At 59.0% G+C, this 230686-nt stretch carries 207 protein-coding genes, 3 tRNA genes, 4 pseudogenes and 2 CRISPR repeat arrays (1 of these 216 cut by a window edge); of the genes and pseudogenes, 104 read left to right on the top strand and 110 right to left on the bottom strand.

From position 1 onward, the window contains the following. A protein-coding gene (locus CGLUCO_RS01045) for a purple acid phosphatase family protein (protein WP_232621910.1) crosses the window boundary here: on the bottom strand, nucleotides 1-539 show its beginning. The gene continues 1030 nt to the left of window position 1, outside the view; 539 of the gene's 1569 nt are visible here — the first part of the coding sequence; the start codon lies at nucleotides 537-539; its stop codon lies off the left edge, out of view. A gap of 220 nt (nucleotides 540-759) precedes the next feature. Here CGLUCO_RS01045 and CGLUCO_RS01040 point away from each other — a divergent pair, with 220 nt between their 5' ends. Beyond that, a complete protein-coding gene (locus CGLUCO_RS01040; RefSeq protein ID WP_414437184.1) occupies nucleotides 760-2454 on the top strand; it encodes an alkaline phosphatase D family protein in 1695 nt (564 codons plus the stop codon). Here the strand turns inward: CGLUCO_RS01040 and CGLUCO_RS01035 are convergent. From CGLUCO_RS01035 to CGLUCO_RS01005, 7 genes are read right to left on the bottom strand one after another with little or no spacing between them, the layout of a single operon-like run. Then, nucleotides 2451-3179, bottom strand: coding sequence for a VOC family protein (locus CGLUCO_RS01035; RefSeq protein WP_084035993.1), 729 nt, complete (start codon nucleotides 3177-3179; stop codon nucleotides 2451-2453). The two genes, CGLUCO_RS01040 and CGLUCO_RS01035, sit on opposite strands and share 4 nt — an antisense overlap. Then, the gene (locus CGLUCO_RS01030) at nucleotides 3179-3445 is read right to left on the bottom strand and encodes an RNA-binding S4 domain-containing protein (protein WP_084035992.1); all 267 of its coding nucleotides are present in this window, start codon (nucleotides 3443-3445) and stop codon (nucleotides 3179-3181) included. The genes CGLUCO_RS01035 and CGLUCO_RS01030 overlap by 1 nt, the downstream gene beginning before the upstream one ends. Nucleotides 3446-3502: 57 nt before the next feature. Beyond that, nucleotides 3503-3640 (bottom strand): beta-class phenol-soluble modulin, encoded by a 138-nt coding sequence (locus CGLUCO_RS01025; RefSeq protein ID WP_005392796.1) that lies wholly within the window; start codon nucleotides 3638-3640, stop codon nucleotides 3503-3505. Nucleotides 3641-3695: 55 nt separating this feature from the next. Beyond that, nucleotides 3696-4328, bottom strand: coding sequence for a LysE family translocator (locus CGLUCO_RS01020; RefSeq protein ID WP_084035991.1), 633 nt, complete (start codon nucleotides 4326-4328; stop codon nucleotides 3696-3698). Nucleotides 4329-4331: 3 nt separating this feature from the next. Further along, on the bottom strand, nucleotides 4332-5027 hold the full coding sequence (locus tag CGLUCO_RS01015; RefSeq protein WP_005392798.1) for an SDR family NAD(P)-dependent oxidoreductase: 696 nt from the start codon (nucleotides 5025-5027) through the stop codon (nucleotides 4332-4334). A 4-nt stretch (nucleotides 5028-5031) separates the two neighbouring features. Further along, nucleotides 5032-5724, bottom strand: a complete 693-nt coding sequence (locus CGLUCO_RS01010; protein WP_084035990.1) for an alpha/beta hydrolase family protein — start codon at nucleotides 5722-5724, stop codon at nucleotides 5032-5034. Continuing rightward, nucleotides 5717-6217, bottom strand: coding sequence for a DNA-3-methyladenine glycosylase I (locus tag CGLUCO_RS01005; RefSeq protein WP_084035989.1), 501 nt, complete (start codon nucleotides 6215-6217; stop codon nucleotides 5717-5719). Before CGLUCO_RS01005 ends, CGLUCO_RS01010 begins: the two co-directional genes overlap by 8 nt. A gap of 87 nt (nucleotides 6218-6304) precedes the next feature. Here CGLUCO_RS01005 and CGLUCO_RS01000 point away from each other — a divergent pair, with 87 nt between their 5' ends. The 4 genes from CGLUCO_RS01000 to CGLUCO_RS00985 are packed head-to-tail and all read left to right on the top strand — an operon-like array spanning nucleotide 6305 to nucleotide 11706. Continuing rightward, nucleotides 6305-6802 carry a PadR family transcriptional regulator gene (locus CGLUCO_RS01000; protein WP_084035988.1) on the top strand — a complete coding sequence of 166 codons (498 nt, stop codon included), beginning with the start codon at nucleotides 6305-6307 and terminating at the stop codon, nucleotides 6800-6802. Further along, nucleotides 6795-7454 carry an ABC transporter ATP-binding protein gene (locus CGLUCO_RS00995; RefSeq protein WP_005392804.1) on the top strand — a complete coding sequence of 220 codons (660 nt, stop codon included), beginning with the start codon at nucleotides 6795-6797 and terminating at the stop codon, nucleotides 7452-7454. Before CGLUCO_RS01000 ends, CGLUCO_RS00995 begins: the two co-directional genes overlap by 8 nt. Next, nucleotides 7447-9606 carry an FtsX-like permease family protein gene (locus CGLUCO_RS00990; RefSeq protein WP_084035987.1) on the top strand — a complete coding sequence of 720 codons (2160 nt, stop codon included), beginning with the start codon at nucleotides 7447-7449 and terminating at the stop codon, nucleotides 9604-9606. The genes CGLUCO_RS00995 and CGLUCO_RS00990 overlap by 8 nt, the downstream gene beginning before the upstream one ends. Nucleotides 9607-9612: 6 nt before the next feature. Beyond that, nucleotides 9613-11706, top strand: a complete 2094-nt coding sequence (locus tag CGLUCO_RS00985; protein ID WP_084035986.1) for an ATP-dependent helicase C-terminal domain-containing protein — start codon at nucleotides 9613-9615, stop codon at nucleotides 11704-11706. Here CGLUCO_RS00985 and CGLUCO_RS00980 read toward each other — a convergent pair. The 5 genes from CGLUCO_RS00980 to CGLUCO_RS00960 form a co-directional block, all read right to left on the bottom strand. Continuing rightward, entirely contained in the window at nucleotides 11703-12041 is a 339-nt protein-coding gene (locus CGLUCO_RS00980) for a hypothetical protein (RefSeq protein ID WP_005392816.1), read from the bottom strand. The two genes, CGLUCO_RS00985 and CGLUCO_RS00980, sit on opposite strands and share 4 nt — an antisense overlap. Before the next feature lie 169 nt (nucleotides 12042-12210). Next, on the bottom strand, nucleotides 12211-13341 hold the full coding sequence (locus CGLUCO_RS00975) for an HNH endonuclease signature motif containing protein (protein WP_084035985.1): 1131 nt from the start codon (nucleotides 13339-13341) through the stop codon (nucleotides 12211-12213). An 81-nt stretch (nucleotides 13342-13422) separates the two neighbouring features. Beyond that, entirely contained in the window at nucleotides 13423-14169 is a 747-nt protein-coding gene (locus CGLUCO_RS00970; RefSeq protein ID WP_084035984.1) for an SDR family NAD(P)-dependent oxidoreductase, read from the bottom strand. Then, nucleotides 14169-15803, bottom strand: coding sequence for a DUF885 domain-containing protein (locus CGLUCO_RS00965; protein WP_084035983.1), 1635 nt, complete (start codon nucleotides 15801-15803; stop codon nucleotides 14169-14171). The genes CGLUCO_RS00970 and CGLUCO_RS00965 overlap by 1 nt, the downstream gene beginning before the upstream one ends. A 15-nt stretch (nucleotides 15804-15818) precedes the next feature. After that, nucleotides 15819-16808: a TIGR00730 family Rossman fold protein gene (locus CGLUCO_RS00960; protein WP_005392826.1), complete on the bottom strand. Its 990-nt coding sequence runs from the start codon at nucleotides 16806-16808 to the stop codon at nucleotides 15819-15821. Between CGLUCO_RS00960 and CGLUCO_RS00955 the strand changes: the two genes are divergently transcribed. Then, on the top strand, nucleotides 16807-17499 hold the full coding sequence (locus tag CGLUCO_RS00955; RefSeq protein WP_084035982.1) for an NAD-dependent deacylase: 693 nt from the start codon (nucleotides 16807-16809) through the stop codon (nucleotides 17497-17499). The two genes, CGLUCO_RS00960 and CGLUCO_RS00955, sit on opposite strands and share 2 nt — an antisense overlap. Nucleotide 17500: 1 nt before the next feature. Here the strand turns inward: CGLUCO_RS00955 and CGLUCO_RS00950 are convergent, their stop codons facing one another. Next, complete coding sequence (locus CGLUCO_RS00950) at nucleotides 17501-18001, bottom strand: gamma carbonic anhydrase family protein (protein ID WP_070742112.1); 501 nt, start codon at nucleotides 17999-18001, stop codon at nucleotides 17501-17503. Next, nucleotides 17998-19308 carry an AMP nucleosidase gene (gene amn, locus CGLUCO_RS00945; RefSeq protein WP_040429047.1) on the bottom strand — a complete coding sequence of 437 codons (1311 nt, stop codon included), beginning with the start codon at nucleotides 19306-19308 and terminating at the stop codon, nucleotides 17998-18000. The genes CGLUCO_RS00950 and amn overlap by 4 nt, the downstream gene beginning before the upstream one ends. A gap of 287 nt (nucleotides 19309-19595) precedes the next feature. Between amn and CGLUCO_RS00940 the strand changes: the two genes are divergently transcribed. From CGLUCO_RS00940 to CGLUCO_RS00890, 11 genes are all read left to right on the top strand, one after another. Beyond that, on the top strand, nucleotides 19596-20024 hold the full coding sequence (locus CGLUCO_RS00940; RefSeq protein ID WP_070742108.1) for a hypothetical protein: 429 nt from the start codon (nucleotides 19596-19598) through the stop codon (nucleotides 20022-20024). Between the two features lie 42 nt (nucleotides 20025-20066). After that, nucleotides 20067-20480 (top strand): hypothetical protein, encoded by a 414-nt coding sequence (locus CGLUCO_RS00935; RefSeq protein ID WP_070742106.1) that lies wholly within the window; start codon nucleotides 20067-20069, stop codon nucleotides 20478-20480. A gap of 133 nt (nucleotides 20481-20613) precedes the next feature. Continuing rightward, nucleotides 20614-21810: a glycosyltransferase family 4 protein gene (locus CGLUCO_RS00930; protein ID WP_070742104.1), complete on the top strand. Its 1197-nt coding sequence runs from the start codon at nucleotides 20614-20616 to the stop codon at nucleotides 21808-21810. A gap of 59 nt (nucleotides 21811-21869) precedes the next feature. Further along, nucleotides 21870-23015 (top strand): non-hydrolyzing UDP-N-acetylglucosamine 2-epimerase, encoded by a 1146-nt coding sequence (wecB, locus tag CGLUCO_RS00925; protein WP_070742102.1) that lies wholly within the window; start codon nucleotides 21870-21872, stop codon nucleotides 23013-23015. A 136-nt stretch (nucleotides 23016-23151) separates the two neighbouring features. Beyond that, a CRISPR array of direct repeats spans nucleotides 23152-27766; the repeat unit is 28 nt; unit sequence ATCTGCCCCGCACCTGCGGGGATGAGCC. A gap of 217 nt (nucleotides 27767-27983) precedes the next feature. Beyond that, on the top strand, nucleotides 27984-30809 hold the full coding sequence (cas3, locus tag CGLUCO_RS00920) for a CRISPR-associated helicase Cas3' (RefSeq protein WP_159447572.1): 2826 nt from the start codon (nucleotides 27984-27986) through the stop codon (nucleotides 30807-30809). 173 nt (nucleotides 30810-30982) lie between these two features. Continuing rightward, entirely contained in the window at nucleotides 30983-31300 is a 318-nt protein-coding gene (locus tag CGLUCO_RS00915) for a type I-E CRISPR-associated protein Cas7/Cse4/CasC (RefSeq protein WP_234985022.1), read from the top strand. Nucleotide 31301: 1 nt separating this feature from the next. Beyond that, complete coding sequence (cas5e, locus tag CGLUCO_RS00910; RefSeq protein WP_005391142.1) at nucleotides 31302-32009, top strand: type I-E CRISPR-associated protein Cas5/CasD; 708 nt, start codon at nucleotides 31302-31304, stop codon at nucleotides 32007-32009. Then, nucleotides 32006-32668: a type I-E CRISPR-associated protein Cas6/Cse3/CasE gene (gene cas6e / locus CGLUCO_RS00905; RefSeq protein ID WP_070742094.1), complete on the top strand. Its 663-nt coding sequence runs from the start codon at nucleotides 32006-32008 to the stop codon at nucleotides 32666-32668. The genes cas5e and cas6e overlap by 4 nt, the downstream gene beginning before the upstream one ends. A gap of 2 nt (nucleotides 32669-32670) precedes the next feature. Further along, nucleotides 32671-33603 (top strand): type I-E CRISPR-associated endonuclease Cas1e, encoded by a 933-nt coding sequence (cas1e, locus tag CGLUCO_RS00900; RefSeq protein WP_084035980.1) that lies wholly within the window; start codon nucleotides 32671-32673, stop codon nucleotides 33601-33603. Then, on the top strand, nucleotides 33600-33941 hold the full coding sequence (gene cas2e, locus CGLUCO_RS00895; RefSeq protein ID WP_040428981.1) for a type I-E CRISPR-associated endoribonuclease Cas2e: 342 nt from the start codon (nucleotides 33600-33602) through the stop codon (nucleotides 33939-33941). The genes cas1e and cas2e overlap by 4 nt, the downstream gene beginning before the upstream one ends. A gap of 69 nt (nucleotides 33942-34010) precedes the next feature. Further along, nucleotides 34011-35440: a CRISPR direct-repeat array (repeat unit 28 nt; unit sequence ATCTGCCCCGCACCTGCGGGGATGAGCC). 96 nt (nucleotides 35441-35536) lie between these two features. Beyond that, nucleotides 35537-36283: an aldose epimerase family protein gene (locus tag CGLUCO_RS00890; RefSeq protein WP_141759700.1), complete on the top strand. Its 747-nt coding sequence runs from the start codon at nucleotides 35537-35539 to the stop codon at nucleotides 36281-36283. Here CGLUCO_RS00890 and CGLUCO_RS00885 read toward each other — a convergent pair. Then, nucleotides 36280-36771 (bottom strand): hypothetical protein, encoded by a 492-nt coding sequence (locus tag CGLUCO_RS00885; protein ID WP_232622015.1) that lies wholly within the window; start codon nucleotides 36769-36771, stop codon nucleotides 36280-36282. The two genes, CGLUCO_RS00890 and CGLUCO_RS00885, sit on opposite strands and share 4 nt — an antisense overlap. A gap of 151 nt (nucleotides 36772-36922) precedes the next feature. Here CGLUCO_RS00885 and CGLUCO_RS00880 point away from each other — a divergent pair, with 151 nt between their 5' ends. The 4 genes from CGLUCO_RS00880 (at nucleotide 36923) to efeB (ending at nucleotide 41523) form a co-directional block, all read left to right on the top strand. Further along, nucleotides 36923-38167, top strand: coding sequence for a threonine/serine exporter family protein (locus CGLUCO_RS00880; RefSeq protein ID WP_198481505.1), 1245 nt, complete (start codon nucleotides 36923-36925; stop codon nucleotides 38165-38167). Nucleotides 38168-38294: 127 nt separating this feature from the next. Continuing rightward, on the top strand, nucleotides 38295-39137 hold the full coding sequence (gene efeU, locus CGLUCO_RS00875; RefSeq protein ID WP_005391174.1) for an iron uptake transporter permease EfeU: 843 nt from the start codon (nucleotides 38295-38297) through the stop codon (nucleotides 39135-39137). Further along, nucleotides 39134-40303 carry an iron uptake system protein EfeO gene (gene efeO / locus CGLUCO_RS00870; protein WP_005391176.1) on the top strand — a complete coding sequence of 390 codons (1170 nt, stop codon included), beginning with the start codon at nucleotides 39134-39136 and terminating at the stop codon, nucleotides 40301-40303. The genes efeU and efeO overlap by 4 nt, the downstream gene beginning before the upstream one ends. After that, nucleotides 40300-41523: an iron uptake transporter deferrochelatase/peroxidase subunit gene (gene efeB / locus CGLUCO_RS00865; RefSeq protein ID WP_005391178.1), complete on the top strand. Its 1224-nt coding sequence runs from the start codon at nucleotides 40300-40302 to the stop codon at nucleotides 41521-41523. Before efeO ends, efeB begins: the two co-directional genes overlap by 4 nt. A gap of 62 nt (nucleotides 41524-41585) precedes the next feature. Here efeB and CGLUCO_RS00860 read toward each other — a convergent pair whose 3' ends face one another. Together CGLUCO_RS00860 and CGLUCO_RS00855 are read right to left on the bottom strand one after the other, a co-directional pair. Continuing rightward, the gene (locus CGLUCO_RS00860; protein WP_084035977.1) at nucleotides 41586-43628 is read right to left on the bottom strand and encodes an ABC transporter permease; all 2043 of its coding nucleotides are present in this window, start codon (nucleotides 43626-43628) and stop codon (nucleotides 41586-41588) included. Continuing rightward, entirely contained in the window at nucleotides 43625-44323 is a 699-nt protein-coding gene (locus CGLUCO_RS00855; protein ID WP_005392889.1) for an ABC transporter ATP-binding protein, read from the bottom strand. The genes CGLUCO_RS00860 and CGLUCO_RS00855 overlap by 4 nt, the downstream gene beginning before the upstream one ends. Between CGLUCO_RS00855 and CGLUCO_RS00850 the strand changes: the two genes are divergently transcribed. Together CGLUCO_RS00850 and CGLUCO_RS00845 are read left to right on the top strand one after the other, a co-directional pair. Continuing rightward, nucleotides 44322-44885, top strand: coding sequence for a hypothetical protein (locus CGLUCO_RS00850; RefSeq protein WP_005392890.1), 564 nt, complete (start codon nucleotides 44322-44324; stop codon nucleotides 44883-44885). The two genes, CGLUCO_RS00855 and CGLUCO_RS00850, sit on opposite strands and share 2 nt — an antisense overlap. A 75-nt stretch (nucleotides 44886-44960) precedes the next feature. After that, a complete protein-coding gene (locus tag CGLUCO_RS00845; protein ID WP_084035976.1) occupies nucleotides 44961-45455 on the top strand; it encodes a hypothetical protein in 495 nt (164 codons plus the stop codon). 348 nt (nucleotides 45456-45803) lie between these two features. Here the strand turns inward: CGLUCO_RS00845 and CGLUCO_RS00840 are convergent, their stop codons facing one another. From CGLUCO_RS00840 to CGLUCO_RS00810, 8 genes and pseudogenes are all read right to left on the bottom strand, one after another. Further along, entirely contained in the window at nucleotides 45804-46277 is a 474-nt protein-coding gene (locus CGLUCO_RS00840; RefSeq protein ID WP_143336832.1) for a hypothetical protein, read from the bottom strand. Between the two features lie 605 nt (nucleotides 46278-46882). Continuing rightward, complete coding sequence (locus tag CGLUCO_RS13100) at nucleotides 46883-47002, bottom strand: KUP/HAK/KT family potassium transporter (RefSeq protein ID WP_005391197.1); 120 nt, start codon at nucleotides 47000-47002, stop codon at nucleotides 46883-46885. Nucleotides 47003-47006: 4 nt separating this feature from the next. Continuing rightward, nucleotides 47007-47738: a Na+/H+ antiporter NhaA gene (locus tag CGLUCO_RS00835; RefSeq protein ID WP_331252792.1), complete on the bottom strand. Its 732-nt coding sequence runs from the start codon at nucleotides 47736-47738 to the stop codon at nucleotides 47007-47009. 42 nt (nucleotides 47739-47780) lie between these two features. Then, nucleotides 47781-48011, bottom strand: a pseudogene (locus CGLUCO_RS00830) (DUF305 domain-containing protein); the annotation flags it as partial. 27 nt (nucleotides 48012-48038) lie between these two features. Then, nucleotides 48039-50273, bottom strand: a complete 2235-nt coding sequence (locus tag CGLUCO_RS00825; RefSeq protein ID WP_084035974.1) for a copper-translocating P-type ATPase — start codon at nucleotides 50271-50273, stop codon at nucleotides 48039-48041. Between the two features lie 52 nt (nucleotides 50274-50325). Then, complete coding sequence (locus CGLUCO_RS00820; protein ID WP_005392903.1) at nucleotides 50326-50652, bottom strand: heavy-metal-associated domain-containing protein; 327 nt, start codon at nucleotides 50650-50652, stop codon at nucleotides 50326-50328. Nucleotides 50653-50795: 143 nt separating this feature from the next. After that, nucleotides 50796-51923, bottom strand: coding sequence for a sensor histidine kinase (locus CGLUCO_RS00815; protein ID WP_084035973.1), 1128 nt, complete (start codon nucleotides 51921-51923; stop codon nucleotides 50796-50798). Beyond that, entirely contained in the window at nucleotides 51920-52642 is a 723-nt protein-coding gene (locus tag CGLUCO_RS00810) for a response regulator transcription factor (RefSeq protein WP_005391208.1), read from the bottom strand. Before CGLUCO_RS00810 ends, CGLUCO_RS00815 begins: the two co-directional genes overlap by 4 nt. 403 nt (nucleotides 52643-53045) lie before the next feature. Between CGLUCO_RS00810 and CGLUCO_RS00805 the strand changes: the two genes are divergently transcribed. Both CGLUCO_RS00805 and CGLUCO_RS00800 read left to right on the top strand, forming a co-directional pair. Further along, nucleotides 53046-53621, top strand: coding sequence for a CueP family metal-binding protein (locus tag CGLUCO_RS00805; protein ID WP_084035972.1), 576 nt, complete (start codon nucleotides 53046-53048; stop codon nucleotides 53619-53621). Between the two features lie 70 nt (nucleotides 53622-53691). Then, nucleotides 53692-55173, top strand: coding sequence for a multicopper oxidase family protein (locus CGLUCO_RS00800; protein ID WP_084035971.1), 1482 nt, complete (start codon nucleotides 53692-53694; stop codon nucleotides 55171-55173). A gap of 436 nt (nucleotides 55174-55609) precedes the next feature. On the opposite strand, the gene CGLUCO_RS00795 is transcribed toward CGLUCO_RS00800, so the two are convergent. Next, nucleotides 55610-55837 carry a hypothetical protein gene (locus tag CGLUCO_RS00795; RefSeq protein WP_232621913.1) on the bottom strand — a complete coding sequence of 76 codons (228 nt, stop codon included), beginning with the start codon at nucleotides 55835-55837 and terminating at the stop codon, nucleotides 55610-55612. 762 nt (nucleotides 55838-56599) lie between these two features. Here CGLUCO_RS00795 and CGLUCO_RS00790 point away from each other — a divergent pair. Next, nucleotides 56600-57217: a recombinase family protein gene (locus tag CGLUCO_RS00790; protein WP_084035970.1), complete on the top strand. Its 618-nt coding sequence runs from the start codon at nucleotides 56600-56602 to the stop codon at nucleotides 57215-57217. A 476-nt stretch (nucleotides 57218-57693) separates the two neighbouring features. Further along, on the top strand, nucleotides 57694-58224 hold the full coding sequence (locus CGLUCO_RS00785; RefSeq protein ID WP_084035969.1) for a DinB family protein: 531 nt from the start codon (nucleotides 57694-57696) through the stop codon (nucleotides 58222-58224). Nucleotides 58225-58290: 66 nt separating this feature from the next. Here CGLUCO_RS00785 and merA read toward each other — a convergent pair whose 3' ends face one another. Continuing rightward, the gene (gene merA / locus CGLUCO_RS00780; RefSeq protein ID WP_084035968.1) at nucleotides 58291-59673 is read right to left on the bottom strand and encodes a mercury(II) reductase; all 1383 of its coding nucleotides are present in this window, start codon (nucleotides 59671-59673) and stop codon (nucleotides 58291-58293) included. Nucleotides 59674-59781: 108 nt separating this feature from the next. On the opposite strand from merA, the gene CGLUCO_RS00775 reads away from it, so the two are divergent. The 4 genes from CGLUCO_RS00775 (at nucleotide 59782) to CGLUCO_RS00760 (ending at nucleotide 61966) form a co-directional block, all read left to right on the top strand. After that, a complete protein-coding gene (locus CGLUCO_RS00775; protein ID WP_005391249.1) occupies nucleotides 59782-60177 on the top strand; it encodes a heavy metal-responsive transcriptional regulator in 396 nt (131 codons plus the stop codon). A gap of 126 nt (nucleotides 60178-60303) precedes the next feature. After that, nucleotides 60304-60627 (top strand): hypothetical protein, encoded by a 324-nt coding sequence (locus CGLUCO_RS00770; RefSeq protein WP_168167258.1) that lies wholly within the window; start codon nucleotides 60304-60306, stop codon nucleotides 60625-60627. Then, nucleotides 60593-60937, top strand: coding sequence for an ArsR/SmtB family transcription factor (locus CGLUCO_RS00765; RefSeq protein WP_232621914.1), 345 nt, complete (start codon nucleotides 60593-60595; stop codon nucleotides 60935-60937). Before CGLUCO_RS00770 ends, CGLUCO_RS00765 begins: the two co-directional genes overlap by 35 nt. A 33-nt stretch (nucleotides 60938-60970) precedes the next feature. Beyond that, the gene (locus CGLUCO_RS00760; protein WP_070742058.1) at nucleotides 60971-61966 is read left to right on the top strand and encodes an ArsO family NAD(P)H-dependent flavin-containing monooxygenase; all 996 of its coding nucleotides are present in this window, start codon (nucleotides 60971-60973) and stop codon (nucleotides 61964-61966) included. A 583-nt stretch (nucleotides 61967-62549) separates the two neighbouring features. Here CGLUCO_RS00760 and CGLUCO_RS00755 read toward each other — a convergent pair. After that, nucleotides 62550-62634 (bottom strand) — tRNA-Leu (locus tag CGLUCO_RS00755). Nucleotides 62635-62796: 162 nt separating this feature from the next. On the opposite strand from CGLUCO_RS00755, the gene CGLUCO_RS00750 reads away from it, so the two are divergent. From CGLUCO_RS00750 to crgA, 8 genes are read left to right on the top strand one after another with little or no spacing between them, the layout of a single operon-like run. Then, nucleotides 62797-63498, top strand: a complete 702-nt coding sequence (locus tag CGLUCO_RS00750) for an FHA domain-containing protein (RefSeq protein ID WP_005391259.1) — start codon at nucleotides 62797-62799, stop codon at nucleotides 63496-63498. 2 nt (nucleotides 63499-63500) lie between these two features. After that, nucleotides 63501-63926 carry an FHA domain-containing protein FhaB/FipA gene (locus tag CGLUCO_RS00745; RefSeq protein ID WP_084035967.1) on the top strand — a complete coding sequence of 142 codons (426 nt, stop codon included), beginning with the start codon at nucleotides 63501-63503 and terminating at the stop codon, nucleotides 63924-63926. Beyond that, nucleotides 63927-65219 carry a PP2C family protein-serine/threonine phosphatase gene (locus CGLUCO_RS00740; RefSeq protein WP_084035966.1) on the top strand — a complete coding sequence of 431 codons (1293 nt, stop codon included), beginning with the start codon at nucleotides 63927-63929 and terminating at the stop codon, nucleotides 65217-65219. Between the two features lie 3 nt (nucleotides 65220-65222). After that, entirely contained in the window at nucleotides 65223-66497 is a 1275-nt protein-coding gene (locus CGLUCO_RS00735; RefSeq protein WP_005391264.1) for an FtsW/RodA/SpoVE family cell cycle protein, read from the top strand. Further along, nucleotides 66494-67846 (top strand): penicillin-binding transpeptidase domain-containing protein, encoded by a 1353-nt coding sequence (locus tag CGLUCO_RS00730; protein ID WP_084035965.1) that lies wholly within the window; start codon nucleotides 66494-66496, stop codon nucleotides 67844-67846. Before CGLUCO_RS00735 ends, CGLUCO_RS00730 begins: the two co-directional genes overlap by 4 nt. Further along, nucleotides 67839-69110 carry a serine/threonine-protein kinase gene (locus tag CGLUCO_RS00725; protein ID WP_084035964.1) on the top strand — a complete coding sequence of 424 codons (1272 nt, stop codon included), beginning with the start codon at nucleotides 67839-67841 and terminating at the stop codon, nucleotides 69108-69110. The genes CGLUCO_RS00730 and CGLUCO_RS00725 overlap by 8 nt, the downstream gene beginning before the upstream one ends. After that, nucleotides 69107-71011: a Stk1 family PASTA domain-containing Ser/Thr kinase gene (gene pknB / locus CGLUCO_RS00720; protein WP_005391271.1), complete on the top strand. Its 1905-nt coding sequence runs from the start codon at nucleotides 69107-69109 to the stop codon at nucleotides 71009-71011. Before CGLUCO_RS00725 ends, pknB begins: the two co-directional genes overlap by 4 nt. 5 nt (nucleotides 71012-71016) lie before the next feature. Further along, on the top strand, nucleotides 71017-71280 hold the full coding sequence (gene crgA, locus CGLUCO_RS00715; protein WP_005391272.1) for a cell division protein CrgA: 264 nt from the start codon (nucleotides 71017-71019) through the stop codon (nucleotides 71278-71280). 128 nt (nucleotides 71281-71408) lie between these two features. Here crgA and CGLUCO_RS00710 read toward each other — a convergent pair whose 3' ends face one another. The 3 genes from CGLUCO_RS00710 to CGLUCO_RS00700 are packed head-to-tail and all read right to left on the bottom strand — an operon-like array spanning nucleotide 71409 to nucleotide 73707. Further along, a complete protein-coding gene (locus tag CGLUCO_RS00710) occupies nucleotides 71409-72527 on the bottom strand; it encodes an HNH endonuclease signature motif containing protein (RefSeq protein ID WP_084035963.1) in 1119 nt (372 codons plus the stop codon). 45 nt (nucleotides 72528-72572) lie between these two features. Next, nucleotides 72573-73232 (bottom strand): rhomboid family intramembrane serine protease, encoded by a 660-nt coding sequence (locus CGLUCO_RS00705; RefSeq protein ID WP_159447571.1) that lies wholly within the window; start codon nucleotides 73230-73232, stop codon nucleotides 72573-72575. Next, nucleotides 73216-73707 (bottom strand): peptidylprolyl isomerase, encoded by a 492-nt coding sequence (locus CGLUCO_RS00700; protein WP_084036064.1) that lies wholly within the window; start codon nucleotides 73705-73707, stop codon nucleotides 73216-73218. Before CGLUCO_RS00700 ends, CGLUCO_RS00705 begins: the two co-directional genes overlap by 17 nt. Nucleotides 73708-73760: 53 nt before the next feature. Here CGLUCO_RS00700 and CGLUCO_RS00695 point away from each other — a divergent pair, with 53 nt between their 5' ends. After that, nucleotides 73761-73958: a hypothetical protein gene (locus CGLUCO_RS00695; protein ID WP_005391277.1), complete on the top strand. Its 198-nt coding sequence runs from the start codon at nucleotides 73761-73763 to the stop codon at nucleotides 73956-73958. Here CGLUCO_RS00695 and bsaP read toward each other — a convergent pair. Continuing rightward, entirely contained in the window at nucleotides 73955-74170 is a 216-nt protein-coding gene (bsaP, locus tag CGLUCO_RS00690) for a biotin synthase auxiliary protein BsaP (protein ID WP_005391279.1), read from the bottom strand. The two genes, CGLUCO_RS00695 and bsaP, sit on opposite strands and share 4 nt — an antisense overlap. Then, nucleotides 74157-75152, bottom strand: coding sequence for a biotin synthase BioB (gene bioB, locus CGLUCO_RS00685; protein ID WP_198481447.1), 996 nt, complete (start codon nucleotides 75150-75152; stop codon nucleotides 74157-74159). Before bioB ends, bsaP begins: the two co-directional genes overlap by 14 nt. A gap of 247 nt (nucleotides 75153-75399) precedes the next feature. On the opposite strand from bioB, the gene deoC (CGLUCO_RS00680) reads away from it, so the two are divergent. From deoC (CGLUCO_RS00680) to CGLUCO_RS00665, 4 genes are read left to right on the top strand one after another with little or no spacing between them, the layout of a single operon-like run. Continuing rightward, on the top strand, nucleotides 75400-76047 hold the full coding sequence (gene deoC / locus CGLUCO_RS00680; RefSeq protein WP_005391282.1) for a deoxyribose-phosphate aldolase: 648 nt from the start codon (nucleotides 75400-75402) through the stop codon (nucleotides 76045-76047). Next, the gene (locus CGLUCO_RS00675; protein ID WP_084035960.1) at nucleotides 76034-77470 is read left to right on the top strand and encodes a phospho-sugar mutase; all 1437 of its coding nucleotides are present in this window, start codon (nucleotides 76034-76036) and stop codon (nucleotides 77468-77470) included. The genes deoC (CGLUCO_RS00680) and CGLUCO_RS00675 overlap by 14 nt, the downstream gene beginning before the upstream one ends. After that, nucleotides 77470-78183: a purine-nucleoside phosphorylase gene (gene deoD / locus CGLUCO_RS00670; RefSeq protein WP_084035959.1), complete on the top strand. Its 714-nt coding sequence runs from the start codon at nucleotides 77470-77472 to the stop codon at nucleotides 78181-78183. The genes CGLUCO_RS00675 and deoD overlap by 1 nt, the downstream gene beginning before the upstream one ends. A gap of 1 nt (nucleotide 78184) precedes the next feature. Further along, nucleotides 78185-79531: an MFS transporter gene (locus CGLUCO_RS00665; RefSeq protein WP_084035958.1), complete on the top strand. Its 1347-nt coding sequence runs from the start codon at nucleotides 78185-78187 to the stop codon at nucleotides 79529-79531. A gap of 123 nt (nucleotides 79532-79654) precedes the next feature. On the opposite strand, the gene CGLUCO_RS00660 is transcribed toward CGLUCO_RS00665, so the two are convergent. After that, nucleotides 79655-80584, bottom strand: coding sequence for a hypothetical protein (locus tag CGLUCO_RS00660; RefSeq protein ID WP_084035957.1), 930 nt, complete (start codon nucleotides 80582-80584; stop codon nucleotides 79655-79657). A 43-nt stretch (nucleotides 80585-80627) separates the two neighbouring features. After that, complete coding sequence (locus CGLUCO_RS00655; RefSeq protein WP_084035956.1) at nucleotides 80628-81428, bottom strand: hydroxymethylpyrimidine/phosphomethylpyrimidine kinase; 801 nt, start codon at nucleotides 81426-81428, stop codon at nucleotides 80628-80630. Between the two features lie 18 nt (nucleotides 81429-81446). On the opposite strand from CGLUCO_RS00655, the gene pth reads away from it, so the two are divergent. The 10 genes from pth to CGLUCO_RS00610 all read left to right on the top strand — a co-directional run bounded on the left by pth (nucleotide 81447) and on the right by CGLUCO_RS00610 (nucleotide 90121). Beyond that, nucleotides 81447-81953, top strand: coding sequence for an aminoacyl-tRNA hydrolase (pth, locus tag CGLUCO_RS00650; protein WP_005391289.1), 507 nt, complete (start codon nucleotides 81447-81449; stop codon nucleotides 81951-81953). Nucleotides 81954-81967: 14 nt separating this feature from the next. Further along, entirely contained in the window at nucleotides 81968-82405 is a 438-nt protein-coding gene (locus CGLUCO_RS00645) for a hypothetical protein (protein ID WP_005391290.1), read from the top strand. A 2-nt stretch (nucleotides 82406-82407) separates the two neighbouring features. Next, on the top strand, nucleotides 82408-82638 hold the full coding sequence (locus CGLUCO_RS00640) for a hypothetical protein (RefSeq protein WP_005391291.1): 231 nt from the start codon (nucleotides 82408-82410) through the stop codon (nucleotides 82636-82638). Nucleotides 82639-83160: 522 nt separating this feature from the next. Next, nucleotides 83161-83448, top strand: a complete 288-nt coding sequence (locus CGLUCO_RS00635; RefSeq protein ID WP_232621916.1) for an ImmA/IrrE family metallo-endopeptidase — start codon at nucleotides 83161-83163, stop codon at nucleotides 83446-83448. 306 nt (nucleotides 83449-83754) lie between these two features. Beyond that, nucleotides 83755-83991, top strand: coding sequence for a DUF4411 family protein (locus CGLUCO_RS13030; protein WP_363325317.1), 237 nt, complete (start codon nucleotides 83755-83757; stop codon nucleotides 83989-83991). A gap of 101 nt (nucleotides 83992-84092) precedes the next feature. After that, nucleotides 84093-84809 carry a FadR/GntR family transcriptional regulator gene (locus CGLUCO_RS00630; RefSeq protein WP_005392959.1) on the top strand — a complete coding sequence of 239 codons (717 nt, stop codon included), beginning with the start codon at nucleotides 84093-84095 and terminating at the stop codon, nucleotides 84807-84809. Between the two features lie 139 nt (nucleotides 84810-84948). Further along, nucleotides 84949-86340: a four-carbon acid sugar kinase family protein gene (locus CGLUCO_RS00625; protein ID WP_084035955.1), complete on the top strand. Its 1392-nt coding sequence runs from the start codon at nucleotides 84949-84951 to the stop codon at nucleotides 86338-86340. A gap of 17 nt (nucleotides 86341-86357) precedes the next feature. Further along, a complete protein-coding gene (locus CGLUCO_RS00620) occupies nucleotides 86358-87254 on the top strand; it encodes an NAD(P)-dependent oxidoreductase (protein ID WP_070741985.1) in 897 nt (298 codons plus the stop codon). Nucleotides 87255-87257: 3 nt separating this feature from the next. Continuing rightward, nucleotides 87258-88595 carry a GntP family transporter gene (locus CGLUCO_RS00615; RefSeq protein WP_084035954.1) on the top strand — a complete coding sequence of 446 codons (1338 nt, stop codon included), beginning with the start codon at nucleotides 87258-87260 and terminating at the stop codon, nucleotides 88593-88595. Nucleotides 88596-88768: 173 nt separating this feature from the next. Then, a complete protein-coding gene (locus CGLUCO_RS00610) occupies nucleotides 88769-90121 on the top strand; it encodes an AAA family ATPase (RefSeq protein ID WP_084035953.1) in 1353 nt (450 codons plus the stop codon). A gap of 617 nt (nucleotides 90122-90738) precedes the next feature. Here CGLUCO_RS00610 and CGLUCO_RS00605 read toward each other — a convergent pair. Continuing rightward, nucleotides 90739-91173, bottom strand: coding sequence for a cytidine/deoxycytidylate deaminase family protein (locus CGLUCO_RS00605; RefSeq protein ID WP_231286119.1), 435 nt, complete (start codon nucleotides 91171-91173; stop codon nucleotides 90739-90741). A 205-nt stretch (nucleotides 91174-91378) separates the two neighbouring features. Here CGLUCO_RS00605 and betT point away from each other — a divergent pair, with 205 nt between their 5' ends. Then, nucleotides 91379-93532 (top strand): choline BCCT transporter BetT, encoded by a 2154-nt coding sequence (gene betT, locus CGLUCO_RS00600; protein WP_084035952.1) that lies wholly within the window; start codon nucleotides 91379-91381, stop codon nucleotides 93530-93532. Nucleotides 93533-93535: 3 nt separating this feature from the next. Here the strand turns inward: betT and CGLUCO_RS00595 are convergent, their stop codons facing one another. Together CGLUCO_RS00595 and CGLUCO_RS00590 are read right to left on the bottom strand one after the other, a co-directional pair. Then, nucleotides 93536-94549: a Dyp-type peroxidase gene (locus CGLUCO_RS00595; protein WP_084035951.1), complete on the bottom strand. Its 1014-nt coding sequence runs from the start codon at nucleotides 94547-94549 to the stop codon at nucleotides 93536-93538. Next, nucleotides 94549-96489 (bottom strand): sucrose-specific PTS transporter subunit IIBC, encoded by a 1941-nt coding sequence (locus CGLUCO_RS00590; protein ID WP_084035950.1) that lies wholly within the window; start codon nucleotides 96487-96489, stop codon nucleotides 94549-94551. The genes CGLUCO_RS00595 and CGLUCO_RS00590 overlap by 1 nt, the downstream gene beginning before the upstream one ends. A gap of 237 nt (nucleotides 96490-96726) precedes the next feature. On the opposite strand from CGLUCO_RS00590, the gene CGLUCO_RS00585 reads away from it, so the two are divergent. After that, a complete protein-coding gene (locus CGLUCO_RS00585) occupies nucleotides 96727-96960 on the top strand; it encodes a hypothetical protein (protein ID WP_034988533.1) in 234 nt (77 codons plus the stop codon). Nucleotides 96961-97085: 125 nt separating this feature from the next. On the opposite strand, the gene CGLUCO_RS00580 is transcribed toward CGLUCO_RS00585, so the two are convergent. Then, nucleotides 97086-98216 carry an HNH endonuclease signature motif containing protein gene (locus CGLUCO_RS00580; protein ID WP_198481448.1) on the bottom strand — a complete coding sequence of 377 codons (1131 nt, stop codon included), beginning with the start codon at nucleotides 98214-98216 and terminating at the stop codon, nucleotides 97086-97088. A 104-nt stretch (nucleotides 98217-98320) separates the two neighbouring features. Then, nucleotides 98321-99454, bottom strand: a complete 1134-nt coding sequence (locus CGLUCO_RS00575) for a glycoside hydrolase family 32 protein (RefSeq protein WP_084036373.1) — start codon at nucleotides 99452-99454, stop codon at nucleotides 98321-98323. A gap of 98 nt (nucleotides 99455-99552) precedes the next feature. Here CGLUCO_RS00575 and CGLUCO_RS00570 point away from each other — a divergent pair, with 98 nt between their 5' ends. Both CGLUCO_RS00570 and CGLUCO_RS00565 read left to right on the top strand, forming a co-directional pair. Next, nucleotides 99553-100278 carry a PfkB family carbohydrate kinase gene (locus CGLUCO_RS00570; RefSeq protein ID WP_414437185.1) on the top strand — a complete coding sequence of 242 codons (726 nt, stop codon included), beginning with the start codon at nucleotides 99553-99555 and terminating at the stop codon, nucleotides 100276-100278. A 617-nt stretch (nucleotides 100279-100895) separates the two neighbouring features. Further along, nucleotides 100896-101354, top strand: a complete 459-nt coding sequence (locus tag CGLUCO_RS00565; RefSeq protein ID WP_084036374.1) for a Panacea domain-containing protein — start codon at nucleotides 100896-100898, stop codon at nucleotides 101352-101354. A gap of 1182 nt (nucleotides 101355-102536) precedes the next feature. Here the strand turns inward: CGLUCO_RS00565 and CGLUCO_RS00560 are convergent. Both CGLUCO_RS00560 and CGLUCO_RS00555 read right to left on the bottom strand, forming a co-directional pair. Next, on the bottom strand, nucleotides 102537-102689 hold the full coding sequence (locus CGLUCO_RS00560; protein ID WP_159447583.1) for a hypothetical protein: 153 nt from the start codon (nucleotides 102687-102689) through the stop codon (nucleotides 102537-102539). A gap of 433 nt (nucleotides 102690-103122) precedes the next feature. Next, nucleotides 103123-103881, bottom strand: a complete 759-nt coding sequence (locus CGLUCO_RS00555) for a hypothetical protein (protein WP_084036377.1) — start codon at nucleotides 103879-103881, stop codon at nucleotides 103123-103125. Between the two features lie 555 nt (nucleotides 103882-104436). Here CGLUCO_RS00555 and CGLUCO_RS00550 point away from each other — a divergent pair. After that, nucleotides 104437-105003 (top strand): hypothetical protein, encoded by a 567-nt coding sequence (locus CGLUCO_RS00550; protein WP_084036378.1) that lies wholly within the window; start codon nucleotides 104437-104439, stop codon nucleotides 105001-105003. A gap of 560 nt (nucleotides 105004-105563) precedes the next feature. Continuing rightward, complete coding sequence (locus tag CGLUCO_RS00545) at nucleotides 105564-105902, top strand: hypothetical protein (protein ID WP_084036379.1); 339 nt, start codon at nucleotides 105564-105566, stop codon at nucleotides 105900-105902. 142 nt (nucleotides 105903-106044) lie between these two features. Here CGLUCO_RS00545 and CGLUCO_RS00540 read toward each other — a convergent pair whose 3' ends face one another. From CGLUCO_RS00540 to CGLUCO_RS00525, 4 genes are all read right to left on the bottom strand, one after another. Then, nucleotides 106045-107517: a hypothetical protein gene (locus CGLUCO_RS00540; RefSeq protein WP_084036380.1), complete on the bottom strand. Its 1473-nt coding sequence runs from the start codon at nucleotides 107515-107517 to the stop codon at nucleotides 106045-106047. 417 nt (nucleotides 107518-107934) lie between these two features. Then, nucleotides 107935-109443 carry an L-arabinose isomerase gene (gene araA / locus CGLUCO_RS00535; protein ID WP_084036381.1) on the bottom strand — a complete coding sequence of 503 codons (1509 nt, stop codon included), beginning with the start codon at nucleotides 109441-109443 and terminating at the stop codon, nucleotides 107935-107937. A gap of 19 nt (nucleotides 109444-109462) precedes the next feature. Next, nucleotides 109463-110176, bottom strand: a complete 714-nt coding sequence (locus CGLUCO_RS00530) for an L-ribulose-5-phosphate 4-epimerase (RefSeq protein ID WP_084036382.1) — start codon at nucleotides 110174-110176, stop codon at nucleotides 109463-109465. 3 nt (nucleotides 110177-110179) lie between these two features. Next, the gene (locus tag CGLUCO_RS00525; protein ID WP_084036383.1) at nucleotides 110180-111838 is read right to left on the bottom strand and encodes a xylulokinase; all 1659 of its coding nucleotides are present in this window, start codon (nucleotides 111836-111838) and stop codon (nucleotides 110180-110182) included. Between the two features lie 244 nt (nucleotides 111839-112082). On the opposite strand from CGLUCO_RS00525, the gene CGLUCO_RS00520 reads away from it, so the two are divergent. The 3 genes from CGLUCO_RS00520 (at nucleotide 112083) to CGLUCO_RS00510 (ending at nucleotide 115753) form a co-directional block, all read left to right on the top strand. Next, entirely contained in the window at nucleotides 112083-113123 is a 1041-nt protein-coding gene (locus tag CGLUCO_RS00520) for a LacI family DNA-binding transcriptional regulator (RefSeq protein WP_084036384.1), read from the top strand. A gap of 247 nt (nucleotides 113124-113370) precedes the next feature. Further along, nucleotides 113371-114759: a sugar porter family MFS transporter gene (locus CGLUCO_RS00515; RefSeq protein WP_084036385.1), complete on the top strand. Its 1389-nt coding sequence runs from the start codon at nucleotides 113371-113373 to the stop codon at nucleotides 114757-114759. A gap of 634 nt (nucleotides 114760-115393) precedes the next feature. Then, nucleotides 115394-115753 carry a hypothetical protein gene (locus CGLUCO_RS00510; RefSeq protein WP_084036386.1) on the top strand — a complete coding sequence of 120 codons (360 nt, stop codon included), beginning with the start codon at nucleotides 115394-115396 and terminating at the stop codon, nucleotides 115751-115753. A 294-nt stretch (nucleotides 115754-116047) separates the two neighbouring features. On the opposite strand, the gene CGLUCO_RS00505 is transcribed toward CGLUCO_RS00510, so the two are convergent. The 3 genes from CGLUCO_RS00505 to CGLUCO_RS13025 are packed head-to-tail and all read right to left on the bottom strand — an operon-like array spanning nucleotide 116048 to nucleotide 117392. After that, on the bottom strand, nucleotides 116048-116428 hold the full coding sequence (locus tag CGLUCO_RS00505; RefSeq protein ID WP_084036387.1) for a hypothetical protein: 381 nt from the start codon (nucleotides 116426-116428) through the stop codon (nucleotides 116048-116050). Between the two features lie 9 nt (nucleotides 116429-116437). Next, entirely contained in the window at nucleotides 116438-117232 is a 795-nt protein-coding gene (locus CGLUCO_RS00500) for a hypothetical protein (protein ID WP_232621917.1), read from the bottom strand. Nucleotides 117233-117269: 37 nt separating this feature from the next. Then, the gene (locus tag CGLUCO_RS13025; protein ID WP_143336882.1) at nucleotides 117270-117392 is read right to left on the bottom strand and encodes an excalibur calcium-binding domain-containing protein; all 123 of its coding nucleotides are present in this window, start codon (nucleotides 117390-117392) and stop codon (nucleotides 117270-117272) included. Between the two features lie 23 nt (nucleotides 117393-117415). Here CGLUCO_RS13025 and CGLUCO_RS00495 point away from each other — a divergent pair, with 23 nt between their 5' ends. From CGLUCO_RS00495 to CGLUCO_RS00485, 3 genes are all read left to right on the top strand, one after another. Next, nucleotides 117416-118042, top strand: a complete 627-nt coding sequence (locus CGLUCO_RS00495; protein WP_232621918.1) for an FGGY-family carbohydrate kinase — start codon at nucleotides 117416-117418, stop codon at nucleotides 118040-118042. Between the two features lie 288 nt (nucleotides 118043-118330). After that, on the top strand, nucleotides 118331-120109 hold the full coding sequence (locus tag CGLUCO_RS00490; protein WP_084036389.1) for an ATP-dependent nuclease: 1779 nt from the start codon (nucleotides 118331-118333) through the stop codon (nucleotides 120107-120109). A gap of 4 nt (nucleotides 120110-120113) precedes the next feature. Then, complete coding sequence (locus CGLUCO_RS00485) at nucleotides 120114-121016, top strand: DNA adenine methylase (RefSeq protein WP_084036390.1); 903 nt, start codon at nucleotides 120114-120116, stop codon at nucleotides 121014-121016. Between the two features lie 232 nt (nucleotides 121017-121248). On the opposite strand, the pseudogene CGLUCO_RS00480 reads toward CGLUCO_RS00485, so the two are convergent. Then, nucleotides 121249-121569, bottom strand: a pseudogene (locus CGLUCO_RS00480) (ATP-binding protein); the annotation flags it as partial. A gap of 443 nt (nucleotides 121570-122012) precedes the next feature. On the opposite strand from CGLUCO_RS00480, the gene CGLUCO_RS00475 reads away from it, so the two are divergent. The 5 genes from CGLUCO_RS00475 (at nucleotide 122013) to CGLUCO_RS00455 (ending at nucleotide 125866) form a co-directional block, all read left to right on the top strand. Continuing rightward, the gene (locus CGLUCO_RS00475; RefSeq protein ID WP_232621919.1) at nucleotides 122013-122363 is read left to right on the top strand and encodes a hypothetical protein; all 351 of its coding nucleotides are present in this window, start codon (nucleotides 122013-122015) and stop codon (nucleotides 122361-122363) included. A gap of 96 nt (nucleotides 122364-122459) precedes the next feature. Further along, entirely contained in the window at nucleotides 122460-123284 is an 825-nt protein-coding gene (locus tag CGLUCO_RS00470) for a DDE-type integrase/transposase/recombinase (RefSeq protein WP_232621920.1), read from the top strand. After that, the gene (locus tag CGLUCO_RS00465; protein WP_232621921.1) at nucleotides 123281-124141 is read left to right on the top strand and encodes a Mu transposase domain-containing protein; all 861 of its coding nucleotides are present in this window, start codon (nucleotides 123281-123283) and stop codon (nucleotides 124139-124141) included. The genes CGLUCO_RS00470 and CGLUCO_RS00465 overlap by 4 nt, the downstream gene beginning before the upstream one ends. Continuing rightward, nucleotides 124138-124899, top strand: a complete 762-nt coding sequence (locus CGLUCO_RS00460) for an ATP-binding protein (RefSeq protein ID WP_198481449.1) — start codon at nucleotides 124138-124140, stop codon at nucleotides 124897-124899. The genes CGLUCO_RS00465 and CGLUCO_RS00460 overlap by 4 nt, the downstream gene beginning before the upstream one ends. Nucleotides 124900-124999: 100 nt before the next feature. Continuing rightward, nucleotides 125000-125866 (top strand): integrase core domain-containing protein, encoded by an 867-nt coding sequence (locus tag CGLUCO_RS00455; protein WP_221389526.1) that lies wholly within the window; start codon nucleotides 125000-125002, stop codon nucleotides 125864-125866. A gap of 166 nt (nucleotides 125867-126032) precedes the next feature. Here the strand turns inward: CGLUCO_RS00455 and CGLUCO_RS00450 are convergent, their stop codons facing one another. The 8 genes from CGLUCO_RS00450 to CGLUCO_RS00415 form a co-directional block, all read right to left on the bottom strand. After that, nucleotides 126033-126401: a helix-turn-helix domain-containing protein gene (locus CGLUCO_RS00450; protein WP_143336913.1), complete on the bottom strand. Its 369-nt coding sequence runs from the start codon at nucleotides 126399-126401 to the stop codon at nucleotides 126033-126035. Between the two features lie 201 nt (nucleotides 126402-126602). Further along, nucleotides 126603-127778: a GIY-YIG nuclease family protein gene (locus CGLUCO_RS00445; protein ID WP_084036573.1), complete on the bottom strand. Its 1176-nt coding sequence runs from the start codon at nucleotides 127776-127778 to the stop codon at nucleotides 126603-126605. Beyond that, the gene (locus CGLUCO_RS00440; RefSeq protein WP_084036574.1) at nucleotides 127768-129741 is read right to left on the bottom strand and encodes a DEAD/DEAH box helicase; all 1974 of its coding nucleotides are present in this window, start codon (nucleotides 129739-129741) and stop codon (nucleotides 127768-127770) included. Before CGLUCO_RS00440 ends, CGLUCO_RS00445 begins: the two co-directional genes overlap by 11 nt. Before the next feature lie 11 nt (nucleotides 129742-129752). Then, a complete protein-coding gene (locus tag CGLUCO_RS00435) occupies nucleotides 129753-132470 on the bottom strand; it encodes a DNA methyltransferase (protein WP_084036575.1) in 2718 nt (905 codons plus the stop codon). Nucleotides 132471-132682: 212 nt separating this feature from the next. Next, nucleotides 132683-133444: an ATP-binding protein gene (locus CGLUCO_RS00430; protein ID WP_198481449.1), complete on the bottom strand. Its 762-nt coding sequence runs from the start codon at nucleotides 133442-133444 to the stop codon at nucleotides 132683-132685. Then, nucleotides 133441-134301, bottom strand: a complete 861-nt coding sequence (locus tag CGLUCO_RS00425) for a Mu transposase domain-containing protein (protein WP_232621921.1) — start codon at nucleotides 134299-134301, stop codon at nucleotides 133441-133443. The genes CGLUCO_RS00430 and CGLUCO_RS00425 overlap by 4 nt, the downstream gene beginning before the upstream one ends. Then, nucleotides 134298-135122 carry a DDE-type integrase/transposase/recombinase gene (locus CGLUCO_RS00420; protein WP_232621920.1) on the bottom strand — a complete coding sequence of 275 codons (825 nt, stop codon included), beginning with the start codon at nucleotides 135120-135122 and terminating at the stop codon, nucleotides 134298-134300. Before CGLUCO_RS00420 ends, CGLUCO_RS00425 begins: the two co-directional genes overlap by 4 nt. Before the next feature lie 373 nt (nucleotides 135123-135495). Continuing rightward, on the bottom strand, nucleotides 135496-139227 hold the full coding sequence (locus CGLUCO_RS00415) for a YobI family P-loop NTPase (RefSeq protein ID WP_084036440.1): 3732 nt from the start codon (nucleotides 139225-139227) through the stop codon (nucleotides 135496-135498). 510 nt (nucleotides 139228-139737) lie between these two features. Here CGLUCO_RS00415 and CGLUCO_RS00410 point away from each other — a divergent pair. Continuing rightward, nucleotides 139738-140478, top strand: coding sequence for a hypothetical protein (locus CGLUCO_RS00410; protein WP_084036439.1), 741 nt, complete (start codon nucleotides 139738-139740; stop codon nucleotides 140476-140478). Nucleotides 140479-140758: 280 nt separating this feature from the next. On the opposite strand, the gene uriH is transcribed toward CGLUCO_RS00410, so the two are convergent. The 6 genes from uriH to CGLUCO_RS00380 form a co-directional block, all read right to left on the bottom strand. After that, a complete protein-coding gene (gene uriH, locus CGLUCO_RS00405) occupies nucleotides 140759-141688 on the bottom strand; it encodes a uridine-preferring nucleoside hydrolase UriH (protein WP_084036438.1) in 930 nt (309 codons plus the stop codon). 128 nt (nucleotides 141689-141816) lie between these two features. Continuing rightward, on the bottom strand, nucleotides 141817-142716 hold the full coding sequence (gene rbsK, locus CGLUCO_RS00400) for a ribokinase (RefSeq protein ID WP_084036437.1): 900 nt from the start codon (nucleotides 142714-142716) through the stop codon (nucleotides 141817-141819). 1 nt (nucleotide 142717) lies between these two features. Continuing rightward, entirely contained in the window at nucleotides 142718-143719 is a 1002-nt protein-coding gene (locus CGLUCO_RS00395; RefSeq protein ID WP_084036436.1) for an aldose epimerase family protein, read from the bottom strand. A gap of 13 nt (nucleotides 143720-143732) precedes the next feature. After that, nucleotides 143733-145073: an L-fucose:H+ symporter permease gene (gene fucP, locus CGLUCO_RS00390; protein ID WP_084036435.1), complete on the bottom strand. Its 1341-nt coding sequence runs from the start codon at nucleotides 145071-145073 to the stop codon at nucleotides 143733-143735. Further along, nucleotides 145070-145708 carry a deoxyribose-phosphate aldolase gene (gene deoC, locus CGLUCO_RS00385; protein ID WP_084036434.1) on the bottom strand — a complete coding sequence of 213 codons (639 nt, stop codon included), beginning with the start codon at nucleotides 145706-145708 and terminating at the stop codon, nucleotides 145070-145072. The genes fucP and deoC (CGLUCO_RS00385) overlap by 4 nt, the downstream gene beginning before the upstream one ends. Before the next feature lie 83 nt (nucleotides 145709-145791). Beyond that, entirely contained in the window at nucleotides 145792-146703 is a 912-nt protein-coding gene (locus tag CGLUCO_RS00380; protein ID WP_234985033.1) for a sugar-binding transcriptional regulator, read from the bottom strand. 477 nt (nucleotides 146704-147180) lie between these two features. Between CGLUCO_RS00380 and CGLUCO_RS00375 the strand changes: the two genes are divergently transcribed. Both CGLUCO_RS00375 and CGLUCO_RS00370 read left to right on the top strand, forming a co-directional pair. Further along, on the top strand, nucleotides 147181-147582 hold the full coding sequence (locus tag CGLUCO_RS00375; RefSeq protein WP_232621923.1) for a hypothetical protein: 402 nt from the start codon (nucleotides 147181-147183) through the stop codon (nucleotides 147580-147582). A 42-nt stretch (nucleotides 147583-147624) separates the two neighbouring features. Beyond that, complete coding sequence (locus tag CGLUCO_RS00370; RefSeq protein WP_232621924.1) at nucleotides 147625-147771, top strand: hypothetical protein; 147 nt, start codon at nucleotides 147625-147627, stop codon at nucleotides 147769-147771. A 295-nt stretch (nucleotides 147772-148066) separates the two neighbouring features. Here CGLUCO_RS00370 and CGLUCO_RS00365 read toward each other — a convergent pair whose 3' ends face one another. Together CGLUCO_RS00365 and CGLUCO_RS00360 are read right to left on the bottom strand one after the other, a co-directional pair. Then, the gene (locus CGLUCO_RS00365) at nucleotides 148067-149323 is read right to left on the bottom strand and encodes an ATP-binding protein (protein WP_084036432.1); all 1257 of its coding nucleotides are present in this window, start codon (nucleotides 149321-149323) and stop codon (nucleotides 148067-148069) included. A gap of 167 nt (nucleotides 149324-149490) precedes the next feature. After that, on the bottom strand, nucleotides 149491-150348 hold the full coding sequence (locus CGLUCO_RS00360; RefSeq protein ID WP_232621925.1) for a hypothetical protein: 858 nt from the start codon (nucleotides 150346-150348) through the stop codon (nucleotides 149491-149493). Nucleotides 150349-150502: 154 nt separating this feature from the next. Between CGLUCO_RS00360 and CGLUCO_RS00355 the strand changes: the two genes are divergently transcribed. After that, nucleotides 150503-150655 (top strand): hypothetical protein, encoded by a 153-nt coding sequence (locus CGLUCO_RS00355; protein ID WP_159447584.1) that lies wholly within the window; start codon nucleotides 150503-150505, stop codon nucleotides 150653-150655. Between the two features lie 249 nt (nucleotides 150656-150904). Here the strand turns inward: CGLUCO_RS00355 and CGLUCO_RS00350 are convergent, their stop codons facing one another. From CGLUCO_RS00350 to CGLUCO_RS00340, 3 genes are all read right to left on the bottom strand, one after another. Then, complete coding sequence (locus tag CGLUCO_RS00350) at nucleotides 150905-151753, bottom strand: hypothetical protein (protein WP_084036430.1); 849 nt, start codon at nucleotides 151751-151753, stop codon at nucleotides 150905-150907. Between the two features lie 6 nt (nucleotides 151754-151759). Then, a complete protein-coding gene (locus tag CGLUCO_RS00345) occupies nucleotides 151760-152572 on the bottom strand; it encodes a hypothetical protein (RefSeq protein WP_084036429.1) in 813 nt (270 codons plus the stop codon). A gap of 75 nt (nucleotides 152573-152647) precedes the next feature. Continuing rightward, complete coding sequence (locus CGLUCO_RS00340) at nucleotides 152648-153580, bottom strand: exonuclease domain-containing protein (RefSeq protein ID WP_084036428.1); 933 nt, start codon at nucleotides 153578-153580, stop codon at nucleotides 152648-152650. 129 nt (nucleotides 153581-153709) lie between these two features. Between CGLUCO_RS00340 and CGLUCO_RS00335 the strand changes: the two genes are divergently transcribed. Next, nucleotides 153710-154144, top strand: a complete 435-nt coding sequence (locus CGLUCO_RS00335; RefSeq protein ID WP_084036427.1) for an FGGY-family carbohydrate kinase — start codon at nucleotides 153710-153712, stop codon at nucleotides 154142-154144. Between the two features lie 111 nt (nucleotides 154145-154255). Continuing rightward, nucleotides 154256-155542, top strand: a complete 1287-nt coding sequence (locus CGLUCO_RS00330; protein ID WP_198481450.1) for a hypothetical protein — start codon at nucleotides 154256-154258, stop codon at nucleotides 155540-155542. On the opposite strand, the gene CGLUCO_RS00325 is transcribed toward CGLUCO_RS00330, so the two are convergent. Beyond that, nucleotides 155532-155933, bottom strand: coding sequence for a type II toxin-antitoxin system PemK/MazF family toxin (locus CGLUCO_RS00325; protein WP_159447612.1), 402 nt, complete (start codon nucleotides 155931-155933; stop codon nucleotides 155532-155534). The genes CGLUCO_RS00330 and CGLUCO_RS00325 overlap by 11 nt on opposite strands. 41 nt (nucleotides 155934-155974) lie before the next feature. Next, on the bottom strand, nucleotides 155975-156565 hold the full coding sequence (locus CGLUCO_RS00320) for a Panacea domain-containing protein (RefSeq protein WP_084037191.1): 591 nt from the start codon (nucleotides 156563-156565) through the stop codon (nucleotides 155975-155977). Nucleotides 156566-157607: 1042 nt separating this feature from the next. On the opposite strand from CGLUCO_RS00320, the gene CGLUCO_RS00315 reads away from it, so the two are divergent. The 5 genes from CGLUCO_RS00315 to CGLUCO_RS00295 all read left to right on the top strand — a co-directional run bounded on the left by CGLUCO_RS00315 (nucleotide 157608) and on the right by CGLUCO_RS00295 (nucleotide 167713). Continuing rightward, nucleotides 157608-160787 carry an AAA domain-containing protein gene (locus tag CGLUCO_RS00315; RefSeq protein ID WP_084037193.1) on the top strand — a complete coding sequence of 1060 codons (3180 nt, stop codon included), beginning with the start codon at nucleotides 157608-157610 and terminating at the stop codon, nucleotides 160785-160787. A 75-nt stretch (nucleotides 160788-160862) separates the two neighbouring features. Then, nucleotides 160863-162464 (top strand): type I restriction-modification system subunit M, encoded by a 1602-nt coding sequence (locus CGLUCO_RS00310; RefSeq protein ID WP_084037195.1) that lies wholly within the window; start codon nucleotides 160863-160865, stop codon nucleotides 162462-162464. Further along, entirely contained in the window at nucleotides 162461-163600 is a 1140-nt protein-coding gene (locus tag CGLUCO_RS00305; RefSeq protein ID WP_084037197.1) for a restriction endonuclease subunit S, read from the top strand. Before CGLUCO_RS00310 ends, CGLUCO_RS00305 begins: the two co-directional genes overlap by 4 nt. Nucleotides 163601-163807: 207 nt before the next feature. After that, complete coding sequence (locus tag CGLUCO_RS00300; protein ID WP_232621926.1) at nucleotides 163808-167383, top strand: DEAD/DEAH box helicase family protein; 3576 nt, start codon at nucleotides 163808-163810, stop codon at nucleotides 167381-167383. A 141-nt stretch (nucleotides 167384-167524) separates the two neighbouring features. Continuing rightward, complete coding sequence (locus tag CGLUCO_RS00295; protein ID WP_143336984.1) at nucleotides 167525-167713, top strand: hypothetical protein; 189 nt, start codon at nucleotides 167525-167527, stop codon at nucleotides 167711-167713. On the opposite strand, the gene CGLUCO_RS00290 is transcribed toward CGLUCO_RS00295, so the two are convergent. Next, on the bottom strand, nucleotides 167710-168273 hold the full coding sequence (locus CGLUCO_RS00290) for a TetR/AcrR family transcriptional regulator (RefSeq protein WP_005391438.1): 564 nt from the start codon (nucleotides 168271-168273) through the stop codon (nucleotides 167710-167712). The two genes, CGLUCO_RS00295 and CGLUCO_RS00290, sit on opposite strands and share 4 nt — an antisense overlap. Nucleotides 168274-168365: 92 nt before the next feature. On the opposite strand from CGLUCO_RS00290, the gene CGLUCO_RS00285 reads away from it, so the two are divergent. Together CGLUCO_RS00285 and CGLUCO_RS00280 are read left to right on the top strand one after the other, a co-directional pair. Continuing rightward, nucleotides 168366-169007 (top strand): hypothetical protein, encoded by a 642-nt coding sequence (locus CGLUCO_RS00285; protein WP_005391439.1) that lies wholly within the window; start codon nucleotides 168366-168368, stop codon nucleotides 169005-169007. A gap of 3 nt (nucleotides 169008-169010) precedes the next feature. Next, on the top strand, nucleotides 169011-171062 hold the full coding sequence (locus CGLUCO_RS00280; protein WP_084037201.1) for a YhgE/Pip family protein: 2052 nt from the start codon (nucleotides 169011-169013) through the stop codon (nucleotides 171060-171062). A gap of 549 nt (nucleotides 171063-171611) precedes the next feature. Here CGLUCO_RS00280 and CGLUCO_RS00275 read toward each other — a convergent pair. Next, nucleotides 171612-177734 carry a YPDG domain-containing protein gene (locus tag CGLUCO_RS00275; protein WP_232621927.1) on the bottom strand — a complete coding sequence of 2041 codons (6123 nt, stop codon included), beginning with the start codon at nucleotides 177732-177734 and terminating at the stop codon, nucleotides 171612-171614. Nucleotides 177735-178148: 414 nt separating this feature from the next. On the opposite strand from CGLUCO_RS00275, the pseudogene CGLUCO_RS13095 reads away from it, so the two are divergent. Continuing rightward, nucleotides 178149-178284, top strand: a pseudogene (locus CGLUCO_RS13095) (IS1/IS1595 family N-terminal zinc-binding domain-containing protein); the annotation flags it as partial. 181 nt (nucleotides 178285-178465) lie between these two features. Further along, a complete protein-coding gene (locus CGLUCO_RS00270; protein WP_084037203.1) occupies nucleotides 178466-178855 on the top strand; it encodes an ASCH domain-containing protein in 390 nt (129 codons plus the stop codon). A 127-nt stretch (nucleotides 178856-178982) separates the two neighbouring features. On the opposite strand, the gene CGLUCO_RS00265 is transcribed toward CGLUCO_RS00270, so the two are convergent. Beyond that, entirely contained in the window at nucleotides 178983-180278 is a 1296-nt protein-coding gene (locus CGLUCO_RS00265; RefSeq protein WP_232621928.1) for an amidohydrolase, read from the bottom strand. 183 nt (nucleotides 180279-180461) lie between these two features. Between CGLUCO_RS00265 and CGLUCO_RS00260 the strand changes: the two genes are divergently transcribed. Then, on the top strand, nucleotides 180462-181382 hold the full coding sequence (locus CGLUCO_RS00260) for a substrate-binding domain-containing protein (RefSeq protein WP_084037207.1): 921 nt from the start codon (nucleotides 180462-180464) through the stop codon (nucleotides 181380-181382). An 8-nt stretch (nucleotides 181383-181390) separates the two neighbouring features. Here CGLUCO_RS00260 and CGLUCO_RS13020 read toward each other — a convergent pair whose 3' ends face one another. Then, nucleotides 181391-181690, bottom strand: a complete 300-nt coding sequence (locus CGLUCO_RS13020) for an ImmA/IrrE family metallo-endopeptidase (protein ID WP_363325320.1) — start codon at nucleotides 181688-181690, stop codon at nucleotides 181391-181393. Nucleotides 181691-182651: 961 nt separating this feature from the next. On the opposite strand from CGLUCO_RS13020, the gene CGLUCO_RS00255 reads away from it, so the two are divergent. From CGLUCO_RS00255 to CGLUCO_RS00240, 4 genes are all read left to right on the top strand, one after another. Continuing rightward, nucleotides 182652-184265 (top strand): inorganic phosphate transporter, encoded by a 1614-nt coding sequence (locus CGLUCO_RS00255; protein ID WP_084037211.1) that lies wholly within the window; start codon nucleotides 182652-182654, stop codon nucleotides 184263-184265. 152 nt (nucleotides 184266-184417) lie between these two features. After that, nucleotides 184418-185299: an RNase H family protein gene (locus CGLUCO_RS00250; protein WP_084037213.1), complete on the top strand. Its 882-nt coding sequence runs from the start codon at nucleotides 184418-184420 to the stop codon at nucleotides 185297-185299. 86 nt (nucleotides 185300-185385) lie between these two features. Next, a complete protein-coding gene (locus CGLUCO_RS00245) occupies nucleotides 185386-186162 on the top strand; it encodes a hypothetical protein (protein WP_232621929.1) in 777 nt (258 codons plus the stop codon). 104 nt (nucleotides 186163-186266) lie between these two features. Continuing rightward, nucleotides 186267-187085, top strand: coding sequence for a ribonuclease HI (locus CGLUCO_RS00240; RefSeq protein ID WP_084037217.1), 819 nt, complete (start codon nucleotides 186267-186269; stop codon nucleotides 187083-187085). Here the strand turns inward: CGLUCO_RS00240 and phoA are convergent, their stop codons facing one another. The 8 genes from phoA to CGLUCO_RS00200 form a co-directional block, all read right to left on the bottom strand. Beyond that, nucleotides 187086-188633, bottom strand: a complete 1548-nt coding sequence (phoA, locus tag CGLUCO_RS00235; protein ID WP_084037219.1) for an alkaline phosphatase — start codon at nucleotides 188631-188633, stop codon at nucleotides 187086-187088. A 505-nt stretch (nucleotides 188634-189138) separates the two neighbouring features. Then, nucleotides 189139-189264, bottom strand: coding sequence for a hypothetical protein (locus CGLUCO_RS00230; protein ID WP_260322669.1), 126 nt, complete (start codon nucleotides 189262-189264; stop codon nucleotides 189139-189141). A 330-nt stretch (nucleotides 189265-189594) separates the two neighbouring features. Continuing rightward, on the bottom strand, nucleotides 189595-190206 hold the full coding sequence (locus tag CGLUCO_RS00225) for a hypothetical protein (protein ID WP_232621930.1): 612 nt from the start codon (nucleotides 190204-190206) through the stop codon (nucleotides 189595-189597). Between the two features lie 147 nt (nucleotides 190207-190353). After that, nucleotides 190354-193248, bottom strand: coding sequence for an FAD-binding and (Fe-S)-binding domain-containing protein (locus tag CGLUCO_RS00220; protein ID WP_084037221.1), 2895 nt, complete (start codon nucleotides 193246-193248; stop codon nucleotides 190354-190356). A gap of 347 nt (nucleotides 193249-193595) precedes the next feature. Further along, nucleotides 193596-193865 (bottom strand): hypothetical protein, encoded by a 270-nt coding sequence (locus CGLUCO_RS00215; RefSeq protein ID WP_005391479.1) that lies wholly within the window; start codon nucleotides 193863-193865, stop codon nucleotides 193596-193598. Nucleotides 193866-193901: 36 nt separating this feature from the next. Beyond that, entirely contained in the window at nucleotides 193902-194606 is a 705-nt protein-coding gene (locus tag CGLUCO_RS00210; RefSeq protein WP_084037223.1) for a hypothetical protein, read from the bottom strand. Between the two features lie 34 nt (nucleotides 194607-194640). Beyond that, nucleotides 194641-194829, bottom strand: coding sequence for a twin-arginine translocation signal domain-containing protein (locus CGLUCO_RS00205; protein WP_005391482.1), 189 nt, complete (start codon nucleotides 194827-194829; stop codon nucleotides 194641-194643). Nucleotides 194830-195084: 255 nt separating this feature from the next. Next, nucleotides 195085-195993 (bottom strand): S1 family peptidase, encoded by a 909-nt coding sequence (locus CGLUCO_RS00200; protein WP_070740804.1) that lies wholly within the window; start codon nucleotides 195991-195993, stop codon nucleotides 195085-195087. 664 nt (nucleotides 195994-196657) lie between these two features. Here CGLUCO_RS00200 and CGLUCO_RS00195 point away from each other — a divergent pair. Together CGLUCO_RS00195 and CGLUCO_RS00190 are read left to right on the top strand one after the other, a co-directional pair. After that, entirely contained in the window at nucleotides 196658-197455 is a 798-nt protein-coding gene (locus tag CGLUCO_RS00195) for a phytoene/squalene synthase family protein (RefSeq protein ID WP_084037225.1), read from the top strand. A gap of 1 nt (nucleotide 197456) precedes the next feature. Further along, entirely contained in the window at nucleotides 197457-197654 is a 198-nt protein-coding gene (locus CGLUCO_RS00190; RefSeq protein ID WP_143336986.1) for a hypothetical protein, read from the top strand. Between the two features lie 42 nt (nucleotides 197655-197696). Here the strand turns inward: CGLUCO_RS00190 and CGLUCO_RS00185 are convergent, their stop codons facing one another. Next, nucleotides 197697-198260, bottom strand: a complete 564-nt coding sequence (locus tag CGLUCO_RS00185; RefSeq protein ID WP_084037227.1) for a TetR/AcrR family transcriptional regulator — start codon at nucleotides 198258-198260, stop codon at nucleotides 197697-197699. 56 nt (nucleotides 198261-198316) lie between these two features. On the opposite strand from CGLUCO_RS00185, the gene CGLUCO_RS00180 reads away from it, so the two are divergent. The 4 genes from CGLUCO_RS00180 to CGLUCO_RS00165 all read left to right on the top strand — a co-directional run bounded on the left by CGLUCO_RS00180 (nucleotide 198317) and on the right by CGLUCO_RS00165 (nucleotide 199622). Next, nucleotides 198317-198562 (top strand): YhgE/Pip domain-containing protein, encoded by a 246-nt coding sequence (locus tag CGLUCO_RS00180; RefSeq protein ID WP_084037229.1) that lies wholly within the window; start codon nucleotides 198317-198319, stop codon nucleotides 198560-198562. Then, the gene (locus CGLUCO_RS00175; protein ID WP_143336988.1) at nucleotides 198520-199050 is read left to right on the top strand and encodes a hypothetical protein; all 531 of its coding nucleotides are present in this window, start codon (nucleotides 198520-198522) and stop codon (nucleotides 199048-199050) included. Before CGLUCO_RS00180 ends, CGLUCO_RS00175 begins: the two co-directional genes overlap by 43 nt. Nucleotides 199051-199150: 100 nt before the next feature. Further along, the gene (locus CGLUCO_RS00170) at nucleotides 199151-199486 is read left to right on the top strand and encodes an ABC-2 transporter permease (RefSeq protein WP_070740816.1); all 336 of its coding nucleotides are present in this window, start codon (nucleotides 199151-199153) and stop codon (nucleotides 199484-199486) included. Then, nucleotides 199473-199622 carry a hypothetical protein gene (locus CGLUCO_RS00165; RefSeq protein ID WP_168167245.1) on the top strand — a complete coding sequence of 50 codons (150 nt, stop codon included), beginning with the start codon at nucleotides 199473-199475 and terminating at the stop codon, nucleotides 199620-199622. Before CGLUCO_RS00170 ends, CGLUCO_RS00165 begins: the two co-directional genes overlap by 14 nt. Before the next feature lie 323 nt (nucleotides 199623-199945). Here the strand turns inward: CGLUCO_RS00165 and CGLUCO_RS00160 are convergent, their stop codons facing one another. Further along, nucleotides 199946-200227 (bottom strand): hypothetical protein, encoded by a 282-nt coding sequence (locus tag CGLUCO_RS00160; RefSeq protein ID WP_084037233.1) that lies wholly within the window; start codon nucleotides 200225-200227, stop codon nucleotides 199946-199948. Between the two features lie 97 nt (nucleotides 200228-200324). On the opposite strand from CGLUCO_RS00160, the gene CGLUCO_RS00155 reads away from it, so the two are divergent. Continuing rightward, nucleotides 200325-200978: an HNH endonuclease family protein gene (locus CGLUCO_RS00155; protein ID WP_234985043.1), complete on the top strand. Its 654-nt coding sequence runs from the start codon at nucleotides 200325-200327 to the stop codon at nucleotides 200976-200978. Between the two features lie 850 nt (nucleotides 200979-201828). Here the strand turns inward: CGLUCO_RS00155 and CGLUCO_RS00150 are convergent. From CGLUCO_RS00150 to CGLUCO_RS00140, 3 genes and pseudogenes are all read right to left on the bottom strand, one after another. Then, nucleotides 201829-203043, bottom strand: a pseudogene (locus CGLUCO_RS00150) (IS1249 family transposase). 231 nt (nucleotides 203044-203274) lie between these two features. Further along, a complete protein-coding gene (locus tag CGLUCO_RS00145) occupies nucleotides 203275-203664 on the bottom strand; it encodes a hypothetical protein (protein ID WP_034988568.1) in 390 nt (129 codons plus the stop codon). Between the two features lie 67 nt (nucleotides 203665-203731). Then, a complete protein-coding gene (locus tag CGLUCO_RS00140) occupies nucleotides 203732-204871 on the bottom strand; it encodes an HNH endonuclease signature motif containing protein (protein WP_084037235.1) in 1140 nt (379 codons plus the stop codon). Nucleotides 204872-204979: 108 nt separating this feature from the next. Here CGLUCO_RS00140 and CGLUCO_RS00135 point away from each other — a divergent pair, with 108 nt between their 5' ends. Beyond that, entirely contained in the window at nucleotides 204980-205141 is a 162-nt protein-coding gene (locus CGLUCO_RS00135) for a hypothetical protein (RefSeq protein ID WP_005391501.1), read from the top strand. Here CGLUCO_RS00135 and CGLUCO_RS00130 read toward each other — a convergent pair. The 6 genes from CGLUCO_RS00130 to gyrA all read right to left on the bottom strand — a co-directional run bounded on the left by CGLUCO_RS00130 (nucleotide 205129) and on the right by gyrA (nucleotide 208913). After that, entirely contained in the window at nucleotides 205129-205368 is a 240-nt protein-coding gene (locus tag CGLUCO_RS00130; protein ID WP_084037237.1) for a type II toxin-antitoxin system Phd/YefM family antitoxin, read from the bottom strand. The two genes, CGLUCO_RS00135 and CGLUCO_RS00130, sit on opposite strands and share 13 nt — an antisense overlap. 4 nt (nucleotides 205369-205372) lie before the next feature. Then, nucleotides 205373-205645, bottom strand: a complete 273-nt coding sequence (locus tag CGLUCO_RS00125; protein ID WP_084037239.1) for a hypothetical protein — start codon at nucleotides 205643-205645, stop codon at nucleotides 205373-205375. Nucleotides 205646-205770: 125 nt separating this feature from the next. Further along, nucleotides 205771-205843, bottom strand: a tRNA-Ala gene (locus tag CGLUCO_RS00120). Between the two features lie 8 nt (nucleotides 205844-205851). Further along, nucleotides 205852-205928 (bottom strand) — tRNA-Ile (locus tag CGLUCO_RS00115). A gap of 56 nt (nucleotides 205929-205984) precedes the next feature. Continuing rightward, entirely contained in the window at nucleotides 205985-206326 is a 342-nt protein-coding gene (locus CGLUCO_RS00110; protein ID WP_005391507.1) for a DUF3566 domain-containing protein, read from the bottom strand. Nucleotide 206327: 1 nt separating this feature from the next. After that, the gene (gene gyrA / locus CGLUCO_RS00105; RefSeq protein WP_084037241.1) at nucleotides 206328-208913 is read right to left on the bottom strand and encodes a DNA gyrase subunit A; all 2586 of its coding nucleotides are present in this window, start codon (nucleotides 208911-208913) and stop codon (nucleotides 206328-206330) included. A 102-nt stretch (nucleotides 208914-209015) separates the two neighbouring features. On the opposite strand from gyrA, the gene CGLUCO_RS00100 reads away from it, so the two are divergent. From CGLUCO_RS00100 to CGLUCO_RS00090, 3 genes are read left to right on the top strand one after another with little or no spacing between them, the layout of a single operon-like run. After that, on the top strand, nucleotides 209016-209447 hold the full coding sequence (locus CGLUCO_RS00100; protein WP_084037317.1) for a DUF6918 family protein: 432 nt from the start codon (nucleotides 209016-209018) through the stop codon (nucleotides 209445-209447). Nucleotides 209448-209449: 2 nt separating this feature from the next. Beyond that, on the top strand, nucleotides 209450-209632 hold the full coding sequence (locus tag CGLUCO_RS00095) for a hypothetical protein (protein ID WP_005391510.1): 183 nt from the start codon (nucleotides 209450-209452) through the stop codon (nucleotides 209630-209632). Then, complete coding sequence (locus CGLUCO_RS00090; RefSeq protein ID WP_005391512.1) at nucleotides 209629-209865, top strand: hypothetical protein; 237 nt, start codon at nucleotides 209629-209631, stop codon at nucleotides 209863-209865. The genes CGLUCO_RS00095 and CGLUCO_RS00090 overlap by 4 nt, the downstream gene beginning before the upstream one ends. 145 nt (nucleotides 209866-210010) lie before the next feature. Here the strand turns inward: CGLUCO_RS00090 and CGLUCO_RS00085 are convergent, their stop codons facing one another. From CGLUCO_RS00085 to CGLUCO_RS00075, 3 genes are read right to left on the bottom strand one after another with little or no spacing between them, the layout of a single operon-like run. Further along, a complete protein-coding gene (locus tag CGLUCO_RS00085) occupies nucleotides 210011-210952 on the bottom strand; it encodes a hypothetical protein (RefSeq protein WP_084037243.1) in 942 nt (313 codons plus the stop codon). Nucleotides 210953-211000: 48 nt separating this feature from the next. Beyond that, on the bottom strand, nucleotides 211001-213091 hold the full coding sequence (nagE, locus tag CGLUCO_RS00080; protein WP_084037245.1) for an N-acetylglucosamine-specific PTS transporter subunit IIBC: 2091 nt from the start codon (nucleotides 213089-213091) through the stop codon (nucleotides 211001-211003). A gap of 27 nt (nucleotides 213092-213118) precedes the next feature. Beyond that, nucleotides 213119-214054 (bottom strand): CAT RNA binding domain-containing protein, encoded by a 936-nt coding sequence (locus CGLUCO_RS00075; protein WP_232621932.1) that lies wholly within the window; start codon nucleotides 214052-214054, stop codon nucleotides 213119-213121. A gap of 1431 nt (nucleotides 214055-215485) precedes the next feature. Between CGLUCO_RS00075 and CGLUCO_RS00070 the strand changes: the two genes are divergently transcribed. Further along, a complete protein-coding gene (locus CGLUCO_RS00070) occupies nucleotides 215486-216301 on the top strand; it encodes a siderophore-interacting protein (RefSeq protein WP_084037249.1) in 816 nt (271 codons plus the stop codon). 153 nt (nucleotides 216302-216454) lie between these two features. On the opposite strand, the gene CGLUCO_RS00065 is transcribed toward CGLUCO_RS00070, so the two are convergent. The 6 genes from CGLUCO_RS00065 to CGLUCO_RS00040 form a co-directional block, all read right to left on the bottom strand. After that, nucleotides 216455-217249, bottom strand: coding sequence for an ABC transporter ATP-binding protein (locus tag CGLUCO_RS00065; RefSeq protein ID WP_005391533.1), 795 nt, complete (start codon nucleotides 217247-217249; stop codon nucleotides 216455-216457). Continuing rightward, complete coding sequence (locus CGLUCO_RS00060) at nucleotides 217242-218327, bottom strand: FecCD family ABC transporter permease (RefSeq protein ID WP_084037251.1); 1086 nt, start codon at nucleotides 218325-218327, stop codon at nucleotides 217242-217244. The genes CGLUCO_RS00065 and CGLUCO_RS00060 overlap by 8 nt, the downstream gene beginning before the upstream one ends. After that, entirely contained in the window at nucleotides 218324-219451 is a 1128-nt protein-coding gene (locus CGLUCO_RS00055) for a FecCD family ABC transporter permease (RefSeq protein WP_084037253.1), read from the bottom strand. The genes CGLUCO_RS00060 and CGLUCO_RS00055 overlap by 4 nt, the downstream gene beginning before the upstream one ends. 68 nt (nucleotides 219452-219519) lie before the next feature. Further along, on the bottom strand, nucleotides 219520-220464 hold the full coding sequence (locus CGLUCO_RS00050) for an ABC transporter substrate-binding protein (protein WP_084037255.1): 945 nt from the start codon (nucleotides 220462-220464) through the stop codon (nucleotides 219520-219522). Nucleotides 220465-220903: 439 nt separating this feature from the next. After that, complete coding sequence (locus CGLUCO_RS00045; protein ID WP_084037257.1) at nucleotides 220904-221500, bottom strand: amidohydrolase family protein; 597 nt, start codon at nucleotides 221498-221500, stop codon at nucleotides 220904-220906. A gap of 45 nt (nucleotides 221501-221545) precedes the next feature. Further along, on the bottom strand, nucleotides 221546-221674 hold the full coding sequence (locus CGLUCO_RS00040) for a restriction endonuclease (RefSeq protein ID WP_159447614.1): 129 nt from the start codon (nucleotides 221672-221674) through the stop codon (nucleotides 221546-221548). 230 nt (nucleotides 221675-221904) lie between these two features. Between CGLUCO_RS00040 and CGLUCO_RS00035 the strand changes: the two genes are divergently transcribed. Then, the gene (locus CGLUCO_RS00035) at nucleotides 221905-222369 is read left to right on the top strand and encodes a hypothetical protein (protein WP_084037259.1); all 465 of its coding nucleotides are present in this window, start codon (nucleotides 221905-221907) and stop codon (nucleotides 222367-222369) included. Nucleotides 222370-222383: 14 nt separating this feature from the next. Here CGLUCO_RS00035 and CGLUCO_RS00030 read toward each other — a convergent pair whose 3' ends face one another. From CGLUCO_RS00030 to dnaA, 6 genes are all read right to left on the bottom strand, one after another. Further along, nucleotides 222384-223307: a hypothetical protein gene (locus CGLUCO_RS00030; protein WP_084037261.1), complete on the bottom strand. Its 924-nt coding sequence runs from the start codon at nucleotides 223305-223307 to the stop codon at nucleotides 222384-222386. Between the two features lie 190 nt (nucleotides 223308-223497). Next, nucleotides 223498-225552, bottom strand: a complete 2055-nt coding sequence (gyrB, locus tag CGLUCO_RS00025) for a DNA topoisomerase (ATP-hydrolyzing) subunit B (protein WP_034988654.1) — start codon at nucleotides 225550-225552, stop codon at nucleotides 223498-223500. Nucleotides 225553-225689: 137 nt separating this feature from the next. Continuing rightward, on the bottom strand, nucleotides 225690-226139 hold the full coding sequence (locus tag CGLUCO_RS00020) for a DciA family protein (protein WP_371326121.1): 450 nt from the start codon (nucleotides 226137-226139) through the stop codon (nucleotides 225690-225692). A gap of 49 nt (nucleotides 226140-226188) precedes the next feature. Further along, entirely contained in the window at nucleotides 226189-227313 is a 1125-nt protein-coding gene (gene recF, locus CGLUCO_RS00015) for a DNA replication/repair protein RecF (RefSeq protein ID WP_084037263.1), read from the bottom strand. A gap of 3 nt (nucleotides 227314-227316) precedes the next feature. Then, nucleotides 227317-228492, bottom strand: coding sequence for a DNA polymerase III subunit beta (gene dnaN, locus CGLUCO_RS00010; RefSeq protein ID WP_084037265.1), 1176 nt, complete (start codon nucleotides 228490-228492; stop codon nucleotides 227317-227319). A gap of 610 nt (nucleotides 228493-229102) precedes the next feature. Then, on the bottom strand, nucleotides 229103-230614 hold the full coding sequence (gene dnaA, locus CGLUCO_RS00005) for a chromosomal replication initiator protein DnaA (RefSeq protein WP_198481453.1): 1512 nt from the start codon (nucleotides 230612-230614) through the stop codon (nucleotides 229103-229105). Between the last annotated feature and the right edge of the window lie 72 nt (nucleotides 230615-230686).

The following is a 230686-nucleotide window of genomic DNA, read 5'->3' as shown; positions in this document are numbered from 1 at the left end:
TCGCCGACGGAAACAAGAAGGGAAGCATCGGGCACATCGGCGGTCGCGGAATCGACGGTGGCCAGCCAGTTTTTCTGCGTCCTCTCCAGCTCCAGGTTGGTGCCGATCTGCGGGTCACCGAAGACGAGGAAGTTCCAGTTCCCATCGCCGTCGTCGGTGGTGAACGAGTACTCGTCGCTCCAGCCCGTCTCGTCGGATCCGACCTGGTACGTGTACTGCGTGCCGGGCTCCAGCCCGGTCACCGTGGCGGTGCGGGGCTGGGTGAGGATCTGCGCATTGGCCGGGATGGAAGCGTCGACAAGCATGGTGGTGGGGCCAGTGACCTTGACCTTTTCGGGGGCCGACCCCACAGTCTGCCAGTTGATGATCACCTCGGAGCCGTTCGCGCCCGGCTGGAGAACCACCGAGGTCTGCGGGCCGGTGCCGACGTGGGTGGCAGGCGTGGGCTCGGAACCCTCCGGCTGCGCGAGGACATACGTGCCGGTCAACGCCAAAGAGACGGCGGCGACCGATGCAGAAACCAGACGAAAAATAGACACAGCACACCTTTTTTAATACGTTTCACAGTTCGCATACAGCCTAGGAACAGTACATGGCCAGACCATGACCCCCGTGTGACCAGCCAGTGAACTTTACGTTCCACTACCCCCGTTAAACGCCGTATAAAACACCAGGCGCTCCCCCCGCTACATGAAACCCAGGTGAATTTTTGGCCAACGAGCGGGGAGACGCGCGCGGGAGGTCCTAGGGTCAAAAAATATGTCGAGCGAAAATACTCTGTCGCGCCGCCGCTTCATGGCGTACTCCGCGCTTATCACCGCAGGCACCGCCGTTGCCTCCACCGCCGTCGCACAACACGGCCCCTCCGAACAGTCCATCGCCCCGCTAGACCTCTACAACCAAGCCTCGCGCGCCGGACTGCCCTTCCTCCACTCCGTCGCCAGCGGCGACCCGCTGCCCGACTCCATCATCCTGTGGACCCGCGTCACCCCCGACCGCGACAGCCTCCCCGGCTCCGGCCTCGGCCCCGACGTGACCGTACGCTGGGACATCGCCACGGACACCGCCTTCACCGACATCATCGGCACCGGCACCGCCATCGCCACCGCCGAGCACGACCACACCGTCCACATCGACGTGAAGGGGCTGCGCCCCGAGACGATTTACTACTACCGCTTCATCGTCCTCGACGGCGACCACCGCGGGGCAACGTCCCCGATTGGCCGCACCAAAACCGCCCCCGCCTACGACTCCTCCCCCGAGGAGATCACCTTCGCCACCGCCTCCTGCGCGAACTGGGAATGCGGCTACTTCTCCGCCTACCGCGACATGGCGCAACGCGGCTACAACGGGGAGCTCGACCTCGTCGTCTTCCTCGGCGACTACATCTACGAATACGCCACCGGCGAATACGCCGGCAAGTCCGGGATCAGCCGCGTCCACCACCCGCAATGGGAAATCACCACGCTCGAGGACTACCGCATCCGCTACGGCACCTACCGCACCGACCCCTTCCTGCAGGCCGCCCACGCCTCCACACCGTGGGTTGTGACCTGGGACGACCACGAGACAGCCAACAACTCGTGGAGCGCCGGCGCGGAAAACCACACCGACGACCCTGCTGAAGGCAAGTGGACCACCCGGCGCGACAACGCACAACAGGCCTACTTCGAATGGCTGCCCGTCCGCGTCACCATGGACAGCCCCGAACGGCACATCTACCGCAGCTTCCAATACGGCGACCTCATGGAACTGACCATGATGGACCTGCGCAGCTACCGCGACGCCGAGACCGACGCTGCCAACTTCGCCAACCCCGAGCGCACGATGCTCGGCAGCGAACAGTTCAACTGGCTCAAGAACGTGCTGGAGACCTCCACCGCCGCGTGGAACGTGCTCGGCAACTCCGTCATGCTCAGCCCCATGAAGATCCTCACCGTCGAAGGCGACCCCGCCGCCAACGCCGCGCTGAACTTCGTCGACCAGCGCACCACCGGCATGGCCGTCAACTCCGATCAGTGGGACGGCTACGCCGCCGACCGCGACCGGCTGCTCGAACTCCTCTCCCACACGTCCGCCAACACCTTCGTCGTCACCGGCGACATCCACTCCGAGTGGGCAAACTCCGTCATCTGGAACGACAAGGAGATCGGCGCCGAGATGGTGTGCACCTCCATCTCCGCACCGAACGTCGACGAGATCCTCACCAGCTACCTCGGCAGCTACCACCCTGAGAACAACTCCACGAGTCTCCTCGTCGAAGACGTGCTCACCGGCGCGAACCCGTGGGTCAAGCACCTCGACTTCGACGCCCACGGCTACTGCATTGCGCACCTGAGCCGCGAGCAGGTCGTCATGGACTATGTCCGCGTCGCCGACGTGGAGACCAACAACGCCGCCACGAACATTGCAGTGACGAAGACGTGGCGGCCGGGAGAGGGGTTCGTCGACTAGCTTTCGTCGCCGCCGAACACGTCGTCGGACTCGCGGATATTCTCCTCCTCGATATCCGCGTAGGGAACCTGCGCGAGGCAGACGGTCAGGCCTGCAGGGGTGCGCACGACCGCCGTGGGGCCGAGGAAGGATTCCTGCGGCTCCTGGAGGACGAGGTCCGCGTCGACCTTGGCAAGCGTATCCTGCAGGTTCTCCACACCGAAGTAGACGACCCAGTTGTTCGCCGGCTCCGAGGGGATCTCCCAGAACCAGCCGATGGCGCCGCCTTCTTTGTAGGCGACGCGGATGGCCTCATTCGGACCGTCGATGACCCAGCCGAAAAGCGCGGCAAAGAAGTCAATCTCCGGGGTGGGGCCGGCGTATTCGAACCAGACCGGGGTGCCCGGCTCGCCGACAGCGAAAAAGTGCTCGCCCGTGACCACGGAAAACGGCACGCCCGCCGGGTCCAGGCACTGCGAATCGGAAAGCACCGTGCCGCCCTCGCGCTCGATCTGCTCGTGGGCGTCCTGTGCGTTGTCCACGGTGAAGCCCACAGACCACACGTCGAAATCGGCGGGAACGAGGGTGGCGATCGGGATGGACTCGAGGGTGAGGAAGGTGCCCTCCTCCCGCTCGTCGAGGCCGTATCCCATGACCTGGGAGAAGAAAGCTGCGGTTGCGTCCTTGTCGGTGGTGTAGAGGGTCAGGCCGCTGGGGACGCCCTCCGGCATAGTCAGTACGGGCATTAGAGGTTCTCCCACTTCGAAGGGTCAAAATCGACATCGTCGTCGTCTGCGACGTTGGTGACGAGCACGGCCTCACCGGCCGGGGCGGTTACGACGTCGCCCTCGCGCAGGACTTTCCCCCGGCGCGTGTCTACCTCGCCGTTGACGCGGATCTGCCCCTCAGCAATGAGGTTTTTCGCCTCGCCACCGGTTTCGGCAAGGTTCGCCAGCTTCAGGAACTGGCCGAGTTTGATGGAGTCGTCTCTGATTTCCACTTCAAAGGTCATGCCCCCATCATGCCAACAATGTGGCACGAAGGGGGCATGAGGGCACCTATTCAGAGCTCAAAAGGAACTCAGGGCACCATCGTCCTTGCTGATAAGGCCCAGCGCCTTGAGAATTGTCCCCAGAATGCCATCCGTCACCTGGCCCCAGTCCTCATTCACTGCGCCTTCAACAATATCTGTAATCGCGCCGCCCATAGACACTCAACTCCTTTCGTAGGTAAAAATAACTCTAACCTAGGAGTTGTACCCCTCAAGCAGTTGACAGAAGTTGCCACAGACCCACTACATTGCCAATCATTCCGATTGCAACAAGGGAGAAGATGACGGCGGCGAGGACATCGATCACCAACATGTAGCGGGCAATCCTCTCCCCCGCCACGCCGGCAAGATACCCCAGACCACAGTAGAAGATGAGGCCGAAGCCGAGCATGAAGGCGGGCATGAAGATGGCGAAGCCGAGGCTCATGTCCGGGGTGATGAACTGGCTGAACAGCGCGCCGTAGAAGATGAGGGCCTTTGGGTTGGAGAGGTTGGTGAAAAGACCTGCGCGCAGGGCCGTCGAGGGTGAATCGAGGCCGCGTGTTGCCGGCGTTGTGTGGTTGATGCCGCACTGGGCGACCAATCCCCGGACGAGGGTGAACACCATGTACAGGAGGTAGGCGGAGCCGGCAAGCGCCAGCACGTCCATGACCACGGGATAGGTTTTCACCAGGGCGGACAGCCCCAGCAGGCTGGCGACGCCCCAGATGAGGTTGCCGATGGTCGTGCCGAGCCCGCACACCGCGCCGAGCTTTCTCGACGCGGAGCCGATGCGGATGATCTGCATCGTGTCCGGCCCGGGGAGCATGATCGCCGAGGCGGTGATGAGGATAAAAGCCTCCACCGGCTAGCCCTGGTCAGCGGGCTTGATCACCAGCCGGTCGATGTTGACGTGGGCAGGCAGGGAGGCGACCCAGCGGATAGCCTCGGCGATGTCTTCGGCGACGAGGTTCTGGTGGCCGGCGTAGACGGCGTCGGCACGCTCCTTGTCGCCCTTGAAACGGATGAGAGAGAAGTCCGTCTTCACGCGACCGGGGTTGATCTCACAGACGCGCAGCGGGCGGTCGAGCGTCTCCAAGCGGAGGACACGGGTCAGCGCGGCAACGCCGAACTTGGCGGCGTTGTAGCCCGCGCCACCCACGTAGGGGGTGATGCCGGCGATGGAGCCGACATTGACGATCTGGGCACCGTCGACAAGCTTAGGGAGCAGAGCCTTGGTGACCCGAACCGTACCGAGGACGTTAGTCTCGTACATCCATTTCCAGTCATCAATGTTGGCCTCCTCAACCGAGTCGAGGCCCTTGGCGCCGCCGGCGTTGTTGACCAGCAGGTCAAGACTGTCGATCTGTTCAACGAGGCGGGCAACCGAATCCTCATCCGTCACATCGAGGGCGATCGCCTCCCCACCGATCTCCTCGGCCACCGCCTGCAGCTTATCCTTCCGACGCGCCGCGACGATGACGTGCCAGCCGTCCTTGGCCAGCGCGCGTGCCGTGGCCGCGCCGATTCCTGATGATCCACCTGTTACGAGAGCTGTTTTCATAGATCTAGCCTAACCACGTGGTTATCGTTTGCGCGAGGGTTTTCGGCAGATTTCTGTCCGTGATCATGTGATCCACCCCGTGCAGGTCGACGGGAGTGGCGTGGGCGAGACGTGAACGCAGCGCGCGCGCCTCGGAGAAGGCGACGACCTCGTCGGTATCGGAGTGGATGGATAGGACAGGTACGCCAGGATCGGCAATCTCGCGCTGCAGGGAGGCGATCATGGCCGGGCCCACGTGTAGCTCTTTTCCGCCAATGACCTGGTGACCGGCGGCGACAAGGCCGAGGACGTGCGCGGGCTGGGAGGGGGTGCCGATGGTGACGACGGGGACGCCGGCACCGGCAAGGACGGCGAGGCCGCCGAGGGAATGGCCGATGCGGGCGGTTTCCGGCAGGCCGAGGCTGCGGAGGTACGAGCTGGCCGCAACGACGTTTGCCACGTCGAGGTCGAAGGTGTTGTCGGCGAAGTCGCCACGGGTATCGCCGAGGCCATAGAAGTCGAAGCGCAGCACCCCGTAGCCCAGCCGCACAAGCTCTTTGGCCAGGCGGTGGAGGTGGGGCGCGTTTTTCGTGCAGCCGAAGCAGTGCGCCATGAGGATCATCCCGCGCCGGTTGGCGGGAACATCGAGGATGCCGGCGATCGTGGCGGTGGAATTGGTGGGGCCTACTCCGTCGAAGGTAACCAGCTTCTTAGTCATGAATCCGATTATCCACCAATCCGCACGCCTCCATGAGCGCGAAGCATGTGGTGGGGCCGACGAAGGTGAAGCCGTGCTTCTTCAGCGCCTGGGCAAGTTCTGCCGCCTCCGGTGCAGATTCGCAGGGGGAATGAGGCGGCTGGTAGCTCCAGATGAGGTCCGGCAAGCCCTCGCCCTCCCGGAGATCGATGGTCGCCCGGGCGTTGGTGATGCACGCGCGGATCTTCTGCTTGTTCTTGATCACGCCGGGCGCGGCGAGGATGCGCTCGACATCGGCATTAGTGTAGCGGGCGACCACGTCCGGGTCGAAGCCGTCGAAGGCGTCTTGTAGGGCGGAGCGGCGGGCGAGGATGAGCGCCCAGCTCAGCCCCACCTGGAAGGCCTCGAGGCAGATGCGCTCATAAAGGCCCTGCTCGGTGCGGACGGGTCTGCCCCATTCGTTGTCGTAGTAGTCGCGCAGTTGGTCGGTGTTAGCCCACGAAGGATATGCCATACACATACTTGTACAGCAGGGGTGACACGCGGGGGTTGCGCGCTCTTTGGTTACCCGGTAAGTTACTCAGTAATCAAGGAGGAAGTTATGTCTATCCCGAACGCGCTGCTGAGTCTCCTCACGGAAGAACCACGGGCAGCGTCCCAGGTACAAAGCACGTTTCAGACGCGCACGGACAACGCGTGGCCGCTCAACATCGGGCAGGTCACGCAAACGCTCGGGCGCCTGGAGCGCGACGGGCTCATCGAATCTGCCGGCAAACAACGCCTGGAATCCGGGCGCCTCAGCATCACCTACGAGGCGACCGCAACGGGGAAGGAAGCCGCAACAACGTGGATGGAATCCCCCGTCGACAAGCCAAAAACGGAACGAGATGAGCTCACCATCAAGATTGCGCTGGCGGACCCGAACGAGATAGACACCATCATTTTTACACAGCGAGCATACGTAATGGAGGAATTACGGGCGCTGACCAGGGGACTTACTGGCGCAACGCCCGTGGAGAAATTGGTGGCCAAACGGAGAATATTCGAGTGCGAGGCGGAGCTTCGCTTCCTGGACTATGTGGAGGAAACCCATGCTTAAGCTCACAAATGTTAATAAGACGCACGAGACTGGGGCGCGGGCGGTGGTCGCGCTGCGCGACGTGTCACTGAGCGTCTCGCCGGGCGAATTCGTGGCGATTATGGGGCCTTCAGGGTCCGGGAAATCGACATTGCTGAACCTTGCGGGACTGCTCGATCGGCCGACGTCAGGGGAGGTTTTTATTGACGGGCGGGAAACCTCGCGTTTGAGTGAGACGGAGCGGGCGGCGATTCGGCGACGGGATGTGGGGTTCGTCTTCCAGAGTTACAACCTGATTCCCAGCCTGACGGTGCTCGAAAACGTGGCGCTGCCTTTGTCTTTCGACGGGAACAAGTCTGCGCGGGAGCTTGCCTCGCAGGCGCTTGTGGACGTGGGGATTGACAACCTCGCCGACACCTACCCGGGGCTTATTTCCGGTGGTGAGGCCCAGCGCGTAGCCATTGCGCGGGCGCTTGCGGGGCCACGACGGCTGCTGCTTGCCGACGAACCGACCGGCGCGCTCGACACCGCCACCGGCGACCAGGTGATGGAGCTCCTGCGGTCGCGAATTACCGGCGACGTGGCGGGGCTCCTCATCACCCACGAACCGCGGTTCGCAGCCTGGGCCGACCGAACCATCTACCTGCGCGATGGGATGATCCACGATGTCTAAACTCACGTTTACGCTGGCCTGGCGCGACCTGCGGGCGCACCCCGGGAGGTTCGTTTTAGCGTTATTCATGTTCGCCCTGCCACTGTTCATCATCATGGGCGGCGCGACGATGGCGACCAACTCCAACAGCGACTACTTCGACGTTTTCGGAATCTCTGAACCGGACAAAGACACGGTCGTCGCGCTGCAGACCGCGGATATGATCGCAAGCGGGCCGTCCGGCTTGGTCGCAACCAGACTGAACAGCATGGACCCGACGGACGAACACCCGCTGGAGCCGTTCACATCGCAGGAGGTTGCGCCGGCGCTAGTGGAAGGCTCCGCCGAACTCACGCCTGGCGGCATCCTCGTCAACAAGAACTTCGCTCGTGCTGCTGGTGTGGGCGTGGGCGATACCTTGCACGTCACCGCCCTCGACCGGGATGCGGTGGACCTGACGCTTACGGTCACCGGAATTGTCAAAGGCGCGGGTGCCGCGGTGCTGAAAGGCAGCGTGCCACCACTCACAGGCGACCAGGTGTGGTGGGAAACCCCCATTCCAGCGCAGCGCTTTCTGGTGATGGACGGCAGCACGTCCACGGACATGTTCCCGTGGATCATGCTCATGCTTGTCCTGGCTGTCGCGCTTACCGCACCTGTGTTCTGCATCGGCGTGGAACAGCTGCGACATGCCCTGGCTACCGCTGCCATTAACGGCGCATACCCCAGGCAGCTGCGAAGCATCGCTATCTGGCAGGGTCTTATCTGCTCCGCCCTTGGATGCCTCATTGGCTCCGTGTTAGCTATCGCCGTTGTCGCAATCTGGCTTTACGCTGAAGAAGGCCACGGGCTGTACGGATTCCCGCTCGACGTGATGGTTGTGTTCTCGCTTCTCGTCATCGCCTCCGGGGTGTGCTCAGCCTGGCTACAATCGCTTCGATTCGATTCCACGGAAAAGCTGCTTCACCCACAAGCGCACGACTCCCATGTGAAAATGCGCTGGTGGTGGTTTGTCGGCCCAGTGCTGTGTGTCATTGGCGCTATCGCGGGCATCTTTTACTTTTTCTCCATTGTGATCGGAGTGATCCTCAGCGGCCCACTCATGCTGTACGTGCTCACCCGTCTCCCGCTGCCATTCATCGCGCGTCTTTCTACTGCCATCACCCCGCGTTCAGGTCTTGCCGCAGGTGGAGTCGCCGGACTGATCCTGCTCAGTATCTTTGGCAATTCCATGGAGCATAACGTGGACAATATGACTTTTGAGCTGGGCGCTCCATCGGAGATCGTCCGGGTTTATCCCGACATCACGACGACGAATGACCAGTCCCTAGCTGTAGGTGCACACGAACTCATCAGCCGTGCCAATCCGGAAAAGGTCGCGGACCTCTATTCGGTGTTCTCAGCGCCCATCGACGGAGAAAACACCTGGTTCTTCTACAGGGTGGGCTCGCACTACCTTGTCGCTTCCCCAGAAGCAACAAGCATTCTCCAGTTCTCGGAGGAAGCTCAAGAGGCCATATCGTCAGGCATGGCCGTGCAATTCGGCAGCGGCACAGGTGAAACCACCCTCCACGTCCCTACACCAACGGGACCTTCGGTGGAGCTACCAGCCGTCATCCTTGAGGACAGACGATTCTTTGGAACGGTCGTCATCCCGCTAGACACCGCCCGCGAGGCGGGACTGCCCCTCGCCTACGAGGGAACCGTCGGCAGCAAGCAGGGGAATCTCACACCCAAGGAATACCGCCACTTCGTGATCAACAACTCATCGGATGATGGCCTAACGACGGAAACGATTACCGAAAGTGGATTCCCCTTCCCCCTCCTCGTGCCATTCTTGGGCTTCGCCCTCATATCCACAGTATTCATGGTGGTCCTGCTCGTTGCCCTATCGGCATCGCACACGCTCCGGGACCGCAAACTACTTGTCTCGCTTGGTGCACCGCCGCGGCTTGTCCGCCGGTTCGGCGCCTTCCAGGGTCTCATGGTTTCCACCGCAGGCGCACTGCTCGCCGCCATCGGCGGAACCGTCCTGGAGTGGAAGATGCTGGCATGGGGACATTCATGGCTCGTGGTTGTCGCCGTACCGATCATCGGCGCGGCCACCGGCTGGCTGGTGAGCAGACCTGTTAATCCAGCACTTTCGCGAAGGACGGAGGAGGTCGTACACTAGTCCATCGTGTTCAACCTCCAAGAAATCGCCGTAGGTCTCCCCATTGACCCAGCGGCGATTTCTTCTGCGTTGGAGGACAACCGTCTCCTCGTGGTGGAGGCGCCACCCGGCACGGGTAAGACGACGCTCGTCCCGCCGGCCTTGGCTAATATCCTGGCCGGAAAGGTCATCGTCACCAGCCCGCGCCGCGTCACGGCACGGGCTGCCGCCCGGCGGTTGCGGCACCTGTCGGGGGATCCGCACGCCGTCGGTCACCGCGTGAAAGGCGATTCGCAGGCCGGCCGCGACGTGGAGTTCGTCACGCCGCGCGTGCTCATCAACGCGCTGCTGCGCGACCCGGAGCTGCCCGGCATCGGTGGGGTCATCATCGATGAGGTACACGAACGGCACGTGGACACCGATGTGTTGCTGGGCATGCTGATTGAGCTCAGCCAGTTGCGCGAGGACCTGCACGTGGTGGCGATGAGTGCGACGGCGGACGCGCAGCGCTTCGCGGAACTCATGGGCGCGGGTGTGGCGAGCTACGAGGCGCCGATGTTCCCGCTGACCACGGTGTACAAGCCGCACCCGGATCGGATCCAGCTCACCGATGATTATCTGCGCCATGTGGCGAGCTTCGCCGAAGGACGGGCACTGATTTTCGTGCCGCGGATTCGGGACGTGGAGCGCCTCACAAATATGATTCCTGGGGCGCTGCCGCTGCACGGCGGGCTCAGCGCGAAGGAGCAGGATCGGGCGCTGACCCGCAGCGATGCGATTGTGGTGGCAACATCCATCGCCGAGTCGTCGTTGACGGTGCCGGGGGTGTCGCTCGTCATCGACACGGGGCTGGAAAGGCAACCCAAGCGGGATGCATTGCGCGGAGTGACGGGACTAGTCACACAAACGATCTCCCAATCGTCGGCAAGCCAAAGGGCGGGACGAGCGGTGCGTGAGGCGCCGGGGACGGTGATTCGGTGCTATCGGGAGGCGGATCTGACGCGGCCGTACCCCACGCCGGAGATTGCGTCGGCGGACCTCACCGAGGCCGTTTTGACCGCGCTGGCCTGGGGTTCCACGGATTTGCCCATGCTCGATCCGTTCCCCGAGAAGGCGTACGCGGATGCCCTAGCCACCCTCCGCTCTTTGGGGCTTGTCGACGGTTCCATCACCGAGCTGGGCCGGAAAGCTGCCACCGTTCCGACGGATCCGCGGGCCGCCGCTACCTTGCTGAAGTTGGGGTCCGGTGCCGCGAAGACGTTGGCCAAGCTTACCGACGACGACCCGCGACGCCTCGCCCGCCTCACCCACCGCTCGCAACCGGTCGACCCGGGAACTGTAGCCGCGACGATGCGGCCCGAGTGGATTGCGCGGCGGCAGGGCGACACGTACCTGACGGCGGCGGGGTTCCGGGCGCAACTGAAAGACGTGCCACTCCGTAGCACGTGGATTGTGGCGACGGATGTGACGCGGTCGCCGCGGGGGTATGTCATCCACCACGCGGAGGTGCTCGGGGATACTCCCGAGACAGAAGTCACGAGGAAGACGCAGGTTGTCGAGGGAAAGTTGCAGGCGCGCTTGGTGGAGCACGTCGGCGCGATCGTCGTCAAGGAAACGCCCGTGCAGCCGACGGCGGAGGAATTGCACCGATTTGAGGCATCGAAGCCGAAGCACATGAGCGCCCGGGCGCGCAATTTGTACGAGCGGCTGGTATTTGCGCATGAATTTGCGGACTGGCCGGAGCCTGTGCCTGGCGATTATAAAGCTTTGATGGGGCAGGTTCCGTGGGACAAGTTCGATTCCATCCCACCGGAGACATGGACGTCCCCCGCCGACAACAACCATCGGATCGACTACACCGAACACGGGCCGGAAGTCGCCTGCAAACTGCAGGAATGCTTCGGACTGACGGAAACACCGACGATCCTCGGCGTACCGATCATTTTTGAACTCCTCTCCCCCGCCGGCCGGTCGCTTGCGCGCACGGGGGACCTCGCGAGCTTCTGGGCGGGACCGTACGCCGGCGTCCGCGCCGACATGCGCGGACGTTACCCCAAGCACCCCTGGCCTGAGGATCCGCTGACCGCGACGCCGACGGCGCGGACGAAGAAGCGGCGCTAGGCGCGAACGTTCCGCCTGCGCTTGGCATCCGAGTACATCGCCACGAGGCCGATGAGAACCATGAGGATCCACGCCCACATGTCTGCGGTCAGCCCAAGGCCGACCATGCAGGCGAGGAAGATGAGCTTGGAAATGAATACCGCTCGCGAGTCATTTTGAAGATAAAGCATCCAAACAACAACGGCAAGCAGGACCGCCCACTCGACTGCGACGGAAGTGCCTCCCTCGTCGAGGAAGCCCTGGTTCTGCTCGACAAGGATGGCGATGGGGAAGCCGGCGGCCAGGATGACGGGGATGGTGGTTTTTTCACACATCTTGCGGAAGCTATCCAACATAGGGAACCTTTCGATTTTCGGGAAGATACGGTCATAGGTTACCCATTAATGGGCTGTCATACCGGTCGCCCTCCCTCTGGGGGCATTCCCCATGAGGCACGGAGGGCCTCGCGCTTTTATTTTGGGTACGCCAAATGGGGCCCGAAGGCCCTATTTGAGCTGCGGTTTCTTACCCCGGTGGGCTGGGGTCGATGGGCATGCCGAGTTGCATCCGGGCAAGCCGGACGGCACCACCCTGGGCGCACGGGTTCATGTTCAACTTCAGCGGCCCACCGAACGCAGGCTTCCAATACTCCAACCCGTTGATTCTCACCATGTGACCATGCTTCGGTTTATCCAGGTCATCATCGTTAATGCCGTTGTGGTAGTCACACAACACCATCAAGTTCTCTGATACGGTTTTCCCACCATGCTTCACCGGTTTAATGTGATGAATCTGGGATTTGGTGGCCGGTTTACTACAGCCTGGCCAGGCGCACACCGGGTTACGGGTTGATTGAATAAACCGCTCCAACGGGTCCGCATACCGAGACTCCGGCGTCATCTCAATCCGGTAGATCCCGAAGTCTCGTGGGCCGAGGGGGCTAACAAGGGCAACGAGGCGTTCCTCGGCAAGTTTCGCCCGCACGATCTCTTCACCGGAGATGGTGGCACCGTTGGTCATGGAGAAAACAAACTTCCCCCGCTCCACCTCCGTAACGTGAACATACGGCATCGTAAACGGAATCACCATCAACGGGATAGCAACAGGGGGAAGCTCCCCATCATTAGCCGCAAGCGCAAGCTTGATCAAACCATCGGCAGGACACTTCGTGTCCGTTGCTTGTGCCCGGTCAAAAATCTGCTTCACACGGGAGGACTCTGCCGTCAAGGTGAGTGTTGCGAACGTGGAATTCGGGATCGCCCGGTAGGTGAGTCTCTTTTCCGGGTTCTCCGCCCGGGTGTACTCCTGCAGGAGACGCGCACCCTCCGCGTTAATCGCGGTGATGTCCCGACCATAGGGAACAAGAGCCTCACGGATCGTCCACGCATGCTTCTTCGGAAGTTTCGCCACAAACCGTTCAATAGCCTGCAACGAGGCGAAGGAGCAGCCAGCGGTGGTGGCTTTCTCACGGGAGCGTTCCTGTTTGCGTGGTGCGCCACAGCGGCCGTAGTAGATGCCCGCAAGTTTGTGGATGGTGTGGGCGGTGGTCTTGTCGTAGCCTGCCCGGACGAGTGCTTTTTTGGACATGCCGAACGCCTCCCCGGCGATCACCATCGCCTGCGAGAGGAACACAGCACAATCCGTTAAAGCGGTCATGCCACACACAATAAAGCGCGGAAGGGCGGTTGCAAACGCAATGACCCAAACCTGTGGATAACTCAGGCCGGGCCAGAAAAGTTATCCACAGAACTCCAGGCTCTGCTCGTAGATGGTGCGGGCGATGTTGGTGTCGCGGGCGTGGCCGCGGACGAAGTGGCCGCGGACGCGGGTGACGTAGAAGGAACCGTCGAGGGTGACCTCGCCGGAAAGGAGTTCGGCAAGTCGGGAGCCACCGAGGTCGGGAGTGGCCAGGACCTTCTTGGCAAGCGGGAGGGCGTAGAGGTCCCTCACCTGGTTGTCGGTGGCGAGGCCGAAGTTGGAGCTGATCACGCCGGGGTGGAAGCTGGCGGCACGCAAGCCCCGGCGGGCGGATTCGCGGGCGATGAGGGCGCAGCCACGCTTGCACTGGGCGTAGACGTCAAAGTCTTTGGTGCCGGTGCGGTCGCCGTGGACCTCTTCGGGGACGATGGCGGGGCCGCCGTACTGGGCGATGGAGCTCGTCCAGATGACGGGGCCTTGGGGTGCGAGGGCTTCCTGCAGGAGGAGGTTGGCAAGCACGTTGGTCTGCCAGGCGGGGTCGAAGCCGTCGTCGGTAAGGCCGCCGGCGGGGAGGATGCCGCCGGCGTTGCAGGCCATGGCGTCGATGCCGGAAAGCTCAGAAGCCAACGAGCGGACGGCACCAAGATCGGTGAAATCGCAGCTGTAGTAGTTCGGGTCGTCGATCTCCCTGCGGCCGATGCCTATGATCTCGTGGCCTTGCGCGCGCAGCTTTTCTGCGGCGGACTTTCCAATTCCTGAGCTTGCTCCGGTGATGAGGATACGCATTAGTTGTTCTCGATCATTTCTTCGCGAAGGATGTTCATCGGGATGGAGCCGAAAGCGAGCGCGCGGGAGTGGAACTCCTTGGGACTCATGCCGTCGGCGGTGATGTCGTGGCGCAGTTCCCGCCAGGCGCGCTGCCCGAGGGCGTAGGAGGGGGCCTGGCCGGGCCAGCCGAGGTAGCGGTTCAGCTCAAAGCGGACATTGGCATCGGCCATGGCCGTGTTGTCCTGCAGGAAGGAGCGGGCGTAGGAGGCATCCCACGTGTTGCCTTCGGGGGTCTTGAAGCCGAGGTGGACGCCGATGTCGAGGACGACGCGGGCGGCGCGGAGGCGCTGGGAGTCGAGGTAGCCCATGACGTAGCCCGGGTCGTCGAGGTAGCCGAGCTCTTCCATGAGGGATTCGCCGTAGAGGGCCCAGCCTTCGCCGTGGCCGGAGTTCCAGCAGGCGAGGCGTCGCCACGCGTTGAGGTTTTCGTTGGCGATCTGGGTGCCGAGCTGCATGTGGTGGCCGGGAACGCCCTCGTGGAAGACGGTCGTCTTCTCCTGCCACGTGTGGAACGTCTCCTGCCCCTCTGGCACCGCCCACCACATGCGTCCCGGCCGGGAGAAGTCGTCGGTGGGTGCGGTGTAGTAGATGCCGCCGGTGCCCGACGGGTCGATGAGGCACTGGATCCTCGCCATTTCCTCGGGGATGTCGAACTCGACATCCCTGAGCTGGGCGATGGCCTGGTTCGCCGTCTTCTGCATCCACTTTTTCAGCTCGCCGGTGCCGTGCAGCTGGTAGCGCGGGTCTTCCTCGAGGTTCTCTAGCGCCCTTTCGACGCTCGTCCCCTCACCGTAGAGCTCTTCGGCCACCTTCTTTTGCTTTTCGACGATCTCCTGCAGCGCGTCGATTCCCCAGTTGTAGGCTTCCTCGAAGTCGATGTCGAAGCCGACGAAGAGCTTAGAGAAGCGTTCGTAGCGCTCCAGCCCGCAGGCATCCTCCTGTGGCGCGTGCGGGGCGAGGGTGTCCGTCAGCCACTCGCGCATGGAGCCGAATGCGGCCTTGGCGGCCTCGATTTCGGCTTCGGGGGCAAGGCAGGTTTCCAAGAGCGAGCCGGGCTCGGCAAGCTCGTCGCACTGCTTTTTCACTTCCTCGATCTGGCGGATCGGGGCGACACGCCCCTGGACCGCGGCCTCGGACAGGGAACGCTGGTAGCCCTGGAGGGCGGCCGGCACCTTGGACAGGCGGGAGCGCATGGCATCCTCGTCGGCAGGCATGTTCTGGAAGGACATGCGGATTTCCTGCACCGGGGAGTCGATGTTGTTCAGGTTGCCGAGGTCCTCGTACTCGTGGTGCAGGTCCAGTTCCAGGCGCAGCCGGTCGCGGAGGACGGCGGCGGTGACGCGGTCGACATCGTCGAAAACGTCGGCATCGTCCTCGGTGTCCGTCTCATCCTCGAAGGCGTCGACATCGGCGAGCAGCTCGCGGGCGCGATCGGCAACGGCGGAGTAGTACTCGGGGCTGAAATCCTGTAGGTCGCCCTCCATGCCGGGAATACCCCAGTCGGTGGCAGCCGTAGGCATGAGCTCCGCCAGACTATAGATATAGTCGTCGCAGCTGCTATCTAGAAGTGACTGTTCACGAGACTCGGTCATAAAAGCTAAGTGTACCTATCGCCATTTCTCCCCGGGTGCGCGCCACGACTCCAGCTTCTCCACCAGCTCGGCGACGGTTTCCACGACGATGAGCGCGTCGACGTATTTCTTCTGGGTAAAGCCCTCCGAGATCGTGTTCTCCAGCAGGGTGACCAGCGGGTTCCAATACCCTTCGACGTTAAAGAGGATGACGGGTTTTTGATGGGAGCCAATTTGTTGGTTCGTCAAAGCGTCGAAAAGCTCAGAAAGCGTACCGACACCGCCCGGCAGTGCCAAAAAGCCGTCGGCAAGCTCCTCCATCCGAGCAATGCGCTCGGGGATCGAATCGACGATGTCCAGCTGCGGGAGCCCCTCGTACGCCTGCTCGCGATCGGCGAGGTCACGGGCCATGACCCCGTGGACGTCCCCACCGTGGGCGAGCGCACCCGAAGCCATCTCCCCCATCAGCCCTGCCGAACCGCCGCCGTAGACCACCTTGATCCCCCGATCTGCGAGCTGTTCGCCCAGCTCACGGGCGACATCCTGGTAGAAGGTGCGGGAGCCCGGCGCCGACCCACAATAAACCGCAAGACTGCGCAACGGCGGGCGCAGATGCAGCATCATCGCATCGCCCGCGACGGACTCGAAACCCTGCCGCGCGAACGAGCGGCGCGCCGGATTATCCTCATCCATCTCCAGCATCAGCCCTGGCCAGCCGACCTTCTTGCCGTACTCCGTGAGGTGCTCCAGAATGGCCAGACCAATGCCGTGGCCGCGGAACTCCGGCAGCACCGCGTGGCGAAGAACCGGGGTGGAACCGCGAGTAAAGGACGCCCACGCAGCCGCCGCGACCTTCTCGCCCACCTTCGCCACCACACCGTGATCACCACGAGCGGGAATAAAACTGACAAAATCGCTGGCGATAACCTTGTCCTCGTCCAGCTCAGCAACCTTCTCACGCAGCGCCGTATCCGCCGCGGTCATCTCGCAGAAATCGATATGCATAGCTACTAGAGTAGTGGTCATGGGCAACATTGTGTTCTTTACCGGCGCCGGAATGAGCGCCGACTCGGGGCTCACCACCTACCGCGACAAGGAAACAGGCCTGTGGGAAAACGTCGACCCGACCGCGCTCGCCTCCATCGACGCGTGGGCGAAGGACCCGGAACCCATGTTCGCCTGGTACACGTGGCGGTCGCTGGTATCTAATTCTGTGGAGCCGAACGCCGGGCACGTTTCCATCGGCGAAGCCGGGTACCCCGTCATCACGCAAAACATTGATAACCTGCACGAACGTGGCAGCTCGGCGGAGGTTGTGCACCTGCACGGCTCGCTGTTCAAGTGGAAGTGCACGATTTGTGGAAGGCCTTATTCTTATACGCTGCCGGAGTGGTCGGAGCCTGTTGAGCGGCTGACGCCGCCGACGTGCCCCTTGTGCGGGAACTTTATCCGGCCGGAGGTCACGTGGTTCGGGGAGGCGCTGCCGGAAAAGGCCTGGAACCGGGCGGTTGAGCTGTTGCAGGCGTGCGACACTCTCGTCATTGTGGGCACCTCCGGCACCGTGCAGCCCGCCGCGAGCCTCCCGCTCGTCGCGCTGGAAAACGGCGCGCGGCTGTACGAGATCTCGCCGCAGACGACGTCTTTGACTCCGCTCGTGCACGAGTTCATCGAGGACACGGCGGCGTCCGGCGTGCCGGAGTTACTGGAGAGGCTGTAGGTTACTCCGTCGCCTTCTTGTGCTCAGCGGCGACGCGGGCGTAGCGCTCGGCGTGCTCGATGAAGGACCGGTCGATGGTTTTCTTCACCTTGCCGGGAACACCCGCGACGAGGGAATGCTCGGGGACTTCGGCGCCTTCCAGCACCACAGCACCGGCGGCGATGAGTGTGCCGGTGCCCACGTGGGAGCGGGACAGGACGGCCGACTGCATGCCGATGAGACAATTATCTTCGATCGTCGTGCCGTGGACGAGCGCCTGGTGGCCGACGGTGACGTGGTGGCCGAGGGTGCACGGGGCATCGGCGTCGACGTGGAGGACGGCGTTGTCCTGGATGTTGGTGTAATCGCCGACGGTGATGGTGTTGATGTCGCCACGGAGCACCGCGCCGTAGAACACGGAGGCGTGGGCGCCGATGGTGACATCGCCGATAATCGTCGCGTTGGGGGCGATGAAGGCGGTCTCGTGAATGGTTGGGGTCTTCCCGTTGAAGGGGATAATCATCTAAACGGCACCTCTCCTATAGTCTTGCGGAGTTTTCTGGTTCTTAGCTTTTCGACGTTCGCAGCCAGGGCTTCCATCGCCCTCACCGCGCACATCACGTGGGCTTCCTTAGAGGAAGAGTAAAAGGCCTGGGCGCCCGCGGGCAGCTTGGGCACAGCGTGCAGCGGCAGATCGGACACGGACAGCAGCGTGCCGTAGGGGACGCGGTAGCGGTAGCCGTTGGCGGCCAGCGCGCAGGATTCCATGTCCACAGCGACGGCGGTGGAGCCACGCAGCGTCTCCCACATCGTGTGCGGGGTGTGCCACTCCCAGTTGCGGTCACCGGTAGAAAGCACCGTGCCCGTGCGCATGAGCTGAGATTTTTCCTCGCCGTAGACATCGCCGACGGCCTTTTCCAGGGCGCGCTGCACCTCGGGGACGGCGGGGATGGGGATGTCGGAGGAGATGCGGTCGTCGAGAATGAAATCGCGACGCTGGTAGGCGTTGCCGAGGATGAGGTCGCCGATGCGCATGCGGCCATCAAGACCTGCACAGTGGCCGATCATGACCCACACCTCGGGGCGCAGGACGGCGAGGCTGTCCGTGATGGTCTTGGCGTTGGACGGCCCCACACCGATGTTGATCATCGTGATGCCGTCGCCGGCCTCGGTAACGAGATCATAGCGCGGGAACTGGTGCGTACCCGTCGGCGTATTCAGCCCGGTGTAACGCGTCCCTGGGCGGGTCAGTTCCTCGCGGGCCCAGCGCTCGAACTCCTTGGTGTGCATGGCGTAGTTGGTGAACAGGATGAACTTCTGCACTCCTTCGCAGCCGATGCCGGTGTAGTGCTCTATCCGCTTACAGGCGATGTCGAAACGCTGGGGCGTGAAGTGGAAGAGAGGCTTGACCTCTCCGTGGAACGCGTCCCACCGGCCGTCGATAATGCCATCATCAACATCATCCAAAGTCGGGGTCGGAAATCCCGTCAGCTCGGCCCCCTCGAGACCGTCGATATAAGCCGGCGGAATGACGATATCCGAGTAGTCGGCGCGCACGTCACAAGAATAATTTTTTGTGAGTCTGGCCAACATCTCGCGGAGATAGCCCGCAATCAGGCCCGGACGGGAAAATACGGAGGAATAAACCCCGGCCTCCTCCACGTAACCAAACGGCTCCGTCCGATCAATCGGCTGCCACGTATCGACGGTCACCGTCAAACGCGGGTAGCGAACGCCACTATACGCGGAGCGATCACCAGCCTTAACGGCAGCATGCGCACGGTCAACGGACTCCTCGTACATCTTGATGAGCTGATCAACCACATCCATACGAGCCAGCGTACCGCGTTCCCCCAAAATGAGGGTGGCAATCAACGGGACCTGTTGCATCCTATAAGTCCGGTGGCAGAATACATTATACAAACTGCCGAATATTCCCTCGCGGGCTGACGGGCAGCTTGTCAAAGGTGGACAAAACCCTTACGGTTGTACGCCAAGACAATTAAAAACCGCTAGACTTCACTTGAATAGACCTCTCAGGGGGACTATGCTTGCAGTGAAGTTCCAAGCTTTTTAGCTTGAGCAATGAAGTTTCTACATTTTTTAAGGAGAACATAATGCGTTCTATCCGCAACGCAGCAGTTGCAGGCGTCACCGCTCTTGCTGTCTCCCTCAGCGGTGTCACGGCTTTCGCAGCCGAGACCCCCAAGGGTGAGACCACCGCAGCTTCCGAGAACACCACTCCTACCGCTGGTGACAAGGATAAGAAGGCCGAGGAGTCCAAGGGTTCCTCCGAGGGCACCGATAACAAGGGTGACAAGGCTGAATCTAAAGGCAACCTTTCCTCCAAGCTTTCCCCGGAGTACGAAGGCGAGAAGGCCGTCAGAGGCCAGGACGCTTTCGGTTCCCACAAGCTTGATTCCAAGGATCTGCCGAAGTGGTTCAACGCCTGGGAGGGCTTCACCATTGCAGGTATCGTTCTCACGATCCTGACGAACCTCATCGCGCCGGCTTACAACTACCTCAAGTTCAACGGCATCATCTAATAACCGCTGGTAACAAACAAGGCTGAAAGGAAAATATTTAAAATGCGTATTCGTAATGCAGCCGTCGCCGGCGCAACCGCTCTCGCAATCGCTTTCTCCGGCGTCGCAAACGCTGAGGAGCCCGCTAAGGTCGCTAACATCGACAACCCGGCCAACGAGCACTACATCGCTGACAAGGATCGCGTTAACCTCAACAACGATGCCCCCTCCAAGGACAACCTGAAGGTTGACAAGGAGAAGAAGGAGTCCAACCTCTCCTCCAAGATCGGTGACGGTCTGGACAAGGAGAAGTACGCTTCCGGTAACAACATCTTCGGTTCCGTTCAGGATCCGGAGCTCGCCGGCTGGGCAAAGCTCTTCTACGCTTCCGGCATCCTCGGTGCCATCGGCACCGTCATCGGCACCATCATTGCCGCTGTGAACTACGGTCTCCACGAGGGCCTCATCAAGTTCTAAGGATATCGCTGAATAAGCGTCTCAGCTGCCGCTAGCGGCAGCTTATCCAAGCACCCTCAGCGCTTTCACGCGAGGGTGCTTTCTTTCTGCCCACTTATACTTATTCCTCCACCAAAGGAGTTCTACTCCCCTGATGCGCATCCTGGTTGTCTCCCAGTATTGGTACCCAGATAATGGGATCCCTCAGCACCGCTGGGCGTGGCTTTCGCGCACCCTGACCGAAGCCGGCCACACCGTGAATGTCGTGTGTCCGCACCCGACTGCCGGTGATCGAGCCGTGGGGGATGAAGAACTGTTTTATACGCACCCGTTCAAGCCGGTAAGCGGGCTAACCAGGCGGGCACTCATACAGTTGGCATCTGGTATCGACGCGGTGCGGACGGGGATTCGGGGGCCGGAAAAACCGGACATCATCATCGGCACCGTACCGGCTATCCCCACGGCACTGTCCACGTGGGCGCTGGCGCGAGCCCGGCGCGTACCCTACATTATTGACCTGCGGGATGCCTGGCCTGACCTGCTCAACTACACCGACCGCTGGAACGAGTCGGTAGCTGTAACACCCTCGTTGAGGGAACAGATCCTGCGCGGCTTACCCACACGCATCGCCTCGGTGACGTTGAAGAACCTTATGGTAGCCGTGTTGAAGCAGGCAGCAGGAATCATTGTGACAGCCGAAACCTTGGCGCACGACCTGCACCGAAAGGGCGTCGACAAGCCATATATGGTGACTGTAAGAAACGTCTTTCCGCGGGCGAACGATTACACGTACGCGCCTCGCGCGGGGCGTAGGGAGGGGACGCTGAACGTTCTGTATGCAGGAACGTTGGGGCGAGCCCAGATGCTGTCGAATGCGATAGCAGCGCTCAAGTACACCGACGGGGTGACGTTGCGGCTTGTGGGGAGCGGTGCCGCGCGCGAGCAACTGAAACGGGAGGCCGAGGGGCTGCCCGTGGAGTTTTACAACAAGACCAAGCCCGAGGACCTCACCGAACATTACGAGTGGGCCGACGTCGCACTCGTCCACCTCGCCGATTGGGAGCCCCTCAACCGCGCCGTCCCGAGCAAAACATACGAGCTCATGGAGATGCGGATGCCCATCACCGCGGCTGTGGAAGGCGAAGCCAGCTACATCATCGAACGGATCGCCGGCGGACACGTCGTACCCACACGAAACCCGCAGAAATTAGCAGAGCTGTGGAACACACTCGCATCCCAACCCACAATCCCCGCTGCTTCCCCTGCCGGGGCTGAATGGGTTCGAAAACAGCGCACCGAAGAAGCACAGAGCGCAATAGCAGATATTCTAAACGCCGTCGCAGGTGCATAAATAGGGTATACGTAGTAGCCTTTGGAGTGGCTCTAATACAATTTTCAGAAAGGTTCGTTGTGACCACACCCAAGGTTGTAACCGTCTACGGGACGCGCCCCGAACTCATCAAGACCGCACCGGTTATTGCCGGATTGGGAATAGACGACCGATTCACCTCGGTGGCCGTCTCCACCGGCCAGCAGCGCGACCTCCTGGACCAGGTAAACCGCCTTTTCGGAATCAAACCCTCCTACGATCTCGGGATCATGAAACCCGGGCAGACCCTCAACGAGATGGTTGCCCGCATGATGACCGGCCTCGACGAGGTATTTGAAAAGGAACAACCAGACATGGTGCTCGTGCAAGGCGACACCTCCACCGCCATGGCCGGCGCGATCGTCGGCTTCCATCGCGGCGTTAAAGTCGTCCACCTCGAAGCGGGACTCCGCACCGGCAACATCGCCTCCCCCTTCCCGGAAGAAGGCTACCGATGCATGATCAGCCAAATCGCCTCGCTGCACCTCGCACCGACACCTGAGTCACGACAAAACCTCCTCGACGAGGACTTCCCCGCTGCGGATATCGCTATCACCGGCAACACCGTCATCGACGCACTCCTCCACACTGTCTCCCTGGAGACCACCTACGCCGACCCCGCGCTGCAGGAGGTCACCGCAACCGACAAGGATATTGTCCTCGTCACCACCCACCGGCGCGAAAACCTCCACGCCATGAAGGCCATCGGCGCCGCCGTACACCGGCTCGCCACGGCCTTCCCCGACACCGAATTCGTCTGCCCACTGCACCCCAACCCCCGCGTACGCGAGGTCATCATCCCGCTTATCGACGCCGATCCCAACGTCCTCGTCACCACACCACTGCCCTACAACGAGTTCTGCGCCCTCATGAACCGCGCCAAACTCGTCGTCACCGACTCCGGCGGCGTGCAGGAGGAGGCCCCAGCACTGGGCAAACCAGTCCTCGTCATGCGCGACACGACCGAGCGCCCCGAGGCCGTCAGCTACGGCACCGTCAAGCTCGTCGGCACCAACGAAGACGACATCGTCAACGAGGCGACGACGCTGCTCACCGATGACACCGCCTACGCCGCCATGGCCAATGCCGTCAACCCCTACGGCGATGGCGACGCCGTCCCCCGCGTCCTCGCCGCCATGGCGCAGCTCGCCGGCGTGGGAGAGAGGTTGGAGGATTTTCGGCCGTAGGGGTGGGCCACCGGGTGGGGCGGTGCCCCAGCTCCGACCCCTCCCACGCTCAAGCCGACTCCGGCCTCCTCTTGCCCCCGATTTCAAGTTAAAGGTAAAATAGCCCCAGGCTCCATATCCTGCCTGTTCAGGAAGCATCTGCCCCGCACCTGCGGGGATGAGCCCCGTGCGATGGTACCACCCCAAGATCCACCTAGATCTGCCCCGCACCTGCGGGGATGAGCCTCCACTGGAACTCCCCATCCTCCGACGGTTCCGATCTGCCCCGCACCTGCGGGGATGAGCCCGTAGTAACTACGTTGTAATATTACTCATGTAAATCTGCCCCGCACCTGCGGGGATGAGCCCCGTGCGATGGTACCACCCCAAGATCCACCTAGATCTGCCCCGCACCTGCGGGGATGAGCCCCGGCAGGACCCCATGACTGAGCGCCCCGATGTATCTGCCCCGCACCTGCGGGGATGAGCCGATGTCGCCCTCGTTGAGAACGTCGACGGCCTTAATCTGCCCCGCACCTGCGGGGATGAGCCCACGCGTCACGCAACGCGTCCAACTCCGCGTCGATCTGCCCCGCACCTGCGGGGATGAGCCCAGCCCGACCCACCGGCCACATTCCGTCACAGTATCTGCCCCGCACCTGCGGGGATGAGCCCCGAACGATCACGAAACGATGTATGACTTCCTCATCTGCCCCGCACCTGCGGGGATGAGCCCGGCGCGGCGTCACCGGTGGACTTGTCGCGGTCATCTGCCCCGCACCTGCGGGGATGAGCCCTATACCAGTGTGCTCTTGGAAGCGGCGACAGAATCTGCCCCGCACCTGCGGGGATGAGCCGGACCCGCCGAATGATCCACCTCGTTGTCGGCCATCTGCCCCGCACCTGCGGGGATGAGCCCCTGCAGCCCCTCCCGCGTGCGTGCGGAGATAAATCTGCCCCGCACCTGCGGGGATGAGCCCCGCCTTGCAGATGTCTGCTTTGTATGGGGAGGATCTGCCCCGCACCTGCGGGGATGAGCCCCCCGGCTCGTGGTGTGGGAAAACGTGAGAGGAATCTGCCCCGCACCTGCGGGGATGAGCCCCTGGTTCGACCAGCCTGGCGACAACTGCTGGAATCTGCCCCGCACCTGCGGGGATGAGCCCATCGGCCACAGTCCCAACACGAAGCCCCGCAAATCTGCCCCGCACCTGCGGGGATGAGCCCACAACCGCCAGCACACCGCCGAAAATGTTCACATCTGCCCCGCACCTGCGGGGATGAGCCCGCCTCGGCAAGCTCCCGCTGCGTGTACTTCCCCGTCTGCCAAATCTGCCCCGCACCTGCGGGGATGAGCCGTGTGTGTGCTCTCGCACGTAGTTCGGGTCGAGATCTGCCCCGCACCTGCGGGGATGAGCCCTCTACGTCGCTTTGTGCAGCCTGTAGCTTCTCATCTGCCCCGCACCTGCGGGGATGAGCCTTCCTGCCCATGTTCCAGGCATGAATTGTGCCCATCTGCCCCGCACCTGCGGGGATGAGCCCTCCCGCACCCGGTCAAAACGCCGGCCACCGCTATCTGCCCCGCACCTGCGGGGATGAGCCCGCGGCAACGCCTGTCATTGTCGTACCGAGCGCATCTGCCCCGCACCTGCGGGGATGAGCCCGTCTCGTCCTTCGCCCTACAGCGCGCCACAGCATCTGCCCCGCACCTGCGGGGATGAGCCGTCGCCGACGCGACCCACCCACCGAGTTTTGAAATCTGCCCCGCACCTGCGGGGATGAGCCGAGATATGGGGGCTAATCAGATGAAAGAAGAGAATCTGCCCCGCACCTGCGGGGATGAGCCCACGAGCAATTGCTTCATCCGCCCTGCCTGAGAATCTGCCCCGCACCTGCGGGGATGAGCCCTGGTGCAGGCTGAGAAGCTGCTGGACGAGTCGATCTGCCCCGCACCTGCGGGGATGAGCCTCCCGGACACGCGGCTCAATGAAAAAACGGTGCATCTGCCCCGCACCTGCGGGGATGAGCCGGCTATGTGGAGCAGGCTGAGGCTGCTGTGGCTATCTGCCCCGCACCTGCGGGGATGAGCCCCTTCCACCACCGGGCAGTAGCCCACCAAACCGATCTGCCCCGCACCTGCGGGGATGAGCCCAAACCGCGATTTAGGAGTCGGTGTGATCGCGCATCTGCCCCGCACCTGCGGGGATGAGCCCTTACCAGATAAATTCGCAATCTGGCAGCTATCATCTGCCCCGCACCTGCGGGGATGAGCCCGCGGGCTACTCCAATTTTGAGGCGGTAGTGGAATCTGCCCCGCACCTGCGGGGATGAGCCCTCTCCGCACACACGAAAGGGAAAACCATTATGATCTGCCCCGCACCTGCGGGGATGAGCCGTCCCACTTTTGCCCTTCGGGGCATCGGGGTCGATCTGCCCCGCACCTGCGGGGATGAGCCCCGCATCAACATGTATTTCGAGTACAACCGCCCATCTGCCCCGCACCTGCGGGGATGAGCCGGAACCGTGACCCGCGCAGGAGCCGCATCAGGTATCTGCCCCCCACCTGCGGGGATGAGCCCAGGTGGGACGAGATTGACTCGATCGTCGCGCAATCTGCCCCGCACCTGCGGGGATGAGCCCAGGATGATTCTCGGCTGGAAAAGGTGGCGTGGGATCTGCCCCGCACCTGCGGGGATGAGCCCTTCCTTTCGAGAATGCCGCGTTTATCGAATTCATCTGCCCCGCACCTGCGGGGATGAGCCCGTCGGGCACGAGACACAAAAGTAGCAAGCGACATCTGCCCCGCACCTGCGGGGATGAGCCGATAGCGATAGCCCTCGCCCGCGTGGACTGATCATCTGCCCCGCACCTGCGGGGATGAGCCGACAATGAGGTACAGGTCCTCCCAGCTTGACCAATCTGCCCCGCACCTGCGGGGATGAGCCCAAAATCGGGCCTTTTCAGCCAAGGCCAACAAAATCTGCCCCGCACCTGCGGGGATGAGCCGACAATGAGGTACAGGTCCTCCCAGCTTGACCAATCTGCCCCGCACCTGCGGGGATGAGCCCAGCGAGCCAACTTTTCATGCGGCAAGCGAGCGATCTGCCCCGCACCTGCTGGGATGAGCCTTCGTGGCTTTTTAGGGCTCGGCGGTGATAAGGATCTGCCCCGCACCTGCGGGGATGAGCCTCTTGCCCCCACAATGCGCGCACGTATCCGGGGATCTGCCCCGCACCTGCGGGGATGAGCCCGCCGGGATTTCCGCCGGCGTGTTCAAAGTCCCATCTGCCCCGCACCTGCGGGGATGAGCCGAAAAGGGGTACGGCTATGGCCGACACGAAACAATCTGCCCCGCACCTGCGGGGATGAGCCGTGCATATTCAGCATGACACACGTTGTGTACCCATCTGCCCCGCACCTGCGGGGATGAGCCCCGTAGTTTTGTGGTTACGTGGTGCTCCCTGGTATCTGCCCCGCACCTGCGGGGATGAGCCCTTTTGTTGCAGCCATTTAACGGATTGGTGTATATCTGCCCCGCACCTGCGGGGATGAGCCCGCCCGCGTAGGCCCTGACGCGCTATAGACTGAATCTGCCCCGCACCTGCGGGGATGAGCCCAGCAAGGCGCACGCAAGGGCGGCGGCAAGCAGATCTGCCCCGCACCTGCGGGGATGAGCCGACCAGACCTTCGATGATGTGGCGCGCCTGCTGATCTGCCCCGCACCTGCGGGGATGAGCCGTTCTGACCGGCTGCGTTTTGGCCAAGCTGCTTATCTGCCCCGCACCTGCGGGGATGAGCCGCCGTGACCACCCCGTACCAATCCGGGGTGCCCATCTGCCCCGCACCTGCGGGGATGAGCCGACCAGACCTTCGATGATGTGGCGCGCCTGCTGATCTGCCCCGCACCTGCGGGGATGAGCCGTTCTGACCGGCTGCGTTTTGGCCAAGCTGCTTATCTGCCCCGCACCTGCGGGGATGAGCCGCACTCAAACTCGCCACCGGCGTAAACATCCAAATCTGCCCCGCACCTGCGGGGATGAGCCCGCTACAGGGTGGGTGTGCACCATCCCTTTCTCATCTGCCCCGCACCTGCGGGGATGAGCCTACTGCCACGAAGATCGCGGCCGGGGTGACGACATCTGCCCCGCACCTGCGGGGATGAGCCCGCTACAGGGTGGGTGTGCACCATCCCTTTCTCATCTGCCCCGCACCTGCGGGGATGAGCCCCGCGAAACCGGCAACATCGTTGCCCAGGTGGCATCTACCCCGCACCTGCGGGGATGAGCCCAGTTTCACCGTCGGTGGCCTGCTGTACAGCGCATCTGCCCCGCACCTGCGGGGATGAGCCCAGGAATTGGTGCCGTGGATGCGGGTGGCAGGGATCTGCCCCGCACCTGCGGGGATGAGCCCGTTCGTAGGGGCCTTGGCCTTTAATTTACGAAATCTGCCCCGCAACTGCGGGGATGAGCCACCATCACCCGCATCTTCCCCTCTGTGCTCCTTATCTGCCCCGCACCTGCGGGGATGAGCCCGGCGAGAGCACCCGACCATCGGCCAGGTGCTCATTTGCCCCGCAACTGCGGGGATGAGCCGCCAGCCACCTTGCTCGAAGCCACAGAATCAACATCTGCCCCGCAACTGCGGGGATGAGCCTGAGGCTGTCGCACCGGGTGGTACAGGCTCCGAATCTGCCCCGCACCTGCGGGGATGAGCCCTGCGTTACCGTTGAACTGACTTTCATGCTTCAATCTGCCCCGCACCTGCGGGGATGAGCACACATTGCTATCTAGCTCCACTCCCCTCGCCATAAACTGGCCTGAATCAGCTTCGATTCGACCGGCCAGGGGCTTAGTGTTAGGTGTTTCCGGTTTATCACCTCAATATGTCCTGGGACTCAGAATTATCTAGTTCGGTTAGCTCGGTGGCAAAGAAAAGTCGGCAATTTTCGAAATTCTCATTAACCGTGTGCACTCGCATTTTATGATGAGAATTATGTCAAGGTTTAGCTCGGCATCCGAGAAAGTGCTCGCCAGTTTTGAGCCACAAATCCGTTCATTTTGGGCTAAGACTCCGGAAGACTCCACGGATAAGAGTGGGGATTTCTTGTCGGTACCCCAGCATCTTGTCGATGCCGCGTGCGTCGCCGATGAGCTTTGGGAGACGTGGCTAAGTAATCAAACAAGAGCGTTTCTTCGTCGGGAGACTTCAATGACTGAGCAGGCGCTGCGTAGCCTGGTCACTTTTGTCGTCGGGACGCATGACATCGGGAAAATATCATGCACTTTCCAGTCCCAGTTGGATTCGAGGGGCGATATGGGGATGTACTCGCAGCGCGTAGAAGACGCGGGATTCAGCCTCGTTGCACCGAAGACGGAGTCAGCTTTTGAGTACTACCCGCACTCCAGCGCATCCGAAGCAATCCTCTTCGATTGGCTGCTAAACCACAAAGTATCGCGTCCTGTTGGACTCAGTATCGCGTCGATCGCAGCCGCACACCATGGGGTTCCTTCGACTAAGCCTGGGGTGGCAAAGGCCGCGCGAGCTATGGCAAAGTATTCGGCAGGATGGAAGGCCGCGCATAAGGAAATCCTGGACAAGATTGCAGAGCTGACGGGGTTTAATGAGGTGCTTCAGCAAATCACGAAACCGCTAACTACGCCTGCGACTCAGATCATTACGGGGTTCGTCATCATGTGCGACTGGATTGCTTCCAACCAGATGGCGTTTCCACTCAATGACACACACTCACAAGAGGATCGTGTTCGCCGTGGCGTGGATAGCATCGAGCTTTCTTCCCCGTGGTCACCACAGGTTCGTGCACCACAAGACGCCACCTACTTTTCCTCTGCCTTTAACTGGCCTGATAGTTACAAGATTCGCCCCATTCAGCAGGCGGCGGTTGATATCGCCCGTGCTCAAAAGGAACCTACACTTCTCATCATCGAAGCTGCTACCGGCGAGGGCAAGACAGAGGCGGGGCTTGCTGCGGCTCATGTCCTAGCCGCCCATGCGGGGAGTCAAGGTATCGTGTTTGCGGCTCCCACGATGTCAACAGCCGACGGACTGTTTAACCGCGTCACTGATTGGGCGATGCGGACGACGCCTGAGTCTGAGGTCTCGACTATGTTCCTTGGACACTCGAAAAGCTCTTTGAACAGGGACTTTACGAAGCTAAGATTTGGCAGTATTGGTGATCGACACGAGTTCGGGACGGTAACTGCGACGCGGTGGTTAGCTGGAAGGAAGCGAGGAATCCTCTCCAACTTTGTGGTTTGCACCGTCGATCAAGTTCTCATGCTTGCGCTTCAAGCTCGACACCTCATGCTTCGCCACCTCGGTTTTTCCGGCAAGGTGGTAATTATCGATGAGGCACACTCGTACGACGTTTACATGAACGAATATCTAGCAGTAGCTATCCAGTGGCTCGCCCGCTACGGGTGCTCTGTCATCATCATGAGTGCCACGCTTCCGACTTCTCAGCGGCAGGCACTGGCCAGTGCATACGCCAAGGGGTTGAACATCGAGAAGCCGACCGTACGATCGAGTGCCTATCCGTTACTAACGATCGTCGACAAGCAAGGGGGACGAGAACAACCAGTAGAGACCCGACCGGAGAGCAAACACTACAGTGTGGAAAAGCTTGCCGACGACGGCGAAGCGGTCGCTGGTCTGCTGGAGGATAAGTTGCGCGAAGGGGGTGTTGCGCTTGTCGTTTGCAACACCGTTCGGCGAGCTCAGGAGGCATTTGATAAGCTCTCAGCGCGATTTCCTGGTGAGGTAGAGCTCCATCATGCGGCGTTTATGGCGTCCCATAGGGCGCGCAAGGAGGAGGAGCTCCGAAGAAAGCTGGGGCCCCATGCGCATCGCGGGAATGGGAGACCAGATCGCCTCGTCGTCGTGGCGACCCAGGTTGCGGAGCAAAGCCTCGATATCGACGCTGACCTGCTCGTTACCGATATTGCGCCAATGGATCTTTTGATTCAGCGCATCGGGCGTGTGTATCGCCACAACAGACCAGCATCTGACCGGCCCGAGCCCGTCAGTAACGCGCAGGTGTACATCCGCGGTGTGGAAACGTGGGATCCTGTACCTGAATTCGAGGCTGGAACTGCGGCTGTGTACTCCCCCGCCATACTTTTCGCGACAACGGCGGTGGCTATGCAAACCCTATTTGCCCGCGGTTTTACCTCCCCCTCTGACGTTTCTGAACTTGTACAAAAGACGTATTCTCCAGCTTTAACCTGCCCCGACGGCTGGGAGGAACAGTGGAACGAAGCCGCAAAGCAACACGCTCAAGCCATCGATTTGTCCCGAGCGCGTGCAGATTCCTATCGCATACCTGAACCGCGCAGCGTCGCAAACGAGCGAAGTTTGCAACGGCTTTACGAACGCATTGGTCCCAAGGAATCCGCTGAAAATGAAGAGGCCAAGGGGCTGGCGCAGGTGCGCGACTCGACACCGACAGTAGAGGTAATTCCCATCGTTTCCACTGAATACGGCTACATTCCCCTCGCTTTGCCAGAAAGTCCGGACATCGCCGATGATGCGCAACCCGAGCGTCACACAGCTTTTGCGCTCGCTGCTAGTTCTGTTCGCCTCCCCTCACGGTTAACGCCCTACGACACTGCCTTGAATAAGGTTCTTGACCAGCTTGAAATGGATACGCCTGTCGGTTGGGTGCAGGACTATCAACTCAAGGGAGAGGTAGCGCTGCGGCTCAATGCGGAACACGAGATTGAACTCAACGGCCATCTCCTTCGCTACGACATGGATTTGGGGCTATTAGAGGTTTTTCCAGGCGAAAATTACGGCTCCTAGCTGTGGACTTAGGTTTTGTTCGAAAGATCTCAATGCGATGTGGCAACCGTTGTATACATTCATAGTCATGTACAGCACAGTGAACGGCGACATACGGATTATGGCTCTGCCCTCGATTCCCGCATGTGCGGGACGGGCTTTTCTACCAAAAGCTAAGAGGGCTCATCACTGCGGTGAAAAACACCTTTGCCAACCAAACGCTTCCGGAACTCGTGTACATCGCCATCCGCGATACTCGCCCGGTCAGCTTGGTGAACGCATTCGAAACTCCCGTAACAGCCACTGCCGATCATGGCCGCCGTGAAGCAGCAGCCGAAGCGATGTCTAAACAGGAACGCGAGATTGAAGAGCAGTACGGATTCAAGCCCAAGGCCGCTTTCGTCATCGGCCTCGGCGATCTGCGCAAGGCATTCGCAGAGCTGGCAACAGAAACGACGCTCCCCGAGCTCACCACTGTTCTCGGCGAGGCCCTGGACGAAGCGAGCAACTAACATGACCCACTCGCTTCTCCTGCTGCTGAAAGGCCCCATGCAATCATGGGGCGACAGCAGCCGATATAAATCGCGTGAGACAGCGGCTGTTCCTACCAAGTCCGGAATCGTTGGACTAATCGCGGCCGCTCAGGGTAGGCGTCGCAGCGATCCCTTGGAAGATCTCGCGCAACTGCGCCTGGCGGTCCGCGTTGACCAACCCGGAACGCTACTGCGGGACTATCAGACCGCCCAGCAATGGCAAGTAAAGGAAGGTGCTTCGGCACAGCTCGTCACCCGTTATTACCTCTCCGATGCGGCTTTCGTCGCCGCTGTCGAGTCGGAGGATCGGGAGCTCCTGGAAGCTATGGCAGAGTCGCTGCGGCGGCCACGATTCCCGCTGTTTCTCGGCCGCAGGTCATGTCCTGCCCCGCCCAATCTCGTCCTTGGAATTCGTGATACCGATGTTGTCCAGGCGCTTGTCGACGAACCGTGGCACGCGTCTCCTCATCACCGCAAGGCTCGCTCGTCGACGGTGTATCTGCCGATTCACCGCGATGCAAAGCCTGGCGAGGCAGGTATGAGCAAGTGCGACGTTCCGATTTCCTTTTCCCAAGAGCACCGGCAATACGGCTGGCGCACCGTTGTGGTCGAGGAACGGAAAGCATCCTTTGAAAACGATTCCGCGCAAAGTAAGGATAGGTTCTTTGACACCGTGATCAGCTCATGACCACTTTTACACGAGTATTTGTCAACCCACAGAAGCGCCATGGCCGTAAGGTTCTCACCAATCCCGAGGCAATGCACGCAGAGGTGCGCGGCCTGTTCCCACCAGATCTCCCCTCCGACAACGGGCGTGTTCTCTGGCGCCTTGACCAACACGATAACGAGCACATCCTCTATATCGTGGGGCCGGAACGACCCGACACTGCAGAACTTGCAGATCGACTTGGTTGGTCAACACGACCAGCCCAAACAGCCGATTATGACAAGCTTCTCAGCTCTCTTGCCAAAGGTCAGCAATGGTGCTTTGAGCTCCTTGCCAACCCTTCAATCAGCCTGAAAACTGGAGGTAAGCGAGGGAAGTCGGTTCCTCTAGCCAGAATCGACCAACAGATTGACTGGCTGCTGCAACGATCCGAAAAGAATGGTTTCAAAGTTCTCCCACAAGGTGACAGTGCTGAATCTGACCTGCGGATCGCAAACCGCAAGGTCATGAGGTTTTCCAAGAATCCTCGTGACCACAAACGGACTGTAGCCCTCACCACCGTTCGGTTTGAGGGGACTTTAGAAGTCACCGACGCCGAAGCGCTGCGGGCTACTCTAACCCAGGGAATCGGCAAAGGCCGTGCCTACGGCCTTGGCCTCATGACCCTGGCCAGGAGATAACAATGGCCACCCCACGTCAATTACCGCTGGACAGACAGGCGCTGACCCGCATGGAAGAACGCATCAGCTTCCTCTATGTGGAACGTGCAACGGTAAGCCGTGACGCTAACGCTATAACCATCACGGATGAACGTGGGGTGGTACACGTGCCCGCCACAGCATTAGCCGTGCTCATGCTGGGGCCGGGAACCTCAATCACCTATGCCGCGATGGCAATCCTCGGCGATAGTGGCGTTTCTACCTGCTGGGTAGGCGAAAAAGGTGTGCGTTACTACGCCAGTGGTCGCCCACCGGCTAAGACCGCCCGCTTCGCAGAAAAGCAGGCGATGATCGTCTCAAACCAGCGAAGCCGCCTCGCCTGCGCCCGTCGCATGTACGCCATGCGGTTTCCCGACGACAACGTGGATACCGCGACCATGCAACAGCTTCGTGGCTATGAGGGGTCGCGGATGAAGAAGATCTATCTTCGCGAATCCGCTCGCACCGGCGTGCCCTGGGAACGGCGGCAATATGATCCGAACGAATTTGAACTCGGTGATCCGATAAACAAAACTCTCACCGCTGCCAACGCCGCCCTGTACGGCATCACTCATGCCGTCATCTGTGGTCTGGGGTTCGTCCCGGCCCTCGGGGTGGTTCACATGGGAACAGATCGTGCGTTTGTTTACGACATTGCCGACCTGTATAAAGCGGAAATCACTATCCCCGCAGCTTTCGAGGCGGTTGCTGCTAATGCGATGACCGCGCCACAGGACATCCGCCACATCATTCGCGATGCCATAGTTGAAACAAAACTCCTCCCCCGAATGGTCAAAGACCTGTACTCCCTAATGGAAGTTCACGACGATGGCGATCCTCTCAATGCCGAACTATTCCTTTGGAACGAAATCTCTGCCATCCCTGCGGGAATGAATTGGTCGGAGGAACATCGATGATGGTCCTCGTCGTCACCGCCTGCCCTGCCGGTCTTCGCGGTGACCTGACTAAATGGTTGTTCCAGATTTCCCCAACCGTTTTTGTTGGGCGACCCAGTGCTCGGATCCGGGAGGCAATCTGGAAACGCACGGTGGAACTGTGCAAAGACGGATCTGCCATTTTGGTCTGGAGCTCCGATAACGAACAAGGTTTAGAGTTTCGTACCCATCGGACCGAATGGCAACCCGCCGACTACGACGGCCTCACTCTCATACGCCGCCCCGCGCGACGGCCTCCCCCACAGCGGCGCACCGGCTGGAGCAAAGCCCGCAACATGTACCGCTCCCGCAAACGGTAGCCGAAACTAGCAAAAACAAAGCTAAAGCCAAAACCCAAAATCGGCGCTCATCTCCCCTGCTCAGATAGCATCTGCCCCGCACCTGCGGGGATGAGCCGCCTGGCTCGTGGGATAAAAATGATGGGTTTTAATCTGCCCCGCACCTGCGGGGATGAGCCTGTCTTTCGCCTTCAACTACATCGACACTCGCAATCTGCCCCGCACCTGCGGGGATGAGCCCCATCCCATCCGCCCCGCCGGGGCATTATTTTAATCTGCCCCGCACCTGCGGGGATGAGCCGTCCGGAGTAGCCGGCGTCTCCGTCGACAGAACATCTGCCCCGCACCTGCGGGGATGAGCCCATCACAGGCTGGGGTCAGAGTAGAACCTATTTGATCTGCCCCGCACCTGCGGGGATGAGCCCCTCGTCGTAGAGGCACAGGTCGAGCACGGAACATCTGCCCCGCACCTGCGGGGATGAGCCCCGCATGACCTGCCGGGTCTACGAGTTTTTGGTATCTGCCCCGCACCTGCGGGGATGAGCCCCGGCTCCGCCGGCCCCCGTGGAGCCTCACGCAATCTGCCCCGCACCTGCGGGGATGAGCCTGATCCTGAGTTGCGCTACACCCCATCAGGTTCATCTGCCCCGCACCTGCGGGGATGAGCCTTCCATTAACACTAAAAGTGCATATAGTGTGTCATCTGCCCCGCACCTGCGGGGATGAGCCGCGATCCGCCCATTTTTGGACTGGGTGGGGCAGATCTGCCCCGCACCTGCGGGGATGAGCCCCCCAGGTGGCCACCATTCAGGCCGCTATCGACATCTGCCCCGCACCTGCGGGGATGAGCCCTTTTCCACATGAATATCCGGGTCCGTGCCGGCATCTGCCCCGCACCTGCGGGGATGAGCCGAACTTTCCTAATCGCCGTGCGGGCGATAGCAAATCTGCCCCGCACCTGCGGGGATGAGCCCCCGCCGCGCGCCTCTCTCTAGGCGTCCCTTATCTGCCCCGCACCTGCGGGGATGAGCCCAAGGGCATCTTCGCGTCCCTGACAGGCGTGCAATCTGCCCCGCACCTGCGGGGATGAGCCTTTCACCTGTTTCCTTTTCCTTCTCAGCGACCAATCTGCCCCGCACCTGCGGGGATGAGCCCCAACGATCACGCCGCCTGAAACACACCAAAACATCTGCCCCGCACCTGCGGGGATGAGCCCTGCTAGTTTTCCTGGGGTTTCGCACACCTGCGATCTGCCCCGCACCTGCGGGGATGAGCCCAAGCAGGTCAGAGCGTTAAAACGGCAAAACCCATCTGCCCCGCACCTGCGGGGATGAGCCCCTCAGGTGCTGCTTGCTGCCCGGTTAACCAGTATCTGCCCCGCACCTGCGGGGATGAGCCGCAACCATCCCGGCCACCCCATTCAACGCCTGCATCTGCCCCGCACCTGCGGGGATGTGCCTTTTATATGGCGTGGCGTAGTTTCTACCTCTTAATCTGCCCCGCACCTGCGGGGATAACTTGTAGTAAACTTCGCGCCACGGTGACCAATGAAGGCAGTCCAGCATTTTGTTTGCATTTGTGCCGATTCTGCCATCGGCTATCACTACTCCACTACTATGAGCGATATGACCACTCCTGATAGCGCAACTCCTGCCCGCCTTACGTACTCCGAAGATGCTCGCACAACGCTGGCCATAGCTGACGGTCGTGCGCACCTGCTCTCTGCGGATTCGCATCTCGGGGAGCTCCTCTATCTGTCCCCCGAGGCCGATTTTTCTGAGGGGGGCTCGATTCGCGGCGGGGTGCCGATCATCGCGCCGTGGTTCAATGATCTGACAGGCCAGGATCCTGCGCATGGGTGGGCGCGTCGGAAAGCGTGGGAGTGCCAGGAGGTGCCGGGAGGATTCGATTGCCGGATTCGGCACGACGAGTGGGATCTGAGGCTCGGCATTCAGACCACGCCCAAGGGCTTTGCGATAATCTTGAAGTGCAGGAATGCAGCTTCGCGCCGTCGCGATGTCCAGCTGGCCTTCCACCCATATTTCCGTGTGGAGGACGTCACTGCGGTGAAAATTGACGGCCTCACATTCGATGGTGGCGTCGTCGACGAACGCACGACGACCACCTCGCCTATTACCATCGTCGACGGCGCCCGGCGCATCACCGTCACCGGCCACGACCACGATCACACGGTCATCTGGAATCCGGGTGCCGCCGTGCCAGGCGATCTGCCTGACGATGATTGGAAAAATTTTGTCTGCGTTGAACCTGCTCTCCTCGGCGAGGATGTCACCAGGGGCGTGTCACTTGCACCATGGGAGTGGACGCAGATCGGTATGACCGTGCGGGTCGAGGAGGCCTAGGGCCCGTAGATCCACTCGTTGTCCAGGCACATCATCATCCGCCCCTGGTCATCCTGGCCGCCGTCGACGGTGCAATAGCCGCCTTCGTGAGCGGTACCAATGCCCAGCGGACGGGGGCCGTAAACCCAGCGGAAATCGCGACCGGCGAAAACGCAGACAAGCTGCGATCCATCAGCACCACGGGCGGGCTGTAGAACCTCCTGTTCAGAGCAGAGATCGTTATACATGGGCCGTGCTGGTGGGGCAGGCGCAAACGGATTCGGAAGCAAGCCCTGTGACACGGCCCAGGCCCCGCCAGCGGCGATGAGGCCGAGCACACCGATCGTGGAGACGACGGAGACGACCGCGACCGCTCCAGGGGTGAGCGTCTCTCCGTCCTCTTCATAGAATGAGCTTGTGTTCTGAGGTGGGGTTTCTGCGTATGCGGGCGCTGCGGCGGTGACCGCAGCAACGGCAAGGGCTATCATTTTCTTTTTCACACAAAACATCATGACACACCCCAGCCACCCGCAAGAGTACCTTTTCGAACATGCCTGGTAGGAAGCGTCGACAAGCGAAAAGTTGGCCAGGAGCGGGGATGAGGGGTAGAACTAGCCAATTGGAAAAGGAGTGATTTTTGTGGAGAGCGCGCAGCACAGAATGGGCGTGGAGGCCGATGCGGTCCTGCGTCTCGGAATGCTGCTCATGGGCGCTGGGACTGGCGGCTACCGGGTGATTCGTGCGATGAAACGGGTGGCGCGAGCGCTGGGGTTCGATAGGCTGGACGCGTCGATCGCGGTGACGACGATTACGTGTACGTTCCACAAGGGGGATGATTTCCGCACGATTGTGGCCACGCAGGACAGTCCGGGGGTGGATGCGTCGCGGATTGAGGCGTTGGAGAACCTGACACACGGGATTCGGCAGCAGATCACGGCGGAGTGGCTGAATGAGCAGCTCGACGAGATCGAAAAGATGGTGGTCAAACGGTGGTCGCTGCCGGTCCTCGTGGTGGCTGCGGGGCTCGCGTGCGCGAGCTTTGCGGTGCTCAACCATTTCACGCTTGTCGACGCCCTGATGGTCACCGTCGCCGCTGCGAGCGGGCAGTTCGTGCGCGGAATGTTGGCGAAGAAGCACGCCCGGCAGCTGGCGTCGGTGGCGGCGGGGGCCGTTACCGCGTGCCTTATGTATTGGGTGATCATTGAGCTTTTCGGGCTGACGCAGGCGGCGGCACCGGGGTTTGTGGCGTCTGTCCTGTTCGTTGTGCCGGGGTTCCCGCTGTTCTCGGCGATTATTGACCTGTCGCGGTTCGACTTCGCGGCGGGGATTTCCCGGCTCGCGTATGCGGTGACGCTTATCGCAACGGCGACGCTGTCGGTAGCGCTGGTCAGTTGGATGACGGGGATGGAGCCGCCGGCGCACGTGCCGCAGGTGGCTGACCCGAACTTTTTCATCCGGGCAGCGGTGGCGAGCTTCGTCGGCGTAGCGGGGTTTGCTTTCCTGTTCAATTCGTCGCGACGCATGGTGGGCATCGCGGCGGTGACCGGAACGGTGGGCAACCTGATCCGGTTGGGGCTCGTGTATGCAGGCGCGACGATGTATGCGGGGGCGTTTGTCGGCGGGCTGGCGATCGGGCTGATTGGCTGGGTGGCGTCGAAAAAGGCGCACATTCCGCGCACCACGACGACGGTGCCGGCAGCGGTGATTATGATCCCGGGACCCTCGATGTTCGCCTCGATTTATGCCCTCAACCTGGGCGATATGCAGATGGGCGTGACCGCGGCGGCGACGGCGGCGCTGACCGTGCTGGCGATCGGGATCGGGATGGTGACCGCTCGGATGCTGACGGATCGCGCGTGGCTCTTCGGTCGGCACATTGATCTGGACGCGCCACTGCCTCGGTAGGTAGCAACTCACACCTTTTAGGGGAGGGTGGTCTTGTTCTAAAACGCGCCTTAGGGTAGCCTTACCTTTGCCTGGGTGGTCATGGCGCTCAGGCAGCTTTTGATTACCGAACCGGAAAGACACACCGTTGTTCCTCGCCAACTTTCTTATTGCCCTGCGAGAGGGCGTAGAAGCCTCACTCGTTGTCGGCATCCTCGTGGCAACCCTGGTGAAAACGAATCGTCGCGACGTTCTCCCCCGCCTCTGGCTGGGGGTCATACTCGCGGCGGTCGTTCCGCTGACTGCGGGCGCCATCATGACATGGGGACCCTACACCCTCACCTTCCAGGCACAGGAAGTGCTCGGTGGAACGCTATCCATCGTGGCGATGGGCATGCTCACGTGGATGATCTTCTGGATGGCCACGCACGCCCGGAAGATGACCTCCAACCTGCGGGAGCAAGCGCTCGACGCATTAAAGTCAGGCAGCGGCTGGTCACTGGTTTGGATCGCAATCATTAGCGTCGGACGAGAGGGCGTGGAAACGGCCATCTTCGTGTGGGCAACAGTCAAGGCCACGTCGCAAGGCGGGTTCTGGCAGCCCACCGCCGGCGTGATCACGGGACTCATCGTAGCCATCATCATCGGCTGGCTCGTGTACCGCGGCACCGCCAAGATCAACCTCTCCACGTTCTTCTTCGCCACAGGCTTACTCCTCATTGTCGTTGCTGCGGGCATCGTCTCCTACGGCATCGGCGACCTCCAGGAAGCGGGAGTGCTGCCGGGGTGGGGCGTGACCATTTATGACATCTCCAGTTACTTCGATGGTCACATCCCCTTCCTGGACGCCACAAGCTGGTGGTTCGTCCTCCTGGAAGCCATGTTTAACGTCAATCTCGCCCCCACATACCTCCAGTTCTTCGGGTGGGCTTTGTACCTCATCATCGTGCTTCCACTATTTATCCGTCATACTCACCCGAAAGTCTCATGAAAAACATCCGATTTCTTTCCTTACTCGTGCTGCCCCTCACCCTCACCGGCTGTGTAGCCAACGCACCTAGTGGCGGGGACACCGCCGCAGACAGCAACGCCCCGATTGAGGTCACCATCACCGACGACACGTGCGAGGTGTCCACCTCCGAGGTACCGTCTGGTCGCGTTAACTTCAAGCTCACCAACAAGGGCACCGTCCGCAACGAGTTCGAGATCCTCGCCCCCGACAAGCTGCGGATTGTGGGCGAGCGCGAAAACCTCGGCCCCGGCACGACGACCGATTACACCGTCCTGCTTGAGCCCGGCGAGTACGTCACCGCCTGCAAGAAGAACATGGTCGGGTCACTCGTCGGCGATAAGCCGTTCACGGTTACCCAGGGCGAGGCCGTCGATGTCAGCGCCGATGAGCAGCAGGCCATCGACGATGCTGTGACGAACTACACCGCCTACGTCAAGGATCAGACCGGCCAGCTGCTCGAGGCCACGAAGGAATTCGCGGCGGCATACGCTGCCGGGGATACCGAGAAGGCCAAGGCCCTGTACGCGCCGTCGCGCATGTTCTACGAGCGCATCGAGCCCACCGCCGAGGCGTTCGGCGATATCGACCCCGCCCTCGACGAGCGCGAGGCCGACTACCAGAAGTCCGACGACACCGAGGGCCGCGAGTGGACCGGCTGGCACAAGGCCGAGAAGGACTTGTGGGACACGCCGCTTACCGCCGAGGAGCGCAAGAAGACGGCTGACCAGCTCGTCGCCGACACGCAGAAGCTGTACGACCTCGTCTACTCCGACGAGTTCTCCATCAACATCGACGACATCTCCAACGGCGCCATCAGCCTGCTGGAGGAGGTCGCCACGACTAAGATCACCGGCGAGGAAGAGGCATTTAGCCACACCGACCTGTACGATTTCCAGGCCAACCTGGAGGGCGCGAAGGTGGCCTACGGCAACGTCGAATCGCTGGCGAAGAAGAAGGACCCGGAGCTCGCCGAGACCATTTCTGCCCGCATCGATGCGCTGCAGCAGAACCTGGACAAGCACAAGTCTGGTAACGGCTACGTGTCCTACACCGACCTCGATGACGCGCAGCGCCGCGAGCTGTCTGATCTCGTCGATGCACTGCGCGTCCCGCTGGCAAAGCTGACGGAGGCCATCGTCTCATGACTTTCGAACTGTCACGCCGCTCAATGCTCCTTGGGATGGGCGGCGCCGGCGCGGCTCTGGGCCTTAGCGGGTGCAGTTCCGCTTCGCCTGAGGCAAGCGCCGAAGTCGTGCCGTTCCGCGGCGAGCACCAGTCCGGCATCCTCACGCCGGCGCAGCAGCAGATGATTATGGTCGCCTTCGACATGGTGGCCACCCGCAAAGAGGACCTCGTCACACTGCTCACCGACTGGACACTCGCCGCCGAGCGGATGCAGGCCGGCGACCAGGTCAACGACCCGAAGGTGCGCGACGACGTGCCGCCGGACGATACCGGCGAGACGCTCGGGCTCGGCCCCGGCGCACTGTCGATAACCTTTGGGTTCGGGTCGTCGCTGTTTGAGAAGTTCAAGCTCGAGCACAAGCGTCCGCGCGTGCTGGAGCGGGGCATCCCGCGGATGGCGGCGGAGAAGCTGGATCCCGCGAAGGGGTCCACGGACCTGGTCATTCAGATTTGCGGCGAGGACCCGATGGTGGTGCTCCACGCGATGCACCAGTTCAAGCGCATCGCGTTTGGTCTCGCCTCCGTGCGGTGGATGCAGCTCGGCTACGGTCGCACGTCCTCTACATCGGAGGATCAGCAGACGCCGCGTAACTTCTTCGGGTTCAAGGACGGCACGAGCAATATTAAGGCCGAGGATTCGAAGGAGGAGCTGAATAAGCACCTGTGGATCCAGCCGGAGGACGAGGGCGGCGAGTGGGCCGCCGGAGGCACGTACCTGTGTATCCGCAAGATCCACATGATGATGGAGGTGTGGGACGAGCTCATCCTCAGCGAGCAGGAGAAGACCATCGGCCGCAACAAGGTCGAGGGTGCGCCGCTGTCCGGCGGGGAGGAGTTCACCGACCCCGACTTCACTGCCCTGGATGAGGATGGGCAGCCGCTCATCGATATCGATTCGCATGTGGCGATCGTCCACCCGGATCATAACGGCGGGCACCGCATCCTGCGGCGCGGCTACAACTACACCGAGGGCCTTACAGACCTGGGCCGTCTCGACGCGGGCTTATTCTTCATTGCCTACGTGCGGGACCCCTCCCAATCGTTCATCCCGATTTTGCAGCGGATGGCGACAGATCAGATGACCGAGTACCTCCAGCACGTCGCGTCATCGATGTATATCGTTCCACCGGGGATTCGCGACGGCGATTCCTATGTGGGGCAGCGGTTGCTCGACGCGTAAGCGCGGGCACGTGCACATTTTCACAGGCGCGGCACCAGGGTTTTCCCCTGGTGCCGCGTTCATTATGTGGTGGCGACGGCGGCGATGAAGGGGCCCGCCCAGGTGCCGACGAGCCAACCGATGGCGGTGGCGGGGGCGACGAGGAGGACAAGCTCGAGGGCGGTCGTCGACAAGCTGCTGGTGAGACCGAGGGTGGTGAGGAGGCGACGGTCGGCGGCGCGCTCGCGCCAGGAGAGGAGGACCGTGCCGGCTATGCCGACGGCGGCGATGGCGAGCGCGACGAGGCTCATGAGGCGGGTGATGGACAGGAGGCGCTCGACCATGCGGACAATGTCGCTGCGGCGGTTGAAGGATTCCGCCATGGTCACCGGGGTGGGGCTGGTGGCGGCGACGGCGCGCACGGGGTCGAGGGCGGTTTCTGGCTGGATCGGGCCACCTTCGAGGCGGATGAGGGCGGTGGTTGTTCGCCCTGGCTTGTCGACGATCGATGCGTCCACAAGCGGAAAGATGTTATTCGTGCGCACGACGGGGAGGTCGGTCGTGGTCTTCGCGCCGCGCGGGAGGCTCACGTGTCCCGGCGCGATGGGGGTGCGCAGGACCGGCGAGTGGGGGTCGACGGCGAACCCCTCTGCCACCTTGGGTGGGGCGTCGACGGCGGCGACGCCCGGCGCGGCGCGGAGGTCCTCCACCAGCTGCGGGTCGATGTCGCCGGTCAGGGAGGTGATGCCGACATCGATGGTGCCCTGGGAACTCGCCACATCGGTGAAGTGGCTCCGCAGCGCTGCGGAGCCTGTGGTCACCGCGCCGACGAGCGCGACGGCGACGGTGACGATGCCGATGACCGCCGCCGAGCGGGTCCACTGCCGGGAGGCGTAGCCAAGCGCCAGGCCAAGGCGCGGCAGCGGCACGCGGATGCGGAGGATAAGAGGGATGACAAGGGCTGCAGCGCCCGCTGCGGCAAGCGTGGCGAAACCGCCGACGGCGACGGCGCGGATAACACCCGTGGGCTGGATGAACCAGGCGGCGGCCGCGCAGGCGATGGCCACGAGGGCGCAGAGGACCGGCAGGGTGCGGCCCGCTGCGCCGGAGATGCTGTCCAACGCGCTGCGGCGGGTGGCGCTCAGCGCTGCGGGCAGGCACGAGGCGACGGTCACGGCGACGGCGGCGAGGCCGATTGCGGCTAGCCAGGCGGGTGGGACGCTGACGTCGGTTAGCGGCACGCGGATCCCGAGGTCGGCGGCGAGGCCCGCCGCGTAGTGGGCGAGGACGCGGCCAAGGGGCAGGCCGAGGGCAACGCCGATAATGCCGAGGACGAGCGCCTCCACCGTGAACGATCCGACAATCCCCACCGACGAGGCACCGATCGCGCGGACGAGGCCGGACTCGCGGATGCGGGCGCCCGCAATGACGGACATGGCCGAGTAGATGGTCAGCGCCGCCACGATCGCGACGACGACGGAAAACGCGCCGAGGAGGAGGAAGTATTTGTTGCGCGAGGAGAAGTACTCGGCGGTTACCTTTTTGATGTGCTCTGCGGCGCTCACGCCCTCGTTGAGGGGGACGGAGGAGCGAAGCTCGCCTGTGGAGTGGGGAGCCCACGTGGCGATCGCGTCGTTGGTGGCGACGAGCCCGCCTGCGCCGAGGAGCTGTTCCGTCGCACTCGGTGTGACAGCACCGACGACGGTTGCGGTGACGGTCTCCCTGCCGATGAGGAGCGTCACTTCCGATCCGATCGGTGGCGTCGCACCGGTGGTCGCCACCTCGTTCGGTGCTTCCGGAAGTCGGCCACCGATGACGTCGCGCCACTGCAGGGGGCCGTCGGTGATGCCGGTGATGGTCACCGTGGTGTAGAGGTTGCCCTCTTCCAGCAGGTGGGCGGTGGTGACGCGGTCGAGGACGGCGCCGGGTGCGGGCTCGGTCGCGTCCTCCACGACGGAGGCGACGCCCGCGTACGGGGCGGCGAACGTGCGGTTGACGGAGTCCGTGATGCTCAGGCCGATCGCCGCCGAGGCGACGGTGAGCGCAACCGCGGCGACGACGGCGAGCAGCAGGGCGAGGTAGCGCAGCGGGCGGTGCCACAGCTGGGCGAGGGCGAGGCGAATCACGCGGTGAGCCTCCCGTCCTGCATGTGGAGGGTGTTCTCCCCGTACTCGGCGGCGGACGCATCGTGAGTGATCATGAAAAGCGTTTGCCCCAGATCGTCGACAAGCGAACGAAACATGGAGAGGACGCTCCGGGAGGTTTTCGAATCGAGGTTCCCCGTGGGCTCGTCGGCGAGGATGAGGCGCGGGCGGGTGAGGACCGCGCGCCCCACAGCGACGCGCTGGCGCTGGCCGCCGGAGAGCTCGCGGGGCAGGTGACGGAGGCGGTCGCCGAGGCCCAGGGTGGCGACGACATGCTCGAACCAGTCCTTGTCCACACGGTGTGCGAGGCGACTGGGCAGGAGGAGGTTGTCTTTGACGTTGAGGACCGGGACGAGGTTGAACTCCTGGAAGACGACGCCGATGTCCGTGCGGCGCAGGCGCGCGCGGGCGTTTTCCGACAGGCGCGTGATGTCGCGGTCACCGAGGAACACCTGGCCGCTCGTGGGGACGGTCAGCCCCGCCAACACGTGCAACAGTGTGGACTTGCCGCTGCCGGAGGCACCCATGACCGTGGTCCACTGGCCGCCGGGGATGGCGATGGTTACGTTATCCAGGGCGGTGACGGCGTTCTCACCGGTTCCGTACCGCATAGTCACAGCCTCTGCACGGGCAACTGTGTTACGCATGTGACTATTGTTGTTTATACTCTGCACCATGCATACGAAACTACGCGCTGGAATTGTCAGCTGCACACTCGCCGCGACGCTCGTGGCCCCGGCAGCACACGCCGACATGATCGACAACGCGCTGCACGCCATCCCCAACGGGCAGATCTCGTGCGCGCAGGCCTCCAAGTACTGGACCAACACCGCCGACTATAACAACAAGGTCGCCCAGGCGCGCGCCGTCGCCGCCTTCGACGCGCGCGGCGGACAGATCATCGCCGCGCTCGGCCGCATCGACGAGGCCGCGAACAGGTGTGGGTTGAAGGATGGGTCGGCGGCGCGGACGACGGAGCCCGCGCAACCCGCTGCGCCCGCTGCGCCTGCCGCTCCTGCACAACCTGCTCAGCCTACGCAGCCCGCTGCGCCTGCTGCACCCGCAACCGTTGAGGCGGCCGGCCTGCAGCCCGCCCCTGCACCGGAAGGCACCGCCGTGACGAGCTCCGGCCAGCCCGCCAGCCAGGTGTTCATCCCGGTTCTCAACCAGTGGATGTCCATTCCGGATCTCATCCAGATTGTGAAGAAGTTCCTCGCGGGCTTCGGCATCCAGATCTAAGTACGCCATAAGGAAAACCCCTCGTGGCTTATCGCCAAGCCGTACGGTCTTGGCTGGAACCTCAACCTGGGCAAGGTGGCCGTCGCCACGGGCCTCATCCGCCCCGACGATTCCCTCCCTGACCTAGAAGCGCACACCCCGGCCCGGGTCTCTCAGGCACTCACCTGGGCGCCACTTGCCGGCGTCGCGCTCGCCGCTGTCGCGGGCCACTTCGTGGGCATGCGCGATGTCACGCTCCCCACCCATTGGGGCCTTGACCTGCGCCCCGATCGCCTCATCACGGCGCGCCCCGCCGCCGCCGTTCCTGTCCTCCTCTCCGTGGGGCTTGCTACCTGGACGCTTGTCGACGCCCGCCACAACCGCAAAGTGGATGTCTCACTGTCTGCTCAGACACTTGGTCTCGAGGCCTTCTGCCTGGCTGCCCTTGCCGAGCTCGCCCACTACACCGAGGGCGACGAGTCGCCCGCCTGGGGTATTGGTCTCGGAGTGCTCGCCATCCCCTTGACCGCTCTCGGTGTGCTGGTTGGCACGGTGAACTCGGCGCTGGGGAATATCCCCGCCGAGGCGTAAGCCTACTCTTCTCGGTTGTCCTTGTGACTGCCTGGGACGATTGCAACAAGGGCTATAATCGCTAGAATCGAGACCATGTTTAAAAGCGACGTGGTAGTAATACGGGCGGTCTCACCAACGGTAAGAAGGTAGCTGAAGCCCCACATCCACATGGCAATGAGGCTTAAAAGAATGGCAACCCACAGGCGGACACGTCGTACGACAAGTCCCTGTAATACACCCGTAATAGCAAGGGCTGCTAGAGCACCCAGCGCTTTTGAAGTGGTCCAAGCGTCGCTGTTGTGGAGCACAGCGGCCGCCGTTAGTAAACAAATAGCAAGTGAAACGAGGTATTTGAAAGGTTGTGTCTTAATTGCAGTGCTCCCCGGTGTGGTGGAAGTTTGAGACTGGGGAAGGCGGAAATCCGCTGAAATCACCAACCGTTATTCCAAGACATACGCCTTGATTGTGGGCGGTGATAGCCCATGCGGCGATTGTCGCGATGGATCCAAGTACCGTGGATGCGATTTTTGTGGGTATTGAAGGAATCGCAGCCAGCCAAGGAATGGCGGCTATTGAAGTAGCTCCAGCCAATCCGCCAGTGACTTGGGTTTCCTTTTTATTGAGGTAGATTTTTCCGGAAATGACCTGCCACTCGAAATGTGGGTCGGCCACCACAGGATATGAGCTATTGGAGCTGTGAGATACCCTCTGAACAAGAGTGTTTCCATCTATCTCGAAGTCGGTGGGCACTAGTTGTCCGTTAGCGTCTTTAGCCCACGGCTTACGAAAAGACCCGACAGGTTTGCCATCTACGTTGAGGCTGACTGTCCCATCACTCATCTTTTCTACGTGGGAGTTTGGTGGAATATGCAATTCATAGCGAAAGGCAGTAGGCGCATTAGCTGATGTGATTGTTATTTCAGTCCTCAGCCCTCCGGTAGGCGTTTGATTTGTTGAAGTGGAATAGTTTGCTTGTGGGGTAGCTGAGCGGGATAGTGAGCCTATTTCTGACCAGCTCAGGCTGAGCGAGCTGTCAGGGGAGACTGTAGTTGGCTCATGAACGGAAGTTTCGCTCGCGCCCGCAATGGTCGAGGGGAAAATGAGGCCTAGGGTTATCAATACTGGGGCTAAACATCTCAGCATATTGCACTCCGTGCGACTGGGTGTCTTTGGGAGGTCATCTTAGCAAAGCTTGGTTTGCGTAAATAGTGAGTTAACTGACCGTTATGGAAAAGTTCAATTGGTCTTCACACATCTCGATGTTAGTCGAAACTCTGATCTGTTCAGAGTGGAAAGGCAGGCTCTGACTGTCGTGCTGTGCGTTGGCAATACCCCGTACTTGAAGACTGTAGAAAAGTAGGCTGACTCCAATTGTTCAACAGATGAACGTAATAGCCAATGCTTTGGTCATTGTTCCGGGCTTTCTTCAGAGGAAAAGTGGCATCCTATAGAATCAGCCGCGAGTTGTAGTCGATCGTCCGCTTCGGAGGAAGATGGAAGTAGCCGATGGGCTGGGCCTGGTTGTGGTAGAGGAAGAAGAACACTTTCTTGCGCCATGTGGCCATTTCCTTATTCTCGCCGGGGACGAGGCTTAGCCTGCCGGTGTAGTAGAAGAAGCCACGCGCTGGTATAGGACTTTCTAAACCAGTCCTCGTACTTTGCTGTCAAGAACCGGAACGCGGCTAACGGGATAAGCGCCACCGCCAGGTAGTGAAGCTGAAGGTCGCTGGAATAAAACACGGCGATGATTGTGATGGCGATGAGATCATCCACAACGGCGAAGGTGAGAAGGAAGGTGCGCAAGGCATCAGGAAGGTGTTTTCCCACAATCGCTAGGATGGCCACCGCAAAGGCGATATCCGTGGCTGCGGGGATGCCCCACCCATCCAGCGCACCGTGCGGGCTTAGGAGATTGATCCCCACAAAGATTACTGCGGGCAGTGCAACGCCGCCGATCGCGGCGGCTACGGGCACGACGGCGCGGCTGGGGGGAGCGCAAATCGCCAAGACAAACTGCCGCTTTAATTCCAGGCCGACAAGGAAGAAGAACACTGCGAGCAGCCCATCGGCTGCCCATGCTCCCAGGGAAAGACGCAAATTGAGAAAACCAAAATCGCGCCCCACCTCGGTGCTGCGAAGTGCATAGTAGAAATCCGATAAGCCGGAATTGGCAAAAATAAGGGCGGCTATTGTGGCCACGATGAGCAGCACGCCGGTCATCGTTGTCGTTGTTAGCTTGTCTTCAACAGTGGAGAGACTCCGGTAGGTGCCTCGATCAATAAATTTGTTGGTAGCTTCCATGGCTTCCCTCGTATCGTCATGAACGGGTTAAGGGAAAAGGGGGGCGGGGATACCCTCCTTGGCCAGGAGCATCTCACTCATCTCCACGGCCTGTTGGTGATGGGGGATCATCATCTGGGCAAACATGATGTCCGCGTCGTTGTGATCGGCGAAGATCTCCCCGTTCGCCTCAGTCGTCGCAGGGCTGGTGGCCGAGGTGGTGGTGTCGGTGTTGCCTGACTCGGTGGCCTCACCGCAGGCGGCCAGCGCCAGGGTGGAGCCTTTCAGAGTCATATGGGGGCAGAGGAGAGAAGTGGAGGATCAGTGGACGGCGGTGGATGCCGGAGTAGGCGTGGTGTGTTCCTCCTTCGACTCGGTCGGAGCCAGGTGGGCCGGATCCAGATCAATACGGCGCAACAGCTGGGCGTTCAGGGCCACCACGATGGTCGAGGCAGACATCAAGATCGCGCCCACGGCCGGGGACAGCACGAACCCGATCGAGGCGAGCACTCCGGCGGCCAGCGGCACGGCGAGGATGTTGTAGCCAGAGGCCCAGATCAGGTTCTGGATCATCTTGCGGTAGCTGGCCTGGGACAGCTCAATCATCGACAGCACTGCCCGCGGGTCATCACTGGCTAGGATCACCCCGGCAGATTCCATGGCCACATCCGTGCCAGCACCGATGGCGATACCGACCTCCGCACGGGTCAGAGCAGGGGCGTCATTGACACCGTCACCGACCATGGCCACGCTCAAACCTCGGTCCTGCAGCTGCGTGACCTTGGTGTCTTTATCCTGGGGCAGGACCTCGGCGAAGACCTCATCAATGCCTAAGTCCTGACCGACAGCGTGGGCCACCTGCTGGGCGTCGCCGGTGATCATCGCGACTTTCACCCCGCGGTCCTGCAGGGCTTTCACGGCGGCGCGGGATTCGGGGCGGATCTTGTCCTCGACGGCCACCGCACCGATGATCTGACCGTCGCGGACAATATGGAGCACACCAGCCCCACGCCCGGTCCAGGCGCTGGTGGTGTCGGTGAGCTCGGCCGGGGTGGTGAGGTTGAACTCGCGCAGCATGTTCGGCCCGCCCACGAGGATCTCAGCGCCATCGACAGTGGCCCGGACCCCCCGGCCGGAGGCGGCGCTGAAACCAGTTGCACGGATTTGCCGACGGGAGGCCTCGGGATGGGCGGCCGCGGCCGCCACGATGGCGCGGGCCACGGGGTGCTCGCTGTCGGCCTCCGCGGCGGCGGCCAGGGCCAGCAGCTCGCCCTCGGTGACGCCGACAGCTGCCGCGACACCGGTGACCGCGTGCGCACCCTCGGTCAGGGTGCCGGTTTTGTCGAAGAGCACCACGTCGATGGTGCGCATCCGCTCGAGCGCCATCCGGTCCTTGATGAGCACCCCGGATTTCGCGGCTCGCTCGCTGGAGATCGCAATGACCAGCGGAATCGCCAGGCCCAGGGCATGCGGGCAGGCGATGACCAGCACCGTGACCGTGCGCACCACGGCATCGTCCGGGCTGCCGATAATGGTCCACACCACCGCAGTGATCAGAGCGGAGATCAGCGCGAACCAGAACAACAACGCCGCCGCCCGATCCGCCAGGGCCTGGGCCCGGGAGGAGGACTCCTGGGCGTCGGCAACCATGCGTTGGATCCCGGCCAGGGCGGTGTCCCCGCCGGTAGCCTCCACCCGGATGCGGACGGTGTTGTCGGTGGCCACGGTACCGGCGACCACCTTGTCACCGGTGTCGCGGAAGACGGGACGGGATTCGCCGGTGATCATTGCCTCATCGAATTCGGCGGCTCCGGCGAGGATGGTCCCGTCGGCCGGCACCCGGGCACCGGCCCTCACCAGCACGACGTCGTCGATGACCAGCTCGGAGATGGCCACGGTGCGGGTGGTCCCGTCGATGACTTTCTCGGCCTCATCCGGCAGCAGGGCAGCCAGCGCGTCAAGCGCGGAGGACGCGGCCCCGAGAGCGCGCATCTCCAGCCAGTGGCCCAGCAGCATGATGGTCACCAGCAGGGCCAGCTCCCACCAGAAGTCCAGGTCAAAACTGCCCAGCCCCAGAGTGGTGACCCAGGAGGCGACAAACGCCACGGTGATGGCCATGGCGATCAGGAGCATCATCCCGGGTTGGCGGGATTTCACTTCTTTCCATCCGCCCTTAAGGAAAGGCGTTCCGCCGTAGACGAAGATGATCGTGCCCAGCACCGGGGGGATCCAGGTGGATCCGGGGAATGCCGGGAGGTGGTAGCCGAGCAGGTGGGCGACCATGGGGCTGAAAATAACGACGGGAATGGACAAAATCAGCGACCACCAGAAGCGGTCCCGAAACATTGCGGTGCTGTGTCCGGCGTGTTCGCCGTGACCATGAACGTGGTGGTCTTCGTCCAGGGCGGAATGCGGGTGATCGTGGGGCATCGCCTGGCCGTGGGTGTCAGCATCTGCGTGGTGTTCGTGGCTGGCATGATCCGGGTGGTAGGTGTGGTCTGTTTCCGGAGCGGGGTGATCACCATGGTGATCGCCGGAATGATGGGGAGTACTCATGACGTTCCTTTCCACTCAACCCGGTCGGGGTCGAGATGATGGGTAAAACTTATCAGGATAAGACGGTGTAGCCGGCGTTCTCGATGGCCCGGCGAACCATCTCCGGAGGTACGACACCGGTGACCGTGACGGTGGAAACTCCACCAGCAGCGAGATCAATCTGGACGTCGTCGACCTGGGGGAGGGCTTGAAGGGCCTGGGTCACGCTTTTCGCGCAGTGCCCGCAGGTCAGGCCGGTGACCTGGTAGCTAGGGGTAGACCTCCCTACTGACGAGTCGCTGGTGGCAGGGATGGAGACGGTGTCGACACGTGAGGCAGGTCCGCAACAGCTGCAGCCGTGGGAGGCCATCGGCAAGAGGCGGGGCGGGGAGGTGATCATGGGAAAGCTCCTTCGGTTCGGTGGGGTGCGGCGATGCCGCTCTCTAGCATATACCCCCCTGGGGTATATTTCCCTAGCGTATACCCCCCGGGGTATATTTTCAAGGGGTGGAGGGCACGGCCCTCACGCGGGGCAGGGTGTGGTCACCGAGCAGCCTCCTCAGTGTCGGGAGGGGACAGCGGGAGGCGGAGGGCAAACACCGCTCCGCGACCGGGTCCGGGGGAGGTGGCGGTGAGAGTGCCACCGTGGGCCTCGATCAATGCCTTGGAGATGGTCAGACCGATACCGGACCCGCCGTTGTCCCGGCTGCGGGCGGCATCCCCCCGGTAGAAGCGTTCGAAGATGTGTCCGAGCTGGTCAGGTGGGATGCCCTCGCCGTCATCGGCGACGTGGATGAGCGCGGTGGACGGCCCCTGTCGGTGGACGCTGATCCTGACATGCCCGCCGGCCGGGGTGTGCCGTAGCGCGTTCGACAGGAGATTGCTCATCACCTGGCCGAAGCGTTGCCGGTCCACGAGCACCCGGGCGGTGTCCGTAATGGTCTCGACCTGTAAATCGACGCCTTTGTCAGCATAAGCTTCCCCCGCGGCAGCAGCGGCGGTATGGAGCAGATCCCCGAGCCCTTCCTCTGCCAGGTCCAAATCGATCCGGTGTTCCTGGGCCCGGGAGACATCGTCAATGTCTTCCATCAACCGGGTCAGGCGGGTGATTTGGTCAGCCATGATCGTGTGGTTGGCATTATTCCAGTCGACGATCCCGTCCTGGAGACCATCGAGGTAGACCGTGAGCACCGATAAGGGGGTGCCCATTTCGTGGGCCAGATCAGAGAGCATCTGTCGGCGGACCTGTTCGGTGTGTTCCAGCCGGTCGGCCATGGTGTTGAAGGCATGCGCCAGGGTGGCGACCTCGGGGCCTGCTTCTCCGGCGGGCACGCGGATACGGGAGTTACCGGCCGCCAGGCTGGTAGCGGCGCGGGTGAGATCCTGCAGGGGGGTGCGCAGACGACGCGATAACCACAGGCTGGCCAGTAGGGCGCTGATCAAGGCAGTGGGCAGCGCGACGGCCAGGGTGATCAGGTTGGCGTCCCGGTAGGCCTGCTCGGCATGGAACAGCTCCAGCGAGGGGTCCTCCCGGCTGGCCATCAACATATGATCATGGAACAGGGTCGGGCCCACCATCGTGGCCACGGCCGCGGCCACCAGCAGGCTAATCACCACGACCAACCCCTGGGCGGCCAGGAAGCGGAAGGTCAGGCCGGGTCCGTGATTCATGGCTGTCCCACCCGGTAGCCCACGCCACGCACGGTGTCGATAAACCCCCGGCCTCGGGTGTCGGTGCCGAGCTTGCGACGCAAGTTGCCGATGTGGACATCAACGATGCGTTCATCACCGACCCAGGTTGTGTCCCAGACCTCGGTGACCAGGTCGTGGCGGGTCAGCGCCTGGCCGCGGCGCAGGGCCAGGGCAACCAGCAGCTCGAACTCCGTGCGGGTGAGCTCCACGGTCGTCTCCCCCACCCGCACCTGATGTGCGACGGGGTCAAGGATGAGGTCACCAACGATCAAGGGGGTGGTCACCTGCGGTGGGGTGGTGCTGGTGCGCGGGCGGCGCAGCACCGCATGCACCCGGGTCACCAGTTCCCGGATGCTAAAAGGTTTGGTGATGTAGTCATCCGCCCCCAGGGTCAAACCGCTGATCTTGTCGTCCTCGCTGCCACGCGCGGTGAGCATGAGGATGTAGCAGTCCGAGAAGGTGCGGATCCGTCGGCACACCTCCAGGCCGTCGAGTTCGGGCAGCCCCAGATCCAGCACCACAACATCGGGGGAAAAGCGACGGGCCTCGTCCACGGCCTGGGTGCCGGTGTGCGCCTGACGGGTATCGAAGCCTGCCCGGATGAGGTAGGAGGCCACCATCTGAGCCAGGGGTTCTTCATCATCGACGACCAGCACCCGCCCCGGGGGCGTAGCGGTGGTCGGTGTGTGTTCAGCCATAGACCCCAGTATCGCTCCGGCCATGGAGGAATACCACCCTCGCTCAGTGCCCAGCGGGAAATCTTCATCAAATCTTCAAACATCACCCTTCGACCGCCGTCACCCCTGTGCCCCACCCCGGGCCGGCAGCATCGCCTCACCTAGTCGGTTCAGCAGGCGTCACCAGGGATTTCACTGCCTGTACCGCATACCCGGGGCGGGTAGAAGGACATCGCCCACGGCTGTGGAGTGGTGTCCCGGTGGTGACACAGCTCACATAACTCACCCCCCTTTTCGCCCTGTTATAAGGCTGTGAGCCGGTTTTTCATTTCTAGTCCGTCAGGCACCCGTGCAAGATAAAGAAATGGCACCGACCTTGAGGCGGTGTCTACTCACAGTCTTACCACGAGCTAAGGAGATTGACATGAAACGATTAGCGATCGCAGCCGCCGCCCTTGCCCTCGCCCTCACGGGGTGTTCGGCCGCCGACCCGGAACCCACGGCCGACGGGACGGTGTCCCAAGATACATTCCTGACTACCCATGGCCTGGCCGACATGGACGCGGTGGAGATCATTGATCACCTCGACCGGCAGAAGGTCACTGAGCGTCCCACGGATCTGATCGCCTCAGTGCGTGCCGATGAACTGCTGCTCTCGAGCGGTGACCAGGAAGTCGTGGTCGATCTTCCCGACAATCAGACGTATGTCTCGATCGCACCCTATCTCACATCCACCCACGACTGCTTCTACCACAGCCTCACGACCTGCCGGGGGGAACTCAGCAATGAGGATATCCAGGTCAAGATCACCGATGAGGCGACCGGTGAGGTGCTGGTGGACGAGGCGACAACCACCTTCGACAACGGGTTTATTGGCTTCTGGCTTCCCGATGATGTCACCGGCCTGATTGAGGTCAGCTACCAGGGGCGTACCGGCACCGCAGAGTTTTCCACCGCCGACGACGGTGCCACCTGTGTCACAGACCTGCGCCTGACGTAATGACTCAGCAGGGTCCTCACCTGCGCCTGTCTCCCGTGTCACTGAATTCTTACACCAGAAAGGTTAAATCATGACGAACGCGTTTTCCCGACGACAGTTTCTGCTCGGCGGGCTCGCCCTCGCCGGTACCGGGGCCGTGGCCGCCTGCACCAGCGACCTTGGACCCGCTGCCTCGGCACCAGGTCCCTCCCTTCGCCCCACTCCCACCCCCACTGCGCTCGGTGAGCCGACGGTGCGCCGGACACTGACCGCCCGGCCCCTCTCCCTGGATATCGGCGGCATCGAAGCCAAGACGTGGGGATACGTCTCTGACACCGGGGATGCGGCCATTGAGGCCACCGTCGGCGACGTCCTCCAGGTCGATATCACCAATGAACTGCCTGAGAACACCTCCATCCACTGGCATGGCATCGCACTCCACAACGCAGCCGACGGTGTGCCCGGCATGACCCAGGACCCCATTGAACCTGGCGAGTCTTTCTCCTATGTTTTTGAAGTCCCCCACGGTGGCACCTACTTCTACCATTCTCACTCCGGCCTGCAGCTTGATCGTGGCCTCCACGCCCCACTGATCATCCGTGACCCGCAAGACGCTGAGGACCAGGACGTCGAGTGGACCATCGTGCTCGACGACTGGGTCGATGGCATTCAGGGCACTCCCGACGATGAGCTCGACAAGCTCACCGGAATGGGTTCAGGCGACCATAACGGGAAGAAGGGGATGGGAGGTCACGGCCATATGATGCACGGCACCGCGGACCGGGTACTGGGCGGGGATGCCGGCGATGTGATGTATCCGCACTACCTCATCAACGGACGTATCCCCCGTGCTCACCGAACCTTCGAGGCTCGCCCGGGCGACAAGGCCCGCCTGCGGTTTATCAACTCCGGCAGTGACACCATCTTCAAGGTGGCCCTCGGTGGTCACCGCATGACCGTCACCCACACCGACGGCTTCCCTGTCCAGCCCCGGGAGACCGAATCGATCTACCTGTCGATGGGCGAGCGTGTCGACGTCGAGGTCATCCTCGGCGACGGCATCTTCCCGCTCACGGCTTTGGCGGTGGGTAAGAACGACCGCGCCTTCGCCGTCATCCGCACCGCCAGCGGCCAGGCCCCCCGCCCCGATGTCGACTTCCCCGAGTTGTCGTCCACCGGACTGCTTCTGTCCTCCCTGAAGCCAGCAGACCGTGCACTCCTGCCCGAGGGCACACCAGACCGAGAAGTCAGCATCGACCTGGGCGGGCAGATGATGCCGTATGAATGGAGCATTCTCACCGACGGCCAATCCTCCTCCGCGACCGTGCAGGAGGGCCAGCGCCTGCGGATGGTCATGCACAACAGGACCATGATGCCCCATCCCATGCACATCCATGGCCATACGTGGGCGCTGCCCGACAGCGGCGGGCTACGCAAGGACACCGTCCTTCTCCGCCACGGTGAAACCATGATCGCCGACCTGATCGCTGACAACCCCGGTGAGTGGGCATTTCACTGCCATAACGCCTATCACATGGCAACCGGGATGTTCAGCTCGCTTCGCTACGAGTAACCCCCACAGCAGGGTTGAGTGCCGAGGTGGGCAGAGTCGCTGCAGACCACCCACCGGGCAGTACGATGACCTTCCTCGGTGCTGTGGTCTTCTGGGACAACCAGAACACCGTCTTCTTCCCCACCGCCCCGGAATAAGAAGATCTAATCCATGCCGAGCGCATCCTGCAGAGCCGCCATCGCGGTTGCCGCGGTGCTCACCGCCGTGACCCGGGTGGCCTGTTCCTCCCCGATTCCCCGGAGGAGATAGCTGGGTAGCAATGGTGAGGTGACTGTACGACGGCCTACAGTGCATTGCGTCGCGAAACTGGCGTATTGCCTACATGCAAGCGCGCAGCCGTTGGGGCTGTATAGTCAGCTGGCCTAGTAGCACTTCATCAAGTGGGCCTCGCCCGGTAGCAGTAGCACTCTTATAAACCTCAGATAGTTTTAATTTACTAATCCATTAAAGTGGAGAAGGTGACCTCGTGGCCGGGGAGCACATCGTAGACATAGTGCTCCCACTTTGGCTCCTGTAAGAGGTCAAGCTTCTCGTATGGGAGTTTAATCACTGCAGGAAGCGGAGTATTCAGGCTTTTAATATTCCAGATCTTCTCCTCGGCTTTATCGGGCAGAATGACCTCTTCGCGGGTGATCGGCTGCGCCATGACTCCGTTTTGGTCCACAAGGAAAAACTCATCCTTGCCTGTGGGTAAATGACCAAGTAGCAGGTGGACTGCTCTGCTCCCGGCACCGTCCTCTTTCGGTTGCTAGTCCGGAAGTATGACAGCGCGCTCCCCCACCTCCGAAAAATTCTGAGTCGAAAGTTCACATCGGTCAGGCTAGTTTCGTAGCTAGAGAACTGTTCGTCCCAGCCACCTCGAGCCTCAAGACCTATTTGTCCGAGAAGAGCAAGCGCAGTAATAGGCCGTGTTGTCCTGGCTGTAAAGACTTGATCAGCGAGAAACTCCACCAGATCATTAACTGTCTCCACGCAGGTACGTAGTTCACTTGATGCTGTTGCAAACTCGCGTTTTGACGAAAACAGCTGATCTGCCAGCCGTGGTGCGCTGCGCTCTGTCCGAGTAGCGAGCAAACGGGAATTCCTATTTGCAGCAGCACCACACTGTTTATCCGAGGGCAATGTTGCTGGCCTCGCAAATTTTGGTTTCAGTACTCGTCTGCACTCGGCGTCAAAAGTTCCGAAGTCCTCTGCATCGAAAGACAGACGCACATACTTGAAGGGGAAACCTTTCCGGTCGGAATGCGGATGGGGCAGTGAAAAATCTGCGTCAAACAGAAAATCGTGTCCCTTTAATGGTTTTCATGACGTTCACGTGACGTAGGATAAATAACGGGTTAAGTGACAAAATTGGATTTTTTGACCTTGGGCGATATTTTTCCGACGGGTGTCACGTAAACGATCGTATAAGTGATGGGAGACCACTATGGCACTGATTGGTTATATGCGGGTCTCGAAGTCAGACGGATCGCAGACCACGGATCTGCAACGCGACGCGCTCCTTGCCGCCGGCGTGGATCCGGGGCACCTGTATGAGGACAAGGCCTCCGGCAAGAGTGAAGACCGACCACATCTCGACGCGTGTCTCAAGGCGCTGCGCTCCGGTGACACCTTGTTGGTGTGGAAGCTCCACCGGTTGGGCAGGAATCTGCGTCACCTGGTCAACATCGTCCACGATCTCACCGCCCGCGGCGTCGGCCTGAAGGTGCTCACCGGTCAGGGTGCGGCGATTGACACCACCTCGGCTCAGGGCAAGTTGGTCTTCGGGATCTTCGCCGCCCTGGCCGAGTTCGAACGCGAGCTCATCTCCGAGCGCACCAAAGCCGGCCTGGAATCAGCCCGGGCCCGCGGACGCAAAGGGGGGCGGCCGTTCAAAATGACCCCGGCCAAGGTGCGCCTGGCGATGGCCTCGATGGGTCAGCCGGAGACCAGCGTGGCGGCCCTGTGCCAGGAGCTCGGGATCACCCGTCAGACCCTCTACCGGCATGTCTCGCCGACGGGGGAGTTACGGGAGGACGGACGGAAACTACTGTCCGGGAGTTGAGGTCTTACCTGCAGTTCGGGTGTATTGCCGTATTTCCGGGATCATCTCGAGAATGCCTTGTATATATGAGGAATCGCTGTAGAAAAATCGAAGTGGGAAACGTACGCCTCGCTGGAGGATCAGTGTCGATTACCCCGGCCGATATAAGGTCCATGCTGACGAATCAGGCTTGCGCTCTTGGGTACCTACGACCGCCGCTTCGTGCTGCAGTTTTCCGACACTTTGTGCCGTCGATCGGCTGCAGGGCAGAGGTCTGACGGTGCTAAAATTCTGGTGAACCGGCACCCGCACCTAGACACGTGTGCTGGTTCATCAGTGCTCTTTCGTGCCGCGAAGTCTCGTACTTAGCTGGCTGGGGACGGTCAACCACAGGCGTCCCATTTCCCAACACGGAGACCCCTGGTCTGGGGCAAGTGTGTGGTGCGATGATGAGATCGAAGAATCGGTGGAAGCCTGCCCCCGGGAAGAAGACAACGATGACGGGTCGTACTGACATCACAGCCGGCTACGGGCGGGCCTGTGCCGAGTTGGAAGGCGTTCTCTCCCGGGCCAGGGACGCGGAACTGCGCGAGCGTAGTGCGGGTACCCGCTGGACCAATGAAGAACTGCTGTTTCATATGGTCTTCGGTTATATGGTGGTTCGCACATTGTTACCTCTGGTCAAGCTTTTCGGTCATCTGCCGCCCTTGTTCAACAACGCGTTCGCCCGTCTGTTCAATGCCGGTATCCGACCTTTCGACTGGGTCAATTACTGGGGATCGCGTGCTGCGGCCCGGGTCTACAACCGCCACCGGACGGCCCGGAAACTTCGCCGCCTCACCACCACCCTGGCCGCCCGCCTGGAGAAGGAATCCGAGGAGTCCCTGGCACTGCGGATGGCGTTTCCCACCCGCTGGGATCCGTTTTTCGACGCCGTGATGACTGTGGCGGATGTGTACGCCTATCCGACGTTGCACTTTGATTTCCATGCCCGACAGCTGAGTTTTCCCTTTGACACCGACGGATGACGGTCGCCCCTACGAGGGGGTTCTTGTCATGGAGCTAGTGTTCACGACCGAGGGAAAAGGGGGTGGTCAGGCGCAGCAGGAGGTGGGCATCTGGGTGCGAAACAACCCGGCGGTCAGGCGCAGACTCTCGGCCATCGTGAGGTAGGGCGCCCAGGTATCGGCCAGGTCATCGACGGTCATACCCGCCGTGATGGCGTAGGTGGCAGCCAGCATGATCTCCCCAGCCCCCTCGGCCAGGGCATGCACTCCCACAACGGTTCCGGTGACCGCGTCGGCCACGATCTTGACCGCCCCGCGGGTATCCCGGTTGACCAGTGCCCGGGGAATTTCCGACAGGTCCAGCACGCGGGTGTCATACGCCAGTCCGTGGGCACGGGCCTGAGCCTCGCTCCACCCGGCGGAAGCCAGCTGGGGACGGGTGAACACCACCGCGGGCAACCCGGTGTACTCCACCCGCGCCGCCGGCTGCGTGCCCAGGGCATTGAGTGCGGCCACTTTGCCCGTGGCCGCGGCGACATAGACGAACTGCGGGGCCCCGGAGACATCCCCGGCCGCCCAGATCCGTGGATTGGAGGTGCGCTGATGGTCGTCGACGCTAATAAAGCCCCGCTCATCGACCTCGACGCCGGCTGCAGCCAGGTCCAACCCGTCGGTGGTCGCCGCCCGTCCCGTGGCCACCAGCAGCCGCTCACCCCGGACCTGCCTACCGGAGGTAGTGGTCACCACCGCCTGTCCAGCATCGGTGCCGACGTGCACCGCGTGCTCCTCAACCATCGCCAGACCGTCGTCGAGGAGGATCTCGCGCAGCCTGTCAGCCAGCTCCGGTTCCGCCCGCGGGGCCAGGTGCCCCACCAGGGATACCTGGGCACCGAGCTGGGCGAACAACTGGGCCTGCTCCAGGCCGACATAACCGGCCCCGATGATCACCAGGGAGTCCGGGACCTCGGTCAGCTCCATGGCCGTGGTCGAGGTCAACCAGTCCACCTCCGACAGTCCCGGCAGGGCCGGGGCAGCTGGCTGGGCCCCGGTGGCTACCAGATATGCCCGGGCCCGAAGTGGTTGACCATCCACCAGCAGGGTCTCGGGGTCCAGGAACCTGGCGTGGCCTTCCCGGATCTCGAAACCATGGGCGGCGGCCACATCCGCGTACTTCATCTCCCGCAACTGGTGAACAAGGTCGTCTTTCTGACCCACCATCGCCGCCAGGTCAACTGGCCCGGCCGTGGTCGAAACCCCGGCAAACGGATTGTTGAGCGCGTCGTGGCGGGCGGCGGCCGCGGCCAGCAGGGCCTTGGAGGGCACACACCCGATATTCACACACGTCCCCCCGAGCGTGCCGCGTTCGATGAGGACCACCGTATGACCCGCCTGCCGGGCAGTAATCGCGGCGGACATCGCCGCACTGCCCGAGCCGATTACCGCCAGCTCAACCTCATAGTCCGGCCTCATGAACCCTCACCTTATCCCCTAGCAACTGTGTCTGGGTCCAACATACACCTTCCAGTGCACGGTAAGGTTAAGCCCACAGGTCCAGGCATTATTAGAGGGGAGTAGTTCATGCTCATCGGGGAACTGGCACAGACCAGCGGCACCACGACCAAAACTCTGCGCTTCTACGAGGACGTTGGCCTACTCCCGACACCCCACCGCAGCGCCAACGGCTACCGGTATTACGACAACCCCACCGACACGTTCGCCCGGATCGACTTCATCCGCCGCGGCCAGACCGCCGGCCTGACCTTGGCCCAGATCCGCCAGGTCCTGGAGATCCGCGACCACGGCACCCCGCTCTGTCGGCATGTGGTCGACCTGCTTGATGAGCGCTTGGCGGGCCTGGACCAACAACTCGCCGATCTGCACAACCTGCGCGATACCGTGAGTGAACTGCGCTACCGGGCGGAGGGGATCAGCCCGGACAGTTGTGACCCCACCGCCATCTGTCAGTACCTCTAAAATGATTATCCCCGTGCCCACCGTCGGGTCTGGCCGCACGGGAAGGGGGTGGCCCGGGGGACGCTAGTCTGTGCACCAGGCTTATGTTGTTGACGTGCCTATCATTGCTTTTCAGGGAGGATGCTCGTGCTCGATTGGTGGGAACGGTGGCAGATCCCGCTGTATCTCGCCGCCCTCGTCCTCGGAGCGCTCATCGGCCTGGCTGCTCCTGCCACCGCTCCGGCGTTTGAGGTGGCGATCAACCCGGTATTGATGGCACTGCTCTACGCCACGTTTTTGAGCGTGCCGCTGACCAAGGTCGGGCAGGCACTGCGCGATGGCCGGTTCCTGGCCGGTTTGACCGTGCTGAATTTCCTCATCGTCCCGGTCGTGGTCTACCTGCTGTCCCGGTCGTGGTCTACCTGCTGTCCCGGTCATGGTCTACCTGCTGTCCCGGTTCGTGGCCGATGACCAGGCCCTGCTGCTAGGCGTGCTGCTGGTGCTGCTGGCCCCGTGCATCGACTACGTCATCGCCTTCTCCGGTCTGGCCGATCCCGCCCGCCTGCGCTTGCTATCGCAGTTGTCGGCCGAAGGCTGCGGCCCGGTCAGCGTCGGGGAGCTGACAGAGACGTCGGGGTTGAGTCAGCCGACCGTGTCGCATCACCTGAAGCGGTTGACCGAGACCGGGTTATTGGACAAAGTCCGGGTCGGCCGGACGATGACCCATCAGGTGCGCCCAGAGCTGTTCGCGGAGCTGCGCACCGTGTTACAGATGGACTAACCCACCACCGACGAGAAGGAGACGATCACACACGTGACCAGCAAACACTTCGAAGCGATCATTATAGGCGGTGGCCAGGCGGGCCTGGCCACCGCCTACTACCTGCTGCGAGCAGGCGTGGACACCCTGGTCCTCGATGATCAGGAGGATGCCGGTGGGGCGTGGCGGCATGTGTGGCCATCGATGACGTTGTTTTCCACCGCGGAGTTTTCCAGCCTGCCGGGCAAGCCTATGCCAGCCTACGAGGGGTTTCCACCGTCGGACCATGTCATCGACTACCTTGCCGACTATGAGCAGCGCTACCGGATCCCCGTCGAGCGCCCCGTGCACGTGGACCGCGTCGAGCGGGAGGATGGAGGCTACCGCCTCCACGCCGGTGATCGATCGTGGACGGCTCCCCATGTCGTAGCCGCCACCGGTACCTGGTCTACTCCCTTCGTCCCGGCCTACCCGGGATTGTTTACCGGCACGCAGTGGCATTCGGCGAACTATCCCGGGGTGAGCCCCTTCCGAGGGTCGTCCGTGGCGGTGGTGGGGGCGGCGAACTCCGCCGCGCAGATCGCCGCCGAACTCACCGGTGTTGCCGAAGTCACCTGGTATACCCGCCATCCACCACGGTGGATGCCCGATGAGGTCGACGGGCGGGTGCTGTTTCGCCGGAACCGACAACGCGCCCTGGCCGTCCAGCGCGGCGAGACCGATCCGGGGGCCGACTCAGAGCTCGGCGACATTGTCGTGTTGCCTGAGGTGCGCGCTGCCCGCGACGCCGGATGGTTGGCGGCGACGCCGATGTTTAACTCCCTCAACGAAGTACAGGCCGATCATCTGATCTGGTGTACCGGGTTTCGGCCGTCCCTCGGGCCGGTGCGCCGGCTCCTAGACGGCACCACTCCGAAATACCCGGGCCTGCACCTGGTCGGTTACGGCGACTGGACCGGCCCCGGATCCGCCACACTCACCGGGGTAGGCCCCTACGCCAAGCAGACCGCCCGGACCATCGCGGACTCATTCGGCATGACCGTCAAGTAATCCCCGCCTGGCTGGCAACTCCGAGGGGCACTCTGTCGTCAGCACAACGAGAGGAGTGGAGTTTCGATCGCTGCAGGAAACACCGGCACCTCATCCTCCGGGGGCCGAAAAGTGTTCCACATCTTCCTGCCCGGCGGAGTTTGAATGTGATCTGATCCGGGAGCGGAGACACGCCAGTCTGGAGGCTGCCTGGGCTCGTGGCCGCACGGGAAGCCGGCCACCACTGCTCAGCGGGGACAAGCTGCGCACCGCGCGGGAAAATCCGCGAGCAGATCAGTTACTACCCCTGAACCCTTGCGGTTGCGTGTAAGAAGCCGGTATATCTATCGCCGGGACATCCCCAGCTCTTCGGCGACCGCATCAGCAGTGCTTACTCCGACTTTCTCGTGCTCAGCCAACCTAGCGATTACCTGTTCCTGTGCTCAGGCCTGTTCCCACTCAGCTTCAGGCGGGTCCCCCGAGTAGTGGACACGGCGTTGGTGTCAATCTATTGCGCAGTAAACGTGCCAATAGAATGGCTGGCCGACAAATAAGACCCCGAAATGGTAAAAACCCCAGAGTACGAGACCCTGGGGTAGAAACGTGGGCGAAGGGGGACTTGAACCCCCACGTCCTTATCGGACACTGGCACCTGAAGCCAGCGCGTCTGCCAATTCCGCCACTCGCCCAGAGTGACAGCGTCTAACGCTGTGGACTTGTAAAAGATAGCACGCTACCAGCGTTTTACCCAAACTGGCAGGTGGACGGGATAAAATCAGGTTTTGACCGCATCTTCTATACTGGTATTTTCACTTACGTACATGTCGGTTGTTGAGAAAGGTTGATGAAGCATGTCGTTTTTGGGACGAATAGCCAAACTTGACTCTGCTATGCAGCGTGGCCTGGACAACGGCATGGCACTCGTCTTTGGCGGGCGCGTCGTGCCCGCGGAGATCGAGGAGCTGCTCAAGCAGGAGGCCTCCGACAACGCCGTGCGCACGTACGACGGCGAGCTGGAGTGCCCGAACCTGTTTACCCTGTCGGTGTCGGAAAAGGACTTTAACAACCTCGCGGACAACCACGATGATCTGCCGGCGACGCTGGCGGGGCAGCTGCAGCGCTTCTTCCGCAACTCCGGGTGGGCGACGCAGGGGCCGGTGTGCGTGCAGGTGAAATCCGACAAAGATCTGCATACCGGGCAGCTGAAGGTGGCGAGTTCCGCCACGAACCAGGAGTACCGGAGCGGGTTCGCGGGGCAGAAGCCGCGCGTCAACCTGCTGTTGCAGGATGGGTCCTCGCGCACGTACTCGGTGCACGAGGGGTCGAATATTATCGGCAGATCTGCGGATGCGGATCTGCAGCTGCCGGATACGGGGGTGTCCCGCAACCACGCGGAGATCACGTGGGACGGGTACGACGCCGTGCTTGTGGATATGGAGTCCACGAACGGTACGGTTGTTAATAATCAGCCAATTGAGAACTGGATGTTGGCCGATGGTGATGTGATCCAGGTGGGTCATAGCCTCATTGAAGTGCGGATCACGGGAGCGTAATAGTGGAAGAAAACATCCTTCTAGCAGCCAGGATTGGGGTGACTGTCCTCCTGTGGCTGTTCGTTTTTCTGGCGCTGCGCGCGCTGAAGAACGACACCCGGACGCAGGTCGCCGCCGCCCCGGCCCGGCCACGCCTGGGCAAGAAAGGCACCCCCACATGGGTGCGCGCCGGCAACGAGCAGGTCAACTTGTCGGGGCTCACCGAGGTCACGCTCGGTCGGTCCCCGTCCAACACGTTCCCGCTTATCGACGACTTCGCGTCCGGCACGCACGCCCGGCTCACCCACCGTGGCAATGACTGGATCATTGAGGACCTCGACTCCCGCAACGGCACGTTTGTCAACGGGTACAAGATTGACCAGCCGGAGACGGTGGATACCACCAGCGAGATTAAGATCGGCCAGACAATAGTGAGGTTGGTTCCCTAAATGTTTGCTTTTAACTACGCGGCGCGCTCCGACGTGGGGCTCGTCCGGGGCAATAACGAGGACTCCGCCTATGCGGGCACACACCTCATCGCGCTTGCCGACGGCATGGGCGGGCACGCAGCCGGCGAAGTCGCCTCCCAGCTCATGATCAACCACATGAAGGTGCTGGACGCCGACCCCGGTGATAATGACCTGCTGGCGCTGCTCGGTGCCGTCGCCAACGATGGCAATACCTCCATCCACCAGCACATTTCCGGCCACCCGGAGACCGACGGCATGGGCACGACGCTGACGGCGCTGCTCGCGGGGCCGGAGGGCATCGGCATGGTGCACCTCGGGGATTCCCGCGGGTTCCTGCTGCGCGACGGGAAACTCGCCCAGATCACCCACGACGACACGTACGTGCAATCGCTTGTCGACGCGGGCAAGCTCTCCCCCGACGAGGTCTCCACCCACCCCGACCGGTCCAAGCTGCTCAAGGCTTACTGTGGCATCCCCGTCGAACCACTGCTCAAGGACCTCGACCTGAAGGAGGGCGACCGCGTCCTCCTCTGCTCCGACGGGCTCACCGACCCCGTCACCGCCTCCACCATTGAGACGGCGCTCGGCCAGGGCACCCCGCAGGATGCCGCGAACACGCTGGTGGAGCTCGCGCTGCGCTCCGGCGGGCCGGACAATGTCACCGTCGTCGTCGCCGATGTGGTGATGACGGATCCGGAGGAACGGGAACCGCTCGTCGTCGGCGCGCTCGATGCGAACGCTACGTACGACCCGAACCCCAACACGGCCGCCGGACGGGCGGCGCTTGCGGGACGAGCAAAGCCGGAGGTCATACCTCCGACGTCGGCGGAGGTGCCGGGTAAGGAAGCGAAGAAAAGGCACACGGGCTGGATCTTTGGGCTCATCGCGCTGCTTGTCATCGCAGGTGTAGGTTTCTTCGGCTGGCGGGCCGTGAACAACAACTACTACGTCGCGGCCGACGGTGACGATATCGCCATCTTCAAGGGTGTCGACATCGCCGGGCTGTCGCATGTGCACCAGCGGCCGTGCATCGACGCGAGCGGCAACATCTCGCTCGAGGACAACTGCCGTACCTTCAAGCTCACCGACCTGCCCGAGGACGCCCGCGCCTCCGTCGCGACGCTTCCCGACGGCTCCTACGACGACGCGCTGGGACAGGTGCGCAGGCTCGCCGATAGTGCCCTGCCGCCGTGCGTCACGCGCGAGAAGCAGGACAAGCCCGGCGACGGCGACCTCACCACGCCGGGGGTCAACTGCCGGGAGGTGAACTAACAGGTGAAGTTTCGCGCCATCGAAAGTGGCCTCCTGATCCTCGCCGCCGTCGTTTTGACGGCGGCGGTTATCAACCTGGAGCTTGCCTTAGGAAACCCGCTGACATGGGAGGTCGCCTGGATCATCGGCGGGTTCATCGGCATCTTCGCCATTGCCCACGTGGCTCTCAGCATCCTCGCCCCGAACTCCGACCAGATCATGCTGCCCGTCGCGGCGCTCCTCAACGCCTTCGGACTCATCATGATCTACCGGCTTGATGATGCCCTGGAGACAACCCTGGCATCCAAGCAGGTGCTGTGGAGCGTCGTCGGCGTGGGCCTGTTCGTGGCCACGCTCGTGGTGGTGAAAAGCCACCGCGTCCTCTCACGCTTCTCCTACATCCTCGGGCTCGTGGGGCTCATCCTGCTGGCGCTGCCCATCGTGTGGCCGTGGGCGCCGGCGAATGCCGACGCACGAATCTGGATCTCCATCGGACCGTTCTCGCTGCAGCCGGGCGAGTTCTCCAAGATCCTCCTCATCCTGTTCATCGCCCAGCTGTTGACCACCAAACGCGCGCTGTTCAACGTGGCGGGCTACCGCGTGGCGGGGATGCAGTTCCCGCGCCTGCGCGACATGGCGCCGATTGTCATCGTCTGGGGCATCGCCCTGGTGATCATGGCGCTGGAGAACGACTTCGGCCCCGCATTGTTGCTGTTTAGCACCGTGCTCGGGATGATTTACCTGGCCACCGGCCGCGAATCCTGGCTCGTCATCGGCGGCATCCTCGTCGCCATCGGCGGCGTGGGGATCTACACCATCTCCGACAAGATCCAATCCCGCGTGAACAACTTCCTCGACCCGATCGCCCACTACGACACCACCGGCTACCAGCTCTCCCAGGCGCTCTTTGGCCTGAGCTGGGGCGGACCCGGCGGCACCGGGCTCGGCCAGGGGTTCCCGCAGGAGGTTCCCGTCGCGCACTCCGACTTCATCCTCGCCGCCGTGGGCGAGGAACTGGGCCTGGCGGGGCTGGCGGCGATCCTCGTCCTATTTGCGATCCTTGTCACCCGCGGCTTCAAGGCGGCCATGGGCACCAACGATTCCTATGGCAAGCTGCTCGCGGGCGGGCTGTCGCTGACCGTCATTATTCAGGTGTTCGTCGTTGTCGCCGGCATCTCGGCGCTCATGCCGATGACCGGCCTGACCACGCCGTTTATGTCGCAGGGTGGCTCCAGCCTGATGGCTAACTACATTCTTTTGGCGCTGCTCATACGCGTTTCGGAGGAGGCTCGTTCATGAACCGCACGATCCGCATAGCCAGCCTGTTTTCTTTGGTCCTCGTCTTCATCCTGCTCGTGAACCTCACGTGGGTGCAGGTGTTTCGCACCGATGAGCTCGCCGATAACCCGCTCAACCGGAGGCAGTTCTACCGCGCGCAGATGATCGCCCGTGGCCCGATCACCGCCGGCGGGGAGGTCCTCGCCCACAGTGAGAAGCAGGAAGACGGGACGTACAAGCGCAGCTACGGCGAGTCCGCGCCGCTCTACGGCCCGACGATCGGCTACCTCGACCCCCAGTTCGGTGCCGCCGGCTTGGAGGCCAGCCAGAACGATGTGCTCAACGGGGAGAACACCGTCAAACTGACGGTGGACCCGAAGCTGCAGAGGGCCGCGTACCAGGGGCTCGCATCGCGCGGGTATGAGGGAGCAGCGGTGGCCATCAAGGCGTCGACAGGCGAAATCTTGGCGATCGCCTCGACACCGAGCTACAACCCGGCGACGGCGACCGACAACTGGGACAGCCTGTCCAACGACGAGATGAGCCCGCTGCTCAACCACGCGACGCAGGACAGCCTCCCGCCGGGATCGACGTTCAAGGTGATCACGACGGCCGCCGCGCTCATGAACGGCTACGCCCCCGGCTCGCCGCTGACCGGCGCGCCGCAAATCACGCTGCCCGGCACGACGGCGACGCTGGAGAACTACGGCGGCTCCGCCTGCGCCGGTGGCGGCACGGTGACGCTGACCACGGCGTTCGCACTCAGCTGCAACACCGCCTTCGCGCAGCTCGGCAGCCAGCTTACCGACGAACAGCTCACCAAGACCGCGCAGGCCTTCGGCGTCGGCGAAACCTACGACCTGGGCCTGCCAGAATCCGCCGGCGCGCTCGGCGACCTCACCGACGCCGCGGCGCGCGCGCAGTCCGCCATCGGGCAGCGCGACGTGTCCATGACGGCGCTGCAGAACGCTGTCGTCGCCGCGACCGTGGCCAATGACGGGCTGCGGATGAAGCCGTACATTGTGTCCGAGGTCCTCGGGCGCGACCTGAAGGTCAAGCACAAGACCACCCCGACCGAGGCCGCCGAGGTCATGCCGAAGGAGGTCTCCGACCAGATCGCGGAGCTCATGTGCGCCTCCGAGCGCTCGACGCTTGGCTACCAGGGTGGCGCCATCGCCTCCAAGACCGGTACCGCAGAGCACGGTGAGGATTCCAGGAACTCTGACCCCCACGGCTGGTACATTGCCTTCGAAGGCGACGTGGCCGTGGCAGTCGTCGTAAAGAATGGCGGTGACCAGGGTGCGCGGGCAGTGGGGGCGACCACCGCAGCACCCATCGGCAGAGAGATTTTGGGAGCAGCACGTGGATAACTACCAGCTCATCGACGTCATCGGCCACGGCGGCATGTCCACCGTGTGGCTCGCCCGCGACCGCCGCGGCCGCGAGGTTGCTGTGAAGAAGCTCAAGCCGGAGCTCACCGGCAATGCGGAATTCGTGCAGCGGTTCCAGAACGAGGCGCGCGCCGCCATGCAGGTCAACAACCCCAACGTGGTGCAGACCTACGATTTCACCGACGACGCGATCGTCATGGAATACGTGCGCGGCGAATCGCTCGCCGACTTACTCGCTCGCGAAGCGAGCCTGCCGGAGGACGTCGCCCTCGACGTGCTCGAACAGGCCGCCCACGGGCTCGCATCCATCCACCGCGCCGGCATGATCCACCGCGACATCAAGCCCGGCAACCTGCTCATCACCGAGCAGGGGCAGGTGAAGATCACTGACTTCGGCATCGCCAAGGCAGCCAGCGCCGTGCCGCTCACGCAGACCGGGATGGTCGTCGGCACCGCGCAGTACGTGTCCCCGGAGCAGGCGCAGGGCAACCCGCTAGGGCCCGCCTCCGACGTGTACTCGCTCGGCGTCGTCGGCTACGAGATGCTCACCGGGCACCGGCCGTTTGTGGGCGACAACTCCGTCTCCGTGGCGATCGCCCACATCAACCAGGCGCCGCCCGCCATGCCGCCGTCGATCTCCCCGCAGGTCCGCGAGCTTATCGGCATCTGCCTGCGCAAGGACCCCAGCGCCCGGTTCCGCGACGGCGCCACGCTCGCCGGGGCCGTGTCCCAGGTGCGCGGCGGGCAGCGGCCTGCCGGCGCGCCGCCGACCACCGTCGCCCCCGCGGTCACGCAGACGACGCGGGCGCTCGGGCGGGAGGTGCGGCCGACGACGGTTCCCGCGAAGCGGCCCCGGCAGAAGCCGGAGCCGAAGGAGGGCGGCAGTGGCTGGCTCATCTTTATCGCCGTGCTGTTGCTCGCCGGCATCGGCGCGTTCATGTACTACTTCATCGGCGTGCAAGACGACTCGCCGGCGACCCCGTCGCCGACACAGCCGCCGGTGACGACGGCCGTGACCACCACCAGCGAGGTCGTCGTGACGCAAACCGTTGCGCCGACCCCTACGGAGGCGGAGGAGACCACGGAGAAGAAGCCGACGACGAGTGAAAAGGAGACGGCGACGACGGAGGCGTCGACAAGCGTGGAAAGTACGCCAACTACACAAAAGCGCACCCCCACGAGTATGATGCCCATACCGGAACAACCGCTGCCCACTGACTTTCTGAATTTGGAGGAACCATGATCGCGTCACGTTACGAAATCGGTGACTCCATCGGCACCGGCGGAATGAGCGACGTCTACCAGGCCACCGACACCATCCTCGGCCGCGACGTCGCCATCAAGATCCTCCGCAACGACCTCGCACGCGACGACGGGTTCCGCGAACGGTTCAAGAAAGAAGCGCAAAACAGCGCGCAGCTCAACCACCCCGCCATCGTCAGCGTCTACGACACCGGCACCATCCACCGCGACGGCATGGACGTGCCCTACATCGTCATGGAACTCGTACACGGCAAAACGCTCCGCGACGTCGGACCGCTGCCCGTACGCGAAGCGGCGAAAATCATGGAACCCGTCGCGCAGGCGCTCGCCTGCTCCCACGAAGCCGGAATCATCCACCGCGACATCAAACCCGCCAACATCATGATCACCAACACCGGCGACGTCAAGGTGATGGACTTCGGCATCGCGCACGCCACGACGGACACGACATCCGCGATGACGCAGACCTCGGCGGTGATCGGGACGGCGCAGTACCTGTCCCCTGAGCAGGCGCGCGGCAAGGTCGCCGACGGGCGCAGCGACATCTACGCCACCGGCTGCGTCTTCTACGAACTCGTCACCGGGCACCCGCCGTTCGAAGGCGAAACGCCGTTCGCCGTCGCCTACCAGCATGTCACCGAGGACCCCGCAGCGCCATCGACGCTCGTCGCGGGGCTGACGCCCAGCGAGGCGCTCGCGCTCGACGCCGTGACGCTCACGGCCATGGCCAAGAACCCCCACGACAGGTACCAAACCGCAGGCGAACTCGCCGAAGAATTCGGCACCCTCGCCCGCGGCGGCACGCCCCTGGCCGCGCGCTCCTACGCGGAGCCCGGCGCCACCGCAGTCGCGGAGCCGGAGCCGGCGGCCGCGGTTGCCGTGGGAGAACCCGCAGACTTTGCGGAATCGCCGGAGGATGCGGAACCCGACGAGCCGAAGTCCAACCCGTGGCGGTGGATCGTCGCCGTCCTCGCAGCCATCTTCCTCGCGCTCGCCGGAGTCTTCGCCTACAACTACCTCGACCTCGGCGGCAGCAACCAGAAACAGACGAGCCAATCCGTCGCCATCCCGCAGATCGCCAACCTGCCCACGGAAGAAGCGCTGACCAAGCTGGAAAGCGCGGGCCTGAAGACGACGATTAAGGAAGAGACCTCCCCCACCGTGGAGAAAAACCACATCATCCGTACCTCGCCCGCGGAGAACTCCCGTGTGCCTGCGGGGACGACCGTGGAAGTGTACGTATCCACCGGCAAGGAGATCACCGAGGTCCCCGACCTGAAGAACCTCAACACTGCGGACGCGCAGAAACGACTCGAAGAAGAGGGTCTGAAACTCGCCACCACGGTGAAGGAAGACAACTCCGACACCGTCAAGGAAGGCCTCATCCTCGAGCAGTCGCCGTCCGCAGGCAGCCAGGTGTCGAAGGGAACCGAGGTCACCATCACCGTGTCCATCGGGCAGAAACTCGTCCGCGTGCCCGCGCAGAACGGCACCACCTTCGAAACCGCGCAATCCAACCTCAAGGCCATGGGCTTCGGGGTGCAGATGCAGATGGTCGACGGCGTGGAGCCCGAAGGCACCGTCATCTCCACCGCCGGCGAAGGGACGGAGGTGGCGGAGGGAACCGTCGTCACGGTGAAGGTGAGCAACGGGCAGCTGATCCGCACGCCGAACCTCGTCGGCCTGCACGTCACGCAGGTGGGCAAGACGCTGGAAGCAGCAGGCCACAGCGGTGCGACGAACCAGCAGGAAACGCCGTCGACGAACCTAACCGAAATTGACAAGGTGGCGACGCAGGACCCCGCGGCCGGAACGCCGATCCGCAAGGACCAGCCCGTGACCATCCAGGTCTTTACCTTTGCGATCCCTAATGTAAACTAACTGCCATGCCTAAAGCCAAAATCACGAAAACAACCCCGATTAGCAGTGGCTCCGTCAGCCGCACCCCCGTCAAGATCAACTCCACCGGCACGCCCCGGTGGTACCTGGCGATAATGTTCGGCCTCATGCTCCTCGGCCTCGCCTGGCTGGTCATCAACTACCTCGCCGGCACCGACATCGCCCTCATGCGCGACCTCGGGCCGTGGAACTACGGCATCGGCTTCGGCCTGTTTATCGTCGGCCTGCTCATGACGATGGGCTGGCGGTAAGTTCTTTATTAGTGGCCGTAGCGTCCCCGTGTTTGTTGGGGGCGCGACGGCTATTTTTTGTGTGTGGACACGACGAGTAGCCCGAGTGGGTGCTCGGGCTTGTCGTTTGGACAGGTCGGCTTGCCGGCCTAGCCTGGTGGGCTGGGGTCGATGGGGATGCCGAGTTGTTTTCGGGCAAGGCGGATGGCGCCGCCTTGGGCACAGGGGTTCATGTTCAGCTGGAGGGGTCCGCCGAAGGCGGGTTTCCAGTATTCCAGGCCGTTGATCCTGACCATGTGACCGTGTTTCGGCTTGTCCAGGTCATCGTCGTTAATGCCGTTGTGGTACTTACACAACACCATCAAGTTGTCCGTTGTGGTTGTGCCACCGTGTTTAAACGCTTTAATGTGATGAATCTGGGACTTGGTGGCGGGTTTAGAACAGCCGGGCCAGGCACATACCGGGTTACGGAGACCCTGGTAAAACCTCTCCATCGGATTCGCAAAACGCCCATCACCAGGAAACGTAACCTCAAACAAACCAAGGTTCTCCGGACCCAGTGGGTTGACCGCAGCAACGATTAATTTTTCTGCAAGTTTCGCCTCCACTGCTTCTTGCACTGTCATGGTGGCACCGTTTGTTAAAGAGAAAACAAATTTGCCTGGCTCAACCTCATCGAAGGGTAAATCAAAGCCCATAATCAAACAGGCTGTTGCCACAGGGGGAAGCTCCCCATCATTGGCAGCAAGCGCCAACCTAATAAGACCATCAGCAGGGTTGGTGTCTGTGTCCTGCGCCCGGTCATAGATCTGCTTCACACGCGACGACTCCGCCGTCAAGGTGAGTGTGGCGAACGTGGAATTCGGGATCGCCCTGTAGGTGAGTTTCTTTTCTGGGTTCTCCGCCTGGGTGTAGTCCTGGATTAGACGCGCGCCTTCGGCGTTAATTTGTGTGATATCCCGACCAAACGGAACCAGGGCTTCACGGATGGTCCAGGCATGCTTCTTCGGCAGCTTCGCCACAAACCGTTCAATGGCTTTCAGTGATGCGAAGCTGCAACCTGAGGTTACTGCTTTCTTACGTGTGCGTTCCTGCTTGCGCGGGGCACCACAGCGCCCATAGTAGATGTCGGCGAGCTTCTTAATGGTGTGGGCGGTTGTTTTATCGTAGCCTGTCCGGACGAGTGCTTTTTTGGACATGCCAAACGCCTCCCCGGCGATCACCATCGCCTGCGACAGGAGGGAAGCACAATCCGTTAAAGCGGTCATGCCACACACAATAAAACGTCGCAACGCACCGTTAAAGAGGAAGCGTCAAAAAACTGTGGATAAGTCAGTCGGGACGAAGCACGTTATGCACAAAACGGTGGCAGCGACGGTGAGGGTGATGGCGCGACCGCGGGCCTGGAATCTGGCGAGCGGGTAGGCGATGAGGCCGCCGATGAGGAGGCCACCGAGGTGTCCCCAAATGGAAATGCCCTGGCCGATGAAGGTGTAGCCGATGTTGATGACGAGGAAGACGGCGATGGCGCGGACGTTGCCGCGGTGCTTGGCGGCGACGGCGACGCAGATGGCGAGGAAGGCGAAGATGGTGCCGGAGGCGCCAACGGTGGCCGAATAAGCGTCGAAAAGCAGGATGGAAAGGCCCGCACCGAGAGCGGTGACGAGGAAGGTGGCGATGAGCTGGAGGGAACCGAGGTAGCGCTCGAGAGACCAGCAGAAGACCAGGATGGAGGCGCAGTTGACCGTGAGGTGGTAGAGGCCGGAATGCACGAACGCGTAGGTGACGAGGCGGTAGGGCTGGGTGGCGACGTACGGGCCGTAAAGGACCCAGGATTCCGCCAGCGGGGAACCCGATAGGTTGTGGGTGAGCGAGCCGGATTGGAGCGCCGTGATCAGGTGGATGGCGACGAGGAAAAGAATAATGCCCCAGGTGGCTGGGGCATTTCTGAACAGGTTACGCGATGGAGACACTGTTGATGACGACAGGCTCCAGCGGGCGATCCATGCGGTCGGTGGGGACGCCTGCAATCTCGTCGACGACCTTCTGGGACGCGGGGTCCGTGACCTCACCGAAGATGGTGTGGTGGTTGTTCAGGTGCGGGGTCTTGGCCACCGTGATGAAGAACTGGGAACCGTTGGTGCCCGGGCCGGCGTTCGCCATGGCGAGCAGGTACGGCTTGTCGAAGGAGAGCTCCGGGTGGAACTCGTCCTCGAACTGGTAGCCAGGGCCGCCCATGCCGGTGCCCGTCGGGTCGCCGCCCTGGATCATGAAGCCGGCGATGATGCGGTGGAAGATAACGCCGTCGTAGAACGGCTCGCCCGTCTTCTCGCCGTTGGCAAGGGTGACGAAGTTATCCACGGTCTTGGGGGCGTGGTTGCCGAAAAGTTCGATCGCGATGTCCCCGTGGTTAGTGTGGAGAGTCGCGGTTGCGGTCGAAATACTCATGGCCACTATCGTATACCCTGTAAGGGAAACCTCGCATTTAAAAAGGAGAAGATATGCGCCGCCTCATCGCCACCATTGGCTTCCTCATCGCCGGAGGACTCGCCACGTACTACTTCTATACACGCGAATCCACCTCGCCGAACAAGAAGCCGCCGAAGCTGGAAGACCTGACGAACGTGGTCAGCGGACCCGGGGCCAGCTCCGGCGATGAGGAGGCGCAGGCGCACCACGAGTCCGCATCGCCACACTAATGGCGTAGCCAGGCGGAATTGAGCTCACCGTGCTGCGAGCAGTGAGCGACCCAGCCGTGCGGGGTGACCTGCACGGCCATTTTTCTGCCGCAGATCTGGCAGAAACGCGGCGGCTCGTAGCCGCTGGGAGTCCGACCACCGAAGGGGTCGTGGATGGGACGCTCGCCGGCCAGGACGGCGTCGGCAAGCTCAGTAGAGCTAGAGCGTCGCATTGAGGGCCTTAATCGGGAGGTGGAGGCGGTCGAGCATGTCGAGGTCATTCTCGGCGTCGCGGCCCAGGGTGGTGAGATAATTGCCGACGATGACGGCGTTGATGCCGCCGAGGAGGCCCTTCTCCGCGCCGAGGTCACCGAGGGTGAGCTCGCGGCCGCCGGCGAAACGGAGGATCGTGCGCGGAAGTGCGAGGCGGAAGGCACCGATCGCGCGGAGGGCGTCCTTCGAATCGACGAGCGGGAGGTCCTGGAAGGGGGTGCCGGGGCGGGGGTCGAGGAAGTTCATGGGGACCTCGGTCGGGTTGAGCTCGGAGAGCTCGGAGGCGAACTCCGCGCGCTGCTCGAGGGTCTCCCCCAGGCCGAGGATGCCGCCGACGCACGTCTCCATGCCGGCGTCGCGGATCATCTCGATCGTGTGGACGCGGTCCTCCCACTCGTGGGTGGTGACGACGTTTTTGAAGTTGCTGCGGGCGGTCTCGAGGTTGTGGTTGTAGCGGTGGACGCCGGCCTTCTTCAGGCGGTCGACCTGCTCCTGGTTGAGGATGCCGATGGAGGCGGAGACGTTCACGTCCACCTCGGCGCCGATGCGGGCGACGGCCTCCTCCACCTGCTGCATGAGGGACTCGTTGGGGCTGCGGACGGCGGCGACGATGCAGAACTCGGTGGCGCCGGTCTTTTGGACTTCCTTGGCGGACTCGATGAGGCCCTCGATGTCGAGGCGGACGGCCCTGACAGGGGACTCGTAGAGGGCGGACTGGGAGCAGAAGCGGCAGTCCTCGGGGCAGCCGCCCGTCTTCAGGCTGACGATGCCTTCGACCTCGATTTCTTCGCCGCACCACTTGAGGCGGACTTCGTGGGCGAGTTGGAGGAGTTCGTCGATGCGGGAATCGGGAAGCTCGAGGACCTCCAGGAGCTCGTCTTTGTTGAGCGGGGTGCCCTCGTCCAGGACCTTCTGGCGGGCGCGTTCGAGAATGTCAGTCATGGTTATACCTCTCATTAAACTGTGTTCGATACGCCAGTTTAATCCATGTTCAAGTTTTTGTTGGGAGATTGACCGGGGTGGAACGGTTTCTGTATGACGTTGCGCACATTTGTCAATCTAGTTCTTGCCTTTTGTGCGAAAGCGGGCGATAATCGGAAGTAATGGGCCAGACAGCATCAACGCGAAACCGCGATTACCATCGGTGACGCTGGCCACACCCCAGTCACGTCAAGGAGAAAGAACTGGTATGAACCGCTCTGAACTAGCTCAACTTATCGATCACACGCTCCTCAAACCCGAATCCACCCGCGCAGATGTCTTGGCACTCGCCGCTGAAGCCGAATCGCTGGGAACGTACTCCATCTGCGTCTCCCCCTCCATGCTTCCGGTCGACGTTCCGCCGACCGTGAAGGTTGCGACCGTAATCGGGTTCCCGTCCGGCGCAGTGAAGACGGCGGTGAAGGTCGCCGAGGCTCGGCAGGCTGTCGCCGACGGGGCCGACGAGGTGGACATGGTGCAAAACATCGGGTGGGCGAAGGAACACCGCTTTGATGAGATTGCAGACGAGATCGCGGCCGTCAAAGGAGCCTGCGGCTCCGTTTTACTGAAAGTCATCTTGGAAACGGCGGCGCTGACCGATTCGGAAATCGTCGCGTGCTGCGAGGCGGCAGAGAAGGCGGGCGCGGACTTTGTGAAGACGTCCACCGGCTTCCACCCCGCCGGTGGCGCATCCGTGCACGCGGTTTCTTTGATGAAGGAAACCGTCGGCGACCGCCTAGGTGTTAAGGCATCCGGTGGCATCCGTGATGCGGAGACGGCACTCGCCATGGTTTCCGCCGGTGCGACGCGCCTTGGCCTCTCCTCCTCGAAGGCGGTGCTCGATGGCCTCGCATAAGCCGTTTGGACTGCACTTTGGCACCGCGGGACTGCGCGGGGTTGTCGGCGAGGGCACCGACCAGATGAATGTGACCAACGTGAAGCGGGCGACCGCAGGGCTCGCGGCGTACGTCGGGGCCGGTGCGCGCGTGGTCGTTGGCTGCGACGCGCGGCACGGCTCGGCGGAGTTTTACGACGCTGCACTGCAGGTGCTCTCCGGTGCCGGCGTGCACGCCATCGCGCTGACGCCACAGCGCCCGACGCCTGTTACGGCGTTTGCCGTCAAGCACCTCGGGGCCGATGCGGGCATCATGATCACCGCATCGCACAACCCGCCTGAGTACAACGGGTACAAGGTGTACCTCGGCGACGGGATCCAGATCGTGCCACCGGCCGACGCCGACATCGCGGCCGCAATCGAGGAGGCGCCGGAAGACCCGCCGCTATCCGACGATTTGATCGAGCACGTGGACGTCACCGACGAGTTCGTTTCCGCCGCGGCAGCGATGGGCGTGCCGGGAGACCTGAAGATCGTGGTCACGCCGATGCACGGTGTCGGTGGTGAGACGCTCGTGGCCGCGCTGAAGAGGGCGGGATTTGGGGACGTGCGCGTCGTCGACAAGCAAATGGAACCGGACCCGGACTTCCCCACCGTGCGGTTCCCGAACCCCGAGGAGCCCGGGGCGCTCGATCTCGCGCTGGAGCTCGCGGAGGAGGCCGGCGCGGACATTGTCATCGCGGCGGATCCGGATGCCGACCGGATGGCCGTGGCGGCCGAGGGGGTTCAATTGAGCGGTGATGAAACCGGGCTACTGCTGGGCAACTACCTGGCATCGAAGGGGCTGCAGGGTTCTTTGGCGAACTCGCTGGTCTCGGGGCGTGCGTTGGGCCGCGTGGCGGAGAAGTACGGGCTCAAACATTACGAAACGCTGACTGGATTCAAGTGGATCGCGCGGGCGCCGGAGCTCGGATTCGGGTACGAGGAAGCGATCGGCTTCTGCTGCGACCCATCGCACGTGTCCGACAAGGACGGCATCTCGGCTGCGGTCGTGTTCGCATCGCTCGCCGCGGAGCTGAAGGCGCAGGGCGTGGGGGTTTTGGAACACCTTGCGCGGGTGCGGGAGGAATTCGGCGGGTACACCACTGCCCCACTGACGTTCCGGGTCTCGGATACATCGTTGATTTCTGCGGCGATGGAACGCCTGCGGGCGGAACCGCCGGTATCTCTTGCGGGGGCGCAGGTGGTGCAGACGGTGGACCTCAATGACCACGAACCACCCACCGACGGAATCATGTTCTTCACCGACGCCGACGACCGCGTCGTGTGCCGACCGTCCGGAACCGAACCGAAACTCAAGTGCTACCTCGAAGTCGCCGGTGACGCCGCGCGGCTGGAAACCCTCAAGAAAGACGTGGCCCACGCCACGGGAATGGAAAAATAATGCGTGACCAGACACCCCACATCAACCCCTCCGGCGCACCGATCGCTTCGACGATTCTGCTGCCGGGCGACCCACTGCGCGCCAAGTTCATCGCCGAGACGTACCTCGATGACGTTGTGCAATTCAACTCCGTGCGCAACATGCTCGGCTTCACCGGCACCTACCAAGGCCACGAGGTGTCCGTCATGGGCTCCGGCATGGGCATCCCGTCCATCTCCCTATACTCCTGGGAACTCATCCACGATTTCGGCTGCAAGAAGCTCATTCGCGTCGGCTCCTGCGGCACCATCCAGAAGGACATCGACCTCTACGACGTCATCATCGGCCAGGCAGCCTGCACCGATTCCAACTTCGCCTCGCAGTACAACCTCCCCGGTACGTTCGCACCGATCGGTTCGTTCCGCCTGATTGAGGACACGTACCGCCGCGCTGTGTCGCAGGGGATTGACGTGCACGTGGGCAACGTGTTGTCCGCGGATGTTTTCTACAACTACGACTCGTCGGTGAATGAGCGGTGGGCGGCGATGGGTGTTCTGGGCGTGGAAATGGAATCCGCCGGCCTGTACTCCGTCGCCGCTGAGGCCGGCGTGGAGGCCATGGGCATCTTCACTGTCTCCGACAACATCGTCACCGGTGCGCAGACCTCGTCTGAGGAGCGTCAGAAAGCGTTCACCACGATGATGGAGCTCGCCCTACCGCTGGCGGCGATCTAGCATGTTTGAGGTCAGTTCGCGGGCGCGGCGGAACCCGAAAGTCGCGATCCCCGTCCTCATCTTCGTTTTCCTGTTCTGCCTCGTGGTGGACAACGGATTCAAATTTATCACCAAGGCAATCGGCGACGACCTGGCGCTCTCGCCGGCGCAGGTGTCGTTGCAGGCCACGATCGCAGGCATCATCATCGGCATCGGTGCCGTAGTGTACGCGGCTTTGGCGGACACGATTCCGATTAGGAAACTACTGACCGCTGGCATCGGGTTCATCGTGCTTGGTTCGTTGATTGGGTTCTTCGGGCAATCCGTGTGGTCGTTGGTACTGATCGGCCCGTTAATTCAGACCGTCGGCCTGTCCGCAGCGGAGACGCTCTACGTCATCTACGTGACCAAGCACATTCCCAAGGATGAACAGAAGACGTACCTCGGCTTTTCCACGGCGTGCTTCCAGGGATCCATGCTCATCGGGGTGCTGACCGGCGGATACATCTCCGCCAACATCCACTGGACCGTCATGTTCCTGCTGCCGCTGGTTTTGATTTTGGCGGCACCGTTCGTGTTGATGCAGGTGCCGGAGGAAGAAAACGTCTCCGTCAGCCACCTCGACGTGCCCGGCCTGGCTATCGTCAGCTTCATGGCGTTGGCAATCACGCTCACGTTTACGCCCGTGTTCGTGCCGGGGTGGGCGTGGTTCCTGCTGGCAGTGGCTGCCGCCGGCGGATTCTGGTGGCACATCAACCGGGACCCGCGGGCGCTGGTTAGGCCGGAGTTCTTCCGGAACGGGCGCTACGTGTGGGCCTTGGTGACGGTACTGCTCGTGTACTCTACGCAGCTCGGCTGGATCATCATGTTCCCGTACATGGCGGCTGACCTGCACGGCATCGACATCGATACGGCATCGTTGCTCATCGCGCCGGGGTATGCGTGCGCGGTGCTCGTCGGCATCTTCTCCGGGTGGATCGGCAAGTTCCTCCCCAACCGGTCGGCGATCATCCTCGCGCTGTGCATGATCGCCTTCGCGCTCGCGCTGCCCGCCGTGCTGTCCACCGTCGGCGTGTGGGTACTGGTTTTGTCCATCGTGTTGTTCGCCTCCGGCTTCGCGCTCATGTACGCGCCGCTGGTCGCCTCCGCCGTGTTCTCCATCCCGCCGGAAAAATCCGGCATTGCGCTCGGCTTCTACAACCTCACCATCAATATCGCCATCCCCGCCGGCATCGCCTACGCGTCCGGCCTCATGGACAGCGGCAGGTCCTACCCCGCTATTTTGTGGATCCTGTTCGCCGTCGCCGTGTGTGGCCTCGTGGTGTACGTGGTGTCTGATATGTTCCTGCGGAAGAAGGAACGCGTGTAACTGTTTCTGTACGCCCACAAAAGGTCATGCGTGACTTTTTGTGGGCGTTTGTTCTGTAGCAAATATGACGGGTTGGTTCGATGGGGGCCCCCAATCCTTAAACGCCCACAAACTGTCACGGCCTTACCACGCACGGCCTCCTCCACGCCAACGATCCCCACGCATGGGCGCTCGAGTGCCCCAAACGTCATGAAGTTCGGTGAGCCACAGACCCGATGCAAAGGATTCTTTCGTAATGCGAATGGGATAAACCCCTTCGCTGATCAGTTTTCGCTCCCGCTCTCGCTCCTTCTTCGCAGCCGTGTCAGGAGTCATCCCGTATTCTCCAAGCAGTTTTCCCATTCCGTCATATTCCAGCGCCACCGACTGATCGGGGAAAAGAAAATCCGGGCGAGCAATGAAATAGCCATGTGCATCTAGGACATTGGCCTGCTGGATAGGAGGCGGGAAGCCCTCCCGAAAGAGCGCTACTTTCACTTCGCTTTCCCGCGGACTCTCTGACAAGCCATTCATGAATGCGCGCACACCCCGAAACTTGTTAATACCGACGCAGCCCCTGCGGTTCTCGGCGAGACTATCTATCTCATCCAGGCTAATCATCTGCCTTTTCAACGCAGCTTCGCCGATGACCACAGCCTCGACGAGCTCACCCCACCTGCACATATCCAGGACTGTGGCGGCCTTGCTGCTCAGCGCTACTCGAAAATCACCGATGGTGAGAGGCACAATGTCAGCTGCAGAGAGATAGCGCCGAATGATGTCTGGAGGACTGCTCGACTTCCCCCGTGCTTCGACTGGCCCGTTATAGCTCCCCATCGGCAAACCCCACAGGCTGGCTGCTGAACGCCCGACCAGCGTCGAGCCAGCAATGCCTACCGCCAAGCTGCGCAGATAAAAACGCTGACTGGGCTGAGCAGCCTGCAGTTTCCCGGCATCGTAGTAGACCCCACGCGCGAGCTTAATCAAACGCCCCTGCTCAACGCGCTTTCTAATGCGAATCCGGTGTGCAGTGGATTCACCCCGAGTAAAGAAAAAACTATCCCCCGTTAACACGACCGAATTGTCGCACGGGGGATAGTAGCTCGCAACAGGAAGACTATGCGCCCTGCCAGACGGTGTCGAAGGGGGTGTCGGCGGGGACGCGGTTTTGGATGCCGCGGTAGACGAGGTCTTTGGCGGTCTTGGCGGCGCTATAAATGGAGGCGCCCTTGGCAAGCTCGGCGGTGACGGCGGCGGCGAGGGTGCAACCGGCGCCGGAAACACGCTGCTCGCCGACCTTGGGGGTGGCGAAGCGGGTGATCTTCTCGCCGTCCCACAGGACGTCGACGGCGTCGTCGCCAGGAAGTTCCACGCCGCCCTTGGCGAGGACGTACTTGATGCCGAGGTCGCCGATCTTGCGGGCGGCCTCTTCCAGATCTTCGACGGAGTCGATGGAGTCCATGCCGGCGAGGGTCTTCGATTCGAAGACGTTGGGCGTGACGACGGTGGCCAGTGGCAGGATCTTCTCGCGCAGGGCGTTGTCCGTATCCAACGCAGCACCGGGCTCCTGACCCTTGCAGATCAACACCGGGTCGACAACGACGTTGTCCCATTGGTGGTTGGCGAGGCCGCGAGCGACCGTATCAATGGTGTCGGGTGTGCCGAGCATCCCGACTTTAACGGTGCGAACGGTCGGGTGAGTTGCGAGGGCGGCCTCCATCTGCTCGTCGATAAGCGTGGGCGGGATGGGGTGGAAACGGTGACCCCAGTTGTTCGCCGGATCGAAAGCGACGATGCAACTGAGGGTGCCAACGCCGTAAACGCCGAGCTGCTGGAAGGTTTTGAGGTCGACTTGGAAGCCCGCGCCGCCGGTGGCTTCCGAGCCGGAGACGACGTAAGCAAGTGAAGGAGTACTCATATATGACAGACTAATGACGTGAGATTATTTTGGAAGCGTGAGCCCGTTGAGTGGCTGGTGGTGGGCTTGGGCAACCCCGGGCCGGAATACGCGGAAACCCGGCATAACGTGGGGTTTCGGGTGGTAGATGCGCTTGCAGCGCGCGCGGGGGTGAAGTTTTGCAAACCGCAGACGTACATGAACCGATCCGGGGAGGCGGTGGCGCCACTGGCGCGTCGCTATAAAGTACCGCCGGAGCGGATCATCGTCGTGCACGACGAGCTTGACCTGCCCGAAGGGCGGATCAAAGTGCGCTTGGGCGGGAACGAAAACGGACACAACGGGCTGAAATCGGTTTCGGAGTGCTTAGGCACGCGCGACTACATCCGCGTGCGGGTGGGAATCGGGCGACCACCGGCGGGAACCGGGGTGGCGGACTGGGTGCTCGGAACCGGCGGACCGATCGCGGGGGCACCCGAGGCCGTGCGCGCGATCCTGGAGGAGGGTTTTGCCACGGCGCAGAGCCACATCAATGCCCGAAAGTAGCTAAACTTTCTGGCATGGCAGGATTTAGCGAAGCCGAACTCGAGGCAATGAAACAGCGCGCAGCCGAGCTCAAGGCCGATGCCGACAGCGGCGTCACCGGCGCCAAGAAACGCACACGCGACGAAGAGGCGCTCCTTGCCGCCATCGAGGAACTTTCCGGATCCGACAAGGACATCGCCGAACGCATCCACGCCATTATCATTTCTGAAGCCCCCGAACTCCACGCGCGCACGTGGTACGGCTTCCCCGCCTACGCCGGCGACGACGGCAACGTCATCATATTCCTGCAGCCCACCGCCAAATTCGGGACGCGCTACTGCACCCTCGGCTTCAACGACAACGCGCAGCTCGACCAAAACCACATGTGGCCCACCTCCTACGCCATCATCGACATCAACGACAAGGTGGAGGCATCTGTCCGCGGGCTTGTGCGGCGGGCTGTCGGCAAGTAACCATGTACGTCGCCCCGGTCGCGCTCGCGCTCCTCGCGCTGCTTCTGGCACTCGCTTTTCGACGCTCCTTCGGTCGCCGTTCTGCCGCCCTCACCGGCGCGCTTGTTGGCGGCGGCGTGGCGGCCATGATCGGGGACACCGCCTACGCCGCGGGGCAGATCCGCGACACCCTCGTCGTTGCGGCGGTGCTGGTTGTGATTGGCGCGGCGGTGCTGGTGGTGCGGCGGGGGTAGTGCCGGTGTTCCTCAGACCCGCTATTATCACGGTTATCTAGAGAAAGGAGCGGGCATGGCGGTTCGGATAGACATCGCTCCAGAAGTTTTGCGCTGGCCCATTCACCGTACGGGTATCCCGCTTGAGCATCTGGAAACGATAACCGACTTTAAAAAAGTTCACGCGTGACTGGACGGGACTGCACGTCCAACGCTATCACAGGCCGAAAAGCTCGCCGATCGCGCTCGCATTCCCCTTCGGCTACTTACTGCTCGATGAGCCAGTCATCCAGCCACCCGACTTGTCTGGCTTCCGCACGGTGAAAAGCCAGGGAGTGTCCACCATCAGTCCAACCCTCGAAGAACTTATATACACATGCCAGAACAGACTTAGCTGGTACAGCAACTATTGCCTCGAACGGGGGAGAAGAAGCCCCTGTACTCTACGGACGCTACCGCGTTACTGATGATCCGATTCGAGTTGTTCAGGAAGTTTGCGAAGAGCTTAACTGGAAGCCAGGTGTGCGTCGAAAAAGATTGGACGTGCTTGAGCTAGCCGACGCTATTGAAGCTGCAGGAATCCTCGTTCTGCGCAGCTCTATTTTGGGAAACAACGCGCACGCTCCGCTGAATGTAGAAGAGTTCCGTGGTTTCCCGCTCATCTTCATTAACAGTCGCGACGCTCAGGTGGCACAGTACTTCAGCTTGGCTCATGAGCTTGGCCATGTTGTGACCGCTCAACCGGGATTGAGCGGTGGCCACGAGGATGACCGCAGCGTGGAACGGTCGTGCAACCGCTTCGCTAGTGAATGTGTCATGCCACTGGGCTGAAACCGCAAGTCTCGCAGCTATGGTCGAATGGGGCCGCGAGATTTGGGGTGAGCGCAGCCGTGACGGTTTGAGGTGGCGTAAATGTACCTCGCGGATTCGAACCTCGTGATCAACGCATTCACCTACTATCCGCGAGACATTTTCCCTTCGTATTGGGAGACCTTGGAGAATTAGATAAAAACCGGCAATTTGCGGTTCTACGAAAAATTCTACGCAGAAGTCTTACCGAAAGGTGATTCAAAATCGCGGTGGCTTGCCGGAATGGTTTCTCCCGCCGATTGCGTGAAAATTGACGTCTGTTAGGTTATCGCTTACAAGGCGCTCACCGGATGGACGCGCATGAACAGAAATAGACCTTTCCGCGAAAGCGCTATTCGAAAGTTTTTGAAAGCGGCGGATTCGTGGCTGGTCGCGAGTGGGAAAGCTCGTAATTTCACGATCGTAACCAACGAGAAAAGTGAGCCAGACAGGGTAGCATGCGGACTTGGGGTTCGCTGTATAGACTCACTCGACTACTTGCGTGAACTTGGTGTTACTTTTTAATACCAGTTCGAGCGGCACCTCTGGGTCGGCGACCACATCCCCAGCGGATTCGGGATCTTCTCCCGTCCTCTACGATGAATAGAGGACAAAGGAGTTTTCTCATGCGCAAAGACCTCGTAACCCAAGGCGTCGATAGGCTACTGGGAGCTATTATCAGGGGCGAATTTGTCGCGGGCGATGCGCTGCCAAACGAATCCAACCTGGCGCAATACCTCGAGGTCTCACGCCCCACGATGCGGGAAGTAGTGCGCACGCTGGCTGAACGCGGGGTGCTGCAGGTCGTTCACGGTCGTGGCACCTTTGTCCAGGCACAATCGGAGTGGATCGATGTCCAGACCCTCGTTTATGCGATTTCCCAGCAGCTCGACGAACGGGAAGTGGGGCTTTACCTCACACAATTGCGGCGGATGCTGGAGGTCGGGTCTGCGGGGATCGCTGCCGAGCGCATCACCGACGGGGAGCTCGAAGGGATCAAGCAGACGGTGGATCGGTACCGGGAGGCTACCGATCCTGCTGAGGTGACCACCGCCGACGTTGAGTTCCACACGCGCATTCTGGAAGCGACCGGCAACCCGTTTATTAAGGCGGTCATCCTCCCACTCCAGGACGCGCTGAGCAGCTCACGGCTGATCACCAACTCGTACCGCGATATCCGGGTCCGTGCCCTCCACCATCACGAGACGATTCTCGCAGCTCTTGCCGCCCACGATCCGCAGGCGGCGAAGGACGCTATGCGCGCCCATATGAAGCAGACCGCCGAGGATATTCGGTCGTACATTGCGGGGGCCGATACCCCCGTTTCTCCCGGTGATGAATAGTTAGAGGGAGTTTACCCCCCACTTTCACCCCTGTTTACGTGAGGTAAACCACTTTTCTTTACGGAACTTTCTGGGTTCAGTACGCTCAAACGTAAGTCCTCTGAGGTCTGTGTTCTAAGGAATTTTAGGAGGAAAACACATGACTACATCCCTCACCGAGCTCACCGCTCGTTTCCACGCCCCCGTCACCATGACGGCGAGTGAGGTTCCCGCACGCTCTGACGTGCTTATCGTCCTCGACGACGATCCCACCGGTACCCAATCCGTCTCCGACCTGCCGGTGCTCACCCGCTGGACGGCGAAAGACCTGGGGTGGGCGTTTGCACAGAACGCGCCCGCCATCTACGTGATGACGAATTCGCGTTCTCTCGACCCCGCTGACGCGAAGCAGATCAACATTGAGGTGGCCGAGGCGGCGCTCGCCGCCGCCGGTGACCGTAAGCTCACCTTCGTGTCCCGCTCTGATTCGACGCTGCGCGGGCACTTCCCGCTCGAGCCCGATATCCTGGCTGATGTAAGCGGTGTGGACATCGACGGCTACCTCATCGTCCCGGCTTTCGGGGATGCCGGGCGCATCACCGTCGGTGGCGTGCACTACGCGGGAAGCGAGGAGGACGGGTTCGTCCCCGCTGCGGAAACGGAGTTCGCAAAGGACGCCACCTTCGGGTACATCCACTCCAGCCTGGCCGAGTGGGTCGAGGAAAAAACCGGGGGTGCAAAGAAAGCGGACGATGTCATCGTCATCGATCTCGACGACCTGCGTGGGGGTACGGCCCAGGACAAGCTTCGCGAGGCGCATGATCGGCAAGCGATCGCCGTGGATATTGTTTCGGAGGATGACCTCCGACTGCTCGCCGCCGCGCTGAAGAAGGCCGAGGACGCTGGTAAGCGCTTCATCTATCGCGTCGGACCGCCGTTCGTCCGCGCCGTCATCGGTCAGGATATTCCAGACGTTGTCACCCCAGAGAAGCTCCGCTCCGCCGGGGTCACCACGGATCACGTCAAGGGTGGGCTCATCGTCGTCGGTTCGCACGTTCCGACAACCACCCGTCAGCTCAACGCGCTTATCGACGCGAACCTGGCCACCACAACCGAGCTCAATGTGAAAACCGTATTGGAGGATGCAGAAGGCTACACGGACCGGCTCGCCTCGGAGATCTCCACTGCTCTGGAAAAGGGCAATGTCATCCTGCACACGTCCCGCGAGCTCGTCACCGGCAAGGACGAGGACGATTCCCTGCGGATCGCGCGCACCGTTTCGGAGGCGCTGGTGGGAACCGTAAACAAGGTGATCCACACGGTGATGCCGAAGTTTGTCATCGCCAAGGGTGGCATCACATCGTCCGACACCGCATCGAAGGGGTTGGAGATGACGCGCGCAACCGTCGTCGGCCCCATGCAACCAGGGATTATCAGCTTGTGGAAGGCCGAGGACGGCCCCGCACGCGGCATCCCTTACATCGTCTTCGCCGGCAACGTGGGTAACGACGATTCACTCGTCGACGTTGTCGAACGCCTAACAGCCAACTAACTAATCAAGGAGTAAAAATGACTACCACTATTACCGTCATCGGACTCGGCGCAATGGGCCTTCCCATGGCCACCAACCTCGCCGAAGACTTCACCGTCAACGGTGTTGACATCAACCCCGAACGCCTTGACCTGGCTAAAAAGGCAGGGATCACCACCTTCACTGATTCCCGCGCCGCCGTAGCAAACGCCGATGTCGTGCTCCTCGCCGTGCGTAACCAGGCACAGCTAGACGAAGCACTGTTTGGAACAAACGGCATCGTCGAGGCGATGCAGGACGGTGCCACCGTCCTGCTGACCTCCACCGTCGGGATCGCCGGTGTGGAAAAGTCTGCGGGCGAACTTGCCGAGCACAGCATCGATATTATCGACGCACCCGTTTCCGGAGGCCCTGTTCGCGCAGGCGAAGGCGACCTACTCGTTGTCGTGGGCGCGCACCCCGAGGTCGTCGAAAAGCGGAAAGATGTGCTGGAGAAAATGGCGGGCAACCTCGTCATCGTCGGTGACAAGCCCGGCGCGGGGCAGGCGATGAAGACCGTGAACCAGCTGCTGTGCGGCGTGCATATTGCTGCGGCGGGCGAGGCGATAGCACTGGCGGGCAAGCTCGGGCTGGACCAAAAGGCCGCGCTTGAAGCGCTGATGAGTGGCGCGGCGGCCAGCTTCATGCTCGGCGATCGCGGACCCCGGATGCTGCAGGCGTACAGCGAGGAGGGCGCTGAGGTGAAGTCGCGCGAGGACATTTTTGTCAAGGACATGGGCATCGTCACGGCGGCCGCAAAGTCTGTCGGTATTGCTGTTCCGGTTGCGGCGGCGGCTGAGCAACAGTACCTGCAGGGCCTGGCGCGTGGCCTGGCGGCCAAGGACGACTCGACCATCGTTACCATCGTCTCCCCGGATGACCCCTGCGGGGCCTAAGCCATGACTGGTCTATCACTCCTTGCACTCGGCACTGCCGCCGTCGCCATCCTGCTCATACTCGTCATCTGGGTGCGGATGCCGGCGTTCGTGGCGCTGCTCCTCGTCGCCGTTCTCACCGCTGCGGCATCCGGGATTCCGCTCACGGATGCCGTCGAATCGGTGACCAAGGGTGTCGGCGGAACGCTCGGTAACGTGGCGATTGTCGTCGGACTCGGCGCGATGCTAGGCAAGATGATTGAAGAATCCGGCGGTGCCGAATCCATTGCCCGGTACTTCACCGGCAAGCTCGGACCGAAACGGATCGCCGGCGCGGTCACCATGGCCGCCTTCATCCTCGGTATTCCCGTCTTCTTCGATGTCGGATTCATCATTCTCGCACCGATCATTTTCGGGTTCGCAGCCGTCGCCCGCCTCAACCCGCTGAAAATCGGACTGCCCGTCGCCGCGACGATGCTCACCGTCCACGTCGTTCTGCCGCCGCACCCCGGCCCCGTGGCCGTGGCCGAACTCCTCGACCGAGACATCGGCCTGCTGCTCACCATCGCCCTCCCCATCGCCGCCGTCACCGCAGCCATCGGGTTCTTCCTGGCTAAGCGGTTCAATTTGGACAGTGTCGTGCGGATGGAATCCCCCGCAGAGACCGACGAGGCCCGCGAATTCCCCCATCCGCCGTCGCCGTGGCTCGTCATGGGACTCATCGTCCTCCCCATCCTCATCATCATGGTGGGGACAACGGGCACCATGCTGACGGAGGAAGGCACTGCGGTGCACACCTTTGTGAAATTCTTCGGTGCCGCGCCGATCGCCCTGCTCATCGCCGTCATCGTGGCGTGGATCATGATCGGCCGCCAACAATCCTGGGACCGGGAGCACTCCTCCGGAGTTCTCGACTCCGCGCTTCCTGCCGTTGCTGTCATCATCTTCGTCACCGGTGCCGGCGGCGGGTTCGCCAACGTGCTCGTGGAATCCGGAATCGGCCAGGTACTCTCCGACCTGCTTATCTCCTCCGGACTGCCGCTCATCCTCATGGGCTTCCTCATGTCCGCAGCGCTACGTGCCTCGCAAGGGTCAGCCACCGTGGCACTTCTGACCACCGCCGGGCTCCTCGCGCAGCCGATTGCCGATGCCGGGCTAAGTCCCGTCCAGGCGACGCTCATCATGATCGCCATTGGCTTCGGTGGCCTGGGGCTTTCCCACATCAACGACTCCGGTTTCTGGATTGTCACAAAGTACATGGGGCTATCCGTCAAGCAAGGTCTAAAGTACTGGACCTCGCTGTCCACGATCTTCGGCGTCGTCGGGTTCCTCATCACCTGGGCTGTGTACGCCGTGGTGTGAGTCAACGTTAGCCATGGCAATCCCGCAGTCTCGTATCCGAAGGCTGCGGGATTTTTCGTTGCTCGCGCGAACATCCTCAGCCCTTTTAGACGGTAGGAATAGCATCTCACAAGATGCAATTTTTTGGCATCTTTTGTAGAATTAGAGCCGGACCCGAAACAGGAGAACGCACCATGCTACTCGATCTCACCGTATCCAATTTTCTATCCATAGATGAACCGCTATCCCTCAACCTTGTCCCCGGTAGAGAACAGAAGTGGTCAAAGAATCTGCCTTACCTAAAGAAGTACCGCCGGAAAGTGAACCCCATTGCGGCACTATTTGGCGCAAATGCTTCCGGCAAGTCCAACATACTCACCGCGTTGGCAACGCTTAAGAAGATTCTTCACACCCCGCCACAAAATGGAGCATCTCTCTACTACTACCCATTCCAACTGCGAGAAGGTGCAGACACCGAACCGTCCACGTTCGAAGTTCTGTTTTCATTTGGCGACACGATCTACGAATACGTGATCTCCTACGATGCCACAGCTATCCAGGAGGAGAAACTCACTCGCTTCAATAGCTCGACGGAGACGGTGATTTTCTCCCGCGCTGCTTCCGCGCTGTCTGTCAATGAAAAGGTGGTGGACATTGATTCGCCTGAGGGGACCATCGAAACGCTGCTCACCACTGTCCCCTCGACTACACCGGTCCCCACCTATTTTGCCGCCTCATCCCTGCGGCCAAAGAAGGCCGGGGACAAGTCCCTCATTAGCGATATTACCGCCGCTTATCACTGGTCAAATCGCATAGTCGTTGTCGATACAGAGATGGCGAATCGCGAAATCACCTCCGGATATCCTAGCAACTGGACGTCGTCGATGCCGACTATCGACGCAGGAATCGTATCCGCAGATCGACACGAGGTATCCCTGGAATCGCTTCACCTACCCGCTGGGCTTCGTAATTGGATTAACGACAGCCTCAATTCACTCGCGCGGGCGAATCGCCCCCCATCCGTCGATGCCGAATTTGGCGGAGATCGCTTCATCTTCAGCCTGATCGATGGAGAGATTAGGGCCGAGAAGGTCACGATGGTGCATAGTGGCGCCGATGGATACATTGGCAGCTTGCCGTGGAGCAATGAGTCCGACGGCACCAAGTCTGCCGCTCGCCTGTTCACACAGTTCTCCGCCCTCATTTCCAATGACTATCCCGTCATTTTGGCGATTGACGAGTTGGATCGAAGCTTCCACACTGCGCTTTCTCGCGCGCTGATCAACGGCTTCCTCCAAGCATGCACGCCTGCGGGGCGGTCGCAACTTATTTTCACCACTCACGACCTCATGCTGATGGATCCCACCCGGCTGAGGAAGGACCAGATGTGGCTGGTGGAGAAGCTGGATGGTGCCACGACGCTCACGGCAGTGTCTGAGTTTGAGGGGCTGCGCAGCGACAGGGATATTCGCAAGAGCTACCTCCAAGGCAGGCTCGGCGCGATTCCTGTGATTCCGCCACTGGATTTTTCCCAGCAGGAGGCCTAGATGAGCTCTCGTGACAAACGCAAGCTTAAGGCACTTTTCGGCATTGTTGTTGAGGGAGAGTTTCAATCGTTTCAAAGGGGCGAATGTCAAGTCCAACGTCGTCCACGACAGGCTTGACCCAGAATCGCTAAGCAAGCAAGCTGAGAAACTAGTTCAGGAGTTCAATACACCGCCGACCAGTTGGAGGCTCTTTTTACGTGGGCGGGGCAGCGGAGTGATCACAGCCTCGGCTTCTCAGTGCCACAGCCTGAGTTTTGGCTCCTTCTCCACTACGAAAACGGCAACGGCGTCGCGGCTCAAAAAGGCTGCTGATCCTCGCTATCAAAAGAACAATCTCTCATCGGTTCAATTCATCGAGGCTCAGATAAAGGCCGCAGTGAAGCGAGCTAAAAGATTCCGGAAATTAACGTCAACATACAGCGCGCCTCGACAGAGCAGGTTTCACGTCGGTGCACGTGCTACGCGCACGTAGCGAGCAGACGGTGACCAAAGGAGCGTCGACAAGCTAAAAACGTCCCCACCGACCCCGCACGCTTCCCCTGTGCGCGGGACCGATGGGGACGTAAAGCTGCCCACCTCGCGGGCGCCAGCCCCTCATGTAGCTGGCGCCCGCAAGACTAGGCCTTCCATGTAAGGAAGTAACTATCGTCGTCAAGGGCCACGGATTCGCGCAGGCTATGGCGACTGGGTTTAACGGGGCGGGCGATGGGATTCTCGCCTGCGTCGGCGTACGGGAGGAGCTCGCGCACCGGAACCACCGACTCACCCGGAACGATGACACCGATCGAGGGGTCGAGATCAAGGAGGGCTTGGCGGCATGAACCGCAGGGGGCGACGATGTGGCCGTCGGAAAGCGAAGCAATAGCCTCAATCTGGGCGTAGGGGTGCTCGGCAGTAAGCTGAGAAAGAGCGATGATTTCCGCGCAGACCGGGCCTACACCTGTAGCAACAACGATGTCGCCAGCAGCAGTGAGGACACCGGCGGCGGTCGCACCACCCCAGGTGACGCTGTGCACCTTCCGGAGCAATTCGTTTTTGTCCCATGCGTTCATAAGCGTCATTTTAGAAGAATTCTTAATCCGTTACTTACTTTCCTCTCAGTATTTTCTTAGTGTCTCGTTCCCCCAGGTCAGGAACACCTTTTGCACGCGAATTGCTACATTTTTTACCCCCATTAAGGGGCGGACGTGGCGATCGCCGAGAATCTTCCTACCATGAAAAAGAACTGCCCGAAAAACCCCAGAGGAGCTGGCCAGCGTGAATCCTGGACCCCAGGAATCCGACGAAGAAGCATATAGACCCCAACCAATCGTGGGAACCTACAGCGTGGACGCCCCATCCACCTACGGACACCACACCTCCACCCCACCGCAGGTCAACCGACCAGTCCTCGGGTGCTCCATGGCGGGCATCCTCGCGCTCACGGCGTGGGCGTTCTTCGCGCGCGAATCCGCCGCAACGTCCCTAGCAGCGGTAACGGGTTGGATCTCCACGAACCTCGGGTGGTTCTACATCCTGACCGCAACCGTCGCGGTGGCGTTCGTGGTCTACGTGGCCATTGGCAAGACCGGAACCATCCGGCTCGGCCCCGACCACTCGCGCCCACAATTCGGCATCTTCTCCTGGTCAGCCATGCTATTCGCGGCCGGAATCGGCGTCGACCTGATGTTCTTCGCCGTCGCCGAACCAGTGACCATGTACTACCACCCACCGCAAGGAAACGGAATGACCAGGTCAGCGGCAGAGGACGCCGTGGTCTACGCCATGTTCCACTACGGCATCACCGGCTGGGCGCTCTACGCGCTCATGGGGATGGCGTTTGGCTACTTCGCATACCGCCTCAACATGCCGCTAGCGCTGCGGAGCGCCCTGTACCCGCTGCTTGGAAAACGGATCCACGGGGCGGTTGGGGACAGCGTCGACATCGCAGCGACGCTCGGCACCGTATTCGGCATTGCTGCGTCCTTGGGAATCGGCGTGGTGCAACTCAACTACGGGCTGAAACTGATCTTCGGGCTATCCGAGGGGCCCGGCGCGCAATCCATCCTCGTTGTGCTGGCGGTGGGAATCGCCACGTTATCGGCAGTATCCGGGGTGGACAAGGGCATTAAACGGCTCTCCGAGGTAAACGTCTTTCTGGCGATCGGCCTCATGGTGTACGTGGTGGTCGCGGGGAAAACTGCATTCCTGTTCAACGCCATCATCATGAACATCGGCGACTACGTGGTTAAATTTCCCAGCTGGACGCTAGACACCTACGCCTTCTCAGAAACCCCTGAGGCGACGCAGGAGTGGCTGCAATCCTGGACCCTCTTCTTCTGGGCCTGGTGGGTCGCGTGGGCACCATTTGTTGGCCTGTTTTTAGCGCGGATTTCCAGGGGGCGGACGCTACGGCAATTCGTCGCCGGGACGCTGACCATACCGTTTATCTTCGTGCTGCTATGGATGAGCTTCTTTGGCAACTCCGCACTGGACCGGATTCTAGGCGGCGACTCGGCATTTGGGTCGATTGCGGTAAGCGAACCGCAACGCGGATTCTACGAGCTCATCGCCTCGTACCCCGGCGGAGCAGTGCTCGTGTTTTTGGCGACCATCGTCGGCCTGCTGCTCTACATCACCTCCGCGGACTCGGGAGCCCTGGTATTGAGCAACTTCACCTCGCGGATTACCGACTCACAACAAGACGGCGCCACCTGGTCACGCATCCTCTGGAGCATCATTATCGGGGCACTGACACTAGTCATGCTGCAAATCGACGGCGTGGCGACGGTGCAGTCGGCAACAATTGTCATGGGGCTGCCGTTCACGGTGGTCATCTACATGATCATGGCAAGTCTGGTGAAATCCCTCCGCCTCGAGGCATACCAAACCAAATCACGCACAGTCGCGCTACACGGTGCCATGAGCGGCCGCACCGGCGCACAATCATGGCGTGCACGCCTCCGACGGGCCGTAACGTACCCAACGGCCTCTAAGGTGCAGGCGTACGTGACGGACGTGGCCCGGCCGGCATTGGAAAAAGTAGCGCGTGAACTGGAGAAATCCGGGCTTAAGGTAACTCTCCTGCACTCGGCGATACCCGGCTGCCCCATCAGCCAGCTGGATCTGGGCGTTGAGCTGGGGGAAGAAAAAGATTTCCGGTTCCAGGTCTACCCCGTCAAATCCGACGTCCCCGCCTTTGGCGCCCGGCGCGCCAACGCGCCCGACACGTACTACCGCCTCGAGGTATTCGACCTGTCTGGATCGCTGGGATACGACGTCTACGGATACCCCGAGGAAGCGCTCATCGACAACGTCCTTGACCTCGTCGAACGGCACTTCGAGTTCATTCATATGCAGGCCGACCTGTCCGGCAGCTCCGACCTCTCCGATGGGGCGGAGCCGTACCGGACGTGGACGGATGAGGAGTGATGGCTACTTGTAAATTCCCTCGGCAGCGGAGAGCTCGGTGGCGGGCTGCAGGGGGTTGGGGGCGTCGTCGGGCTCGGGAATCAGGCCGGTGCGGGCGTGGTCCTCGATGGAGTCGATGAAGTCCTGGGGCGGGGCGAAGAAGTTGCCGCCGGTGAGGGCTGTCGAGAAGTCGAGGATGCGGTCGTAGTTGCCGCGGGGCTCGCCGATGAACATGCGGCGGAGCATGAGCTCGGTGATGCGGACGTCTTTGGCGTAGCTCATGAAGAAGGTGCCCTGGTCACCGGCGGCGGAGCCGAAGGCGAGGTTGTCGCGGACGATCTCGAGGGAGTTGCCGTCGGCGTCCTTGACGCTGTTCAGCGCGACGTGGGAGTTGTGGGGCTTGATGTCCTCGGAAAACTCGATGTCGTCGTACTTGGTGCGGCCGATGGTCTTCTCCTGCTCCTCGACGGGGAGGGAATCCCAGGCGTGCAGGTCGTGGATGTATTTCTGCTCGACGATGTAGGAGCCACCGGCCCAGGGGCCGTCGGGAATGAGGGCCGCGTCGACGGCGTCGAGGTCGATGGGTGACTCCGTGCCGTCGACAAAGCCGAGGGGATCGCGGTTGTCCATGTAGCGGAAGGCCTGCACCTCGTCGGAGGACGCGGTCGCGCCGTCGAAGGCGGTCATAATGCGGCGGGCGAGCTCGAAGCAGCGGTCGAACTCCTGGGAACGGATGTGGAAGAAGAGGTCACCGGGGGTGGATGGCGCGAGGTGGCTGCCCTGGATCTCGCGGAAGGGGTGCAGGCCTGCGGGCTTTTCGACGCCCAGAGCCCGGTCCCAGAAATCAGATCCGATACCTGCTACGCAGCTCAGCTCGGCCTCCGGGGCACGGTAGCCGACAGCGTTGGTGAGGCCGGAGACGCTGGCCAGCGCGCCCAGGGCGGCGGCCTCTTCGCCGTCCTTAATGCACAGGGTGAGGAAGATCGCGCTCTTACGCGGCGCCTGCACAATGTCTTGAGCCTTCTTGATAACGTCCACTATTTTGCCTCCACTACTGGCTTGGGTTCGACTGCGAGGACCTCATCACCTGCGGAAACCTCCTGGCCGGAGACGAACGTCGGCAGCGGGATGATGTCCCCCAGCTTCTTATGATTTGAGATTACCATTGGCGTGGTCACCTCGTAACCGGCGGCGGTGATGGCGGGGATGTCGAACTCGCACAGGAGGTCGCCCTTCTTGACCACATCGCCCTTTGTGACGTGCGGGGTGAAGTGCTCCCCGTCGAGGTTGACGGTATCAAACCCGATATGCATGAGGATGTCGATGCCGCCGCCGCGGACGGCGTACGCGTGGCCGGAGGGGAAGGTGACGGTGACCTTGCCGTCGATAGGCGAACGGAGCTCGCCGACGGTCGGGGTGACCGCTACGCCCTTGCCGAGCTTACCCTGGGCGAACATGGGATCCGAGACCTCGGCGAGGTTGATGGCTTCGCCGGTCAGGGGGGAGACAAGATGAGTAGCGGCGGAGGAGGGGGCGGCCGCAGACGGGGGCGCGTCCGGGTCGATGGTGCCATGCTTGGCGATCATGTAGCGGCCGGCGACGAAGGCCGCGATGAAGGACAGGATGAAGGTGATCACGGCGCAGACGAGGAACATCGGGATATCCGTAGCGCGGATGGACACCGCTCCAATGAAGCCCGCGGCACCCAGGGCCACGGCCTTGATCTGGAAGATGGCGATGAGGGCGCCGCCGATAGCAGCGCAGGCCATGCCCGTGTAGAACGGCCAGCGCAGGCGCAGGTTGACGCCGAAGATCGCGGGCTCGGTAATGCCGAAGATCGCCGAGATGCCGGAGGAGCCGGCCAGCCCCTTGAGCTTCTCGGACTTGGCGTGGAAGTAGACGGCGAGCGCGGCGGCACCTTGAGAAATGTTGGCCATGGAGGCCGTCGCAAAGATAAAGGAACCACCTTGCTTGAACAGCTCAAGCTCGACCGGCGGGAACGACTGGTGGAGACCCGTGATGACGATGGGCGAATAGACCAAGCCGAAGAGGAAGCCACCTACCGGACCACCGAAATCGTAGACGTTCTGGAGACCGACGATGAGGGCGTCGCCAAGCCAGCGCATGAAGGGGCCGACGGCGATGAAGGTGATGAAACCGGTGATGAGCAGCGTCAACACGGGCGTGATGAGGAAGTCAGCGGTGCCTTTGAGCTTCGAGTGGAGGAATTTTTCGATCGTGGCGAGGATCCAGGCGACCGCGAGGACCGGGAGGACCGAGCCCTGGTAGCCGGCCTGCGCGACGGAGAGACCGAAGAGGTCCCAGTACGCCATCGAGCCGTCGTTCATCGCATTTGCTACCTCGTAGCCGTTGACAAGCGCCGGGGAGACCATCGCCATGCCGATGCCCGCGCCGAGGTACTCGTTGCCGCCGAAGCGTTTCGTCGCGGTGAAGCCCACGAGGACCGGGAGGAACGCGAACGGCGCGGAGGCCAGGAGGTTAACCATCTGGGAGGCGCCCTCGATCGCCGGGAACATTTGCACGAGTGACCGGGGGCCGAAGAGGCCTTCGGCGGTGAGCACGTTGTTGAGGGCCATGAGGAGGCCGCCGCCGACGAGGATCGGAATGAGCGGTACGAAGATGTCCGACAGGACCTTGATCGCGCGGGTGAACCAGTTGCCCTGCTTCGCGGCGACGGATTTTAGCTCCTCGGTGGAGACGGCGATGTTTTTGGAGGTTTGCTTATCAAGCTCGTCGAAAACAACGTCCACGTCGCCGGGGCCAACGATGACCTGGAACATGCCGCCCGTTTCGAAGGTGCCCTTCAGATCCGGGTCGTTGTCCAGGGCGGCAGTGTCCACCTTGTCCATATCTTTCAGCACCATGCGCAGGCGCGTCGCGCAATGGGCGACGCCAACAATGTTCTGCTCGCCGCCGATGGCAGCGAGGACTCGTCGGGCTACGTCCTTGTGTTCCATGTAACAATCCTTTTTTGGTTGTGACTAACTATTTCTCATTTTGGAGTTTCAGCCTTTATAAATCAACGGATTGTGTGGTTTCGGGCATGGGGTTATGTGTGGGGTTTGCGAGGGGGTACCATGCGCGGGTTTAGCTGGGTGTCCTAGGCGGTGACTTTTTGAAGAATAGGCGCGTCGGTGATGCGGTGAGCACCACACGCGTTGAAAGCCCCGGCCGGGCTTTCGGGTGTTCAGGGCATGCCGGATGGCGCGGCTTTCGTCGGGCTGGGGTTTTTGCATGAGCTGGTGGAAATTGTGGGCACTAAGCGGATGGTCGGTAGCCTGCTTCTTGCGGAAAACCGCGAAGTGGGTGAGGTCTTTAAAGAAGCTGTTCGGAGAGCTACGGGCCTTCAATGCGGCTGCAAAATCTCTGCCAACATCCAAAATATGGCAGAAGATCCAGCCCCCGACGTACGCACTAAAGTGACCTAACTCTGGGAAAACGCGTCGCGGGAAGCACCACACGCGTTGAAAGCCCGGCCGTGGTGGCCGGGCTTTCGGGTGTTCTGGCATGCCGAATGGCCCGAGTGTGCGCTCGGGCTTTTTGGCGTGGGGTGTTATCCGGGCGGTGATGGGTCGATGGGCATGCCGAGTTGCATCCGGGCAAGACGCACCGCCCCGCCTTGGGCACACGGGTGCATGTTCAACTTCAGCGGCCCACCGAAAGCAGGCTGCCAGTATTCCAGGCCATCGATTCGCACCATGTGGCCATGCTTCGGTTTGTCTAGGTCATCATCGTTAATGCCGTTGTGGTAATCACACAACACCATCAAGTTCTCTGATACGGTTTTCCCACCGTGTTTCACCGGTTTAATGTGATGAATCTGCGACTTGGTGGCCGGTTTACTGCAGCCGGGCCAGGCACACACCGGGTTACGGGTTGATTGAATAAACCGCTCCAACGGGTCCGCACCACGAGAATCCGGCGTCATCTCCACCCGATACACACCAAAATCCTTCGGCCCCAAAGGACTAACAAGAGCAACAAGACGCTCCTCAGCAAGTTTCGCCTTCACAATCTCCGCCCCGGAGATAGTAGAACCGTTAGTCATGGAGAAAACAAACTTACCCCGCTCCACCTCCGTAACGTGAACATACGGCATCGTAAACGGAATCACCATCAACGGGATAGCAACAGGGGGAAGCTCCCCATCATTAGCCGCAAGCGCAAGCTTGATCAAACCATCGGCAGGACACTTCGTGTCCGTTGCTTGTGCCCGGTCAAAAATCTGCTTCACACGCGACGACTCCGCCGTCAAGGTGAGTGTTGCGAACGTGGAATTCGGGATCGCCCGATACGTCAACTTCTTATCCGGATTATCCGCCCGGGTGTACTCCTGCAGGAGACGCGCGCCCTCCGCGTTAATCGCGGTGATGTCCCGACCATAGGGGACAAGTGCCTCGCGGATCGTCCACGCATGCTTCTTCGGAAGCTTCGCCACAAACCGCTCAATAGCCTTCAGCGATGCGAAGCTACAGCCGGTTTCGCGGGCGGTGGTGCGTGCACGTTCTTGCCGGCGGGGGTTGTTGGTGCGCCCGTAGTAGATGCCCGCAAGTTTGTGGATGGTGTGGGCGGTTGTCTTATCGTAGCCGGCCCGGACGAGTGCTTTTTTGGACATGCCAAACGCCTCCCCGGCGATCACCATCGCCTGCGACAGGAGGGAAGCACAATCCGTTAAAGCGGTCATGCCACACACAATAAAGCGCGTAGGGGAGGCTGCAAAGGAAGCGTCAAAAAACTGTGGATAACTCGGGAGGCGCGCTGAAAGTTTTCCACAGGCCGGGGCGCGCGTTAGAGAACTACGTTTGCGAAAGCGAGGCGGCCACCGCCGGCGATGACCTCGAGGGCGCAGCCGTCGTGAAGGATCTGGGGGTCGGGGTCCACACCTTCAGGGAGCTGGGCCTTTTGGGGGCCGACGGAGAGGGTGCGGGTTTGCGCGTCCCAACGGACCAGGGGGTGTTCGTGTTGGGGCTCGACAGGGCTGATGAACTCCTGGTAGAGCTCGCCGCCGGAGAGGTAGACCCGGCGCGGGAGGGTGAGGCAGTGCAGCCAGCCCTCGGCTTTGAGCGTGGTGTCGGGGTCCTTGCCGGGCAGGCCCATCCAGCCGAGCATGAGGGCCTCGCCGTCACGCTCGATAAGTTGCGGGGCGTAGAAATCGGAGCCGTGGTCAACAAGCTGGATCTTGTCGGTGGTGAAGGTGAGGCCGTCGAGCTTGCCGACGGCCCACACGCACTCGTCGCGGTCCTCGTACTGTGGGCACCACACGATGAGGTCGTACCACTGGTTGTCGGCGGCGTCGCGAAGCCGGATGAGGTTGGGGCACTCGTACATGTAGGCGTCATCTTCCACGTCGACGAAGTCGACGTGGCCCTGGAAGGTCCAATTTTCCAGGTCCGGGGAGGTGTAGATGACGATCGCGCCCTTGTTGTCCTCGGTGCGGGCACCGAGGGCCATGCGGTAGGTGCCGTCGGCAAGGCGGACGATCTGGGGGTCGCGGTAGTCGTTGGTGTAGCCGGGGGCGGGGCCGTCGATGAGCGGGTTGGCGGGGTCGCGGCGGTAGTAGCCGCCGGCGGGGCCGTCGATGTCCTCCACGAAGACGCGGTTCTGCGTGGCGTGGCGGACGCCGTCCTCCTTCACGTTGCCGGTGTAAAACAGCTGGACGTCACCTGTTTCCGTGACTACCGCACCGCCTGAGTAGACGCCGTTTTTGTCGTAGGGGGCATCCGGGTAGAGAGCATCGGGGTAATGGCACAAGAGGTGATCTTTGAGGATCGCGTGCCCCCAGCCAGTCCTCTTGGGACCGATACCAAAGGCGGGGTCGTGCTGGTAGAAAACGTGGAGGGAGCCGTCGACAAGCGTAAGACCGTTAGGGTCGTTGAGACGTCCGGTAGGAGGAGTGAGGTGGAAACGCGGGCGGTAGGGCATGATCCCAGTGTACGGTGAAGGCCTGATCGATCTCGTCCCCTCCTCCGCGGAGAAGCTCGTGCGGTCGGCTCGGCTGTGACACGCGGTTCGTTTCTCGCTTGTCGACGGACGGGTTCGGGCAAAACCTCGTCGACGCGCTTGCTGGCGCAGGCGTTGATACGTCGCAGGTTTTGCGCGGGCACGAACCCACGACTCTGGCAGTTACGTCCTTGGCGGAAGACGGCTCCGCGTCCTACCAGTTCTGCACCGACGGCACCGCCGACCGCTTCGCAGAACCCGTCGCGGCGACCTCGGGATATGCGTGCTTCGGCACGGTTTCTTTGAGTTTAGAGCCCGCGGCGAGCAGGTACGCGGCGGCCTGCGCGTCTTGCGCCGCGAACGGCGTTGTCGTGTGCCTTGATCCGAACATCCGTCCCAACTACAACACGCCCACCCACCGGGAATTCCTCGGCACGATGCTCCCCCACGTTACCGTGCTCAAAATGAGCGATGACGAGGAGGAATTCATGGGCGACGTGTCCGAGGTGCCCGTCGTCATCACGACGCTCGGCGGGTCCGGCACCCGCGTGCGCGCGCCGTTTGGCACGTTAGAGGTGGCGGCGCCGCGGGTGGACGTTTCCGACACCATCGGTGCAGGTGACACGGTTATGGCGGCGCTCATGGCCGAGTTTGAGCGGCTCGGGCTGGACCGGGACGGGATCCTGGGACTGGGCGAGGACGAGTGGCGGCCCATTTTGGAGTTCGCCGCCACCGCCGCCGCCATCACCGTCACCCGGGTCGGTGCGGACACTCCGACGCGGGATGAGGTGGAGGCCGGGGTTTAGGGGCTTTTCGCGGCAACCTGGGGTTTCTGCACGGTGTACTCCGGGGTACAAGCAAAAGGTAGCGCTTTATGAGGTGGCAGGGTTTGCCACCTGGGGAGGGCCTCCGGCCCGCAAAAAGGGTGGCCGAATCCGTCTAGGTTTTGTCATCGCTGCTGCGGGAGAGGCCGAGTGGCATACATCTCCTCAGGCCACACCCGGGAACGCTAACGCAACAATTGCCCCAAAAACCGAACTAATTACGCAGTTAAGGGACCCAGCTTGGAGCACCGGGGCCCCTGCTGCTGGGCGAGCCTCGTAGGTCTTTGCCTGGGCCGGTCATCACTGCTGCCGGAGATGTAGCCGTTTATAGTCATTTAGGCTGTAGTACGTTGACCATCTGGGATATAGCAAATGCCCACAAACTACCAGAGGTAGAAGACACGAGTGGCTAACTGAAGCTTCTGCGGTGAGAAAGCCGCAAACATGGTTGGCAAATCTACGGCGCCACCCCTGTAATAGCAGACACTCCGACAAGGTGGAAGGGGCGGCTGGAACATTCGGGGGTGCTCGTTGCACACCCGCCTAGGAATATAGGGATAATGAAGCTGTTGCAGATAGTAGGACGGAAAGGAGTAGTCATGGCCAATGTCAACGATGTGGCTCGTTACATCCTAGAAAAGCATGGTCGCAGCATGAGTACCATGAAACTGCAAAAGCTCGTGTACTACTCCCAAGCGTGGAATTTAGTGTGGGAAGAAAGGCCTCTGTTTGATTCGCCCATAGAGGCTTGGGCGAATGGGCCTGTTATCCGTGTCCTCTATAATTGCCACCGCGGCCGGTTCACTGCCGAACCGGATATGTTTCCCGGCGATTCTTCTCGGCTCACAGCTGACGAGAAAGAAACCGTCGATGTCGTTCTTCACGCATACGGAGAATTTTCCGGTCAGCAGTTAAGCGATCTATCCCACAACGAACGGCCGTGGCAGGAAGCTCGCGAAGGTGTTCCGCCTGGCGAATCATCTACGAACGAGGTCAGCCGGGATGTTATGCAGGAGTACTACAGCGCACTATTGCTTTCCGGTGCCGCCGCGCTATGAGCCGAGAGAAGAGGGCGAAACGAATTCCCTCTGTTTCGGCAGCTGCTGATAAGAAAGCTGTTCCACGATCTGCGGTCAACACAGATTCTTACCAAAAGTCGACAGTCAGATGGACAGTTAGCGATTTGGACAATGACCCTGGTGCGACTGACGGGCGTCGGTGGAACCTCAATGCAGATGAGCTCATCGAGCTCCTGCGGTTCCTTGAGGCTTTGGAGAAGAAAACATGGCGCGAGTGCGAACAAGAGACTGCTGGTGGACACCGGAGAAATCACTACCACGACATTGCTGACCTCAGCCGCCAGGCACAAAAACGCCTAGAAAAAATCCCGGATAGTGAGGACCGTGTGTTCAGGTTCCGACTCAAAGGCAAATGTCGGCTTTGGGGCTTCCGTTCTGGAGACCTTTTCCGGATCCTCTGGTACGACCCTGAGCACGCGGTATACCCAGTGGGAAAACGCCATACCTAGGGTGGATTACTCAACAACGTGGCCAAAAGATCTTTCTTCAGAAGGCAGTTAAGACACATGTCGACCTTATGCTGCAGATTCCACCGCAAAAAAGACCCTACAGCTCCGATGAAGCTATAGGGCCGAAGCCCCCCACCAGGGAGGGAATGCTCCCCAGGATGAAAGTGCTTCTGCGAGCTAACGCTCATCCGCCCGCAAGGGGCGGCACGGCTGGTCTGGACTTGATGTCCTATACCAAAGGGGTTTATCCGCCCGCACAGGGGCGGCAGATCCATGTCCTGGGCAAGGACTTTGCGAGTCAGGGTTTATCCGCCCGCACAGGGGCGGCAGGGTGGCGGAGCATTTTTGCAAGGCGCTGCTCCAGGTTTATCCGCCCGCACAGGGGCGGCAGACTTCTTCACTTGCCCATATTGAATTATGTGCGTAATTCTACCACGTTCCTCGCTTCAGATCCAGCATCGCTAAGGATTCACCGGAAAACGCCGACCGACAGTTTTAAAAGAAAGAAGGCAAAAACTCGAGGTTAAGATCAGATCGCGCCTAGCTCCCCACAAATTTTCTCTTACATTACGCTGAACCGCGATCGCTTGTACCAGGAGCCGGTGGAGTCCGCCATGTAGAGGGAGCCGTCGACAATTGAGTCGGGGCGGGCATCATCGGTGGCGGGGAGGCCGATGGTAAGGCGGAAGCGGCAGTCGGCCTCGCACTTGAGTCAGTCAATGCCGGTCGGCTCGTTGGTGACGCGGTCGACCTTGGTGATGACGGCGCGGAGGCCGAAAATATTGTCCACAACATTAACGGTGGTGTCACCGGCGATGCGGTGGAAGTACTGCTCGCCGGCGATGCGCTTCGGGGCATCGTGCATGGACTTGGGGCATCCTCTTTGATCATGTCGCCGAAGTGTTCGCGGAGGTTGAAGGGCTCCTGGGTTTCCTGCCAGGACTCGAGATCCGGAAACAGGATGTAGTGGGTAGGTACGGCCGAGATGTGGTAATCATCCTGGTAGTGGCACCGGCAGAGGACGGTGTAGAAACCGGGGTCATCGGCAAGCACGGCGAACCATGGGAAGTCCATGCCGTCGCAGACAATACCGACGTACTCAAGACCGGAGCGCAGCTGCTCGATCTCGACGTGAGTACCGGTAGAACACTGGATGGAAAACCCCATGGTCCGTGCAGAACTGGTCGGTGAAGGTATAGCGGACGGGTCGACTTAAAGGAACCAGTTGGTCACCGAACCGTCCGAAAGCTCCTCGACGGTTGTGGGGTACTCCGTACAGTCAGTAAATTCTTGCGTGATTATGCGTACCAGTGCCCCGTGGAGCCGGTGAGAAAGACCTGGCCATCGACAATTTTTCCGGGCGCGGGATCTGCATCCACCGGCATACCGAGGGTGATGGGGAAACCACAGTCGATCTCCACCTTGCACCAATCCCTGCCGGTCAGGGCGTTGGTGACGCGCTCCACCTCGCCGCACTCCGCGTTGAGGACGGCAATCGGGTTGGCGCGGTCGATGGCCTGGGGGTTGCTCGCGAGCTCGAAAAGCCAGGGGCTGGCGATGAAGCCGGGGCCGAGGTAGACGGGCTGGCCGTCGGCGTCGACAGGCTCCTGGGTAGCGCGCCAGTCCTCCACCGTGTCGAAGACCTGCATCTCCACGGCCAGCGCACCAATGCGGTACTCGGCGGCGGGCAGGAACGGATCCTCGCCCGTCGGATCGGGGTAGACGGCCGGATCATCCACCGCGACGAGGACCTTGCCGGTCACCTCCTCGTCCTCGTTGACCACCTGTACCTCGGCAAGGCCCGGGGTGAGCTGGCGGACAAGCGCGCGGTTGGTCTGGGTCGCGCGGATGGAGAAGAGCTCGAGGCCGACGTCCTCCGTGGACACCGCGTAACCGATGTTCGCGCCGGACGGATCCGGGTAGATGCCCCACTGCGTGAGGCCGTTGACGGGACGCGCGCTCAGATCCATGGCGAGGACATCCACGCCGGAGACCAGCTCAAAGTCTGCGTCGCGGTCCGGGAGAAGGCCGATGGATTCCAGAAAGTTTTCTACCATAGAGATATTGTGTCACATGCGTTGGGGGCGGGGATGGTGGTTTCGTTGACAGGTGGGCGCACTTGGGCCATACTGTCACTATCAAGCCGAAAGGTAAATAAGCTCTGGCCTCAGCATTTGCTGGGGCCAACTTTTTGTTTAGAGGATTCAGCAGCGGCCTTCGGCCCCAGTTTTTAGCTGGGGCTTTCTTTTTGTTGCTGATATGCGAAACGTGCCCGGGTAAAACCGGGCACGTTTCTGCATGGGCCACCACGCCCAGAAAGGAACGCGCGGGGCGTATGTGGTTCTCAGGCACCACCCTGGAACCCACCCCACGCGCTATAAACACCATGATTACCCACCACCATAGAAGGTAACCACTGCGGTTAGCATAGACCATTGGACAGAAAGTGGCAAACGCTACCGTAGGACACCACTACTCGCCAATAAATAGCAGTATGAAAGAAACAGACGGTGCTCAATATCACCCATTATTTAGGGAGCGTTTTCCCAATTAGTAAGGCCATGCCGGTCGATTTTTAAGAGACAGCAACACCTATCGAAAGGATTGCCACCATGACACGCATGCAGCGCTCTGTCATTGCCCTGGCAACGGCCGCAACCCTCGGCCTGACCGGCGTCACCGCAACCGCAACTGAGCTGCAGACTGTGGACTACGCAGCATCCAGGACCCCCGAGTCCTGGCCACCAGCCGCCGATAAAGCAAAGTCCAACCTTGAGCAGCTCAACCAGGGGTTTGAGACCTACGGAAAGGGCACCATGCCGGACACCCCGGCGGCCACAAAGATGGCGCAGGGCTCCATCAGCGACCTGGAGATGACCGGCAAGGATGCCTACTACGGCACCCAGGCCGCGTGGGGCATCGTCTGGTCCCTAATCTCCCTCATCGGCGTCGCTGGAATCTACAACGCAGCCCAGCAGGCTGGCCTCATCAAGTGGAGCTCACCCAACAAACACGCACCGCCACCCGAACTGCCTCCTTCCCCACCCGATAGGAAAGGCCAGTTTTGGACAGGCGGTGCCTTTTATACCCCTCCTCGACGATACAATTCTGCACATATTTGCCCTGCACATCCGCACAAAACACACCGTCTCCCACTAAAACCGAAGCACGCGCTTTAACGTCATCACCACACTCAACACACCATCCGTAGCTCGACGCGATCCCCCATCGTGGCCGTTCAGACATAAATGAAAAGTAACCCTTATCTTTTACGCCCCCATCGCCACCTTTTTTCTATAGCCTGTGCGTACCCTGACATGAGCTTCCTGAAAGGATGTAAAATGAATACATTTTCTCGGTCAATCGTCGCAGGATCTACTGCCCTTGCAGTCACCTTTGGTGGCGTAGTTGCACACGCAGAGCCTGCAAGCGAAGAGTACGCAGCGCGTGATGCGGCCTCGATCAAACGTAACTTGGAGCAATTCAAGAATGAGGCGGCGAAGAACGGTGGTTCAGGAGCGATCCCGAATACAGAGGGAGCCGGAAAAATGGCCGCCGGATCCGTCATGGATCTCGGCATGACCGGCAAGGAAACGTGGGATGCTTCCCAGGCTGGTTGGAGCCTCGTCTGGACTGCCCTTGCACTCATTGGTGGCCTGATAATCAGTTGCCACTGCAACCTCATTTCTATAGAAAACGCGACCTGCGCGTCCACTGTGCACAGGTCGTCTCCTACAGAATGCCTAAAAACTACCCCCGGTACCCGATACACAGACTCCGCAGTACCCGATACAGGAAACCCGGTACCGAACACCGGCACCCGTCACGCGGCGCCATCACCAACGGCATCCACAACCTGCAGGCCATCGGCCGCTTCGCCACGGAGGGCACCGGCACCATGCCCAGAACTCAGGAGGCCGAATCCTTCGTCAGCGGTTCCATCAGCGACCTCGGCATGACCGGCGACCAGGCCTACTACGCCACCCAGGCAACCTGGGGCATCCTGTGGACCGGCCTCGCCCTCATCGGCCTCGGCGGCATCTACAACGCAGCGAAGGCAGCCGTCCTCCTCCGCTAACGCACCCCGCCCCGGGAAAGCACGAAGCTCCTCACCACATGATGGCGAGGAGCTCTTTTGGTGGGTTGGGGGCTTCGAACGCACTCCAAGCAAATGACAAGCCTCAAAACCTAGTTGCTATGAAATGAGTCGACTACGATTCTCAGCGTTTTCCTTTTGAATGAGCTGACCCCGAAGATTCCCTGGAAAACACAAGATAATTCTTTACAGCTAGGTTGACGTCCTGAAGCCTCCTCAACAGTGCGTGGTGGCGGAATAGTTCCCTAAAACACCCTAAGCTCACCGCATCTGTAAGCAACCCACGCAATGATGCTGAGTTTTGCTCTTCCGCACCGCAATGGAGACGCAAAAGCCAAAGATACTCCTGTTTATTTTTCGATTCCACGAAATTCTCAAGCCATTCTTTAGTGCAAGATGACTCAGATTTCTCGATTTCTACCTTGACCTCACTGCCATTCCGACGTCGTCTGAAAAAACTTTCTACACTTAGCAACGCCCAGAGAATAATTACGGTCACAAGCGGGATCAATATTACCCACCAACCAAGCGCAGGGACTGCCGTTAGGGAAAATAGCACGTAGCCCATCGAGCCGAAAATGCCAAACACCAGCGACATGAGCCCAGCTACTGACTTACTTATACCGTCAGCCGTTTCCACTGCACAAAAAGCCAATACATATGAAATAACTAATTCCACCGTTAGAATTCCAAGCGCCATGCTAAAGAAGAAACTACTTTCACCTTTTAGTTCTCCAACCGACGAAAGGATCATCATCCCAGACCCCACTGAAACGACAAAGGTAGCTAACAAGACCACAAGACCGTAGAGCAATTCCCTCCAGATAATCTTTCTTCCAAATGTCTTCATCTGAAACTTCACAGACGTGGTATCTGATGTCTCCAGCTGGGCATTATTAACTAACGAGGATTCCACAAGTTCTTGGGCACGTGGAAGGAAAAATCGAACATTATATTTTTGCCCAGCAAGGATCGTTGTAAGGGCACCCACCTTGGCGCTAATAACCTCCCTTTGTGACTGTAGGCGATCATCGCTAAATGCAGAGTTTTCAGTTACAAAGCGTAAAGATCTCAGTGCAAGGAATGCCAAGCCACAAAGCACGATAAGGAAAATCAGATCCCCACCTGAAAAATATTTCCAAAGCTTTCCACCAGCGCAACTGATTAACCGGAAAACAGGATTCTCTGCGATCAATGCTCCTGGCAATTCCCCAGTATTCTCTTTTTCATCGCAAGATCTTCCCCTTGCGAAAACTGACAAAAACCTTTCAGTCATTGACAGGCAAAAGACAGCGATAAAGCCCAGCCTGATTTCATCCGCGAAACGAAAGCGCTTAACCGGATCGAATTCCTTTTCCCCACTCTCCACATAGAGATATTTATAAATAATTAGTACTGAACTATAAACAGCGAGAACAAAAGTAAGTGTCAGGCTCGGCTCAAATGTTTTGCCGTTGAAGGCAAATAGATACGCAGAGAACACAAAACTAATCACGGCGGATGCCACTACGGTTCCAACCGTACGGCCCGAGTTTTCCCTACTACCGATGCTTTTTATATCGCCTTCTGGGACGTATCTAACAAGCAGAGCTTTCACTTTTCCTCTTTTTCATTTCAACCGACAAGAGGCCTCTCGACATTCACTGTCCAAAAATTGCGTTCTGTTCTAATAGTGAGACCTACGTTCAAGTTACCCTGTACACGGTAGCGTTAAAGCTACGGAAGAAGCTGATACCTAAATTTTAAGAAAAGTCACTATCCCTCTCGTTGCTCATTAAATACAGGGCTATCTATCGCACGCTTCGCTGACAGCACCCCACCGACTTTATACAAGTGAAAATTGGAAGTTTCCCAAAATACGTCAACTGCAACCGTGCACGCTAACGCGAAATACCTACGCTGATCAGATAAACGTCAGATTTGCTTGATGTGACTAACACGATCACGTAGAGAAACAGCGCACCCGAGATGGCTCGGGTGCGCTGTTTTTAGTTACTAGTGTGATCTGGCCTTATTAGAAGCCCTGCGCCACGCGGTAGTACACCGCATTCCAGCGAAGTTGATCCTCGAACCTGGTCACGGTGGTGTCCTCGTCAATGACGGCCAGCTCGACCTGGGCAATGTTAGCGAAATCGCGCCATGCTTCCAGGCTTGCTGCGGTGGTCAGGACGGTGTGGTGGGCGGCACCGGCTGCAAGCCAGCAGGCAGCGGATACCGGCAGGCTCGGAGCGGGCTCCCACACTGCACGGGCAACGGGCAGTTTCGGAAGTGGCTGATCCGGGCCCACGACCTTAATCTTGTTTGCCGTCAGACGGAAACGATCGCGCAGGTCAGACAGTGCGACGACTATTCCCTCTCCCTTGTCGGCGTCGAAGACCATGCGGACGGGATCCTCACGGTCGCCGATAGACAGCGGGTGGATCTCGATGCGTGGCTTCTTCGTGGTCAGGGAGGGGCAGATCTCCAGCATGTGCGCACCGAGGATCTTCTGGTTACCCGGCGTCATGTTGTAGCAGTAATCCTCCATGAGGGAAGCACCACCGGGGAGGCCGTAGCCCATGACCTTGGCCAAGCGAATGAGGACGCCTGTCTTCCAGTCGCCCTCAGCACCGAAGCCGTACCCGTCTTCCATAAGTCGTTGGACGGCAAGACCCGGGAGCTGCTTCAGCCCACCAAGATCCTCGAACGTATCAGTGAAGGCTGTTGCGTCGAATGCCTCCAGGAAGTGGCGCAGAGCTGCTTCCTGTTTTGCCGCATAGCGCAGCGACTCATGTCGCTCGCCACCTGGGAGCAGGGATTCTTCGATGTCGTAGTTTTCCTGGTACTCGGCAATGAGCTTGTCGACCTCAGAATCTTCGACCTTATCAATTTCTTCGACGAGGTCGTTGACACTCCAGGTGTTGACGGAGACACCGAAGCGGATTTCGGCTTCCGTCTTATCTCCCTCCGTGACGGCCACATTACGCATGTTGTCTCCGAAGCGCACCATCTTCATGTTTTGCGCTTCGTTCCAGGCGGCTGCTGCACGTGACCAGGTGCCAATTCGCTTGGTCACCTTTTCCTCAGAGGTGTGGCCAACGACGGACACACGTGGGATACCCAGGCGCGTGAGGATGTAGCCGAACTCACGGTCACCGTGGGCAGCTTGGTTCAAGTTCATGTAGTCCATGTCGATGGTGGACCACGGGATCTCCTCATTCTCCTGCGTATGCAGGTGAAGGAGAGGCTTGCGCAGGGCTTCCAGACCGCGGATCCACATCTTTGCCGGGGAGAAGGTGTGCATCCATGCGATGACACCGATGACCTTCTTGTTTGCAGAAGCCTCCACCATCGCATCGAGGATGGAGTTCGAATCGGTAAGCACCGGGCGCCAAACGATCTTTACCGGAATGTCGTCAGCATTCTCGAGGGCTGCTGCAACTTCCTGCGACTGGCTTGCCACCTGCTTGAGGGTCTCTTCACCGTAGAGGCCCTGGCTTCCCGTGAAGAACCAGATTTCCTTACCTTCGAATGGGTTTTTCATTTTCTTTTCTCCTTACTTGTTACTTCTGGCCGTATACGTTTTGGTAGCGGTCGTAGAGGTGATCGATGGTTTTGTCGGGGATGACGATGGGGTCACCGAGCTGTGTGGCAAAGAATGCTGCGCGGGAGACCTCTTCGACCATGACAGCGGCCTTGACTGCAGAGTTGCCGTCCTTACCGATCGTGAAGGGACCGTGGTTCTGCATGAGGACAGCAGGTGACCTGCTTTCGCGGAGGGTGTCGACGATTCCGCGACCAATGGAGTCATCACCGATAATTGCGAAGGGGCCGATAGGAATTGGGCCGCCAAACTCGTCGCCCATCATGGTGAGGATGCACGGAACTTCCTTGCCGACTGCAGCCCACGCACAGGCGTAGCTCGAATGGGTGTGAACGACTCCACCGACTTCTGACATGTGCTTGTAAACATATGCATGCGCTGCGGTATCCGACGACGGGGCCTTATCGCCGTCGATAAGGTTTCCGTCGAGGTCGCACACCACCATTGCCTCTGGCGACAGCTCGTCATAGCGAACGCCGGACGGCTTAATCACCATCAGATCTTTTTCGCTAGGGTGCCCGTCCTCGCTGACGATGACACGCTCGGATACGTTGCCGGCAGTCCACACCACGAGTTCCCAGCGGGAAAGCTCGGCGTGGAGTGCGGAGACGCGTTCCCGCGTTGCCGACACTTTCTCAACGATGTCTGGTGAAAAATCGGAAAGCTGAACCATGAGTTACTCCGTCCTGTTTGTGCTGTTTACATTGGGGATGGCCTGTGCTGCTCCACTTGCCCACTGCAGGCCGTTTGTGAACCGTTCGAGGAACACGCGGAATCCTTCCACGTCTGCTGCAACGGGCTCAATGACTCGTTCCTCCGTGTCACCAAAGATTTCTTCGGCGAGGAAGTCGGCGAGCGATGTGCCCGTCCCCCGGCGCGCATACAGCGCGAGGATGGCCATGCCCCACGAACCACCTGTAGCCGCAGATGGTGCCAAGCCAACCGGTGTATTGAGCGCGGCAGCGAGGAGGCGCTGCGCGACGCCTTCCGTCTTGAACAACCCACCGTGCGCGTAGAGAGCATCGAAGTCAACGCCTTCTTCGCGCAGAGTGTCCATGCCGATTGCAAGCGTCGAAAAGCAAGAGAAGAGCTCCGCGCGGATGAAGTTAGCAAGAGACATCGATGCATCCGATGACCTCGTGATGACGGGACGACCGTCGTTCACCTGGGCGATTGGTTCTCCGGACAGGTAGTTGTACGCAACGACTCCGCCGCAGGACTTATCGCCGTGGAGAGCCTCCGCGAGGATCGCCGCATAGACCTCATCCATGCTGTTGATCTTGAATTTGCCGAACGCCACAGCAACCTCGGCGAACAGCTCGATCCACGTGGATACCTCTTGGGCACCGTTGTTGCAGTGGACCATCGCCACCGGATCACCACTCGGGGTGGCAACCGGATCGATGGCAGAGTTCATGATCTTTTTCGGTTCGTCCAATACGAGCATCGCGAAGATACTCGTCCCTACCGACACGTTTCCGGAGCGCGGGCGCACAGAATTTGTCGCCACCATGCCGGTACCGGCATCACCTTCCGGCGGGCAGGCAAGCGCGCCTGCCTTCAAACCACCTGTGGGGTCCAGGAGCTTCGCGCCTTCAGCAGTGAGCTTTCCGGCTTCCTCGCCGGCGACAAGCACCTGCGGCAAGACGTCGAGAAGCTTTTTCTGCGTTGCACCGGCTACGAGTTCATCAAAGGCAGTCACCATCTCCGAGGCATATGTATTCGTCGACGAGTCGATGGGGAACATTCCCACCGCGTCACCAATGCCGAGAACCTTCTGACCCGTCAGCTTCCAGTGGACGTAACCGGCAAGCGTGGTGAGGAAATCAACACGCGGTACGTGTTCCTCGTGATCCAAGATTGCCTGGTAGTAATGGGAGATCGACCAGCGCAGCGGAATGTTCACGCGAAATAGCTGCGTAAGCTTCTCCGCCGCAGAACCCGTCGTCGTATCTCGCCACGTACGGAAAGGAACAAGCAACTCCCCTTCCCTGTCAAAGGCCAAATATCCGTGCATCATCGCGGAAATTCCAAGCGAGGCAACCGATGTCAGTCGCACACCGAAATCCGTAGAGACCGTCTGCACCAAATTGCGGAATGACTCCTGGATCCCGGACCACACATCATCGAGCGCGTAGCTCCAGTGCCCGTCGACCAACGTGTTTTCCCAACTCGAGCTCCCCGAAGCAATCGGAGTTCCGTCCGTTGAGACCAACGTGGATTTAATGTTCGTGCTGCCCAGCTCAATACCTAGGCTGCACTCCCCGCTTTCCAACTCGCGGACTGTGCGTTTTGTCCACGTTATTGACCGGGGATCTGGCTTTTCAGCCTTCATTTGTTCTCCTCGATAGTTTGCGTACTTTGCTAGAGATCAAGACGAAACTACGGGAATGTTATCGCTAACATTTTCACAGCTATTGTGAACCGGAACCACAAGACGCGTCAACCGATTGCCAACTGTTGCAGGGTGAAAATGAGTTTTCTGTACATCTTTCGCCCCCTTTTGGGGCTACATAGCGAGTTGTCGGCGGCCTAATTTCAAGAGGCAGCACTTTCGCTCAAGGCAAATTGAGTGGGTAATGTTAAAACCAACTGTTACGTTCGTGGAGGAAGAAATGAATCGCCGACCAACACTCGCCCAGGTTGCAGAGCTCGCTGGTGTTTCTCATCAAACTGTTTCACGCGTTGTCAATGGCTTCGAAGGAGTTCGCCCAGCAACCCGCGAAAAAGTGCAGGCCGCGATCGACGAGCTCGGATACCGTCGAAATGCAGCAGCTAGAGCCCTCGTAACCAGCGAGTCAAAGCTGATCGGTGTCGTAGCAATGGGCAGCTTCCTTTACGGCCCAACGTCAACGCTCGCTGCACTTGAACATTCTGCCCGTGACCACGGGTATATGATCTTGCTTTCGACTGTTACACATCTAGAGTCAGATATCACCAGGGCTGTTCAGCAGTCTCTTGAACGAGGCGTTGACGCACTCGTCATTATTGCAAACCGTAACGGCTACATCGAGAAGCTCGACAAACTAGACCCAGGGGTTCCAATGGTGATCGCAGGCCCAAGGCCGCATAATGCCCACGGTCACAACTTTGCATACGTTGACCAGGAACAGGGTGCCGAGATGGCAGTCCAACACCTGGTGGATATTGGGCATAGGAAACTTTGTCTGATTACTGGCCCAAATGATTGGGTCGATTCGCAACAACGCTTCACCGCTGCAGTTTCAACTTGCTACAAGGAAGGGCTAAACCCCCTTGTAAAGTTTGGTGACTGGAGCGGTGAGGCTGGATACAGAATAGGGCAGGAACTTCTAGATTTGCCCATTACAAAACGCCCCACCGCAATATTTTCAGCAAATGATGCCATGGCAGAGGGCGTAATCCTTGCACTGAGTGAACAAGGTCTCCGGGTACCTGACGATATGTCCATTGTGGGTTTTGATGACGATCCCCACAGCGCTTTCTTCACACCGCCACTTACCACCGTCCGCCAAGATTTCACCGCGCAAGGACAACTTGTTCTCGACGCCCTCATCCGCATGATTGGTGGACTGGATCCGGACTTGCACCCGGTACCAGCTGAGCTGATTGTCCGGTCATCAACGAAATCGCTCATTTAGCGCAGAAAACCAGCTTCGTCCTCACCGTGCAATGTGTTAGAAATCACTTAGACCATCAAATGTTAGCGTTGACATTTGAAGTTTTCCCACTTAGGCTTAGCAACAGAGATCAAGACAGCCCAAATATATGCACTTCAAACGCATATAAGGGTGCAGCCTCACTCCTCACAGGCAGGAAAGAAGCTGCGAAACACAATGTTAACGCTCCCAGTAGACGGCTTGCCCGTTCTTATTCCAGGAGGTCACATTGACTGCAGCAGCCGGTCAGGCTACCGACAAGAAAATTAGCCAAGGATATATCTATTTCTTCGGATCCTTTGGCGGGATCCTATTTGGTTACGACATTGGCGTCATGACGGGCGCCCTCCCCTTTCTCCAATCCGCTTGGGAATTACACGGCAAAGCGGCCATCATCGGTTGGATCACATCTTCCCTCATGCTTGGTGCTGTACTTGGCGGAGCCCTTGCTGGACAGCTCTCAGACCGACTTGGGCGCAAGAAGATGATCCTCATCTCCTCAGTCGTGTTTATGGCATTCTCGTTGCTGTGCGCCTTCGCCCCAAATAAAGGTTGGGTGTACCTAGTCATAATGCGTATCTTCCTTGGACTAGGTGTGGGCGCTGCCTCAGCTCTCGTGCCCGCCTACATGTCGGAGATGGCACCGGCAAAACTCCGTGGTCGGCTTTCCGGCCTTAACCAGACGATGATCGTATCCGGCATGTTGCTTTCTTACATCGTTGCATTCTGCCTCAAACACCTTCCCGAGCACCTTGCTTGGCGCACTATGCTTGGACTAGCTGCGGTGCCCGCTTTCATCCTGTTCGCAGGCGTACTACGCCTTCCCGAGTCACCCCGCTTCTTGGTTCGGCATAACCGTATCGATGAGGCTCGAACGGTCCTTTCCTACATCCGCCCATCGCACCTTGTAGAACCTGAACTGAATGAAATCCGAGAGACCGCTGCCAAGGAAGATGCTGCGGCTGCTTCCACCACGTTGTCCACACTACTGTCCAGCAAATACCGATACCTCGTTATAGCCGGTGTTGGCGTTGCAGCATTCCAACAGTTCCAGGGCGCGAACGCGATTTTCTACTACATTCCTCTGATCGTCGAGGAAGCAACTGGCACCGAAGCGGCCAACGCACTGATGTGGCCAATTATCCAAGGTGCCATTCTTGTCCTTGGCTCCCTGCTGTTCCTAGTCATCGCTGACAAGTTCGACCGAAAGCGCCTGCTTCAAGTTGGTGGCTCCATCATGGGTCTTTCATTCCTTCTTCCCGCCATCATCAATTTCGTCATGGACGATGCCCACCCGATGCTCATCGTCGTATTCCTCAGCATCTACGTGGCCTTTTATTCCTTCACGTGGGCGCCACTTACCTGGGTTCTCGTGGGCGAAGTATTCCCACTGGCAATTCGTGGTCGCGCATCCGGACTTGCGTCCTCCTTCAACTGGATTGGATCTTTTGCCGTTGGGCTCCTTTTCCCAATCATGGTTGCGTCCATGAGTCAGCAAGCGGTGTTCGCCATCTTCGGCATTATCTGTATCCTTGGTGTCATCTTCGTCTCCACCCGTGTCCCCGAGACCCGTGGACGGTCTCTCGAGGAGATCGAAGCCATCGGGACCGGCCGCTAAAGAATTAGTCCTACACATCCCGACCCCAACTACGCGTTGGTGTCGGGTTTTTCATTTCCGGTCACGACAGTGATCTCAATTCTGGACTAGATGTTAAAAGCAAAAGCTCGTCCAAGAAAATTGCTAGAGCCGTGTTGGCTCCGTAAAACGCAATGTTGCCGTCCGCCTTCTAGATCCGAGCACTCTCCAAGGTTGACAGCCATCCACCCCAAAGGACCGCAGACTTAACTGAGAAGCGCGACAACAAGGGTGAACCAGCCGCCGAACTACCACCCGATCATCCGCTCCAACACCACTTTCAACTAGCGGCAAGACGGGTCCAGGCAGTCAGCGACCTCCACGGCAGCACTCAGCAAGCCCAGTTACCATAATTCTCACCACATATATATCCGCCGACAACACATACCCTTTCACCCATAAGCCCCACCGCCGATCACTGAGGAAAGAGGGCAAAGGATCTGAGAATACACACGACAGGTACGTCACCCCTGCTCCAGTTCGCCAATGCAGCAGACCGTCATCCCAACACCGCTACCTATAAGAACAGGATAATCAAAAATTTTTTCCTTCCTTTTCCCCCTTTGTTGATATAAACTGTAATAAACCTGGCATTCAACTTTGGAAAAGATTCGGAATGAATAAGATTACTCGGTCAATGGTGGCAGGCTCCACCGCGCTTGCAGTCGGCCTCGGTGGCGTAGTTGCTACTGCAGAGCCGGCATACGAGGAATACGCCACCAGAGACTCGAATTTGGACGTTGTATACGCCCTGCAATTACTGGGCAAGGCCGCTGAAAACAAAGGCTGGGGAGCCATGCCCGACACTAAGGAAGCCAGAGAGATGGCCGCCGGGTCCATTCAGGATCTCAATATGACCGGCGAACAAGCTTGGAACGCCTCGCAAGCAGTTTGGAGCCTCGTCTGGATCGCACTTAGCCTCCTCGGGGTCACGGGAATCTACACTGTCGCCCAGAATGCAGGCCTCATCAAGTAGGCACTAAAACGATTAGGGGGCACCGACGTGCCCCCTTTTCATGTGTAGGCTTCTCAGCACCATCTAACAGCGATAGACAGCCCGGTCGAAACGCACGTCTACCCGATCCCCCGCACGTAGACCGTTTAGCGTAAACTTCCGATAGGACCGCCCCCGATTAACAGCATGTTCTGAAAATCACCGACATCGCGCTCATCATGTCTGACTCGTTAAAGCTCCTGGCCCTTCACCCTGCGTGTATAAACACACCGCAGAATGGGTGCTCCAGATGCTAACCTCCTTCAGAAATTTTGCTCAGAGACCAGCTTCAGCAGTCAGGCCATCGCCGCAAACAAGGGTGGAATATAAAAGGCTAAGAGCAGATTCAATCGACTCCGCTGCAATCGTCTTACGGGCCTCGACTCTAACCTCATTCATCCGATTTTCAGCGACCCCGTCGAGGTATTTTGGAAAGCGTGGGCGGTCCTTGCTTTCCTGCTGAACCTCCTCGATAAACACAGATAATTGCCCTACCAATGCGTCCCTGTTTTGGTGCGCATGCAGGAGCGGGCGGACATCACGGAATGTACTTTTCGCCTCGCCCGTGCGCGGATCCGCCACGATCACACCGACGCCGAACGTGGTGATGGCGAAAACGTCGGGAAGCAGGCGCACCGCCCAGTAATCGAAGGCCACGGTCAATTCCTACTCGTCCTTGGCCCAAAACCCGCTCGTTCCGGTCATGAACACCTGGCCGTCGACAACACTACCCACGTGTGGCCGCGGCGTGATATCCGCAGGAAGCGCCAGCATCACCGGCACGCCACAATTGGCAGTCACGCGGTACCACGGCCGACCGGTCAGCGTGTTCTTAGCGATAGCAACGTCCTCGACCAGCGCCTTGAACAGCGCCTGGGGCCCGAGATCCGCCGGAGCGACTTGCCCGGCCTGCAGCATCCCGATCCACGGGCAGCCAATGAACTTCGGGCCGATAAGCACCTCGTCGGGAACAGAGGGGTCGTCCTTGAGGTGCGTGTCTTCCTTCTTAATCGGCGTCTGGTGCGCCGCCCATTCCTCCACCGACGGGTACACCGTCACGTCGGAGGCGATCGCGCCGAGCTGGAAGGAGTCGCAACGCACGGGGTTCCCCACCGATTGCAACGCGTATTGCGGGTACCGGTGCGGGTCGTCCACGCTCACCAGGAGCCGCGTCTGCAGCACACCTGCCTTGTCAAAGACATCCGCCCACACGAGCCCCGGTGTCACCTGCCACGCGGCGACACTCACCGGCGTCGCCCCGGTCACCGCGAAGCTTTCCGACGTCTGCCCCGACAGCGACTCCATGAAGCAGATGCTCACCCCCGACGGATCCTTGTACACCGACACGCGGTTGAAGTTATCCGACGCACCCACCGACTCGACCGGCGCATCCATCACCAAGCGGTACGTCTGCTCCGCCGAGGAGTAAAAACCCATTGCTTCCAAAAACTCAAGCTCCATGGGTTTCATCTTCCCACAGCGAGCGCGCACGCGCTCGCTACTTCGGCGGCGACTCGCATTCCACCCCGTCACCATCTCGGTCTAGCGATCTCGAATAACTCTGCTCACCCTGGCGATCGGGCCACCGACCGTATTGCCAACACCCCCTCGGAGGTTGCAGAGGAAACTGATGATGAGCTCGTCATGGTCACACGCTTGTACCTCGGCCACGACGCGCGCTTGCCCGAACTGGCCGCCCCCAACCAGCCCATTGGTCAGACCCATTCCGGCGCGCTTGTCGGCCCCGGCACCGGCGACAACATGGCCACCTCCCTCGGCCTCGACCTGCAGCCCGGCGACGTGTGCATCTCCATCGGCACCTCCGGCGTCGCCTCCACCGCAAGCGTCCACGACGGCACCGGCTTCGCCGATGCCACCGGCGTCTTCCGGGGTCTTAACACCGACACCTCCCGCGAGGACATCGCCCGCGCCACTGTCGAAGGAATACTCTGCTCCATGCGCGACGCCATGGTCGCCCTCGAGGATGCCACAAAACAAGAAACCAACCGCGTCCTCCTCATCGGCGGCGGTGCCAAGAGCGAAGCCATCCGCCGCATCGCCCCCGCCATCTTCGGCGTCGACGTGCTTGTCCCCGAACCCGGCGAATACGTCGCCATGGGCGCCGCCCGCCAAGCCGCCTGGGTGCTCTCCGGGCAAGCCCTCCCACCCGCCTGGGCCACCCAAGGCACCCCCAAACACTACGAAGCCGACCCCGACACCGACACCGTCGCCCGCTACGAGGAACTCAGGGATAAGACCGAGGGATGGTAGGCCTGCAGGAGCTTGCCAAGCCCGTTCCGCACGAAGGTGATGGTGCTACCTGATTAGAGACGGGGCAAGGGTTAAGGATTTCGAGGGCTGAGTCGGCTTAGGCGAAGTAAAGCATGAACTCCCAAGTTTGCCGTCGGAGGTATTGAACGTCGTGCGGAAATTTTCGTGGGAAGTAAGCCTAAGCGCCCAGATTTAGAGGAAAACTATCCAGCAAGTTTTTGAAGAATCTCCTACAACTAAATAGTCCTTTAGTAAACTTGAGTACAGACTTTCGATTAAGAGGTGTCAATGTATATTAAAAAGATATTAATAAAGGACTTCCGCGCTTTCAAGGGAGGAAATCCAACTAAAATTCCATTAAGCAAAAACATCACCGTTCTGACTGGTCATAACGGCGTGGGAAAGTCTACAATCTTAGCCATTCTATGTAACTGTGGTGAGCTAAAAAAGAAATATGGTACTCACCTAAATGGTACTGCCTTCAGAGGTGACTTCCCCGATATAATCAAGTACGATCCTACTGGGGACACGTCTGGAGAAAAAGTCATCCTAACCCTTGGACAGTCAAATGACGATGAAAATCTCGTTGTGTCAACTCTGAGCTATCGAGCCGCAATTCAAAGCCCAAACCGATCCCGCAAAGCAACTGATAGCGAGGATGACTCTAAAGAACCAAGTAAGCGTCTGAGGCTTATACCTAAACCAACTGAACAGAGAAAAACTGAAGCTAAATTAGTCTGGCCAACGTATTATTTGGGTCTTTCGAGGCTTTACCCAGCAGGGGAGTCTGTCTCCGTGTCTGAAACCAACATTAAGTTCGACGAGGAGCTTCTTGAGGAATATCAAGCAGCCTACTGCCGTATCTTAGGTTTCAAAGAGAAAGATCTAGAGCCAAAAATTTTACGCCTCAGTGACGTGCCAAAAAAGAGGGGAATTTCAGTAGCGACAGCCAATTACGGGTCACTGGCTAATTCTGCAGGTCAAGACAACCTTGGGCAAATTCTTGCTGCAGTTCTTTCTTTCCGTAAATTAAAGGAAGAACGGGATAAGCGAAGAGAAGATGGAAATAACTCCAATGAGGAAAAAGAGTCTTTTTCAGGGGGGCTTCTTGCAATTGATGAAATAGATGCCACATTGCATCCTGCTGCACAAACGCGACTTTACTACTACCTGCTAGAACAATCGCGAAAACTTGATTTACAGATTGTCTTCACCACCCATTCGACGAGTCTCATGGAACTCATGTATTCGAAAAATCATATACGTGAGGGGGCTGGTACCACTCAACTTTATTACCTAAACCGATCTTCAACAGGTGTAGAAGTGACGAAACCACTGACATTTGAGGAAATTTCTAACAAGTTAAAATCAGAAATGGTCAGACACGACAAACCGAAAAAGGTTGGCGTTTTGGTTGAAGATGGGGTTGCCGCGACCGTACTGAACGTTATCGCAGAACGTTATGGAGACTACAAACTTTTTTCACGAATTGAAATCAATTCGGTCAGTAAAGGTGCTGAAGAGACTTGCAAAATCGTTTCAACCTTTCCGGAAAAATTCTATGACACATTTGTCGTTTTGGATCCTGATAAGTCCGAATCGCAAGAAAGAAAAAAGCTAAGGACTATTCTAAGAAGCCCTTTTCACATCCACCGTGATGATGGAGATAAAGGCGGATATTCTGTGCTGTTTTTACCTGGAAAATTGCCCATTGAACTCGAACTTTGGGAAATGGTTCAGAGCCTTGAAGAGTATGATTATTTATTTGAATGTGAAGATTCTCTAAGGCTAAACTGCAACTACGATTCGGTGGTAATTCCCTACACTCAAAAATGGGTCAAAGCGAAGAAAAGCGATCTAGACGCTGGTAAATCTGAGGAGCATGACGGGTATGGGGCATATACCCGGAGGCTCGAATTTAGTAAAAATTGGTTTCGGAAATTGCCTCCCGATTTTGTTCCAATTCTTGTAGATCGCTGGCTTGAATACAATGGAACTGAAGTAGACCGCTTCTTTGAAGACTTTATAGGAGTCCTTGATCAAGTTGAATCGCGAGTGAAGATTTAGAAACATGCCCGTTACTGTAACGCCATTGAGGTACCCAGGTGGGAAGAGTCAGTTGATTCCTTTGGTGGGAAAATTGCTGGATGCCTCGCAGGAAAGAATTGGACTTTATGCCGAGCCATACTGCGGTGGGGCTGGTGTGGCGCTGAACCTACTTTTAAGGGATCGAGTGGATTATATAGCCATTAATGACGCAGATCGTAGTATTTATGCATTCTGGTTTAGCGTAATCGAAAGGACCGCCGAGCTCGTTGAAAAGATAAAGGAAACGGCGGTGGATCTGCCTACCTGGTATAAAATGCGGGATCAACATCGCCAGTTATCCAAAATGGAATTAAACCAGGATTTACTGGTTGAACTTGCGTTTAGTACATTTTTCCTGAATCGAACTAACCATTCGGGAATTATTGAGGCTGGATGCATTGGTGGAAAAGGTCAAGAAGGTCGATACAAAATCGATTGTCGATTCAACAAGGAAGATCTGATACGAAAAATCCAGGAAATTGCAAAAAGAAGAGACCGAATCTTCGTTAGTAATTTTGATGGGCTAAGGTTTGCTGAAAGCCACCTGGTTGAAATTTGCTCTACAGCCGGGATTGAGTTGGAAGCAGTTTTTACTTTTTTTGACCCCCCCTATGTTGTTCAAGGGAGGCATCTCTACTACAACGGTATGTCTGATAAGGCACATGCGCGCCTTGCAGAATTCCTCTCCGGACCAACAAAATTTAAGTGGCTGTTAAGCTATGACAATGACCCGTTGATTAGAGAGTTATATGAAGATTTTGAGGTTCACGAGTATCCAGTTCGGTACTCGGCTAATAGAAGGCAGTTGACAAATGAAGTTCTGATACTCTCAGAACATTTCTCATCCGAAGAATTTCTTTTCGACGGAAATCGCGAAAGTTCATAGTGTGCGGCACTAAGGAATAGATGCGTTGGTTAATGCACAATCTGAGCTGGAGATGGGCCCGTCCCAGTTCTTCATTTAACCAACTAGTCTCACTTTTTTGGTGATTACTAGAGTTGCCAGGAGCGGTGAGTTGGTACTGGGTTTGTGTTGATGTGGTGTTGATGTGGTAATGAGGGGTTTGTGCGTTGTTGGTACTGGCCCCTGCTGGTGTGGGGCAGGGTCCAGGGGTTGGTTAGTTTTCAGTGTTTTGGGTGTTGAGATGTCTTCTCATATCGTATTGGCCGATTTTGATGCGTTGACCATTGTTGAGCCGGCTTACGAGGGAGTCCGCTCCTACTGGGTTGGGGAGGGCTTCTCGCCAGTATGCGGTGGTTGATCGTGAGGAGACGATGATGGGCAGACGCCCATTTCTTTCGAATACGATGCGGGTTAGGTCTTCTTGTCCGCGTTGGTCTATTCCGATAGTGAGGAAGCTTTCGATGATAAGCACATCGATGTTGCACAGTTTTGTCATCTTGTCGATATAGCCTTGGTCCGTCGGCAGGAAAACGCTACGCGCCAAACCAAAGTATTGGCCGCCCGGACATCCAAGCTTTCGTTGGTGCACTCCAAGGTGTCCAAGCTGTCGGATGCGGTTTGTTGGTACCGTGTGTCCGCGTAGTTGGTGTTATGTGTCACTACCTTTTGCACGCTTGATGTCATGACATTGTTTACGCCTAGTGTCATGACATTGTGCACAGTTTCATGAACTATTTTTGCTGTGTGTCGGGCACAATCGGATAATGAGTAAGGCAATTCCTCCGGCGATTCGCCGGAAAATTATTGAGTTCGACCCTTTCGACGGTCACGGTCTGCCTATCACCGCGTTTTGCGAACAGTTGAAGATCCCGCCGCACGTTCTACAACATTCGTGCCCGATACGATGAGGAAGCAGGTGGCGCGTTGCATCCTCATTCCAGTGCCCCGATCACCCCAGCAAGGACCTATGACGAGCATGTGACCACAGCACTGCTTGCGATCCGGAAGCGTTTGAAAGGTCAGGGCTGGGACTATGGTCCCATCTCCATTCGGTTTGAAGGTATTGCATCAGGAGAATTAACTGATCCGGTGCCTTCCGTATCCACGATTGCTCGCCTGCTGCGGGCGACAGGAGCTGTGGAATCAAACCCGAAGAAACGCCCCAAGATCACCCGTGTCCGTTTCCAGCGTGATCAAGCCATGCACATGTGGCAAATCGATGGGTTTTACTATCGTCTCAACGATGACAAACGTACCCCTGTCACCATCTGCGAAATAGGGGTTGTTGGTACCGGTTGTCTGCGTAGTTGGTACTGGGGGTGTGCGTAGTCGGTACTGGGTGGGTTTTTCCTTCATTGTTGTTAGTGGCGGCGTCATGTTCTTGTGGCGTCGTGGCTAGTTTCAACATGGAAGGGGTTGGTCTTTGTGGCTAACTTCAAAGAGATTATGGCGATGTGTCTTGATGGTGCGTCGTATTCTCGGATTACTACTGTTCTTGGCTGTTCGCGGCGTGATGTGTCGCGGGTGAAGGCCATTATCGCGGAGGAGTCGATCACGGCTGAGTCGTTTCGTTTGCTGCCTCCGGGTTGGTTTGTTTCCAGGTTTTCCGATGGGCGCAGTAACCGGCGTCAGGCGTATGACCAGCCAGATTTCAAAGCTCTGGCACAGCGTCTGAAGAACAATCGGCACCTGACAAGGAATCAATTGTGGATGGATTACTTGGCGGCCGAGTCTGCGGATGGGGAGGTGAAGTACCAGTATTCGCAGTTTTGTGCGGGGTTGCGTGACTATCTGCGGGTTAATGACCTGGATGGGGTGGTTGAACATGAACCAGGCCAGGAACTGTATGTGGATTGGGCAGGCGATAAGGTCCCGATCGTTGATGCTGCAACCGGCGAGGTGGGGATGAAAGCGTCGTTGTTTGTGGCGGTGTGCCCGTATTCCGGGTTGATGTTTGTTACTGCGAAGGCTAACGAGAAGATGCCAGCGTGGTTGGAGTGCCATGTTCAAGCCTTGGAGTATTTAGGGAAAGTGCCATCTGTTGTGGTGCCGGATAATGCACCAACAGCGACGTATCGCCCGAAGAAGCATTCCACGTATCGTTTGGTGCTGCCCAAGTATCAGGAATTGGCTGATTACTACCAGATGACAATCGTGCCGACACGGCCTGCCCGCCCGAAGGATAAGGCAGCTGTTGAGCGTGCTGTGCAGATTGCCTACACCAAGATCATGGGCTATTTCGATGGGTGACGTTTTACAGTCTGGATGATCTTAATGAGGAGATCGCTATCCGGCTGGAGGACATCAACAGTGGTCTTACCCGCCCGGATGGCTCAACCCGCCGTGAGAGGTTCGATGAGGAAGAAGCACCGGTGATGCGGGATCTTCCCGCAACCGCGTTTACTGATGTGGTGTGGAAACACCCCAAGGTGGATCGTAACTGGCATGTCATGTGCGACTACCAGTACTATTCGGTTCCTTTTACGCTGGTCGGTAAACGACTTACTGCACGGATCACTCCAGGGCTGGTGACCTTGTTTGACGGGGAGCATATCGTCGCGGAACATGTGCGGCTTACAGGTTTTAAATACCGGTATTCAACCGATCCTGCCCACGGGCCTGCCGATGGGGACACCAGCCATAATGTGCTTACCCGGGATGAGCTTATCTCCTGGGCATCCTCGTTCGGGCCGGCAACGCTTACCGTTGTCACAATGATTATTGACAGGAATCAAGCAGCCACTCCCAAAGGGTTGTTCCAGGTACGCAATATTCTTGCCAAGCTGGGCAAAAAGCACGGTAAAACAACCCTTGAACCGGCCTGCCGTGAAGCTTTAAACAAAAAGCTTGTCCCCACCATGACGGTATTGCAGCGACTGCAAACAACGATCGCCCATGAGATGAAAAACGGCCACACCCCGCACCGCAGCGGTTGTGATGTGGCACGCACACCACAGTCCACACCGGTGGACATAACGCAGTTCAGTGCCAATGACGTGTTCATCCGACCGATCGAACACTACGCAGACGACGGTGACACCGGCCTTGTAAACGATGTGTTCCCATACGGCACACACACAAGCCAGGAAGGAGGAAACCTGCAATGACACGCTTTGAGGTCGACGAAACAACACGTCAAAAAATGCGCACCCTACGCGTATCAACCTTTGCTGACGTCTTCTTTTCCATTGTCACTGATGAAGCACACACCGATGCGCTTGCAGAGGATATCTTCCTAGCCGCAGTAGATGAGGCCTTCGCGCAACGCACCGCGAGAAACATCGACAAAGCGATCACACAAGCAAAATTTCGCTACCCAGATGCCACCCTCCACGAAGTTATCCACCCAGATCAACGTGGCATCAACATGCGGCAATTGAAAAGGCTGGCAGCAACCAACTGGCGGGAAAACCCCACCAACATTCATATCCTCGCCCCCACAGGAACAGGAAAAACCTACATTGCCTGTGCCCTAGGCATTGCCGCCTGCCAAAGTGGGTTCAGTGTCGCGTACTACCGGCTTGACCAGCTTGTAGATGAACTAGCGGTCTTCCTGCCGACAGACCAAGGCTATATCGACAAAATGAGAAAACTGTGCAACATCGATGTGCTTATCATCGATGACTTCCTCACCATCGGAATAGACCAACGCGGACAAGAAGACCTAACCCGCATCGTATTCGAAAGAGACGGGCGTCTGCCCATCATCGTCTCCTCACAATCGACCGCCGCATACTGGCGAGAAACCCTCCCCAACCCAGTCGGCGCAGACTCGCTAGTAAGCAGACTCAACAATGGTCAACGCATCAAAATTGGCCAATACGATATGAGAAGACACCTCAACACCCAAAACGCCGAAAACTAACCCACCCCTGGCCCCTGCCTCACACTGGCAGGGGCCAGTACCAACAACGCACAACCCCCCAGTACCACATCAACACAAACCCAGTACCAACTCACCGCTCTTGGCAACCATCTATCAAATCATCGATGATGCCACCCGCTTCGATGTCGGCACCTGCGTCTATGCGGCACACGAGAACTCCACAGATGCCACAGATGCCGTGCGCAAGGCCATTGCTACCTTCGGCGCCCCGCATGAACTGCTCAGTGATAATGGGGCTGCTTTTAACCAACTGCGCAACGGTGTTGTTGGCCCCTTGGAAGCCTACCTGGCATCGGTTGGGTGTGTGAGTATTTCCGGCAGGCCACGCAACCCGCAAACCCAAGGTAAAGACGAGCGTTCACACCGCACGCTGTTTAGATTCTTAGAGGCACACAAACCAACAACACTGAAGCAGTGCGGGGTGCTGATCGAGGAGTATCGAGATCAATACAATAACCGGCGCCCACACCAGGGCCTTCCAGAGTGTGTCACTCCGGCCACAGCGTGGCATCTTGTTGGGGCTGTGCCACCAAAAGACCCGATCCCACTGGAGGTGCTAAAGCAGAAAGCAGAAAACTACGTGCTTCAACGCCGTAACGCTTACCTCACCTCGGGGCTTATCCGCCAGGATGAAAAACCACCACGTCCGAAACGAAACGGTGGAGTCACAGGCTATTCGCGTCCCAGTGTTGTTGATACAGATGACAACGGTTTCGATACAGTGACTGTCACTGAAGCTAATCAGATGGTGTTTTTCCAAGGGATGCGTATTGCTGTTCCCCGATCGATGAGAAACAGAAGTTTCCATCGAACAGTCACAGAAAGCGAACTTGGCTTTTGGGATGTCGAAGACGGTGAACTTGTTTTGTCGATCCCGCTTCCTGTGGTCGCTATCGCAGAGCGAAGGCGTTCATCAACTCCTACAACATCAAAGGCGTGTGGATGAAGGATCCACCCAAACAATGGCGTATCAAACGCGAAAAAGCCCAACAACGTTTCGTCACCATTAGCCCAGACGAACTACTCCACTAAAACACGCAGGACTGTGCACACACCCATAGGACACAGTGTGCACAACCTCCTGACAACCAGTGTGCACAACCTGATGACACTCACCGTGCACGAGGTGCTGACACTTTACACCAACTACGCGGACACACGGTACCAACTACCCCGAATCGACAATCCATCAACGCGTAGTAGATCGACCAGGGACCATAGTCAGCCCCGAACTTCTTCAGCCGTTCACGTGTCTCAAGGATGAGCCTATGGTCATCATCATCGAATGTAGTGTGCGGAGTGTGAGGAGCCGTGGAGTCAGGGATAATCCCAGCCTCCCCACGCTCCTTCACCCGTTTCTTGATGTTGTAGTAGGTCTGCCGGGAACAACCAGCCTCCCGACAAAACTGGCGGACAGTTTTACCATCGCGAACCGGATCGAAAGACGCGATCCGTTTACGCAAAGAAAGTGAAATACTCATCTAGCCATTGCACACAAAAAGTGTCCAAAAACCATTAAGACACAATGTCCACAAACCTCTTAGACTCCATGTCCAAAAAGTCATTGGACTCCGTGTCCAAAAACTAGTGGGACAACACAGCTCTAGATTCCTTGTCACTTTGAATAGTTCTGCATTTAACTCCAAGATTTCGATTGATTTATACCGCCATCAAGCAACCTGTCAACGAACTTTAGTCAACTGCTGCGAAGCGGGGTCATATGTGTAATTCACGATATCACCATTACCAATCAGCTCCACCGCTTGATCAATCAGCTCAAGTGGTACCAAGAACCATTCAGTAGCCGCGACCGAATCACCCCCGGCGATATCGACTATCGACGCATCCAAGCGCACTCGTGAAAAGAGTTTATGTACAAGGTGTTCAAGCGCTGAAGGCCGTACGTTGTAAAGGCGGTAGGTGGCCACCACCTCAACAGGTGCCATTAAATATGTAGCACTCTTTTCAGCTCCTCTAATCCGCTGCTCTACCGGAATAGTAGAAAAACCGATTTTATAAAGGTTATCTAGGCTCTTAATGTCCGGATGTTGGCTCAACGAACGCAGCACATACAGATGACCTGTTTCGGTATCCGCATCGCCGAACTCATCTGCGGCAAACCCCGTACGCGTTACTGCTAAACCATTTTTCTCACGCATACGCACAGCTAACGACTGACGGTACATAGCTGATTCAGTTCCGTTTTCAAAAATAACGCGGAGTCTCTGTTTCTTTTCATCCTTGAGCTTCAGGTTTACGGTCTCCGACTTTCCTACCTCCGCGATAAATGCAATAACACCTCCGAGGACAAAGAAGGTTCCGGGCTTGATGGTTCGCAGTCCGCGATATTCTGTTAACGCAAACTCCCCTGAAGCAAGCTGCAAATGTTTTTCTTTAAACAGATGTTCATACTTCTCAAAGTCATCACACTTCTCACGCAACGCACGCTCAACTTCGCCTGACGGAGAATCGCGTTTGGGTAAAGTCGAAGTGTCGAAAAGGGCTTCTTCGCCGCCAAGAAAACCAATCAGTTCTGAATCCAAAAGATCGTCAACTGTGGACGGTGATGACGAGTCACTCAATAGCCCAATTGTGTCCAATTCTTTCAGCACATCAATCTTGTGCTTACTCGCACGGATCCCAACCAGTCGGGCGCCGAGCTTACGCTCCGCAACATCGTAGGTATCAGGGTCAGGTTCACGACCTTCACGTTCGTAAAAATCCACAACCTCCTGAAAGGCCCTCTTCAACCGATCCTTGTCGGACGGCGCTACGGGCTTCTCCGGCATTTCCAAGAGAGTGGCATCGTCTGACTCAAGAATCTCATCAAGCTTCGCTAAAAAATCATCAGTTGCCATTGGATGCGACCTCCTGTTGTGCTCTACGCTCTCGCGCAGCTTTACGAAGCACTAACAGTGCTTCGCCCAAGGTGCGCTCTTCCGTGTCTTCCGACTTCCTATCCGGTTCTTTACCGTTCGCCTTCACCCAGTTCTTGATCTGATCGAACATGGCCAACGCTTCCTCATCGCTCATAGAAATCCTGTTGGCATCAATTGCATCAGCAATCAGAGAAAGCACACTCGGAGTGACAGACTTCGACATAATCTCAAAGGCCCGCTGGAAGGGGTTAATACTGTCAATCAGATTGATGTTCAGTTCATCGATATTGATGAACTGGTTTGCCATTTTTACGAAGCGTTTATCCCCAACCTCTTTTACTTGACCGCTCTTGATCACGGAGTCAACAACCACCCGTTGGCGAACCTCTTCGACTTCCTCCTCACTTAAATCTGGGTACTGCTCACGGATAATCTTGGGGATGATTACCTTATTTGTGTTTTGTGGATCCATCTTTCCGATTGCCGCACGAGCAAAAATCGGATCCTGAAGAACAACGGTTTTTAAATCATTAAGGTCATTCTCCACGATCTGCCGGACACGATCAGTCGACGGCTCCTTGAATCCCTTAATTTTGACGGTGTTGCCTTCACCCTTGTCGTCATCGCTCCGTTTCGCCTTAAAATCAAAGTTCTGCGCAAGCACCTGCTCCATCAACAAAGAAGCCGTAATCGCCTTCAAGAAATTATTAACTGAAACAGTCACGTCATCACGGCTAGCATCAGGCTCTGCAAGCAAGTTCGTGAACTGCGCGTGCGTCTTACCCTCACAATCACGGGTTACACGCCCAATAATCTGGATAACTTCCGTCATCGACGCACGATATCCAACAGTCAACGCATGCTCAGCAAAGGGCCAGTCAAAACCTTCCTTTGCCATACCCAGAGCAATAACGATGTCGACAGCGTCACGCTCCTTCGATGCCTTATCCGTCAAATACATCAAAGTACGCGAACGTTTATTCAAATCAGTATCGTCGACTAAATCAGCGACACGCAGCACTTCTCCAGTGTCATGGCGTTTCACCAGAATGATTCCAGTTTCAGGATCCTCTCCGATGACATCACCGATAATTTCAAGAATGAGACCTACTTCCTCAATCTTGTCTTTAGTGGATTCACCCGAATTCACATTTGGAATGTGAATTATGGTCTTTTTATCCAGATCTAACACTTCCCCGATAGCGTCGGTGTAACGCCCCTGGTAAAAGTGGTGCCCGATCCCTAAAGACTTTAAGTATTTGTAACCATTGAGCTGGTCATAATAGTTAAAAGTAACCGATGTGAATTTCGCTTCATCCTCAGGTGTCAACACGGGAACCGTATCCCCACGGAAGTACGATCCGGTCATAGCGATGATATGGGCATCGGAACCAGACATGACTTCGCGCAGCAATTTACCAAGGCGGTTATTGTCAAGATCAGCGGAAACATGGTGGAACTCATCAATAGCAAGCACTGCACCGTTAAACGCATCTGGAGTAAGTTTGTCAAACGCGTAGCGTAGCGTCGCATGTGTGCAGACTAAAGTCGAGTCCTTGCTCTCAAGAAAGCGAATAAACGCCTCTACTTTGCTCGTAGAGCTCCCGGCTCCGCAAAGGTTGTTCTCCGGTTTGATATCCCAATCTGCGAAAAAACCATGACTACGCAAATCAGTGGGTGCGAAGGAGCCACCGATGGAGCGCTCCGGCACCGCTACTATCACTTTCTTACGACCCTGATTAAACAACTTATCCAGAGCAATAAACATCAGCGCACGGGATTTACCAGAAGCTGGCGGTGCCTTCAGCAGGAGATACCGTGAATTGCGCTTCTCATACGCCCGGGCTTGCATCTCGCGCATCCCCAAATCATTGGTAGAAACCGATGTACCGCGCTGTTGGTATTCGACGTTGATACTAGTCGTGTACTTCGATTCGCTCACTAAATTGTCTCCTACTTCTTTGCTGCCTTGCGTTTACGCTTTCCCAGCTTCATCGCATGGTCCATCTCAATCATTTCCTCATGCAAAGCAAACAGGTCAGACAAACGCGCCTCATCTGTTTCATATTTTCGTTTCGAATATAGCGAATCGACCAGTAAATCATTTTCCTCATGCGCCTGACGTAAGATCGAAGGCATTTTCTCAGAGTCATAAAGCTGCTCCATCGTGCGCTCACAGTAATACTCACGAACATCGAGAACTCGCAGTGCAGTTTCAGTAAGTTTTTCCTTTTGCTCAGGAGTTAACTCTGGAACAGGAAAGTTGTTGTACACAATAGTGTTGGAATATCTGTAGTCCGTCTTAAATTTTCCGCCAACAGCTCTCATCCACACCATGTGCATCCGTGAAGTGAGCAGCCCAAATAGCCAAGGCTCGGCGTCATATACCGCAAAAGCAGCGTCTGAAATAACCGTATTTGGGCCCAGGTAACCCATTGGGATATATTCGCGTCTTTCCGAAGAAACCCGAGGAACAATGATTGAATCTGTGGGTTTGTAGGCTATCTGTACGAACCTATGCGGTTGGTTGGCATACTTTGCCGTGCTTGGAGCTTTACTAGAAGCACGCTCTGAAGAAACTTTCCTTAGCTTCCTTGCAATACCCGGGATCGATTCTGCTTTAGACCGCTGGCTATCTTCGATCCAAAGGCAATATCTCATTTTTCCCTTAATATATTCATCCGCGCCGGCATATTGTTTAATGAATACTTCCGCTTCGGGTGACTCTTTCAACAGTTGATCAGCTTCTGCAACTGACAGGTCTAGTGACCCACGTCGCATACTACCAAACACCATCTTCGGTAAGGCTTTACTTAGAGGACTGCCGGTTCGTCGTTTGATGAACAAATTTCGAGCATCAGACAGATAGCCGTTAACATTGCTCACCTCTTGGCGAAGACCATCCACGTATAAATACTTCGGGTCGTCAGATAGGTTCCGCAAGCTAATCACTACCACCGTCACGCCCGCATTTTTGGCTGCGTTGTTTTCCCACTTGAATGAGGTATATGCGAAACCAATTTCCACACCTACATCAAGAATCATCGGGAACATCAAGCCAACATGCTCCCCCTGCACCACCGAGTTGGTTGAAACAAACGCTAAACGAGCCTGCGTGCCGGCAATATAGTCAGCCCCCTTAACAAACCACAAAGCTATGTAATCGAGGTTCTTATTAAATGAGCGCTGACCGAAAACAAAATTGTAGTCTTCCTTCTGTTCCTCGGTTTGTTTTTTTGCTCCAGAGTATGGGGGATTACCAATCAGGTAAATTTCCTCTTTTCCATTATTTGGACATACGCTCTCCCACTGGATACGGGTCGCGTTACCTACCCAGATTTTCCCTGTTTCCTTCAAAGGAATCAGCGGGATGGCTACACGGAATTGACGCTCAAACTCCCGGTTCATCTGATGCTTTGCGATCCACAGTGATAGGATTGCGACCTCAACCGCAAAATCGTCAATCTCTATGCCGTAAAAGTTCTCAATATTAATCCGAGACTTATCGAACAGCGTAGGCGCATTCGACAATTCCGTCTGGCGCTGCAGAATAGCATGCTCTAAGCGACGCAACTCTTTGTACGCGATAACCAGGAAGTTTCCTGAACCGCAAGCAGGATCAAACACCTTAATTTTTGCGATTCGGTCCAGGAGTTTCTCTAACCGCTTCGGTTTGTCGTATGAGGCTTCAAACTCCTCTTTGAGCTCATCGAGAAACAACGGCTCAATAGTTTTTAGGATATTCGGCACAGATGTGTAATGCTGCCCCAGGTTCGAGCGCTGACCAGGCTCCACAATCGCCTGGAACATCGAACCAAAAATATCCGGGTTGATATCCTGCCACTTCAATGTACCCAGATCAATCAGCAATTTACGAGATTTATCCGTAAATCTAGGGACAGTTAGATGGGCATCTGCTCGGAATAGTCGACCATTTACATAAGGGAAGTCGGCTAGGTGAGCTGGTTTATCTTCCGGCTGCGCAGTATCCAAGGCCTGGAATAAATCTTTCAAGAACTCATCGGTATCGGAACCGTCGCTAAGCGTGTGGGATGCCACCGCATTCGTAAACTGATTATCCTTGAAAATGCCCGTATCCTCAGCAAAATAGCAAAACAACAGGCGAGTGAAAAACACATTTAATCCATGACGAGCTTCCTTCGACTTCATGACAGTCTGGTTAGCTTCAGCAAGGGCATCGAATAGTTTTCCCATGCGCTCTGCGGCCTTTACATCTGCATGAGCTTCGGATGTGTACTGAGTTTTCTCCATACCTGCCCACGGCAAGAAGAATGTAAAATGCTGATCGATCTCGCGCAACGGGAAAGTACGGTTTTCCATTGTCTTAGTATCTACCGCTACCAGATCTTCAAAATCTGTAACAATTACGAAACGCGGGCTATACTTCACCACGTGGGGAGCGAGTCGCAGCTGTTCGAGTTCTTCCAGCAGGTCTCCATCTGTCTCGCGGAAATACACAATGTTCTTTTGCGCAACCTCATGCTCGGGATCCTGCGCCACGTTGATGCTTCCATTGCGCAATCGGGTGACATTGCCTTTTGAACGCCCAAAAGCCAACAGTAGACTGAAGATAAAGTTACTGTCGTATTCGACCTGACCTGCAACAGAAGCAACCCGCTTTTCAATCGATTTTAAGCTCAAATGCGCCATGAGTTCGCCTTCCTACGCACGCACATTGATACCTAATCAAATTTAGCAGGCGCTGGGATCTCGCGCGTCATCAATCTGAGGAACCCTGGTTCACTTCCTCGTCTCTTGCCAAGAGCGGTGAGTTGGTACTGGGTTTGTGTTGATGTGGTACTGGGGGGTTGTGCGTTGTTGGTACTGGCCCCTGCCAGTGTGAGGCAGGGGCCAGGGGTGGGTTAGTTTTCGGCGTTTTGGGTGTTGAGGTGTCTTCTCATATCGTATTGGCCAATTTTGATGCGTTGACCATTGTTGAGTCTGCTTACTAGCGAGTCTGCGCCGACTGGGTTGGGGAGGGTTTCTCGCCAGTATGCGGCGGTCGATTGTGAGGAGACGATGATGGGCAGACGCCCGTCTCTTTCGAATACGATGCGGGTTAGGTCTTCTTGTCCGCGTTGGTCTATTCCGATGGTGAGGAAGTCATCGATGATAAGCACATCGATGTTGCACAGTTTTCTCATTTTGTCGATATAGCCTTGGTCTGTCGGCAGGAAGACCGCTAGTTCATCTACAAGCTGGTCAAGCCGGTAGTACGCGACACTGAACCCACTTTGGCAGGCGGCAATGCCTAGGGCACAGGCAATGTAGGTTTTTCCTGTTCCTGTGGGGGCGAGGATATGAATGTTGGTGGGGTTTTCCCGCCAGTTGGTTGCTGCCAGCCTTTTCAATTGCCGCATGTTGATGCCACGTTGATCTGGGTGGATAACTTCGTGGAGGGTGGCATCTGGGTAGCGAAATTTTGCTTGTGTGATCGCTTTGTCGATGTTTCTCGCGGTGCGTTGCGCGAAGGCCTCATCTACTGCGGCTAGGAAGATATCCTCTGCAAGCGCATCGGTGTGTGCTTCATCAGTGACAATGGAAAAGAAGACGTCAGCAAAGGTTGATACGCGTAGGGTGCGCATTTTTTGACGTGTTGTTTCGTCGACCTCAAAGCGTGTCATTGCAGGTTTCCTCCTTCCTGGCTTGTGTGTGTGCCGTATGGGAACACATCGTTTACAAGGCCGGTGTCACCGTCGTCTGCGTAGTGTTCGATCGGTCGGATGAACACGTCATTGGCACTGAACTGCGTTATGTCCACCGGTGTGGACTGTGGTGTGCGTGCCACATCACAACCGCTGCGGTGCGGGGTGTGGCCGTTTTTCATCTCATGGGCGATCGTTGTTTGCAGTCGCTGCAATACCGTCATGGTGGGGACAAGCTTTTTGTTTAAAGCTTCACGGCAGGCCGGTTCAAGGGTTGTTTTACCGTGCTTTTTGCCCAGCTTGGCAAGAATATTGCGTACCTGGAACAACCCTTTGGGAGTGGCTGCTTGATTCCTGTCAATAATCATTGTGACAACGGTAAGCGTTGCCGGCCCGAACGAGGATGCCCAGGAGATAAGCTCATCCCGGGTAAGCACATTATGGCTGGTGTCCCCATCGGCAGGCCCGTGGGCAGGATCGGTTGAATACCGGTATTTAAAACCTGTAAGCCGCACATGTTCCGCGACGATATGCTCCCCGTCAAACAAGGTCACCAGCCCTGGAGTGATCCGTGCAGTAAGTCGTTTACCGACCAGCGTAAAAGGAACCGAATAGTACTGGTAGTCGCACATGACATGCCAGTTACGATCCACCTTGGGGTGTTTCCACACCACATCAGTAAACGCGGTTGCGGGAAGATCCCGCATCACCGGTGCTTCTTCCTCATCGAACCTCTCACGGCGGGTTGAGCCATCCGGGCGGGTAAGACCACTGTTGATGTCCTCCAGCCGGATAGCGATCTCCTCATTAAGATCATCCAGACTGTAAAACGTCACCCATCGAAATAGCCCATGATCTTGGTGTAGGCAATCTGCACAGCACGCTCAACAGCTGCCTTATCCTTCGGGCGGGCAGGCCGTGTCGGCACGATTGTCATCTGGTAGTAATCAGCCAATTCCTGATACTTGGGCAGCACCAAACGATACGTGGAATGCTTCTTCGGGCGATACGTCGCTGTTGGTGCATTATCCGGCACCACAACAGATGGCACTTTCCCTAAATACTCCAAGGCTTGAACATGGCACTCCAACCACGCTGGCATCTTCTCGTTAGCCTTCGCAGTAACAAACATCAACCCGGAATACGGGCACACCGCCACAAACAACGACGCTTTCATCCCCACCTCGCCGGTTGCAGCATCAACGATCGGGACCTTATCGCCTGCCCAATCCACATACAGTTCCTGGCCTGGTTCATGTTCAACCACCCCATCCAGGTCATTAACCCGCAGATAGTCACGCAACCCCGCACAAAACTGCGAATACTGGTACTTCACCTCCCCATCCGCAGACTCGGCCGCCAAGTAATCCATCCACAATTGATTCCTTGTCAGGTGCCGATTGTTCTTCAGACGCTGTGCCAGAGCTTTGAAATCTGGCTGGTCATACGCCTGACGCCGGTTACTGCGCCCATCGGAAAACCTGGAAACAAACCAACCCGGAGGCAGCAAACGAAACGACTCAGCCGTGATCGACTCCTCCGCGATAATGGCCTTCACCCGCGACACATCACGCCGCGAACAGCCAAGAACAGTAGTAATCCGAGAATACGACGCACCATCAAGACACATCGCCATAATCTCTTTGAAGTTAGCCACAAAGACCAACCCCTTCCATGTTGAAACTAGCCACGACGCCACAAGAACATGACGCCGCCACTAACAACAATGAAGGAAAAACCCACCCAGTACCGACTACGCACACCCCCAGTACCAACTACGCAGACAACCGGTACCAACAACCCCTATTTCGCAGTCTCTCACGTACTGAATTCAAGCTAACCGTTACGATAGGAGGAAATGTCACTTTAAGTGGCATGATTCGCTTCCTGGTTTTCACTGCATTGGCGCTCTTAGCTTCAAAGCAGGCAGTAGGCGGTAGCGTGTGTTGTGGGGCCACGTTGCTGATAAATGGCACCGGAAAGGGGGTGCGTAGGGCTTGATATGACCCCATTCCCCCTCAACTCAAGTCTTATTCTCCCCCAAAATTTATCAACCTCTCGATTTCCTCATCTGCCTTGATAAACTCGTCCTCCTTGTTCTCACTCTTTTCCTTACAAACAGAGTCGAGATACTCTATGAGCTGTTTACAACCTTCATCATTACCCGCCCAGTCTTCACTCGTTTCAACCATATCTCTTAGCTTGACTACTTCGGCGTAAGTCGCATTTTTCGTGATCAACTTACGTTCAGTCAACAAATTCTGCACAGTCAAGTCCATTTTTCCTTTATTACTTGAAACGTAGCGCAGTATATTCGGTATGGTTGGAGAAATTCGCTCATTCAAAGCGAGAGCAGGATAACTTCTCTCGTCTATCCCTTTTAAACTCTCAGCAACTACTCCGTCAGCTGCTTGCTCAAGCAGAATTGATAATTCGGCAGTCAACCGATCCGTTTGTTGAGTCTCCCGGCCTAACTCAGCTGCAATATAGGAGACCACCTTATTATGCACAGCCGGGAAGTACTTTTCACCTTCTGCAATTGACGGAATCCGCTCACGCGACAGAAAATAGGCGTAACGCCTCCGCTCCTTAATTACCTGCTCAAAAAAACCAGGCCAACTCTCCAGGTTCACCAGCGTAGGCTGATCTCCCAGGAATGCTGCAATTTCCTCTAGGGCAGGCACGGTGATCTGAACATTACCTAGATTGAGGAGCTCTTTCGTGACCACTCGACTCAAGCCCGCCAGACTCCTCATCATAATATCATTATGGTTTAACTCCCCAACAGCTCGGACAGCCTGCTCCGGATTGGATCCTTCCCGAAGGACTCTCAATTTGTTGCCACTCCTTGATATTAGCTCCCGGAGCCTATCAGATATAAACAGATGTGTCAACCTAACAGACTTTAACAGATAATCGCATACCTCAAATTTTGTCGTCCCCCAAAGCTGCGAGAACAAATCATCGTTGAGTACGTCTGGAAAACTTCTATAAATTTCAGAGAAAAGCAGCTCCCTGATATCTTCATCTTTTCCAGGGTTGGATTTGGCCCCCTTTATACCTTCCTTAAAGATACCGGCAATCACACTGTTCACCGCACCTCTGGTGTCTGGCAAAGTCTTGGCAGCTTCCAGAATTGAACGCCGCAGGTACTTGTATCTTTTTTCATAACTACTCTCTTGGAAGGAGGCCAAGTAAACAAGGAGATCAGAATTTAAGGCACCAGCCCAATTTCGTCCCGTAAAATCACTGATCAACCGGCGTGTTACTTCTTCTAACGCCTCCTCACCTAGCTCAAAATTCGGACGCGGTACACACCTTTCTACATTCATTGTCATAAATACCAACGCTTCTACCGTTTGATAGCTTTCATTTAAAGTAGAAGTATAAAAACGAAATTCCTGGTCAATATAACCAGACAAGATAAGCTGATAAGCAATTTCCGTACTCACGCCACCTTTAACTATCTCTAGCACTTTCTTTCTCCCCTCGGAAACAACATCGTTTTCGATTTGAGTTTCCGATTTATAGAGGAATTCTGAAAGACTCCCATCTCTGATTATTCGAGCTAACTTTGCTAATAATAAAGCATCGAATTGATGACGCCTTTTCCATTCACGAACCTGGTTCCGGGACAATTGTGCGCTTCTCAGAATCTGCGCAATCGTACCTTTGGAGACTTTCTCTTGGTTTACTTGGCCATATGCACTACTAGTTTGTGGCATCCAAGTAATATCACTTAAATGGAGAAAATTTTCCCCTAGAATTTTGATCCAGAATTCCTGAAACCCCGCATCTCCAGCGTCGAAGTGCTCATTACCTATAGACAGTCTGCCCTGGTAAATAATTTCTGGGTCGGGAATGTCCTCAAAAATGGCAAGCTGCATACACAGTTTACGATCAAGCTCTTTGGCGCGTTCCTTGGTTATACCTAGATTTTGCTTTTCTTCGTTCACCTCGGCTACTCTCTTGGCGATTCGTTGTTGGATCTCCAGAAACTCGAGGTTAATTTGCGAGAACAAGGAATCCAGTTTACTTGTGCCGTAGGCAATTTTCTCAAAGTCCTCAAGTTCGAAAACCTTATAAGCCACCATTGCCAATAGCCGCTCTCTATCCCTCAAGGTGGAAATTCTCGATTTACCGAGTGCGCTTTGCTGCGAAATGACCTCTTCGAATACTCGAAATTCAATAGTAATGTCACGCATCACCCTATAATCCACAGCATGCGCAGCAATAATTTGGATTACTTGACTATGCTCAATCCACAAAGGGTTATCTTTTAAACCAGTATCGCTAATTGTAATCAAATTTGTAAGAAGATCAACTGCATTCCTCTTACTTGAAAATGGCACAACAGGAACAATCGCATCAAAAAACTTTGTTCTGCTCCTCGCTGCTTCCGAGCTCATATAGCTAGCAGTCATTCTCTTACTGACTCCCATAAATGGCCGGCCGGACTTGTTAGCAGAGGAAGTACCGCCCTCACTTTCCGCTACTCCCGTTCTCTCAGTGTCGTTTTCGCCGACAGGAGAACTGGATTCACAACTTTCGTGCGAATCTGCAAATATCGAATCACGTACTGCATAGATAAACCGAATGACGGTATCTTTGCCCTTATTGATTCTTTTTTTCGCTTCGCCGTTTAAAGCAAAATTCAGCTGCTGGTTAAGTTCCTTGAGCGCTTCAAATATTCCAGGGTTTTTGAAACGGTCCAAATCTTCGAATATAACGAGATCCGTTTCAGAGACTTGGAAATAATAAATCAGCTCGGTTAGGTATTTATCAAAATAAGAATGTTCTCCATCATCGAGTTCAAGCTGAGCAGGCCCTGCGGAAACACCTTTTATGCGTGGTCGCTCCAATATCACGTGTCCAAGGAGGAAAAAAATCAGAAAGAAGCTAAACCCTAATCCAAGGAATGACGTAACCTGGAAACCGTCCCCTTCAGGCTTATTGCCAGTCACGATCCAATTAGAGATAGTTTCATACTGACCGATCAAAAGGAATAGGCCGAGAGCTAAGAAGGCAAAAAACAGATTATTCAATCGCTTACGCCACCATGGAATTACAGGTATCTGGCGCAAGCTAGATTTTTCCATTCGTAATGGATCCTCCCGGAAGATTAGCTGTTTAACTATCTCCCGCTGTAGGCGATTTTCTAATTCTTCATTATCTCCTAAATTTTCAAGGTCAAAGGGTGCTAACGAAACCAAAATGGGTTTTTGGGGCAACCAATCCCTAGGTGGAATTTTCATCGCCCTGCCGGATTGGTAACTCTCTTCCGTCAGTAGCTCCTCGACGCTTGTATCAAGCATTCTTACGTTGCTTTCAAGTTCACTTAACTTTTTTGAAAAGTCCGCTGTAGGATTCGCCTGAGTATTTTCCTTGCTCCCTGTCAATAAAGGTTTCTTCTTTCGACAGTCGTCAATACCCTCCCTCAAACCTTCGACGCTCTTAGCTATTTTTTTCCTGCTAGAAAGAACTTTGCTGGCCTTCCTCTCTCTGCGCCGACCATGAAGAAACGTCCAGATCTTTTTTTCGGTAGCGTCACGGTTAACCGTTAATGCAGCCTCAAGCCCTCGGATCACACTACTCTTGCCTGTCCCGTAAGCTCCAGTTAAAGCAATATTTCGGCATCGTTGGTCCGCAAGAATAGATAAAAGCTGCTCCACATAAATACCGTGGCTCTCTTCTAAGTACTTCGGCCCTAAATACCCCTCATAATCGGAAAACTCGTCGTTAAAAACCACGTCTGCTGCCATATCTTTACTTTCCTACGATCTCGTTAGCTGGAGGGCCCTCTGACCTTGTCAATAAGGCCAAATTCTAATACATCTACGATCAGGAAGATATACTTTCAGATAATAGGAGTTTCAATAGATCAATCCTGAAACGGAAACTTCTTAGCGCGACGAACGTTGAGCGCACTCACAGTGTCTGGTGCAGCTACTATTATCTACTGACAATTGGGGTTTCGACTAAGCCACATGATTTCCTACACGGCTTGAATCATCATTGGAGCCACAGCGGATACGCCGTTACGAACTGCATTCAGCACCCCCAATATGCCAAGAGCGGTGAGTTGGTACTGGGTTTGTGTTGATGTGGCGTTCCTGGAACACCGGTACCAACAAACCGCATCCGACACTAGCAGTCTGAGGAGAACATTTAGTTCTAATCCCCGAAAAACCAGCTTATCGTGCCCTCCCTTCCTCTAAGAACTCGGTGTATAAATATTGCTAGACTAAAAAACAACCACTCCGAGGAGGCTCATGGACCTATTAGGGACTTTCTCAAATAAGGTTCTTGGATCGGTGAAGCCATGGGACTTTTATACGATCCTTGCTTCTCTAACAGCAATGCTCACCCTTTTTGCAGCTTTAGGCTGCGGAACGCTAGTGGATCCTAATTCAACATCTCAAGATGAGGCCCTTCAAGCCCTCGACAGGACACCGCTTGGCGTACTGTTCCAAGTTTTTGATTATTTTTCGATTCCCACTAACTGGATCACTGATGTTGGCACTTATTTTGCAAATGACACCCCTCGAGCAAACCTCATTGGATTGCTAGCTGTAGTGACGGGATGTGTTGTAATGACCATGCTAACCCCGGATCGCACTGTCTATCCAACACCGACTCCCTCTGTACAGGCCTGCACCTGGTTCATCGCTTTCGCGGTTGCTGCACAGTCGAACCCAACCGCGGGCTTTTGGAACCGATGGACCGTCTTGATGGTCATATTTCTAGTTGGGTTTTTGATTGGTCGTGAACTTTTCGTTTGGTTTTCTTTTTGTGGCGATGAAAAAGACCCTTTCAGATTGAATAATCGCCCAGAACGTTTAATTATCGACGCAGCACAACTAAGTGTTACGCTCCTTACCTGGATTGTGCCGATTGTCAACTTGGTTGCTAGAGATACACCGTTTCTAAAAGAAACTGCCAAGAAGAATCAGACTGAAAAGCCGGCGTCCCCTCCTCCAGAATCATCAGAGACCCGAGATAGCGAGGAGTAGCACTGGTAAAAAGGCTACCCCAAATTCAATGCAAAACAGAAGTCTGATGTTTGACGAGAGTTTTCTGACTCCTGCGGTGATCAAATCCGTTAACGTAGATTCTCCTCTTTGCGGCGAGACCTCTGACGCATCTGAGTGCCTGGCATGCAAATATTTTGCATTTGAAGTTAAACAACCGTGGAATCTTAAAACCAATCATTAACATCCGGAAATTACCAGTCAAAATAGCTGAAGCCTGGCATCGGCCAGGCTTCAGCTATCTGGTTTGAGGGCTAACTGTCTACCCCAGTCTCTTAATCGCATCGATGACCAGATCCCAAAACCTCGGGGCATCCAGCTTCGTTGCCACCTGCGTGTGGCAATCGGCAGGCGCGGGGGCGCGGAAGTCCGCCACCGTCATGCCCGTGGTCAGCGCACCGGTGAGCTCCACATCGACAGGAACCTTCTGGGTCTGCACAATCGACGGGTCGATGAGGTAGGCGATGGTGCACGGATCGTGAACCGGCGGGTCATCGAAACCCTGGGCGTCCTGGTAGTTCTTGCGGAAAGCACCGAACAGGCCAACAACGAAATCGGCAACATCGGTGCCCACAGCCTTCACCTTCTCCTCCACCTCAGCGGTGGCAAGAGCCTGGTGGGTGAGATCCAAGCCGACCATCGTCACGGGCCAGGCCTCGTTAAACACGATGTGGGCGGCCTCCGGGTCGATCTTGATGTTGAACTCGGCAACAGCAGACCAGTTACCCACGTGGTAACCACCACCCATAAGAACAACCTCCTTCACCCTTTCCACAATGCGGGGCTCCAGGCGGGCAGCAAGGGCAATGTTGGTAAGCGGCCCTGTGGGCACCAGCGTGACTGTACCGGGCTCTTCGCGCATGATCGTGTCGATAATGAACTGGACGGCGTGGGTGGGCTGGACATCAACATGCGGCTCGGGAAGGTCATAGCCGTGGATTTCCATCCCCGTATCGCCGTGGATGTCCTCTGCAACCTCAACCGGACGCACGAGTGGGCGGGTCGCACCGGCGAAGAGGGGGACGTCGACAAGCTTCGCGATGGTGAGAACCTGACGGGCGTTGAAGGTGACCTTCTCCAAGGTCTGGTTGCCACCGACCGTCGTTACGCCCAACAGGTCGATGTCCGGGTTGCCGGCAGCCAGGAGGATGGCCACCGCATCGTCGTGGCCGGGGTCGCAGTCGAGGGTGATCTACACACATCACAGGCGACTCCAGTTACTGATCGTGGCAAATCCCTAGTGGCGTGACAGATTCAAAAGCCTTGGAGCTCTACGATGTAGAACCCCAAGACTAGGAGTTGAAAGGAGACCGTACGCGACTACGGGAAGCTAATTTCCTCGGCAGTTGCGTAGGAGTACTGCGTACCGCGCTTGGTTACGGAGTCTGAAGCGTAGAACGTTGCGCGCTTGACCGAATCCTCGAGACTGAATCCTGCGTCCAAGGACTGTGCGAAGCATCCAATGAATGCGTCACCTGCGCCTGTCGTGTCGACGGCATCAACATTGAAGGCCGGCAGAACAGTCTTGTTCTTGGCGCTGAGGCACAGTACGCCCTTTTCACCAAGGGTGACGATCACATTCTTGATGCCCTTTTCGACGAGGAGTTGGGCAGCTTCTTCGATCTGCTCCAAGGTTTCCACGGGCATGCCCGTGATCAGTCCGAGCTCACTCTCGTTGGGAAGGAAGTACTCACAAGAAGCAATGCGATATAAATCCAGCTCAGGATTTGCAGGCGCAGGGTTAAGGATGACCGGAATTCCGAGTTCGTTTGCCAGCTCGATTGTGTAGTACACAGTCTCAAGTGGGATTTCCAGCTGCATCACGATGAGGCTGCACTTTGCAATTTCCTCTCGTGCTGCATCTACATCCTTCGGGGAAAGGTGCGCATTGGCGCCCTGCACGATGAGAATGGAGTTTTGGGAGCTCTTTTCCACAAAAATCGGTGCTACGCCACTGGTGGTTTCCGTCTCCAGAACGAACTGGGTGGAAATTCCGTTTGCTTCGAAGTTCTCCCTGGTGTTCTTGGCAAAGTTATCGTTGCCCACCCTCGTCACCATGAGGACCTCTGCCCCCAGACGAGCGGCTGCTACGGCCTGGTTGGCGCCTTTTCCGCCACAACCCATCTGGAAGTCCGGCGCTTCAAGCGTCTCTCCGGGATTAGGCATCCTGTTGATGTAGGTAATGAGGTCGACCATGTTCGACCCGACTACTGCAATCATGCTAGGCCTTCTTTCCGGTCCTGACGTGGAAACTCTTCGTTTCTCCAGCCGCCAGGTTGATCATCGTACCTGCTTTTCGTGCTGCAGCTGCACCTTCCGGCCGGGATGTTCCCGGGATGAGGAATGCGCAGACTTTCTGGTCTGGATTGTGGAGAATCCACCTGGTTCCGACACCGAAGTCCTTAGACGGGAATTCGATGAAGTAATCGGACATCGTCACCGAGACCTTCTTTCCGTACTGTTCCAGGTTATCTGCGAACCAGACGATTTCGGGATCGAAGTGGGTTTCTTCCGACAGCTGCGGGATGTTCGGATCCTCGATCAGCTGTTCAAGCTTCTTGGACCACTCGGGAGTGGGGTGAACGTGATCGGGAACCGAACTACGAACGACGAAGGCTTCGTTCGGAAGCGAACCACCGAATGTGGCACCATCCTCATACAGGTAGTTCATGTGACACATGTACTGGAGCGGCATTGGCTGGTACTTGCTGAGGTTGGTAACCTCCATGTCGATGTCGAAGTGCGTAGCATCCTTGAATACCTTCACCAAAGGAATGGCCTGGTAGTGGTCACCGAAACCCATGGTGTATTCGTACCGACCCGAGATAACAATGCTATCTTCCGTGAGCTCCAGCCATGCTTCGCGGAACGGAGCGCAGGAGAACTCACCATGGAGGGGGTGGTCATCCTCCGGGCCTGGGCACCCGGCGGAAAGCAGACCTGAGTGGAATGCGAAGCAGCCGTAGGTTTCGGTGATCTGTGTAGCCGGCTCCGGGTAGGAAAACATGTTTTCCATGCGGAGGGACTTACCATCAACGACAGCATCCCAGATGATCTGTCCCATGAACGGAAGCACAGTCACTGACACATGCTTTGCCTCGAGCTCAACCGCTTCAATTCCTGTTGGGAATGTCCAGGCAGTTACTTTGAAGTCTTCCGATTCGAGGACTGTGGTCTCCTGCTTGGGGTAACAGTCTTTTAGCAGTTGAATCTTTGTACTCATGATGAATCTCCTTTTAGACAGTTACGGTGTATCGCTCACTGTCGCGTTTGCTGTTGCGGTACAGAGATAGGAAGTGAATAAGAACAGCAGCGAAGCATACGAAGCTCACGGAGAAAGCAAGCTGCATAGAGCCCGACGTGTCGGATACCAGTCCTTGAATAAGTGGAATCACAGCACCACCAATAATGGACATCACGATAACAGCACCACCGGTCTCGGTGTGTCGCTTATCGTCGATAGCATCGAGAGTCCTGGAGTAGATCGTTGCCCAGCAGGGGCCAAAGAGCCCGGAGGTGACAACTGCGGCCCAGACAGCGGTCATGTTCGGAACGACCATGACGTAAACCAAGCTCAAACACCCGAGTATGGAGTATCCCACGATCACGAGGTTTGCATCGAACTTCGACATCAGAATGTTTGCGATGAACTTTCCGATAAAGAACGCAATGAAGGAGAAGATCATGAAGGTACTTGCCGAGCGCTCATTGAGATTGTGATCAAGTTCGAGCGCAAGACGGATGGTGAAGGACCAAACTGCGGTCTGCATACCGACATAAAGGAACTGAACGAGAATTCCTCGCAGGAAACGGCGGTTTCCCATGAGGTAGCGGAGCGTTTCACTGATTGTGGCATTAGCCTGTCCGCTTAGATCCTGTAGAGGCTTACATGCAGGCATCTCGGTCAAGGCGACGATAACCAGCAGCACGACCAGGATCATGACAAGGAATTGGTAGGGCTGAAGTGTACGCTGAAGCATTTGTTCACCGAACGCAACCCTCTCATCAGGGCCCATTCCTTCCATCTGGTGGCGCAATGCTCCTCCATCGGTGAAGACCAGGTACTTGCCAAGCAGAATGCCTGTGACGGAACCGATTGGGTAGAACGTCTGAGAAATATTCAGTCGCAGAGTTGATGACTTCTGTGGCCCAAGCATTGTAGAGTAGGTGTTGCACGAGGTCTCAAGGAAGCTCAACCCGATAGCCAAAGCAAACAGAGCTACGAGGAACACGCTGTACGTTGCCATATGCGAGGCGGGGAAGAACAAGGTGCAGCCCACAATGTAGACCGCGAGACCGATCATAACGCCGACCTTGTAGGAGGTCTTTTTAATGACCCGAGATGCGGGGATTGCAATGAGGAAGTATCCGCCGTAGAACGCGGACTGGACGAATGCGGATGCAAAGTCTGACAGCGTGAAGATCGACTTGAACTGCGTGATTAGGATGTCATTAAGACTTGCTGCAGCGCCCCACATCGGGAAGCAAATAGAAATGAGGATGAACTGGAACCACGGAATTCGATCAAGATATCCGTCGGACTGCTGCCTCGAGGGATCTTTGATTAGAGTTTTCACAACAGCTTCGCCCCATGGGACGTGCCAATCCTTGTGGCGCCAGCTTTCACCATTTCCGCGAACTGCTCAGGAGTGCGAACTCCGCCAGCGGCTTTGACGCCCATTTCCTGGCCAACAGTTTCCCTCATCAGACGGACATCGTCAGCCTTTGCACCAGACTCTCCAAAACCAGTGGAGGTCTTCACAAAATCTGCTCCGGCATTTTTTGCAGCGATGCAAGCTTTTTGGATCTGCTCGTTGTTGAGGTAGCAGTTCTCGAGGATGACCTTGGTGATGACCTTGTCACCTGTGGCTTCGACGACGGATCGGATATCGCTCTCAACGGTATCCCAGTCACCGGAAAGTGCAGCGCCTACGTTGATGACCATGTCCACTTCGTCGGCGCCTTCTTCGGCTGCACTCTTAGCTTCAAAAGCCTTTACTTTCGAGGTGGCTGCACCAAGGGGGAAACCGATGACCGTGCATACTTTCACCGTGCTGTTACGAAGAAGTTCAGCAGCAGTTTTTACCCAGACTGGGTTGACGCAAACAGAGGCAAAGTCAAACTTGATCGCTTCTGCAACAAGAGATTCAATTTCCGTACGAGTTGCCGTAGCAGCTAGCAGGGTGTGGTCGATGTATTTAGACTTCTCCATCGCGGACCTTTCCATTTGTGAATATCACTGTTTACAAATGTAAACCGGGTTCACACAAACGGCAAGTGTTTCTTTTACATTTGTTATGTGAGCTTTAGCACAGCCTCCGCAGTCAATCGGTCAGTTACAAAATGGGTTACAATTCCCCTGTTCAAGGCGGTGCTGATGATTTTTACCTTTTCCATACCCCGTGCCACCAAGACCCTGCGGGGGATCTTTTTCAACCCCCCGAGAGAAATGCCAACGGTTCTTTCATCAATTTCTGGACAACATATTCGCCCTTGGGCATCAACCCAGTGCGAGCAAATATGACCAATAGCCCGCCCCAAGACACACTCCCTATCATTCTGCGAGTAATGCCCCTGCTCAAGAAGCTGCGAATTTTCCGAAGCAACACCGACCGTGAATACGGCAATGTCGACCTGCGAAATCTTCTCGATGATGCGCGCAATCTCAGGCTCATTAGCTACAAGCGCCTTTGCTTTGGCATTTTTGAAGACCGCAGGCAATGGCAGGAGAACCATTTCCGCGTTAAAAGCGTCCCGGAACATAGCTAAAGTATTCCAATCACTTTCCCCAAAATTGGAAAGGCTTATTCCGCCTTTTAGCTGAACGATTTCAACGTTCGACCAATCACCGTTTTGAAGGTGTTTCCCTACCGTATACAACGTATGGCCCGATGTGACACCTATCGAATCGCCGTCATGAACCATCACTTGTAATAGCTCTGCACCAGCTTTGCCAACAGCGGCCAGCGGGTCTCCAGATTTAGGCCAGACAACCTTCGCAGATTTTAGTCCGAACCTTTCAGTCAGCAGTCGGCTTAGTTGCTCGCTCTCTGAGCGCGGATCCTGAATCTCAACCCGTGCGAAGCCTTCCTCCTTTGCATAGGTCAAGAGTTTCGATACTGTCGGACGCGAAACCCCCAATACACTCGCGATCTCAGACTGTGAACAATCAGACAAATAATATAATTTCGCAGCATCGATGGCCATATTTTGTCTTTTGTCCATTGTTTTTCTCCCCAGCGTCGCCTCAAGCGTCGCAACTTTTGATTCGCCAGCTTCGTGCTTCCACGCCCTTGGGACGGTGACCCGCAAGCCATAGAAATTGCACTACTTACGGTATCACCCACCGTTTTGAAGCTTTATTTTATGACGGTATTCATCCTCCGCCACTTGAAAGATGCCAAGTATGTCCTCCCTCATCCGAGACCTCTAGATCTTCCCGACCCTAGGCCTAAGCGTGGATCCGTTTCCGCATACTGGTCTGAGCCAACCACAACTTTTAGGTTCACACTAGAAGAAGATAACTAATTTTTATCCCGTCTGAACACCTGTTTTTGTGATAGCTCGTGACAAACAATCCATCCTGTAACGTTCGGCGCGTATCACGCTATGTAATAGTTGAAAGCTACATCAACACTGCACCCTTTCGCAGCACCCGTATTATCCCCGAATAGGAGGTCCACAATGAAAAAGCTATCCACGCGCACCGTTGCCACCATAGTATCCACTTCGCTCGCCGTAGGCATGTGCGTTCCGGCCGCGAATGCCGCCACCGTGAAGATCACCGACAACAAGTGCTCCATCTCGTTCACCACTGAGGAATCCAGCCGCATCCCCGAAGCCGCTCTCGTGGCTAGCGACCCGATCACCTTCAACGAGGCATCGCTTCGGGCGAAGGCCACCGGCGCGGACATTGCTGTACAGCAGGTCGCCCTCAAGAACTTGGACAATAGGCTTGCCGCCCACCGCATCTCCCAGGACAGGTACAATCGTTTGGCCAACCCGATCAAGGAGCGCATCGCCGAACTTACCGTGCTGAACCAGGCCTACAACAAGTGCGCACAAGGCAAAGAAGGCAACACCTAGCCCATCGTCACTCCCCCACAGGACCAATCCCCGGACTCCGCTTTGAGCACCGCCGATGGACACCTCAATGACGCGGGCAAGGCCGTTGTTGCCGTCAGCTCCATTGTGGTCATTCTTGGCCTCATCATCGAAGCCCTCCCACAGCTTACGCCCCTGCTTCCCCCGCAGATCCAGGCCATGCTGCCGTAGGCTAACCCCCTACGCTGTGCCCCCGGCGCGCACGGGTTTCCCCGTAAATCCCCGGTGGCATTGGTGAGTATTACGTGAAAAGGAAGAACAACAGGTTACGGGCTCTCAGAAAACGAGGGCCCGTTTTCTGTATTGACATCGCCTGCAAATCCCAGCCCCTTCTGCCCGAAACCGAAGCAGACCTAGTCTGCAAGCGCCAGCGGGATCTGTGGGCACCCCGTATGATATCGCCTACCTACCCCCGCGATACACCCTCTCACCAGGTAGTCTCGCCCCAGAAACTGTGGCCTCACCGTTACGGCGCGAGCGCTGCGAGCGGCACCACCCACACGCCGTCGGCGCGCCGAAACGCGGGGCCCGTGGGCACGATGACGAGGAGTGCCGCCGCCCCCGGCACGACTTTGGCGGCCGCCGCCTTGAGATGAGCTGCGGCACCATCAATCGCATGATGGGAGAGCTTAACTTCAAAGCCCAACCACCGGCCGTCGAGAAGCTCAACAACCGCATCGATTTCCTCGCGCCCCTTTGTGTCCCGCAGATGGAATACGCCCCGCGAGCGCAGAGCCTGGGCGTACACGCGCAGGTCATGGACAACCAGCGACTCGAAGAAGATGCCAAGCGTTTCCAGATCGCGAAGAAGATAGTCAGGGCCCACAGCCAACAGGGCAGCTGCAAGGCCAGGATCGGCGAGGTGACGTTTGGGCATCTGCACGAGCGTGGTCTTCGAGCGCACGGACGGAGACCACGCCGGTTGGTCCTCGACGAGGAAGAGACGGGTGGCGAAATCATGGAGTACGTTTACTGTCTCCGGAGATGGCGGCGTGTGTGCCCCACTGAGCTCTCCAATGCGACGACGGATTGCCGCCGCAGTGGCAGGCTGCGCTATGAGACCTGCGTATCCAAGCAAGAAATTACGGAAAAGCCGTGGGTCACGGCGAGGCCCGACAAGATCTGGGTAATCGTGCTCACTCATTTCAAACAGATAGGATTCCATCGCTTCCTGCGCGTCCGCTGGGTCCAGGCTAAAAAGCTCAGGAAACCCACCCGCGACGAGATGGGAGGCGTAATCCCGAACGGTGAGCTTGGATCCTTGCGTAGGTTCCTGAGTCCCGTCAATGATCCGCGCTAATGATACCGGCTCCGCCTCTACACCTTTCTCCCTGAGACTGAGCGTCCGCATCACCACCCTGCGGATTCGCCCTGCACCTGAATGACGGTGCGCGACCTCATCGGGCGTGGCAGAGCCAGTAAGAATAAATTGCCCCTTGAGATGGCTGTCATCCACCGCGTGCCGAACCTCGTTCCACACCCCAGGTGCCGCTTGCCACTCATCAATGAGCCGTGGCCTTTCCCCCCTCAAAGCCTCCGCGGGTTGCATCCGCGCCACTGCCGCTTCCGGCGTATCTCTATCCAACTGGATAGCTGACAGCGCGTGTTGCAGTGCCGTTCGGGTTTTCCCACATGCCCTCGGCCCCTTGATTACTAGCGCACCAGCGCTGCGCAGGCCCCGCTCAACCTCGGAATCAATAACACGCGGAATGTAGTTATCCATGACTCCGCCCTAGCCCCGAATGGAGAAATTCACTACTCAAGTGTGGATAAATCCACTACTGAGGTGTGGATAAATCCACACCTGGGGTGTAAAAACCTCCACTACTATGCCATGCACACTAGCGGATGCAACCCAGCAGTATCTCCCCGCGCGAGGCCATCCCGGCCCTACCGGAGCCACGTGCCGGAGGTTCCCGTCATGAACACCTCACCGTCGATGACACCTCCGATCTTCGGCTTGGGGTCCGCAGTGGCGGGCATCGCCACCATGACCGGCACGCCGCAATCGGCCGCCACCTTGTACCACGGCCTGCCGGTAAGCGCGTTCTGCACCATCTCGACGCCCTCAACAACGCCTTTGAACAGGGCGTTCGATCCCGCATCTGCTGGTGCCAAGCGGCCCTGAAGAAGCGGACCAAGAAGAGGAGAAGCGATGAACTTTGGCCCGATGAGGAGCTCGTCGGGAATGGAGGGATCGTCGACATCCTTGAGGTAGGTGTCCTCCTTGCGCACGGGTGTCTGGTGGGCGGCCCACTCCTCCACCGTGTCGTAGACGCGGACCTCGGAGGCGATCGCACCGAGCTGGAACGAGGTAGAACGCACCGGCCACCCCACCGCGCGCAGCGGGTACCGCGGGTAGAGATGCGGATCGTCGACACTGAGGAGCAACCTCACTTGTGCGCTGGCTCCTTGGCCCGTGTTGGTGGCTCCTTTGCCCGCGTGGGTGGCTCCTTTGCCCGCGTGGGTGGCGTTTACGCCACCCACGTCCGCGCAGGCCAGCCCCGGCGCGACCTGCCACACGTGCGCCCACACCGGGGTCGCCCCATACACCGCGAAGCTTTCGGTGGTGAGCCCCGCCAGCGTCTGCATGAAGCTTATCGACGCCCCCGAGGCGTCCACATACGCCGATACCCAGGCGAAATCGCCTGCCTGCTCCACCGTCCTTACCTCCGCGTCCGCAGCCAACCGGTAAGTCTGCTCCGCCGAGGCGTAGAACTCCATCGACTCCAAGAATTCAAGCTCCATACGGCTCATTGCGGCACAGGCGGGGGCGTGGCGCGGGGCGAGAGGGGGCGGTGCTTGACGGCGGCCTAAAGCAAAGCCATGAAAAGGAGTGAGACATAGTCCTGAAATATCGCAAGCAATACATCATTATTTAGAGTCACACCACAGTACGGAAATGGCGGCAGGTTCGATTTCGGATCTCGGCATGAACAGAGAGACGACCTACTACGCCACCCAGGCCGGGTGGGGCATTCTGTGGACCGTTCTCGCGATCATCGGCGCCGGCGGAATCTACACTGCCGCAAAACAGGCGGGGGTCATCCAGTAACCTTCGGCCCCAGTACACTACTCAGCCGAAGTTTTTCGCTGAACAAACACGTAAGGCGCAAGAACAATAACCTGCGGACGTACATGAAATGTGCGTCCGCGTATCATTGCCGGGCAACGTTCTCTTCAAGCAAGGGTGCCGGACGATGTGTCCGTTGCCCAGACGATCTGAAGTGCCATTTTCCGCTGGCGTGCCTTGCCGATCGTTATTCTCGGGGGGCGCCCGCGCGCATCGCGTGCCACAAGCCTGTTACGCCGCGAGCTGTCCGTCCAGCTCCCGGGCGTGCTCGCCAATCGACTGAGACGGAATAACGGCAATGTCTGCTTGCTTGCAGAACGCCTTAAACTTGTCGAAGGCATCTTGCTGTTTTGTGGACTCAGGTAGGTACACCGGTGCGGTTACCTTCACCGTTGGGGGAACGCATATGTGAACACCATCGAAATCGAGGACGCCGCCTTCCGCCCGTAACTTGTCCACTTTCAGCGTCCACCTATCCACATCGTTAAGAATGTTGGTTGTGTCCCGTGCTTGAAAGTTGAATACCTGGTTGAGCTCGAAAACTTGACTATCTGAGACGACAGAAAGGTTGAGGTCCAGCTCTCTGTCCTTGATTATTGCCGGGACACCAAAAATTGAAGCGTCCCTGAGACTTGGGAACTGCTCGTACTGGGCTCGAACATATTTTCTCAGCTGTTTTACCGTCTTCTGCCTGGGTGTAGCTTGCGTACCACCGATGAGCGTGGTGAACAGGAGCTCTGCCGCTGCGTCTACAGATTCTGCATCCATGTGCGCTGGCCCGCCTACTCTCACCTCGTTCATCCAGTGGTCCGTGACCATACTCAAGTATCCGGGCAAGGTGAGGTTCCCACCGAGGTCGAGTACGGCACCATCCTCTTCGAAATCTTCCACTTGGCGGGTGAAATCTTTCAAGGCTGCTTTGAGCGCCCCAGTTTTGTCAAATCCCCGCAGGAATTGACGGCTACGAAAGCGCGACCGAACCTCGTTGGACCGCGGATCGACGACGACCACTCCGGCGCCAATGGACGTGATCCCCATCGGGTCAGGCACAACACTCACCGTCCAATAGTCGAATAGCAAAGCCAGTCACCTCCTCGGGGTTTGTTGCTTCAGGTTTATCAGTTCTTGGCGAGCATAACTCTTTCTGCCAAGAGCGTAATCTATCAGCGCGTCACAGTCACTACGCATCACGGGCCACGAGGTAGGGATAACTTCCCAGAGCTCATCCTTCAACGAATCATCCAGCAAATCCAGCGAATCAATTGCCTCATCCCAACAGTCACTCGGTATCGGCGTGTGGATGCGTGGAATCGTCAGCTTCCCGCCTGGTTCCTGCAGCGCAGCAAGTTGCCATGGTTCCTCCATCGAATCAAACCAAAAACCATGGTCAATGGACCAGATTGAGTTGTCGTTAGCCTTTTCAATCAGGATCTGGACATCGTATTGCGCATTACATACGAGCCACAATGCAATGATTTTTGGAACATGACGGCTATTATCATCATCGGCAATAAAAGGAATGTTGCCCTCGACATAGCTTAGCGAAGCATGGCGCAAAAGCTGAGACCCATACACTTCTGTAGGCAAGGAGTACTCGTCGTATTTGCTCCTAATTCTCGTACCAACCAAGCAATCCGGCACATGAATAATTGCCCAAGGCCTGACGTGCGCCATCATATGTCGACCGATGATTCCGACAGCTACCTCATTAACCACTGCATGCACTTGGTGTGGACTAGTCGGGCTTTTGCACCAATATTTGTTATTGTCGGAAGCAAGCGCCAAGAAAGGTGCAGATCCTGTATCCGCCACAGGTCCAATGACTCTTAAAGTAGGCTCAACGAAAGCATGACCGTGCACAGACATGTTGACTACGTTGTCCTCGTAATCGACCATCATTCCACCTCGGTGCTCGAAGGCTCTCGCTTTTTGTAACGTGGCCACCTCTGCCAGAAAGACTACAGCGCTTACAGCCTAATCGCTGAGCCGGTTGAAGAACTCCTCTTCGCTGATCACCTCAATGGGCGACCCGCTCTCGCGGAGTTTGGTGGCTTTCAGCATTTTGCTCGACCCAGAACAGCCCTCCACCCAGCGTCTAGGATCGAGGATTCCCACCACGAGGAGGGTGGTTTTCCTCGTCAGGCTCTTATCCGCAATGCCACCGATGGCCGACACGAGTTGTTGCACGTCGGTTCGCTTGCCCCTCTTCAGGGTGCCGGTGAACACCACATGTTCTCCCACCAACGCAGGCGATTTACCGTACTGCTCGATGAGCGCCTCCGCGGATACATGATCCGCGCGCACCCTGGGGATTGCTTGCCGGCCACCGCTCCTATGCATGGAGGAGGATCGCACGCCCGTCGGCGGGCACAGTTCCACGAGCTTGTCGTAACCGAACTCTTCCTGCATCCGGGCGAAGATCATGCCCGCAGCCTGCGCATCAAAGCCGGCATGGTGGTGGTCGAGGGGTTCGCTCGGGAAGTAATACCCGAACACCTGGTCGAGGGTTTTCCGCTCGAGCTTATCGGCGAGGATCTTCCGGGCGAGCCGCACGGTGCAGAAACGCCGGTTTTCCAGCGAAGGTACACCGTACAGACTGGCAAGGTCCGACAACACATAGCCATCAAAGGCCATATTGTGGGCGACAATCGGTCTCTCACCGACGAACGAGGCGACATCGTCCGCAACATCCGACCACTGCGGGGCATCGTGCACATCGTCCTGCGTAATGCCATGCACCCACACGTTGACAGGGTTGAAGTAATCGACATCCGGATGAGGATGCAACAGCGTGTAATACGTATCCGCGAGCTTTCCCTCCGCATCAAAGCGGGCCATCCCCACCGCGCAGGCGGAACGACGCTGTTCGTTAGCAGTTTCGAAATCGATAGATACAAATTCTTGCATGCTCGGCCTCCAACACTTTCCTCGATTTTACCCAGAAAAAGGGCCTTCCCGCAGGGGAAAGCCCATGTTGTTCAAGGATTAGAACTCGTCGGCGATGAGCTTCTCAATCGTCCCCACGGAATCGTTCTCGTGGAGGCTTACCAACACGGCCGCGCACGGCGTCAGCCTCCTGCCCTACTTCGATGGGGAGCCACCCCCAACCGACCCGACGCCACCGGCGTTTTCCGGGGGCTGACCACCGACACCACCCGCGAGGACATCGCCCGCGCCACCGTCGAGGGGATCCTCTGCTCCATGCGCGACGCCATGGTCGCCCTGGAAAACGCCACCCAGCAGGAGAAGAAACGCGTGCTCCTCATCGGCGGCGGTGCCAAGAGCAAAGCCATCCGCACCATCGCGCCCGCCATCTTCGGCGTCGACCTTCTCGTGCCCGAACCCGGCGAATACGTCGCCATGGGCGCCGCCCGCCAGGTCCTCCCGCCCGCCTGGGCAACCGCCAGCACCCCGCACCACGACACCGTCGCTCGCTACGAGGAGCGTCGAGATCTCACCGAGGGGTGGTAGGGGCGCGGCCTAGAAAGCTTGCACTCGCTCGTGTATTTCGACGGCTAGCGGTAATAAGGCGAAATTGCTATTTCGATTAACCGGTAACTGTAGTTGAGTAACATCTTGACTATGGTCAAGAAGTTTTCAGAGGCTTTCACATGGCCAGCAGCCCATGCGCTTTCAGCGTACGGCGACCTAGGCCAATGGCAAGCTCTGGCCTCTAATGTCACGGGCAGCGATCGACTCTCAGAGGTAATGGCCGAAGTTAACAGAAGCAGCGCAATCGCGGCTGCTTCTAGCGGCATCTCTCAAGCCCTAGCAGCGATAGGTGCATCGAAGTTCGCAACCGCAGGTATTGATTCAGCTGCAAAAATGATTGCTTCCTACAACCCTGCAGCGCAATCCCTAGCAGAGTTGGGCGCCTCGACATACGCAACCGCAAGTGTGGCTGCGGCTGCAAAAATGATTGCTTCCTACAACCCTGCAGCGCAATCCCTAGCAGAGTTGGGCGCCTCGACATACGCAACCGCAAGTGTGGCTGCGGCTGCAAAAATGATTGCTTCCAACAACCCTGCAGCGCAAGCATTACAGGCCCCTCTTCTAAATGCCTTTCCATCAGCTTCTGTCGTAGCCGAAACTTTGATTGCTGATGCTAATCCAGCTTTTGGAAAGTTCCTTGAACTGCAGCGTTCGTTAATTGAGCCGCCTCGAATCGCTGACCTAACGAGTTGGATCAGGAGAGACAGCGCCACTCCACACCTACCAGACAACATCAAGCAAGCTCTCGAGGAGGTATCACTTAAAGAAATTCGCTCTTTTCTTCTGAGTGAAGGAATCGGCATTTTCGGAGTACCTCGGACATCAATCACGACACGGCTCCTCAAAGCAACCAGCCATTCTTCCCGGCGGGATATTCTTGGAAACAGCGCTAAGCAAATAATTGCCGATTGCAAATCCGCATTAACGGATGAGGTTCAAGAGAAATTCTCTCCCAGCAACTTTGCACTACTTGCAATAGAAGCTGCAGAAGATGGCCATTTTGCACCAGCTCAGGCATTACTAGCGACGACTCTAGACACGTCGATTACAAAACTTATTCCTACATCCGACAAAGCTAAAAAGAAAATTAAAACCAAGAATGAAGAGGACAAGGCGCCCCTCAACTACGAGACCGCCACGGAATTTAGACAAGCACTCGGCTGGCTACCCGTCTGGAACGCGCACCAAGTGTACTGGCCACAAAGAGGAGATAAAATCCCGCTTGAGTTTAGTAGGCACGCAACAATTCACGCAGCTTCGAAGCGCCAATATACCAAACGCAATTTCATTCAAGCATTGCTGGTCACAGTCAGTTTGTGCATTTACGCTACGGAGAGTTTGAGAAATTATTGGGGCGTACTGCCAATTAGAAACTAGATGGAAAGCCACCACCCAAGGATTTCTGCTGCTCGATCTGCATGAACTCCGCGATACCCGTGTAATGCATCATGTTGCTGACTACGTCTCTTAACACAGTGGAAGTAACTCCGTGAATATCGAGGCAATCTTGCAACTCTGATTTGAGCACCGCCTGCCCGTGTGCGATTCGCGCCCAACACTTCTTGGTTACCCCACCATTACCAGCCGAGATCCTGACATCTAAGGGGTGTGACTTGCTTCCTGAGGACAGTGGAAGAACATAGGCGAGCTCCCAATTCTGCTCGTAGTTGAACCTATCTGAGGAAACAACCAGCACAGCCCTCTTTGAGTGGACAGTCCGGTGATCCTCGGGCGGGAACTTAATGAGCGAGTCCTCGATGAAGTACACGCATCCGAATTTCACTGGTTGCAGACGATCCCATGGACTAGTCACGATGCTCTAAACTGTGCCAGCAGTTCCTTGGCTTCACCGTTGTCAAAGACCCAACCGTCCTCTGCAATCGCGGGAGCGGGAACCGGGAAATCCGGAAACGAAGTGTCTACTTCGCTCTTTTTCCGCTCGCGTTGTTCAACCGCATCGATGAAATCACGCCATGCAGAATGGATATCCTCGAAAGGAATGATGATGCCACGCCGGTCCTCCGTGTAATAGGAGCTATACGGTCCAATTCTATGGGTGAAATTGCGCAGATTTGACGCTGTCATATCGCCGAAATCATCCCAGACGATCTCGTAGATCGTTTCAAGATCAGGACCTATCGTCAATCTCTCGGTGTGGGGGCTGAGGGGTTCTTTCCCGTTGCCTTTCAGCGCGCTGTACAGCGATGGAAGAACAGGGCCGTGATTCCATGCTTGGAACGAGGTATCGGCCAAGTTATCTCCACTACGGTAGCCATACAGGCTTTCTGCGAGATAAGCGAGTTTCTGCGCTTTAAGGTTAGAAATCGAAGGAGAGCGCCCTTCATCCAGCTCTCGGCGCACTGCCCATTCGATAAAATCAGCAATGGTTCGATCTGACATCTCGTCCTCCTCTCACACGCTTAAACTAACACATTTAGTGTACCGAGAATTCCCCATCTGCTTAAGATCAATCAATCGAAGTACACACACCTAACGGCTACCTTGAGATTTCATGGTCAAGTTCGAGACGGTGGTGTATCCTCCTTGTCGCGCCGCTTAAACAACTCCGCTAAGGCAAGTAACCAAGCATAACCAGGCACTATCCGCTGCAAATCGGCAAGCTCCTCTGCCGGTGGACCTACTTCTTTTTGGAATTCGCCAAGTAGCCCATCATCGAGTTTCTCAGGTCCGTTCCCACCATTTGCCATGATTTCTTGACTGCTCTATTTGTCATCCCTCGCGGACTCGTACTTCTATCAACCCTGATAGATCGACGCGGTGGGAGATATGTCAAGGATGTCCTCCCCGTCCGCATTGCGCGAAATGCCCTTCCGCTCTGGAGAATCGTCATCGTTCATCCACCAGATCCTTTCGTTACTGGAACCCCGTGTAAAGGTGCCTCATTAGCCTAACCTGCATTATCGGCTGTCCCAACGCTAGCCTTAAAAAACAACTATTAGTTTCCCTTGGACCACCATCATTGTTATCACTCAGGCATCGTCCGAACGCCTCTCACCGTCGATCACTAGCCACACTGTAGCACTGCACTTTCACCTACAAGGGACGTTGAACCGCACACATGGACTTGGCCTCGTCCTCGTTGGTGCCTCGGCTAATGACTAGATTCCCAATTAGGTACTTTCCAAACTTTTTCATACGGATACTACTGAACCGCCCCCGTGCAATGACCTCCACGCCTGGGTCGAACCCTCTAGCTTCACCTGCAACGTTGGTGGCTTTCTTGTAGCTTCGTCCTCCCCCTTAATGGCCGTTGAATCCAAGGACGGATCCTAGACTTAATTCAGAACTCCCACGTGCCACAGTTGGACAGTGCTCGTTGAGCAGCTATTTCTCCCAAGTACCGTTACAATTCCTTATAAGTCGGCAGTTCTAAACGCGTCGCTCAAAGCCTGATCTTTGGACTGGTTTGAAAGGTTCAACCATGGGATTCTTCGATCTTTTTCGGAAACTCTGGAATAGCGCACCCGAGGATGACGCCTCGAGGCCTCATGCAATTCTCCAACCTGAGAAAATCTCTGCACCGAGTAAGCCGCCGGTTCGAATTGATCAAGTCGGCGGCTATTTTCTCCGCTTGCTGCAGCGCAACGAGCTTGTAGAGGTAACTTTCACCGACCCCAGCTTTGTTAAAATCCCGAAGTCGGAACTGAAAACTGCCAAGTTAGACGGTGAGACTACTAGGCAGCTTTTCCGGTTAGGAAATAGGCCGCTGAGTGAGCAGCCAAAGGACCAGCCCCCTCAACCGCTTGACCTCATAATTTCCGCAGTTACATTGTTGAACAGCTCTGGCAAGGGGAAAGGACTTGTTCTTCTAGCAGGCGAGCTCACCCACGAAGGAAAACTAAGTTTTGAACTCGATCCCGGAGTCAATCCTTGGATTCCGTCCGAGCGTTTGAGCACCCCCAATGGGATCGATCATCCTGTTATGGTGGGCAACCTATCTCGGTTTGGAGCTTTCACCGTCGGAGATTATTTCCCACGGTTAGCGCAGCTAGTTAACCCGCTGAAGGAGCTCACGCTGGCAGAGGAAATGTTCACGTACGTGTCAGGGTCTGATCTCAGCGCCTTCAAATCCAAAGTCGAAAAAGATAATCCGGGTTACGCCGTGGACGTGGACCACTATTATGTACTCCCCGCCACGAGGATTGTTGCCAGTCGCGCCATCCAGGATCTCTATTCACACCTAACCAGCGCGGACAAGTCAGCACTTTATACTCGCATGATCCGCGGATGGGAACATTCCAGAATTCACGCCGTAGAGCTTTCTTCACCTGCTGTTTTCTTGAAATCTGCCCAACGATCCTGTGGCAATATGAGTGATGGATTTCCGCTGACACGGTCGCAGCGCACTGCACTTCATGCCACGATCCAAAGTGACGATGGAGAAGTCACCGCTGTCAGTGGTCCACCTGGGACAGGGAAAACGACGCTTCTCCAAGCGGTGGTAGCGAATCTCATCACTCGACATGCAATAGAGGGAATCGCTCCACCCGTGATCGTCGGGACCTCTACCAATAACCAGGCTGTAACAAATATCATTGAATCTTTCGCTTCAGTAACTAAGAGGGATTTTGGCCCCCTTGACCATCGGTGGTTACCTACTGACGGTTCAGATGACGCACCACTCCAGGGACTCGCTGTGTTTTGTCCTTCTCAGGCACGGTTCAAGAGTGCACGGAAGAAATATTTGGTGGAGACAACAGCCAAAGCTCACACCTACTCCGCGTATTCAGACCCTGCATATGTCGCTAAGGCTACGGATTACTACCTAACACGCGCCAGGAGATTCTTCCCCGCAGCAGCAACAGTGACGGAGACCCGAGCACAGCTCCATGCTTCGCTCATTCAAGTCGATCGCATTCGTGTCGCCCTCCTCAACGCTATGACCGAAAGCCCTCACAACGACGTGCATCGGATGCTCCAATTAAATGCTGCGCGGCTGAAGAAGTTTCCGTTCTTTAAGGACGACCAGCGAATAGATGAAATTGCGTCATGCAGCACCCTCGCAGAACTCAATGAGCTACTCGACGTTACCGTCCGCTACGTGGAATTTTGGCTTGCGGTCCACTATTTCGAGGCGGAATGGCTTGAGCTCGGCGAGCGTAAAGGGTTTCTCCATGAAGAAGACCGCTGGAAGAACGACCGTTTGGTGATGAACCAATACTGGGAGCAAGCGCCGTTAATTACACCGTGTTTTGTGATGACGTGCTACCAAGTCCCCAGGTATTTCCGGCTGTTCACTCCTGGTGACTCGCCGAATGATTATGATTCCCGTCGGATAGATTTGCTCATCGTTGACGAGGCTGGCCAGGTTGATAGTCCAGTTGGGTTAGCAAATTTTAGCCTTGCCAAGCGTGCTTTGGTTGTTGGCGATGAAAAGCAGCTCTCGCCTGTGTGGTCCCTCGATGAGGAAACCGATCGTGCTGAAGCTAACGGGTTTGGTATCTCAGATGAGGCTTGGCGCAATCAGCTGAGACCACGAGGTCTTACTGGCTCACACCCTTCGAGTCTCATGAGAGTGGCATCGGCGGTTTCCAAGTACGCTTACGGTAACCCGGGGAAAGAACACAATGGGCTTTTTCTCTCGGAGCACTTTCGCTGCCACCCACAAATCATCGGTTACTGCAACGAATTGCTTTACGACGGTCTGCTAGAGCCCAAGCGTTCACCAGAAGATTCTAAACTTGCCGGCATTTCGGATCCTTTTATCTTCCAGGAAGTGCCGGGTTCCGCGGATTCGAGATCGGGTTCGAGCCGAAAAAACGAAACAGAGGCCGTGTCCATTTCCCGCTGGATCTTGGACAATTTCAACAAGTATTTTGAGATTTACAACGAGCAAGAAGACGATCCCAACAAGAAGGTGCCTGCGGACAAAATCATTGCAGTCGTTACGCCGTTTTCCGCGCAGGCAAGGCTCATCAAGAAAGTCCTCAAGAGAGAGGCACTCATACGAAACGACGGCGACCTACCTGATCAGATCTGGAAGAAAATTACCGTCGGCACCGCACATGTCTTGCAAGGTGCGGAACGGCCCATTGTCTTGTTTTCCCCCACTTATGGCGAGAACAGCCCCCGATCAAGCTTCATTGATTCCAACCTAGAACTCATTAACGTCGCGGTCTCTCGGGCTAAAGACATGCTTATGGTTTTCGGTGCGATTAATCGGTGGGATACCGGCGCTGCGTTCGAAGTCATGTCGAAGTACGCCACAAGACAATCCGAATTACCTGATGTGCAAGAGCCCTCGCTCGTGCCCGAAGTTGAGGAAGATTCAGTCGACGTTGAGCCTCCCACAGCGCCGGAGGTTGTTAACCCGCCTGTCCCACCAATCTCAGTATCCACATTGATCAAACGTTGGCGGGAAGAAGGCGTTCTTACAGCCACAGATAGTTCACTCACCGCCAAGGATTTAAACAAACGTCTCCATGTCGCAGGCATACTCGCTGGAAAACCCGGGGCCTGGGTCCCAACTGCAGTAGGCAAGTCCGTGGGAGTAGTTGAAGATCCCGGAGTGGACAAATACGGGCGCCACTACGTTGCAATCAAATACACGGAAGGAGCTCAGGAACTCCTGAAGAACCTCTACTTGCGAGGAGAACTCTAGCCACCGCGCGCACGCACCTCCGAAGTTCCTCCCTCTCATCGAACACCTTATCTCCCCCTCCGCTACTCTTAAATCATGATCACGGGCTCCTTGAAAAATCAGGTGGACAGAATTTGGGACACCTTCTGGGCGGGCGGCATCGCCAACCCAATTACGGTGGTGGAACAGTTCACCTACCTGCTGTTTCTCAAACATCTGGATAAGCAGCAGGACGAGATTGAGAAGTGGCGCGCTCTCGGTCAGGACCGCGAGGATATCTTCCCTGCAGAAGCAACCGAAGCCGGTGTGCCACTTCGCTGGCGCGACCTGTTAGCCCTCAAGGATAAGAAGCGCGTGGAGGCCTTCGAGGAGCATGTTTTCCCCTTCCTCACCGCTCAGGAGGATTACCCCTACAAGAGTCCCTTTGGTAATTTCCTCAAGCGTGCCCAGTTCCAGATCGATAATCCTGCCACCCTGGCGAGCGTTATGCAGCGTATCGACGATCTTGAGTTCACCAACAAGGACATGCTCGGCGATCTGTACGAGTACGTGCTCTCCAAGCTGGCAACCCAGGGCACAAACGGCCAGTTCCGCACGCCCACGCACATCATCGATCTCATGGTGAAGCTCATCCAGCCGAAGCCAACGGAGAAAATCATCGATCCTGCCGCCGGTACCGCGGGCTTTCTCGTGGGTGCCAACGAGTGGATCAAGGATCACCACAAGTCCGATCTCCGCGATGAGCGCGTCCGTAACAAGTTCAAAGAAGAGGGCCTCACCGGCCACGATTCGGATGCCACCATGGTGCGTCTCGCGGCGATGAACCTCTTCCTGCACGGCTTTGATAACCCGAACATTTCCTACCAGGATTCCCTGCAGCCCCTGGAAAGCACCCCTACCGGCATTTTCGACGTTGTCCTTGCCAACCCACCGTTCTCCGGCAGCGTCGATGCCAACTCCATCGACCAGGAGCTCACCACCCTTTTCACTACCAAGAAAACGGAGCTGCTCTTCGTCGCCCGCTTCCTCACGCTCCTTCGCCTCGGCGGTCGCGCCGCCGTTATCGTCCCGGAGGGCGTGCTGTTCAGCAGCACCAAGGCGCACAAGGCGTTGCGGAAGGAGCTTGTTGATCACCAGCAGCTCGATGCGGTGATCAAGCTTCCTTCCGGCACGTTCAAGCCCTACTCCGGCGTGTCCACCGCCATCCTGTGTTTCACCCGCGCCGACGATGCCGCGACGGATTCCGTCTGGTTCTACGAGGTGCGCGCCGATGGGTATTCCCTCGACGATAAACGCACCCCTCTCCTGGACGAGAATCTCCTCGGCCCCTCCCCCACGGTCCGTCCCAAGGACCCCACTGTGGTCAATGACTCCCCCGATCCTGCCCAGCTTTCCGACGATCAGTTGCTAAAGAACAATCTTCCCGACGTCGCGGCTCGCTTCCCTCACCGCCACGACACGAAGAAGGACCGCGCACGTACCGAGCAGTCCTTCACCGTCCCCGCCGACGAGATCCGCGACAACGATTACGACCTCTCCATGAACCGCTACAAAGAGATCGTCCTCGACCAGGAAGACACCCGCGACCCCCTCGACATCCTCAAGGAGATCAAGCAACTCGACCAACAAATCACCAAAGGACTAACAGAACTCGAAAACATGCTCACCACCGACACGCAAGGAGGTGACAACAAATGACAAAGACCAATTGGCCGATGGTCAAACTAGGCGACGTAGCTTCCTTCAATAACGGTTTTGCGTTCAAACCAACAGATTGGAGCGAAAGTGGCCGACCTATAATCCGGATTCAAAACCTGACGGATCCATCAAAGTCTTACAATTTCACTCATCGTGTTGTGCCGGAAAAATATCAGGTTACTCATGGGGATTTATTGGTGTCATGGTCAGCCAGTCTCGGGGTTTTTCGCTGGAAAGGTGAAGATGCTCTGGTCAATCAACATATTTTCAAAGTGAATCCCAAGGGAAATATAGATTCCTCATTTTTTGAATTTGCTCTTATTTTCGCTCTGCAGCGTATGCAAAAGTATCTTCATGGATCGACCATGAGACACATCAATCGTAAAGAGTTTCTGAGTACTACGATTCCTCTCCCCCCGCTCGAGGAGCAACGGAGGATCGCAGGACTGCTAAATAAGGCAGTAACCAATCTAGATAATTCAAGGAAATCCTTAAAGGCTCTGAACACATTTCTCCCAAACCTTTTCGAGAGCAGCTTTAATCGTGGGAACCGAACAATAACGTCTATTGGAAGCTACCTCGCACAAACTCAGTACGGGACAAGTGCCAAAGCCGGAGAATCAGGGACCTTTCCGATTTTACGGATGGGGAATATTACATTCGAAGGTCAAATAGACTTTTCCGATTTGAAATTCATAGATCTAGATCCGTCCGAATTTGTGAAATACACTCTCAAGACTGGTGACATTCTTTTTAACCGTACTAATAGTAAAGATCTTGTAGGAAAGACTGCTGTTTATTACGGAGAAGAAGGTAGCTTTGCTTATGCTGGTTATCTCGTTCGATGCCGTGCCAACAGTAATTCCACACCGGAATACATTTCGGGATACTTGAATTCACCTACTGGAAAAGCTGTCCTGCGGAATGCAGCAAAGTCCATTGTCGGTATGGCAAATATTAACGCTAAGGAGCTACAGAGACTCCCGATTCCTGAGGCAGATCCCGTTGAACAGCGCCAATGGGCTGAATTTGAACAGGAAATTCACAATTTATCCGGCAAGCTAAAGAAGCAAGTCACCCTCCACCACGAATTGTATGAATCTCTATCCGCCCGCGCCTTCACAGGAGAGCTCTAGCCCCGCTTTCGTCACCCCCACCGGTGGAATGTTGCATACGGCCACCTCAACTGTCACCCACCGCAACGTCTCCGAAAACCGAAAGGGGAGACGTCGACAAGCGAAGGCGTGCGAAAACGCGTTCGTAAGTGGGCCCGCGAGGGGGATTACCCCGGGTAATGTACGTAGAAGATCCGTCAATGTTGAAATGACCGCATGGAGAACCGCATGAGTGCCACAATCGCCCACACGAACTTCGCCTTCGCCGTGGAAGCGTTCGGCGAGCTCGGCGTGGACGCGATCCGGGTGGAGCGCAACGCGCTGGGCAACCCGGCGATGGCAACAATGTTCGCGCGCCCCATCCTCGAACGCCTGGTCAGGCACATCTGGCGGCTCCGCAAGATCGGCGATTTCCACGGCAGAAAACTCATCGACCTGCTCACCGATCCTCGGTTTGAGGCGTATACCACCGAGCAGATACGCGCCAAACTGCACGCCATACGCCTCGCCGGAAATGATGCCTCCCACGGGGCCAGGCGCATCACCCCGGAGCAGGCGGTGCGCGTTACCCAACAGCTTTTCGACGTCCTCGCCTGGGCCGTCGCCACACACTCCCCGCACCCTGAACTCCAGCCAACCACACCATTCAACAACGACTACCTGCGCCCACCAGCGGGCACACCCGCGCCCAAGCGCGCCTCCGATGCGGAGGTGAAGAAGCTCGCGGAGGAACTTGCCGGCAAGGACCGAGAGCTGGAGGGGAAAGCCAAGGAGCTCGCGGAGCAAGCGCTGCTGCTGAGCAAGGCAGAGCAGGAAAAGCAGGACCAGGCGGAGGCGCACGCCCGCGAGCGCGCACGATTTGAAGCCAAGGCCAAGTCCGCCGAGGAACAGGCGGCGCTGACCAAGAAGCTGGAGGAGGAGATCGCCAAGCTCCGCGAGGAGCTGGTTGCCCAGCAGGCGAGGCTCGCCGTGCCACAGAAGCAGGTGCTGCCGCCCACCGTCAGCGAGGCGCAGACCCGCAAGGACCTCATCGATCCGCAGCTGGAGCGCGCGGGGTTCGCGTTCGGTTCCAGCATCCTCGTGGAATACCCCGTCACGGGGATGCCACTGTCCGCAGAAAACCACACCGGCCAGGGGTACGTGGACTACGTTCTCGTGGGGCCGGACGGACGCAAGCTCGCTCTGGTGGAGGCGAAGAAATCCGCGCAGAGCATGAACGCCGGGGCGGAGCAGGCGCGGCTGTACGCCGATTGCCTCGAGCGCGAAACCGGGCTTCACCCCGTCATTTTCCTCACCAACGGCTACCACATCCAGCTCGTCGACGATGCCGCGAGCCTCCCGGGCACGGGACGCGGCTATGGTGCACGCGAAGTGGAGGGTTTCCCCACCGCCGATCAGCTGCGCACCATGATTGCCCGGCGCGCTGGCCGCTTGCCACTAGCTAGCGAGCCCGTCGACGCAAAGATCGCTGGACGCGATTACCAGCTGGAAATGATCAGGAACGTCACCGAGGCCTTCGACTCCGAGGGCCGCAGACGGGCTCTTCTGGTGATGGCCACGGGCACAGGTAAGACCCGTGTGGCGATGGCGCTGGCCAAGCTGCTGCGCGGCGCCCAGTGGGTAGGCCGGGTGCTGTTCCTCGCCGACCGGAAGGCGCTGGTTGCCCAGGCGTGTGACGCGTTCAAGATCAGTTACCCCGAGTGCGCGCCGGTCAACCTTCTGGAAGACGCAGACGAGGTGGGCGAGGTGTACTTCTCTACCTACCAGACGATGATGGGACTCATCAGCGACGACGGGACATCGGAGGCGAAGTTCCGCCCCTTCGACTTTGACCTCATCATCATCGACGAGGCCCACCGCTCCATCTACTACCGGTTCCGACGCATCCTCGAGTACTTCGATTCCTACGTGGTAGGACTCACCGCCACGCCGAAGGCCGATATCCACCACGACACATTCGCCCTGTTCCACATCGATGGCAGGGAGCCCACCGGCAACTACTCCCTCGAAGCGGCCATCAAGGACGGGTACCTCGTCCCGCCGGTCCCGTTCAAGCAAGACTCCCTCTTCCTGCGAGCCGGAGTGAGCTACGACGACCTCTCCCCTGAACAAAAGGTGGCCTGGGACAACCAGGATTGGGGTACCGACGAAGACGGAGACGCGCTGCCGCCGCCCGATGGCGTCTCCCCCGGCGAGATCAACCGGATCCTCTACAACCGCGACACCATCCGTAAGGTAGTGGGCAACCTCATCGAATGTGGCCACAAGGTTGACGGCGACAGGTTGGGTAAGACGATCATCTTCGCTCGCACCCAGCACCACGCCGATCTCATACTCGAAGAGATCAACAAGCACTTTCCGGCCTTTGGCGGCGACGGCGCCGCAGTGATCACGCACTCCACACGGTATGCGGAAGCGGCCATCAAACGATTCAAGAAGATCGACGGCGATCTCCGCATCGCGATCAGCGTGGACATGCTCGACACCGGCATCGACGTGCCCGAGGTGGTCAACCTCGTGTTTTTCAAACCCGTGTACTCCCCCACCAAGTTCTGGCAGATGGTCGGCCGCGGCACCAGGCTCTGCCCGAACCTCTTCGGCCCGGGGCGCGACAAGGAAAACTTCTACATCTTTGACTACTGCGGCAACGTGGAGATGTTCAGTGGCAAACCCGTCACCGATCCTGCTGGCACCCGCCAGGCGACGCTCTCCGAACGGTTGTTTGTGGCTCGCGCGCAGCTCATTAGGCTTCTCGACGAATCGGACTCTTTATCTGCGCATTCTCAGTTGCGCGACGGCCTTGCCACTAAGCTCCACGAGCTTGTGCGCAGCGTCCCCGAGGGCCACGTACTGGTGCGTCCGAGCGACAGGCCCGTCATCCACTCCTATTACTCGGATTCAGCGTGGGATCATCTTTCCGCCGACGACGTCACCCAACTTGCCGAGCACGTCGCCCATCTGCCGTTTACCGCCACCGTGAAAGAAAAACCCTCCGCCAAGCAGATCGACCTCCTCGTGTTGCAGCTACAGCTCGCACTCCTTGAAGAAGATGCCTCCTTTGCGGGGAACAAGCAGAAGCTCTCCACCACCGCCGGCGACTTGCTCGCCGTGGACCTCACCCCCGTGCAAAAGCACGCCACTGTACTTGAACAGGTGGCAGACCCCGCGTGGTGGGACGGCATCACCCTCGAAGACCTCGACATCGCCCGCGTAGTCATCCGCGAGCTCGCGGAATTCATACCCAAGGGCGAACGCAACTTTGTGGACATCGATTTTGAAGACACCTTCGGTGAGCTCGAGCAAACCGAGCTCAGCCCCGTCCACGCTTCCACCTTCATCGGCGAATCCCGCGCCGAGGCCCGGCTCAAGGAATTCCTCGCCAGCCACGCCCAGTCCACAGCCATGCAGAAACTACGCACCGCCAGGCCACTGACCGCCGAAGACATGAAAGCACTGGAAATGCTGCTCGCCGAAGCAGGCGAAGAAACCGTAGAGCAGGTGCGCAGGAGCATCCCCGGCAGCGACAACCTGGGGCTCTTCATCCGCCGCCTGGTGGGACTTGACGCCGAAGCAGTTCGCGCAGAATTCGCGGGCTTCCTCGATGGAACTAACCTCACCGCCAACCAAATCGGCTTCATGCGCGAACTCGTCAGCCACATCGTGGAACAGGGTAGCGTCCACATTGGGGACTTGAGCGCCCCACCACTGGACGCCTACTCCGTCCTCGATCTCTTCGAGCCCGCCCAGATCATCGAGATCCACACGCACATTGATCGGATAAACGCGACGGCGGAGGTGAGCTAGCTTTCTTAGAGTAGTCCAGGTTTGTAGGCCTTGTAAGGTACACCGGCTCACTCTGAGTCCTTGGTTTCTGCCCAAAACGGAACATACCTCAGAGAGCGAACCCCAACCTTAGAATCAAAAACGCCATCATCACCGATATTCGTGAGGATTTCGCGGTGGCCGAGGGAGACGTCGACAAGCTACCAAGGGGGGCACGGGTGGGCGTGCGGGATCTACGACCGGCGCACCGACCGCTTAGAGGAGATGACACCTCAGGAGCTCCTAGCCCGGCGCGCCTCGGTGCCAACACTTGAGAAGGCGGCCATTATCGCGCGGGCGCTGCGCAGCTAGCGCTCGTTTTCCCAGCAGTAGAGGAGGCGCTGGACCAGCCGGTCGCGGACGGTGGGGTCGAGGCTTGAAAGGGAGCGGCTCATGGGGCGGCACACCACCACGAGCTCGGCGGCGAGCTTATCGGAGCCAAGGCCCGGGGGGACGAGCCCGGCACGCTCGGCCTGGGTGAGGAAACCGTTCATGAGCTCGATGAGCTCCTCACGCTTGGCGGAGACACCGGCGGGGATGAGCGCCGGATCCTCGGGGGCGAGGACGGTGACAAGCGTGCCGATGCCGTCGTTGACCAGGCCCCAGACAAAGTCCAACCACTTTCCGCGGGGGTCCGCGTCGAATTCGCGGGAGAGTCGAAGGATGCGTTCGCGGAGGCCGTCGAGAAGATAGTAACCGCAGGCTACGTCGAGATCGTGGCGGGTGGGGAAGTTGCGGTAGAGGGTGGCGATGCCCACGCCCGCGCGGCACGCGATGTCATCGAGGGTGATTTCACCTGCGGGGACATGACGAAAGACGTCGCAGGCTGCGTCGATGATGGCCTGGCGCCGTCTCGCAGCGTCTGCTCGCATGAACTATCCTTCCTACTTGACAAGTCTTTGGGACAGGCGTAACTATAGTACAACCGTAAGTGATAGTGGAATCTCCGGTTAGAGGAGTAAGAATGGACGAAGCTGTAATTTCAGCACGTGATTTGCAGGTGGCCGACGACCGCCCGCCCATCACCATGGATGTCACCGAGGGCCTCACCCTCCTCATCCAGGGGCGAGAGTCCCATGCCACCGAGTTGAGTCTCATCCTCGGTGGCCGCGTCCGGCCCCGCGCGGGAAGCGTGGCGTTAGGCGGAGAAACCCTCGGGCCCAGGAAACTGTTCAAGCGCGTGGCGCTCGCCGGCGCCCCGGAGATTGACACCCTGGAACGCGCAACCAGTGCGAAGGAGACCATCAGGGAACAAATAGCGTGGGCGCAACCGTGGTACAAGCCGACACCTAAGGACCCGATGAGCCACGCGCTCGCCGAGCCGTGGCTTGAGCCACTGGCGCTCGACATCGACCCAAAAACCGCGATTGGCAACCTGCGGGTTATTGACCGAATCCGCGTGCGCGTGCTGTGCGCGCTTATTGCGAGACCCGACGCCGACCTGCTCATCGTGGACGACATCGACCAGCTCCGCGCCGTCGACCTGCGCGACGAGCTTTTAACAAACCTCAAGGCCGTGGCGGAGAAACTCCCCGTCATCGCCTCGTCGGTCAACCCCGACGCCTATCACATTGCAGATACCATCATCGACCTGAGGGAGCGATAAAAAATGGGTGCATTTCATCTTGGAACAAACGCCAGGCGCTTTGGGCACGGCGTCATCCCGCCGCTCGCCTTCCTCGTGGTCTCCATCCTGCCGCTGCTGTTCGGTGGCCTATTCGTGTGGAGCTACGCCGACCCGCTCGGCAACCTGCACAAGGTGCCAGTAGCCATTGTCAACTCCGACGAGGGCGACAAGGGGCAAACCGTGGCCGACAAGCTCGTGGAATCCAACGAGATGGACTTCCACGTGGTGAGCCCCGAGGACGCCGAGAAGGGCATCGCCGACGGAACCTACTACCTGGGGATGGAGATCCCCAGCAACTTCACCGATTCGGTCACCAGCATCAAATCCGACAACCCGCACCAGGCGACGCTTGCCGTGACGCTCAACAACGCCAACGGATTTATCACCAGCATGCTGGGGAACCAGGCGACCACACTCATGGCCGACACCATCTCCACCACCGTCTCGCACGAGGTGGTGGACCAGCTGCTCGTGGGGTTCAACACCGTGGGCGAGGGGATGGACAAGGCCGTCGACGGCGCAGGTCAACTCGCCGATGGCGCAGGTCAGCTCCACGACGGCGCCGACAAGGCGAAATCCGGCGCGGGGACGCTTAACGAGAAACTCGGCGAAGCAGCACACGGCGCAGCACGTCTCGCCAGCGGTGCCGACGAACTAGACGCCGGCGCGGGGAAGCTTCACGACGGCGCCGCGCAACTCGACGGCGGTCTTGGCACCGCGCTCGACGGCGCCACGCAGCTATCCGGGGGACTCACCAAACTCCAAGGCGCCACCGCCCAGCTCGGCGACGGCGCAGGTAAAATCTCCGGCGGCGTGGACACCCTCACCGGGTTCGCCGCCGGGGTGGACGGCATCGTCGCCCAGCTTAATCAGGCAGCTGACCAGCTCGACGCGCTCCCCTACCCCGAGGCGCACGGCCTGGCCGCCCAGGTCCGCGCCACCCGCGACTCCATCACCACCAATGGCTCGCTCGGCCAGATCGCCGCCCTGCGCGACGGCGCCCACCAGCTCGCCTACCAGCTCGGCGATCCCACCGCCGACTACCGCTTAGGCATTGACCAGGCCACCCAGGGCGCACGATCGCTTGTCGACGGGCTCACCAGGCTCAAAGACGGCTCCGGCACCCTGCTCGCCGGCACCACAACTCTCACCGACGGCACCCAGCGGCTCGTGGTGGGCACCCACCAGCTTGCCGACGGAACCTCCCAACTCGCCGCCGGATCCGACCAGCTCGTCGTGGGACTGGGCGACCTGAGCGACGGCGCCGTCCGCCTCGACGACGGCGCGGGAACACTCGCGCTCTCCCTGTCTGAGGGCGCCGAGAAACTCCCCCGCTTTGACGACGACGCCACGCGCGAAGACGCCGCTACGGCCGGCAGCCACCCCGTAGGGAAGAACCTCGTGGCCGACACGCTCACCACCTTTGGCGTGGGGCTCTCCCCCTTCTTCCTCTCACTGTCCCTGTGGCTCGGCTCCCTCATCCTGTACATGGTGCTCAAACCCATCAACAGGCGCGCCATCGACTCCGGCACCTCACCTCTGCGCGCGGCGCTGACGATCATGGTCCCCGGGCTCATCGTGGGCACCATCCAGGCCCTGCTCCTCGCACTCGTGCAGACTGAACTCATCGGCATCGAACCCGCCCACCCACTGCAATATGTAGGCGCACTGGTATTCATCGGCGCCGCCTTCAACATGGTGGTCCTATCCATCTACTCCTTCTTCGGCGCCACCGTGGGCAGAGTCATCGTCATGGCGCTCATGTCCCTGCAGCTGGTCTCCTCCAACGGCCTCTACCCGCCGGAGGTGCAACCAGGGTTTATCCAATGGGTCCACACCTGGGATCCGATGCGGTACTCCACCGACCTGCTCCGCCACGTCCTCGTAGGCAACTTCCCCGGCGACCCGCGGCCGGAAACGGCCATGTGGGTACTCCTCGGCCTCCTCATCGGCGGCATCCTCATCACCGTGCTTTCCAACTACCGCGAGCGCGTCATGATGCGCAAGGACCTCCACCCCGAGCTCACACTCTAGACCCCGGTTGTATTTAAGGCCCTGGACCTGGTTTTTGCCGGGTCTGGGGCTTTTGGGGGTTTCTGGGGTTTTGGGGGTGCTAAAGCGCGGTAATCTTTCTTGAGCCTCTAATTTGTTACCGGTTTACAGTCCTCGGTTCTAACGATATCGGGGTTTCCAGAGGTGCAAGAAAACTACCGTTCTTAGAAGCGCCGATGCCATAGCGCGACACGTGGAGCACGAGTGCGCCGTTGCGCACTAACAAACACACTCGGGCTTATACGGGTTTCAGTTTATGCGCACGCCAACATGACCGGGAATGATCAGGCAAACAGTGCGCCGTTGCGCACTCCGCTCGTTGGATCGCCAGCGTGCGCGTGACCTTGAGTGCGTAGGGGATGTCACGACCCGGTGGAAACAAAGACCTATTTTTTGGCTGAAAGCGGCATGAAAGCGGCTGGTGTAAGTAGGCGGTTCAACGTGGAGGTTTAAAAACAACATGGGGAATAAGAAAAGGCGTGGCCACCAATGAGATGGTGACCACGCCTGTGAGTCTATGCAGCTGGTGAACTAGTTCTTCTTGTCGGAGGAACCGTTCATGATCGCGTCATAGATCTTGCCCTTGTCGGAGGAGGAACTTTTGTTATCCTTGCCCTGCTCCGAGGAGCCATTCTGGGTTTCTTCGGAAGAGCCGAGGATGGTCATTCCGTGGTCGAACCCTTCGGGCTGGCAGGCCTGGGCGATGAGGGTGGAGGCAAGGGCCACGATGCCGAGGGCACCGAGGGCGTAGCCAAGCGGCCTGAGCTGCTCGCCAAGCGGGGCGAACTGCTGGTTGATGGCCTGGATCTGGGCATCGATCTGGGCCTGGGCCTCGCGCATCCACTCCGGGCGATCATCGCGGCGGCCGTGGCGGCCGTGGTCGCCCCAGTTATCGTGGTGCCTGTCAAACTGCTCCTGGTACTGGCGGACCAGGGCGTTGAACTGGGCGTTGGCGGCGTTGATCTGCGGCTGGAGGGCCTGGGAGATCGGGCCGCCAATGGCCGCCAGGATGGCAACCGGCAGGAGCCAGAGGATCGGGCTGTTGGTGGCGAAGGCGTTGGCAAAGCAGCGCTGCACCTGCTCCTCGGACGAGCCGGAAGCATCCGGGTTCGGCTTCGGGGTGCTGCCTTTTCGCTGGTCGGTGACCACCACGGTGGTGATGAGCTCGTGACCATCGGGGGTGGTTACCTTGACAGGGATCTCCACCACAGAATCCTTGGCGGTCTCCGGAGGCGTGACCTGGAGCTCGCCGGTGTCCTTGTCGATGGTCGCTGTCCAACCCTCGGGGATCTTACCCAGCTCGTAGGTGTTGCCGTCCTTGTGGCCAGAGAACACCGGGATGGTGACCGTCTTGCCACTATCGGTGGTGATCACCTGCGACGGATAGGTGGGAGTGCGCTCAACAATCGGCTTGTCCGGAACGGTCGGATTGTCCGGCGTACTCGGGGTGCCACCGCCGAGGACGGTAAACACGGCGTAAGAGGTGTAGGAAGCGCTACCGTCCTTCGGCGTGACGGTGACCGGGACCTTGACGTAATCGCCAGGCTGGGCGTCCTTCGGGGCGGTGGCGGTGACGTTACCGTTATCATCAACGGATACCGTCCAGCCCTTGACCGTGGCGGGAACCTCGAAGGTGTTCTCGGTGCCCTGCGGGTCAGCCTGGTTGGTGACCTGCTCGCCCGGGTTCACGCTCTCCACCTCGTACTGAACGCGGGTGGACTCATTGTTGGGGTTGGCGGGAATTCCGGCCATCGCCGGGACGAGAGTGCTGGTGCCATCCTTGAAGGTCACCTTCACGGGGATGACAACGCTATCGCCGGGCTTGGCGGTCTTGGGTGCGTTGGAGGTCACCGTGCCGTTCTCATCGACGGTGGCGGTCCAGCCGTCAATGCCGGGCTTCCAGGAGGGATCGATCTCATAGGACGCGCCCTCGGGGAAGACGGACTTCTCAAAGACCGGAACCTCGGCGGAGGTGCCAGGCTGCTGGTCCACCTTGGCGTAGGTGGGCGGGATGTTCACCGACTTTGTCCCTACGCGGAGGACGCGGTCGACCGGATCGGCGGTCTTCACGGTGGTGGTGGTGGGGTCGCCCTGTTTCTCGCCATTGACAAGCTTCCACACCTTGGTGGTGACCTCCTCGCCGTTGGCACCCTCGGCATCGGTGATCACGGTGCCGGCTGCCAGCGTGTCATCGAAGATCACCTTGGTGTTAAACGGAACAGGTGAGGTGACCGCCTCGGTTATCTCGGTCTGCTTTTCTCCGGTACCGATGGTGATGACCTCGTCCTTAGGCTCGGTCACCACGGTCTTTGTTACCTCGCCGTCGTCTCCGAGCGTGAACTTTGTCTCACCGGGCACACCCGGATCCACGCGGTGCTCGCCTGCGGGCAGGCTCGGATCCTCCACTACCTTCACGCCATAGGCCGTGGACCTAGTCCAGGTGGGGGTTGCGCCCTTGGTGCCAACGCGGATGATCTCCGGGGTAGGCTCGGTCACCCGTTCCTGGGTGGACTGAGTGTCGGTGACCACGGAGTTTTCGATGGTGTTGGTGGTGGTGATACGGAGAACACCCGGCTTGCCGGCTTGGGCTACCTCCTGGGTTCCCGCATCCATCGACGGATCGAAGACTATCTGGGTTTCATAGGCGATATCGACATCGGTGACGGTGACATTCTTATTCGCAGTCAGCGCACCGACACGAACCTTCTCGTTCACGGGCTCTTTTGTCCGCTTGGTTGTCACTTGCGGATCGCCGCTGGGTTCGCCGTCGACAAGCTTCTGAGTGGACGTCTCCGTATCCTCACCGAGGACACCAGCCTGGACAACAACCTTTTGACCGGGGGCGAGGTCCGGGTCGACGGTGACCTCAGTGGTGAAGGGGACCGGCTTGGTGGTGGTGGTGACGAGCTCGGTGGCACCGGCCTTGGGGCCGTACTCAATGATCTCCTGGACGGCGTCCTTAGTGGTCTCCTCGCTTGTCGACGTCGCCTTCCCGCCGGTGGCCTCGAAGTTCACCGTCTTTTTCAGCTCGCCATTCTGGCCCTTCTGGACCACCCGGGTCTCGCCGGGCTTAAGGTCCTTGTTCTCGCGCAGGACCGTCTGGTAGGGCACGGGCACCGTCCAGGAGACAGAATCTTGAGCTGGCTTGGTGCCCACGACGACAACCTCGTTGACGGCCTCTTTGGTGGTCACCCACTCGCCGTTTTGAAGCTCAGCGAGACCGGGCTTGCCGACGGTTTCGGTCTTGTACGTCCCCGACTCAACCGTAGGATCGTACCTGTACTCCACCGTGAAGGGGATCGGACGGGTGGGCTGAGCAGCGACGTTGATCTCCGCAGAGCTCACGTCCGTGGTGCCATCGGCGTAGGTGACCTTCACAGGCACCGACACCATATCGCCGGGCTGGGCCTCCTTAGGAGCGGTGGCAACAACGTTGCCGTCTTTATCAAGGCTCACCGTCCACGTGCCGTGGTCGGTGGTCACCGCGTACTCGGGGTTGCCAAACTGGTTGTTATTGCCGGTGGGCTTGACCGTATCCGATGCCTCAATAGCGTACGGATCATTGGCCGACACGTTCACATCATCGGGCTTGTCCAGGTTGAGCGGGCTCGTCACCGTCTCGCCGGGGACCACCGTCTTGGGCGGGTAGACGGGCGTGGCCTCGTAGTTATTGGTGAGGTTCACCACGAACGGGGCGTACACAACGTCCGAGCTGCCATCCTGGTAGTGAACGGTGACCGGCACATCGATGTGGTTGCCCGGGCGGGCATTCGCCGGCGGGGTGGCCGTGACCTTGCCGTCCTTATCCACCGACACTTTCCAACCGTTGATGTCGCTTGGCACCTCGTACGGGGTGGTGGGCTGGAGATCGCGGACAGGCGGCTGAGAGCCTTGCGTGATATTGCTGGTCACAGCGTTGCCGGGGGTGGTAGTGGACTGGTTGTAAACCGGGCTATACACGCGGGACTGATCGCCCACCACAACCACGGTGGCGAAGGTGGTATCGGTGGAACCATCCTTGTAGGTCACCTTCACCGGGATATCTGCGGAGCTGCCGGGAACGGCCTTATCACTAATCGGGGTGGTGATAACGCCCGTTTTCTCGTCGATTTTCACCATATCCCACGTGATGTTGCGAGGCGGTGCAATATAACCGGGCTCGTTTGGATCCGTGATGATGGAGTACTTGGGCTCAGACAGCGCATGCATGCGGGTTGTATCCACCTTGCTGGTAGTACTGGTGCCCGGCTTGCCACTGACCGTGGCGTAGGACGGATCGTTGGCGTCCTTATCCGCGCCGACGACGGTGAACTCCGCCGGCACCAATGCCTTGGTGCCATCCGGGTAGCTGACGCTGACCTTGATGGTCGCGCTATCGCCCGGCTGCGCATCCTTGGGCGGGGTGGCCGTGACGGTACCCGACTCATCGACGGTCACCGTCCACCCCTGGGGGAGCTTCTTAGGAAGCTCGTACTTGGCCAGCTTTGGATCGCTGAGCTGCGTCCTAATGGTGCTCTCCACCGGGTTGCCGGCCGTGGTGACACGCTCCACGTACTCGGCGGCATCCTTGCCGTCGCCCTTGCCGTTCACGCGGAACGTGCCCGTGATGGTCTGATCGGCAACGCCGCCGGCGTAGTGCGCCACCACCGGCACGGTGAGAAACGCCCCCGGCAGCGCTGTATCCGGCACCGTGGTGCTGATAACGCCGGTGGTGGGATCAACTGCAACCTTCCAATCGCCGATGGTGGTCTCGGTTGCACCATCCTGGAACGAGTACGAGGTGGGCATTGCATCATCGGGCTTGCCACTCAGGCCGTTTTTCGGCTCAACCGGCGTGAGCGAGAGCTCATCTTTCACCACACCCGCGGTGGAACCGTAATCCGGCACCTTAATGCTGGTGACCACCTGGAACGGCGCCTCAACAACATCGGTGGTGCCATCGGGGTAGGTGGCCTTCACCTTGGGGGTAATGGAGGAGTTATTGGGGGCATCCTTGGGCGAGGTGGCATGCACCGTGCCGTCTGCATCAACGGTCACCGTCCAGCCCTCCGGGTAACTACCCGGCACGACCTCGTAACTTGTGGGTTTAACCGGGGAGCCCTTGCCCAGGATCCGCTTGAGTGCGACAGGCTGCGTAAGCTCCGCGCCCTGCAGGCCCGTGGCCGGCTCCGTGGGATAGGTCACGTCCGTGACCTGCGTGTTATTGGGCTTCACGATGGCAAGAAGCGGAATGGAATCCACCGACCCGTTGGTGTAGGTCACCTTCACCACCGGCTGGGAGAAGGTGCCCGGCCGCGGCTCGCCGCCACCAAACGGGGCTGTGACCTTCACCGTGTAATCGCCCTTGTCGGGATCGACGAACTCGGCCTTCCAGCCCGGCTGCACGAGCTCGGTATCAAGCTCCACCGTGGCCAGCTGGTTTTTAACCAGGTCCGCGATCTTATCCTTGATCCCGGTGAAGGTCACCGACTGCGCGCTGGTTGCCGGCTTGCCGTCTGTAATGCCGGAAATAATCTGCACCTGCGACGGATCATACTGCGGATCGTGGTACTTCTCATCGTCCGTGGTGATGGTGTGGGTGGAAATCTCATTGGCCTTGTTGTACCTCTCCAGCAAATCGATCGATGACTGGTAGACGTAGGTATCGTCGCCGTCCTCGTTATTCACCGGATCTGTAGCCGCTGCCTTGAGCTGCTCGAGGTTGCGGGGCAGGGCGACGGCGGTGAAGCTCACGGTGTCATCGTCCGCCCACTTTTCACCGATGAACTTAGGCCACGTGTAGTACAGGTCCTTCCCGTCCCGTCGCACCTCGCCCGCATAGCTACCCCTTTGGGTCTTGGCCGAGACCTTGATGCGTGACAGCGAGTCATCGTCGGCGTTAATCGTGCCGATCTTCACCTGCTCGCCGGGTTTGATCACGGCCTTATCCACATTTGACCAGTCAATAGTGATGGGCGAGCAATTGACTTGCTCACTCGGCCAGGGGTTGACCTGGGCCGTGACAATGGTGCTGTCGGTCTCAAAGGCTTTGAGTCTCGGGTTATCCGCTGTGTACTGGCTCTTCCACGCCGAGATGATTCCATCGGGCGTGGCCATATTTTTCACGTCGTCCTCGGAAAAACTCTCGGCCAGATTAATATTTCTCTGCCCACCACGAGTTGTGACTCCTATTGGTTTGGTGCTCTCGCGGTTGACCTTGGGGAAACCTGTATTAGTACCAAGCTCGGAGCCTTCGGCCATAGCCGGGATTTCTCCGGGGGTAACCGGAAAACGGCCCGAATCGCTCACGGTGAGGTTGGCAAAAGTGCGATCCTGAGAATTGGTGATGCGATACTGAAAGCCGAAGGACTTTTTATCCGGCAAGTCATTGCTGGGGTTGATGGTAAACAGCTCCAGGCCGGCCCTTGGCTTGGCATCCAGCGGTTTTACAAATTCGACCACACAGCTGCCATTACCGCTGATGTCAGAGACCTTCTGCTTATTTTTTTCAATGAAGGTGTCACTCTGCTTCGCGGTGATATCTTCTCCCACAAGCTCCGCCGCGAACGCCGGTGGCACAGCCGTTAGCGTTCCCAGAGCCAGGGAGATGGATGAAATGACTGAAATGACGCGCCTGCGCGGCTTCGGGGCGCTCGAACCACCTTTGGTCTCCACGGTGGATCACTCTCCTACTCGTATATTTTTTATGGATAGGGTTGAAGGTTTTGAGTCCAGACTCTTTAATATTTTACCAGGTTTTTCACAGCGCATATAAAATTAGCGGTGAGCTACCATACATCTTTTCTCAGCGGCACACGCTAGGAACCGGTTTGCAGGCGCGCAGTAGTACCGGAGGACGGCGATAAGCGCCACGAGGTGCCCCGGGAAAGGCGATGGGGAAGTCCAGCCCATCCACGGCGGAGTTGGGGTTAAGCGCCAAAACGTGTGTCTAAATAGAGTTGTTTTTAATCGTTAAGCTGGTGGAACATTGATGGTACGCTCTCGGCGTGAGGGCGTCGGGGGCTGATCCTTCGGGTTCCACCAGTTCCCGGTGCACATGTACTAGGAGCAGTATTCGATCCTTATTGGATGAGTACACCGAGACCTTACCGCCCGGTTTGTCACGGGCCAATGAAACGCAACGGAAAAACAGCCAAAGGCACCCCACGCTGGCGGTGTAAGAATCCAGACTGCGGGGTATCAACAACCAGATCACACACCGATGCCATCCACGCCACACGATTTCGCGTGTTCATGGATTGGATCATGGGCACGCGTTCGCTTGACCAGATAGCCGCCTCACACAAGCAGGGCCTGCGTACATTGACACGATGGTTTAAGCCTTTTTGGGCAGTCCAGATTCCTGCAACACTGATTGCGGGGACCCGTAATGTAGGTTGACTCCCATGCCACGCAGCCTTCTCATTTCCATTCGGCCGACGTTTGTGGAGCAGATCCTTACTGGCACCAAGACGGTGGAGCTGCGGAGGAAGAAGCCGCAGCTACGTCCAGGGGCCGCAGTACATATCTATGCGACCGCATCGGTGAAGGCCGTGGTGGCTCGTGCACAGTTGGCAGGGATCGTGTCACTGCCCCCGGCGCGCCTGTGGGAAGAGGTGGGGGAGTTTTTCCACTACTTCGCGGGGTGCAGCATCGGGCATGGCCTGGTGCTTTCCTGCGTCGAAAAGCTCGCAGAGCCCGTGACGATGGCGGAGCTGCGGGAGTGCGGGATCGCGGTGCCCCAGAGTTGGCGCTACCTCCCCCACCGTCGCAGGGTGACAGGTGAGGAAGGGTGAGTACCAAGCGTCGAGAAGCGAAAATGACTAGACCAGCGCACCGATGATGTAGTCCCAGGCGGCGGAGGTGACGACGCCAGCGATGGGTGACATGAGAAGCGGGAGCACAAATCCAAACATGGGAGCCCTACGCGGGCAAGTAGGCAAGCGCGGTGGCGGTGAAGGTTTTCACGGCCTTGGGGAGGACGGAATCATCGACGTAGAAGTCGACGGAGTGGAGGCCCCCCTCGGAGGGGGTGAAGAAGAGCATGAGGGCGGCCTGTCCCCCGTTATCCTGGACGCGCTTCATCATGTAGGAGTAGTCCTCCGAGGCGGTAAAGCGCATCGCCGGGGTGGTCTGCGGGCGGATCCCGACGGTGGTGGCGGCGTGGGCGATGACCTGGGCAAGCTCGTCGTCGGAACGAAGGGAGATGGCCTCGCCGACCGTGTCGATGTCCACGTCGCACTCGTACATCGCGGCGGCCGCTTCGATGACGGTGCGGGCACGCGTTGCCATGAACTCGTTGATCTCCGTTGTCTCACCGCGGACCTCCATCTCCAGGTGGGCACGCTCGGCGACAATGTTGCGGTTGTCTCCGGCTTCTAGCTTGCCGACGGATACTCGCGTGGAGCCACCCGAATGGCGCGAAATGGCGTACAGGTTAAGGGTTGCGGCACAGGCGGCGAGCAGGGCGTTTTTACCCTTTTCGGGGGCGCCGGAGGCGTGGGCGGCACGTCCTGAGAAGGTGACGTCGAACTTGGTGGTGGCAAGGGCCCCGGAGCTCGCCGGGGCGAAATCGTATTCAGCGAAGGGGTGGGGCCAGACGTGCTGGCCAAGCATGATCTCCACATCGTCGACAAGCCCAGCGGAGACCATGGCCTGCGCACCGCGGACGCCTTCCTCGGCCGGCTGGAAGAGAATCTTGACCGTGCCCGACCAGGAATCCTTGAGCTCCGCGAGCGCGCGGGCGACACCGAGACCCATTGTGATGTGGGCGTCGTGACCGCAGGCGTGCATGGATCCTTCGTGCGCGGAACCGTGTTCCGTTTTCTCCGTGAGGGGGAGGCAGTCGATATCGAACCGCATGCCGACGACCGGGCCGGGACCGTTGTGCAGGACCGCGACCGCGCCCGTGAGCCCCCCGGCGATGGCGCGCACGAACGCCGGATCCGCGCCCTCCTCGATGGCGCGGGCGATGGCGGCCTCATCCTCGGCGGGCGACGGGAGCCCCATGCGGGCGCTGGGGTCCGTGGCGTCCGCGCCCGTGAGAACCTCGTAGCCGAGGTGCCGTAGCTCGGTGACAATACGTGCCGTCGTGCGATACTCCAAGAAACCGAGCTCCGGGTAACGGTGAAAATCCCGCCGCCAGGAAACAAGCTGGTCCTGGAAGGCATCGACGCACGCGACGACCTTCTCCGCAGCTTCTTGGGTGATAGTAGGCATGTCCTTCCTCCTCATTGGAATGTTTTTTTCGGTGAGGTACTTTACTTCTTGTGTGCAACTTTCGGAGGAGTGGTGGCGGATCACACACGGCGCTGTGGGTGAGCGCACACCTCCTTGCCTTTCCCGAAACGCCTGCCTACCTTTGAATATAGAACGTAACTTGAACTAGGAAGGCACCCCCCAATGCTCCGGAAATCACTCGTGCTACTCACCGCAGGAATGCTCACGCTCAGCGGGTGTTCTGCTACTCCACGCGATGTCCCTGCCGCCGGATCCCGGGCGGTCACGCTCGCGCTGTCCACGGAGAAAAACCCATTCTTCCTGCAGGTGCGCTACGGGGCGCAGGCGAAGGCCAACGAGCTGGGAATCGACCTCACCGTCCTGGATGCGGGGGATGATGCGGAGGTGCAGGCCGCGCAACTCGACGACGTTTCTTCCGGCGTCGCGGTGGTGAACCCCGCAGACTCCGAGGCGCTCGCCCCCGCCGTGTCCCAGCTGAACGAGAAGGGCATCCCCGCCATCACCGTCGACCGCACCATCACAGGCGCCGACGTCGCCGCGCTCATCGACTCCAACAACACCGAGGGCGGCGCGGCCGCAGCGTCGGTTTTGGCCAAGGCAATCCGCGCCCAGGGCGAGGTCATCGTGCTGCGCGGCATCGAGGGAAGCTCCTCCAGCGCCGAGCGCTACGAGGGATTCACCCAGGCCATGGCTGAGCACCCACGCGTCCGCATCGTCGCCGCCGAGGCCGCCGACTTCGACCGCGACACCGCCCGCGACCTCGTCACGGACCTCCTTGCCGACCACCCCGACGTGGCGGGGATCTTCGCCGAAAACGACGAGATGGCGCTCGGGGCCGTGGACGCGCTCGGGGAACGCGCCGGAAAAGACGTGAAGGTGGTGGGCTTCGACGGCACCGAGGAGGGCGTGCGCGCCGTGAAGAACCGGAAGCTCGTAGCAACGATTGCGCAACAGTCCTCCGAGCTCGGCGCCACCGCCATTGAGCAGGCCGGGAAGCTCCTCGACGGCGAGGCGGCGGAGAGCGTGCACACGCCGGTGATGGTGGTCACGCGGGATAATATTGAGAAGTACCGGCCGCTGTAAGAATGGTATTAGCTGATTTCAAAACGACGGATCAGGTCTGCTCCCCAGGTACGGGGGACCTTGCCCTGGCGGCGTAAGCTCCCAACCACAATTGCGGGACTGACGGAATGATCGGACGCGCAGGTTACAATCCCCTCAGCGGTATAGGGCTGAGGGATCGCGTCTACAGCGGTACCGTCTAAAAGCGCGTTCGCCACCCAGTTATCCGCCTTACGTTCAGACTGCGGACGAGCAGCCGAATCCTTTTCACGGTCAACCCTCCTCGTCTCATAGTCCGCAGTAAGGATATGAGCCAGCTCGTGAAACAGAGTGAACCAGAAGATGTCCTCCCGCTTATAACGGGGTTGCCGTCGTACTCAAACGAAGCGCCGGAGACCTGAGAACCGGGAACCGCCGACGCTGTGGAGCATGCGCCGGACCGCTGGAACAAACGATGAAGGATCCTGGACAGATGCTGAGCGCAACGAAGAAGTGAGCTTTCCAAACCATCCCTGTCCGCATCAAGCTGCTTCTTAACCAGGTCCATTCTGCACCACCGCCAGAACAGAGAAAAGCAATCGAATCAGAACCTGCACACAGATCACGGAATGCATCGGCGCAAGCAACTCGCCCGCGGGCAAAAACCTCGCGTACCAGCTCCTGAGGATTCCTCCAGTTATGTGTGACGATCCCAGCCCTTTGTAGCCGGGAGACGCAAGGCCCAGGAAGCACGGACCCAAGTACGTTCGGCGAGCAACGTAGCGAGCCTGGACCCGGTGACGAGGGCAAGTTTAACGGCCATCTCCGGACTGGTCGGGGCGTACCTCAGGTGCTTAGTAGACGTTCCGAGCCGCATTGCCAGTCAGGTCTCCCGTCAACGCCGCCGTTCCGACCGTCAAGGACGTGCCACTTTCCGGGGTCGGCCTTTGCCAAACGTAGAAGCTCTGCGAAAGTGGAATAGTCGGTGATTTCGTTCAGGCGACGATCGCGGTTCTTTAAAGCTTGATACCCATATTTTCTTGTACAAGCTTTGTCATCTTCGAAGACCCTCCGAGTTCTTTCGTCCTTGTACCTATACTGCACCATTTACCTACTTGGTAAACAAAAGTCTGGACCGAAATTTCCCCGTTAAGACATTTTTACGATACAACGACTTCCTTAGCCCTGCGACCGCAACCACCGAGCGTCGACAAGCAAAAAATTAAGCACAGTGATAGCTAACGTTCATCTGGTGGACACCTTGGTCTTCTATGTTGAATGAGTATTCACGCATTCAGCGGAAGGAAAGCAATGTCCAATAAAGTTGAATCGTTGCCGGAGGTCGACGTCACCACCGGCGACACGAAGAAGGACTGGCGCTGGCACCTGTGCTTCGGCGGGCTGACCGCCGTCGCCCTCGTGTGGACGATCATCTGGGGCTTCGACTACGTCGCCCCGGGCGCCAACAAGCTCCTCCTCATCACAGCCATTATCTTCGCCATCTTCATGGCTTTCAACATCGGCGGCAACGATGTCGCCAACTCCTTCGGCACCTCCGTCGGCGCCGGCACGCTGTCACTCAAGCAGGCGCTGTTGGTCGCCGCGATCTTCGAAGTGTCCGGCGCGCTGCTCGCCGGCGGCGAGGTCACCGACACCGTGCGATCCGGGATCGTCGACCTGTCCGCCATCAACGGCCTCGACCCCATGGAATTCGTGTACATCATGATGTCCGCGCTTCTCGGCGCCGCGATCTGGCTGTTGATTGCCACGCGCATGGGCTGGCCGGTGTCCACCACCCACTCCATCGTCGGCGGCATCGTCGGCGCGGCGCTCACCGTCGGGTTCGTCACGCACAAGGGCGGCTGGTCGATGGTGCAGTGGGGGGAGATCGGCAAGATCGCGATTTCGTGGGTGCTGTCGCCGGTACTGGGCGGCGTGGTCGCGTACTTCCTGTTCAAATGGGTCAAAGAATCCATCCTGGTATACAACGAACACGCCGACCAGCAGCTGCGCGAAATCAAAACCCGGCGCGCCGAACTGCGGCGCGACCACAAGCAGCGCTTCGAACGGCTCGACGAACTCCAGCAGATCAACTACACCAACGCCATGGCGCGCGACGCGGCGCTTGTGGCCGAGGAAAACTACGACCCCGAACTGCTGGAATCCGACTACTACCGCGAACTGTATAAAATCAACGAAAAGCGCGACAACGTTGAGGCGCACAAAGCGCTGGAAAACTGGGTGCCGCTGCTGGCCGCGTTCGGCGCCATCATTATCGCCGCGATGATGCTGTTCAAGGGCCTGAAGAACACGCCTTTGGACTTCTCCTCGCTGCAGAAATTCCTCATCATGGGCATGGTCGGCGCCATCGTGTGGATGGCGGTGTACATCTTCGCGCGGTCGTTGAAGAAGAAGTCGTTGTCGAATGCCACGTTCCTGCTGTTTAGCTGGATGCAGGTGTTCACCGCTTCGGCGTTCGCCTTCTCCCACGGCTCCAACGACATCGCCAACGCCATCGGGCCGTTCGTCGCGGTTTTGGACGTGCTGAAGACCGGCGAGATCAACGACGAGGCCGAGGTGCCGATCGCCGTCATGATGGCGATGGGCGTGGGCCTTATCGCCGGCCTGTGGTTCATCGGCCGCTACGTGATCAAGACCGTCGGCTCCGGGCTGACGAAGATGCACCCGTCCTCCGGCTTCGCCGCCGAGCTCTCCGCCGCCGGCGTGGTCATGGGCTCCTCTCTGTTGGGCCTCCCCGTGTCCTCCACGCATATTTTGATCGGCGCCGTGCTGGGCGTGGGCATGGTGAACAAGGCCGCCAACTGGAACCTGATGAAGCCGATCGCGACGGCGTGGGTTATCACGCTGCCGATCTCCGCGGTTATCGGCGCGGTGACGGTTTCGATCCTGCGCGTGCTGTTCTAGATTATTTTTTAGCCGGGGCTCCGCATTGTTTTGCGGGGCCCTTTTTTGCCTTAGAACGGGTGTTCCGCTACGTCACTTTGGGCGTGGAAAGCACCACTTACCTTTGTTTCTAGAAGGCCCATTCCGGGCCGATAGATGAAAGGTAATTAAATATGTTTATCCCCGTAGTTCTTGACTATGCCATTCTCTCCAAGACGAACGAGGCGGTGGTTACGCTGTCGGCCCGCGGTGAGTGCCGGGCTGAGGTTTGTCGGCTTGTCGACGTCGGAAAGCTAGCGACCTCCTGGTTCCTAGACGTGGCGCTTCGCAATACGGACCACACGGTGGGGTTATATACCTCGGTTAGAAGCATTGGGGCGCTCGTTCGTGAACACCCCGAGCTGTTTAGAAACGTCCGCAGGTTTAGCACCGTGGCGCCGGTTTTAACGGAGGATTTCGCACTGGCGCGTGACAAGAAGAACTCCATAGTGGAAGAGCGCATCCGCTCCTTGGTGAACCTCCCCATCGAGGAGGGCATGGTGGTGGCGACCGACGCGTCGCTCGGCACCGGACACCGGGCAGGAATTGCCGCGGTTGCCACGCGCGGGCGGGTGCGGGCGCGGTCGTTGCTGGTGGAAAGCGTGGCCGACGCGGAGTTCTGGGCCGTGGAAATGGCGCTTACCACCTGGGCCGGAAAGACCCCGGTGCTGCACATCCTCACCGACTCCCAGATCGTGTACAAGGCGCTCAACGGCGCGGAGAAGCCCACCGGGTGCGCAACCTCCCTGCGGAAGTGCTTCAAGCGGATGGACCGCGCCGAGGTGTACGTGCACTGGGTGCGCGGCCACCGAGGCAACGTGCTCAACGAGCTGGCCAACGACGTGGCGATGTACACGCGCAGGAACGCCTGCTGGGGGCTCGTCGACACGCAAAAAGAGATGCTGGAGCGGTCGAAGGTGGAACTGAAAGCCATGCTTGTCGACCGAAAGCTGAGCGACTTCATCCCCGCAGCGCGCGGCGAGGACGCGTGGACGGCAACGGGGTACGCGGCGTAATTTGCTTGCTCCATTTTGACCCCTTTTTTCGTCTTAAAATGGGGCTTGACGCTTGCTTGCTTCTCCCGCCTAAAGAAAGGCCCACCATGGCATCCTCCAAACAATCACCTGTCATCTACGCCCTCATCGGGGCTATCGTGGTGCTTGTCGGTGTCGTTTTGTTACTGGCGTACTTTTCGCTACGGGCGCCGGATGAGACGACCGCAATTACCAGTACGCGGACAAGCGAAAGCACGAGTGCCAGCGCGAGTCCGACAGAAGACAGGTGCGGAGTGCTCGCGCAGAATGCCGTAAGCGGGATGACAGAACCGCAACAACAATACTGCGACGGCGAATGGCTGTGGGCCGGGCAGGAACAATCAGACCACCTCAACCTCTACCACTGGACCGACCGATGGGAATACTTCAAACCCGACGGAACAGACAACTACGCCGGCTACGACTGCTACGACGAGGATCGGCTTGAGGCTGCGGGTGCGCCGACGGCGCTGGTGAGCAAGCTGAACATCTGCACCAGCGATGCGCCAGCGACATCGCAGGCGAAGGCTGCGGAGGACGAATTCGCGTGGGCGGGACCGCCACTACAGTGCGACGGGCGATACATCCTCATCGTGGAATCCGTGCTCGTCGCGCCAGGCGACAACCCCTACGACCCGACGTGGGAGGCGCTGAAAAAATGGCCGGGGGCGCACGTGTCGTACGCCGTGTGCTCGTCGCTACGCGGAACATACGACGGCAAAGATGTGTACGCCGTGTACTACGACGCGGGGCACAGTGTGTCCGAGGTGTGCGCGCTGAAGGCGAAGTACGGCGGCAACGCGCGGTCTCTGAACAACGCGGGAGACTTCTCAGACCCCTGCTAAACAGGGCTTTTGTAAATCGAGCAGCCTCGGGAACCCACTTTCTAGCGTTAGTTTCAGGTGCAGAAAACCCGTTCTGCGCCTGACGCTAGAAAGGCTATTTCATCATGTTTATTCCTGTCGCTATCGATTACGAGAAGGCACACCGCGCGGACAAGGGCGTTGTGACACTATCGGGAGGTGGGGCAACAAACGTTCAGGTCTGCTCCGCTAACTCGGTAAAACGCGTGGCCGCTGAAATGTTTATTCAGTTCGTCATCAACCACACCGCGCATACGTTAGGGCTGTACACGTCCGCATCCGCAATCAAGCAGCTGATCGCCGGGAACCCCTCGTTGTTTGCAAACGTACACATGTATAGCGTGGTCCAGACCGCGGTAAAAAACGACTACGAGGCGGCGCGGGCACTCAGGAAAAAAACCGTCGAAAAGCTACAACCCACCGAGGAGAGGCCTCGCCAGAGAAGAGACATCGTGGTAGCAACCGATGCCTCCCTGGCGCGAGGCGACACACGGGCGGCAATCGCCATGATTTCGACGTACGGGAAGGTGCAGACACGTATTCGGAGAGTAGCGGGGATCAACGAAGCAGAGCTCCACGCCGTACAGCTCGCCGTCGCAGAATACGGAAAGCGCGCCGTCAACCTGCACATCCTCACCGACTCGCGATACGCGTTCACAACGTTTGAATGCCCTCCCACCACTGCAAAGGTTCACCTGCACTGGGTTCGCGGGCACAACGGCAACGTCCTCAACGAGATAGCCGACCGGGCAGCTCGGTTTACGCGTCGAAACGACGCGTGGAAACTGCCTGAGATGCAAGAACAGATGGAAGATAGACTGCGGGACGAAATTCGCGAGATCATGAAAGGAAAAACGCCCGCGGAGTTTATCCCTACTGCGGGCGAAGATACGTGCGCTGCCTAACTACTCGAGACCGAGAGCCTCAGCAATGGTGAAGTGGAGATCCGTCTGGTCGGTGAGGCCGGCGACGTTGGCGGCACCCGGACCGAAGGCGGCGATGCGGAGCTGGGCGCCCGTGTGGCCCTGGGACTCAACATCGACGTTCTCGCTGGTAGCGTAACCAACCGTCATGGTCGCGCCGTCCTTCGTGGTGAGGTTGCGGGACAGACCCGGGTAGACGATGTCGCGGGCCTCCTCGACGGAAATCTCGTTCTTCTTAGCGAGCTTGTCGATATCCTCCTGGCTTACATTGCCGATCACCTGGGAGGTGTGGGAGTGATCCGCGGTGACGATGACGAGGGTGTTGCCGTCGGCCTTGGCGAAGTCGAGGGCCTTCTGGACGGCCTCGTCAAGATCGACGGTCTCGCCGATCTGACCGCAGGGGTTCGCGTTGTGGTCCTGCTTATCAATCGAGGCGCCTTCGACCTGGAGGAAGAAACCGTCCTCGTCGCCCTTGAGAACGTCGATGGCCTTCTCCGTCATAGCGGCGAGCGTCGGGATGCCCGCGGTGCGCTTCGGGTTATCGGTGCAGGTAGCGGACTCCTGAAGGTAACCGTACTTCTCGGCCTTCGGGCCCTCCCAACGGACCGGCATGTTGCCCTCGGAGAAGAGGCCGAGAACCGGCTTGTCCTGGTTAGCCTCGGTGATCTTGTCGAGCTCGGCGGCGGTCGTGGGAAGCTGGTACCCGCCCTCCTTGGCGAGGTCGAGAACCGTCTTGCCCTCGGGGGTCTTCTGATTGAAGGCCTTGGAGCCGCCGCCGAGGGTGATATCAGCACGGGTATCGACAATCTGCTCGGAGATGGAGCCCTTGCCGCCCTTGGCCTTCAGGTCATCGCCGCACTTCTCGGCATCCTCCGGGCCGTAGCACTTGCGGGCTGCGACGTGGGCGGTCTGGACGGCGGGGGTCGCGTCCTCGATCTCGGCGGTAGAGACGTTGCCCGTCTTCATGCCCTTCTTCTTCGCCTTTTCCAGGAGCGTCTCGTGGGCTTGGCCCTTGATGTCCACGGAGATTGCGCCGTTGTAGGATTTCACGCCCGCCGCCCAGGCGGTGCCGGAAGCGGCGGAGTCGGTGACGTAGTTCGGCTTGCCGTCCTTATCCAGGGAGTAGTGCGTGTACTGGCCGGTCACGGGGAGGGCGTCGATGCCCTTGAAGAAACCGCCGGCGCCCTCGGCGTAGTTGCGGGCGACGGTGATCTCGGAATCACCCATGCCGTCGCCGATAAGGAGGATGACGTTCTTCGCGCCGGACTGGGAAATCGCGTCCCGCATGAAATCGGTCTGGTCGCCGGTGAGGCGGCGAGCGCCACCGTAGGTGGCGAGGTCGCCCTTGGCTTCGCGGTTCGCGATGTCCGAGTCGAGGTCCACGGACTTGGCGGTGTTGGAAGCGGACACGCTCGAGGTGGCGTTATCGCTGCTGCTGGTGCTGTTCGTGGTGCTATCGGGGCTCGTGCAGCCGACGGCGAGGACGGCAGCGGCGCCGAGGCCCAGACCGAGCTTGAACATGCGATTCATGGGTTGCTCCTTAGTACTAAGCAGATTTCTCTTACTTAGCGCAGGCTATGCTCCCAGAGTTTCTTAAACGTTTCAGATACGTGAATTACAGATGAAAGATTGGTTACCTTTTGTGGGGGCGAGAAGTTGCTAGTTTTGTTTGCGCGGCTACGGGGGCGGTGGGATCGGTGTAGCGGCATTTTAACGGGCACGCGTGGTTAGAAGAAAGGACACACGCCATGAACCGCAGCACTCACCCTCGATCTCGTCACGCCGGTCGCCAACGCCACATCCGCCGAGATCAACGGCGATATGTGTACGATCATGACGAGTGAAAGGGCACAATACTCGGCCCAGGGCTCAGGCGGCGCGGATATTGACGGACATTCCTGCGGCCCTCGACAACTTCGAGAAGACGATTTATAAGGCCAAGCAGAATCTCCCGGGCGGTATACGGGTATGCCCGGTTGACATCCAAGCAATACGCGTACCCGCTTAGCCAGGCCGCTGGAAAAGCATAATCCCTTTAGGGAAGGGGCTCAACGACGCCGAAATGGGTCTCACCGTAGCGGGCGTTGTCATCGTCGCACTCCCCCAGATCAAGCCACTGCTGCCATAGCTGGCGGTTAGCTAACGACTTGGCCGTGCGCAATTTAGAATCTGCTCTTGAATCCGTACATGCGACTTCCACATTTCACGTCTCGGTGGCCTATGTCCGACCCTCATTTGTTCCCCACTAGCCTCAAACTAATGGGGAATAAACACGTTTAACGGGGCTGGTCAGGTTCACCTGGACTGGTTCGCCACGCTCGGTAAAGGGCATACGCGCCGCCAGCAAAGGCAGCGATCACACCAAGAGCAACGGTCCAATTAAACATCTGCAATGCTAAGGCGGTCACAACGAGAGCCAGACCAAGGAACAAGGCCAATACTCCTAAACTTACAGCCGCCATTCTGCGAAATTCACTCACTAGGTCGCTCCTTACTCCGTGCATTCTTGGGCAGTTTTTGCAACCGTCGCAGGAACACCAGTCGCAATACTAGTAGCAACGAGCGGGCCAACCGGACCATCAAGCGGGGACGAAATTAGAGCTGCTGCACCACCTGCGACTTCGGCGACCGTGGCGAGAGCACCTAGAGCACACCCTCCGGCACTACGAGTCTCCAGCGCTGCAATTCGAACAGCTTCCGCTTTCACAGGCTTTTCGAACGTTGCCTCTACAAAATTGGTGCCAACCGTGTAGGTAACCGGCACAAAATGTCCGTCTTTCAGAGGTACAGCAGGCAAAAAGGACTGCAGCACGTTTCCTGCATCGTCAATTACCTCGATGCCTCCGCTCTGGGTCTCTCGCGGAGTCGCTCCTTCAAAGTCAGCACGAAATCCCTGCTCCGTATAATTAGAAATTTCGGTAACAGCGACACCTTGATTCTCTAGCGAGACTGCTTCGTCACGATCCAAGATCCAGAGGTTATTGGTGGAATCTGCATCAGAAACGTACTGCTGCGGCACCGGAGCGGGAGACGCGGATGCCGGAACGATGGGTGCAACAATACAGGTGGCGAGGAGGAAACCTGCACAGAACTTTTTTCTCACAGAAAATACCTTTCCGTTTTAGGGGTTTAGGAGATGCAGAGACTTTAAGGCACCTCCGCTTGCAGCGCCCGACCGTAACATACCCTCGCCCACCAAGCAATTCACCTGTCCTTTTTCTGTTAGTTTCTAAAAGCTATATGTGCGTAACTAGCGGGTGGCTTTTTCCAGCAGGTAGATGATGTGTTGGTAGTCCTTTCCGGAGTGTTGGTTGAGGCCCATCTCGCAGGTGCGGTTGGCGGAGGCGTAGGCGTCGGCAGGGCCGTGTTCGGATTCGAAGGAGGCGATGCCGGCGCGCTCGTCAAGGGTGGCGGCCTCGGTTAGTTCGGGGTGGAGGAGGCCGCGGTCGCCGGCGGTGCCACAGCAGTGGGCGCCGAGGGGGACCTCCACGTGGGAGGCGATGGATTGGGCGACGTCGGCAAACTCCTCAACAATGCCAAGGTGCTGCATGGAGCAGGTCGGGTGGATGACGAGGTTGTCGAGTTTGTGGGAGACCGTGAGGTGCGGCAGGAGGGAGTGGGCCCACTCGACGGCGTCTAGGATTTTGACGCCCGGGATGTTTTCGACGATGCCGTGCGTGCAGGAGGCGGCGTCGCAGACGAGCGGGAGGCGGCCGTTGTCGGTCCACTCAAGGATGGCTTTTTGGAGCTTGGTGGCCATGTACTCCTGCGCGGCCTTGAAGCCCTTCGAGGTGAACGGGGTGCCGCAGCAGAGGCCGTCGACCTCGGGGATCCAGAGGGGCTGGCCCGCGCGGTTCGAGATGTTCACGAGCGTATGGGCGATGGAACCGTGGTCGTCGCCAAACATGCGGTTGATGCAGGCCGGGAAGTACACCGCTTTCGCAGTCTCGCGGGCGGTATGCGGCGGGTCCCAGGTGGCGGCGGGCGGGAGGCCCTCGCGGGCGGTGTACATGAGATCCGGGTCGATGACCTGGCGGACGGCGTCCGTGAGGAGGCCCAGGGTGCGGGTCCCCAGGCCGTCGCCAAGCACCTTGGTGACAGCGTCGGTGGCGGTGAGGCCGGCGCGACCGGCGACCTCGACCTTGTCCCAGTGCTGGGCGAGCGTGAGCGCGACTTTTTCCGTGGCGCGGGTCTGCTCCATCTGGCGGAAGAGTTTCACCATCTTGCCCGTATCGATGGAGATCGGGCAGGCGACGTAGCAGGACGAATCGACGGCGCACGTGTCGATGCCGTCGTAGGCGTTTTGCTCGAGGAGGTTAGTGAGCAGCGGCGAATCCTCCGGCTGGCGCGCCATCTCGCGGCGGATGACGATGCGCTGGCGCGGCGTGGTGGTGAGGTGGCGCGACGGGCACACCGACTCGCAGAAACCGCACTCCACGCAGGGGTTTGCCACGTCCTCGATCTTCGGGTGCGACTTGAAGTTTTTAATGTGGAGCTTCTGGTCGCGGGTGAGCTTGATGTCCGGGGCGAGGATGCCGTGCGGATCCAGGAGCTCCTTGATCTCCCACATGATGGCGAAGGCCTTTTCACCCCATTCGCGCTGGACGAAAGGGGCCATGTTGACGCCGGTGCCGTGCTCGGCTTTGAGCGAACCCTCGTACTTGTCGAGGGTCATCTCGGCGAACTCCTGGAGGAAGGCGTCGTAGCGGTCGACCTCCTCGGGGATTTCGAAGTTGGGTGTCATGCAGAAGTGCAGGTTGCCGAATGTGGCGTGGCCCATGACGAGGAGGGGGTAGTTGTACTTGTCGAGAAGGTCGAGAAGGTCCTTCGTGGCCTCGCCGATGCGCTCCGGCGGGTAGCACACGTCCTCGGTGATAAGGGAACAGCCCTGGTCGCGCTTCGCTCCGGCGAGCGGGACGAGGCCGGCGCGGATCTCCCACGCGTTTTTGATGTCGGTGGGCTCGCGCATGAAGTCCAGGGGCTGGAGGAGGTCGGCGTCCTGGAGGGCATCGCGGGCGGCTTGCATCTTGGCTTGGAGTGATTCTTCGTCGTCGGCGGCGACCTCGAGGAGGAGAGCGGCCATCTCCTCGGGAAGGTTCAGCCAGTCCTCATGGGCGCCCGGGAAGCTGCCGACAGCCTCGCGCATGGCGGGGCTGGCCAGCAGTTCGACGGATTCGGCGCCTGCCTTGACGAGGCGATCGACGTAGTTGGCGGCGAGGTCCATCTTGGGCATCATCACCCAGGTGACGGCGGCCATCTTGGGATGGGCGACGGTTGCAATCTCGGCCTCGGCGATGAAGCCGAGAATGCCCTCGGCGCCGATCATAAGGTGCATGAGGATATCGACAGGCGTGTCGAAGTCGAGGAACGCGTCCAGGCGGAGGGCGTTGGTGTTGCGGATGGTGAACTTGCGGCGGATCTTGGCTTTTAGTTCTGCGTCGTTTTCGATTGTGGATTTCAGCGCAAGCAGGCCGTTGTAGATCTCCGGCTCCTGGTCACGGAGGCGCTCGTTGGCGTTCGGGTCACGCGTATCGACGACCGTGCCCGACGGGAGGATGATGCGCATCTGGCGGATGGAATGGTAAGAATCCATGTCCACGCGGCACCGCATGCCGCCCGAATTGTTGGAAAGAATGCCGCCGATGGTGGCGATGGAGGAGCTCGCCGGGTCCGGGCCGATCTTGCGACCCTTGCGGTTTAAGACGGCAAGGACGTTGATGAGGGTTTCGCCGGGTTTAACGGTGATCGTGTCGGGGTTGACCACCAGACCCCGGAAGTTTGAGCGAACATCAACCAGGATGTCGTCGGAAAGCGACTGACCGTTGAGGGAACTACCGCCAGCTCTGAAGGTGAGATGGTGGCCCGACTCGCGGCAGAAACGGTGCAGTTTGATGACATCCGATTCCGTGCGGGGACTGACCACGACCTGCGGAAAGAGGCGGTAGTGGGAGGCATCCGAGGCGTAGCGGACGAGGTCGATCGTGCGGGAACGGACCTGGTCCTTGCCGAGGAGCTGTTCGAGTGTTTCGCGGAGTTCCGTGGGCGTGCCGTCGGCGAACTCCAGCGGGAACGGGTCCGGGGAGGGGTGCGTTTTGCCTGCGGGCTGGCCGAGGCGGGTGGGGTCTTTGCCAAGGAGTTTCGTCATACGTCTAAGCGTAGCGCGGATGCCGAATCGGAGTGGTGAGTCGAATGCGCAGGCCACGGCGGGAAATTAGGGTCGCCTGCGTGGTGATTTTCACACCCGCAGCGGACGCCTTGTGAACGGCGATATTCCTTTGCAGCTGCTCTTTCCACCAGGAAGATGGGAATCTTCCCGTGTGCTGCAAACGACTGCAACAAAACTTTCCGCAGCTCACGCCGCAAAACCTGGCCGAGGGCAGCTGAAAACGAGGTACTACTGCAACAAAACTATGTCGGCAACGGCCGGCTGGAGTGACAGACCGCGTGAAGAGGCTGCCCTTCTGCCGGGCACTCTTTGTTTACAAGGCGTACTCAACGATGCCCGGATTGCAGGGTGTTGGCGGCGACCAGGACGACGGCGAAGATGGCGGCGAAGAGGCCGACGAGGATCCAGCCGTTGTTGATGCCGGCGGAGAGCACTGAGCCGGAGTAGGAGACGAAGATGGAGTCGAAAAGGGCCGTGGCAAAGAAAGTGGTTGCGGGGTGGGAAAAGGCCACGTAGAGGATGGTGAAGGCCACGAGGGCGGCGGTGATGGCGAAGGCGATGGCCAGGCTGGGGAGGATAAACCACGTGCGTTTCATGATTGCCTTTCGATCGATGGAAATACGCTGAATAGTTTAACGCGTCGATAACGAACGGGCATTAATTACCCCGCAGGCGACGGCGAACGATACAAGGAATAGCGCAAGGAGGAGCCAACCGAGCGTCGAAAAGCGAAAAAGAGAGGAACACAAGGCGACCGCAACCAGCACGCTGATCGGATTATCGCGCTGAGTAGGGATAACGATGCCCAGCGTGACAAACAACGGCACCGAGACGAGGCAGGCAAGCGCGCTGAAGAGGGCGGGCAGCGCGGCGCCACCGAGAAGAACATCGACGACGCAGGCAAACAGCGCGCACGGAACGACGAGGGCACCCACCGAAGCAACGAGCACCGCGTACGCCGTGCCGGGACGAAGCCGAAGCATCGGCAGACGACGGATCGACGACGTGGAAGAAAACGCGTACAACCCCAGGAACGCCAACGGCTCAACCGCCACCACAGGTGGCAACAAACCCGAAATAGACAGGTAGATGAACAAAGCGACGGAGACGAGGAGGGAAATCCACGTCTCCTGAGAACGAAGAATCGCAAGGAAATGCGACGCAAAGACGGCGCGGCGACGACGCGAAAAAACCACACGCGGATCGACGCGGAGAAGAACGAACTTCGCGCCACCGCGGAACGTACCGCCACTCGTCACGACGGCGAGGAAACCGAGGACCGCGACCGCGCACAGGGCGAGGAGATGAGCCGCGGCATCGCCGTAGTGCTCCGCCACCCAGGAAACCGCATCCGTCGGGACGAAAACCCGTTCACCATGGGACGGGGGAGCGGGAACCGCAGTTGACGGTGCAGGCTGACCAGACGATTTTTTCCTGCGTCGACGGAGTCGACTCTTTGGCGCCGCCGTGGGCGGGCAGGGGGTTGAATACGAGGGCGGCGGAGCCTGCCGCCGCCGACCAGCCGAGGAAGCTGCGTCGGGAAAGTTCTGGGGCTGTCATTCCTGGCCCTTTCTGTCATTCGTCATACGTATCTGATTGTATCCGGGCATGAAGTGAATTGCGATTTGCGCCACTTTGTTGTGGTTAGGGTTGGATACGTCACAGCGAGAAAGCGGGTTTCGACGCCCTGGTCCTGGCATCGAAACCCGTTTTCTCTTTTTCCCACTCCCCCTTTACCGCACCGGCGAAAGGCAAGTACTGGCGCGACCCAAGGAAACCGGGAAGATCACCCTTCGTACGAAGGTGGCTTATTAATTAGGAGGACAGCTGCGAGCTGAGGTTGTAGAGGGCGCCGCCCTCTTCCGTGGCCTCGTACAGCGCCTGCGTGGTTCCGTGAATGGTCTCCAGGGCCTGGAGGGCCTGGACGGAGGCGGGGACCTCAACCGGCGGGGCGATCGTGCCGTATTGCATTGCGTCCCACTCGGTGGTCTTCTCGCCGGACACGGCCGGGGTGGCGATGCCCGTCACCTGGGAGATCCAGGCGTAGTGATCCTGCACGGGGATCCACCAGCCGAGGGCGCCGTCGAGGCGGGAGCCCTCCTTGGCTTCGTTGGCAAGGGAGGCAACCCCGGCGAGCTTGCCGTCGACAAACAGGGGGCCACCGGAGTCGCCCTTGCCGAGATGGCCGTTGTAGACGTACCCCTCATAGAAGGTGTCGCCCGCGTCGAGGGAGCCGGGGACGTTGGTGACGCGGCGCTGGACCTCGACATCGGCCTGCTGGATGACCTTCTTACCGTTTTCCATGACCGAACCCCAACCCATGGAGTAACCGGCCTTGCCCTCGGCGGTGTAGGAGGTGGCGAGATCCGCAACCGGGGACTGCAGGCGCTTGTTTGCCTTCACCAGCATGAGATCGGAGGAGGGGTGCTTGACGACCTTGGCGACGCGGGCCTTCTCGCCTTCAGCAGGAGCGCCGACGGAAATGAAGGAGTAATCGCCAACGCCCTGGCAGTGCTTCGCGGTGAGGATCCACTCGCTGGAGATGAGCGTACCGGTGCAGCTCCTGTTGCCCACCTGGACACGGGCCGTGGAATCGGCGACGGTGCCCATCCGGGCATCGGTGCCCTGGGTGATGGCGGAGGCGGTTGTCGGGGCGACAACTGCGGCGGCTGCGATGGCGATAGCAGCAACGCTGTTCCAAAGTTTTCGAACTACGGTGCTCATTTCAATCAGTGCCTTTCAGTTTCTGCAGGTTTTCCCTCAGGACCAGTGAGGATCTTTCCTTCCCTGCACCTTTAACTGTATTTGCCCAGGTCAGAGCTGTAAAAGGAGCTGGTAGACAGGCACTTTTAAGGGAACTTTCAGGCAGATTTCCAACCTAAACCCGCAGGTTAGAGGGGGTTTCTCAAAATTTGTCAGTTTTGTTCATCATTCTTAAGAAAAGGGTGAAAATAGGGCTCGGATTCAGCTAGATTTGAACATGTTTTTGAGCGGAAAAGAGGGCAAAAAACGGGCAAGAATGACGCTAAGAAAAAGCCTTATAATGTGATGGTTGACACATTTACCCTGCGAAGGTGACGGGCGCAAACCTAAGGAAACACACAAATGAGAAGTATCTTAAATTGTGTTTTTGCTGGTCGGGAGGGTTTGGGGGCGTTTAATTAAGGAATCCTCATTAAGTTTCCGCACCGAAAGGAAAACGTGGATACATACGTGTATCTAAGACTTTCTGGAGGCTAATTTTAACGTGGAAACCGCAGGTCAGGGGCGGTGTAGCGCGGAAAATTTAGGTTCCCCGCAGAAGTTTTGCACACCAACTAAGAATCCTTAGTGTCCTCATGCTTAAGATAAATAAGAACAGGAAGGAGCGGCCGTTATCTACACCACCATGGCACACCGCGCAGCACGCCAGGTCATCGCCACATACTCGACCTCATTCGGCATCGCCAGCGCCCTCCTCCCCCGCGCCATGCGACGCGACATCGCACACCTGTATGCCGTGGTCCGCATTGCCGACGAAATTGTCGACGGGGCGGCCCCCGCGGAAACCGCATCCGCGCAGCTAGAGGCATACGAAGAGGCGGTGTGCGCGGCACCCGCACGGCCCTTCCACACCGACCCCATCCTCCACGCCTACGCCGCAACCGCGAGACACTGCGGATTTGCTGAGGAACACCTGCGCGCCTTTTTCGCCTCCATGCGGGCGGATCTCACGCCCCGGGAATACACGCCGGAAGAACTCACACAATATATATACGGCTCCGCGGAAGTCATCGGGCTCTTATGTTTAGACGTGTTTCTCGCCGACGCGCCCTACGCCGGCGACCGGGCATACCTGGAAAACGGGGCGCGGCACCTGGGGGCCGCGTTTCAAAAGGTCAACTTCCTCCGCGACCTGCACGAGGATACCGTAGGACTCGGGCGGGCGTACTACCCCAGGGACCTGACGAGCGTCGACAAGCAAAAAATTGTGGAATCCATCAGGGCCGACCTGGCGGAGGCGACACCGACCATTGAGGAGCTGCCGCGGGGCGCGCGGGTGGGCGTGCGGGCGGCGGCCGGGATTTATGGGCGGCTGACGGAGCAACTCGACGCGATGACGACCCAGGAGCTGCATGCCCGGCGCGCACACGTTCCTGCCTGGGAAAAGGCGGCGATCGCGGCGCGGGCGGTGGCGCGGGGGTAAGGTGGGAAATGCCCCTATAATCCTCGAAAGGAATCGCTATGACCTTGTACTGGCTCTCCATCGTCGCGGGCTGCGGCGTGATGTTCGCCCTCGGATACGTGCACGAAAGGTCCCACGCATGATCGCAGCAATAATCGGCGTCGCCCTCATCATCGGCAGCTACTTCCTCGGGCGCTGGAGCTACCGCGCAACGAGGTAACCAACCGGAAACACACCGCTCCCCCTTCGTGGGGAGCTTTTTTCAGCGCTGATTCCTCCAACAGAAGAGGAGACGGCCGACAAGGCGGTCACGGACATCCGGATCCATAAGGGAGAGGGTGGGGTTCTGGGGCCGAGTGACGACGAAGAGCTCGGCGGCGAGCTGGTCGGCCGTGAGGTGCGGAGGGACGAGGCCGACGCGGGCGGCACGGGTGAGGAAGGCGTCGACTTTTGTGAGGAGCTCGGCGCGCCTTTTTATGACCACATCGGGGACGGCGTCGGGATCCTCGGGGACAAGGACGGCAACGAGGGTGCCGATGCCGTTATGGACAAGCGCCCAGACGAAGTGGTCGAAAGTTGTTTCGGGGTCGGTGTCGAATTGGGCGTTGAGGCGGTCGATGGCGTGGTCGAGCTGGCTGAGAAGGTCGAGGCCGCACGCGATGTTGAGGTGGGTGCGGGTGGGGAAATTGCGGTAGAGGGTGGCGATGCCGACGCCCGCGCGCTTGGCGATGAGGGTGAGGGTGATGTCTTTGGAGGGGACGGTGCGGAACACCTCACAGGCTGCGTCGATAATCGCCTGCCGGCGTTGCACGGCATCCGCCCTCATTGTTCCTCCTACTTGACAGACTTCCTGGACGGGCAGAATTATAGAACACCGATGAAGTGATAGCTAGACCTCCGGTGTGGTCGTACTACGACCCTCTGGGGAATCTGGATAAGGTTCCCGTCGCTCTGGTCAACAGCGATTCTGGTGAGGTGGGCTCGACGGTTACGGAGAAGCTTGTCGACGCTGACGTGATGAACTTTCACGTGGTGAGCGCCTCCGAGGCGCGCTCGGGGATTGCCGACGGGACGTACTACCTGGGGTGGAAATACCCGCAGGGTTTACGGATACCGTCACCGGCCTGAAAGACCAGACGACGACGGTGATGACGCCGACAATTGGGGATTCCGTGTCCGAGCAGATCATGAACAAGATCTTTGTTGGGTTTTCCGACGGCGCGGAAAAGGCGCGCGGCGGGCCAGGGACCGCGATTGAGGGCGCGACGAAACTGCAGGGTGGCCTTGCCGACCTGCAGGGGGCGACCGTGCAGATGGGTGACGGAGCAGGAAGGCTGGCGGGAGGCGTCGACAAGCTAACGGGACCGGTGACAGGAGCCTTAGACCAGCTCCCCGAGGCGCACGCGATCGCCGACCAGCTGAAGAACACGCCGGTGGGGCAGGTTGTGGTGCCGCAGGACGGGCCCGGGACACTGGTGGCGGGGACGGCGACGCTGCGCGATGGAACGCAACGGCTCGTGGCGGGGTCGCGACAGCTTGCCGACAGGGCGGTGCAGCTGGATGAGGGGGCCGGGACGCTCTCGCCACGGGTTGCGCGACCGGGGGCGACACGCTGACGACGTTTGGCATAGGGCTGTCGCCGTTTTTCCTGTCGCTATCGCTGTGGCTCGGCGCGCTCATTCTGCACATGGTGTTTGCGCCTTTGAACAGGGGGCCGTGGACTCGGGGGCCTCTCCCCTGCGGGCGGCGCTGACGGTTGTGGTGCCGGGCCTGATCATGAGCCTCATCCAGGCGACGTGCCTGTGGCTCGCGCTGGGCGTGCCGGTGACATCTTTCTGCGGGTTTTACGGGGCGCTGGTGGGGATCGGGTTCGCGTTTAACATGCTGGTTTTGGCGATCTACACGTTCTTCGGGGCGACGGTGGGCAGGCTCATCGCGATGGCGCTGATGACGCCGAAGCTGGTCTCGTCGAATGGTCTGTACCCGACCGGCGTTTATTCAGTGGGTGCACGGGTGGGACCCGATGCGGCACGTGATGGTGGGGTCGTTTGATGGCGATCTGCGGCCGGGCGTGGCGGCTGTTGTTTTGGCGTGCTGCTTTGTCGGCGGGCTCGTTGTGGTGGTGCTGTCGAACTGGCGGGAGCGGGTCATGATGCGGAAGGACCTGCACCCGGAGCTGGCGCTGTAGTTTTATATGTACACTTCAATATGCCGAAAAAACGTCGAAATTTGTACATATCGGCCTTGGCGAGTTCACCGCGACCTGCGGATTGTTACATACGCGGGTGCCTCTCGTTAGAATACGGGTCCCCTATTCTGTTGGCGTTTAGATTTTAGTTTTTGCAGCAGATTTCACGGAAACCATGGTTTTTTAAGGGTTGAGGGCGAATCTGCTGCAAAAAGTGAAGGTGTCGGCGCTTGGCGCTTCCTGAACCCATCTCTATTGGCTCCACAGACGGGACCGAAGGCAATCTTTCGCGCTTGTCGTTGAGGGGATGCCACTGCTGGAGGTCAGGCCGCCTCACGGGCGGCGAGGACGAGGCCAATGAAGGCGACGATTTGGCCGGGACCGAAGGCGAGGGGGAGGAAGAGGAGCTCCCAGCCCGAAGAAGCGTCGACAAGCATGACCGCGTGGATGAGGAGACCGATCAGACAGATGAAATGGCCGGCGGCCATGAACCGGGAGGCGAGGGTGGTGAGCCTGCGGGTGGCCAGGCAGTACACGGTGCCGAGGCCGGCGCCGAGGGGAACCGTCGTGTTGACGATGGAGAGGATGCCGAAACCGAGCGTCATGAAGATAGCCGGGAGGGAGACGATGAACGTGGCGACCGTCAGGCCGTGGAAAAACTTCCCAATTCTCGATGATAGTGTCTTTTATATGTGGCGAGGCGTGTTTGTTGTACTGATCGTCATCGCGTGTGTTGTCACTGGTGGGGTGTGGTGGCAGAGGGGGGCCGTTCCGCCGGCGCTGGAGCAGCTTGCCACGCTGGAGGTAAAAGGGAAGGCACCGACGAAGGACTCCAGCGGTGGGATGTATGCGTACTCGCGGGAGGCGTTCGGCCAGAAGTGGTCCGACGATGTCACTGTGGAGGGCGGACACAACGGGTGTGACACCCGCAATGACGTTTTGAGGACACAGCTTGAGGACGTCGTCGTAAAGCCAGGGACGCGGGGGTGTGTTGTGCTGAGCGGGACATTGCACGATCCGTACAGCGGGGACGTGATTGCGTTTCAGCGTGGGGCGAAGACGTCCGGGCAGGTGCAGATTGACCATGTGGTGGCGCTGGCGAACGCGTGGCAGACGGGGGCGTTTGCGTGGTCGGACGAGAAGCGGCGGAACTTTGCCAACGACCCGCGGAATTTGCTCGCAGTGAAGGGTTCTTTGAATGAGCAGAAGAAGGCGGCGGATGCGGCGGCGTGGCTGCCGCCTGCGGGGCGGTGCGAGTATGCGGCGCGGCAGGTGGCGGTGAAGGCGGCGTATGGGCTGTGGGTGACGGAGGCGGAGAAGGAGGCGCTCAGGCGGGTGCTCGCCGGGTGCGGATGAGGCCGCGTCACCATTGCCTCCGCGGATCCTCCCTCACAATTTTCCGCACCTGACTCCCCTTCATCACCCATTCCGGATAGCTTGCATCGATCGCGCTCAAAACGGAGAGCATGTCATGCAGGCGACTTCTCACGTTGGTCTTCAGAAGATTTTCCTGATGAGCAACACGGTTACGGAGACGAGTTAAGCGCTCAACCTTTCGCCCTATGTCCTTTCTGGATTGGTCATCACTGCTGGCGTTCGGGAACGCTCGATGCAATCCAACCTTCCACAAGACCTTGGCATTCGACTTGTGAACGGGAAGAGCTTCTCCCAGCAAATTGGACCAATTCCCCATCGTGAGCTGCGCAAGAATATCATCGTGACTCACCCCTGTACGTAAGCCTCGGCGTTTCGACTCTCGTAGCGCTCGTTTTCGCGCCTGCCTAAGCGGGGTACTCATCATTTCATAGAGAAGCCCCGCAGTTTGACGCTCCACACACCAATCCCTATGACCGCACTGTCCATAGCGTTTCGAAGAAGTATCTCGAAGTACGAAAGCTGAGCGTGAAACTCCCCTGCAAGACGAGTGTTCCACCTGTAAAGATCAACAGCCCTATCTACGTCCTGTGCAGCCGCTTCATAATACTTCTGGAACCGTGCAGAGCCCAGCATCGCTTCTCATCTATGCTTGTCTGCCATCGACTCAAATGCTAACCTTTACCACCGAGCGCTGGTGTAGACCAGCGCACTTTACCCCACGACCCCGGATCTCGCGTCCGGGGTCGTTGTATATCCAAAAGACTACGGGGGTTAAGCGCCAAAACGTGTGTCTTTTCGGCGTGTCGTGTGGGTTGGCCATTTTGTGTGTCTAGTTTCTGCCTGCCCATCCTTTGCGTATGCCGATAGAGTTGGTGGGTGTGGAGTCGATTGCGGTGTCGTAGGTGGCTGGTCGGCCGTCTGCGTTTCCATAGGTGGCTTCATGCTCTTGGGTGATGATGGCTTGAGCTTTGGCGAGTCCGGCCTGTCCCCAGTGTTGCTGCCTGGCGATCTTTTCGGTGTCGCCAGGCAGTTGCGTATGTAGTTACAACCACCAATCGCAGATGACACGTTGGTGACCTTCGGGTAGTCCCCTGTGGTTGTGTAGGAGGGTTTTGATTGCGGCGTTGATGCCGCCTTCCAGACTGTTGGTTGTTGCTTTTCGTTCACTGACCTCGTCGGGTGGGGTGAGGTAGGTGAAGAGGTGGTGGTTGCGGACAAGTCTTTCCAGCAGTGTGTAGGCGCTGCGGGTCCGGTAGTGGGTGTACCACCATTTCTTGTTGTTACGTTTGGATTTTGGGATCAGGCTTTCATCGGTGATGTCTTTAAGGTAGGTCTTTTCGTTGAGCCAGTCACGAAACACAGTGTGGAATTTTTGTAGGTTGATGACCCACTCGGTGGCTTGGTCAGTGGTGGTGATACGCAGCAGATCAAGGGATAGCTTGCGTAGTGCTTTGCCTGCTGGTGTTTGTGGGTTGAGGGTGACATAGGTTTGGATGTTGCGTTTAACGTGGACGAGACAGCGTTGGATGCGGGTATCAGGCCAGCAGTTTTTAATGGCTTTCAGGGCTCCTTTCTGTCCGTCTGTTGTCACGACTTTTGGTGGTGCGAGTTTGTTAAGGAGCTGGCTGTAGGCGTAGGCATCCTCGGTGAAGCACCAGTGCCACGCCACAACATGGTCGGTGGTGGAGGCAACAAGCAGACAGTTGGTGTTGAAGTAGGTGCCGTCGATGAAGATCTGGTCGTACACACGGTGGTGGTCAGTGTTGTCAGGAATCTGGACTGCCCAAAAAGGTTTAAACCATCGTGTCAATGTACGCAGGCCATGCTTGTGTGAAGCGGCTATCTGGTCAAGCGAACGCGTGCCCATGATCCAATCCATGAACACGCGAAACCGGGCGGCGTGGATAGCGTCGGTGTGTGATCTGGTTGTTGATGCCCCACAGTCTGGATTCTTACACCGCCAGCGTGGGGTGCCTTTGGCTGTTTTGCCGTTGCGTTTCATTGGCCCGTGGCAAACAGGGCAGTTCGGTCTTGGTGCACTCATTCAATAAGGATCGAATACTGCCATTAGCACATTTGGACCGGGAAGTGGTGGAACCCGAAGGATCAGCCCCGGACGCCCTCACGCCGAGAGCGTAACATCAATGTTTCACCAGCCCACAGAGTAAAAACAACTCTAATTAGACACACGTTTTGGCGCTTAACCCGACTACGGCAATAATCCAGCACCGGAAGCAGCGCGCGTTGCCAGTCGCGATGACGGTGAGAGGGGCGCTCAGGCGGGTGCTCGCCGGGTGCGGATGAGGCCGGCGAGGACGACGAGCTGGCCAGGGCCGAGGGCGAGGGGGAGGAAAAGGAGTTCCCAACCGGACGTCGGGAAGCAAAGAAGGACGGTTTGGATGAGGAAACCGGCGAGGCAGAGGGCGTGGCCGGCGGTGAGGAGGCTGCGGTGGCCGCGGCGGAGGGCGTTCGCGGCGATGACGATGGCCGCGAGCTCGACGGGGACGGCGACGAGGAGGATGAAGACGAAGCTCAGCGACGCGAGGCCACCGCCGAAGGGGATGAACGAATTGGTGACAAGCGCGGCGAGGTCGAGGAACGTCCAGGCGATCGCCGGGACCGACACGATGACCGAGGCGATGCTGACGCGGGTGAGGAGCTTCATGGTGGCAAGCCTACCGTGGGCAGGCCGAATGGCCCGCAGGGTGCGGGCTTTGCTGGCGCGGGGGGCTTTAGCCGGGGGGACTGGGGTCGATGGGGAGGCGGAGCTGCTTGCGGACGAGACGGACAGCGCCGCCCTGGGCGCAGGGATGCATATTGAGTTGGAGGGGGCCGCCGAACGCGGGCTTCCAATACTCCAGGCCATTGATGCGGACCATGCGGCCGTACATGGGTTTGTCGGGGTCGTCGTCGTTACGCCCGTTGAAGAAGCTGCACAGGAGCATCAAGTTTTCGGAGACCGTCTTGCCGCCGTTTTTGAAAGCCTCGATGTGGTGGACTTCGCACTCCGTGGCGGGGGTCGAACAGCCCGGGTGGGGGCAGACCGGGTTGCGGAGAGCCTGGTTGAACCACTCGAGGAAGTCCGCGAGGCGGGAATCGGGCGTCATGGTTAGGGAATAGACACCGAAGTTCTGCGGGGCGTACGGGTGGACGAGGGCGGCGAGGAGGAAATCCGACAGTTTCGTGCGCACGATCTCCTCACCGGAGATCGTCGCGCCGTTGGTGAGGGAGAACCGGAACTTGCCGCGCTCCTCCTCGGTGAAACCCGTAAACGACATGTCCAGCGGGACGAGGACACAGGGGGTCGCTGCGGGAGGAAGCTCGCCGTCGTTCGCAGCGAGCGCCAGCCTGATGAGACCGTTAGCGGGGCAGTCCTTATCCGTCGCGCGGGCGCGGTCATAGATCTGCTTCACGCGGGACGACTCCGCCGTCAAGGTCAGCGTGGCGTACGTGGAGTTTTTGATGCTCCTGTAGGTCAGTTTCTTATCCGGGTTGTCTGCGTGGTGCGTGTTCAACTCCTGGAGGAGGCGGGCGCCCTCAGCGTTGATGCGGGTGATGTCCGGGCCGAGCGGGACAAGCTCCTCGCGAAGCCGCCACGCGTAGGCCTTCTTCTCCAGCTTCGCCACCTGGGATTCGATGGCTTGGAGGGAACGGAATGTGTGGCCGGCCTGGCGGGCGGCATCGCGGGCGCGCTCCTGCATGCGGGGGGCGTTGGTGGAACCGAAGTAAATCTTGCCGATCTTCACCACCGCAGCGGCGGTGGTCTTATCGAGACCCTGGCGGACGAGGGCGGCCTTCGGCGTGCCGAAGGCATCACCAGCGATGTCAATCGCCTGGGCCAGGATGCGGATGAAGTCCCCCGTAATACTCACAGGACAGATACTAAAGGACGCGGACAAGCTTTGCAGTGCGAGTGGAAACAGTGCAGGTCAGGTGTGGTATATTTTTGGTAGCTATTCCCGCTGTCGAAAGGTTAAAACGTGAAATCTCGAGCAATTCTGCGTATTGCGATTCTGGCTGCGATCCTCATGGTCGCGCTCGCGCTGGCGATGAACAGGATTTTTGTCGGCTTCGTTGTCGCGGCGATCGCGGGTGTATTTCTCGTGTACTTCCTGGTCAGGGACCGTCGCTACCTGAGGTAGGGGGCGGCGGCGTCGATGCCTTCTTCCCTGGCTTTTCGGAGCGACTCCGACATGCCGGGGATGGACTGGAGGTACAGCGTTTCCTGAATTGCTCGCCACGCATCCTCGCCGACGAGGACGGCGTTTCCGCGTGGCCCTGTGATGGTAACGGGTTCCGAATCCGCGTTCACCTGGTCGATGAGCCGACCCAGGTTGGCGCGGGCTTCGCCTGCACTGAGTGATGTCATGGGGCTAGTCGTTGGGGTAGTCTCGGCGGTATCCCTCGGGGTCCTCCCGCTTGTACTTCTCCCGCCACTGGTCATAGTGCTGCTGTCGCTCTACGATTGATTTAAGGGCTTGCTCTTCGCTGATTTTGTGGAATGGGTCTTGGAACGCGGTTGCGTACGCGTCGTTTGCGCGCTCCGTTCGCTCCCACCCCCTGAGTTTCGGATTGTAGATTGACCAGAGTTCCTGGCCGTCGTCTCTGAGGATTTCGCCGGTTCGTCGGTAAAAGTGGTTTGCCATGGTGTCAGCTCCTTTTCCACAACCGACTATATGGAACCGGGGGCATACGTGAAAGAGAAAGTTCGAACAAGGCTTCGGTAGACAAAGCAAAATCCCTGGTCATGTGACCAGGGATTCATAGATTGTGGAGCATAGGAGAATCGAACTCCTGACATCCTGCTTGCAAAGCAGGTGCTCTACCAACTGAGCTAATGCCCCTTTGTTCCTGGTGGGCCTAGCAAGAGTCGAACTTGCGACCTCTTCATTATCAGTGAAGCGCTCTAACCAACTGAGCTATAGGCCCGTGCGGAACGTGTATGTACTTTACGTTGTGGGGCGGGCCTAAAGCAAATCGGCTGGTTAGCGTCGGTTAGTGAGGGTGATTGTGAGGCCTCCAGTGAAGCCCGCAAAGGCGTTGAAAAGCACGGCGGTGATGGGGGCCAGGACGACGACGAGGAGGGCGACGATGGCACCCAGGAGGGTGGCGGCGCCGAGGACGATCTGGAAGGTGATCGTCCCCTCGCCGCCGGCTCCACCGATAACGGCGTTGACGGAATCCCACACGCCGGCCGCGTCGAGGCCAACATACAGGAGACACACGCAGACAACCCACGCAGCAAGGCCTGCGAGCGCGAGCAAGAGGGCGGTGCGCAGGACGCTCATGGTGTTGATTCTGGTGATCGCAACGCGTCGTGAAGCCATACTAATCCTCCTCGGTGGGGACGCCATTCGCGTCGGTGTCAGAGCCATCGACCTCGAGCTGGGCCTGGGCCTGGACGGGGTTCTTCTCCGCCGGACCGTCGACCTCGCCGCGGGCGATGGCCTCGGCTTGTTCCTCACCAGAGTCTTCCACGTTCCGGTCGACCGCGTACAGCGAAACGCCGTTTGGCAGATTAACCAGGCGGACACCCATGGTGGAGCGGGAGCTCGGCCTAATCTGGGAGACCTCGGTGCGGATGACGCCGCCGGCGGAGGTGATGGCCATGATCTCGTCACCCTCGTTAACGGCCAGCGCGCCGATGAGCTTGCCGCGCTTGGGCTGGTACTTGAGGGTGGTGACGCCCAGGCCACCGCGGCCCTTGGCGGGGTACTCTTCCATGGCGGTGCGCTTGCCGTAGCCGCCCTCGGTGGCGACCAAGAGGTAGTCACCGTCGGAGGTGACGCACATGGACAGGAGCTCGTCGTCGTCCTTGAAGCGCATGCCCTTGACACCGGCGGTCGCGCGACCCATGGGGCGCAGGACATCGTCGGCGGCGGAGAAGCGCATGGCCTGGCCGCGCTGAGAGACAAGGAGCAGGTCGTCCTCGCCGGAGGACAGCACCGCACCGATGAGGGAGTCGCCCTCGTTTAGGTTGATGGCGATAAGGCCTGCGGAGCGGGAGGACTCGTAGTCCGTCAGGCGCGACTTCTTCACGCGGCCCTTGCGGGTGGCGAGCACGAGGTACGGCTCGTCCTCGTAGGACTGGATCTGGATGACCTGGGCGATGGTCTCGCCGGGCTGGAACTCCAGGAGGTTAGCCACGTGCTGGCCACGGGCGGTGCGGGAGGCCTCGGGGATCTCGTAGGCCTTCAGGCGGTAGACGCGGCCGAAGTTGGTGAAGAAGAGGATCCAATCGTGGGTGGAGCAGACGAAGAAGTGGCGGACCACGTCGTCCATCTTCAGCTCGGCACCGCGGACACCCTTGCCACCGCGCTTCTGGGAGCGGTAGGCGTCCACCTTCGTGCGCTTGGCGTAGCCGCCGGAGGTGATCGTCACCACGACGTTTTCCTGGGCGATGAGGTCCTCGTCGGTAACATCGCCGGTGGCTGCCACCAGCTGGGTGCGGCGCTCGTCGCCATGCTTGTCGACGATCTCGCGGAGCTCTTCCTCCACAATCTTGCGCTGGCGCTCGGGCTTGGCGAGGATATCCTTCAGGTCCGCGATGGTTTCCTCGAGCTCTGCCAACTCATCGATGATCTTCTGGCGTTCGAGGGCTGCCAACTTCCTCAGCTGCATGTCGAGGATGTGCTGCGCTTGCTCCTCATCAACGTCGAGAAGCTCCATTAAGCCTTGGCGGGCGACTTCGACGGTAGCCGAAGCCCGGATGAGCGCGATGACCTCATCCAGCGCATCGAGTGCCTTGACCAGACCGCGCAAGATGTGCGCGCGCTTCTCTGCCGCGTTGAGCCGGAACTTCGTGCGGCGGACGATGACATCGACCTGGTGGTCGGTGTAGAGAGTGAGCATCTGATCCAAGCGAAGGGTGCGCGGAACACCGTCGACAATCGACAGCATGTTGACACCGAAGTTCGACTCGAGAGCCGAGTGCTTGAAGAGATTATTGAGAACCACGCGGGGAACGGCGTCGCGCTTGAGGGTAACCACAATGCGCATGCCGACGCGATCCGAGGACTCATCATCGATCTTGGAGGCGCCCGGAAGCTTGCCATTGTTGATCTGATCAGCGATGTTGGAGACTAGATTATCCGGGTTCACCATGTACGGAAGCTCCGTAATCACGATGTACGTGCGGCCCTTCTCCTCCTCAATGGAGGTCACACCGCGCATCTTGATCGAACCGCGACCCGTCGTGTACGCATCCTTAATGCCCTGGTCACCGACGATAAGCGCCGCCGTGGGGAAATCCGGGCCCTTGACGCGCTCCATGCACGCCTCCAGCGTCTCCTTATCGGAGGCATCCGGGTTCTCCAGGATCCAATAAATGGCCTCTGCCAGCTCATTCAGGTTATGCGGCGGGATGTTCGTGGCCATGCCGACGGCGATGCCGTTCGACCCATTCATGAGGAGGTTCGGGACGCGCGACGGGAGGACCGCGGGCTCGGCGGTCTTGCCATCGTAGTTCGGCTGGAACTCCACCGTATCCTCGCGGATATCCCGCACCATCTCCATGGCCAGCGGGGTGAGCTTGCACTCCGTGTAACGCATGGCGGCCGGGCCGTCGTTGCCGCGGGAACCGAAGTTACCCTGACCCTGCACCATCGGGTAGCGCATCGACCACGGCTGCGCGAGGCGCACCAAGGTGTCATAAATGGCGCTATCGCCGTGGGGGTGGAACTGGCCCATCGTATCGGCCACCGGGCGCGAGGACTTAACAAAGCCGCGCTCAGGGCGGTAGCCGGAATCGAACATCGCATACAGGATGCGGCGGTGCACCGGCTTCAGGCCGTCGCGGACCTCGGGGAGCGCGCGACCGACAATGACGGACATGGCGTAGTCGATATAGCTCGACTGCATCTCCTCATTCAGGTCGATTGGCGACACCCGATCAAAAAGATTTTCATCAGACACTATGTAATCTGCCCTTTCAGTTTTGTTGCTTATTTCATCTTACAGGGCATGTGGGGCGATTTGCCCGTGGCGGGCGGTATCTGGGTGGTATCATGGGGCGCTATGAAAAATACTCTTCTTGGCCCCCAGCGCCCCGCAGTAGTAACCGCACTGTCCGACCTGGCGGTATCCACCATCGACTCCACCGGCGGCATCACGGGCATGGCGCTCAAAGGCCTGCTCAAGGCCGCCCAATCCGCCCGCGACGACGTTGTGCCCACGGCGATCGACGCCGTCCTGCCCGACCTTGCTAACGCCCTGGAGCCCTACTGGGACACGTATTCCGCAGGAGTGGCCGTTGATTCGTTCGGGGCGTACCTTGATGAAAATCACGACGCCGTCGCCGGCGAACTCGCCCGCATCGCCGACGGATTCGTAGAAAACCGCGACCTCGGTGGCCTGAAGAAGCTCTACACCTCCGCGCGCAACAAGGGCATCTCCGTCCTCGAACAACACCTCGGCGCGCTGGGAGACGTGCTAGAAGGCTTCATGTAAACATGGCCATGACACTGCGCCTCACCCCCACCGAGGAACGGGCGCTTAGTTTGCTGGCCGATTCGTGGGGGCTAACCAAGGCCGACGCCGCCCGGCGCGCCATCATGACCGCCGCCACCCGGATGCTGCGCGACGAGGAGGCGCGGCAAGCCGCGCGTGAGGAATTGGCCAGGTACGGGCTGTGAGGCTCGACACCGACACCGTGGCGGCGATCGCGGCTGAGGTGTGTGACACCACGGGGGCACGCGTGGTGCGGCCATGGGCGCTGGCGGCGGTGGCCGGGGCGTGCGAGGGGGTTATTGGGGTGGAGCGGGTCGGCAGCAGCGCTTCTGCTGCGGACGCCGTGCTTTTGCTGCAGCCGCTGGACCGCGCCAACGGGGTGCTGGCGCGGGTTGTGCGGGGGGTGGCGGAGAAGTAGGTTTTGTGGCTTGGCTGACGGCTTGGCTGCGGTTGCTGCGGTGCTAAGAAAAACGTCACCGCTTGCGATGTAGCAGATGTGACCACCTGGGAAAGTATGGAGTTTGCTACGGAATTCGGTTACTTTTTTCTTCGCAGGTGTGCTGCTACTCTTCCCAGGCCTTCCACCCGCCGAGCCACTTGTTGGATGCGAGAGGAACCCCCACGGCCCACGACTCCTCCAGTTCTTTCAACCACAGGTTCTTTGCCCAGTTTGCATTCGCGTCGATCCGGATGACGTCGAGATGCTCGGCGCGAAGGAGGCGTTGCCGGGAGTGCTCGCCTTGGATTGATCGTTTGGGGGGCTGGCCGTAATCCCCTCGGGTTTTGCCGCGCCCATCGTACTCGAGGACGATGGAAGTCTGGGGGAAGAGGAAATCGACACGCCCGATGCGGCGGCGGAAAGCGTCCAGGATGATGGGCTGTTGAATAGGTGAAGGGTAGCCGGCCTCAAAAAGCCGCGACTTCACGTCGCTCTCGCGGGGGCTTTCGGAGTGGCCGTTGATGAGGCGAACGGCGGTGCGGGCCACCTCGGCGCCGGTGAAGCCACTGCGCCTTTTCAATGAGTAGCGCAGCTTGCTGAGCGTCGTCAGCCGCACCCGGACGGCCCAATCGCCACAGCGGACGGCATCTTCGATGCCGTACCAGCGCGCGATGTCGACGATGGTATCCGCCGGCGACGTGAAGTAAATCTCCTGGCCGCGGACGGTTAAAGAGTAAAGGTACTCCTTGGGCAGGCGCCTCTTGTTGATGCCGGGGCGCTTCCTGCCCTCACCGACAATATCTACATCATTCGACATCCAGGTTTTGGTGGGCATCCCGTGCATGACCGCCGCCGCCCGCCCAGCCAGCACCCGGCCCTCGAGCCCGAGGGCCAGCGTCCGCAGCACGTACTGATCCCACGAGTTCTGCTCCTGGAAAAAGTACTTAGGAACGTAGACCCCGCGCGCGAGCTGCAGGAGGAAACCATCGTTAAGATCGCGCTGAATCTCCTCGCGCTGCCTCGCGCTCAGCCCCCGGGTAAGGATTACATGCTCCCCCATTTTCATACAAGGGATCCTGCCACGGCACGGGGGCGCCCGCCACTCGAGCGGAGGTTAGGCCATTGTCACCGTGGCGACGGTGTCGCCCTGGGAGACTGCGCCGGTGATGGCGTGGACCTCGGCAACCTGGGACTTCTCACTGAGGACAACAGGGGTAATGAGGTTTTTGCCCTTTTGCTTGAGTCGGGCAAGGTCGACCTCGATGATGGGTTGGCCAGCGGTGACCTGCTCGCCCTGCTGGGTAAGGACAGTGAAGCCCTCGCCCTTGAGCTCGACGGTGTCGAGGCCGATGTGGACGAGGACATCGAGGCCCTCGGTGGTTTTGACGGAGAAGGCATGGCCCGTCTTGAAGACCATCTGGAGGGTTCCCGCGGCTGGGGCGCAGACCAGGAGGGAACCGGAGGTGGACTGGGGTGCGACAGCGAAGCCGTCGCCAAGCATCTTGCCAGAGAAAGTCGGGTCAGGGACGTCGGCGATCGTGGTGGCCTGGCCGGCGAACGGTGCCTGGAGCTCGACGGTAACCTCCTGCTCGCCCTCGAGGGACGCATCGGTGTGGCTCATTTGGCGAGCCACCTCGTCGTACACAAACTGTACCTTAGGTCCGACGACAACCTGAACATTCTTCTGCGAGGGGCGGATGACGCCGGCGATGCCGGACTTCTTGATCGCCGACTCGCTGACCTTGACGTTATCCTTCACCTCGACGCGGAGGCGCGTGGTGCAGTAATCGATGGAATCGATGTTGTCCTCGCCGCCGAGACCCACGATGATCTGGCGGGCGACGTCGGAGGTTTCGGCGTCGGCAGCAAGAGTGGCACCATCGTCGGCCTCGTCCTCACCGCGGCCCGGGGTGTGGAGATCCATAAACCCAATGAGGAAGTAGAAGATGACGAAGTAAAGGGCGAAGAAGATCACGCCCATGACCAGCAGCATCCACCAGTCGTTGGAAAGCGGGTTGCGGGCGGAGAGGACCATGTCCACAAAACCGGCGGAGAAGCCGAAGCCGGCCGTCCAGTGGAAGGCCGCGGCGATGGCGACCGAGATGCCCGTGAGGATGGCGTGGACGACGTAGAGCAGCGGGGCCAAGAACATGAAGGAGAACTCCAGGGGCTCCGTCACGCCCGTGAAGAAGGAGGCCAGAGCGGCGGCGAGCATGAGGGAGCCAACGACCTTGCGGCGCTTCGTGTCCGCGCGGAGGTACATGGCCAGCGCTGCGCCTGGGAGACCGAACATCATGATGGGGAAGAAACCGGCCTGGTAGCGGCCCACGAAACCGACGACCTGGCAGGCGCCGTCCGCCCAGATACCCGGGCAGGTGGCGGCCGTCGTGGCGGCTGCGGCGGCCTCGATCGTCTTGCCGCCGGCGAGGAAGTTACCGATGTCGTTGATGCCGATGATGTCGAACCAGAAGATCGAGTTCAGGGCGTGGTGAAGACCCGTCGGAATGAGGAGCCGGTTAGCGAAGGCGTAGAGGCCGGCACCGACCGCGCCCATGCCCTGGATCCACGTACCGAAATCGAAAAGCACACCGTAGATGAGCGGCCAGAGGAAGTAGAAGATGCCGGCCAGGACGATGGAGAAGAGCGATGTGAGAATCGGGACGAGACGACGGCCGGCGAAGAAGGCCAGCGCATCCGGAAGCTTCGTGGCGTGGAAGCGGTTGTAGACCCAAGCGGCGAGGATGCCGACGGCGATGCCGAAGAGGACGTTCTTCGGGCCGACGGCGGCCCAGCCCTGGGAGGCCCAGTCGAGGGCCGCCTCATCAGACATGGACTCGAGGTCGACGCCACGGTAACCGGCGACCGCATCTTCGTCGAGAAGCGAAATCAGGGTGGTGAAGCCGAGCCAGCCGGACAGGGCCGCGGCGCCGTTGTGGTCTTTGGCCAGGCCGAACGCGATCGCGATGGCGAAGATGACGCCGAGGTTGTTGAGGACCGCGGAACCGGCGGTGATGAGGACGGCGGCGAGGAGGTTGCCTTCGCCCCAGCCTTCCGGATCGATCCAGTAGCCGATGCCCATGAGAAGGGCGGCGACCGGCATGATGGCGACGGCACCCATCAGTGCCCGGCCGAGCTTCTGGAACGCCGTCATGATGGTGTTGCCGGTTTGTGATTTTTCTTTTACGGGAGATGTCGCGGTGGACATGATTCCTTCTTTCTCCTGGGTGGGGAGTTACGTGCTTGGGCGCACCGATTGCCGCCAGCCGTGGAGGAAAACCGCAAGGTAGGCAGCCTCCCCCGCCGCGTGGGACGGCAACGTCGGAACGTCGATCATGCGACACAGAACCTGCTGCGCCACATCGAATTCGGAAGGCAGATCGCGTTCAATCGACCGCCTCGCCAGATTGGAACGGAACTGCTTCGACCCCACGCGATTGCTCATCCTCGTGAGCTCCAACGCGAGGGAATGATCCACAGTCCCATCGAAAGTGGTGGTTGTCGCCCCAAGCCGCGCGCACACAAACCGCAGCAACCCCGCCAACTCGTTCGCCACGGCCAGAGGCTGCTTCACCGTCACGCCCTGGCGGGCCGCGTTGAGGTGAAGGGCGATGAAGGCCGCTTCGTCGACAGGAAGGGTTGCGTTGGCGGTATGCGAGTTGATGTAACTCACCATGAGCTGCGCCGCCTGAAATTCCAGGGGGAAGGCCGCCCGGATCTCATCCACCAAAGAGTTCCGGATCTGCTCGCCCGAGCCCGCACGCTGCACCGCAAACGAAATATGCTCAGCAAGCACCACGTACACCGAGGGGTGCAGCTCGCCAAGCAGGTCAACCGCCAAATCCACCGCCGCCGAGATGGTCTCCATCACCGCCGGATCAAGCGACAGCACGCCTTTGAGGAACTGCGCCCGCTCCGGGCTCAGCTCCAGGTACTGCCGATCCGCCGTCGCCGGCGAAATCTCGTCGCCCGGCTTGCGCTGGAAGCCGATGCCGCGGCCGACGAGGACTTGGGTGTTGTTGGTTGTTTGGCTGGTTTGTTGTTGGGTGTTTTTGGTTTGGGCTGTGTTTTGGGCTGTGTCCTCCCCTGGTACCCCGCTGGGGACGCGGACAAGCACGGCATTGTTGCTGAGCACCCGGATGATCCTCGGGTTTCGCGCACCTTCAGTCATGACTTTCTCCTGCGTATCGTTGCGGGAGGGTACCAAACGACACCACGCGGGCATGCGCCCGTGGGTATGCGGGGCTGTGATCCTGCGGGTTTGGCACCCGAATTTCCAGTCATGCCTGATCGAATCAGTAACACCCGGAGGGCTAGAACGCTTTTAGTATAAGCCTTCCTACTGCCCCCGACTCAAAAATATTTCTTCCTTTTTTCCTGATCGTTATTTGAATCACCCGCACATGGGGTTATTTTGCTGTGAAAAAATTAAAAATTAGGGATATACGTCACAAGGGGGCGGGATGGATAACGAAAAGGCGGTCGTCGCTCAGCGGCTCGGAGGCCGTGTCGACGATCGCCTTAATCGCTTGTGAGTCTTCCACCGCAGTGTCCGCCTTTTCACTTGCGTCACTGCAATCACAACAGAATCAACTGTCCCATGCGTCACATACTTGCGTCAAGTCTTATTCCCCTTAGGGGGTAAACATTGTGCGGTTTGGGGCGAGAACGTGGTCACCAGACTGATCCAGCCTAATATCTCCTTTCAATTCTTGTTTTCAAATTCTCTACCCATTGCACCGGGCTTCACGACAACTGAAATTAGTTCTAAGCAATTGCTCCTCCTAACCACTAGGCGAAAATTACTTGCTCGCTCCCAGACTCTTTTAGAAATCTATTACATCTTGTCCATAGGTCCTATGGATCGTTTTCGGGACTTTTTTCTGGCTAGGAGTGGGTTGAGGAAGTTCGCTTGCAGCAAAAAGCTCACCCGAAAGAACCTCTTTGAGTAGTGATTCTTGCTTTTGACCTAACTCGACTGTGTGTGTAAGCACACGTAGAAGGTCAAGCAACTCATCGTTCCATTCGTCTTCCCATTCCGTAGGTCGGATTCGGTCAAGTGGAGTAGCGTTCTTTCCTGCAGCGCGTCCAATTCCCTTTGCAGTTCGCGCGCCTAACCACTTGTCCAGAACGTTCATTCCTGAAATATTTAACGTCCTCCAAAGAGGCCTCAATCTGGGAAAAATCCTCATTCCAACCTCCCCCTCTTTCAAAACCCTGCTGTCCCGAGAGTGCCAGTGCAGTGAACTCGAGGTTCTTGATGAGTCCCAACCACCTGATCACCAAGGAAGGTAACTAGGTGATCGACTGCTTCCACACATGCGTTCATTTCTTCCCGGGTAGGTTCGTAGACTTCGTGAACCGCTCTATTTCTCAATCGCTCGACCTGCTCCGACCATGCAGCAATAGGTTCTGGGGCCTCTCGACCCAACCGATCATTTCTGGATAAAAGGAAACAGGCCATTACTCTCGCATTGGAGTTTTTATGAATCACTAAGTCTCTTCCGGGGTAAGAACGTAAACTTCATAGTCGTAGTGTGGCGCTTAGCCACGACATAGACCCATCTCCAACCCTGACCCCTTGAAAGTAACCACAACAACTATGCCACCGAAGTCCTCCAACCCTCACCGGATCATTCCCGTCACGGTCGTATCCAACGAGCAGCTCGCCCCGCGTCTCCACCGCGTAACCTTCACAGCTTCCGACTTCGCTGACTACCCGTTGGACGGCCCCGATGAATTCTTCGGCTTACTCATGCCGCGACAGGGCGAACAGTTCCATCCCTTTGACCTTGGCGACAGTAACATTCGCGCAACGGTGGCTAACCTCCCGGAAGAAACCCGCCCCGAACTGCGCTGGTACACCATCCGAGGGTTAGATCCGGCCACGAGCACCATGTGGACTGACGTGGTCACCCACGGAGATTCCGGCCCCGGCTCTCGCTGGGTTCGGCGCGCCCTCCCCGGCGATACCGCCGGCATGTATACGTGTGGGGCAATCTGGGTTCCGGCCTCCTCACCGCAACTCATGATTGCTGACGCCTCCTCTATCCCCGCCCTCCGCCACGTCCTCGCCCACCTGCAAAGAACCAACCCGGAAGCGCTGGCGCTCACCGACATCATTGCTGTAATCACCGACCTTGACGAGGTCGAACCTGACTTCTCCACCGAGTGGTCGCCCCAAGTGCGCAGCCTCACTGTTGTCACTGCTTCTAAGACTTTGGAGTCGGACGCTACGCTGGCTTCCCTCCGCGACCATTACTCACCCGAACACGGGAGTCTGCCTAGGTCTCTGTGGGCGTGTGGTGAAGGCAGTCTGGCAAAAACAGTACGCAAATTCGCGGTCGATGAGTTGCAGCTGTCCCCCGACGTCATCGAATGGAGCCCATTTTGGTTCCACGGGAAGGCCCGCCCCTAGCGTCCAGGCTTTTCCCGATCCTAGCCGGGCCGGCTGGACCTGAGCGCCTGCGTGTTCGTTCTCCGTTCAGCCAATGCCTTTCGCGATAACGGACGTTCGAACGGAGGAAAGATGAAATAATTTTTCTCCAACGCACATCTGCGTCTGTCAGATCTACAGGGTTCCCCGCGGAACTATCACCGGGCTTTCACCATGCGGATCCTCCCAGACTTCCGCCCTCAACCCATATGCTTCCGCCAGCACGTCCGGGATCAGAGCCTCAGCCGGAGTCCCCTGGGCAAGGATCTGCCCGTCCTTCATCACGATTAGAGTGTCCGAGAACATCCCGGCCAGCATCAAATCGTGCAGCACCATGACTACAGCCTTCCCCTTCTGCGCCTGATTGCGTGCCAGCTCCAGCATTTCCATTGCATGGGCTGGGTCTAGAAACGTGGTCGGCTCATCGAGTAATAGCACCGGAGTATCTTGCGCCAACGTCATCGCCAACCATACGCGCTGGCGCTGCCCACCGGACAACGAAGAAACCTCGCGATCCACCAAGTCAACAATCCCGGTTGTTTCGCAGGCATGGGCAATCACCTCCCGGTCACGGGCAGATTCTCCACGCAACCAACCTTGGTGAGGATGTCGACCGCGGGCTACCAGCTCCCCCACCAAGATCCCCTCTGGCGCCATGGGGTGTTGCGGCAGCATCGCGATCCGCCGGGCCGCATCCTTGGTGTGTAGCTCATGGACGATCTCACCCTGAACGTATACTTCACCGGCCCGCGGAGTGACCAATTTAGACATCGTCTTCAGCAGCGTTGACTTCCCGCACCCGTTTGGACCAATCAGAGTAGTGACCTGTCCTGGGTATGCGCGCACGCTAACCCCTTTGAGTACGTCCCGGGCTTCGGAGTACCCGGCGTACACCTCAGTTGCGTTCAGAATCGCCTCGTTCTCAACCATTGTTGCCTCGCTTGTTCATTTTCTTGATGACCAATCCCACCAGTGCAATTCCACCGATCACGGAAGATACCGCCCCGACCGGAGCACTCGTTGGTATGAACCCCGCAATCACCGCGCACACCCCCAGCAGTGCCGCACCGGCGGCGGCCGACACCATCGGTGATGGCGTTCCGGTATTAGCCACGATCCTTCCCAGGTGTGGCGCGATCAGCGCAATGAAACCGATCGGCCCCACCACAGAGACCACCACAGCCGCCACGCCTGTTGCCGCTATCAACAGGGCTGCCCGCCGTGCCTTTATATTCACACCTAGCGATGATGCCGAACTGTCATCGTGCGCAAGGACGGGTAGATCCCTCGCGCACCACAAGCCGATGGCGATGAATGGTGCCAGACCGACCAACAACGGAATCAACGCATTCATACGTACGAACCCTGTGGAGCCCGCTAGCCAAGTCTGAGTCTCGGCCGCCCGCAGGATTTCGGCTTTGAGCAGCAGGTAGCTCACGACTGCTTGGAGCATGAGAGACAGGGCGAAACCGATGAGCACAATCTTGTCGCTGGTACCCACGCCACCCAGCAGGGTGAGCACGACGAGTACCGCCACGGCCCCGACCATCGCTAGCCCGGCGCGCCACCAGAACATGGGCAAATCTTCCAGCCACGTGGGCCGGACGGTGACAGTGCCCAGTACCACGAGCACGGCCGCCCCGGAGGTCACACCCAGGATGTCTGGGGAGGCGAGGGGGTTTCTGGCCATTGTTTGCGTCCATGCGCCGGCGGTACCTAAGGCCGCACCGACAATCATCGTGGCTAGCGCCACGGGCAAGCGCAGGTCCCACACCACGGCGATTTGGCGAGCGGTACCGCCACCACGGAGCACGTCGAGTACCTCCGCCGGGGACATTTTCACTGTGCCTTGTCCCAGGAGCACGAGGTAACAGGCAAAAGCCACGACCGCGAAGAACCCAGTGCTGCCCACGATGCGTGCGATGCGGTTGCGCCGCTGGCAGGTGAGCTGCTGGGTGAGATCCTCGGTGATGGTTTGCAGGAAATTGTTCTGCGGTGAGTGTGTCACTGCATGCTCCCCGCTTTCTGCCAACTCGAACGCCTGCGCACCACAGCAATCATCAGCGGCGCACCCAGGATGGCGATAACGATAGACATCTCTAACTCCCCCGGACGCAGTACCAACCGACCCACAATATCCGCAGCGAGCACCATGATTCCCCCGGTCAGCGCCGCCGGAAGTATCAGCCGGGTTACCTGCGGACCCAGCACCACGCGCATCACGTGCGGGGCGGCGAAGCCGACGAAAACGACCGGGCCTGCCGCCGCCGTCGCGCTGCCCGCGAGCAGGACCACCCCGAGCGCTGAGAGCAGTCGCGCAAGGCGGGGTGAGCCACCGAGAGCTTGGGAGGCGTCATCACCAAAGGCCAATAGATCCAATGGTCGGGCGGCAATCAAAGCAAGCACAAAGCCGACTACCAGGCCCGTCCAAGCCAGCACTATTTCACTGAGGCCACGGCCGAAGGTGGAGCCCACGACCCAGTGGCGCATGCTATCGAGGACGTCGGTGTCGAACAGGCCGATGAGGACGGTGCCGGAGCGCAAGGTAGCATCCACGCCCACGCCCACCAAGAGGAGCGTTATGGGATCAGGGGCACGGCGCGCAATGAACATAACCAGTCCGGCTGCGAGTGCGGCACCGACCAGCGCGCACGATGCGGCACTGCCCACGTTGGTAACCACCCCGACAACAGATCCAAAGGCCACGGCGAACGAGGCCCCTGAGGTGATGCCGATGAAGCCCGGATCGGCCAGCGGGTTGCGCGTCCACGCCTGGGCGAGTACCCCAGCAACGGCCAGGGACGACCCGACTGCGAAGGCTAGAAGCGTGCGAGGGACGCGCAGGTCCCAAATGATGCTGCCAAGCTCTTGCTTGCTGGCGCCGCGGAGAGCCTCGAGCACCTCGGCGGCCGGAATGGAGCGCGAGCCTACGAAGAGGGATGCGATTGCCACGACGACGCTGGCCGCGATGAGGGTGGCAATGGTGCGCTTCGTACGGTCTTCACGGGAGCTGACGGGGAAGGTACGAAGTGGTTTTGTACCGCCAGCAAGGTCGGATGTTCCGGTAGCCGTGCCAGCCGTACAGCTAGGTCGGCGAGAGCGCAAACGAGTGGCGAGGAAATCAGATGACATTAGGTTATGGAGTTTCTGTGGGATGTGTTGAAGTCGGCGCTAGTACGAGCCGCGCAGGCAGGTGTCAGCTACTTCAGTTGCTCTGCGAACTTGTCAATTACCCACGGAATGGTTACCGGGTTAGGCATGCTCATCGCATTTCCCACATCGGTTTCTAAGTACCGCACACGGCCGTCCTTAACTACATCCAGTTTCTGGAAAGTCGCATCCTTCTTGAGTGCATTCAGGGCACCGTTGTAATCCAGTACAAATAAGTAGTCCACGTTGTTGAGCTTGGCGTAGTTTTCTGGAGCATAGTCCACGAAGAACGACGAGCCATCGCCCTGCAGCTCCTTCGGGTTGGTGAAGCCCAAATCCCTAATGAATTGGCCACGGCCGTCGCCGTCGGTGTACAGACCAATCTTGCCCTCGTAGGGCATCACGATGGCCGCACGCTTGCCCTGCAGTTCTGGGTGGTCCTTCTTGAATTGGGCGAACTTTTCCTCGGTCTCCTTGATGAGCCTGTCGCCCTCCTCCTCTTTGCCGACGGCCTGGGAGATCGTTTCAACCTGCTTGTCCCACGGAATCTGCCAATCCTGATAGCCCTCGGGTTTGACTGTGGTGCTGGCGATCTTGTCCAGGGAGGCCTTCGCCTGGGCGTCCACCGCTTGGTTCACCGCGATGATTTGGGTGGGGTTGGTAGCGGTGACTTTTTCTAGGATGTCGACGGTGAAGCCACTGGCCGTGTTAAAGATTTTCTCCGGTTTCGCATCCCCAAGCAGATCCTCCGACCACGGGCCCACGCCAGATTCTGAGCCGTCACCTTCGGCACCCCATGGGGCAATCGCAACGGGCGTGATACCGAGCGCCAAAAGGGTATCGGCATCCCCTAAGCCAAGGCTGGCCACGCGCGAAACCGGGCTGCTCTCGGCGGAATCGTTCTCGCCATCGCCTCGAGCGCATCCCGTCAGGGCAAGGGACGCCACAGTAAGGAACACTGTTATGGCCTTGGCATGTTTGGAAAAGAAGTGCATGGTACTCCTTGGTTAGTTGTGGCCGGGTGTGGAGCTTCCGACCTGCGGAGTCACGTGGACTTGAACTGCCCCGGCGTAGCACACCCCACCATTTTTGATAACACTTATGTAGCGTTATTCCGTGACTGCTGACACATTACCCGCCGTTCATACAATAGGCAAGCCTTACCTTACGCTTCTCCGTCCGTGCGTGACATACGTCAAGTTTTCTTCCACATGATTGGGATGCCACGCGCTGCTCATCTTTCACGCGGTCGTGCGACGTATTTTTGCGGTTGTCCCACCTCCGCGCCCATACCGCACGACGACAACGTTCCCAGGTAACTTGGCTCAAACCTGGTGGATCAACCCACGGTGAGCATCCGGGAAAGCGGTAGAGGGGGGCGTCGAGAAGCTAGAGGGAGAGCTTGAGCAGGCGCGCGGCGTTGGACCACAAGATCTACTTCTTCTCCTCGTCGGTGAAGCGGGAGGTCCGCACATAGTCGAAGGCGCGGACGTACTTCTCCTCCTGGAAATACGGGAAATCGGAACCACCCATCAGCTGCGAGACGCCGAAGGTCTCCGCGGCCAGGGCCAACGACGGCTCGTGGAAGTTGGCGGCGTCGAAAAAGAACTTCCGCAGGGACTCGTTCGGCGAGGCCGGGAAGGCGTCCCAGTCCTCGTAGTTATCCTCGATGCGCTGCGCCAGCATGGGGAGATCGCCGCCCAGGTGCGCGACGTGGAACGTGATGCGTGGGAAACGGCACGGTATATCGGCCTTCAGGAGCTCCAACGTAGCCGTCGCATCCTCGACAGGCGCACCGTTGACCCACTCCAGCTTGTGGCGGAGCAACCACGGCGAATTAACACCGCAGCCAGTCGGGTGAATATTGACCACCATGGCGTGTTCATCGAGGAAGCTCCAGACCGGGTCGAGGGAGGAATCCGACAGATAGGGCTGCTGCGCCAGCAACGTGGGCAAGCCGGTGCCACAGACCTGACCGGAATTTTCGATCCACTCCAACTCCTTCAACGCCGCGTCGACGTGTTCGCGTATTTCATGCGGTATCGGAGACTGTGGCCTGAATCATCAAGGAGGGAATCAGTCGAGCTCTTTTTGGATGTAGATTTTCTCCTCGTAGGACTTGCAGTGGACAACTGTCCAAAACTGATCCTCGCTGCAGCGAACCAGCAGGTCAATGCCGGTGTCTAGTGGCTTCGCATATGGCAAGTTAGACCTTATCAGGGGATCCGTCTTGATCAACTACTCAAAACCAATGCCATACTCGGCTCTGGGCCGATTCTCGCGGAGCTGGGCAAGGGGCTTCTTTAAACGTCAACATGGTGATGATAATTGCGCCTTGCTCTACCTTTTCCGTGGCCGCAGGCACTGTAACGCGCCTACCAGGACGTAGGATAGATATAATAGTTAGCCGAAAACTAGGGAGAGGTAGGACAAAGATGAAGACGAAGCGGATGGTGGCGGCGACGGTGGCGTCGGCAATTGCGTTGACGGGGGTGACCAGCGTGGCTGGTGCCGAGGAGACGCAGAAGGGGTACCAATGCGTGGCTAACGGCACCACGTACACCAACCCCCTCGTGTGGTCTGCACCCGTTGTAGGCATCATCAGCATCTACGCCGCCATACCCGAGAACATCCGCGCCCAATACGGGCTGCCCACCTCGCAGAACGTGCGGGACATTATTGGGCAGGCGCTGCCGCAGGTGGACAAGCAGCAAGTGGAGAAGTTCGTCACCAACGGGACGATCGCCGCGTTTTCCATCTTCAGCTTTGTGATCGGTGCGCTGGCCAGCGCACCCGGGTACTACCAAAACTGCGTCACCGACATCAAGACGCCGGCGACCGGGGATAACTCCGAGACGGAGTGGAATAGCTCCAAATGGCGGGGATCCTCTAAGGAGTAGTGACGTGGGGCTCGTCATTCGCTGTCCCAAGCGAGCCCCGGGGCAAACCACTGATCGGAGGGGAACCGGCCGCGTAGTGGCCAGAGGCGGTCAAGCTGGCGGAGGAAAAGCTTGGTTTTCCAGGACTCGTTATCGATACGGATCAGGGTGAGGGCTTCGCTTTCGAGGCGGCGGTGGCGAGTGAGTTCCCTGTTGACGGACAGGACAGTGGGTTCATCGAACTCGCCGTGGGTCTTGCCGAAGCCGTCGTACTCGAGAGCGATGGATCTATCGGGGTAGAAGAAATCGACGCGGCCGATGAAGGCGCCGTCGGTGTTGTAGATGCTGGCTTGCTGAAAGGGGGCGGGGAAGCCGGCTTCGAAAAGGGCGACCTTGACATCGGATTCGCGGGGGCTTTCCGAGAGATTGTTGATGAGGCGGACGGCGGTGCGGGCGGTTTTGATGCCGTTGGTTTTGGCTCTGTGGTGGATCGCGTAGAGGAGTTCGTCTTCGGTGGTGAGGTTGGTGGCGAGGGCGAAGTCGCCGCAGCGGACGGCTTCGGCAAGGCCGTGCCAGCGGGCGATATCGATGACCGTCAGGGCTGGGGAGGTAAGCGAAATTTCAAAACCGCAGACGGTGGTGGTGCGCAGATCGCCCCTTGTGAGGCGAGTCTGGCACACGCCTGCGCGGGGTCTTCCGGTGCCGATGATGTGGACCTGCTCGCGCTTGTGGACGATCACGGGCATGCCCCACAGGGCCGCCGCTGACGCACCGATTAGTGGTCGTCCCTCAATGCCCAGGGCGGCGCAGCGGAGGAGGTACTTATCCTCGCGGCTGAGTTTTTGGTATTCCCCCTGAACTACGTAGACGCCGCGGGCGAGCTGCATGTGCGCAGACACCGCATTGCGCTGAAAAGAGTTAAGACCCCGAGTGAAAAGAAGATGTTCCCCCACATTCATGGCTCACATTTTCACATGGGGCGGGGGTCTTCGCCACCGGTAGAGAAAAAGGTAGACGTTTGGCGCGTAGCAAACGTGACGGACTGGGTCGATGGGTGCGACCCTCGGATAGATGTCTACCTTTTGTCAGGTGGGCGCGAAAAAGCCCCCGGCAGCATGGTGGCTACCGGGGCGTTTTCGCCACTCGGGTTTAGACGTCCAGGAAGCGGACGTCCTTCGCGTTGCGGGTGATGAAGGTGCGGCGGGCAACGACGTCGTCACCCATGAGGATGGAGAAGAGCTCGTCGGCACGCTCGGCGTCTTCAAGGTCGACGCGGCGGAGGGTGCGGAAATCCGGGTCGAGGGTGGTTTCCCAGAGCTCGGAGGCGTTCATCTCGCCCAGGCCCTTGTAGCGCTGGATGCCGTCGTCGGTGTTGATCTTGCGGCCGGCCTCGAGGCCTTCCGCGAGGAGATCGTCGCGCTCCTGGTCGGAGTAGGCGAAGCCGGGGTCGCCCTTCTGCCACTTGAGCTTGTACAACGGCGGGTTAGCGAGGTAGACGTGGCCTTCCTCGATAAGCGCGGGCATGAAGCGGAAAAGGAGGGTGAGCAGCAGCGTTGCAATGTGCTGGCCGTCAACATCGGCATCGGCCATGAGGACAATCTTGTGGTAACGGAGCTTGGAAATATCAAACTCGTCGTGGACGCCCGTGCCGAGCGCAGTGATGATCGCCTGGATCTCCGCGTTCTTGAAAGCGCGATCAAGGCGGGCCTTCTCGACGTTGAGGATCTTGCCACGCAGCGGGAGGATCGCCTGGAACATGGAGTCACGGCCGGCCTTGGCGGAACCGCCTGCGGAGTCGCCCTCCACGATGTAGAGCTCGGATTTCTCCGGGTCCTTGGAGCGGCAATCGGCAAGCTTGCCGGGCAGTCCGCCCATGTCTGTCGGCGACTTGCGGCGGACGAGCTCGCGGGCCTTCCGGGCGGCGAGGCGGGCCTGGGCCGAAGAGCTGGCCTTTTGGACGATGATCTTGGCCTCGGCGGGGTTCGCCTCGAACCAGTGCGTGAGGTGGGTATTGACCACACGCTGTACGAAAGACTTGACGTTGGTGTTACCCAGCTTGGTCTTAGTCTGGCCCTCGAACTGCGGATCGCCGACCTTGACGGAGACGACGGCGGACAGCCCCTCGCGGCAATCGTCGCCGGTAAGCTTCGGATCCTTCTCCTTCATCAGCTTGTGATCGCGCGCGTACTTGTTCATGATCGTGGTCAGCGCGGCGCGGAAGCCTTCCTCGTGCGTGCCGCCCTCGACCGTGGCGATGGTGTTGGCGAAGGTGAAGACGTTCTCCTTGTAGGAGGTGTTCCACTGCAGGGCGACCTCCAGGGCCAGGTCATCCTCGGAATCCTGGAAACCGACGATGGTGGGGTGGAGAGCCGTCTTCTTCTTATTCAGGAACTTGACGTAATCGATGAGGCCATCCGGGTAGTGGAAGACAACGGAGCGCTCGGATGGTATCTCCGGTTCCTCAGCTTGCGGCTTCTCCGCAAGCTTCTCGTCAACCTCGTCGAGGGAGAGGCTGTCTGCCTCGAGCAGCGACTCATCGGCTTCGAGGGAGGGCTTTTCTTCCTCGGCAATGATGTGCTTACGCTTATCCGTCAGCTTGATGTAGACGCCTTTGTTGAGGAAGGCCATCTGCTGCAGGCGGTCGGAGATCGTCTTGTAGTTGAACTCGACCGTCTCAAAGATTTCCGCATCCGGCCAGAAGCGGATGCGGGTGCCGGTGCCGCGGGCCTTGCCACCCTTTTCCAGATCATCCGGAACCTGGTTATTAAAACGCTGATACCAGTGGTAACCGTCGCGCTTAATGTCCGCCTCAACGCGGGTGGACAGGGCGTTCACCACGGAAATACCCACGCCGTGCAGGCCGCCGGAGACCTTGTAGGAATCATTGTTAAACTTGCCGCCGGCGTGCAGCTGCGTCATGACGACCTCGACCGTCGGCCGACCGGTCTGGTGCATCTCCACGGGGATGCCACGACCGTTATCCGTCACCTCGACGCTGCCATCCTCATGGAGTACGACATCCACCTTGTCAGCGAAGCCGGCCAGGGCCTCGTCGATAGAGTTATCGACAACCTCCCACACCAGGTGGTGCAGGCCACGTCTACCGGTGGAACCGATGTACATGCCGGGGCGCTTGCGGACAGCTTCCAAGCCCTCCAGCACGGTAATCGACGTTGCGTCGTAATCGTGATGTTCTGGGCTCAAGTTTTGTTGTGATTCAGCCACGATAGATTCGAAACTTCCTCGCTAATTTTAGACGTATAACTCTTGTCATTCTACACTTCCGTGGGGGACCACATGAAACTAGCCCAAACCGGCGAGAGGGCGTGTCAAACACAAATTTAGCCATACGTATCTCTCGGACCGCGACCCTTGACGTGAAGGCGACCCTTGCGCCAGCTCGGTGGTTTTGGCCCGAAAATCTTTAGCTGCGTGATGATGTTAGGACCGATCATATCGGCGATGGTCTGCAGGATGCGGCGCTGCATGAGGCGTAAATTTGTGGCCCACGCTGTGGAATCACACGTGATGAAGAGCGTTGTATCCTTCACCATCTCTATTTTCGTGTGATTGGCGATATCAGCGCCGACAATCTCCGCCCACTGGCCCATGATCCAGCCCGAGGCCAGCGGCTTTTGCCAGCCCTGCTTACGGATCTCGCGGCCGAGGATGGAATGGAGGTTCTCCACCTTGCGGGGTGTGATGAGGCGGCGGCCATCCTTGCCCGTGGGGATGCGGCGGCGCGGTTTCTTCTCCGGCGGAGCCTCGACCTTTTTGTACACCTTGCCCATCTTCTGGATGCGCTCGAAGGACTGGTAGAAGAAGTCGAGGGAATCCTCCTCACTCATCGTCGCTCACGTCCAGGAAGGAATCCCCATCTTTGAGGAGCACGGTGTGGTCCGTGTGGGTAAGGTCGGTGGGGATATCGGTGGGGACAGCGGTGGTGATGAGGACCTGCTCGGCACTGCGGATCATCGAGGTCAGCGCTTGTCGACGGGGGTTATCAAGCTCGGCGAAAACATCATCGAGGATGAGGATCGGGATGTGGCCACCGGTGGAAAACAGCCGGAAGACGGCGATTTTCAGGGCGATGGCAAAAGACCACGTCTCACCGTGGGAGGCAAACCCCTTGGCGGGGGCTTCACCGAGATAAAGCCCCAGGTCATCCTTGTGGGGGCCGATGAGGGTGCGGCCCGCATCGATCTCGCGGGGGCGGATCTCCGCCAGCGAGGTGAGCAGCAGCGCCTCCGTCTCCGCGGTGGTTTCCCCCTGGTCACGGGTGAGATAGGAGATCGCCGGGGGACGGGAATGCGGGGCAATCTCCAGGTAGGCGGCTTCCACGAGGGGGTGCAGGCGAGCGATGAGGGCGGAGCGGGCGGTGACGAGTTCGGCGCCAAGCGAGGCGAGCTGGCTGTCCCAGACATCGAGCATGCCGTGCATAGACGGATAAAAATTAGCTTTCGCCTGCTTGAGGAGGGCGTTGCGCTGCTTGAGGACGCGCTCGTACTCCGCCTTGGTGGCGGAAAAACGCGGGGTTTCCTGCGAAATGACAGAATCGATGAGGCGGCGGCGCCCCTCGGGTTCGCCGGTGACGAGGTGGAGGTCCTCCGGGGAGAAGAGGACGCAGCGGACACCGCCGAGGAGCTCGCGCGGGTGGCGCAGACGAGTGCGGTTGAGCTGCGCGAGGTTGGCGGCGTGGGGTTTCACCGTCATGCGGACGACGAGCTCCCGCCCGCCGGAGACGACGGTGGCCGCGAGCTGGGCGGCATCCGCGCCGGCGCGCACCAAGGGGGCATCGTGTTTGACGCGGTGGGAGGAGAGATTAGCCAGGTAGTAGATCGACTCGACGATGTTCGTTTTGCCGAACCCGTTGGCGCCGGTGAACACCGTCACCCCCGGCCCGAGCTCCAGGTCGAGCTCCGGCCAGCTGCGGAAATCCTTCAGGGTCAGGTGGCGAACAAACATCGCTTAACCGGGCAGGCGGACCGGCATGAGCAGGTAGGTTACCGCGCTGTGCGGTGAGGCGAAGGAACCGTCCGCGGCGGCCTCCGGAAGCTCCTCCGGCTCCGGGGTGAGGATGGCCGAACGGTTGGAATCCGTAAAGCCGAACATGACGCGTTTTGAACGCATGACATTCAGGCCATCGCGCAGGTAGGCGGGGTTGAAGGCGATGACGAGGGAATCCTCGATACCCTGGAAGGCGGCGGGGAGGACCTCCTCGGCGGCGCCGCTTTCGGAGTTCGCGGCGGTGAGAGAGACCTGGCCCGCGGAGAAGGTCATGCGGATCTGGCCGGACTTGTCGGCGACGAGGGAGACGCGGCGCAGGGCCTTGAGAAGTTCGTCGACGTCGCAGGTAGCGATGTAATTATGGGTCTTGGGGAGGAGGGGGTTGTAGTTGGGGAATTCAGCGTCGAGAAGCCGGGTGGTGGTCTGACGATTCTCGGTGACCATGCCGATGAGACCGTTACCCAAGGCAACCTCCAACGGCTTATTCAGGCCATTATCCATGGATTTTGCCGTATCCAGGAGGGTGCGCGCGGGGATCAAAAGGCTGGATTTCTCCAGCTCACGGGACGGTTCCCACTCCAGGTGGCGCACCGCCAGGCGGAACCGGTCCGTGGCGGCCATGATGAGGTCCGAGCCCTCGATATCGACGTGAATACCTGTAAGCATGGGAAGCGCATCGTCCTTGCCTGCGGCCGTGGCGACCTGGCTGACGGCCTCCGTGAACTGGTGCGGATCCACGCGACCGGCCGTCTCCGGCATCGCCGGCAGGGAGGGGTACTCATCGAGCGGGATGATCGGCAGCTCAAACTTCGCCTTCCCGCAGGACAACAGCACCTTGGAATGCGTCTCGTCCGTCTCGACCTCGACCGTGCCCGCCGCCAGCGAAGAGGTGATATCGCTAATCAGCTTGCCGGCGACGGCGAGCCTGCCGTTTTGTAAGACCTGGGCGTTGAGGCGAACCTTGGTGGACACCTCGTAATCGAAGCCCGCCAGCTCCAGGCCGTCATCGGTAGCCGTAATGACAAGACCGCGGAGCACCGGCTGCACGGGGCGGGTGGGCAGGTTGTGGGCGACCCAGCTCACTGCGTCTGCGAAATCGTCCTGGGCTACACGGAAGGCGACAGCGTGCGATTCCATCTTTCTCCTTTAATTTAACAAGTTTTCACTATCGGGCTAATCGGTCTTTTCGCGTCCGGATGAGGATGACAAAAGGTGACATGTCCAAACCTACCCCGCAGCGGACCCGCGGAGGAAAAGTTGTTCACGTCCCCTGTTTCTTCTTGTAATTCTAAGTAACCCGTTTGGTAAAAGCAGTAGGCGTTGTGGAAACTGGGGATAATTACAAATTCTGGCCGGTCGCGTCGCGTGTCGGGGATGTGAGTGCGGTTGTGGAATGCCTGTGGATAACGTCGGTCGATCTGTGGATAACTTTTTGGGGTTCCGAGTTATCCACAATTTATCCACAGGCCGGCTCCGAGTTATCCACAGCCGAAACCAGGAGATTGTGAATACTGTGAACTGCGGTTTTGCGGTTTATGTGACGAGGATCACCAAATTACAAAGCCGTAATTTCACAAATGTGAATAAACCTGTGGATAACTTTTTTTCCGGGCGTGCGCTGGGGAAAACTGTGGAAAACTCCGTCATTTTTGGGTGGTTGTGCACAGGGGGTGACTGTGGAAGAAAAAGAGCCCCCGCGCCCCGGATCGTGTTATTCCGGGGCGCGGGGGCGCGGGGGCGGGTGTGATTATTGCTGCTGGGCGGGGCGGGAGGCCGCCTGCTTGATGTTTTGGGCGAGCTGTTGCACCTGGTCATAGGTGTCGCGATCCTTGGACATCTCCTTGCCGATCTTGCGCTCGGCGTACATGACCGTCGTGTGATCCTTGCCGAACTCGGCGCCGATCTTGGGCAGGGACAGGGAGGTGAACTCGCGGCACAGGTACATGGCGAGCTGGCGGGCGTGCGAGACGGGGCGCGTCTTCGTCTTCCCGCGCAACTGACTGACGGGGAGGTTGAAGAAGCGGGCCGTCTCGGCGATGATGTCCGTCGGCGTGATCTCCACGTTCTGCTCCGTGCCGATGAGATCCGACAGGGCCTCGCGCACCAGGTCAGGGGTGATCTGCCGGTGGGTGAGGGAGGCGAAGGCGGTGACGCGGATAAGCGCCCCCTCGAGAGACCGGATCGAGCCCGGGAAGGGGGTGGCGATCTCCGTCAGGGAATCGCGATCCACCTGGACGTGCTCGGCGATGGCCTTCTTTTCCAGGATGGCGATGCGCGTTTCCAGATCCGGCGGCTGAATATCCGTGATGAGGCCGGCCTGGAAACGGGTGCGGAGGCGATCCTCCAAGGTTACGAGGTTTTGCGGCGGCCGGTCGGAGGACAGGATGATCTGCTTATTGGCCTGGTGGAGGGCGTTAAAGGTGTGGAAGAACTCCTCCTGGGTGCCCTCCTTGCCCTCCAAGAACTGGATATCGTCAACCATGAGGATGTCCAGGTTGCGGTAGCGGTGCTTGAAGGATTCCTGCTTATCATCGCGGACCGAGTTGATGTAGTCATTGGTGAATTCCTCACTGGAGACGTACATGACGCGGATCCCCGGATGTAGCTGCAGCGCGTAATTGCCCGTCGCGTGCAGGAGGTGGGTTTTGCCCAGCCCCGAACCGCCCCAGATATACAGCGGGTTGTAGGCCTCGGCCGGGGACTCCGCCACGGCGAAGGCTGCGGCCTGCGAAAACTGGTTGGACTTGCCGATGACGAAGGACTCGAAGGTGTGCTTCGGGTTCAGCGTGGAATTGGCCGAGGGCGCCTGTTTTGGCTGGGTGGATGGGGTGTAATTCGGGGGAACCGCAGGCACGGGAGTGGGCTCGGGTGCCGGCTCTGGGGGGCGGGGACGAGTGACGCGGACGCGTGGAGGGGTGACCGACGGAGCGGTCTCGGGAGTAGAGGTCGGGGGGAGGGAGTCGTCGACAAGCGAAGGATCGACACTGATAGCGAGGTTGATCGGGGTGCCGGTGACCTCCTCCCAGACGAGTGCGACCGCCTGGCCCGTTTCGCCTTCGAGCGCGCGTTTGGCCAGCTTATGCGGGGTGGAGAGGAGGAGGTGGCCCTGGACGACGGCGAGCGGGCGCGTGAGGCGCAGGTAGCTGCGGTTGGATTGGGAAATCGGCGCGAACGGGAAATCGGGTTCCTTTTCGCGGGTGGTCAGGGTGGTGAGGACGTCCCGCCAGAGTTGTTCCGGGGAGGAGGAAAGGTCTGTCACAGCGGCGGGCGTTCTTTCTACATCGACGGTCAGGGACTCACAGTTAACTGCAAGGATAGTGTTTATTAACAA

It is taken from the genome of Corynebacterium glucuronolyticum DSM 44120, from assembly GCF_030440595.1.
GTDB lineage: Bacteria > Actinomycetota > Actinomycetes > Mycobacteriales > Mycobacteriaceae > Corynebacterium > Corynebacterium glucuronolyticum.
This window is presented reverse-complemented; position numbering and strand designations above follow the sequence as displayed.

Coding starts and splice junctions, on each gene's coding strand:
- CGLUCO_RS00445 (WP_084036573.1), bottom strand. CDS start 127,778: ATGGCAACTGATGATTTTTTAGCGAAGCTTGATGAGATTCTTGAGTCA.
- CGLUCO_RS00575 (WP_084036373.1), bottom strand. CDS start 99,454: ATGCCCTACCGCCCGCGTTTCCACCTCACTCCTCCTACCGGACGTCTC.
- CGLUCO_RS00630 (WP_005392959.1), top strand. CDS start 84,093: ATGCGCAAAGACCTCGTAACCCAAGGCGTCGATAGGCTACTGGGAGCT.
- CGLUCO_RS00965 (WP_084035983.1), bottom strand. CDS start 15,803: ATGACCGAGTCTCGTGAACAGTCACTTCTAGATAGCAGCTGCGACGAC.
- CGLUCO_RS00415 (WP_084036440.1), bottom strand. CDS start 139,227: ATGGCAGCAGACGTGGTTTTTAACGACGAGTTTTCCGATTATGAGGGG.
- CGLUCO_RS00960 (WP_005392826.1), bottom strand. CDS start 16,808: ATGACCACTACTCTAGTAGCTATGCATATCGATTTCTGCGAGATGACC.
- nagE (WP_084037245.1), bottom strand. CDS start 213,091: ATGTCCACCGCGACATCTCCCGTAAAAGAAAAATCACAAACCGGCAAC.
- CGLUCO_RS00710 (WP_084035963.1), bottom strand. CDS start 72,527: ATGACCGCTTTAACGGATTGTGCTTCCCTCCTGTCGCAGGCGATGGTG.
- efeB (WP_005391178.1), top strand. CDS start 40,300: ATGACTTTCGAACTGTCACGCCGCTCAATGCTCCTTGGGATGGGCGGC.
- CGLUCO_RS00640 (WP_005391291.1), top strand. CDS start 82,408: ATGTACGTCGCCCCGGTCGCGCTCGCGCTCCTCGCGCTGCTTCTGGCA.
- CGLUCO_RS00695 (WP_005391277.1), top strand. CDS start 73,761: ATGCGCCGCCTCATCGCCACCATTGGCTTCCTCATCGCCGGAGGACTC.
- CGLUCO_RS00205 (WP_005391482.1), bottom strand. CDS start 194,829: ATGACAGCCCCAGAACTTTCCCGACGCAGCTTCCTCGGCTGGTCGGCG.
- CGLUCO_RS00835 (WP_331252792.1), bottom strand. CDS start 47,738: ATGGAAGCTACCAACAAATTTATTGATCGAGGCACCTACCGGAGTCTC.
- CGLUCO_RS00280 (WP_084037201.1), top strand. CDS start 169,011: ATGGGTGCATTTCATCTTGGAACAAACGCCAGGCGCTTTGGGCACGGC.
- CGLUCO_RS00700 (WP_084036064.1), bottom strand. CDS start 73,707: ATGAGTATTTCGACCGCAACCGCGACTCTCCACACTAACCACGGGGAC.
- CGLUCO_RS00030 (WP_084037261.1), bottom strand. CDS start 223,307: ATGAATGTGGGGGAACATCTTCTTTTCACTCGGGGTCTTAACTCTTTT.
- CGLUCO_RS00890 (WP_141759700.1), top strand. CDS start 35,537: ATGAGCGATATGACCACTCCTGATAGCGCAACTCCTGCCCGCCTTACG.
- CGLUCO_RS00355 (WP_159447584.1), top strand. CDS start 150,503: ATGGCGGCAGGTTCGATTTCGGATCTCGGCATGAACAGAGAGACGACC.
- CGLUCO_RS00815 (WP_084035973.1), bottom strand. CDS start 51,923: ATGAATCACGGACCCGGCCTGACCTTCCGCTTCCTGGCCGCCCAGGGG.
- CGLUCO_RS00935 (WP_070742106.1), top strand. CDS start 20,067: ATGCGTATTCGTAATGCAGCCGTCGCCGGCGCAACCGCTCTCGCAATC.
- CGLUCO_RS01010 (WP_084035990.1), bottom strand. CDS start 5,724: ATGACTAAGAAGCTGGTTACCTTCGACGGAGTAGGCCCCACCAATTCC.
- CGLUCO_RS00110 (WP_005391507.1), bottom strand. CDS start 206,326: ATGGCTTCACGACGCGTTGCGATCACCAGAATCAACACCATGAGCGTC.
- CGLUCO_RS00450 (WP_143336913.1), bottom strand. CDS start 126,401: ATGAGTATTTCACTTTCTTTGCGTAAACGGATCGCGTCTTTCGATCCG.
- CGLUCO_RS00145 (WP_034988568.1), bottom strand. CDS start 203,664: ATGAAGCTCCTCACCCGCGTCAGCATCGCCTCGGTCATCGTGTCGGTC.
- recF (WP_084037263.1), bottom strand. CDS start 227,313: ATGTTTGTTCGCCACCTGACCCTGAAGGATTTCCGCAGCTGGCCGGAG.
- CGLUCO_RS00885 (WP_232622015.1), bottom strand. CDS start 36,771: ATGTTTTGTGTGAAAAAGAAAATGATAGCCCTTGCCGTTGCTGCGGTC.
- CGLUCO_RS00330 (WP_198481450.1), top strand. CDS start 154,256: ATGGTCAAGAAGTTTTCAGAGGCTTTCACATGGCCAGCAGCCCATGCG.
- CGLUCO_RS00605 (WP_231286119.1), bottom strand. CDS start 91,173: ATGAACGCATGGGACAAAAACGAATTGCTCCGGAAGGTGCACAGCGTC.
- CGLUCO_RS00675 (WP_084035960.1), top strand. CDS start 76,034: ATGGCCTCGCATAAGCCGTTTGGACTGCACTTTGGCACCGCGGGACTG.
- CGLUCO_RS00950 (WP_070742112.1), bottom strand. CDS start 18,001: ATGATTATCCCCTTCAACGGGAAGACCCCAACCATTCACGAGACCGCC.
- CGLUCO_RS00855 (WP_005392889.1), bottom strand. CDS start 44,323: ATGGTGCAGAGTATAAACAACAATAGTCACATGCGTAACACAGTTGCC.
- CGLUCO_RS13100 (WP_005391197.1), bottom strand. CDS start 47,002: ATGGCCACATGGCGCAAGAAAGTGTTCTTCTTCCTCTACCACAACCAG.
- CGLUCO_RS01015 (WP_005392798.1), bottom strand. CDS start 5,027: ATGAAAACAGCTCTCGTAACAGGTGGATCATCAGGAATCGGCGCGGCC.
- CGLUCO_RS00125 (WP_084037239.1), bottom strand. CDS start 205,645: ATGGCAAACCACTTTTACCGACGAACCGGCGAAATCCTCAGAGACGAC.
- CGLUCO_RS00185 (WP_084037227.1), bottom strand. CDS start 198,260: ATGAGGGCGGATGCCGTGCAACGCCGGCAGGCGATTATCGACGCAGCC.
- CGLUCO_RS00265 (WP_232621928.1), bottom strand. CDS start 180,278: ATGCCTACTATCACCCAAGAAGCTGCGGAGAAGGTCGTCGCGTGCGTC.
- CGLUCO_RS00970 (WP_084035984.1), bottom strand. CDS start 14,169: ATGCGTATCCTCATCACCGGAGCAAGCTCAGGAATTGGAAAGTCCGCC.
- CGLUCO_RS00555 (WP_084036377.1), bottom strand. CDS start 103,881: ATGGTAGAAAACTTTCTGGAATCCATCGGCCTTCTCCCGGACCGCGAC.
- CGLUCO_RS00655 (WP_084035956.1), bottom strand. CDS start 81,428: ATGAGTACTCCTTCACTTGCTTACGTCGTCTCCGGCTCGGAAGCCACC.
- CGLUCO_RS00220 (WP_084037221.1), bottom strand. CDS start 193,248: ATGACGAAACTCCTTGGCAAAGACCCCACCCGCCTCGGCCAGCCCGCA.
- CGLUCO_RS00805 (WP_084035972.1), top strand. CDS start 53,046: ATGAAACGATTAGCGATCGCAGCCGCCGCCCTTGCCCTCGCCCTCACG.
- CGLUCO_RS00365 (WP_084036432.1), bottom strand. CDS start 149,323: ATGGATAACTACATTCCGCGTGTTATTGATTCCGAGGTTGAGCGGGGC.
- CGLUCO_RS00930 (WP_070742104.1), top strand. CDS start 20,614: ATGCGCATCCTGGTTGTCTCCCAGTATTGGTACCCAGATAATGGGATC.
- CGLUCO_RS00460 (WP_198481449.1), top strand. CDS start 124,138: ATGACACGCTTTGAGGTCGACGAAACAACACGTCAAAAAATGCGCACC.
- CGLUCO_RS00240 (WP_084037217.1), top strand. CDS start 186,267: ATGTTTATTCCTGTCGCTATCGATTACGAGAAGGCACACCGCGCGGAC.
- deoC (WP_084036434.1), bottom strand. CDS start 145,708: ATGGAGAAGTCTAAATACATCGACCACACCCTGCTAGCTGCTACGGCA.
- CGLUCO_RS00100 (WP_084037317.1), top strand. CDS start 209,016: ATGAAAAATACTCTTCTTGGCCCCCAGCGCCCCGCAGTAGTAACCGCA.
- dnaN (WP_084037265.1), bottom strand. CDS start 228,492: ATGGAATCGCACGCTGTCGCCTTCCGTGTAGCCCAGGACGATTTCGCA.
- CGLUCO_RS00305 (WP_084037197.1), top strand. CDS start 162,461: ATGACAAAGACCAATTGGCCGATGGTCAAACTAGGCGACGTAGCTTCC.
- CGLUCO_RS00975 (WP_084035985.1), bottom strand. CDS start 13,341: ATGACCGCTTTAACGGATTGTGCTGTGTTCCTCTCGCAGGCGATGGTG.
- CGLUCO_RS00160 (WP_084037233.1), bottom strand. CDS start 200,227: ATGACGCTCGGTTTCGGCATCCTCTCCATCGTCAACACGACGGTTCCC.
- amn (WP_040429047.1), bottom strand. CDS start 19,308: ATGGATGTGGTTGATCAGCTCATCAAGATGTACGAGGAGTCCGTTGAC.
- cas3 (WP_159447572.1), top strand. CDS start 27,984: ATGTCAAGGTTTAGCTCGGCATCCGAGAAAGTGCTCGCCAGTTTTGAG.
- merA (WP_084035968.1), bottom strand. CDS start 59,673: ATGAGGCCGGACTATGAGGTTGAGCTGGCGGTAATCGGCTCGGGCAGT.
- CGLUCO_RS00940 (WP_070742108.1), top strand. CDS start 19,596: ATGCGTTCTATCCGCAACGCAGCAGTTGCAGGCGTCACCGCTCTTGCT.
- CGLUCO_RS00410 (WP_084036439.1), top strand. CDS start 139,738: ATGGACCTATTAGGGACTTTCTCAAATAAGGTTCTTGGATCGGTGAAG.
- CGLUCO_RS00990 (WP_084035987.1), top strand. CDS start 7,447: ATGTCTAAACTCACGTTTACGCTGGCCTGGCGCGACCTGCGGGCGCAC.
- CGLUCO_RS00850 (WP_005392890.1), top strand. CDS start 44,322: ATGCATACGAAACTACGCGCTGGAATTGTCAGCTGCACACTCGCCGCG.
- rbsK (WP_084036437.1), bottom strand. CDS start 142,716: ATGATTGCAGTAGTCGGGTCGAACATGGTCGACCTCATTACCTACATC.
- CGLUCO_RS00560 (WP_159447583.1), bottom strand. CDS start 102,689: ATGCACGATGCCCCGAAGCGCATCGCCGGCGAGCAGTACTTCCACCGC.
- CGLUCO_RS00525 (WP_084036383.1), bottom strand. CDS start 111,838: ATGAAGGCTGAAAAGCCAGATCCCCGGTCAATAACGTGGACAAAACGC.
- CGLUCO_RS00055 (WP_084037253.1), bottom strand. CDS start 219,451: ATGTCATCTGATTTCCTCGCCACTCGTTTGCGCTCTCGCCGACCTAGC.
- CGLUCO_RS00020 (WP_371326121.1), bottom strand. CDS start 226,139: ATGGGCAAGGTGTACAAAAAGGTCGAGGCTCCGCCGGAGAAGAAACCG.
- CGLUCO_RS00585 (WP_034988533.1), top strand. CDS start 96,727: ATGCCGGATGGCGCGGCTTTCGTCGGGCTGGGGTTTTTGCATGAGCTG.
- CGLUCO_RS00285 (WP_005391439.1), top strand. CDS start 168,366: ATGGACGAAGCTGTAATTTCAGCACGTGATTTGCAGGTGGCCGACGAC.
- pknB (WP_005391271.1), top strand. CDS start 69,107: ATGATCGCGTCACGTTACGAAATCGGTGACTCCATCGGCACCGGCGGA.
- CGLUCO_RS00200 (WP_070740804.1), bottom strand. CDS start 195,993: ATGAGCACCGTAGTTCGAAAACTTTGGAACAGCGTTGCTGCTATCGCC.
- CGLUCO_RS00215 (WP_005391479.1), bottom strand. CDS start 193,865: ATGAAACGCACGTGGTTTATCCTCCCCAGCCTGGCCATCGCCTTCGCC.
- CGLUCO_RS00530 (WP_084036382.1), bottom strand. CDS start 110,176: ATGGTTCAGCTTTCCGATTTTTCACCAGACATCGTTGAGAAAGTGTCG.
- CGLUCO_RS00995 (WP_005392804.1), top strand. CDS start 6,795: ATGCTTAAGCTCACAAATGTTAATAAGACGCACGAGACTGGGGCGCGG.
- CGLUCO_RS00095 (WP_005391510.1), top strand. CDS start 209,450: ATGGCCATGACACTGCGCCTCACCCCCACCGAGGAACGGGCGCTTAGT.
- CGLUCO_RS00580 (WP_198481448.1), bottom strand. CDS start 98,216: ATGACCGCTTTAACGGATTGTGCTTCCCTCCTGTCGCAGGCGATGGTG.
- CGLUCO_RS00375 (WP_232621923.1), top strand. CDS start 147,181: ATGAAAAAGCTATCCACGCGCACCGTTGCCACCATAGTATCCACTTCG.
- CGLUCO_RS00790 (WP_084035970.1), top strand. CDS start 56,600: ATGGCACTGATTGGTTATATGCGGGTCTCGAAGTCAGACGGATCGCAG.
- CGLUCO_RS00130 (WP_084037237.1), bottom strand. CDS start 205,368: ATGACATCACTCAGTGCAGGCGAAGCCCGCGCCAACCTGGGTCGGCTC.
- CGLUCO_RS00050 (WP_084037255.1), bottom strand. CDS start 220,464: ATGCACTTCTTTTCCAAACATGCCAAGGCCATAACAGTGTTCCTTACT.
- cas5e (WP_005391142.1), top strand. CDS start 31,302: ATGACCCACTCGCTTCTCCTGCTGCTGAAAGGCCCCATGCAATCATGG.
- CGLUCO_RS00550 (WP_084036378.1), top strand. CDS start 104,437: ATGACACGCATGCAGCGCTCTGTCATTGCCCTGGCAACGGCCGCAACC.
- CGLUCO_RS00620 (WP_070741985.1), top strand. CDS start 86,358: ATGACTACCACTATTACCGTCATCGGACTCGGCGCAATGGGCCTTCCC.
- CGLUCO_RS00360 (WP_232621925.1), bottom strand. CDS start 150,348: ATGGAGCTTGAATTCTTGGAGTCGATGGAGTTCTACGCCTCGGCGGAG.
- CGLUCO_RS00545 (WP_084036379.1), top strand. CDS start 105,564: ATGCCTAAAAACTACCCCCGGTACCCGATACACAGACTCCGCAGTACC.
- cas1e (WP_084035980.1), top strand. CDS start 32,671: ATGGCCACCCCACGTCAATTACCGCTGGACAGACAGGCGCTGACCCGC.
- CGLUCO_RS00250 (WP_084037213.1), top strand. CDS start 184,418: ATGTTTATCCCCGTAGTTCTTGACTATGCCATTCTCTCCAAGACGAAC.
- phoA (WP_084037219.1), bottom strand. CDS start 188,633: ATGAATCGCATGTTCAAGCTCGGTCTGGGCCTCGGCGCCGCTGCCGTC.
- cas2e (WP_040428981.1), top strand. CDS start 33,600: ATGATGGTCCTCGTCGTCACCGCCTGCCCTGCCGGTCTTCGCGGTGAC.
- CGLUCO_RS00255 (WP_084037211.1), top strand. CDS start 182,652: ATGTCCAATAAAGTTGAATCGTTGCCGGAGGTCGACGTCACCACCGGC.
- CGLUCO_RS00610 (WP_084035953.1), top strand. CDS start 88,769: ATGCTACTCGATCTCACCGTATCCAATTTTCTATCCATAGATGAACCG.
- CGLUCO_RS00485 (WP_084036390.1), top strand. CDS start 120,114: ATGCCCGTTACTGTAACGCCATTGAGGTACCCAGGTGGGAAGAGTCAG.
- CGLUCO_RS01025 (WP_005392796.1), bottom strand. CDS start 3,640: ATGGGCGGCGCGATTACAGATATTGTTGAAGGCGCAGTGAATGAGGAC.
- CGLUCO_RS00665 (WP_084035958.1), top strand. CDS start 78,185: ATGTTTGAGGTCAGTTCGCGGGCGCGGCGGAACCCGAAAGTCGCGATC.
- CGLUCO_RS00955 (WP_084035982.1), top strand. CDS start 16,807: ATGGGCAACATTGTGTTCTTTACCGGCGCCGGAATGAGCGCCGACTCG.
- CGLUCO_RS00345 (WP_084036429.1), bottom strand. CDS start 152,572: ATGATGGTCGATTACGAGGACAACGTAGTCAACATGTCTGTGCACGGT.
- CGLUCO_RS00800 (WP_084035971.1), top strand. CDS start 53,692: ATGACGAACGCGTTTTCCCGACGACAGTTTCTGCTCGGCGGGCTCGCC.
- CGLUCO_RS00270 (WP_084037203.1), top strand. CDS start 178,466: ATGCCACGCAGCCTTCTCATTTCCATTCGGCCGACGTTTGTGGAGCAG.
- CGLUCO_RS01035 (WP_084035993.1), bottom strand. CDS start 3,179: ATGCCCGTACTGACTATGCCGGAGGGCGTCCCCAGCGGCCTGACCCTC.
- bsaP (WP_005391279.1), bottom strand. CDS start 74,170: ATGCGACGCTCTAGCTCTACTGAGCTTGCCGACGCCGTCCTGGCCGGC.
- CGLUCO_RS00810 (WP_005391208.1), bottom strand. CDS start 52,642: ATGGCTGAACACACACCGACCACCGCTACGCCCCCGGGGCGGGTGCTG.
- CGLUCO_RS00980 (WP_005392816.1), bottom strand. CDS start 12,041: ATGTTGGATAGCTTCCGCAAGATGTGTGAAAAAACCACCATCCCCGTC.
- CGLUCO_RS00035 (WP_084037259.1), top strand. CDS start 221,905: ATGAAGACGAAGCGGATGGTGGCGGCGACGGTGGCGTCGGCAATTGCG.
- CGLUCO_RS00750 (WP_005391259.1), top strand. CDS start 62,797: ATGTCGTTTTTGGGACGAATAGCCAAACTTGACTCTGCTATGCAGCGT.
- CGLUCO_RS00320 (WP_084037191.1), bottom strand. CDS start 156,565: ATGTCAGATCGAACCATTGCTGATTTTATCGAATGGGCAGTGCGCCGA.
- CGLUCO_RS00195 (WP_084037225.1), top strand. CDS start 196,658: ATGGCACACCGCGCAGCACGCCAGGTCATCGCCACATACTCGACCTCA.
- CGLUCO_RS00775 (WP_005391249.1), top strand. CDS start 59,782: ATGCTCATCGGGGAACTGGCACAGACCAGCGGCACCACGACCAAAACT.
- araA (WP_084036381.1), bottom strand. CDS start 109,443: ATGAAAAACCCATTCGAAGGTAAGGAAATCTGGTTCTTCACGGGAAGC.
- efeO (WP_005391176.1), top strand. CDS start 39,134: ATGAAAAACATCCGATTTCTTTCCTTACTCGTGCTGCCCCTCACCCTC.
- cas6e (WP_070742094.1), top strand. CDS start 32,006: ATGACCACTTTTACACGAGTATTTGTCAACCCACAGAAGCGCCATGGC.
- CGLUCO_RS00510 (WP_084036386.1), top strand. CDS start 115,394: ATGAATAAGATTACTCGGTCAATGGTGGCAGGCTCCACCGCGCTTGCA.
- CGLUCO_RS00065 (WP_005391533.1), bottom strand. CDS start 217,249: ATGGTTGAGAACGAGGCGATTCTGAACGCAACTGAGGTGTACGCCGGG.
- CGLUCO_RS00380 (WP_234985033.1), bottom strand. CDS start 146,703: ATGGCCATCGATGCTGCGAAATTATATTATTTGTCTGATTGTTCACAG.
- CGLUCO_RS00490 (WP_084036389.1), top strand. CDS start 118,331: ATGTATATTAAAAAGATATTAATAAAGGACTTCCGCGCTTTCAAGGGA.
- CGLUCO_RS00590 (WP_084035950.1), bottom strand. CDS start 96,489: ATGGAACACAAGGACGTAGCCCGACGAGTCCTCGCTGCCATCGGCGGC.
- CGLUCO_RS00290 (WP_005391438.1), bottom strand. CDS start 168,273: ATGCGAGCAGACGCTGCGAGACGGCGCCAGGCCATCATCGACGCAGCC.
- CGLUCO_RS00645 (WP_005391290.1), top strand. CDS start 81,968: ATGGCAGGATTTAGCGAAGCCGAACTCGAGGCAATGAAACAGCGCGCA.
- CGLUCO_RS00075 (WP_232621932.1), bottom strand. CDS start 214,054: ATGACTGAAGGTGCGCGAAACCCGAGGATCATCCGGGTGCTCAGCAAC.
- CGLUCO_RS00785 (WP_084035969.1), top strand. CDS start 57,694: ATGACGGGTCGTACTGACATCACAGCCGGCTACGGGCGGGCCTGTGCC.
- CGLUCO_RS01040 (WP_414437184.1), top strand. CDS start 760: ATGTCGAGCGAAAATACTCTGTCGCGCCGCCGCTTCATGGCGTACTCC.
- CGLUCO_RS00820 (WP_005392903.1), bottom strand. CDS start 50,652: ATGATCACCTCCCCGCCCCGCCTCTTGCCGATGGCCTCCCACGGCTGC.
- CGLUCO_RS00730 (WP_084035965.1), top strand. CDS start 66,494: ATGAACCGCACGATCCGCATAGCCAGCCTGTTTTCTTTGGTCCTCGTC.
- CGLUCO_RS00565 (WP_084036374.1), top strand. CDS start 100,896: ATGGCCAATGTCAACGATGTGGCTCGTTACATCCTAGAAAAGCATGGT.
- CGLUCO_RS00430 (WP_198481449.1), bottom strand. CDS start 133,444: ATGACACGCTTTGAGGTCGACGAAACAACACGTCAAAAAATGCGCACC.
- CGLUCO_RS00395 (WP_084036436.1), bottom strand. CDS start 143,719: ATGAGTACAAAGATTCAACTGCTAAAAGACTGTTACCCCAAGCAGGAG.
- CGLUCO_RS00520 (WP_084036384.1), top strand. CDS start 112,083: ATGTTAAAACCAACTGTTACGTTCGTGGAGGAAGAAATGAATCGCCGA.
- CGLUCO_RS00085 (WP_084037243.1), bottom strand. CDS start 210,952: ATGAAAATGGGGGAGCATGTAATCCTTACCCGGGGGCTGAGCGCGAGG.
- CGLUCO_RS00260 (WP_084037207.1), top strand. CDS start 180,462: ATGCTCCGGAAATCACTCGTGCTACTCACCGCAGGAATGCTCACGCTC.
- CGLUCO_RS00840 (WP_143336832.1), bottom strand. CDS start 46,277: ATGAGTGATGGGACAGTCAGCCTCAACGTAGATGGCAAACCTGTCGGG.
- deoC (WP_005391282.1), top strand. CDS start 75,400: ATGAACCGCTCTGAACTAGCTCAACTTATCGATCACACGCTCCTCAAA.
- CGLUCO_RS00315 (WP_084037193.1), top strand. CDS start 157,608: ATGGGATTCTTCGATCTTTTTCGGAAACTCTGGAATAGCGCACCCGAG.
- CGLUCO_RS00880 (WP_198481505.1), top strand. CDS start 36,923: ATGGGCGTGGAGGCCGATGCGGTCCTGCGTCTCGGAATGCTGCTCATG.
- CGLUCO_RS00495 (WP_232621918.1), top strand. CDS start 117,416: ATGGTCACACGCTTGTACCTCGGCCACGACGCGCGCTTGCCCGAACTG.
- CGLUCO_RS00340 (WP_084036428.1), bottom strand. CDS start 153,580: ATGCAAGAATTTGTATCTATCGATTTCGAAACTGCTAACGAACAGCGT.
- CGLUCO_RS01000 (WP_084035988.1), top strand. CDS start 6,305: ATGTCTATCCCGAACGCGCTGCTGAGTCTCCTCACGGAAGAACCACGG.
- CGLUCO_RS00615 (WP_084035954.1), top strand. CDS start 87,258: ATGACTGGTCTATCACTCCTTGCACTCGGCACTGCCGCCGTCGCCATC.
- CGLUCO_RS00740 (WP_084035966.1), top strand. CDS start 63,927: ATGTTTGCTTTTAACTACGCGGCGCGCTCCGACGTGGGGCTCGTCCGG.
- CGLUCO_RS00435 (WP_084036575.1), bottom strand. CDS start 132,470: ATGGCGCATTTGAGCTTAAAATCGATTGAAAAGCGGGTTGCTTCTGTT.
- CGLUCO_RS00310 (WP_084037195.1), top strand. CDS start 160,863: ATGATCACGGGCTCCTTGAAAAATCAGGTGGACAGAATTTGGGACACC.
- CGLUCO_RS00765 (WP_232621914.1), top strand. CDS start 60,593: ATGGTCTACCTGCTGTCCCGGTTCGTGGCCGATGACCAGGCCCTGCTG.
- crgA (WP_005391272.1), top strand. CDS start 71,017: ATGCCTAAAGCCAAAATCACGAAAACAACCCCGATTAGCAGTGGCTCC.
- CGLUCO_RS00825 (WP_084035974.1), bottom strand. CDS start 50,273: ATGAGTACTCCCCATCATTCCGGCGATCACCATGGTGATCACCCCGCT.
- CGLUCO_RS01005 (WP_084035989.1), bottom strand. CDS start 6,217: ATGGCATATCCTTCGTGGGCTAACACCGACCAACTGCGCGACTACTAC.
- CGLUCO_RS00500 (WP_232621917.1), bottom strand. CDS start 117,232: ATGGAGCTTGAGTTTTTGGAAGCAATGGGTTTTTACTCCTCGGCGGAG.
- deoD (WP_084035959.1), top strand. CDS start 77,470: ATGCGTGACCAGACACCCCACATCAACCCCTCCGGCGCACCGATCGCT.
- CGLUCO_RS00300 (WP_232621926.1), top strand. CDS start 163,808: ATGAGTGCCACAATCGCCCACACGAACTTCGCCTTCGCCGTGGAAGCG.
- CGLUCO_RS00245 (WP_232621929.1), top strand. CDS start 185,386: ATGGCATCCTCCAAACAATCACCTGTCATCTACGCCCTCATCGGGGCT.
- CGLUCO_RS01030 (WP_084035992.1), bottom strand. CDS start 3,445: ATGACCTTTGAAGTGGAAATCAGAGACGACTCCATCAAACTCGGCCAG.
- CGLUCO_RS00625 (WP_084035955.1), top strand. CDS start 84,949: ATGACTACATCCCTCACCGAGCTCACCGCTCGTTTCCACGCCCCCGTC.
- bioB (WP_198481447.1), bottom strand. CDS start 75,152: ATGACTGACATTCTCGAACGCGCCCGCCAGAAGGTCCTGGACGAGGGC.
- CGLUCO_RS00070 (WP_084037249.1), top strand. CDS start 215,486: ATGCCACCGAAGTCCTCCAACCCTCACCGGATCATTCCCGTCACGGTC.